The sequence below is a fragment of the Arthrobacter sp. TJ-217 genome (assembly GCF_058269255.1).
Genome location: NZ_JBZCNJ010000002.1, coordinates 281,540 through 505,737, shown reverse-complemented (window position 1 = coordinate 505,737; position 224,198 = coordinate 281,540). Strand labels below are relative to the sequence as shown.

The window sequence follows — 224,198 nt, the reverse complement described above, 5'->3', positions numbered from 1 at the left end:
AGACGGCGCCGCCGAAGTCGACCGGCTTGCCGGGGGTGCTCCCGAGGATGACCCGGGCTGCTGCGGCAACGGGAACATCGGAGGTCACCGCCACCGTGTAGCTGCCGGCGGGGAGCGAGTCGAGGGCGAAGCTGCTCACCGACCCGGCCGGAGCCGTGACAACGGCGCCTCCGCTGAGTTCCTTCCGGCCGTCGGGGCCGAAGACCTGGATATCGAGCACGGCGTCGCTTGTGCCGGGGACGAGCACCTGCACCTCGGGCGATGCGTCTTCCCAGCCCTTGCGTTCCCGAAGGCTCCGGGCCTTGCCTGCGTCCTGAAGGACGACACCGGGGACCACCTGGCTGGCCGAGGCGGCAGCGGTGGGCGTCAGCAGCTCGACCCCGCCCGGGGTGAGGCCGCGGAGCACGCTCTGCTGGATTACGCCGGCGACCCGCCCGCCGCTGCTGCGCACGCGGACCGCCAGGTCCTCCTGGTTTGCGGCGAGGCCGCCGAGCACGAGCTGGACCGATTCGCCCGGTGGAACAAGCTGGTCGGCGCCGCCCGGGGCGTCGACCGGGCCCGAGGCGCCCCTCAGCTCAAGGTCGACGGTGGCCGGGGTCTCGGTGGGGTTCGACAGGATCAGCACCGAGGATCTGCCTGCGGTGGTTGCCGCACCGAGGATCCAGAAGTCGTTCGAGGGCGTCTGGCAGCGGGCAGCGGCGAGGCCGCGAAGGTCACCGTCGCCTGCGGTGTAGCTGAGCATTGCCCCGGCCACGGGGGTCTGCGTCCCGTGCGGTTCGGCGCGGAAGACCGACGGTGCCTTCACCGCGGTGCCGCCGAGGGTTCCGGCCCGCCGGCTGGTCAGCCCGTCCTCGTCACTGCTGGCCGGTGGTGCGTCGGGCGACTCGCCTTCCGGACTCTTCGAGAGGACGGTGAGCGGGTCGCCGGGACCGAGCGGGTAGAGCGCGCTGCCCGGCAGTGTTCCGGAGAGGTCGCCGAGGACCATGGCGCTGACCCGGGTCTTGGCCGTCTTGGACACGGGGCTGAACTCGGGATCAGCGCTTCCGGCGTCGGCGAGGAGCCTCGGGGGGCCGGGGCACACCGCCGTGTAGTCGCCGGCGGGGACCTCCACGGCCGGCGCCCGGTGCTGCAGGGCCGAAGGGGCGGGCACAAGGTACGACGACGCCGAAGCAAGCGCTGCCGTCGCGGCGAGGAGCACTACGCCTGCGGCCACGCCGGCTGTGCCGCGCAGCCCGTGCTGGCGGGTGCGCCGGGCGGCCGCTGCGGCGCTGCTGCCCGGCCGTGTGCCCGCGCCGGCAGGGCCCGGCCGGGCCGGCAGGGTGTCCGGAGTGCCGTCGGCATTGGGGGTGCCGGGGGTGCCGGGTGTCTCGGGCCGGGCCGGCGGGGTGTCGTTGGTCATGGGGTTGTCTTTCCGCCGCTCAAGCTCACGAGCTTCTTTCCTGGGGACGCGACCTCCCCGCCCTCGTCGGCCGCGTGCTGGGGAGCGGCGTTCGGCCGTTCCGTCGCGGAGGGCACGGCCCGGCCCGGTCCGCGCGGGGGAACCCGCACAAACCGGGGGCGGGAGGGGATGGGTACGGCGAGCAGCACGGTCATGAGCAGCACAACTGCCTGCCCGGTCTCCGCCCAGGGCTGCCACGGGCTGACGAACCTTACGGTCAGAGTGCCGCCGCCGGGGGGAAGGGAGAAGACCTGGTTCCAGCCTGTGGAGGCGCCCTCGAGGGCCCGCCCGTCAAGGATTGCCCGCCAGCCCGGATCGGCCCGCTCGGCCAGGACGAGGGTCCGCCCTTCGGATCCGGCAGGGATCGGCGCGTCGACAGTGATGGGGTTGGAGGGGACGATCGCTTCGGGGCGGCCGTCGGCGTCGAGGATCCGCACCCGTGCCGTGCGGGCGCTGGCGTCTTCGGTGCCGTCGACGTCTGCCGCTGGGGCTACGCGCCAGAGCCAGCCGGACGGGGTGTTTCCGACAGCCGCCAGGCCGGGAACCGCGTCGATGCGGCCAGCGAGCAGCTCGGCCGCGGTGTCCGACTGCTGCAGGACAACGTAGCCCACACCGAGTCCGGTCAGTTCGGCCCGGGGATCGACCCCGGTTCCGGCGACGATTGTGGCAACGGTGGTGCGCAGGGCTGTGGTCGCTTCGTCGTCGGCGCGTATCCCGGCCGAGCCGGCGGCCCCGTAGACGCTGCGCGCGGCGTAATGCTGTGAGAGGGCGTCGAGGGTTGTGCCTCCCCCGCGCATGAGGAAAGCACTCACCGCTCCGGCGTCGCCCGTCCTCAGCACGAGCGTCCGGGTGCGGTCGGGGCCGTTGCCGCGGTCGGCCGCGGTGGCGGGCAGGATGCGGGAGGCCCCCGGGGCGACGAGCATCTCCGCACCGAAGCGTGTACCGGCCGATGCAGGATCGGCGGGGCCTGCCGGCGGCGGGGTACCGCCGGGCTGGACCGCGCCGGCCGGGGCTGCCACCGAAGCGCTGCCGGTGTGGTTGAACTGCTGGAGCGCCCACAGGCCGAGGCTTGCCACCGGGCCCAGGGCCAGCAGTACCGCGCCGGCGGCCAGCAGCGCCCGGACCGGGACGCGCCGGGCGGGCATGCCCTCGCGGGCGAGGATCCCGTCGGCGCCGATCAGGGCCGCCCACAGCACGGCCAGGATGAAGAGCGAGACGAGCGGCCCGGGGAACGGCGGGATCAGGGAGTCGGGGCCTGCGGCAACGGGAAGGAAGGCGGAGGCTGCACTTGCGGCGAGGGCCAGCAGCGCCATCGACCAGGCGGTGAGGGCGGCGGCGCGGCGCTCGGTGCGGAACAGGGAGGCTGCGGCGAGGGCCAGCACCGGCGCCCCGACCAGGACTGCGGCGCCGAGCGCCCACGGGCCCGTCCCAAGGAAGTCGGCTGCTGCGGGCGGCTGCAGGGCATCGAACGCGGCGGGGTAGCCGAGGACCTGCTGCCACAACGGCGCCGCAGTGAACGCAAGCGGCACCCCGGGGTCCCCAAGGACGCCGCGCGGCTCGTTGACCGCCGATGCGGCGAAGGGAATGAAGAGCGCTGCTGCGGGGAGAAGGGACCACCAGAGGGTCTTCGCCCTGCGCCGCAGGTAGAGGCTCGTCCCGAGCACCCCGAGGGCCACGGGAACCAGCAGCGACGGCGCCGAGGCGGTTGCCGCTGCCAGGAGCAGGCCTGCCGCCGCGGCGGCCGTCCAGCTCGGCATGCCGTTGCTGCCCGGCTTTGACGCGATCTCCCCCTGCTGGCGGTCCTGCACGGCTCCGCCGACCGCGCGCACCATTCCGAGGAGCACCAGCGGAAGCAGCACGTGGGCGAGGAGCGCTCCAAGCCTTCCGCTGCCCAGGGCCACCTGGGCAGCCGGCACGGCGGCCCAGAACAGGGCGCTCCAGAACCGCAGTCCGCGCGAGCGGGTCAGTGCCCCTGCGGCGAACCAGGCGCTGAGGCCGGCCAGCGGCAGTGCAAGCAGCATTACTGCGACAACCGCGGCGTTGGCGTTGCCGAAGCCCAGAAGCGAGAGGACCCAGAGAACGTAGGAGAACGGGTTTCCGTGACCGGCGGCACCGGTGCCGACCTGGCTCCACCAGGCCGAGGCGTTGTCCCAGATGGCTCCCGGAGACTCCGAGACGGGAAGGAGCGCGCCCCCGGTCAGGGCGGGCGCGCCGACCCAGCGGTGCAGGGCGGCGACGGAAACGGTGAGGAGCAGGGCGAAGGCCGCGAGCGCGCCAGCTCCCGCCCAGGGCCTTGCCGGGGCGCCCAGCGCCGCGAAGTCATCATTGCTGTCCCCGGCCGGCACGTCCTCTTCGGGCCGGGCAGTCCCTCCCCCCGCGACGGCACCGCGGGCGGTGAAGGCCTCGAGCACCGACCGGCGGTGGGCCCACACCTCCCGGCGGGGCGTGAGCAGGGGCCGGACGACGGTGCGGGGAAGCGTGCGGGTGCGGCCGGCGCTGCGGCGGGACCGGAAGAGGACGAGGGGCCGGAGCACACCGGCAAGGGACCCCACCAGCTGGCCCATCCCGTAGGCGGGGTCCTTGGCGAGCAGCCCGAAGAGCAGCCTGCCGACGCCTCCGAGCACGGCGCCAACGGCAAGGAAAGCGACCTTCCACGCCGCGGCGTGTTTCAGCCGAAGGAACACCTCGGCCCTGCGCGCGGCCCGGGGGCCCGCCGTCGCGGCACTGCGGTCTCCGGCGTGCCGCACGACCGCCGCGGGGACAACCACAACCCGGTGCCCGGCCAGGCGGTTGCGCCAGCAGTAGTCGACGTCGTCCCCGACTCCCGGAAGGGCGGGGTCGAAACCACCGAGCGCATCGAAGACGTCGCGCCGGATCAGCATTCCGGCGGAATTCACGGCGAAGGTGTCGCTGCGGGCGTCGTACTGGCCCTGGTCGTGCTCATCGACGTCGATCAGTGTGAGGCGTTCGGCCCAGCGGCTGATCGAAAGCCCGACGTCGACGAGCTCCCGCCGGTTGTACCAGGCCACCTGCTTTGCTCCGGCGACGGTCACCGACGGTGCCCGTTCAACAGCCAGCAGCAGTTCCTCGAGCGCGGTGGGCTCGGGCGCCGAGTCGTCGTGAAGCAGCCAGAGCCAGTCCTGGCTGGTGGTTCCCTGCGGGGCGTCCCGCTGGGCGGGTATCTGCGGCAGGGCGGCCCTCACCGCACCTCCGAAACCACCTCGGGAGGAGGCACCGACAACGGGGCTGCCGACCGGAAGGCGAAGCTGGAGGATCGACGGGGAATCGTCGGTGGACCCCGTGTCCACTCCGACGTGGAAATCTGCGGGCCGGCTCTGGCGGCTCAGCGCTTCAAGTGTTGTTGGAAGGAACTGTGCTCCGTTGTGGGCTACGACAACGGCGGTGACGCGGACATCGAGCAGAATCAGACTGCTCGCTTCCGAAGCCGGCGGCGTTCACGCTCGGACAGTCCGCCCCAGATGCCGAAGCGCTCATCGTGCTCCAGCGCGTATTCAAGGCATTCGGAGCGCACCATGCAGGCCCCGCAGACTTTCTTGGCGTCGCGGGTCGATCCACCCTTTTCGGGGAAGAACGCTTCGGGGTCGGTCTGTGCGCACAGGGCATCGGACTGCCAGCCGAGCTCGCCCTCGTCGTCGAAGTTGTTGCGGGAAGGCAACCCGATCCAGACGGCCTTCGATGAGTCCTCGGAGGGAACCTCAGGCAGTACCGGCGCGGCAGTGGACCAGTCGTCGCGCTGCGGCAGCACCAGCAGGCTGCTCGGTCCCTGCTCGACGTCCGGCAGGTCGGCGAGCGCCTCGTGCGCGGAGAGGAAGGCCGTGGCCTGCTCCTCGAGGGATGCCCGGGAGTCTTTGCGGTAGCGCTCTGCCGCACCAGGATCGGCGGGGTCAACGAACCAGTCATCCGGAACACCCCGCGAGCCGTAGCGCGACGAAGCCTGCGCTGCGATAGTTGGTTGTTCCTCGATGCGTTCCGATTGCCCCATGACCAGCCTTCCCGGTGTCCCCGTCCCAGCGTCACTCCGGGCGACGTTTGCGCCGGAGTGCTGGATTAAATCCGATACCTAATTACAAGGGTGTAATACGCCAGAGTCAAGCGGGGTGGGAATCTTACAGACGATGTCCAGCAAACTGATGAACGCCACGCTGGGAAATTCCTCAAGAATTGTCCGCGCGTCGCCCGGGAGCCGGGAAAAAGCGCTGCACGCCCTAAGAATTCTATGCTGGTTGACGTACCAGTGAGCAAAACCGCCCCACCAGGCACTTTTGTAACACATCAGACTCTACTCCGCCGCCGGACCATCAGGAAGACCGAACCCATGCCGCAGCCCGCAACTCCCGATGTCCTCCTCTCACGCCTGCGCTCGGCGGCCTCTTCGCCCCGCCTCGTCTGGTACGGCCCCAACGAACGCGTCGAGCTCTCCGGAAAGGTCTTCGACAACTGGGTCGCCAAGACCTCGAACTTCCTCGTCGATGAACTTGACGCGGGCCCTGGAACCCGGGTGCGGCTTGACCTGCCGGTCCATTGGAAGACCCTTGTCTGGGCGATGGCGTGCTGGCAGGTCGGCGCTGTCGTTCTGCCCGGCGATCCCACCGGAGAGGACGCCGGGCCCGGCGGCGGCTCCCGTGCCGACATCGTCGTGAGCTCCGCCGAGGGCGGCGCGGCCCGGGCGCCCGCGGTCCTTGTGGCCGTCGCGCTGGGAGCCCTCGAGATGCGCTGGCCCTCGGCGCTGCCCGCCGGGGCCGTTGACTACGCCGCCGAGGTCCGGGCGCACGGGGACGTGTTCGTCGACGCCGTTCCGCAGGCACCCGGCACGCCCCTGATCAGCGGGACGGGGGCGGGTGAACTGAGCGCAGCCGCGCTGGCTGAGGTTTACGGCGCGGGCCACGCACCGGGCAGCGTCGTGCTGCTCCCCTCCGACGCAACCCTGGTTCAGGCGCTTGCGGCGGCGCTTCGGGTGTGGGAGTCGGAGGGAACGCTGATTCTCACCCATCCCGAGGTGCCCGTCTCCGACAGCCTGCTTGCCGGCGAAAAGGTCACAGTCCATGCGGCCTTTCCTCCGGTTTCCGGCTGAATCGCCCCGGTCCCGCCGCGGGCCCTGCGGCCATTGGGCCGGTGCGGCCCCCGGCGCGCGCTGTCCCCTGCGGATCGCAGGAGCCGGGAAGCCTAGGAGTCGGTCGGTTCGGCGACGGGCACCCGGGCGCGGGCGCCGTCCCCGCTATCCTGCGCGGTTGCGGGGGCTCCGCTGGGAAGGTGGAGGAGTTCGTGGTCGTGGCTGAAGGCGGGATCCTCGTCGAGTTCGGCATTGAAGACCCAGAAGCGGTAGGCGACAAAGCGCAGCACAGTGGCGAGGACCGTTCCGGCGATCCCCGCGGCGAAAAGGAGCCCTCGGTCGGAGATGTCGAGCGGATACTTGGCGATCCACACGCAGCCGGCGGCGATCCCCATGCCGATCACGTTGATCAGGACGAACATTGACAGTTCACGAAGTGGATTCGCCTGCCTCCGGTGCCGGAACGTCCAGTACCTGTTGGCCACCCACGCGAACACCGTGGCGACGGACGCCGATACGAACCGCGCCTTGACCTCGCTGTCGGCCATCGGTCCGTGGATGAGGTACCAGAACAACCCGTTGTCTATGACAAATGCCACTCCGCCGACGGCTCCGAACTTCGCCACCTCGCGCCAGAAAAGAGAGGCGAGGCCCCGGACGCGCTCTGCGAGTAGTGACAATCTGACCTCCGGGTAAAGGGATTTGTGCGGCGATGATGCAGCGGTTTGTGCCGCAATGCCGGCGGAGCCGGTCGGGCGCCGAGGGGGCCTCGGGGTGCCGGGGCCGTCCATCCGGCGTACAAACTCCCATTTTACGTGCCGTTTCTGCGCGTTGGCTCAGAACTTCCTCTCAGCCAACGGGCCGATCCCAGCGATTCCATCGAGGGTGGGTACCCTGAGGGGGTGACTTTTCCAGTAATCGGCGTGGTTGGCGGCGGCCAGCTCGCCCGCATGATGGCAGTTCCCGCGGTCGAACTGGGCTTTGAACTCCGTGTCCTCGCCGAAGGCCCCGACGTTTCGGCTGTTGCCGCCGTGGCCCACTCGACGGTGGGCGACTACACCGACGCGGACGCGCTCGGAGCGTTCGCCGCCGGCGTCGATGTCCTGACATTCGACCACGAGCACGTGCCGGGCGAGCTGCTCGGGAAGCTCGCCGCGTCAGGGGTGAACGTGCAGCCTCCGCCCGCGGCCCTGGCCCACGCCCAGGACAAGCTGCTCATGCGGCGCGCCGTCGAGGACCTTGGCCTGCCCAACCCCCGGTGGGCTGCGGTGAGCGACCTCGACTCGCTCGCGCAGTTCGGCGATGCGGCAGGGTGGCCGGTCGTCCTCAAGACCCCGCGCGGCGGGTACGACGGCAAGGGCGTGCTCGTCCTCAGGTCGCCGGAGGATCTCCGCTCCGCCGCGGGCTGGTTCACGGGTTCGGCGCTGCTCGCCGAGGAATTCGTAAACTTCAGCCGGGAGCTCTCGGTGCTCGTTGCGCGGACGCCGTCGGGAGCCAGCAGTGCCTGGCCGGTTGTGCAGTCGATCCAGGTGGACAGCGTCTGCGACGAAGTGATCGCCCCCGCGCCGGAGCTTCCCGCTGACACCGCCCAGGCGGCAACCGCCGCGGCGCTGCGCATCGCGGATGAACTCGGCGTCACCGGCGTCATGGCGGTCGAACTTTTCGAAACCCCCGATTCTCCGGCCGGTTTCCTCATCAACGAGCTCGCGATGCGCCCGCACAACTCCGGGCACTGGACCATCGACGGGTCGGTGACGAGCCAGTTCGAACAGCACCTGCGCGCCGTGCTTGACCTGCCGCTTGGCGACACCGCGGCAACCGGTCCGGTTGTCGTCATGAAGAACTACCTCGGGGGCGCAAACCCCGACATCTTCAGCGCCTACCGTGCCGCGCTGTCGGCCGAGCCGTCCGCTAAGGTGCACTTTTATGGCAAATCGGTCCGCCCGGGCCGCAAGATCGGCCATGTCAACGCCGTCGGCGCCCCGGGTGAAAGCCTCGACGTCGTCCGGGCCCGTGCCGCCCGGACCGCCGCCGTCCTGCGCGACGGGGATGATCAGCGCACCGCGCCCGGCGGCGGGAACTCCTGGAAGGAAGATCAGTGACCAACCCCCTGGTAGGACTCGTGATGGGGTCGGACTCCGACTGGCCCGTGCTTAAGGCTGCCGCGGAGGCGCTCGAGGAGTTCGGCATCCCCTACGAGGCGGACGTGGTTTCGGCACACCGGATGCCCGTTGAAATGATCGAGTACGGCCAGCGGGCCGCGGGGCGGGGCCTGCGGGTCATCATCGCCGGTGCAGGCGGAGCAGCGCACCTGCCCGGGATGCTCGCCTCCGTCACCCCCCTGCCGGTGATCGGGGTCCCCGTGCCGCTGAAGTACCTCGACGGAATGGACTCGCTCTTGTCGATCGTGCAGATGCCCGCGGGCGTGCCCGTGGCCGCGGTGTCGATCGGCGGTGCCCGCAATGCCGGCCTGCTGGCGGTGCGCGTCCTTGCCGCAGGTGAGGGCGAAGCCGCAGGGAAACTGCGGCAGGACCTCGACGCCTTTGCCGCTTCACTCAAGGAAACCGCGGTCCGGAAGGGGGCGGCCCTCCGGGAGCGCGCCCCGCAGCAGGCTGCGGAGTCGAAATGATCACAGGCATCCGGCCCGCACAGGGCCCGGTTGGAGACGCGCCGGGACGCCTGACCAACCCCGTCCGCTTTCCCCAGTCCGCTCCCCCGGCGGTGCGCACCAAGCGTGCCTTCTTCCTGCTGGCCCTTACCCTTTTCCTGCCCGGTTCGGCACAGGTCGTCGCCGGGAACCGCAGCCTTGGGCGGAAGGCGCTGCGGGTGACCTTCGTCGTGTGGGCCGCCGCGATCGCCGGGGTGCTCGCCGCCCTCGCGAACCGCCAGTTCGCCGTGAGCGTTGTGACAAACACCTGGTCCTCCCTTGCCCTGATGTCCGTCCTGCTCGTCCTTGCCGTGTGCTGGGCCCTGCTGTTCATCAACACGCTCCGGATCATCCGTCCGCCCCTGCTCGAGCGAGGCGTGCGCCCCCTTGTGGCAGCCGCAATGGCCGGGCTCATGGTCATCACCAGCGGCTCGCTCGCCTACGGCGCGTACCTGCTGGGGGTGGGCCGCTCCACCGTCGGCTCGATCTTCCAGGCCGGGCCTGCCTTCGATCCGGTTGACGGCCGCTACAACTTCCTGCTCATGGGAGGCGATGCCGGGGAGGACCGCACCGGGCGCCGCCCCGACAGCATCTCGGTTATCAGCGTCGATGCGAAGACCGGCGCGACGGTGACGTTCAGCATCCCGCGCAACTTCCAGAACGCGCCGTTCCCCGAGGACTCGCCCCTGCACGAGGTGTATCCGGACGGGTACAACTGCGGCGACGAATGCATCATCAACAGCCTCTACACGACGGTGTCGCAGAACTACGCCGACCTCTACCCGGACAGCGCCGATCCGGGAGCCGAAGCCATGATGGACGCCGCGTCAGGGGTGCTCGGCCTTGAGGTGCAGGGGTATCTCCTCGTCGACATGACCGGGTTCGAGAAGCTCATCGACGCGATGGGCGGCATCCGGATCGACGCCGGCGGCTGGGTTCCGATCTCGGGTCCGGACATCCCGGGGACCGACCCGGTGCGCCATTACCCGCCCGAAGGCTGGATTCCGCCAGGCGTCCAGACCCTCGACGGCTACCACGCCCTCTGGTACGCCCGCTCGCGTGAGTTCGTCACGGACTACGACCGCATCGCCCGCCAGCAGTGCGTCCAGCAGGCGATGATCGCCCAGCTCGATCCGGCGACACTGCTGACGCGCTTCCAGTCGATCGCCGCCGCGGGAACGCAGATCGTTGAGACTGACATTCCCCAGGACCAGCTCGGCAGCTTCGTTGACCTCGCGCTGAAGGCAAAGGACCACGAAACCCGCCGCCTGACCATCGGCCCGCCCGACTTCGGCACGCCCGCCGACAACTTCGTCACCTACCCCGAGTTCCCCAAGATCCACTCCCGGGTCCAGGCGGAGCTGGCGTCCGCGAGCGGGAACGAGCCCTCGGCAGCCGGGGCCGGCGTGCTCCAGGCGGAAAGGACCGCGCTGACCGGCCCGGCAGTCCCGGCACAGGCACCAGAGTCGGGGATCACCGAGGCGTACCTCCAGGAGCTCGCCACGATCGGTGACGACGCGACGCTCAGCACGCTTCTCGCAAACAATGGAGAATGTTCCCCAGCCTGACCCAGAAGCCCGAGCCACGGAGGAGAGTCCCATGTACCTGTTGGACAACACGCTGCGCCCCTACGCGTGGGGCTCTCCCACCGCAATCGCCGAGCTCCTTGGCCGGAAGCCCTCGGGCGGCCCCGAGGCGGAACTGTGGATCGGAGCCCACCCCGACTCCCCCTCAGTGGCCACACTGCCCGACGGGGAAAAGGTTCCGCTCGACCGCCTGATCGGGGCCGACCCGGAACGCACCCTTGGCGCCGCAACAGCCTCACGCTTCGGTGGGCGGCTTCCGTACCTGATGAAGGTGCTCGCCGCCGAGTCGGCGCTGTCGCTGCAGGTGCATCCCGACCCGGCGCAGGCCGCGGCCGGGTTCGAAGCCGAGGAAAAGGCCGGCGTTCCGGCCGACGCCGGGAACCGGAACTACAAGGACGGCAACCACAAGCCCGAGATGATCTTCGCCCTCACCCGGTTCGACGCGCTGTGCGGCTTCCGCCCGGTGCGGGAAGCCGCGGCGGTCTTCACGTACCTCGCCGGGATCTGCGAGCCGCACTCCGAGGAGGCGGACCTGCTCACGACCGTTGCCTCGGAGCTGGAATCGGGCAGCCCCGAAGGCCTGCGGTCGGCGTTCGAAATGCTGCTCTCCGCCGGGTCCGACGTCGTCGCGGCGGTCGAAGCCGCCGTCGCCGCGCCGGGCGCCCCGGACCCGGCGCCGGCCGCCGACCTCGCCACCGTGGCCGAGCTTGGTTCCCAGTACCCCGGCGACCCGGGCGTGCTCGTGGCCCTGCTCCTCAACCGCGTCCGCCTCAACCCGGAAGAGGCCCTCTACCTGCCGGCGGGAAACATCCACGCCTACCTCAGCGGACTGGGCGTCGAGGTGATGGCCTCCTCGGACAACGTGCTGCGCGGAGGGCTGACCCCCAAGCACGTTGACGTGCCGGAGCTGCTGCGCACCGTTGTCTTCGAACCGCTTGCCCCACCGGCGCTTGCCGCCGAGACCACGATGCTCGGGCAGGAGCTTTACCGCCCGCCGTTCGACGAGTTCCAGCTGCAGCGCATCGAGCTCTCCCCGGTGAGCGGGGAACCGGACAGCGTCGCGCCGTCGCACGTCCCGCTCGCACAGAACGGGCCCACCGTGGTGCTCGCCGTGTCGGGGTCGATCCTGCTCGACTCCCCCAAGTCCGACCTGCTGCTCACCCGGGGCCAGAGCGCCTTCATTCCCGCCAACGAAGCCCCGGTCCTCATCCGGCCCGCCGGCGGGGATGCCTCCGGCGGCGCCGTCGCGTTCGCCGTGACCGTCGCCGGCCCTAGCGCCGAACGCGGGAGGCAACCTGCTTGACGGCCCTGCGGCCGCGCTGGAGGCCCTTCTTGGCGAGCGGCAGCGCCGACGCGAAGAGTGGATACGCAGGTGAGAGCGGCCGGTCCCAGGTGCCGGCGAGCTGGTTCTCGTGACCAGCCCAGCCCATCTTGAAACGGGAGACGCCGTCGTTGAGCAGCCCGTTGAAGTCGTAGCGGGAGATGCCGCGGTCCTTCATCTCCCTGATGGCGAACCACTTCAGCGCGTAGTTCGCGCGGAGCCGCTCGCCCTCGTCGGTCATGCCGCCGTACAGCTCGAACGCGGTGCCGGTGCTTGCCGAGAGCCAGAGGAACGCGACGACGTCGCTGCCGCTGAACGCCGCATACACCGGTGAGGCATCCCCGAGGTTGTCGAAGATGTCGAGGTAGTAGCCGTCCTGGTGGATGCCGAAACCGGCCCGCTCGGCGGTCTGGTGGTAGACGGCCAGGCACTGGGCGAGCTCGCCGCGGGTGACCCTGCGGTAGTCGAGGGCCTCCTTGGCCGACTTCCGGATGTACTGGCGGTGCTTCTTGCTCATCCCGGCGAGCAGTTCCTCCTCCGAGAGCGAGAGGTCGAGGATCAGGGTCCGGCCGATGAGGATCGTGTTGGTGCTGGACTTCCAGCCCGCAGCCGGCAGCTGCGCGGCCGGGCCGGACCCGGCGTCCCAGTCGGGTTCGATGGACAGGGCAACGGACCGGTGCGTGGAGCGCACGTACCCGGTGAGCGCGTCGAGGACCTCCAATTCCCTGCCCGGTGCCGCCTGCGGCCCGCGCGGGATATAGGCGAGGCTGCGCAGCGGGAAGGGGAGCTTTTTCAGGAGGATCTGGGCCGATCCGACGAGGTTCCCATCCTCGAAGACCTCAACGCGGTCGACCGACCACCCGTGGGCCGCCTTCGTCATGCCCCACCCCCACAGCTGCTGGGGATGCCCGTTGTGGGAGTTCACTGTCGAATCCCAGCGGGCACGGTCGAAGCACAAAGTAAGGGAGAGGTTCATACCCCAACCTTATCGGCCTCCCCCGGGCGCCCTGCCCACCCGGGCCGTCCCGGCGCCGGACGCGCGAGGGTCTGCTCAGCCTGCCGCGACGATCTGCTGCAGGCTCCAGCCGTTGCCGTCGGGGTCGGCGAAGTAGACGAACCTGCCCCAGGGCTGGTCGTCGACGCCGGTTGCCTCAACCCCGCGCCCGCGCAGGTGGGCGAGCGCTTCGTCGGCGTCCGGAACCACGATCTGAATGCCCTGCTGCGAGCCCGGCGCCATCGGCGTGATACCGGTCCCCATCACCACCGAGCAGGCCGAACCGGGCGGGGTGAGCTGGACGAAGCGCAGGTCCTCGTTCACCCGGTGGTCGTGGTCCAGGACGAACCCCACCTGGTCCACGTAGAAGTGGATTGCCCTGTCGACGTCTGATACCGGCACGGGAACCAGTTCGATTTTCCAGTCCATTGTCGTTTCCTTCCGGTTAGGGCAGCCGGACCAGGGTGCTCTTGTCCCTGGCGCTGGCTTCGATGGCGGCGAGGATGCGCTGGATCTGCAGTCCGTCCTCGAAGGACGGGCTCGGACTGGTTCCGGCGCCGACTGCGGTCAGGAACTCGCTGAGCTGGTGGGTGAACGAGTGTTCCCACCCCAGCAGGTGCCCCTGCGGCCACCACGCCTCAAGGTAGGGGTGGTCGGGGTCTGTGACGAGCACGCGGGTGAAGCCCTGGGCGGCGGCGTCGCGCCCGCCGTCGAAGAACGAGAGCTCGTTGAGGGACTCCGAGTCGAAGGCCAGTGAACCCTTGGTGCCGAACACCTCGATGCGCAGCGCGTTTTTCCTGCCGAAGGCCATCCTCGACACCTCCACGCTGGCAATGGCGCCGCCGGCCATCGACATCGTGGCCCAGACGGCGTCATCGACCGTCACCTCCTGCGGCCCCTCGGGCCCGTTCCGGGAACCGACGAAGGTGTGCATCCTGCCCGACACCTCGGTCACCGTGTCGCCTAGGAGGAACTGCACCTGGTCGATCGCGTGCGAGGCGATGTCACCGAGGGCCCCCGAGCCGGCCCTTTCCTTCATCAGGCGCCACACCATCGGGGATTCGGGGTCGGTGAGCCAGTCCTGGAGGTAGGCGGTACGCACCTGGCGGATCTCCCCGAGGCGGCCCTCGGCGATGAACCTGCGGGCCAGGGCCAGGGCAGGAACCCTGCGGAAGTTGAAGCCGACCATCGACTGGACGCCGCGGTCCCGCGCCGAGCGGGCTGCAGCGACCATCGCCTCGGCTTCGGCCACCGTGTTGGCCAGCGGTTTCTCCACGAGGACGTGCTTGCCTGCCTCGAGCGCTGCCACGCCGATTTCGGCGTGGAGCCAGCCCGGCGCGCAGATGTCGACGATGTCGATGTCGTCGCGGTCCAGGATCCGGCGCCAGTCCGTCTCTGACTCCTGCCAGCCGTAGCGCATCGCGGCGTCGGCCACCGAGTCGGCGTCGCGCCCCACAAGGACCCGCTGCTCGAACGCCGGGACGTCGAAGTAGCTGGCAACGTTCCGCCAGGCGTTGGAGTGGGCCTTGCCCATGAAGGCGTACCCGATCACGGCGACGCCCAGCGGCCGGGCCGGGCGTTCTCCGGGGTTTGCGCCAGGGTTCGCTGGAGTGGTCACTGTCGGCGTCCTCGCTCGCGGTCGGTGTCCTTCGGGCGGAGATGGAACCGGGGCCTACGTCAGGCGGGCGTAGCTTTCCCACTTGTGGGCCTGGTGCTCGCCGTCCACAACCCGGATGGTCCCGGACTTGGAGCGCATGACGATCGACTGGGTGAGGACCTTGTCCTTGTTATAGCGCACCCCGCGCAGGAGGTCGCCGTCGGTGATGCCGGTTGCCGCGAAATAGCAGTTGTCGCTGGTGACGAGGTCGTCGGTCGACAGGACGCGGTCGAGGTCGTGCCCCGCGTCGAGCGCCTTCTGCTTCTCGTCGTCGCTTGTGGGCCACAGCCGGCCCTGGATCACGCCGCCGAGGGTCTTGATGGCGCAGGCCGCGACGATCCCCTCCGGGGTTCCGCCGATGCCCATCAGCGCGTCGACGTCGGTGCCCTCGCGGGCCGCGGCGATTGCGCCGGCGACGTCGCCGTCCATGATGAACTTCGTGCGGGCTCCGGCGGCGCGGATCTCCTCGATCAGCGGCTTGTGGCGGTCGCGGTCGAGCACCATGACGTTGAGCTGGCTGACCTTCTTGCCCTTGGACTTGGCGATCAGGTGCAGGTTCTGCTTCACGGGCAGCCGCAGGTCGACCATGTCGGCGGCCTCGGGGCCGGTCACGAGCTTCTCCATGTAGAAAACCGCCGAGGGGTCGAACATGGTGCCGCGTTCGGCGACGGCGAGCACCGCGAGCGCGTTATTGATGCCCAGGGCGGTCAGGCGGGTCCCGTCGATCGGGTCGACGGCGACGTCGCACTCGGGGCCGCTGCCGTCGCCCACCCGCTCGCCGTTGAACAGCATCGGCGCCTCGTCCTTCTCGCCCTCACCGATTACAACGATGCCGTTGAAGTGGACGGTCGAGAGCAGGGAGCGCATCGCGTCGACGGCGGCGCCGTCGGCGAGGTTCTTGTCGCCGAAACCGACCCAGTGGCCTCCGGCGATCGCGGCGGCCTCGGTGACCCGGACGAGCTCCAGCGCAAGGTTCCGGTCCGGTTCCTTGTCCCCCACGGCCAGCGCCGGGGAGATTGTTGAATACTGGGCGTTCTTTGCGTTCTCTGTCACGTCAGTCCTCGTCGTTGAAGGTGGTGATGCGGGGCGGTCCTGCTGCAATCATAGTGGCGGCGGCCGCCCCGGGCACCGGCATTACACCCAGGCGTGCCGGAACACGCCGGTGCGTGCGGGGTGCGGCACAGTGCGTGGCCGGGCGCCGGGCGGGAAGCCCCGCGGCCGGTTATGCTCCAGCGGCAGGCATGGGGGAAAATGAAAAAGTGAGCGATGCGAAGCAAGGACCCCCCGACGGCGCTGCTGCGCCCGAGCCCGAGGCGCCGGAGATCAAGCCGGTCCTGACGCCGAACCAGGCCAAGCGGGTCAACTCGACGGTCGTGGGCATGCTGATGGCCGTGGGCGTGACCCTCGCCGTCGTCATCGCCGTGGTCCTGCTCAACCCCACGCACACCGCCGAGACGTACCAGCGCAATATCGACGTCGGAACGGTTGCCGAACAGGCCGCCGACGACGCCGGCTACCTCCCGGCAGCACCGTCCCTGCCCGGCGGCTGGACCTCCAACTTCGCCCGCTGGACCACCGGTGCCGGCGACGGCGTCGACTACTGGGAGGTCGGCTACCTCACCGCGGGAGGCGGGTTCATCCAGCTCACCCAGACGAACGAGGGCAACCCGTCGTGGCTCTCCCAGCGTGTCGGACCGGCCCAGGTCTCGGGCGAGCGGATCATCAGCGGGGTGAAATGGCAGCTGCTCGAGCGCTCCGAGGGCGACACGTTCCTCACCTCGGAGGTGGACGGCACAACGCTCGTCCTCAACGGCGAAGCCGACCTCGCGGAGTTCGACACGCTCGGTGCCGCCGTCCTGAAAAAAGTGTCGGGCGCGTCATCGACCGCCCCGGCACCGTGATCGGGAAGTAGAGTGGCCCGGTGACCAAGCAACTGACCCCCGCCGAGGCCTGGCTCCGTCTCCAGGAAGGCAACGCCCGGTTCGTCGCGGCCGATTCCTCCCATCCGAACCAGGACGCGTCGCGTCGGACGTCCCTGGTGCACAACCAGAACCCGTTCGCCGTCATCTTCGGGTGCTCCGATTCCCGCCTCGCCGCCGAGATCATCTTCGACTTGGGGCTCGGCGATGTCTTCGTTGTCCGCACCGCGGGCCAGGTGATCGACGACGCCGTCCTGGGCTCCCTGGAATACAGCGTGGGTGTGCTCGGCGTCCCGCTGATCGTGATCCTCGGCCACGACAACTGCGGCGCCGTCACCGCGACAATGGAAGCCATCGACACCGGCGACATGCCCACCGGGTTCCTCCGCGACCTGGTCGAGCGCATCACCCCCTCGGTGCTCACCGCCCGGCGCGCCGGGACCACCGATGTCAACGCCACGGCCGTCGAACACGTCAAGCAGACATCGAAGCGCCTCATCGACAGTTCCCGGGTCATTTCCGACGCCGTGGAGGCCGGCTCGACCGCCGTCGTCGGCGTATCCTACCGACTCGCGGAGGGTAAGGCCGTACTGGTTTCCGGATTTGGCGCCCTGTAACCCCTGAGGTGAGAATTGGCGCATGAGCCAATCGCCTGAAACCAGCCCCCGGGACGACGACTTCCGCATCGAGCACGACACGATGGGCGAGGTCCGGGTTCCCGCCCGCGCCCTGTACCGCGCACAGACCCAGCGCGCCGTCGAGAACTTCCCGATTTCCGGGACCACCCTTGAACGGGCGCACATCGAAGCGCTTGCCCGGATCAAGAAGGCCGCCGCGGCGGCCAACGCGGAACTGGGGGTGCTCGACGAGGAGCGCGCCCGTGCCATCCAGTCGGCGGCCCAGGAGGTGGCCGAGGGACGGTACGACGGCGACTTCCCCGTCGACATCTACCAGACCGGCTCCGGCACCTCCTCGAACATGAACGCCAACGAGGTCATCGCCACGCTCGCAACGCGCGCCCTCGAAGCCGCAGGCAGCACGACGACGGTCCACCCGAACGACCACGTCAACGCCTCGCAGTCCTCGAACGACGTGTTCCCCACTTCGGTGCACGTCGCCGCCACCTCGGCGCTGACGAACGACCTGATCCCCGCGCTCGACCACCTGGCCACCGCACTGGAGCGCAAGGCCAAGGAGTTCAGCACGGTGGTCAAGTCCGGGCGCACCCACCTCATGGACGCCACCCCCGTCACCCTCGGGCAGGAGTTCGGCGGCTATGCGGCCCAGGTCCGCTACGGCATCGAGCGCATTGAGGCCTCCCTCCCGCGCGTCGCCGAGGTTCCGCTGGGCGGCACCGCCGTCGGCACCGGCATCAACACGCCCGCCGGGTTCCCTGCGCGCGTCATCGAACTGCTTGCCGAAGACACGGGCCTGCCCCTGACCGAGGCGCGCGACCACTTCGAGGCCCAGGCCAACCGTGACGGCCTCGTCGAGGTCTCCGGGATGCTGCGCACGATCGCCGTCTCACTCACCAAGATCCACAACGACCTGCGCTGGCTCGGCTCGGGCCCGAACACCGGCCTCGGGGAAATTGCCCTGCCGGACCTGCAGCCGGGCTCCTCGATCATGCCGGGCAAGGTCAATCCCGTCATCCCGGAGGCCGTGCTCATGGTCTGCGCACAGGTGATCGGCAACGACGCTACCGTCGCCTGGGCCGGAACCAACGGCGCCTTCGAGCTCAATGTGGGAATCCCCGTGATTGCCCGCAACGTCCTGGAGTCGGTCCGCCTGCTCAGCAACTCCTGCAGGGTCTCGGCCGACCGCATGGTCGACGGCATCACCGCCAACGTCGAGCGGGCCCGGTTCCTTGCCGAGGCGTCGCCGTCGATCGTGACCCCGCTCAACAAGTACATCGGCTACGAGAACGCGGCGAAGATCGCCAAGAAGGCGGTTGCCGAGGGGCTCACTGTCCGCGAGGCCGTCGTCGCCCTGGGCTTCGTGGAGCGCGGTGAACTCACCGAGGAGCAGCTCGATCAGGCCCTCGACGTCCTGTCGATGACCCGCCCCCCGAGCGCCTGATCCCCGGGGTCCGACCGGGGTCCGCACCCCGGTCGGACCCGCGCACCGGTTAACGACGAACGCACCGGTTATCCCCGGTGCGTTCGTCGTTAACCGGTGCGTTCATCGCATTGAGGTGCGGGAGGCCGGTGGAACGGGCCGCGGTCACCGCTCGAAGGTCGGTACCCCGTCGGCGTCGCGTGCGGTGAGCACCAGCCGCCGGTGCCGGTCATTGAGCGGCGGCAGGTCGTCGAGGGGGAACCAGCGCACGTCGGTGGACTCGTCGTCGTTGACGCGGGCCGTCCCGCCCAGGTACCTGCAGCGGAAGTCGAGGTTGAGGAAGGTGCAGACGTCGCCGTTGGGGAAGGTGATGGGCCCGACGACGCCGATGTCCAGGAGGCACTCGACCTCGACGTCGACGCCGGTCTCCTCGAAGACCTCCCGGCGCATCGCCCGGGCCGGCTCCTCCCCCGGCTCGACCATTCCCGTGATGATGGTCCAGCGGCCGTCGTCGGCGCGCCGGCCCAGCAGCACCTCGCCGGCCTCGTTGTAGACCACGGCACCGACGCCGGGCAGCCACAGCGGGTCGTGGCCGATCTTTTCGCGGATCTCGAGGACAAATTCCGGGGTAGGCATCCCTTCAGATTAGTTCAAGCAGAGCCGCTCCCGCTCCGGCGACGAGGAAGGGGCCGAAGGGCATCCGTGAGGCGGCGGTGCCGCGTTCGGTGGCCATGACGAAGAGCGCCCAGATCCCGCCAAGGACGACGGCGGCAGCGGCGCCCTTGCCCAGGAACGCCCATCCGGCGAATCCGAGGTAGAGCCCGAGCAGCCCGGCGAGCTTCACGTCCCCGAACCCCATCGCGGGAGGATGCAGCACCCGCACGAGGAAGCAGGCTGCGCCCAGGCAGGCCGCCCCGGCCAGCATCGATCCCGCCCGGTGCCACTCCCCTGCAGTGCCGGCGGCTCCGGCCAGCAGGATCCCCGCTGCCGGATAGCTTGGAAGCACGATCCGGTCGGGAAGCCGCCGGGTCCGCGCATCGTAGACGCCCAGGGCGCCGCCGACGACGGCGAAGCCGGTCAGGCCAACGACCAGCAGCCAGAACGCCGCGGGGGCCTGGCTCCAGTACGCGGCCAGAATGCTTCCCACGGCATCACCGTACGCGTTCCAGACCCCGCTGGGATATGGGAGCGCTAGAATGTGGAAATGTCGGCCACCCCCAGCGCCTCTCCGGCGGACAGTTTCCGTTGCCTCTGCCGCTCCTCGCCCTGGCGGTGGGAGACCCTGCGCTTCGAAGTGTCCTGGACCCTGCCCAACAACGCATCCGAAGCGTCGGGCAAGGCGGTCGGCCCGCTGCGGGCCTGGCTTCGCCGGCCGGCGGCCCTGCGGGTCGAGGCGGCCGACGGCACCCTGCTCCACACCACGACCGGCAACGAGCGCTCCCGCGACGCCCTGTACGTCAGCGCCAAGCGCAAGTCATGGCTGCTCGCGCCGCGCCTGGTCACTCCCGTCTACGATGCGTCGGGGCTGGTCCGCCGGCGCCCCGAGGCCGCGTACGGCGAGCCGGTCTTCGGCGATCCCCGCTGGTCCTCGATGCTTGACCCGGTGGAGCTCGCCGGGGATGCCCCGGTGCCGCTTGCCGTTCCCGGGGCCAACCGGGTTGAACTCGAGGAGATCACCGAGGAGATGTTCGCCGGCCGGCCGGTGCTTGCCGCCGTCGCATCCCCGAACCCCTCCTACGCGCCGGCGGCGCCGGGCTTCCCGCTCATCGGCTCGGGGCGCACCCGGGTGCGCATCGACGTCGAAACGGGTGTCTGCGTCTCCACCCTCGCCCTCGACGGGGATTCCGCAGGGGCCGGACATGAGCTGCGGATCCTCGGCGTCGACGAGTACCTGACCGACGACTACTTCCGGGCCGCGCCCCCGGAACTCAGCGACATCCGGGAGCACGTCCCCTGGCACGTGTCCTAGGGCACCGGGTGTGACGTCCCGGGGCCCGTATGGGGAGCCGGCCTAGGGCACCGGTCCGTCGAGCAGGTCGGTGACAAGTGCAGCGATCGGCGAGCGCTCCGACCGGGTGAGCGTGATGTGACCGAACAGCGGGTGGCCCTTGAGCGTTTCGACGACGGCCGCGATGCCGTCGTGCCGGCCCACCCGGAGGTTGTCGCGCTGGGCGACGTCGTGGGTGAGGATCACCCGCGAGTTCTGCCCGATCCGGCTCATGACTGTCAGCAGCACGTTCTTCTCAAGGGACTGCGCCTCGTCGACGATGACGAACGAATCGTGGAGGCTCCGACCGCGGATGTGGGTCAGCGGAAGCACCTCGAGCATTCCGCGGTCGAGCACCTCCTCCATCACCTCGGAGGACACGAGGGCGCCGAGGGTATCGAAGACCGCCTGCGCCCACGGGTTCATCTTGTCGCTCTCCCCTCCCGGAAGGTAGCCGAGCTCCTGCCCGCCCACCGCGTAGAGGGGCCGGAAGACCACGACCTTCTTGTGTTCGCGCCGTTCGAGGACAGCCTCGAGCCCTGCGCACAGGGCGAGGGCTGACTTGCCGGTTCCGGCCCGCCCGCCCAGGGAGACGATCCCCACCTCCTTGTCGATCAGCAGGTCGATGGCCAGCCGCTGCTCCGCCGAGCGCCCGTGAACGCCGAAGATGTCGCGGTCGCCGCGGACCAGCCGCAGCTGCTTGTCGGCGCCGACCCTGCCCAGGGCGGAGCCCCGGGGCGAGTGGAGGATCGCTCCGGTATTGACGGGCAGGTCCGCGGCATCCACCGAGAACACCGGTTCGCCGGCGTAGAGGGCGCCCATTTCGTCGGTGGTGATGTCGACTTCGGCCACCCCGGTCCAGCCGGAATCCCTCACCAGCTCATTGCGGTACTCATCGGCCTGCAGCCCCATCGCCGACGCCTTGAGCCGCATTGGCAGGTCCTTGGAGACGACGGTGACGTTCCGCCCCTCAACGGCGAGGTTCTTCGCCACGGCAAGGATCCTCGCATCGTTGCCGGAGCCCCGGAACCCGACCGGGAGGATCTCGGGAGAGACATGGTTCAGCTCCACCCGCAGGGTTCCCCCCTCCTCTCCGAGCGGCACCGGCCGGTCGAGCCCTCCATGCCGCACGCGCAGGTCATCGAGCAGGCCCAGGGCCTGGCGGGCGAAGTAGCCCAGTTCCGGATCGTGGCGTTTGCCCTCGAGCTCGGAAATCACGACGACGGGCAGGATCACCTCGTGCTCGGCGAAGCGCAGCAGCGCCCTGGGGTCCGATAGCAGCACCGAGGTGTCGATGACGTAGCTGCGGACGCCCGTGACTGAGGCAGGGGAAGGGGTGGACGGGGTTGGCTCAGTAGTTGCCACATCGACTCCACTCCGGGGCGCCGACGCCCCGAATTCGTAGGTTGGGTGAGGCGGTCCGGCCAGGAGGCCGGAACGGCCTCCCCGCACAATGCAGCGGTTCTTCACTGCACATCGGCGTCATAAGTGGCCTCCCGTCAACCGGCATTCGCCGGTTGATGGAAGTAGAATACGCCCCGGCGCCGTTTGCTGAAGTACGGGCCCCGCGTGTCGGAAGTGAAGATCCGGTGAAGGTTCAGGAACCGAAGCGGCGCTGCCTGCGGCCGTAGTCGCGCAGGGCCCGCAGGAAGTCGACGCGCCGGAAGTCGGGCCAAAGGGCTTCGCAGAAGTAGAACTCGCTGTACGCGCTTTGCCACATGAGGAAACCGGAGAGCCGCTGCTCGCCTGAGGTGCGGATCACCAGGTCGGGGTCCTGCTGCCCGCGCGTGTAGAGGAACGAGGAAATGTGCTGGTCGGTGAGCTCCGCGGCGAGCTGCTCGAGCGTGGTGCCCGAGGCGGCGGCATCGAGCAGCAGCTCCTTGACGGCGTCGACGATCTCCCGGCGCCCGCCGTAGCCGACGGCGACATTCACGTGGACGCCCTCGATGCCTTCGGTCTGGGCTGCGAGGGTGGCGAGCTTCTCGGCGAGGTCGTCAGGAAGCAGTTCGAGCGCGCCGACGGGCTGCACCCGCACCCGGTTGCTTTCCCCGAGGCGGTCGAGCGTGTTGGCGATGATGTCGAGGAGCTGTTCGATTTCGTCCTGCGGGCGCCCCATGTTGTCGGTGGAGAGCATGTAGAGGGTGACGACGTCGACGCCGAGTTCCTCGCACCAGCCCAGGAACTCGTGGATCTTGTCTGCGCCGGCCTGGTGTCCGTGGCTCGTTGGAGCGCCGGCCAGTTTCGCCCAGCGCCGGTTTCCGTCGACCATGACCCCGATGTGGTGGGGGATCCGGTCGGGGGAAAGCCCCCGCTGCAGCTTCCGCTCGTAGATGCCGTAGGCGAACTCAGGAACCTTCAACAACACCTCCTGGCCGCCCTTTCCGTTCCGCCGCACGTCTGCGCCCGGGGTCGGAACGCTACCCCTACGGTACCGGCACTTCCCCGGCGGGTGCTGGAGGCGGCCCGCGAACGGCGCTACCGGCCGGTAGCCTTCACGCGCGTGGACTAGAATTCCGGCATGACTTCGCGCTCCTCCGCGGCCCCCTCCGACGTGCCCGAACCGGCCGGCGGGCCCCTCGGCTCTGCCGTCGAAGCGGTGGCTGACGCCCTCGATCTCAAACCCACCTGGCGTGGCTGGATCCATGCCGGAGCCGCCCCGCTTGCCGTCGCCGCCGGCATCGCGCTCATCCTCCTGGCTCCGACGCCGGGGTTGAAGGTTGCCTCGGCCGTCTATGCGGTCACGGGCACCCTGCTGTTCGGCGTGAGCGCCGTCTACCACCGGGGCACGTGGCGGCCGAAGACCCGCCTGCTGCTCAAGCGCCTCGACCACACGAACATCATGCTGGTCATCGCCGGGTCCTATACCCCGTTGTCGTGGGCGCTGCTGGAGCGCGAGAAGGCCGTGACCCTGCTGTGGGTCATCTGGTCGGGCGCTGTGGCGGGGGTCCTGTTCCGGGTGCTGTGGCTCCACGCCCCGCGGTGGCTTTACGTGCCGATCTACGTGGCCCTGGGCCTGGGCTCGCTGTTCTACCTGCCCGACTTTTTCGCGGCGAGCCCCACCGCGACCGTCCTGATCCTTGTCGGCGGCGTCCTGTACATCGCCGGGGCGGCGTTCTACGCGCTTCGCCGGCCCAATCTCGTCCCGGGGCGCTTCGGCTTCCACGAGTTGTTCCATGCGTTCACCGTCGCCGCGTTCGCTGCCCACTTCGCGGCGATCGCCATTGCGGTCCTGAACCCGGTGAACGGCTGAGCGTCCGCGCTCAGCGCCCCTGCAGCAGCCGGATCAGCTCGTCGGCCGAGTCGACGGGACGCTGGCAGACGCCTGACCTGCACAGGTAGGCCCGCGCGGCGCCGAATTCCCCGGGGGTCCGCCCCTCGAGCAGCGGCACCGCGTCACCCGGGGTTCCCACGGCGAGTGCCAGCCCCGCCCGGGCGTGACGGCGGGCCGCCGCGGCAAGCTCGGCCACGCTGCGCGTGTCGCGTCCGACGACGGCGAGTTCCTGCGGCCCCTCGGCGGCGGCCTGCGCGGCGGCCAGCCCCCACCCCACCGCGGAGGGTGCGCGCCCGGCAAGGGGTGCGACGTAGCGCAGGATCTGGCGGGCGAGTTCGCCGTGTTCGGCCGATCCGCTGTAGGCCGAGTAGGTCAGCAGGGCTGAGGCGAACAGTGCAGTCCCGCTGGGCGTAGGGCCGTCGAGCGGGTCGGAGCCCTCCGCCCTGCCCTGCGCCGCGTGGAGCGGTCCGCCCGGTTCGGCGGAGTCCAGGAGGCGACCGTCGCGCAGGAACCGCTGCGCCGCGGCGAGAAGCGCCTTTTCTCCGGCGGTGTACCAGGCGGGGTCGTACGTGGCGGCGTAGAGGGCGAAGAACCCTTCGGCGCATCCTGCGTAATCCTCGAGCAGTCCTTCGATCCCCGCGGCGCCGCCCGCGTGGGAGACCCGGCGCAGGGTCGAGCCGTCCCAGTGAACGCGCAGCAGGTACCCCGCCGCACGCACCGCCGCGTCGATGAAGCGCTGTTCCCCGAGCGCCGCTCCGGTATCGGCAAGGGCTGCAACGGCGAGCCCGTTCCACCCCGCAACCACCTTGGCGTCGCGGCCGGGCTGGGGGCGGGCGGCACGGGCCGTGCGCAGCAGCGGAGCGGACCTGTCCCACAGCTCCTGCTCCTGGGGTGTCCACCGGCGGCCCGCGTGGAGGGTGAAGGCGCCGCCTTCGACGCTGCCGGCCTCGGTGTCGAACAGCGCAGCGACGGCCTCCCCCTCGGGACCGAGAACCCCGGCCAGGGCGTCGAGCGTCCACACGTAGGTGCCGCCTTCGACCGCGTGCCCGTCGATCAGGGTGTCAGCGTCGAGCGAGGAGGCGAACCCGCCGCCGTCGATGAGCAGCTCGTCGAGCAGCCAGTCGGCGGTGCCGCGGGCGGTGTCAACAGCGAGTGCGCGGTGGCCTGCGCTTTCCGCGGTGAGCGACCATTCGGCGTAGAGGCGCAGCAGCTGGGCGTTGTCGTAGAGCATCTTCTCGAAGTGGGGCACCGCCCACGCGCGGTCGACGGCGTACCGGGCGAAGCCTCCTCCGAGCCGGTCGCGCATTCCCGAAAGCGCCATCGCCTCGAGGGTGCGCGCCGTCATCGCCGCGGCGTCGCCTGCGGTATCGGCGGCGCTGCGGGAGTGGGCGAGAAGGAAGCGCAACGCTGTGGACGGCGGGAACTTGGGCGCCCCGCCGAAGCCGGAGTACACCGGATCCTCCTGCGCGGCCAGGGCGCGGACCGCGTCCGCGAGGACCTCCGCCGGAACGGCACCTTCATCGAACAGGGACCCGCCAGGGGCGCCGAGGACGCCGACGAGGGAGCTCTTCTGCCGCTGCATGTCGCCGAGCCCTTCGGCGAGGGCCTCCGCGCTGCCCTCGACCTCGGCCCGGCGCTCGGTCCACGCCTGGGTCACCGCTTCAAGGATCTGCCGGAATGACGGGCGCCCGCCGGTTGTCTGGGGCGGGAAGTAGGTGCCGGCGAAGAAGGCGCGCCCGTCGGGGAGGGCGAAAACGCTCATGGGCCAGCCGCCCTGACCGGTGATCGCCTGGGTGGCGCCCATGTAGACGGCGTCGACGTCGGGGCGTTCCTCCCGGTCCACCTTGACGCTGACGAAACGGCTGTTGAGGTAGACGGCGACGTCGTCGTCTTCGAACGACTCGTGAGCCATCACATGGCACCAGTGGCAGGCGGCGTAACCCACCGAGATGAAGACGGGGACGTCCCGTTCCCGGGCCTCGGCGAACGCCTCGTCACCGAAGGGCCACCAGTCCACCGGGTTGTCGGCGTGCTGGCGCAGGTACGCCGAGGCCTCGGCATGCAGGCGCCCGCTCACGGTTTACCTGCCGTCTGGTCCGCGGTGCGGATCCGGGACCGGCTTGCGCACCGGGACGGTGCCGTCCCCTGAACCGGGAACACTCCCCTTGTCAGCGGGCCTTCCGGTCGCCGTGCTGCCTCCCGCAGCGGCCGGCGGCGCGTTCTCCGCCTCGGTCAGGGCGTTGTACCGCACCCGCCGGATGCGCTTTGACATGTCACGGATGAGGAAGATCACCGGCACCACAACGAGCAGGGTGAAGATGAAACCCAGGGTTCCCGGAGTCACCGATTCCGAGTCGAGCCCCGGGCGCAGGCCGCTTTCGTCGGCGGCGGACGCCACAAGGAGGGCGGCGGAATGAAGCTGGATAATCACTGTGCACCACTTTCGGATCCGGCGGGCATTCGAGCCGCCGTATCAATTCTACGTGGATTAGAAGTCCTACGCTCGCGGTATTCCGGCGAACAGATCGTCCTCGGGCAGCTGGGTTTCAACGCGCGAATCGATGAGCGAGTAGTCCTCCCACGGCCACGTTTTCCGCTGGAGGTCCGCGGAAACGGCGAAGAAGAATCCTTCGGGGTCGACCTGGGTCCGGTGGGCCAGCAGGGCCTCGTCCCGGGCCTCGAAGAAGTCGCCGCAGTCGATCTGGGTGGTTGTGGCGTGGGTGGGCGCCGGCGGCTGGTGGCCCTCGGCGTCGGTCTCCATCCACTGGGCGATCCGCTCGGCGTACGGAGACTGGATGCCCGCCTCTTCGAGCGCGAAGTGGAGGGCGCGGAAGCGCTCGGGGTTGAAGGCCCGGTCGTAGTACAGCTTGTCGACGCGCCAGGGCTCTCCCAGCCCGGGGTAACGGGAAGCGTCGGCCGCTGCCTCGTACGCCTCGACGGCCACCCGGTGGGCCATGATGTGGTCCGGATGCGGATACCCGCCGTTCTCGTCGTAGCTGAGGATGACGTGGGGACGGAAGTCCCGCACGAGACGCACCAGGGGCGCCGCCGCGCGTTCGAGCGGCTGGAGCGCGAAGCACCCGAAGGGAAGGTCGGGCAGCGGGTCGCCCTCGGGAAGGCCCGAGTCGGCAAAGCCGAGCCAGCGCTGCTTCACGTTAAGCGCTGCTGCGGCACGGGCCATCTCCAGGCGCCGAAGGCCCGGGAGGTCGCGCTTGGCGTGGGCGTTCCCCGACATCGCCGCGTTGAGGATCGATCCGCGTTCACCTCCGGTGCAGGTCGCCACCATCACCTCGACTCCGGCCGCCGCGTACCGGGCCATCGTGGCCGCGCCCTTGCTCGACTCGTCGTCGGGGTGGGCGTGGACCGCAAGAAGGCGGAGGCCGTGTGGGGAACCGGCCGGGAAATCCGTACGTGACAACTGATGCTCCTGGGGAAGTCTGAGGGGTAGAGCTGGGGGGCGGCTCGGGACGGGAGTTTCACCGGGCCGATCAACGGTAAAATATCGGGGGTGAGCTCCGTGCATGCGCCTACCTCAAGAGTATCCAATCGTTACGGTGCCCCAAAGCGGGCGGGCCTTCCCCGGCGGCGCCTGTGGATCGCCCTGGTGCTGGCGGCCGCCGTCGTCGCCGTCGGCTTCTTCGCCTTCAGCAGCGCACAGCAGCGCGTCACCTTCAAGGATGTCGGTTTCGCCATCGACGGAAACTCAGGGATGCGCGTGGATTTCGAGGTCACCAAACCGGCGGATGCGACAGCCCAGTGCGCCGTCCAGGCGCTGAGCCAGGGTTACGCCGTCGTCGGCTGGAAGACGGTCACCATCGGCCCGACCCCGGAGACCGAGGGTGCGAACGGCGGACGCACCACATCACAGCGGGTTGACCTGCGCACCGACTCGGCCGGCGTCACCGGCGGAGTGGACTCCTGCTGGCTCGTTGACTGAGCCTGAGGTACCGGCGGGCGGACCGGTTACGGGACCGCCGCGCCGACAGTCTGCCGGGAGTCGGCGGAGGCCCCGTGGATCCCGCTCTTGGGTTATCTCCGGCAACTGACTAGAATGGACTAACACCCTCGCCCCGCCCCGACGGCAACCCGTGGTCCCCACGGTCACCCAGACGGCGGGGTGTTTGCTTGCTGGTCAATATCGGCGCCGTAATCCCGCTTCTCCACCTGCCCAGATTGTTCGCAGCACACACCACCGGCCGGCCCGCACCAGCGGGTCCGGATGTACCTAAGGAGATACCCCCCGTGTCCACTAACAGCGCACCCGTTGCCTGGCTCACGCAGGAGTCCTACACCCGCCTGAAGGCTGAGCTGGATCACCTCTCCGGCCCCGGACGGACCGAAATCGTTGCCCGCATCGAGCAGGCACGGTCCGAGGGAGACCTGAAGGAGAACGGCGGGTACCACGCCGCGAAAGAGGAACAGGGCAAGGCCGAGGCACGGATCCGCCAGCTCACCCACCTGCTCAACAATGCCCAGGTCGGGGAATCCCCCGCCGACGACGGTGTCGTGGAGCCGGGAATGATGGTGGAGGCGCGGATCGCCGGGGATGTCGAATCCTTCCTGCTCGGCAGCCGCGAGGTGGCAGGCGACACCGACATCAACGTCTACAGCGAGAAGTCACCGCTGGGCGCCGCGATCCAGGGCAAGAAGGCCGGCGACTCGGTCTCCTACACCGCCCCGAACGGCAAGACGATCACCGTCGAGATCATCGCGGCCAAGCCCTACGCCGGCTAGGAGTACCTTCCGGTTCCACCGCGGAAAAGGCGGTCCGTCCCCGAGGGGGCGGGCCGCTTTCTCAGCAGGAACGCCGCAAGGACGCCGCCCGCGGCCCCGAACAGGTGGGCCTGCCAGGAGATGTTCGAGCCGACAACGGGCAGCACCCCCCACAGGATCGAGCCGTACACGAGGAACAGCAGCACGGCGAAGAGGACCTGGGGGATGTTCCGGTTGTAGAAGCCGCGCGCCATCAGGTACGTGAAGAGGCCGAAGACGACGCCGGAGGCGCCGATCGTCAAGCCTCCGCCCACGAGCCACACGCCGAGTCCGGAGACGATCCAGCTGGTTCCGACGGCGACGACGAAGCGCCGGACGCCGTCAAGGAAGGCAAGAAACCCCAGCACCATCAGCGCCAGGGTGTTGCTCAGCAGGTGCCCGAGGCCGCCGTGGAGCAGCGGGGCGAACAGGATCCCATCGAGTCCGCGGACGCGGCGGGGTTCGATGGCGAGGTAGGAGGTCAGCCACGACCCGCTCAGCGTGTTGAACAGGAACACCGCCCAGAGGACGGCCGTGATCCCGCACACGACGAGCAGCCCCTGTTTTGCGCGGCGGGCCAGCATGTCAGCCCGAAATCACGACGGGCTGGAAACCTTCGGCCCGGAGGTTGCTCAGCACCTGCTCGCAGTGCTCGTCGCCCTTGGTCTCCATGTTGATGGTGATCGCCACGTCGCCCATGCTGATCGAGCCGCCGACCCTGGTGTGGTCGACGCCGGTGACATTGGCGTCCGATTCGGCGATGATGCGCGAGATGGTGGCAAGGGAGCCGGGCCGGTCGTCGAGGAGCATGCGGACGACGAGGAACCGTCCCGCGGCGGCTAGGCCGCGCTGGATGACTTTGAGCATGAGCATCGGATCGATGTTGCCGCCCGACAGGATGACCGCCGTGTTGCCCGGCAGGGCCCCGTTTTCGGTGAGCTTTCCATCGAGCAGCGCTGCGACGCCCACCGCGCCGGCGGGTTCGACGACCATCTTGGTGCGCTCGAGCAGGAAGATCAGCGCGCGCGCCAAGGAGTCCTCGCTGACCGTCACCACGTCGTCCACCAGTTCGCGGATGATCGAGAACGGCAGCTGGCCCGGACGGCCGACGGCGATGCCGTCGGCGATTGTTGAGACCTTGGTGAGCGGAACGAGCGCGTCGGCAGCAAGGGACGGCGGGTAGGCTGCGGCGTTTTCGGCCTGCACGCCGATGATGCGGATGTTCCGGCCGAGTTCGCGGGCCCGCGCCTTGACCGCGACGGCGACGCCGGCGAGGAGCCCTCCGCCGCCGACGCCCATGAGGATGGTGTCGACGTCGGGAACCTGTTCGAGGATTTCGAGGCCGACGGTGCCCTGGCCGGCGACGACGTCGACGTTGTCGAAGGGGTGGACGAACACGGCTCCGGTCTCGTCGGCGTGGCGCTTGGCCTCGGCGAGGGCCTCATCGACGTTGTGGCCGTGAAGCACGACCTCGGCGCCGTGCCCGCGGGTTGCTGCGAGTTTGGGGAGAGCGACGCCGACTGGCATGTAGATGCGCGCCTTGATGCCGAGCCGGGCGGCCGCCACTGCCACGCCCTGGGCGTGGTTTCCGGCCGAGGCCGCGACGACCCCCCGGGCCCGCTCCTCCGCCGTCAGCTTCGCCATCCGGGTGTAGGCGCCGCGGACCTTGAAGGAGCCTGCACGCTGGAGGTTCTCGCACTTGAGGGACACGTTCGCGCCGATCAGCCGTCCCAGTGCACGCGACTCCTCGATGGGCGTGCGGGCGATGACTCCCTTGAGCAGGGCCTGGGCGGCCCTGACGTCGTCGAGGGTCACGGGCAGGCGGGCAAGCTCCTCCTCCGTGTGCCCCAGGGCGTCGGGAAGTGCTGTCTGCTCTGTCACGGGGTTTCCTCTTTCTGCAATGGTGGTGGCTGGATCGGTCCGGTGGCCGACGTGGCGCCATCCCCCCGGTACAGGGCGGGGTCGGTCTCCCACGCACGGCGCGCGATGTACCGCACCGAAGTGTTGGCCACGGCGAGCAGCGGCACGGAGAACAGGGCGCCGGGAATCCCCGCGACAATCGTGCCGGCGGTTACCGCGAGGACCACCGCGAGGGGGTGCAGGGCCACGGCGGGGCCCATGATCATCGGCTGGAGGAAATGCCCTTCGAGCTGCTGCACGACCAGCACGATGGCAAGCATGATCAGCGCGTTGACCCAGCCGTTGGCGACCAGCGCCAGCAGGACGGCGAGGAATCCGGTGGCGAGCGCACCGACCACCGGGATGAAGGATCCGATGAACACGAGCACGGCGAGGGGCACGGCAAGGGGAACGCCGATGATGGCGGCGCCTGCCCCGATGCACACGGCGTCGACGAAGGCCACGAGCAGCTGCACCCGGACGTAGTTCGCCATTGAGGACCAGCCGCGCCGCCCGGCGCCGTCGACCGCCGCGCGGGCCCGCACCGGCGCGAGTCCGATGATGAACCGCCAGATCCTTCCGCCGTCGAGCAGGAAGAAGACAAGGGCGAAGACGGTCAGCAGCAGGCCCGCGGCGAAGTGCCCGGCGCTGCTGCCGAAGGACAGCGCCCCGCTGAGGATTGAACCGCTGTTGTCCTGTACGGCGGTGCCGACGTCCTCGAGATAGCGCCGGATCTGGTCCGTGGTGAGGTGGAGCGGGCCCTGGGAAAGCCAGTCGAGCAGCTGCTGCAGGCCGGTCCGCGCCTGGTTCCAGAGGTCGGAGAACCCAAGGGCGAGCTGTCTTCCCACGAGGGAGAGGGAAAGCCCGATGACCAGCACCAGGCCCGCAACGGTCACCGCGACGGCGAGCCCGTTGGGGAAGCGGTGGCGCCGCAGGAAGGCGGTGATGGGAAGCAGCAGGGAGGCGAGCAGTCCGGCGATCATCAGCGGGATCACAACGAGGGAGATGTGGCTGAGCAGCCAGACCAGCGCCCCGGCGACCACCAGCACCAGGCCGACCCGCCAGGACCACGCAGCCGCGACGCGCAGGGCATACGGAACGTCCTCGCGGCCGTCGGCGGCGCGGGCGCCACCGGGTGCGGCGTCGGGCATCACGGGCAGCGCCTCGGGGCCTTCACCGGTACCGGGCACGGCGCGCTGGAGGATCCGCTCGGGGGATCCGCCGGGGAGTCGCTGCATGGATCAATAATTCCACATAAGCCGCACCCGACGGCTATCCGAGTCGGGGCCGGATCCCCCACGACCCGGTGAACGTGCTGCCCGGCTCGAGCCACCGCAGGCCCTCCCCCGAATTGAACGCGTTCGCCGGCGCCGTCATCGGCTCGACGGCGACCGCGCGGGCAACGCCCGGGTAGATCGTGCTGATGTAGACGTGCACGTAGGGAAAGACCGGATCGGCCCAGAGCGTCACCCTTCGGCCGTCCGGCGCCGAAAGGGTGTGCTCGTAGTGCCCGTCGACGTGCGCGAGCCCGGCGAAGGCCGAATCGAAGGCGACATCCCCCACCCGCCTTCCCGCGCGGAGGTCCTGGTCGCCGGCCACGGGATCCTTCCCCGTGGGTATGGAGCGTTCATCGGTGGAGAAGACCTCGTCGGCGAGGACCGTCAGGGTGAGCTCCTCGGTCGGAACGTCCGAAATTTTGAGGTACGGGTGGGCCCCAAGCCCGAATGGTGCGGCGTCGGCGGAGTGGTTCGTCAGGGACTGCTTCACCGTCAGCCCCTCCTCCGTCAGCGAGTACCTGGCCGTGTGCACGAGGTGGAAGGGATAGCCGTGCTGGGGGAAGATCTCCGCGGAAAGTTCGACTTCGTTCTCCGACTGGAACGCCAGCGCGTAGCCCGTGTTGCGCAGCAGTCCGTGGATCGCGTTGCCCTTGCCGAGTTCGGTGATGTCGAGCTTCTGTTCGGCCCCGTTGAGCTGCCACACACCGCCGTCCACCCGGTTGGCCCATGGCGCGAGGAGGATTCCGGCCCCTCCTGCGGGGATCGAGTCCTCACCCCAGGTCTCGGTGAGCTGGACGCCGCCGACGGCATAGGAGCGCAGTGCGGCCGCGAGCGTCGCGATCACCGCGGTGGAGTTTCCGGCGGTCAGGATGTAGTTGGTGCCGGAGGCCGGCGGGGGTGCGGAGTCCATGGCTTCGATGCTACAGCCGCTGCATCCGCCTGCGCCGGGGATTTCCCGGTGGCCTCTCGGGCCCGTTTCGGATATGTTTGATTCTGTTCAACTTTGTTCACTTGGGTTGGGCAAGGTCATGCGGCGGGAGCCGCTTTCTTCGGAGGTCCGATGCTCGCTGCCGAACGGCACGCCGCCATCCTCGCGGCCCTCGAGCGCCGCCCCGTGGTCCGCGTCTCCGAACTGGCGGAGAAACTCGGCGTCTCGGAAATGACGGTGCGCCGCGACGTCGACGCCCTGCAGGCCGCAGGATCGCTGCACCGCGTCCACGGTGGCGCTGCACGCCTTGCGGCCCTTGCCTCGATCGAACCCGGGTTCCCCGCGAACGCCGAACGGCTCGCGGAAGAGAAACAGGCAATCGCCCGGGCAGCGGCCCAGCTGGTGCTTCCCGGCATGACCATCTCGGTGACCGGCGGCACAACGACCTTCCAGCTCGTGGAGCACCTGGCGCACATCGAAGGACTGACAATCCTGACCAACTCGGTGCCCGCCGCCGAACGCCTCTACCGGATTCCGGCCGGCGTGCGGCGGTCCGTGCTGCTCACCGGCGGCGAGCGTTCCCCATCCGAGGCGCTTGTGGGGCCGCTGGCCACCGCCGCGATCCGCAGCCTCAACGTCGACCTGTGCTTCATGGGCGCCCACGGCGTTGATTCAACGGCCGGCATCACCACCCCGAACCTCGCCGAGGCCGAAACCAACCTGGCGTTCGCCGAACACTGCCGTCACCTCGTGGTGCTGGCCGATTCGAGCAAGCTCGGCGTCGTCAGCCTCGCCCGCATCGTGGGCCTTGACTCCGCTTTCTGCCTGATCACCGACACCGAACCCAGCCAGCCCGCCTATTCACGCCAGACGCTGGTAGCCACTCCCCTCACCATCCAGCACGCAAAGAAAGCGTTTTCATGACCTCAATAACTCCAACCCGGCTCTCGGACGGCCGGGAACTGATCTATTTCGATGCAACCGACAAGTCGGCACACCTGCACCGGGACCCGGCTGCGACGGCCGACCTCCGGGGACTGCCGCCGCGGGGCACCACCACCGGCGACGCCCGCTACGACGCGCTGACCGGCGAATGGATCGCCGTTGCCGCGCACCGCCAGACGCGCACCCACCTGCCGCCCGCCGACCAGTGCCCCCTGTGCCCGTCGAGCGAGCGCTACCTTTCCGAGATCCCCGCCTCGGATTACGAGGTTGTGGTGTTCGAGAACCGCTTCGCCTCATTTGGGCCCGAGCTCGGATCCCTGCCCACCAAGGCGGAGTGGGGGACGACGGCGACGGCGTACGGCCGGTGTGAGGTTGTTGCATTCGACTCCGCCCACGAGGGCTCGTTCGGTTCGCTTTCGCCGGAGCGCGCCCGCACGGTGATCGAGGCCTGGGCGCACCGCACCGAGGCGCTCTCGGCAATGGAGGGAATCAAGCAGGTCTTCCCCTTCGAGAACCGGGGCGCCGACATCGGCGTCACCCTGCTGCACCCGCACGGCCAGATCTACGCCTACCCCTTCATCCCGCCCCGTGCGGCGCAGATCGGCGCACAGGCCACCGCCTTCTACGAGGCCTCGGGCGGGCGGGAGACCCTGATGGGCGCCGCCCTGAAGTCCGAGCGCGACTCGGGCGAGCGGATGATCATCGAGGGCCGCCACTTCAGTGCCTTTGTACCGTTCGCGGCGCGCTGGCCGCTCGAAGTACACCTAGTACCGCACCGCCAGGTTCCGGACTTCACCGCCCTCTCCTCCGAGGAACGCGATGAGCTCACCACCGTCTACCTCGACCTGCTGGGCCGGGTGGACGCCCTCTACTCCACCCCCACCCCGTATATTGCTGCATGGCAGCAGGCTCCGCTCGACACGCTGATCCGCCCGGCGAGCTACCTCCACCTCCAGCTCACCTCCCCGCGGCGGGCCGAGGACAAGCTCAAGTTCCTCGCCGGATCGGAGGCCGCGATGGGCGCTTTCATCAACGACACAACCCCGGAGCAGGTTGCGGAGCGACTCCGCAACGCCGTGCCCGGATCCCCTGGAAAGGACAACTCATGACCCTCTCAGCGCAGGAACTGGCTGACGCCTTCACCGCCCGTTACGGTGTCGAACCGGCAGGGGTCTGGTCCGCACCGGGCCGGGTCAACCTGATCGGCGAGCACACCGACTACAACGACGGGTTCGTCCTGCCCTTCGCGATCGACCGCACGACGTCGGTTGCGGCACGCACGCGCCGGGACCGCAGCGCCCGGGTCTCCTCCACCTTCGCCACGGCCGATGAGGTCGTCGCCGCCGACCTCGATGCCGTCGGACCCGGTGACGTGAAGGGCTGGGCCGCATATCCCGTTGGCGTCCTGTGGGCCCTCGGCGAATCGGGCCATCCCTCGCCCGGCATGGACCTGCTCGTCGATTCGAACGTACCGGTGGGCGCCGGGCTTTCCTCCTCGGCGGCCCTCGAATGCGCTGTCGCCACGGCCGCCAACGACCTCTCCGAGGCGGGCCTCTCCCGCTCGGACCTCGCCTCGGTGGGCCGCCTCGCCGAAAACGAGATGGTCGGCGCGCCGACAGGGATCATGGACCAGACGGCGTCCCTGATGGGCGAGGTGGGGCACGCAGTGTTCCTTGACTGCCGGAGCCGGGAGACGCTGCTTGTGCCGCTCGACCTCGAGAAGGCCGGGCTGTCCCTGCTGGTCATCGACACCCGGGTGAGCCACGCGCATTCGACCGGTGGATACGCCGCCCGCCGCAGGTCGTGTGAACTGGGAGCCGAACTTATGGGCGTGCCCGCGCTCCGCGACCTGGGCGTGGGCGACCTCGCCGAAGCGGCAGGGGTCCTTGATGAGGAGACGTTCCGCCGGGTGCGCCATGTCGTCACCGAGAATGCCCGGGTGCAGGACGCCGTCGCCGTGCTCACCACGCAGGGCCCGGCCGCGCTCGGCCCGCTCCTCAACGAGAGCCATTCCTCGATGCGCGATGACTTCGAGATCTCCTGCCCGGAACTCGATCTCGCCGTCGACACCGCCGTGAAGGCCGGCGCCCCGGGTGCCCGCATGACCGGCGGTGGCTTCGGCGGCGCAGCGATCGCACTCGTGAAGGCCTCCGACGTCGACGCCGTGCGCGCCGCCGTCACCGACGCGTTCGCCGGAGCGGACTTCACCGCACCGGTGATCTTCAGCGTGCGCCCCGCCGCCGGCGCCGGCAGGGTCGTCTGAACCGGCCGGCCCGGGAAACCCGGTACACGTTAACCACTGGTTAAAGACAAAAAGGAAGGGCCTGCAGCCGCAGGCCCTTCGTTTTTGTCTTTACCAGATTCGGTATCTCGGCGGTTCCCCGGCCGGGTTGGCCTGCCGGGGAACCGTTCGAAACAGTTACTCGTCGCCGCGCAGGATCGCGATCAGGCGCAGGAACTCAACGTACAGCCAGATCAGCGTGACGGTCAGGCCGAAGGCCGCCGTCCACGAGTACTTCTCGGGGGCGCCGTTCTTGACGCCCTCGTCGATCGAGGTGAAGTCGATGATCAGCGAGAACGCGGCAAGGCCGATGGCGAACAGGCCGATGACCACGCCGAGGGGGATCCCCGTGCCCGGGATGTCAGCGCCGCGCAGGCCCCAGGGGTCGCTGGTGACGTTGAACAGGATCAGGCCGAGGTTGACCAGCGAGAACGCCGCGTAGCTGATGATGGCGATCATAAAGAACTTCATCGCCTTCGGCGTCGCGCGCACCTTGCCGCTCTTGAAGAGCGCAAGGGTGACAGCGAACACCGTCAGGGTGCCGATCAGCGCCTGCAGCGCGATGTTCGGGAACTGGGCCTCGAGGAACATGGTGAGTCCACCGAGGAACAGTCCCTCAAGCGCCGAGTAGGCAAGGATCAGCGCGGGAACGGGCTCGCGCTTGAACGCATTCACCAGGCCGAGCACGAAGCCACCGATCAGACCGACGATCATCAGCACCGGGGCCAGGCCCGGGAGCAGGAACACCGGGACCGCAGCCCCGAGCAGGACCACCCCGATGGAAAGGATGGTCTTGACGATGACGTCGTCGTAGGTCATGCGCCCGGTCTGCGCTGGGCCAGCCGGGGGCTGGTTGTAAAGGTGCTCCAACTGCTGGGCGTTCATTGCCGACTGTGTGGCGAACGTAGTGGAGCCATATGCTGCCGGGCTTGTGCCGCGGGCAGCGGAACGGAAGGTCTTTCCGTTGAATACCGGATTACCGCCGAGTGCCATGTTTGTTTAGTCCTCCATTGTGGGGGCTGTGCGTGGAGCCAACCCTACCAATATCAACGCTTTTTCGGCTGTTTTGTTCCCGGCGGCGGTGCTTCCGGCGTGCGGGTGCCGCCGGCCCGAAGGTAGGCTGGCCGGAAAATCCCGATGCGCCGGAGGAAACGTGCCAAGTCCCGATCAAATCCCGGACCTCCCCCTGCGGATGCTGCACGACCGGCTGCTCGTTGACCCGGAGAAAGACGGAAGCGAGCGCCGCTCGACAAGCGGGATCGTCATTCCGGCGACGGCGGTCCTGGGCAAGCGGCTCTCCTGGGCGGTTGTCGTTGCGGCAGGCCCCGCGGTGCGGCATGTCTCCCGCGGCGACCGGGTGCTGTTCGACCCCGAGGACCGCTCCGAGGTGGACGTCGGAGGCAAGGACTACCTGCTCCTGCGCGAACGCGACGTCCATGCCGTGGCGCAGCCCGAGGCCGAGGACCACCGCACCGGTCTTTACCTCTAGGCACCAGTTGTTACCGAATCGCTACCTTAGAGGGCCCGTTTGGTGATCGGCGGAAACATTGCACAGGTAGCATAAACTCCACGTTTAGTGACTGCCGTCACAGGCTAAACCTCCTGCCGGTACTCCGGCAGGCCAGCCCCCACCGTGGAGGTTCCTAACTTGATAACCCAATCGATGCCTGCCCGGATCGGGGGGACGCTGATGATTCTTCTCGGCTTCCTGGCCGCGGCACTCCTCAGCGCACCATCAGCGCAGGCGTCACCCCAGCCGCCCGTCCCGGCGACAAGTTCTTTCTCAGCCAGCCTTCAGGCGCAGGAATTCCAGGACCGCATCAGCGGCGTCCTGCGCGGCGTCGACGGACCCATCCCCGATGTCCGGGTCACAGTCACCGGCAACGGTTTCGAAGGTGAAACAACCTCCGGCGAAAACGGCTTCTGGTCGGTGGGCGTCCCCGAACAGGGCGCCTACGAGGTTGAAATCGACGAAGAAACCCTCCCCGAGGGAATCACCCTCGCCGAGGGCCAGGAAAACCCGCGCACCGTCACCTTTGCGGGAACCTCGACCGCCACGACCCTGTTCCTGTTCGGTGAAGGCATCGTCTCCCAGGGCGGCGCCTTCTGGGACACCCTTGCCGAACGGGCGCTCGCCGGCTTCAGCTTCGGGCTCCTCCTCGCGCTCAGCGCCGTCGGCCTGTCCCTGATCTTCGGCACCACCGGCCTGACCAACTTCGCGCACGGAGAGATGGTGACAGCCGGAGCGGTGCTGACCTTCGGCTTCGCCGCGCTCGGACTCCCCGCCCCGGTCGCGATCATCCTCGCGGTGATCTGCGGCGGCATCATCGGCTACGTCCAGGACGCGGGCCTCTGGAGGCCGCTGAGGCAGCGCGGCACCGGCCTTGTCCCTATGATGATCGTCAGCATCGGCCTCGCGCTGGCGCTGCGCTACATCATCCAGTTCAACTTCGGCGGAGCCACAACCCAGCTGCCGGGCTCGCAGAGCCCGATCCTGGAGTTCGGGTCGGTCGGTATCTCGGCGAACAGCATGCGCTCGCTCGCCATCAGCCTCGTAGTCATCCTGGCCGTGGCGTTCCTGCTGCTCAAGACCCGGGTCGGCAAGGCAACGCGCGCCGTCGCCGACAACCCTGCGCTGGCAGCGGCGTCGGGCATCGACGTCGACCGCGTCATCCGGCTCGTCTGGGTGGTCGGCGGGATGCTCGCCGCACTCGGCGGCATCCTCTGGGCCTACTACCGCCCCGGGGTGTCCTACAACATGGGCCAGCAGATCCTCCTGCTCATCTTCGCCGGGGTCGTCCTCGGCGGGCTCGGAACGGTCTTCGGCGCCCTTGTCGGTTCGATCATCGTCGGCCTTTTCGTTGAGATCTCAACGCTGTGGCTCGAAGCTGACCTCAAATACGTGGGTGCGCTTCTCATCATGATTCTCGTGCTCCTGTTCCGGCCGCAGGGCATCCTCGGCCGCCGCGAGCGCATAGGTTAGGGGCACGCAATGGACTTCGGAAACATCCTCATCAACGCGTTCGGCGAGCTGGTCAGCCCGACGACCGCGGCCTACGCCCTCGCCGCCCTGGGCCTCGCCGTCCACTTCGGATACTCGGGGCTGCTGAACTTCGGGCAGGCAGGCTTCATGGCCGTCGGCGCCTACGGCTTCGCCATCTCCACGCTCACCTTCAACGCTCCCCTGCCGGTTGCGGTGCTCGTGGCGCTGCTGTGCTCGGTGATCTTCGCCATCGTCCTGGGCATCCCGACGCTGCGCCTGCGCGCCGACTACCTCGCGATCGTGACGATCGCCGCGGCCGAGATCGTCCGGTACGTCGTCACGACCAACGGGCTCACGGAGGTCACCGGCTCCGCAAACGGGCTTGCGGCGTTCGAGGGCGGGTTCTACGGGCTCAACCCCTTCCCTCCCGGCACCTACAACATCGGCCCGCTCGAGATGAACGAGCGGAACTTCTGGATCCGGGTCGTCGGCTGGAGCATCGTCATCCTCGCCTGCCTCACCGTGTGGCTGCTCATGCGCAGCCCGTGGGGCAGGGTGCTCAAGGGCATCCGCGAAGACGAAAACGCTGTGCGCTCCCTCGGAAAGAATGTCTACGCTTACAAGATGCAGGCGCTCGTCATCGGCGGCATCCTTGGTTCGCTCGCAGGAATGGTCTTCACCCTCCCCCGCGGCGCCGTGCAGCCGGCGAACTACGCGACGGAACTGACGTTCTTCCTTTACACCTGCCTCCTGCTGGGCGGCATGGCAACGGTCCTCGGCCCCGTGATCGGGGCAATGGTCTTCTGGGTTGTGCTGTCGCTGACCCAGGGGCTCCTGTACGGGGCAATCGAGTCGGGTGCCATCACCTTCCTCTCCAACGTTCAGGCCGGACAGCTGCGCTACATCCTCGTGGGAATAGCGCTGATGCTGCTCATGGTCTTCAGGCCACAGGGCGTCCTCGGCAATAAGAAGGAGCTGGCGTTCGCATGAGCGACAACACAGAAGATACAGCGGGAACCGGCCGCCGGCGCGCCGGCGAAACCACCGCAGCCGGCAGCCACACCACCCCCGACGGCGGCCACGCCCCTGAGGCAACAGGGGCAACCGCCGTCACCACCGCCACCCAGGCGGCACCGGGCGGCGCCGGCGGGGAGGACTTCATGACGGACTCCCGGCCCATCGCCACCGGCGAGGCCGGCCCGGGATGCCGCAAGCGGGATCCGATCGTCGTGGCGAAGAACGTGACGCGCAGCTTCGGCGGCATCAACGCTGTCGACGTCGAGTACCTCGAAATCCCCCGCAACAAAATCACCGCCCTCATCGGCCCCAACGGCGCAGGGAAGACGACCCTGTTCAACCTGCTGACCGGGTTCGACACCCCCAACAGCGGCGACTGGGAGTTCGATGGGAAGCCCCTTGCGAAAGTGCCGCCCTACAAGGTGGCACGCATGGGCATGGTGCGCACCTTCCAACTCACCAAGGTCATGGGCAAGCTCACCGTCATCGAGAACATGCGCCTCGGGGCTTCCGATCAGCCGGGCGAGTCCCTGGCCCGCGCCCTGTTCAAGGGCATATGGGGCTCGCGGGAGAAGGAGATCACGGCGCAGGCCGAAACGCTGCTGGCCAAATTCAAGCTCGACACCAAGCGCGATGACTACGCGGCCTCCCTCTCCGGCGGCCAGCGCAAGCTCCTGGAGATGGCGCGGGCACTGATGGTACGTCCGCGGCTGGTCATGCTCGATGAGCCGATGGCGGGCGTGAACCCTGCGCTGACGCAGTCCCTGCTCGACCACATCAAGAACCTGAAGGCCGAAGGCATGACGGTCCTCTTCGTCGAGCACGACATGCACATGGTCCGCCACATTGCCGACTGGGTGGTGGTGATGGCGGAAGGGAAGGTCGTCGCCGAGGGACCGCCCGACATCGTCATGAAGGACCAGGCCGTCATCGACGCCTACCTTGGTGCCCACCACGACGTCGACCTCGGCGACTCCGCCGGCGTCGAACGCCTCGAGGAGGAGCTGGCACACGACGAGGAATCGACGGTCGGCACGCCCGAGGAAGGCGTGATCGGCCGCCACATCACCGAGCTGAGCACATCCGGCAGCTCCATCGACAACGAGGAGAAAAAGCGATGAGCGCGCACGACGACTCGTTCGAGGGCGATTCGGTGGTCAAGGTCACCGACCTCGTGGCCGGCTACCTTCCGGGCGTCAACATCCTCAACGGATGCAGCATCGAGGCCCGCCGGGGCGAGCTGATCGGAATCATCGGGCCCAACGGGGCCGGCAAGTCGACGCTGCTCAAGGCGATGTTCGGGCTCGTGAAGATCCACTCCGGCCAGGTGGTGGTGCGCGGCAAGGACCTCACGGGCCTTAAAGCCAACCGCCTGGTAAGCCGGGGCGTGGGGTTCGTGCCCCAGAACAACAACGTCTTCTCCACCCTGACCATCGAGGAAAACCTGCAGATGGGCATGTACCAGCGCCCCAAGGACTTCAAGAAGCGGTTCGAATTCGTCACGGAGCTCTTCCCGGAGCTTGGAAAGCGGCGGGCCCAGCGGGCCGGCTCGCTCTCCGGCGGCGAACGCCAGATGGTGGCGATGGGCCGGGCACTCATGATGGAACCCGCGGTCCTGCTCCTCGACGAGCCCTCCGCTGGGCTCTCTCCCGTGAAACAGGATGAGACGTTCCTGCGGGTCCACGAGATCAACCGTGCCGGCGTCTCGGTGATCATGGTGGAGCAGAACGCCCGCCGGTGCCTCCAGATCTGCGACAGGGCCTATGTGCTCGACCAGGGCAAGGACGCCTACACCGGCACCGGGCGTGAACTTATGAAGGATCCCAAGGTCATCCAGCTCTACCTCGGGACCCTCGCCGACACGGCGTAGGTTGCAGGCAGTCACTGTGGGCGGTGCCGGAAACGGCACCGCCCACAGTGCTGTCCGGGGTACGTCCGGCCACGTTGCGCCGGCAGATATCCGCCCGCTCCCGCCGACCGTGTGAAAGACTCGAACCGCGGCGCAGGTCCCGAACCGCGCCGGACCTCGGCTGCCGACGGTGCGCCGGGAGGGCGACCAGCGGGAGGACACGATGACCATTGATCCCAGCCGGGTCGCGAGTGCGGGATTCGAAGCGGTCTTCGCCGCCATGAAACTCCTCCGCCCTGTCCGCCCCATCCACCCCCGGGGCGTGCGCCTCCGCGGAACCCTGACGATTGCCGGACCAGCGGTCCCGAGCGGCATCGGCTGGGTGGACACCCCGGGCACAGGCAGCGTCACGGCGCGCTTCTCCCGCTCCGTGGGCCTGCCCGAGGGGCTGCCCGACATCCTTGGCCTGGCGCTGCGGACCGGGCCTCCGGACGCGCCGGCCGACGTCCTGCTGGCCTCGACCGGGGTTTCCGCTGCGGGCCGGTTCCTGCTCATGCCCCGGCTCCACGCCGCTGGGGCGCCCCTGACCACGCTGATGCCCTACAAGGGCGCCGCCGGCCCGGTCCTGCTTGGTGCGTGGACCACAGGGGCACCAGGCCCCCTGCCCGCCGCGCTCGCCGGATTCCGTCAGGAGCTCGACGGCGGCACGTGGTCCCTCGAGCTTCGCTATTCCCGCCTTCGGGGCCCCTGGGCGGCCTTCGGCCGGCTGGACCTCACGCTCGACCCGGATCAGGAGCAGGATGACCTCCGCTTCGACCCCGTGCTGAACCCGCTTCCCGGGGCCGGGACGTACTCCTGGGCCGCCCAGCTGCGGGCGAGGTCGTACGCCGTCGCCCGTGCCCAGCGGCCCCTCCGGAGACACTAGCCGGGCCCCGGCTGCGCGGCGGCGGTGACGGGCCCTGTGCACCACGAAGCGTTCCCCGCACCCGGTTGCGACATCCGCACGCGGTTAACCGGGTGCGGACGTTGTTTTCGGGCGCGTTTACCGCAGTCGGGTGCGCCGGGGGCGCCGCCGGCTTTCCGAAGCCCCCTGCACACGAAAGAACCCCGCCCCTCGCCTCCGGAGAGGACGAGGGGCGGGGTTCTTCGGTTGGATGCTTTACCGTCCGTGGTGCTGCGGGTGCTGCTCGGTTAGAGCTTGCCCACCTCGGAGCGGCTCGGCTGCGGGATGTTCTCCGCGTCGTACTGGTAGATGCCGATGGCGGCTTCAGTCGGGTCGCCGTTCTTGTCGAAGGAGACCGGTCCGGAGATGCCGTCGTAGTCGATGTCTTCGCCGTTGCGCAGGAGCGTCACGCAGCCTGCGAAGTCGAAGCACTTCTCGCCGTCCTTGGAAACGCCCTCAAGCTCGGCCGCGATTGCCTTACCGTCGGTGCTGCCTGCAGCCTCGGCCGCGAGGGACATGAGGTTGACGGCGTCGTAGCTCTCGCCTGCGTAGCTCCAGCTGGTCAGGTCGGGGTCGATCTCGAGCAGTGCCTTCTGGAAGGTCTCACCGGTGAACGGGCCGGGGATGGTGCCCTGGGCGCCCTCAAGGGTGCCAGGCTCCAGGTCCTTGCTGTAGTCGGTGGTGTTGCCGTCGACCATGAACATGCTGCTCGGCTCGATGCCCTTGCCGGTCAGCAGGGGAACGATGCTCTTGGCCTGGTCGAAGGTGATGATGACGATGGCGTCGGGCTTTGCCGCGACGACAGCGTCGACCTGGCTGCTGAACTGCGAGTCACCCTCGTTGAAGAGTTCGGCTGCGACAACCTGTCCGCCCGCGCCTTCGACGGTCTCGGTGATGTTCTTCTGCAGACCGGTGCCGTAGGCGTCGTTGAGGACGATCATGCCCACGGTCTGTGCGCCGCAGGACATGATGTAGTTGCCAAGGGTGCGGCCCTGGAGAACGTCTGACGGTGCGGTGCGCCAGTAGAGGCCCTCGTCCTTCCAATCAGTGAACTCCGGGGAGGTGTTCGCGGGAGAGAACTGCACGACACCCGCACCGGTGATCTGGTTGATGACGGTCTTCGAAACGCCCGAGGACGCAGCACCGATGATGCCGCTTACGTCCTGGGACAGCAGATCTGTAACGGACTGGGTGGCGATGTCGGTTGTGGTGTCGCCGGAGTCGCGGTGGACAACCGAGATGTCCTTGCCGAGGACGCCGCCGGCCTCGTTGACTTCCTTCACGCCGAGGTTGACGCCCGCAATTTCGGGCGGGCCGAGGAATGCAAGTGTGCCGGTCGTGGGAAGCAGGGTGCCGAGCTTGAGCGGGGTGTCGGTGACGGTCTTCGCTTCAGGGACAGCTGAGGGATCGCCCTTTTCGCCGGCCTCGGCAGCCTTGCCGCCTTCGCTGGGAGGACAGGACAGTGCGCCGGCAGCGTCAGCGGGTGCCGAGCTTTCGCCACCCCCGGTCTCCGGTGCATTGGATCCGCCGCAGCCTGAGGCAAAGAGCGCGATCCCCAGGCTCAGGGCCGCGATCTTCGCCGCCCGCGGGGCATTCTCCCCAATGCCAAGCCGCACGGGGTTGCGTGTAACAGTCATGAATTTGTCTCCTCGACCGAAAGGCGTTCTTAGCCTTTGATGCGATCGCCAGGTGTTCCTGGCATGTAGAAAAGCTAATGCAAATTCGTGTCGAACATAAGGGAATCCGGTTACATCCTTGTAACGCTCGTCACAGATTCCGCATTCGGGGCTTGACACTGCACTCCCCCGCGGCGGTTCACGGGAGCTCAAGGAGCCCGAATCGGCGGCCCTGGAGCACTCCTGGTTTCGGACCGGACGGCTTTCCACGGCGCGGGATGCGCCGGCGGATCCTTGGGGCCGTCCTGCCTCCGGCCCCGGGCGCGGCGGGCCGCGGGGTCCGGGCGCGGCGGCCGCGGAGGCTGCGGGATCGGGGCGCGGAGGGCTGCGGGGTCCGGGCGCGGAGGCTGCGGGGTCCGGGCGCGCAGAGCCGGCGGCCGTACCGGTACCGGCGGCCCCCTTGGCAGGATGGGAATCCGGGAAGTGTTGTGCCCCAGGTCAGACTCGAACTGACACTGAACAGATTTTAAGTCTGCTGCCTCTGCCATTGGGCTACTGGGGCGCACCGCGCCAGCGGTGACTGCGGCACTCCCAAGAATATCCCGATCAGTGGACGACCCGTTCCCTGGCCGGCCCCGGGGCCGGAGGAGCGTTCCCCTTCCGGAGGGCCTCCAGGGCCGGACGCGGCTCGGCCAAGCCTCAGGCAGCTTGGGACAGGGTGCCGCCCCACGGCCGCTGCAAGGCCTGCAGGGCGCCCGGGACGAGGGAGAGCTGCGCAGGGAAGCCGGCGGCGCAGGACGACAGGGCGCCGCTCGCCTGCTCGACAGCCTGCGCAGGACGGCTCAAGTGGAACGGCTCAAGTGGAACGGGTCAAGTGGGACGGCCTAAGCGGGACTGCTTAAATGGGACGGCGGCGGCCCCGCCTCTACAGGCAAAGCCGCCGCCGGGCGGATGAGGGCTGCGACTATGCCTTTGTCGCTGCCTTCTCGTCTGATGCGGCCGCCTTGCCGACAGGCGCCGGAGGGGCGCTCTGGAGCGCCGGGGCCTTCTTCGCCTGGGGCGTTGCAGCCTCCTGGAACTGGCGGCGCGGGCTCTGCAGGTCCGAAATCGGGGCGATGTCGCGGCCGAAGATGAAGCTCATCGTCCAGTTCGAAATGACGCGAGCCTTGCGCTCGTACATGGGCATCGCGAGGCCGTGGTAGCCGCGGTGGGCGAGCCAGGCCGGGAAGCCGCGCATGCCGAAGCCCATGATGTTCGCAACGCCCTTGAACGTGCCGAAGCCTGCGACGGCGCCGAGGTTCGTGTGCTTGTACTGGCGGACGTTGCCCACGCCGTAGTTCTGGGCGTAGATGTTCTTCGCAAGCAGCTTCGCCTGGCGCACCGCGTGCTGGGCGTTGGGGACGCAGAAGCCTCCGACTCCCCCGCCGCTGAGGTCGGGCACAGCGGCGACGTCGCCTGCGGTCCAGGCGTGCTCGATCGGTCCGTCGTCCCCGGTGATGCGCAGTTCGGCATTGGCCCGGAGGCGCCCGCGCTCGTCGATGGGGAAGTCCGTCGACCGCACCATGGGGTTGGCCTGGACACCGGCGGTCCAGATGAGGGTGTCGGCTTCGAACTCGTCGGCCGGAGTCTTGTCGGGCATGTTGATGAGCTTGAGGTTGCCGTCGGTGGCGCTTGCCAGCGAGGTGTTCAGCAGCACCTGGATGCCGCGGGAGCGCAGGTGCTCAACGACCCACACGGCCTGCTGCTCGGTGACCTCGGGCATGATGCGTCCCATTGCCTCGACCATGACGAAGCGCAGGTCCGAGCGCGTGAGGCGGCCGTTCTTCTTGACGGCGTCGCGGGCCATGTCCTCCATCTCGGTGATCGCCTCGATGCCGGCGAACCCGCCGCCGATGACGACGAAGGTGAGCGCGCGGTCGCGTGCGGGGCCGGCGGGCATCAGCGAACCGGTCTCGATGCGCTCGAGGATCTGGTTCCGCAGTGCGACGGCCTCTTCGATCGTCTTGAGGCCGATGCCTTCTTCCTTGAGGCCCTCGATCGGGAACGTGCGCGTGATGGCGCCCGCGGCCATGACGACGTCGGTGTAGCCGAGCTCGAACGGCTCTCCGCCGCCTGCCGGCTCAACGACGGCCTTGCGGCCCGCGTGGTCGATTGAGGTGACCTTGCCGCTGATCAGTTCGGTGTCCTGAAGGTGCGCCCTGTGCGAGACCACCGCGTGCCGGGGCTCGATGTTGCCGGCGGCAACCTCGGGCAGGAACGGCTGGTAGGTCATGTAGGGCAGCGGGTCGACCAGGGTGACGATGCCACCGTGGGACTTCACCTTTTTCTGCAGCTTGTGGGCTACATAGAGCCCAACGTAACCGCCCCCAACTACGAGGATGCGCGGACGATCGGAGAACTGTGGGTTCGATGCCATGCCACGATGCTACCGGACTTTGTGAAAATCTTCACTAAGTTGCCGGAAAGGCCGATGAACCGTCGTCACCGGCCGGATTGTCGCGGGCGGCCGGGAGCGAACCGGTGTCGATGCTCCGCGTTTCCGGGCTCTGGGCGGCGGTGCGGCGGACCCGGATCAGATGAAGCGACCCAGCCACTAGAAGCACGCCGAACAGCCCGGAGAACCCGAGCACCACACCCGCCGGAAGGAGGTCCGACGCGACCGCGCTCTCGTCGGCCACCGGCGCCTTGGGCTCCGGGATGTCCGGTGCCGGTGCCTGGGTGGCGGGAGCCGGCGCCGCGGTTTCCGGGGCGGGTTTCCCGCGCCGGTACACCGAGATCCATTCCTTCATGCTGCCCAGACCGTTCGCCTCGGGCACGGCGATATCGGCGTTGACGGCCGCCGCGACGTCGATGATGCCGTGCCCGTAGATCGTGTCGAATCCGGGGGCGCCGGCGTCGCGGGCCGTTCCGATGATCCGGTTGACCACCTGGCCGGCACTGAGTTCGGGGTGCTCCGAACGGATCAGCGCAGCGACGCCCGAGACCAGCGGCGCGGCACCGGAGGTGCCCGACCAGTCGGCATAGAAGGCTCCGGGCAGTCCGCCGACGAGGTTCTCGGATGGTGCGGCAACGGCGATGCTGATGCCTTCGGAGGAGGATTCCCGGCTCGCCGTTCCCCGCCGGTCAAGGCCTGCGACGGCAAGGACGCCGGGAATGGTGGCCGGGGCACCCACCTGGGTGAGCCCGCCGGCGCGGTTCCCGGCCGCCGCGATAATCACGACGTCGTGCTTCTCCGCATGGAGGAAAGCGTCGTCCCAGCTTTCGGGCCAGGTCGTTGAGGTGCTGCCGAGGGACATGTTGATGACCTTGGCGCCATTGTCGACCGCCCAGCGCACGGCGTTGGGGATCTGCTCGTCGGTGCTCACCCCGGCAGGATTCGGGCCGCTGTTCTGGCCCTCGATCCAGACCGAGACGGCCAGCAGGTCGGCCTTGGGTGCGACGCCAACGATGCCGTCGGGGCCGCGGCCGTGCCCGCCGAGGGCACCGGTGGACGGGGCCGCGGATTCCTTCGGGGTGGCCGTGGGCCGGGAGCCGTGGCCGCGGCCGGCAAGCAGTGTCGCAACGAGGGTCCCGTGTTCGGGCACTTCGCCCAGTCCCTGCTGCCCGTCCGGTCTTCCGGCTCCCGAGGGATCGGTTCCCCCGACGACGGCGCCCTTGAGGTCGGGGTGGGTGCCGTCGACGCCGCTGTCGATGACGGCGACCTTCACCCCTTCACCCTGGGTGGTCTTCCAGGCTTCGGTGATGCCGTAGTCCTTGAGCCAGTATTCCTTTTCCCGGATGGCGTCGGCAGCGGCCGGCGCGGCCCCGACGGGAAGGACGAGTGCGGCGCTGATCAGGACGGCGACGGCTGCGGGCAGAGCGCGGGCGTGTCCGGACGGCCGGCCCTGCACGGGGCGGCGCGGCGGCCGGCGCCGGGCTTCCGGGGCTCCCTCAGGTGCAAGGCGGGGTGGCCTTCCCCGCGCCGGGCGTACCGGCAGGGCCGCGGGTGTTCGGCCTCCGGAGCGTGAATCGGCACTCCTATGCATTGGCGCCTCCACGTGCGGCAATGCTCAGGGCAATGCCGTCAAGGATGTCGTGTTCGCTTGCGACGGCGGAGTCGACACGCCCGCCGGTGACCTCCGCGAGGTGTTCAACCACGCACTTCCAGATGAGGGCGCCGGCACCGATGACGTCAACGCGGCCCGGATGCATATAGGGAAGGGCCTTACGCGCCGCCCTGTCCATGTGCAGCAGGTCGTCGGCGGCGGCGCTGATTCTTGCAGTGCCAAGGCGTGCCCCGTGGATCCGCTCCGGGAGGTACGTGGGCAGGGCCAGGGCGTGCGCGGTGACAGTGGTGATGCTTCCGGCCACCCCGACCATCGAGGTCACCGACTCAAGCGGCACGTCGCGCCCCGCCTCGCGGATCAGGTTCCGGACCTCGCGCTCCATGGCGGCGATCTCCTCCGCCGTCGGTGGGTCGGTGGTGAGAAAGCGTTCGGTGAAGCGCACGCAGCCCATGTCCATGCTGCGCGCGGCAACCACGGTGCCGCCGCGTCCGGCAACGAACTCGGTGCTGCCGCCGCCGAGGTCGACCACGAGAACGGTTTCGGTGTCGGGCACGTCAAGAACGCTCACTGCGCCGTTGAACGACAGCGACGCCTCCTCCTGGCCCGAGACAACCTCCGGCTCGACGCCGAGCCGCTCGCGGATGCCGTCGACGAACGTGGAACGGTTCTCGGCGTCGCGCGAGGCCGACGTTGCAACAAAGCGGACCTCCGGCACGTCGTGGCGCCGGATCAGGTCGGCGTATTCGTCGGTCGCGGCGAAGGTGCGGGCCAGTGCTGCCTCGGAAAGCCTGCCCGTGGCGTCGACCCCCTCCCCCAGGCGGACAACGCGCATCTGGCGCTCGACGTCGGTCAACACCCCTGCGTCGTCAATATCGGCGATGAGAAGCCGGATGGAGTTCGTGCCACAGTCGACTGCTGCTGTTCTCACTGGTCCCCCTGGGGTTGGTTGCGGCGGGCGGCGCGCTTGCGTTCAAGTTCTTCGGGGCTCAGGCCTTGGGTCTTGGTGTGCCGGCTGAGGTCCGCACTCGGGGCGTCGCCGCCGGTGTCCCAGGCCCCCTCGCAATAGCAGGCGTCGACGGTCCACCAGGACCCGATCCCCTCGATCGCTTCATCCCCGAGGGGGTTCACGCCCGGACCGGCTGCGAGGGAGTGCCCGACGAGCACGTGAAGGCATTTGACGCGCGAGGGCATGCCCCCGGCGGAGACGCCGTCGATCTCGGGCACGGGGCCCACGCCGGCGCGTTCACCGACGGCGCGGCGTGCCTCAAGGTAGGCCTCGTGTGCTTCGCGGTAGCGTTCTGCCAGGTCGGCGTCCTCCCCGAGCCGCGTCGTCATCTCGCTCATGACGCCCTCTGCCTCGAGCCGGGACACCGCGGCGGTGATCACCGGATGGGTGAGGTAGTAGGTGGTGGGGAACGGGATGCCGTTGCCCAGCCGTGGGGCCGTGGTGGCAACGAGGGGGTTCCCGCAGACGCACCTCGCGCCGATTTCGACGACGTCGCGCACCGGCCGCCCCAGCTGCCGGCTGAGGACCTCCAGGTCCTTTTCCGTTGGGGTGTGCTGGTCCTGCTCAGCCACTGGGGGTCCTTCCTGCTGCCGACGGGAAACGTTCCTTCGGCAGGTTGTATGTAGTGCTCTGGCGGTGCGCCGGCGGTTAGTCGGTCGCAGCGCGGGAAACCGAGTCCCACAGCGAATCGACCCAGGGCAGGTCTTCGGGCTGGTCCTGCGATCCCTCGCCCGATGACTCTTCAATGCCGGCGCCGCCCTTGACGAGATAGCGCTTCTCCCCGGGCATTACGAGGAAGATCCGGTCGCGGGCCTGCTGCTTGATGTAGGCGGGGTCGTTCCACCGTGCGAGGTCCGCGCGGTGTTCTTCCTGGATCTGCTCCTGCCTCGCAATGTCCTCGCGGAGGGTCTGGAGTTCACCCTGCTGCTTGAGGTAGGTGCTGATCGACGGGGCGAGGAGCACCGTCACGGCGATCAGGACGACGGCGAGGGCAAGCAGGCGCCCGGAAAACGACTGCGCCGGAATGGGTTTGGCGTCCTCGGCGGGAATGATGACCCGATTCTTGGGCCGGACCACGCTCGAGCCCGCACGGCGGATCGCACCGGCCAGCTGCTCCCGTTCCGCGGCACGCGCCTGGGAGGGGCTTGCCTGCGCCCGGGGCGGCCGGGCGGGGCCGCGCCCCGGCTCGGCGCTGCGGGGTCCGGCGCCGCCCGGCGCCGGAACGACGGGGTCGTGCGCGCCGGGCGCCGGAGCGCCTGACTCGTGCGCGCCCGCCGCCCGTCCGGACGTTGCGCCGGTGCCCGCTGCCGTCCGCCCCGCCGAGGGCGAGGGGCGGACGGCGCGCGGCACGTTGGGTCGGCGGGCTGACATGTTACTCCTCGGGTGGTGCTTGTGCCGGAATCAATGATCCCGTCCTACGAGGGTAACCGCCCTCCGGTTCAACTAGGCAGTGAAACGCGGGAAGGCGCTGCGGCCGGCGTAGCGTGCCGCGTCGTCGAGCTCCTCTTCGATGCGCAGGAGCTGGTTGTATTTGGCAACCCGCTCGGAGCGCGCCGGCGCGCCGGTCTTGATCTGGCCCGCGTTCGTGGCAACGCAGATGTCGGCGATCGTCGTGTCTTCGGTTTCACCGGAGCGGTGCGAGGTGATTGTCGTGTATCCGGCCCGCTGCGCCATGGAGATCGCGTCGAGGGTCTCGGTGAGCGTTCCGATCTGGTTGACCTTCACCAGCAGCGAGTTCGCCGTGTCGTTCTTGATGCCGCGCTCGAGGCGGGTGGGGTTGGTGACGAAGAGGTCGTCGCCGACGATCTGCACCTTGTCGCCGATGGCGGCGGTGAGCGCCTTCCAGCCGTCCCAGTCCTCCTCGTCGAGGGGATCCTCGATGGAGACAAGCGGGTAGTCGCGGACGAGTTCCTCGAAGTAGGTGCTCATTTCGGCGGTGCTCAGGGACTTGCCCTCGAAAGTGTAGACGCCGTCCTTGTAGAACTCGGAGGCGGCGACGTCGAGGGCGAACGCGATGTCGGTGCCAACGGTGTAGCCGGCACGCTCAACCGCGGTGGTGATGAGGTCGAGTGCGTCGCGGTTCGACGGAAGGTTCGGCGCGAAGCCGCCTTCGTCGCCAAGGCCCGTGGCGAGGCCCTTTTCCTTGAGGACGGCCTTCAGCTCGTGGTAGACCTCAACACCCCAGCGCAGGCCTTCGGAGAAGGAGGAGGCACCGAGGGGAACGATCATGAATTCCTGGATGTCGACGTCGGAGTCAGCGTGTGAGCCGCCGTTCAGGATGTTCATGAGCGGGACGGGAAGCACGTGTGCGTTGGGGCCGCCGAGGTAGCGGTAGAGGGGCAGCGCGGAGGATTCTGCGGCGGCACGGGCGATGGCCAGCGAGACACCGAGGATGGCGTTGGCGCCGAGGCTCGACTTGTTCTCGGTTCCGTCGAGGTCGAGCATCGCCTGGTCGATGGCGCGCTGGTCGGCGGCGTCGAAGCCGAGGAGCGCGGGCTGGATCTGCTCGATTACTGCCTCGACGGCCTGCAGGACGCCCTTGCCGAGGTAGCGGTTCTTTTCGCCGTCGCGGCGTTCGTTTGCCTCGAAGGCTCCCGTTGAAGCGCCGGAGGGAACGGCGGCGCGGCCGAACGTGTCGTCGTCGAGCAGTACTTCGACCTCGACCGTGGGGTTGCCGCGGGAATCAAGGATTTCCCTTGCGTGGATGGCGTCGATAATTGCCATGGAAATGCTCCTGTTCGTTGGAGTGGAGAAATTCGCACCGGGTTGGACGGCAGTGTCAAAAGCAACGGCAGTGTCACCTCTAGCCTAGTTCACCGCCGGGTGAACTAGGCGTTCGGGGTCGAACTCGCCGTCAACACTCGGCCTTGACGGCGCGCGGCGGGCGCTCGGCGCATCCGGGGTCTTTTCTGTTTAGGTGAAGTGTGCTTCACTTGTTCCTACGTGGAGGGGAGTATCCCCTTATCCCGTTCATCGTCAGTACGAAGGCCCCGGCGCCTTCCGGTGAACAGGCCGGGCACTGCGGCCGGGAGAGACCTCCAGTTGGTTGTTACTGACTGGAAGCAGGTTTACATGTTCGTCCCCCTATGGGTGTGGGCCGCCGTTATCGGCTTTATCCTCCTGATGCTCCTCGTCGACCTCTTCGCCCACCGCCGCGCCCACGTCATCGGGGTGCGTGAGGCGGCGGCATGGTCAGCTGTCTGGGTGTTCTTCGGCGTCGCCTTCGGCGCCGTGATCTGGCGGTTCTGGGGAGCCGAGTTCGGGCAGCAGTACTTTGCGGGCTACCTGATCGAGAAATCCCTCGCCGTCGACAACGTCTTTGTCTGGGCGATCATCTTCACCTTCTTCGCAGTCCCCCGCGAGTTCCAGCACAGGGTGCTGTTCTTTGGAGTCCTCGGCGCCCTCGTGTTCCGCGCCATCTTCATCGCGGCCGGAGCGGCAATCATCGCCAGCGCGGGCTGGGTGCTCTACCTTTTCGCCGCGTTCCTGCTCTACACCGGGTACAAGATGCTCCGCCAACGCGATGAACACATCGCTCCGGAAAAGTCGCGGGCCCTCAAGCTGTTCCGCCGCCATGTCCCCATGACGGATGCCTTCCACGGCCAGCGGTTCCTGATCCGCCGCAACTCGGTGCTGCTTGCAACGCCGCTGCTGGCGGTCCTGGTGATGGTTGAAGTCACCGATATCATCTTCGCGGTGGACTCCATCCCGGCGATCTTCGCGGTCACCGACGAAGTGTTCCTCGTCTTCACCGCCAACGCCTTCGCCATCCTTGGACTGCGCGCCATGTACTTCCTCCTCGCCGACCTCATCCACCGCTTCGTCTACCTCAAGGCCGGACTGGCTCTCGTCCTGATCTGGGTCGGCATTAAGATGGCCCTCAAGATCGACGTCTACTACATCCCGACGCCCATCTCGCTTGCCGTCATCGCCGTGATCCTCAGCGTCTCCATTGCAGCGAGCCTCATTGCGACCAGGGGCCAGGAAAGGCACGGACTCCCGGCCCCGCCCGCTCCGCCGTTCCGCAACGCCGAGCCCGAGGAGATCGCGGCCCTCGAACCCCTGTGGGGCCGGCGCCGCAGGGAGGAGAAGAAGGCCCCCGAGCGGGCAGACCGCTGACTCCTGGGACCGCGCGGTTCCCTGCAGGGAACCGCGCGGCCCGGGCCGCCGCCGGCCGCACCGACATCCCTACCGCAGCGGCCCCGACCGCAGGTGTCTCCACCGCAGCCTTACCTACCGCAAACCGGAATCAGGAGGACCCCACCATGAGAACATCAGAAGCCGTGGCCAGCGACGCCGACGGCGACGGCGCAGCGGCCGCGTCCGGCCCGTCCCCCACACCTCCGCGGCGGCCGCCGTGGACGTTCCTCACGAACCACGGCCACGTGCTCCTGACCGTGGCCGCGGAGCCGAACATGCTGGTCCAGGACATCGCCGGCCGGGTAGGGATCACCCCGAGGGCGACCCTTCACATCCTGAAGGACCTGGAGGACGCCGGATACCTCCAACGCCTCAAGGAGGGCCGCCGCACGCACTACGTGGTCGAAGCACACCAGCACTTCCGCCATCCCACGACGGCCCACCAGGAGATTGGCGCCCTGCTGCGGATCTTCGACGCACGGCCCGTCGAACCGCCTGCGGAGACCGGCTGACTGGTGACGGGCGGATCAGGGACCCCTCGATCCGTACCGGAAGACCGGGGCGAAGAAGACAATCGGGAATAGAAAAGGAATCCACCACGCTACACACGTGGCCGGCCACTTAGCACCTTCCAGGTTCTCGGCTCAGTGACCGAGGAGATGCAGGCTCTTGACGCTGTCCCCTTGCCCGCATTGAGCGGGAGGGAATAAACCACAGTCCCAGCCTCTTACATGTGGTCGGCAACGCTAAGTAAAAGTAATCCACACACCTCAAGGAAATCTATGAACTCCAGCACGCCCGAAGCATCAGCGTCAACATCCACCGCGCCCTACCGCCCCGGACCGCCGAGCAAACACCAGCTGGCGCTGATGATCTGGGTGGCGGTCTTCCCCACACTGACCATCCTTAACCTTGTATTCGGGCCCTGGCTGGCAATGCTGAATCCTGTTCTGCGCACCTTCGTCCTTGCCACTGTCGCGGTTCCCATCGTGATTTATGGCCTCATGCCTCAAATTCAGCGCCTTCGCGCCCGGATCCTCGTGCGGAAACATTCCAGGGCCTGAGGGCTGGGATAACCGCTCAGGAAGGAGGGACCCCGACCGTGCCCTACACGGGCAGGGTCGGGCGTCTCACTTCGCCACTGCGTGGACCACACAGGATCAGAACCCGCTGACCTGTGTCCGGCTGATCTAAAGCGGGTTGATCGGTACAGGCTGATCTGTTCCAGCTGATCTGTTCCGGCTGATTTGGGATCGGTGCCGGTCAGCCGGCCGGGGTCACCGGGGATACCAGGGTGCAGGCGGTGTCGGGGGCGTACCGCAGCCAGCTGGGAAGGGCTGCGGTGAAGGCACCGTGCACCTCCGCGGTGCGCGTCGCCGTCCAGTCCACCGGTCCGTCAACCTCGGACTCGTGCTTGTTCCACTCGAACCAGTTGATCATCTTCAGCTGCGGGAAGTCCTCGGGGATCTCGGGGGCGAAGAGCTGCTCCCACCAGGCGCGTTTGAGGTCCAATTCATCGGCCCCGCTGCCGCCGGGGGCGAAGAGGGCCGCGGTTTCGGGGATGGCGACGGGTTTGGCGTGGTCGCGCCCGTAGACGGCGTAGAAGTCGGGCACCGCGCTGTGGTCGCCGTTGGCTCCGGAGTAGGTTCCGGTGAGCTGTTCGATGAACTTGCCGGGCTCGGGCAGTTCATTCTCCCCCCACGGGTACTCCGAGCCCCAGTGGTAGATCGACATGCCTACCCAGTCGACCGCGTCGTCGCCGGGATAGTAGGGGGCGTAGGGGTCGTCGGTCCTCGTCAAGGCGCCGTCGTCGTCGGTATCGAGGGCGGCGAAGGCGGCGGTTCCCGACTCGGCCTTGTACTGCCCTTCAACGAAGGGGTAGCCACCCCCGTAGTTCGGCGCCCACATCATTGCCGATCCCGGTGCCTTGGCGTGAATGACGCCGGCCATCTTCCGGAAGCTGGCTACGTATTCCGCGGGCTCCTGGGACCACGCGTACCACGACCCGTTCATTTCGTGGGCGAAGCGCACGATGACCGGAACTCCCGTCGCGTTCAACGCCGCGAGGTCCTCGGCCAGGGAGTCGATGGCATCGTCGGTCACGGCCTCAAGGCCCTGGACTGGCTCGAGGGTCAACAGCATCATGCGGCCGCTGTCACGGATCTGCTCCGCGGCGCGCTCGAGGTTGGCCCTCCCCCGCTCGTCGTAGGGGAAAGCCGTGAAGGAGACGCTGACCGCCGGGGCGTGGCCCAAAGCATCGGCGTAGTCGGCGAGGGGATTCTCCTCAAGATCGAGGTTTACCCCGAACAGCGCCCCTGTCTCCGGGACCAGGGCGGCGCGGTCGACAACCGCACAGTGGGCCGAAGCGGCCCTCTCCAGGCGGTCCCGTTCGGCAAGCTCGGAGCGGATATCAACCGCAGCAACCCCAAGGACCGCCAGGCATGCCGCAACGGGAAGGGCGAAGGCCTTGAGCGTGCTGCGGGTGGGCCGCAGCGTGAACCCTGCGGCGCGCGGAGGGCGGTTCCGTGCTCGGTGGGACATCGGTGGTGCGCCTTCCTAAGGGTTGGTGCGGCTCGCATAAGCCACGGCTGCGTCCGTCGCGCTTTCCGCGCACGGCGGAGGACGCCGACAGCGACAGCGCAGTGCGGGGCGTGGCTATCGTGTCATGTCGGCTCGCTGATGCGCGGGAGGCACACCTGCAACATCCGCACCAGGTGCGGTGATCGGGATTCGGGCACACCGCTGCGGCAGGGCGTTCCCGGCCGGAGCGGTTACAGCACCCGCCCGCCGACGGGCTTCCATGCCTGCCGACCTCCGGCTGCCCCCTGTCCGCTAGGAACCACCAGCGGCTCCGCCGGCCGCGGCCTGGAAGCGGGCGACGGCGGCGCGCAGCGCCCGTTCCGGGTCAAGGCCCTGCTCCACGCCGGCCCGGGCAAGTGCGAAAAGCTGCTCCCCAAGCTGTTCCTCGGTGGCGGGCGCGGGCAGCGGCGGGGCGGCCGGAACGTCGGTTCTCGGCGGTGGCGCGGCCGGGTGCAGGGAAGCCGCCCTCCCGAGGCTCTTGGCGGCCAGGGCCAGTGCCGGCAGGTGCCGGGGAATGCCGTCGAAGGGTTCCCGGGACGGGCTCTCCTGCTTCTTGACCACCTGCCAGGTGTCCACGATCTCCTCGACCGTGGCCGGGAATCTCTCCTGGAGCGATCCGTCGGGGCAGAACACGTGGGGATTGCGCCGCTCCATCTTCCGCGTGAGCCCCTCGATCACTTCGAGCATGCCGAAGCCGCCGTGCTCGCGCTGGAGCTGGGCATGGAGGACCACCTGCAGCAGGACATCGCCGAGCTCTCCGCGCAGCTCGTCCCGGGCGCCCACCGCTCCCCCGGCGCGGGCCGTCCCTGGTGCACTCCCCCGCTCGTCCGTGGATGCCGGGCCGGCGGCGGGCCCGGTGTGCGTCCCGGCAGCCTCGAGAGCCTCGATTGCGTCGACGAGCTCGTAGCACTCCTCGATCAGGTACTCGACGAGCGAAGCATGGGTCAGGGCGCCCATCCACGGGCAGTGCTCGCGCAGCTGGGCGATGACAAGCACAAGCCGCTCAATCGCCGCCCCCGCACCATCGCTCCCGGGTTCAGGTGTCCTGCCCATGCCTCGGGGTGCCTAGGAGGCAGCGCTGTCGAAGCCGACCATCACGTACTCGACGAGCGCTTCGCGGTCCTCAAGCGGGAGGAACGCGGCGTCGACGGCGTTGAGCGTCAGCTCAAGCAGGTCGCCGAGGTCGTAGCCGAAGGTGTCGACAAGGAGCTCCATCTCCCCGCTCAGGGTGACGCCGCTCATCAGCCGGTTGTCGGTGTTGACCGTGACCTTGAAGCCCAGCTGGTAGAGCAGGTCGATGGGGTGGTTTTCGATGCCCTCGCCGAACGCCGCGATGGCGCCGGTCTGCAGGTTCGACGACGGGCACAGCTCAAGGGCGATTCCGCGGTCCCTGACCCACGCCGCGATGCGGCCAAGGTTGGCCATGCCGACCTCGTCTCCGGCGTCGTCGAATTCGATCCCGATGTCCTCGGCGATGCGGACGCCGTGCCCGAGCCGCAGCGCGCGCCCGGTGACGAGTGCGTCAACGATGCTCTCGAGGCCCGCGGCTTCGCCGGCGTGGACGGTGACGGGGAACTGCTGTTCGGCGAGGTAGGTGAATGCGTCGGCGAACCGTGAGGGCGGGAATCCGTCCTCGGCTCCGGCGATGTCGAAGCCGACGGCGCCGTTGTCGCGGTGGCGCACGGCGAGTTCGGCGATCTCCCGGCCGCGGTCGGCGTGGCGCATGGCGGTGATGAGCTGGCCGACCTGGATGACCCTGCCCGCGGCGAGGGATGCCTCAACCCCGGCCTCGAGGCCTTCCTGGACCGCTTCGACCGCTTCGTCGAGGGAGAGCCCCTGCGCCGTGTGCTGCTCGGGCGCCCAGCGGACCTCGCCGTAGACAACGCCGTCGGCGGCAAGATCCTCGACGAACTCCCGGGCAACCCGCACCAGGGCAGGCCGTGTCTGCATGACGGCGACAGTGTGGTCGAACGTCTCGAGGTAGCGTACGAGCGAGCCGGAGTCGGCGGAGTCGCGAAACCACTGCCCGAGCTCATCGGGGTCGGTGGTGGGCAGCTCGTGGCCGATCTCGCCGGCGAGCTCAACGATCGTTGCCGGCCGGAGGCCGCCGTCGAGGTGGTCGTGGAGGGAGACCTTCGGGAGGCTGCGGATATCGAAGGAGGTGCCCGGGGCGGGGTTGCTTGAGGTGTCAGTCACGCTTTCAACCCTACAGCGGGGCCCGTTCGGGCCGCACCCTCAGGCGGCCTGCTCGATATCGGGAAGGTCCGGGCCTGCCGCCGCGGGGAGCGCCCGGGCCGCGCCCCTGCCGGAGACCGCGCTGAGCACCCGGTCGACGGCGACGCCGATCACCACGGCCACCGCGATTGCCACTGCCACGCCCAGCAGCTGGTTTCCGGTGAACCAGGCTCCGGCCAGCGCACCGATCCCCACGGAGTAGGCGCCCCACACGGCGCCGGCGAGCCCGGACAGGGCGACGAAGCGACGCCGGGGGTAACCGGTGGTCCCGGCGGCGAGGTTCACGGCCACCCTGCCGATCGGCAGGAAGCGGCCTACAAGGAGCAGCGAGGCGGCCCGCTTGTCGAGTTCGTACGCCGCCCAGGCGAAGGAGCGGCGCATGCGGGGCCGCCGCATCCACCGGAAACGGGTCAGCCCGATGCCCCGGCCAATGGCATAGGCGGTGTTGTCGCCGAGGACGGCGCCAAGCGAGGCGGCAAGCATCAGCAGCCATGGGTTGGGATGGCCCTGGGTGAGGATCAGGGAGGCAAGGCCGACCACCACCGACTCGCTGGGGAAGGGCGGGAAGAACCCGTCGACGGTGCAGCAGATGAACACCAGGAGGTACACCCAGGGTTGCGCCGCGGCGTCGATGACCCAGGAATTGATCCCTGTGAGCAGGGAGAGGATCAGGTCCACGGGGAGCCACCCGGCGCCCTGGGTCCGTGACATTGGGCGGGGTCAATTTGACTGAGCATTGACCGATTCTGCTCCCCGGCGGACCGGCACGCATCAGGGAGGGCCCCGATTAAGTCCCCCACAGCGGCCAAAAACCCCTGCGGGCCGGTCCGGCGGAACAGTGAGCCGACCGACCGGACCGGCGGGGCCTAGGAGACCCTGTCGAGGATGAGCTCCTGGGCCGGCCGCGATCCCTCGGGGGCGATGACGACGGCGTCGGCGAGGGCCTCGCGGGCCCGCTCGAACCGCTCGGGGGTGTCGGTCAGCAGTGTCATGAGCGGCTCCCCTGCCCGGACAAGCGCCCCGGGCTTGGCGTGCATCCGCACCCCGGCGCCCGCCTGCACGACATCCTCCTTGCGGGCCCGGCCCGCGCCGAGCCGCCACGCCGCCACGCCGACGGACAGGGCGTCGAGTTCGACGAGCACGCCGTCGGCCGGGGCGTAGATGGTCTCCGATTCCCGGGCCACCGGCAGCGCGGCCCGCGGATCGCCGCCCTGCGCCTCAATCATCCGGTTCCAGACGTCCATCGCCCGGCCGTCCTTCAGGGCCGCTGCGGGGTCGGCGTCGGAGACGCCTGCCGCCGCAAGCATCTCCTCGGCGAGGCGCACCGTGAGTTCGACAACGTCCTCCGGCCCTCCTCCGGCGAGGACCTCGACGGATTCCTCGACCTCAATGGCGTTGCCGGCTGTGAGTCCGAGCGGGGTGCTCATGTTGGTCAGCAGCGCCACAGTGCGCACGCCGGCGTCGGTGCCCAGATCGACCATCGTCCGTGCCAGCTCAAGGGCGTCCTCCCGGGTCTTCATGAAGGCGCCGGTGCCGACCTTGACGTCGAGCACCAGCGAGCCGGTGCCCTCGGCGATCTTCTTGCTCATGATCGATGAGGCGATGAGCGGAATTGCCTCGACCGTTCCGGTGACGTCGCGCAGCGCGTAGAGCTTCTTGTCGGCCGGGGCAAGGCCCGCTCCGGCGGCGCAGATCACTGCCCCGACGTCGGCCAGCTGGCTCATCATCTCCTCGTTGCTCAGGTATGCCCGCCAGCCCGGGATCGATTCGAGCTTGTCGAGGGTGCCCCCGGTGTGGCCGAGGCCGCGTCCGGACAGCTGCGGCACGGCGACCCCGAAGACCGCGACGAGGGGTGCGAGCGGAAGGGTGATCTTGTCACCGACGCCTCCCGTTGAGTGCTTGTCGCTCGTGGGCCGGCCCAGGGAGGAGAAGTCCATGCGCTCGCCCGAGGCGATCATTGCCGCGGTCCAGCGGGAGATTTCGGCACGGTCCATCCCGTTGAGCAGGATCGCCATGTTCAGCGCCGCCATCTGCTCGTCGGCGATTGCACCGCGCGTGTAGGCGTCGATTGTCCAGTCGATCTGTTCGGGGCTGAGCGTTCCGCGGTCCCGTTTGGTGCGGATGATATCGACGGCGTCGAAGGCTTCGGTCATGAGTTTTCTACCTTTGGGAGCTGGGGGGTGGCGGCGGGGGCCGCGTCAGGAAAGGTTGTCGGGTCCGAAGGCGTCGGGAAGCACCTGGTCCATGGTGCGGACGCCGCTGACGGTCAGCAGCAGCATCCCGGGAGCCCGGAATTCGTAGAGCAGCTGGCGGCAGCGCCCGCACGGCATGAGGGTGTTTCCGGCGCGGTCAACGCAGCTGAAGGCCACGAGCCGCCCGCCGCCGGTCATGGCGAGGTTGCTGATCAGGGAGCATTCGGCGCACAGGGTGAGGCCGTAGGACGCGTTCTCAACGTTGCACCCGGTAACGATACGGCCGTCCTCGGTCAGGGCTGCTGCCCCGACCGGGAAGTTGGAGTACGGCGCGTAGGCCTTCTCCATGGCCGTGGTTGCGGCGGCGGTCAACTCATCCCAGCGGACGTCTGCCGGTTCAATCATGGGTTCTCCCCGTTCGTTGGGCCGTCCGGGCGGCTGCCCGGACGGCGCTGGTGGTGCTGGGCGTTCGCGGCGCGGCGCTCAGCCCTTGATGTACGGGATGCCGCTGGCTCCTGGCGCCCGGGACCTGCCGACGAGCCCCGCGACGGCGAAGATCGTCACGACGTAGGGAAGCATCCTGAGGAACTGGTCGGGTACCGGGGTGCCGAGCAGGCTCAGCACGTTGGAGAGGTTCGTCGCGAAGCCGAACAGCAGGGCGGCGAAGAACGCACCGAGCGGATTCCACCGGCCGAAGATGAGCGCGGCGAGGGCGATGTAGCCCTGGCCTGCGGTCATGTCCCGGCCGAAGCCCGACACCGATACGAGGGTGAAGAAGGCGCCGCCGACACCGGCGACCACGCCCCCGAGCAGGACGTTGATGAAGCGCATCCGGTTGACGTTGACGCCAAGCGTGTCCGCGGCCTTGGGGTGTTCGCCGACGGCGCGGGTGCGCAGGCCCCACCGCGAGTGGTAGAGCGCGACGTAGATGACGGCAACGGCAACGTACATCAGGTAGCCAACAATTGTCTGCTCGAACAGGATGGGGCCGAGGATCGGGATGTCGGAGAGCAGCGGGATGCTCAGGACGGGAAGCTGCGGCGGCGTGTTCCAGGTTTCGGCGTCCCGGCTGAGCACCGAGGAGAAAAGGAACCCGGTGAGCCCGGAAACCAGCACGTTGAGGACGACCCCGACGATGACCTGGTTCACGATGTACCGGATGCTGAAGACGGCCAGGGCGAGCGAGACAAGCACACCCGCCGCCGCCGCGGCGAAGAGCCCGACGATTGCGCTTCCGGAAAGGGACGCCGCAACCGCGGCGGCGAAGGCGCCGAAGAGCAGCTGGCCCTCGATGGCGATGTTGACCACGCCGGAGCGTTCGCTGAGAACACCGGAGAGCGAGCCGAAGATCAGCGGCACGGCCAGGGTGACCGAGCCCGCCAGCAGCCCGTACAGGGCAACGTTCGGCGTGCGCGCGCTGCCCACCACCCAGGTCAGGAACCCGATGAGGAAGACCAGGGCGAAGACGACGAGCAGCCAGACCGGCAGGGGCTCCCCCCGCCTGGTCTTGAGGATGGCAAAGGCCGCGCCGGCGATCAGCAGCAGCGACGTGAGCCAGCCGATTGCCGGTGCGGAGAGGACAAGCTGGGGCAGGACAATGGCGTCGTTGGGATCCGAGAGGCGGAACGTGACGTCGTTGCCGGGGGCTCCGAGGGCGAAGAGCAGCAGCGCCGCGAGGGCCAAAATGCTCAGGAGGATCGGCGTCTTCCAGCTGCGGACCGTTCCGGGCCCGCTGTCGTGGCGCTCGGGTGCTGCTGTGGTGGCGGTACTCATGCTTGGCCTCCGGTGGCTGCGGCGGTGCGGTTCCTGCTGCCCTTGCCGGCCTGGATGGCGCCGGGCACCGGCAGGCGGAAGAGCGAGCGCACCAGCGGCGGTGCGGCAATGAACAGGACGATGAGGGACTGGACCACAAGCACAATGTCGATGCTCGTGCCGGTGGAGGCCTGCATTGTGACACCGCCGGCGCGGAAGGCGCCGAACAGCAGGCCGGCTGCGAACGTCCCCCACGGCGACGAGCGGCCAAGGAGCGCCACAGTGATGGCGTCGAAGCCGAAGCTCGCGGCCACCCCCGAGGTGAGCACCTTTTCGGTGCCCGAGACCTGGGCGACCCCGGCAAGTCCGGCGAGGGCACCGGCGATGGCCATGGCCACGATGTAGCTCTTGCCGACGCTCACGCCCGCCGTCTTGGCGGCGCTGGGGTTGGCGCCGACGGCGCGGAGTTCGAACCCGATCGTGGAGCGGTTCAGCAGCCACCACACGAAGACCGTGGCCAGCACGGCGAGCACGAAGCCCCAGTGGAGCCGGAACCCGGTTCCCAGCAGCGGCGGGTAGAGGGCCGTCGGGTCGAGCTGCGGGCTGATGGGGTTGGTGGATCCCGGGCGCTGGAACGCCGGCGTGCTCAGCAGGTACAGCACGAGGTTCACCGCGATGTAGTTGAGCATGATGGTGAGGATCACCTCGTGGGCACCCGTGCGTGCCTTGAGCACGCCCACAAGTCCGGCCCACAGCGCCCCGCCGAGCATCCCGGCGAAGATCACGAGCAGCAGGTGGATTCCGACGGGCAGGTGGAGGGTGAATCCGACCCACGCCGCGAAGGTCGCACCGATGAGGATCTGGCCCTGCGCGCCGATGTTGAACAGTCCGGCGCGGAACGCAAGCGCCACTCCGAGTCCAGCGCAGATCAGCGGCGTTGCGACGGTGAGGGTCTGGGTCAGGGGGTAGATCATGCGCGTGAAGGTCGTCCCGCCGGCGTTGAACACCGAGCCTTCGAACAACGCGATGTAGGCCGATGACGCCGCCGACCAGGCGGCGGCGATCGTGTCGAGCGGGCGCGAGAAGAAGTAGGAGGCCGAACTTGCGACTTCCTCGTTCGTGATGGCGATCAGCAGCCCGCCCAGGATCAGCGACAGGACAACGGCGAGGACGGCGACAAGCGCGTTGCCGGTCATGATGCGCTGAAGCACCGGCTGTTCGGTGCCCGGACTCGCCGCGGCAAGGTTCGACGCGGGCACGGGAACGGCGGGAGGGGGAACCTGACCGTCGCCGGTCTCTGCGGCCGCTTCAAGCCGGAGCTCCTCCTGCCTGCCGGCCTCGCGCGCCGCGCGGCGGGATTCGGGCCTGCCCCCGGTGGTGCCGGAGGTCTCCGGCGGGTTCTCCTGCGGACTCACTTGTCCCCTCCTTGGAATTCATTGGCCTGGCTGAGTGCCTCGTCGGCGGGCATCCCGGCCATCATCAGGCCGAGGACGTCGCGGGAGGCGTTGCCGGGCACGATGCCCATCAGCCGGCCCCGGTACAGCACGGCGATCCGGTCTGCGAGTTCGAGCACTTCGTCGAGTTCTGTTGAAACAATCATGACGGGGGTGCCGCCGTCCCGCTCCGCGACGATGCGCTTGTGAAGGAATTCGATCGAGCCGACATCGACGCCGCGGGTGGGCTGGGAGGCGATGAAGAGCTTGAGGGGCCGCGAAAATTCGCGGGCCATGACGACCTTCTGCTGGTTGCCGCCCGAGAGGGTGCCTGCGGCGGCCGAAGCGGACTGGGTGCGGACGTCGTACTCGGCGATCTTCTCGTCGGCGTTCTTCGCGATCAGCGCGGAGTCCATGTTCAGCCCCCGCGCGAAGGGTGCCTGGTCGTAACGGTTCAGGATCAGGTTCTCGGCGACGGAAAACGTACCGACGAGCCCTTCAACGCTGCGGTCCTCGGGCACGAACCCGACTCCGGCTTGAATGACCTCCTTGACGCTGCGGCCCACCAGTTCGGATCCGCCGAGGGTCACTGAGCCGGTGACGTGGTCCTGGAGTCCCATGATGGCCTCGGTGAGTTCGGTCTGGCCGTTCCCCTGGACACCGGCGACGGCGAGAATCTCCCCCTCGGCAATCTCGAAGCTCACATTGTCGACAACGCGCTGGCCGTTTGCCGCCCGAACGGTGAGGTCGCGGACCTTGAACGTGGTTTCGCCACGCCGCACCGGGGCCTTCTGGAGGGTCAGGTTCACCGACCGGCCGACCATGAGGGAGGCAAGTTCGGTGGTTGAGGCGTCGGGGTCGGCCGTCCCAACGACCTTGCCCCGCCGGATGACGGTGATGACGTCCGACACCGCCTTGACCTCGCGGAGCTTGTGGGAGATGAAGACGATCGACTTGCCATCGGCCTTCAGCTGTCCCATGATGCCGAGCAGCTCGTCGGTCTCCTTGGGAGTGAGCACGGCAGTCGGTTCGTCGAGGATGAGCACCTCGGCGTCGCGGACGAGGGCCTTGATGATCTCGACACGCTGCTGGACCCCGACCGGGAGATCTTCGACGACGGCGTCGGGATCGACATCGAACCCGTACTGGTCGGAGATCTGCTGGATCCTGGTGCGGGTCTGGGCGAGGTTGAGCATTCCGCCGGCCTTGACGGTCTCGTTGCCCAGTGCGACGTTCTCCGCGACGGTGAAGACCGGAACCAGCATGAAGTGCTGGTGGACCATCCCGATGCCCGCCGCCATTGCGTCGCCGGGTCCGGTGAAGGTGACTGGCTTGTCATCGACGAGGATCGTGCCCTCGGTTGGTGAGTAGAGGCCGTACAGGACGTTCATCAGCGTCGACTTGCCGGCGCCGTTCTCGCCGAGAAGGCTGTGAACCTGTCCCGGCTCGACCACGAGGTCGATGTGGTCGTTGGCGATCAGGGAACCAAACCGCTTGGTGATTCCTTTGAGTTCGAGTTTCACAACTCATCCAACCTGTTCTGTGCTCGGGAATTCGAGTGAGGAAGGCCGGCGTCGGATCCGCCGGGCCGGTTCACAAAAACGAACCGCTTTCCTCCCGGGTGAACCGTAGGAGGAAAGCGGTTCGCTTGATCTCTTGGGGTTACTTCGGGCTCGCTGCTGAGTCCACAGTAATCTCGCCCGCGATGATTTGTTCCTTAATCTCGTCGAGCTCGGTCTGCAGCTCGGCGGGAACGTTTGCTTCCTGGTCGTGGAACGGTGCAAGGGCAACGCCCCCGTTCTCCAGGGTGCCGACGTAGGGGGTGTTGTCGAAGTTGCCATCGACGTCGCTGGCGATGACCTCGTTGACGGCGTCGCCCATGAGCTTCATGACCGAGGTGAGGATGAACTCCTCGCCCTTGCCGGCGGTCTCGTAGCCGTCGGAGTCGACCCAGACGACCGTCGTCTTCTTGCCGGCCTTGTTCGCCTCGATTACCGCATCGAGGGTGCCGAGGCCAACGGGGCCCGCTACGGGCATGATGACGTCGGCGCCTTCGTTGATGAAGTTCTTGGTGTTGGTCTTGCCGGCGCCCTGGTCGTTGAAGTTGCCGATGAAGGTGCCGTTCTGGGCTTCCTTGTCCCAGCCAAGCAGTTCGACCTTCTTGCCCTTCTGCTCGTTGAAGTACTCAACGCCCTCGGCGAAGCCGTCCATGAAGATGGTCACGGTGGGGATGTTGATTCCACCGTAGGTGGCGACCTTTCCGGTCTCCGAGGTGGCAGCCGCGGCGTAGCCGGCAAGGAATGCCGCCTGAGCCGTGTCGTAGATGATCGGCTTGACGTTCTCGGCTTCGATCGAGTTGTCGTCGACGATCGCGAAGTGCGACTCGGGGTTGGCCTCGGCCGCTTCCTTCGTGGTGTCGGCCAGGAGGAAACCGACGGTGACGGTCATGTCGCAGCCGCCCTGGACCATGGTGTCGACGTTCGGACCGAAGTCGGTCTCGGCCTGGGATTCGGCCTGGTTGATCTTGATGCCGAGCTCGGATTCGGCCTTCTTCAGCCCTTCGTAGCTCGACTGGTTGAAGGAACGGTCGTCGAATCCGCCCGAGTCGGAAACGATGCAGCCCAGGTAGTCGACGGGCTCGCCGGATGCGTTTGCCCCCCCTTCTTCGGCGGGGGGCGCGCCGCAGCCACTGAGAATAAGAGCAGACACGCCGAGGACGGCAGCGGAAAGTCCCGCGCCGCGCCGAGTTGTGCGCAGTGAGTTCTTCAAAATTCCTCCAGAAAAGAAAATTAGCCCCGCGTGCGGAAGGCCAGTGAGTGTCCGTCACGAGTCAAAGAGGAACTCGAAGCTCTGTTTTCACTGATCGAAGCGCGGCGCTGGCGACACCTTCGGTGCAGCACTTTACGGGATCACTCTAGTGGGCGGGTGACGCGCGACACTACCATCGTCGTTCGGCACGCCGACATTGTTTGGGTTTTGTTACACAAGAACTATATAGCAGGGCCGGAATTGCCCGGCCCAGCACGGGGGCGCGGAGGTCAGTGGCGCAGGCCGAGGACTGCGCGCATCGCCGCGGCGGCCATCACGCGCACTCCGCACGCGATCGCCCTCTCGTCCGGGCTGTAGTCGCCGCGGTGCAGGTCGTACGTCTCGCCGCTCGCGGACCGGGTGCCAAGGCGCATCATGGCCCCGGGCACCTCCTGGGTCATCCACGCGAAGTCCTCCCCGCCCATCGACTGCGGCGTCAGCACGACGGCGTCGGGGCCGAGCTCTGCCCGCGCCGCCGCCTCGAGCAGGCCCGTTTCGGCTTCGGAGTTGATCACCGGGGGCACCCCGCGGATGTGCTCGATCTCCACGTCGACGCCGAAGGGCGCCGCGGCCTGCCGGACCGCCTCGTCGAGCAGGTCCCCCGCCGTTTCCCAGGCTTCACCGTCGAGGCACCGCAGGGTTCCGGAGAGGAAACCGTGGCCGGGGATGGCGTTGGGCGCCGAGCCCGCGTGGACCTGACCCCACACAACGGAAACGGCGCTGCGGACGTCGATGCGCCGTGACAGCACCGCCGGGACGTTCACGGCGATCGAAGCGAGGGCGAAGACGAGGTCCTCGGTGAGGTGCGGGCGGGAGGTGTGCCCGCCGCGCCCGGTGAGCTCGACCCGGAGGGTGTCGGAGGCCGAGGTGATCGCCCCGATGCGGGTGCCCACCTGCCCGACGTCGATCCTGGGATCGCAGTGGAGGGCAAGGATGCGCGGAACCTCGGCCAGGACGCCCTGGGCGATGACATCGAGGGCACCGCCGGGCATCATTTCCTCGGCGGGCTGGAAAATCACGCGCACCGAGCCCTTCAGCGGGGTCTGGGAGTCGATCGACTTGAGCACGAGCGCTACGCCGACCATGACCGTTGTGTGGATGTCGTGGCCGCAGGCGTGGGCTATGCCCGGGTTCACCGAACTGAACGGCAGCGAGGTTTCCTCGGCGATCGGCAGCGCGTCGATGTCCGCCCGCAGTCCAACCCGCAGCGGCCCCTCGCCGATATCGACGTAGACGCCGGTGTTTTCGAGCCGTTTGGGCTGCAGGCCCGCCTGCTCGAGGCGTTCGACGATGCGGTCGGTGGTGCGGTATTCCTCGTAGGAAAGCTCGGGGTGGGCGTGAATGTCGCGCCGGAACTCGGCAAGCTCGCCCAGCAGGGGGGCCACCCACACGCCGATGTGCGGGACGGCGGTTGCTTCGGGGCGTTTGGTTTCCACGCTCCAAGCCTAGCGACCCCTGCCCCCGGAACCGTAACCGGTCCGCTGGTTAAAGCGTCATGTGCCGCCGCCGGGGCCGGGAGGCTGCCGGAGGGGTCCCTAGAGGACGTCGGTGTCGCCGCTGGCGCGGAGGTGCTCCACTGCCTTCTTCACTTCCTGGGCGTGTTCCTTCGTTGTCACAAGCAGGGCGTCGGGGGTGTCGACGATGACGACGTCGTTGATGCCGATCAGCGCGATCACCCGCTTGGTGTCCGAAACGACGATGCCCGAGGCGTTCTCGGAGAAGACCCGCGCCCCCTCGCCCATGACCTTCAGGTCGTTGTTCTCGGTGGCGGGGTTGAGCCGGCCGATCGCGGCGAAGTCACCGACGTCGTCCCAGCTGAAGCGCCCGGGGATCATCGCGACATCGCCGGCCGCCGCGGCCGGCTCGGCGACTGCATAGTCGATGGCGATCTTGGGCAGGGACGGCCACACGCGGCGGGCGACCTCGACCCGGCTCGGGGTGTCCCAGGCCTCGGCGATCTCGGTCAGCCCGGCGTGGAGTTCGGGTTCGTTCGCTTCGAGGTGCTTCAGCATCAGCGCCACCGGGGCGACGAACATGCCGGCGTTCCAGGAGTACTTCCCGGTTTCGAGGTAGCCGAGGGCCACCTCCTGCGAGGGCTTTTCAACGAATTCGATGACGGCGTGGGCGCTTGGGGCTTCAGGGATGTGGAGCGCGTTGCCGGCACGGATGTACCCGAACCCGGTTGAGGCGTGGGTGGGCTCGATCCCGATCGTGACGATGTACCCCTCCGCTGCCGTATAGATGGCCTCCCGCACTGCGGCCTGGAAGGTTTCGACGGGGGTGATGACCTGGTCCGCGGCGAAGGACCCCATGATGATGTCGGGGTCGCGCTTGTAGAGGATGGCCGCGGCGAGCCCGATCGCGGCAGCCGAGTCCTTCGGCTCGCTCTCGAGCACGAGGTTCATGTCCTCGAGCTCGGGCAGCTGCGCCAGGACGGCGCGGCGGTGGACGACGCCGGTGACGACCATGGTGCGGCCCGCACACAGCGGGCCCAGCCGGTCGTATGTCGCACGGATCAGGGTGCTCCCCGAACCGGTGAGGTCATGGAGGAACTTCGGGGCTGCGGCGCGGGACAGAGGCCAGAGGCGCGTTCCCACCCCACCGGCCGGGATTACGCCGTGGAAACGGTCAAGGACGCTCTTCTGGGTCTGGGCAGCCGCCCTTTGATCGCTCATCTCTTCCACGTTAGTCCACACTCCCCAAGTGAAGACGCCCGCCGCAGCAAGACCGGACTTAAGACACCCGGTGCTGATCGGGTCTTGTCAATGTAAACAAGCTCACAGTATAGGGAAGCCTAAATTGAATCCATCCTTTCAGGAGCCTAGATTATTGTTGACTTACAGTGCTCTCGCACGGGCGTCATTCTTGCGCGGAACTCACGCTAACGCCCATGCGATGCAGGGAGGATTCAATGCCGAAGACACCAGCAGGCACCCTTTACCGCGGCCGGGAAGGCCAGTGGTCGTGGGTAGCGCATCGCATCACCGGGGTAGTGATTTTCTTCTATCTCCTCGTCCACGTTCTGGACACGTCGCTGGTCCGGGTATCCCCCGAGGCCTATGACGCCGTCATCGAGTCCTACAAGAACCCGCTCGTCGGCCTCGGCGAGCTCGGCCTTGTGGGGGCGATCGTGCTCCACGCGTTCAACGGCCTGCGCATCATCGCCGTCGACTTCTGGAAAAAGGGCCCCCAGTACCACCGCCAGATGCTCTGGGTCGTAATCGGGCTGTGGGCGGTCACAATGATCGCCTTCGCGATCCGTCATCTTTCCGTCGTCTTCGGAGGTCACTAAGCCATGGCTGTTCCCACAATCGACACTCCCCGCTCCGGCCGGGTAGCGCCCGGGTACACCCGGAACAAGACCTCGCGCGGCAACTTCGAGATGATCTCGTGGCTCTTCATGCGCTTCTCCGGGGTGGTCCTGGTCGTCCTGATCTTCGTTCACCTCTGGACCAGCCTTGTGGCCGGCGACGGCATCAAGCAGGTCTCCTTCGGTTTTGTCGCAGGCAAGTGGGCAAGCCCGCTCTGGCAGTTCTGGGACCTGACGATGCTGTGGCTGGCAATGCTGCACGGCACCAACGGGGTGCGGGTCATCATCAACGACTACGCCGATAAGAACTCCACCCGCATGTGGCTCAAGGGCGTGCTCTACTCGGCGGGCCTCGTCATCGTGATCCTCGGCACCCTGGTGATCTTCACCTTCGATCCCTGCCCCGTCATCGACGGCGTTCCGCACTCCGCACCGTACTGCCCCGCCCCCTAGGCCCGGCTTCCAGTGCACCCAAGGGCGCACTCTTCATTAGTTCAACAGAAAGAGCGACAAGCATGCAGGTCCACAAGTACGACGTCGTCATCGTCGGCGCCGGCGGCGCCGGAATGCGCGCGGCCATCGAATCCGGGCAGCGCGCACGTACGGCTGTACTGACGAAGCTCTACCCCACGCGGTCCCACACGGGCGCCGCGCAGGGCGGAATGTGCGCGGCCCTGGCCAATGTCGAGGAAGACAACTGGGAATGGCACACCTTCGACACCGTCAAGGGCGGCGACTACCTCGTCGACCAGGACGCAGCCGAGGTCATGGCCAAGGAAGCGATCGACGCCGTCCTCGACCTTGAGAAGATGGGCCTGCCGTTCAACCGCACCCCCGAGGGCCGCATCGACCAGCGCCGCTTCGGCGGCCACACCCGCGACCACGGCAAGGCCCCGGTCCGCCGGTCCTGCTACGCGGCCGACCGCACCGGGCACATGATCCTGCAGACGCTCTACCAAAACTGCGTCAAACACAACGTCGAGTTCTACAACGAGTACTACGTGCTCGACCTGCTTATGGTGGACCAGGAAGAGACGGTCGACGGCGTGACGCGCCTGCAGAAGCGCGTTGCCGGCGTCGTCTCCTACGACCTGGCCTCCGGGGAGCTCCACATCTTCCAGGCGAAGTCGGTCATCTTCGCAACCGGCGGCGTTGGCAAGGTCTACAAGACCACCTCCAACGCCCACACCCTGACCGGTGACGGGATGGGCATCGCCTTCCGCCGCGGCATTCCCCTCGAGGACATGGAGTTCTTCCAGTTCCACCCGACGGGCCTTGCCGGCCTCGGGATCCTCCTCTCCGAGGCCGCCCGAGGCGAGGGCGCGATCCTGCGCAACTCCGAGGGCGAACGCTTCATGGAGCGCTACGCCCCGACCATCAAGGATCTCGCCCCCCGTGACATCGTGGCCCGCTCGATGGCGAACGAGGTCCGTGAAGGCCGGGGTTCGGGGCCGAACAAGGACTACGTCCTGCTCGACCTGACCCACCTCGAGCCCGCGCACATCGACGCCAAGCTCCCGGACATCACCGAGTTCGCCCGGACCTACCTCGGCGTCGAGCCCTACACCGAGCCCGTTCCGGTGTTCCCGACAGCGCATTACGCGATGGGCGGGATCCCCACCAACATCAAGGCCGAGGTCCTCCAGGACAACGACACGGTGGTGCCCGGGCTTTACGCCGCCGGCGAGGTGGCCTGCGTCTCCGTTCACGGCTCGAACCGGCTCGGCACCAACTCGCTGCTCGACATCAACGTGTTCGGCAAGCGCGCCGGCATCTACGCGGCCGAGTACGCCCTCACCGCCGACTTCGTCGAAATTCCCGACAACCCCCTTGCCGACACGGAGGCGCTGCTCGACACCGCGCGCAGTTCCGAGGGCGGCGAGCGGGTTTCGCAGATCCGCAAGGAACTGCAGGACATCATGGACGCCAACGTCCAGGTGTTCCGCACCGAGGAGACCCTCCTCGAGGCGCTGCGGGTCATCGATGGCCTGGAGGAGCGCTACAAGCGCATCTCCGTGCAGGACAAGGGCAAGCGTTTCAACCTCGACCTCCTGGAAGCCGTGGAGCTTGGCTTCCTGCTCGACATGGCCAAGGTCATGGCGGCCGCCGCGCTGCACCGCAAGGAGTCCCGCGGAGGCCACTTCCGGGAGGACTACCCCAACCGCGACGACGCCAACTTCATGACCCACTCGATGGCCTACAAGGATCCCTCCGCCGTCGAGACCAGCGGCGTCCGGCTTGAGACCAAGCCGGTCATCTTCACCCGTTACCAGCCGATGGAGCGTAAGTACTGATGAGCACCCCAACCATTGAAAAAGAGCCGGCCTCCAAGGTCGAGCTGCCCGCCGGTGTGGGGGGCGGGGAGATTCCCTCCTTCGATATCACGCTCAAGGTGCGCCGCTACAACCCTGAGGTCTCCGACGAGGCGCACTGGGATGAATGGCAGCTGACCATGTACGGCACCGACCGCGTCCTCGATGCCCTGCACAAGGTCAAGTGGGAGCACGACGGGTCCGTTTCGTTCCGCCGCTCCTGCGCGCACGGCGTCTGCGGTTCCGACGCGATGCGCATCAACGGCCGCAACCGGCTTGCCTGCAAGACCCTGCTCAAGGACCTCGACACATCCAAGCCGATCCTCGTCGAGCCGATCAAGGGCCTTCCGGTGGAGAAGGACCTCATCGTGGACATGGAGCCGTTCTTCCAGTCCTACCGCGAGATCATGCCGTTCCTCATCACCAAGGGCCACGAGCCCACCCGGGAGCGCCTGCAGTCCGCCGAGGACAGGGAGCGCTACGACGACACCACCAAGTGCATCCTGTGCGCCGCGTGCACCTCGTCCTGCCCCGTGTTCTGGACCGACGGCCAGTACTTCGGTCCGGCCGCCATCGTCAACGCGCACCGCTTCATCTTCGACTCGCGCGACGACGCCGGCGACATGCGCCTTGAGATCCTCAACGACAAGGAAGGCGTGTGGCGCTGCCGCACCACCTTCAACTGCTCGGAAGCCTGCCCCCGCGGCATCCAGGTGACGAAGGCAATCGCAGAGGTCAAGCAGGCGATCCTCACCCGCAAGATCTAGGTTCCCTCAGGGAACCGGCCTTCGGCCTGAGGTACCCTCCCGCGGCCGAAACGCACGAAGGAAAGGCAGTCCGCCGGAAGCGGGCTGCCTTTCCTTTTCCCAGCGCCTTCCCCTGCCTTCCCCGCCGCCGGTACGGCCCCCGTGTCCGGCGGCGGTGCCGCTGGCACCCGGCGGCGCCCTGCGTGCGGCGTCAGGCCTCCCGCTGGCCCCTGCGGCTCTTTTGGCGCAGCGTGCCTGCCTTCTCCCGATGGGCCAGGGCCGCCTCGGAGTGCTCGTCGGCCGTTCCGATCGCTCCCCACGCCGCCGCCATCAGGTATACCTGGCTCAGCAGGTAGAACCAGACGAAGAGACCGAGGATCACGGCGAACGGCGCGAGCAGCGGTGAGCTGCCGACGCCGCCAAGCAGCGCCGCACTGAGGGTGCGCAGCACCGTGCTCCCAACACCGGCGAAAAGCGCCGCCTGCAGCAGGACCTTCCGCGGCATGTCGATCGCCGAGGTGGTGTGGAGCAGGATGGCCGCGACGGCGGTGTCGAGGATGAGCATGATGGTGAAGCCCGCGAGCTGCGTCAGCGGGCGTGCCGCCTCGGTGAGCCCCACAAGCTCCAGCGCGAAATCAACCATCGTATTGGCGATGAAGCCGACGCCCGTCGTTACGAGCAGTGCCACGGCGAGGACCAGCAGCACCGCGAGGTCCTTGAGGATGACCTTCATTGCGCTTTCGGTGACCGGGCCCAGGGCGAAGATGCTCCGCATGCCTGCACGGATTCCCGCCATCCACACGAGCGATGAGATGAGCATGACGACCGTGGAAATCACGAGCGCGACGCCGAAGCCCGAACCGGAGAACAACTCCTCCCGGGTTGCCAGCCCGCCCTCGCCGGTGTCGATGAGGCCCGGGGTGGTGGCACCGACCGTCCTAACGATCAGCTCCTGCAGCCGGGTGTCCCCGGCGATGACCAGCCCAAGGATGGAGAACCCCGCAATGAGCATCGCGGCGATGGCGAAGAACATCCGATAGGCGATGCCTGCTGCAAGCAGCGCCCCGCGGCGCAGTGCGTAAAGCTGGAGGGCGCGTATGGGGCGCAGCGCGCTGAGGCGGGCCATCATCACGCCGATCCGGGCTGCGGCAAGGGCAGGGCCCCGCGTGCCTTCACGGGTCAGCCGGCTCAGGTTCTGCCGCGCCTCAAGGGCCTTCAGGACGAGCTTGTCGCGGTCGGCCGGCGAGACCTGGTCAGGTGCCCGCGGTCTCCCAGCCTTCAGGGTCTTGGCCAAAGGTAAGCTCTTCCCTCAGTCTCCACAGGCCGGTCGGCTCGTGCTCGTACAGTCCCATAGTACGTACCGTAAAGGAAGCCTCGAAGGAGTGAAGCCGTTCCATCGCCTCATCCATGCTCGCTTCGCTGACGTCGTGGGCGACGGTGACGTGCGGATGGAAGGGGAACTCGAGGTCCCGCTCGAGGGGGCCCCGCTGGAGGCGTGAGTGAAGCTTCACGCAGGCCTCGAACCCCTCGCGGACACGGAGGAAAACCACGGGCGAAAGCGGGCGGAAGGAGCCGGTTCCGCTGAGGGTGACGGTGAAGGGATCCTGTTTCTTCGCCACCGCGCGGACATGCTCGAGCGTCCACTCCCAGTCCGTGGCGGGGGTTGTCGTGATCAGGGTGATGTGCGGTGGGACGAGGGCTGCCATGGGGTCGCCGAAGGAGGCCCGCCACTGCTCCAGTTCCGACGCGAGCGGCTCCGGGACCGGAAGCGTGACACCCACGCAGCTGGTCCGCTGGCCGGCGGGCCCGGGACGCTCAAGCCGCGCGGCGCTGCGCTGGTCCAGCAGTTCGCTCCCCTGCCGCGTCTGGGGCTCGCTCGTGCGCTGGCGCATGGGCTAGAAAACCCCCGCCCGGACCGGAGCAGGAAGGAAGCCGACCCTCGCGTAAACCGCGGCAAGGGTCTCCGCTGCGGTCTCCCTCGCCTTGGCGGCACCCTTCGCGAGCAACCGGTCGAGTTCGGCCGGATCGTCGAGCAGTTCGGCCGTCCGGGCCTGGATGGGGCCAAGTGCCTCGGCGACCACGTCGGCCAGGTCCACCTTGAGGTGGCCGTACATCCGGCCCTCGTAGTCGGCCTCGAGGGAGGCGATGGAGCGTCCGGTCAGCGCCGAGTAGATCGTCAGCAGGTTCGAGATCCCGGGTTTCTCCTCCCGGTCGAAGGCGATGGCCGTCCCCGCATCGGTGACCGCCGATCGGATGCGCTTCGCCGTGACCTTCGGGTCGTCGAGCAGGTTGATCAGCCCTGCAGCGGACGGCGCCGATTTCGACATCTTGGCCGTCGGGTTCTGCAGGTCGTAGATCTTCGCCGATTCCTTCTGGATGAACGGCTCGGGCACAACGAAGGTGTCTCCGAACCGGGCGTTGAACCGCTGCGCCAGGTCGCGGCTCAGCTCCACGTGCTGGCGCTGGTCCTCCCCCACCGGCACGCCCTGCGGCTTGTAGAGCAGGATGTCGGCGGCCTGGAGGATCGGGTAGGTGAACAGGCCCACGCTCGAAGCGTCGGCGCCCTGTTTGGAGGCCTTGTCCTTGAACTGGGTCATCCGGGACGCTTCACCGAAGCCGGTGATGCAGTTGAGCACCCAGGCGAGCTGGGCGTGCTCGGGTACGTGCGACTGCACGAACAGCGTTGCCTTGTCGACGTCGACGCCTCCGGCGATGTACTGGGCGGCGGTGATCCGGGTGCGCTCGGCGAGCTCCGCGGGATCCTGGGGAACGGTGATCGCGTGAAGGTCGGGGATGAAGAAGACGGCGTCGTACTCCTCCTGCATGCGGACCCAGTGGACGAGGGCGCCAAGGTAGTTGCCGAGATGGAGCGACCCGGCCGAAGGCTGCATCCCGGAGAGGATGCGCCGGCGGCCGGTGGGTGGGTTCGACGTCATGTGCTGATTCCTGTTTCTAAAGCCGGTAGTCCACTACCAGTGGAGCGTGGTCCGAAAAGCGCGTATCCCAGGACGGCGCCCGGTCAACGACCGCCCCTTCCGCCAGCGCGGCAAGGGCCTGTGAGGCCAGGTGGTAGTCGATGCGCCATCCGGCGTCGTTGTCGAATGCCTTCCCCCGCCAGGACCACCACGTGTACGGTCCGTCAACGTCGCCGGCCAATGCGCGCTGTACGTCGACGAATCCGACGTCCTCGCCGAAGAACCGGTCGAAATACTCCCGCTCCTCCGGAAGGAACCCTGCCTTCTTGAGGTTGCCCTTCCAGTTGCGGATGTCCCGGGGGGTGTGCCCCACGTTGAGGTCCCCCACCACCAGTGCGTGGTCGGATTCCTTGCGGAGCTGGGGCAGCCGGGCCTCCATTGTGTCGAGGAACCGGTATTTGTCATCCTGCTTGGGCGTGCCGGCCTCTCCGGAGTGGACGTAGGCACTGACAACGGTCAACGCGGTGCCGTTGACGAGGAAATCCGCCTCGACCCACCGACCGGAGGTTTCGAAGTAGCTGTCACCGATCGATTCCCGGGTGGCGACGGGCGCGATCCGCGAGGCGATTGCCACTCCGGCGCGGCCCTTGGCCTCCGCCTCGGCGTGTTGGATATGCCAGGAATCCCCGAGCAGTTCACGAACGACGGCGTCGGGTGCCCGGACCTCCTGGAGGCAGAGGATGTCGATGTCCCGCCCTTGGAGCCACTGGTCCAAGCCGCGCTTGTAAGCGGCGCGGATTCCGTTGACATTGACCGAGGCAATCCGCAGGGGTTTCGTCGAAAGATCGGAAGGCAGACTCACTCGATCCACCTTACCCCGAGGGCATTCCCGAAGCATGCCGGCCGGGCCGCTCCCGCCCGGCCGCCCGTGGCCGCCGGGTTCCTTGTCGACAGGGCCCTGATCGACCGGCGCCTAATCGACAATTGTGCCTTCGACGGGCCCCTCGCTGCCGTCCTTCATCATGGAGCGGGCGTTGTGTGAGGTGATCTCGATCGTTTCGAGTGCGCGGTCGACCATTCCCTCGTCCTTGCCGAGGTATTCGCGGACCACACCCACCTGGACCTGGACGATCTTGAAGCTGTGGTCGAGTTTCGCGTTGCGCACGTTTGTTGCTTCATCGGAGCCGCCTGCGCGCTGCCCACGGGCACCGGTGAAGGTTTCCTGCGCCTCGGCGAGCCGCGCGGATGCCTTCCGCGCGGCCGAGCGGAGGGTGAAGACCACGAAGCTGAAGACGAGCAGCCACCCCAAAGACACAAGAACGACAAGCCACCCCACGACGTCGTTCTCGTTTGCCGCGAACACAACGGCAACGAGGAAGACGACAAGCATGACCGCCATCCCCGTGCTTCCGATCCGCATGCTCATTCCCCGGCTGGCGGGCTTGCCTGTGCTTCCCAAAGACTGCATTCCCCTATTGTTCCAAAGAACCGGGCCCGCCTCCCGCCTTCCACCACCGGCGAACGCCGCAAATCTTTTCAATACTTTCAATCCTTCACCCATCCGTGACCCAACTCACGCCGAATAGCCTGCATGCGCCGCCCTTACGGCGCTCACCATTCGCACTATGGAGGAGTTCCCGATGAACAAGAAGATGCGCCTATTGGCAGTCCCGGCCCTCGCACTTGGAGCGGTGGCCATGGCGGGTTCGCCCGCCGCTGCAGCCGACGGTTCCTACTCGTCGACCCTCGGCCAGCTGAACGGCACAACGGGCACCGGCACCATCACCGTCGATGTCACCGGCAACACTGCCATGGTCAATCTCCAGGTCTCCGGACTTGCCGAGACGTTCATGGACGGACCCTACCCGCACGTCCAGCACATCCACGGCGGCGCCAAGGGCGTCTGCCCCACCCCCGAGGCCGACGCCAACGGTGACGGCATCATCAACACCAGCGAGGGCGCCCCGGGCTACGGCGGAATCCTCACGACCCTGAGCACCAGCGGCGCCACCACCCCTGCGGAAGGCCTCAACCTGGCCCTTGGCGGCCAGGGTGGAAGCTACTCGATCGAGCGCTCGATCGAACTGGATGCAGACACGAAGGCAGCACTTGAGGCCGGAACCGCAGTCGTCGTCGTGCACGGCCTCGACCCCGCAACCGCAACCGGCTCCGAGGAAGCGTTCAATTCGCCCAGCGACCTGAACCCTGATCTTCCCCTCGGCGCCACCTCACCGGCACTGTGCGGCACGCTCGTTGCCTCACAGATGGGAGCGATGCCTGACGGCGGAGCCGACACCGGTGTTGAGCAGGGTACCGGAAACAACCTGGGCATGATCGCCCTGGGTGGCGGCCTGGTCCTCGCCGCAGCCGCCGGCGGAACCTACGCCGTCCGCCGCCGCAACGACAACGCGTAAGACAGACACCGCGTTCGTCATGAGTAATCCAACCGGCCGCCGCTGGAGCCTCGCAGCTCCGGCGGTGGCCGCGCTCTTGGTGCTCACCGGGTGCGGCGGCTCCGGTTCGCCCGGATCCGCTGGCGTGTCGGACCCGCCGGCGGCATCTTCCCCAGCCCCGTCGGGTTCGGCAGCCGACGCCCCGGCGTCATCAGCGCCCCCGGCCCGTCCTTCCGCTTCACCCACCGCTCCGCCTCCGACAAAGCCGGCACCCAAACCCAAAGCCAAGGCGACAACAAAGCCCACCGAGGATTCCCCTGCGGTGCTTGCGGCTTCCCAGCCCGTCTCCCTTGATATCCCGAAGATCGGCACTGCCACGAACCTGCTTGCGTTGGGCCTGCGCGGCAACGGAACCCTCGAGGTGCCGCCCGACGGACCGGGCGCCCCTGCGAGCTGGTTCAACCAGTCACCCACCCCCGGCGAGCGCGGCCCGTCGGTGATGCTCGGCCACGTCAATGCCACGGACGGCGGCAAGGGCGTCTTTGCCGACCTCCGCGCGCTCAAACCCGGCGACCGCATCAAGGTTGCCCGCAAGGACGGCAGCACCGCCGAGTTCGAGGTCACCCGAGGCGAGAGCTACGCAAAGGACGCCTTCCCCACGCTGAAGGTCTACGGCAACACCAAGGGTTCGGAACTGCGCCTGATCACCTGCGACGGCTACGACCCCGCCACCGGCGAGTTCGACGACAACTATGTCGTCTATGCCCGGCTGGTTCCCTGATCCGCTCAATTCCTAAGCCGGGGTGTGGATTGCCTTGGCGCAGTCCTAGCTTGTGACGAGGCAGAACGGGTGCCCCGCCGGATCGAAGTACACCCGGAAGGTGTCCGTTCCCGAGCGCGCGTTGACCGCGCCCAAGGCCAGGACCTGTTCTTCGGCGTCGTCGAGGTCCTCGACGAGCACGTCGAGGTGCGCCTGCTGCGGGACGTCCTGCCCTGGCCAGTCGGGCGGCGTGTAGTTCTCAACACGCTGGAAGGCGAGGGCGGGCCGGTCGGGGGCATCCCCGATGGTGATCCAGTCGTCGTTTTCATCGACCCGGACCATGCCCAGCAGGCTCTGGTAGAAGGTGGCGAGCTGCTCCGCGTCGGGGCAGTCGAGGACGGTTGCTTGCCAGGATCCAATCATGGGTTCAAGTATGCGCGGGCACCCACTGCTGCGGTAGGCCCGGCGGCATTGCCCCCCATCCCGGTCTCATCCGGCCAGGGGGACGACGTCGATCCCGGTTCCGATCACCACGAGCACACGCTCGGCGCTGACGCCGTCGAGGGCGCGCGTGAGCGCCTCGGCGGACGGCACCGCCGTTGACGGGCCGGAATCCGCGCGCTGCCACACAGTGACGCTGGCGCCGGTGAGCGAGCCGATCAGCGGAACGAGCGGTCCGGGATCGGAACCGGTCACAAGGATCACCTGCCCGATGGTGCGGGCGCGGAGCGGTCCCGGCGCCACGGCCCGGTCGTGCCGCCACACGCTGAAGTGGTAGGCGGCCGTGCCTCCCGTTGCCAGCAGCAGGCCAAACGGTGCACGCACCCGTTCGAGCAGCGCTCCCCCGCCCACGTCGGCAAGCAGGAATTCGAAGATCACATACCCGAGGACAAGCAGCGTGATCAGCGCAATGACGGCGCTCAGCCCGAAGACGGCAACGAGGTAGAGCCGGCGCCGCGCCCGCTCGGCGTCAGCCGGTTCCCCGGTGGGACGCCAGGCCACCCACCAGACGGGGCCTCCCACGGCAAGGGAGCTGATTCCCCCGAGCAGGAGGGTACGGGGGTCCGCCCCGACAACGGGCGAGGCGAGCGCCGCGAGGAGCGCATTGACGATGACTCCGACGCCGGAGGCCGCCGCGGCAAGTGCCACGCCCGAGGTCACAAGCCTGCCCGCCAGGCGGGTTCCCTCCGAACGCAGCGCGGCTGCACGCAGGTGGTAGAGCCACACCGCAGAACCGACGGAGGCAGCGGCAAGGGCAGGCCCGAGGGGGTCGAGGAGCTCGGGCAGCGCGTCGGTACGGTCGAAGGCGAGCCGAAGGAGCACAAACAGCAGGACCCCCAGGCCGCCGAGGGTGAGGATCCCCGTCCCCAAGACGCCGACGAGGACGAGTGCCACGTTCGAGAATTTCGTGCGCAGGCCGCGGCCGTCGTCGTGCTTCCAGTGCCACAGCCAGAGGGCCGCGCCGCCGGCCGCCCACACGAGCAGTGAGAGGGCAACCCGCCACCACGGCGCTCCGAGGGTGTCCTCACCGGCAAGCCCGCCGATGGCTTCGTCGAAAAGGGTGCCCAGCGCCGAAACGGCGGCACCAACGCCCACGACGAGTCCGAGAACGTAGCCGATAACAACGGGAACGCCGTGGAACCGAAGGGGGCCCTTGGCGGGGTGGCGCGACATCCAGCGGTGCCAGAGGAGGACCCCCGTCCACACGAGGCCCTGCGCCAGGCCCCGGGCCCACTCCTGCGTTTCCCCTCCGACAAGGGCAGAGGCTGTGCCGACCACCGAGGTGAACGCGGCAAGAAGCGAAACGGCGTACACCCCGGCCACGTAGAGGCCCCAGGCAAGGGAGGACCGCTCGGTGCCGATGCGCCTCCATACCGCCCACCACAGCAGGGCCGCCAGCGGGCCGCCGACGAGCGTGAAGGCCAGCGAGCGGGCCAGGCCCGCCGCATCCCCGGAGACCAGCACATCACCGGCGTCGAAGAGCCGCCAGAGCAGCCCGCTGATCCCGTTGGCGGCGATCATCACCAGTGCAAAAAGGAGCGTGTAGACGATCAGCCGGCGCAGGGAAGGCTGGGCGGAACCGAGGTCCGGGGCGTGCGCGGTGCTGGTGCTCATTCCTCCGCCGATCCCCCGACGCACACGCGCAGCCGCCATGGGGCGGTGTCGATCAGCCAGGTATCCCCGACCTTGCTGAGCTCGAACGTCTCCTCGCTTTCATATTCGGAGGATCCGAAAGGACCACCGGGTTGGAAGCTGACGACCGACACCGTCACCTCCGCAGTGCTGCCCCTGTCCCGCGTTGAAACGAGGCTGACCCTGAGGTTGTCCTCGGCCGGGTGTTCCTCCTCCCGGCACGGTTCCGAGGTGTCGCTGAGCTGGGCGGCCGCGGCCTGTTCATCACCGTCGATCACCGCCGCCGCATAGCGTTGGACGACGCCCTCCGGGGTGGAGGCGTCGCGCAGCACCGGGGCCGGACGGAAGAAGACAACGGCGAGCGCGGTGACAACCAAGAGTCCAAGGACGGCGAGAAGAACGGGAAGGGCGCGGTTCGCCTTGGCCGGCGGGGGTTTCATGTGCAAAGTATGCATCACCGCGCAGTTTTCGGCCCGGCGCCTGGCCCTGCCGCTATTTCAGGAAGAGTTTGCGCAGCCGTCCGGTGGTCAGCACCACTCCCACGACGATCATCGCCGCGTAGTAGAGAACGTGGACGGCGGTGGCCGGCGTGAAGACGCCGGCGCTGACCTGCCGCAGCAGCTCCACCCCGTGCCAGAGCGGGAGGGCCTGGATGAACCATTGGATCGCCTGCGGGTAGACGCTCAACGGGTAGAAGGTCGCCGAGAACAGGAACATCGGAAGCATCACGAAGTTGACCCACTCCATCTGCTGGAAGGTCTTCATGAAGCTCGTGATCGCCATGCCGAAGGCAGCGAACCCGAAGGCGATCAGGACGGACGCGGGAATCATCAGCATTGCCCACGGCGTGGTGATCAGCCCCATCAGGCCCATCACCGCCGTGAATCCCGTGGCGTAGAGCGCCCCGCGCAGCAGGGCGAGGAAAATCTCGCCGATTGCGACGTCGAGGGGTCCAAGCGAAGTGGAGAGCATTCCCTGGTAGAGCTTGGCGAAGTTCATCTTGAAGAAGACGTTCCAGGTGCTGTCATAGACGGCGCCGTTCATCGCCGAGACCGCAAGCAGGGCCGGGGCGATGTACGCCGCGTAGCTGATCTCCTGGCCGCCGGGGCCGGTCACGGTTCCCACGAGCGCGCCAAGGCCCACTCCCATCGACAACAGGTAGAGCACCGGTTCGAAGAAGCCCGAGACCATGACCATCCAGTTGCTGCTCTTTGTGGCGCGCAGCCCGCGGGCGATGACGGCGCGGGCATTGCGGGAGTAGAGGGCGCCGAAGGCGCGCCCGGTCGCGGTGAGCTGGTAGTCCTCGATGGAGAGCTGGTTCGTCATGTGCCGAGCCTCCGGGCGAAGATCCGCCGTGCGAGGCGCCAGCCGAACACGGTGAGCGCTGCGAGGAAGATCAGGTGAACGGCGGCGAGGGCCGGCGGCAGGTCGTACCCGTAGGTGAGCGCGCGTCCAAGTTGGGTTCCGTGCCACAGGGGCGAGATCCACCCGATCCAGCGCAGCAGCAGCGGAAGGGTCTCAAGCGGGAAGAAGGTCCCGGAGAACAGGAACAGCGGGGTGACGATGAAGCGCATCACGAGGGCGAACTGGCCCTTGTCCTCCGTGAGGCTTGCCGCATAGGCCATGAGGGGAATCCCGAACGCGAGCCCGCTGAGCACGGCGACCGGGACGGCGAGCCAGCCCCACGGCGACGGCGAGGCCCCGAAGAGCGCGACGATGGCGAAGTAGATGACCGACATCACGAGCAGCCGCAGCGTCACGGCGATGATGTGGCCGTTGACGATCTGGTCGGTTCCGAGCGGCGAGGCGTGCGGGCCGTAGTAGACGCGGCGCCACTTGAAGCCGTCCATCACCGGGTAGGTGAATTCGTTCGTGGCTGCCATCAGGGCGGCCGAGGCAAGCAGTGCGGGCGCGAGGAAAGCGAGGTAGCTCACGCCGCCGAAGGTTTCCGTGCCCGTGCTGTCAACGAGGCTGGCCAGGCCGACGCCCATCGCGAAGAGGTACATCACCGGGGTGCCAACGCTTGAGGCGAGGATGGTCCACCGGTAGCGGTTCATCACCCGCAGGACGTGTTCGGCGTAGTACCAGGAGCCGAAGGCACGTGCACGGGCGGCCGAGACCGCCGGAGCGTGGGCCCGGAGGACGGGCGGATGCGGGGTGCCGGTCGGGGCAGCAGGGCGGGCGCCGGCGCGGGGCTCAGTCAATGAGGCTCCTTCCGGTCAGGCGCAGGAACACGTCCTCGAGGGAGGACCGGCGCACCAGCGAGGTGATGGGGTGCAGCCCCCGGGCGGTGACCTGCTCAAGGGCGGCTTCGCCGTCGGAGGCATAGATCAGCACCCGGTCCGGAAGGGACTCGAGGCGTTCGCCGATTCCCTGCAGCTCGGCCGCCACCGTCGTATTGCGTTCGGAACCGAACCGCAGTTCGAGCACCTCGCGGGTGGAGTGCTCCTTGATGAGGGAGGCCGGCGATCCCTCGGCCATGATCCGGCCTTTGTCGACCACAACCAGCCGGTCGCACAGCTGCTCCGCCTCGTCCATGTAGTGGGTTGTGAGGATCAGGGTGACCCCCGATTCCTTGAGCCGGAACAACCGGTCCCAGAGGACGTGGCGGGCCTGCGGGTCAAGGCCCGTTGTCGGTTCGTCGAGGAGGAGGATCTTGGGCTCGTTGATGAGCGAACGCGCAATGGTCAGCCGGCGCTTCATGCCGCCGGACAGCGAGTCGACCTTCGCCGAGGCCTTGTCGGTGAGCTGGGCGAACTCAAGCAGTTCGTCGGCCTTGGGCTTCAGGTAGCTCATGGGCAACCCGAAGTAGCGGCCGTAAACGATGAGGTTGTCGCGGACCCGCAGTTCCTCGTCGAGGTTGTCCTGCTGCGGCACGACACCAAGGTGGGCGCGCACCTCCGGACCGTGCTCCTCGGGGTCGAGGCCCATGATGCTCAGCTGCCCGGACGTCCGCTGGGAGACGCCGCCGATCATCCGCATGGTGGTCGACTTCCCCGCGCCGTTCGGGCCGAGCAGGCCGAAGGCCTCCCCCGCCGGGACGTCGAAGGAGATTCCGTCAACGGCCTTGGATGAGCCGTAGTGCTTGCTGAGGCCGCGCGCGGCAATAACGGGCTCGGCGGTGAGGTTGGGAGGCACCAGCCCAGCCTAGGCCAGAAAAGTCATTGGGACTAGCCAATCCGGGCAATTAGAGGTCGGCCGACGACCCGCGGCGGCGACCCGACGGCGGGCGCACCACAAAACGACAATCGCACCGGATTTTTCCGGTGCGATTGTCGTTTTGGAATGCGTTTGCGGTTACAGGCGGCGCTCGGCGGCGTCGACGACGTTGGCCAGCAGCATCGCCCGGGTCATGGGCCCGACGCCGCCGGGGTTGGGCGACAGCCAGCCGGCGACCTGATCCGCGGCCGGCTCGACGTCGCCGCGCAGGACCGCCTTGCCCGTCTCCGGGTCCTCGACCCGGGTGACCCCGACGTCGAGCACGATGGCTCCGGGCTTCAGCTGCGCGGCCTTGATGATTCCGGGGAAGCCCGCGGCGGCCACGACGACGTCGGCCCGCCCGAGGTGGTCCTCGAGCTCAACGGTGCCCGTGTGCGCAAGGGTCACCGTGGCATTGACCTGCTTGCGGGTGAGCAGGAGCCCCAGGGGCCGGCCGACGGTGACGCCGCGGCCGACCACCAGGACGTTGCGCCCCGCCAGTTCGATACCGTGGCGCCGCAGCAGCTCGATGATGCCGTTGGGCGTGCACGGCAGCGGCGAGGCCATGGGCGCTCCGACATTGAGCACCAGCCGGCCCAGGTTCGTCGGGTGCAGGCCGTCGGCGTCCTTGTCGGGGTCGATCCGCTCAAGGATGCGGTTCGTGTCGATGTGCTTTGGCAGGGGGAGCTGGACGATGTACCCGGTGGTTTCGTCGTCGGCGTTGAGCCCGTCGATGACCGCCTCAAGCTTCTCCTGCGTGATGGTCTCGGGCAGGTCCCTGCGGATCGAACGGATGCCGATTTGGGCACAGTCGCGGTGCTTCCCCGCCACATAGGATTTGCTGGCCGGGTCCTCCCCGACGAGGACGGTGCCGAGCCCGGGCTGCACGCCGCGAGCGGCCAGCGCGCGGACCCGCACGGCGAGCTCGTCCTTGATCGCGGCGGCAGTGGCCTTGCCGTCGAGGACGCGGGCGGTGGTGGTGCTCATGAACGTTCTCCGGTCGTTTCAGGGGTCTCGATCAGTTCAAGAAGGAACGCCTTGCCGCGGGCGCAGCACCCGGTGAAGCAGCATTCCGCAGTGGGGATGTCGTACTCGGTCGACGCCGCCGCCCGTGAGGCGGCGGCGCCGGCTGGGAGTTCTTCTACCATTCCTCGTGGCCGGGGTACAGCGGGAAACCCGCTGCAAGGGCCGTTACCCGGGCCCGCAGCGCCGCGACGTTGGGGGCGGGCTTCAGCGCCGCCGCAATGATTTCGGCGACCTCGGCGAACTCCTTTGCACCGAAGCCCCGGGTGGCAAGGGCCGGGGTGCCGATCCGCAGACCGGAGGTGACCATCGGCGGGCGGGGGTCGAAGGGTACGGCGTTGCGGTTGACCGTGATGCCCACCGAGTGGAGCAGGTCTTCGGCCTGCTTCCCGTCAAGGGCCGAGTTGCGCAGGTCGACGAGCACGAGGTGGACGTCAGTGCCGCCGGTGAGGACCGATACACCGTTCTCGGCGACGTCGGCCCCGGTGAGGCGCTCGGCGATCAGCCGCGCGCCCTCGAGGACGCGTTCCTGGCGTTCGCGGAATTCCTCCGAGCCGGCAACCTTGAACGCCGTGGCCTTCGCCGCGATGACGTGCATCAGCGGCCCGCCCTGCTGGCCGGGGAACACGGCGGAGTTGATCTTCTTCGCCCAGTCCTGCTTCGCCAGGATGACGCCCGAACGGGGGCCGGCGAGCGTCTTGTGGACGGTCGAGGTGACAACGTCGGAGTGCGGCACCGGGCTTGGGTGAAGTCCAGCCGCCACGAGGCCCGCGAAGTGGGCCATATCGGTCCAGAGCAGCGCTCCGGTCTCATCGGCGATCGAGCGGAATGCTTCGAAGTCGAGATGGCGCGGGTAGGCCGACCAGCCGGCAATGAGCACGTCGGGCTTCTCGGCGAGCGCCTGGGTGCGGACGCGGTCCATGTCGAGCCGGTGGGTGTCCTCTTCGACACCGTAGGCGGCGACCTCGTAGAGCTTGCCCGAGAAGTTCAGCTTCATGCCATGGGTGAGGTGCCCGCCGTGGGCCAGGGACAGGCCCATGATCTTGTCGCCGGGCTTGATCATCGCGGCAAGGGCGGCGGCGTTGGCCTGGGCCCCCGAGTGCGGCTGCACGTTGGCATACTCGGCGCCGAAGAGGGCCTTCACCCGTTCGATGGCGAGGTTCTCGGCGACGTCGACGTGCTCGCAGCCGCCGTAGTAGCGGCGCCCTGGGTAGCCCTCGGCGTACTTGTTGGTCAGGACGGAGCCCTGCGCTTCGAGGACCGCGCGCGGAGCGAAGTTCTCGGAGGCGATCATCTCGAGGGTGTCCCGCTGGCGGGCGAGTTCGTCGCGGAGTACCGCGGCGATCTCGGGGTCCACCTCGGAGAGGGGCGCGTTGGTAACGGAGTCGGTTGCAGGCAGAGGCGAAGCGGTCACAGGAGGTCCTTCGGTGTGGAGGTACATCTTCAGGTCAGGCTACCCGCCGCGAGGAGCCCAGCCCACCCGGGCAGGCTCCGGCACCAGCGGAGAAGAACGTGACCCGCGGCCCAGGCGTGCGATCCGTGGTCGGCGCGGCACCGTCATCCGGGAACGGGCTGTACCGGGTTGCTTCGACAGTGCATGCCGCTTCCTGGTGGTTGCCCACCCTACGCCAGTCGCGGCGCTTCCAATGCTAGCCGGAGCGGCCCGGCCGGTGCCACCTCCCCCGTCCGCCACCTCCCCCGTCCGCCACAGACCGGTCGGTGGCCGCGCACCCACCCTGTAACCGGAGCAACCCCGCCCCCGCTTCGGCGCCCGCGGCGGCGCCGGAGCGCTCCTTCGGAGGACCACTCGTGAGTGCCGCGGTGGAATACCGGGAGGCGCGGGCGGGTTGGCACCCATGGTGCCCGGCCCTCAGCCGGGCGATGGCGCCGGCGCAAGCGGCCGGTTGAACGGAGCAGTGAAAGTGGAGAAAGACGTGAGCGAGACGGGGATTGTCGTCATTGGGGCCGGCCAGGCCGGGCTGAGCAGTGGCTACCATCTGCGCAAGCGCGGGCTCGAGCCCGGCCGCGACTTCGTGATGCTCGATGCGAACGAGGGGCCCGGAGGCGCCTGGCGCCACCGCTGGCCGTCGCTGACCTTCGACGCCGCGCACGCCCTGAACCCGCTGCCGGGCTTTCCCCTTGAGGCTCCCGACCCGAAGGAGCCGTCGTCGGCTGTTGTGACCCGCTATTACGGCGCCTATGAGGCCGAGTACGGGCTCCCGGTGCTGCGCCCCCAGCACGCCGCCCGTGTCGAGCGGATGGACGGCGGAGCTGGCCTCGAGGTCTCGACCCGCGAGGGACTCTCTATGCGCGCGCAGGCCGTGATCAACGCGACGGGCACCTGGGACAGCCCCTATCTGCCCTACTATCCCGGGCGGGACATTTTCCGCGGCGAGCAACTCCACACCCAGGGGTTCCGTGCCGCCTCGAACTTCACGGGAAAGCGGGTCCTGGTCGTTGGTGGGGGAACCTCCGCGGCCCAGTTCCTCCTCCAGCTCAACGACGCAGGAGCCTCGACCATCTGGAGCACCCGCAGGCCCGTTGAGTGGACCGAGCGCGAGTTCGACCCGGAGTGGGGACGGGACATCGAGGCCGCCGTCGACGCCCGCACCCGGGCCGGGCTTCCCCCCAAGAGCGTCGTCGGCACTACGGGGATCTCAATCACCGCCCAGTACGCCGCCGGGATCGCGGCCGGGATCCTCGTCTCCCGCGGGCCGCTGCGGCGGCTCACCGAGCAGGGCGCGGAACTGGCGGACGGCACCTACGAACCCGTCGACGTCGTGCTCTGGGCCACCGGCTTCCGGGCCTCGATCGACCACCTGGCCCCGCTGCGCCTGCGCGAGCCCGGCGGGGGCATCCGCATGGACGGCGTGCGGGTGATGCGCGAGCCACGCCTGCTGATGGTCGGCTACGGGGCCTCGGCCTCGACCATCGGCGCCACCCGGGCCGGCCGCGCCGCCGCAATGGCCGCCCTCAAGCTGCTGAACTCCCGGGAACCGGTTCCGGCCCGGTAGCCTTGCAGCGTGACCGCACCAGCAACGACCGGCTCCTACTCCCTCACGCTCTCCTGCCCCGACCGGCCGGGCATCGTCCACGGGGTCTCCGGGGCCCTCGTCGCCGCCGGTGCGAACATCACCGAGTCGCAGCAGTACGGCAGCCCCGACACCGGAACCTTCTTCATGCGCGTGGCCCTGACCACCGACGCCGGAGAGGCCGAGCTGCGCCGCCAGCTCGAACCCGTTGCCGCAGCCTTCGGCATGGACTGGGACCTTCACGCCGACGGGGTCAAGGTAAGGACGCTCATCATGGTCTCAAAGTCGGCACACTGCCTCAACGACCTGCTGTTCGCCCACCGTTCGGGCACCCTGCCGATCGCCATCCCTGTGATCGTCTCGAACCACCCCGACCTTGCGGACCTCGCGGCGTTCTACGGTGTTGAGTTCCGCCACATCCCGGTGACGGCGGTGACCAAGCATCAGGCGGAGGACCAGCTGCGGGACCTGCTCGCCGAGCACAGCATCGAACTGGTGGTCCTTGCCCGGTATATGCAGATCCTCAGCGACGAGCTCTGCACGGAGCTGCGCGGCAGGGCGATCAACATCCACCACTCGTTCCTGCCCTCGTTCAAGGGTGCCCGGCCCTACCACCAGGCCCATGCCCGGGGCGTGAAGCTGATCGGCGCTACGGCGCACTACGTGACCGGTGCCCTCGACGAGGGGCCGATCATCGAGCAGGAGGTGACCCGGGTGGACCACGCCCGCACCATCGATTCGTTCGTCGCAATCGGCCGGGAACTCGAGGGCCGTGCCCTGGTGCAGGCCGTCCAGTGGCACGCCGAACACCGGGTGCTGCTCGACGGGCAGCGCACCATCGTCTTCAACTAGCCCTGCCGTTAACCAGCCCCGCCTCCAACCAGCCACCGCTTTCAACCAGCCACCGCCTTTAACCTGCCACTGGTTTCAGCGGATGGCCGGCGTTCCACACGACCGGTTTCATTGACCACCGCGGGCCTTTCCGCCACTATGCTGGCGCAATGGCCCACCTCATTGCCCTCAACGGCAGCACGCCCGTCATCGCCGAAACGGCGTTCACCGCCCCCACGGCCTCGATCATCGGTGACGCTGTGCTCGGCGAGCACTCAAGCGCCTTCTACGGTGTGAGCGTGCGCGCCGACACCGCCCCGATCCGGGTCGGCGAGGGAACCAACCTCCAGGACAACGTCGTCGTCCACGCCGACCCCGGCTTTCCCGCGACGATCGGCGCCCGGGTCAGTGTTGGGCACGGCGCCGTCGTCCACGGATGCACAATCGAGGACGACTGCCTGATCGGCATGAGCGCGACAGTGCTCAACGGGGCCGTCATCGGAACGGGCTCCCTCATCGCCGCGGGCGCCGTCGTCCTTGAAGGAACCGTTGTGCCGCCGCGCTCGCTCGTGGCGGGCGTGCCCGGAAAAGTCCGGCGGGAGCTCACCGACGACGAGGTCGCCTCGGTGCGCGCCAACGCGGAGCAGTACCGGGCGCTCGCGCAGACACACCGTGCTGCGTTAACTTCTTGACTACAACGGGGCGGTGTAGGACCCTTTAGGGTATGCGTGCAGAATCTGCCTCAACGGCGAGGATGAGGCCGGCCGGCACCCTGCCGAAGCCGGGATCGCAGTCCGCGCTGCGTGAGCAAAACCAGCAGCGGATCATCCGTGCCCTGGTCAACGGCGGGCCGCAGACCCAGGCCGAACTCGCGCGCCAGACCGGCCTTTCCACGGCAACGGTCTCAAACATCGTCAAGATCATGGCCGGCGGCGGGATCGTCAGCACCGTCCCCACCACCAGCTCCGGACGCCGGGCCCTGTCCGTCATCCTCAATGACAACGGGTCGGTGGCGGCAGGGATCGACATCGGGCGCCGCCACGTCCGGGTGGTCCTCGCGGGGCTCGACTACCGTGTGCTCCATGAGGAGGCGGCCGCCCTGCCGATGGGCCACAGCTCCGCCGAGGGGCTCGACGCCGCCGCGGATCTGCTCGACAAGGCCCTCCACGAAGCCGGCGTCGACCGCTCGGCCGTCCTCGGCGCCGGCATCGGCATTCCCGGCCCGATCGACCGCCGCACCGGAACCGTCGTCCAGGGCGCCATCCTCCCTGAATGGGTGGGCATCAACATCCGCGACAGCTTCGGTGAACGGCTCGGCATACCGGTTTTCATCGACAACGACGCCAATCTGGGCGCCCTCGCCCAGATCACCTGGGGCGTGCACAGCCGCGTCGAGAACCTGATGTTCATGAAGGTCGGCTCGGGCATTGGTGCCGGACTGATCCTCAACGGCGCCCTGTTCTACGGCAACGTCGGAATCACCGGTGAGCTCGGGCACACGACGATCAGCGACCACGGGCTCGTGTGCCGGTGCGGGAACCGCGGCTGCCTTGAGACGGTCGCCTCGACTTCAACGATGATCGAACTGCTCAACCGCGGGTCCACGCACCCCATCGACACGAAGGACATCGTCGACCTCGCCCTCGGCGGCGACACCGCGGCCCTGCGGGTCATCGACGACGCCGGCCTGGCCATCGGCCGCGCCGTCGCCCATGTGGCCAACCTGATCAACCCCGAGGTCATCGTCATGGGCGGTCCGCTCACCGGACTCGGCGACATCCTGCTCAGCCCAATCCGGCGCGGGCTCGCCCGCCACGCCGTGCCCACGGTCGGGGAGACGACGACCGTGCACATGTCGGCGCTCGGGGACCGCGCGGAAGCGCTCGGAGGTGCGGCGGTGGTGCTTTCGCAGCCCGCCATCCTCCCTCCGCGCCGGGTGCTTCATAACTCTTCCGCGTCTTTCTGAAGTTCCTTGCGTTCAAGACTTGACGCCAAGTAGTCCAGCAGGGTTCAATTCTTTTCGGGTCGTCATTGGGCCTGCACTAAGACAACGCCGTCACTGCGGGAGGCTGCAATGGATCACCACACTATCCTTGAGATGCGATCGATCACCAAGGAATTTCCTGGCGTTAAGGCCCTCTCCGATGTGTCGCTCAGCGTCACCGCCGGCGAAATCCACGCCATCTGCGGCGAAAACGGCGCCGGCAAATCGACCCTGATGAAGGTGCTCTCCGGCCTCTACCCCTACGGCGACTACTCCGGGTCGATTATTTTCCAGGGCGAGGAAGTCCAGTTCAAGGACATCCGCTCGAGCGAAGCCGCCGGAATCGTGATCATCCACCAGGAGTTGGCACTCATCCCCGAGTTGTCAATAGCCGAGAACATCTTTCTGGGCAACGAGCCCCGCCGGTTCGGCGTCATCAACTGGGACAAGGTCAACCGGGACACCCTCGAACTCATGGCGCGCGTCGGCCTCAGCGAAGATCCCACAACCAAGATCAAGGACATCGGCGTCGGCAAGCAGCAGCTCGTCGAAATCGCCAAGGCCCTGAGCAAGTCGGTCAAGCTGCTCATCCTCGACGAGCCCACCGCGGCACTTAACGAGTCGGACTCACAGCACCTGCTGGATCTGATGGCGGGCCTGAGGTCCAAGGGCATATCCTGCATCATGATCTCCCACAAGCTCAACGAGATCGAGCAGATCGCAGACTCAATCACGATCATCCGTGACGGAAAGTCGATCGAGACGCTCCACGTCAAGAACGACGGCGTCGACGAGGACCGGATCATCCGGGGCATGGTCGGCCGCTCCCTCGAATCACGGTTCCCCGAGCACACACCGAAGATCGGTGAGACGTTCTTCGAAGTGCGCAACTGGACCGTCGGGCATCCGACCGTTCCGGACCGCCTGGTGACGAAGAACGCCAACTTCCACGTACGGCGCGGCGAGATTGTCGGCTTCGCCGGACTGATGGGCGCCGGTCGCACCGAGCTCGCCCGCTCGGTCTTCGGCCGTTCCTACGGCAACTTCAAGTCGGGACAGATCTTCATCAACGGCAAGGAAGTGGCACTGAAGTCGGTGCCGCAGGCGATCGACGCCGGCCTTGCCTACGTCACCGAGGACCGCAAGTCGCTGGGGCTGAACCTCCTCGACGACATCAAGTCAACGACCGTCTCCGCGAACCTCAAAAAGATCACCCACAACTTCGTCGTCGACAAGGACGAGGAGTTCCGGGTGGCGGAGGAATACCGGCAGTCCCTGCGCACCAAGACGCCCTCCGTCAACGAGGGTGTCGCGAAGCTTTCCGGCGGCAACCAGCAGAAGGTTGTCCTCGCAAAGTGGATGTTCACCGATCCGGAGCTGCTGATCCTCGACGAGCCGACCCGCGGCATCGACGTGGGCGCGAAGTTCGAGATCTACGGCATCATCCAGCGCCTGGCGGATCAGGGCAAGGGAGTGATCGTCATCTCCTCTGAACTCCCCGAACTGCTCGGGCTCTCCGACCGCATCTACACCATCTTCGAGGGGGCCATCACCGGAGAGCTCGCCCGCGACGATGCAAACCAGGAATCCCTCATGAAACTGATGACCGCCAGCAAAAAAGCTGCCTGACCGAAGCCCCCTAGGACGCTAACTATGAATTCCCTCAAGCAAATATTTGGCGGAAACACCCGCCAGTTTGGGATGATCTTCGCGCTCATCGCGCTGGTTGTCTTCTTCCAGTGGCAGACCGGGGGCAAGACCCTCACTCCCGGCAACATGATGAACCTCTTCAACGGAAACTCGTACATCCTGATCCTCGCCATCGGGATGGTGCTGGTCATCATCGCCGGGCACATCGACCTCTCGGTGGGTTCGGTCGCGGCCTTCGCCGGCATCGTTGTGGCAATCGCCATGCGCGACTGGGGCCTGCCGTGGTTCGGCGGGATCCTCGTGGGGCTGGCGCTGGGAGCCCTGATCGGCGCCTGGCAGGGCTTCTGGGTGGCGTACGTCGGGATACCCGCGTTCATCGTGACCCTGGCCGGCATGCTGCTGTTCCGAGGCGCCAACCAGTTCGTGGGCAAGTCGAACACCGTCCCCGTCCCCGAAGGCTTCCAGTACATCGGCTCCGGCTACCTCCCTGAGATCGGGCCCGACACCGGGTACAACAACCTCACCGTGCTGCTCGGCCTCCTCCTCGTCGCCTTCGTCATCTACAGCGAGATCCGGAACCGCCGGCGGCTCGCCCGGGTCGGCGCGCATGTGCCCGAGCTTTGGGTTTCGGTGGCAAAGGCCGGCCTGATTTCAGCTGCAATCCTCTACGCCACCTACCTGTTCGCCACCGGCCGCCCGGGCACCTCCTTCCCGATCCCCGGCCTGATCCTCGGCGCGCTCGTCATCATCTTCGGCTTCATCTCGAACAAGACCGTTGCAGGCCGCCACGTCTACGCAGTCGGCGGCAACCGACACGCGGCCGAGCTCTCCGGCGTGCAGAGCAAGAAGGTCAACTTCATGGTCATGATGAACATGTCGATCCTCGCCGCCCTTGCCGGAATGATCTTCGTCGGCCGCTCCACCGCCTCTGGCCCCTTCGACGGCGTCGGCTGGGAACTCGACGCGATTGCGGCAGTCTTCATCGGCGGCGCTGCGGTGACCGGCGGTGTGGGCACCGTCGTCGGCTCGATCATCGGAGGCCTCGTCATGGCCGTCCTGAACAACGGCCTGCAGCTGCTGGGCATCGGCGCCGACATGACGCAGATCATCAAGGGCCTGGTGCTCCTCATCGCCGTCGCCTTCGACGTCTACAACAAGACCCAGGGCAAGCCGTCGATCACCGGCCTGCTCACCCGGAACTTCGGCAACCGCTCGAAGCCCGACCAGCCGAGCGAGGGCAGGAGCCCCGACTCCGATCAGCCCATCCAGACCAAGGAAGTCATTTCCAAGGCCTGATCCCGGCAACCCGCCGGCCCGCCGGCACCTTTGAACCTTTACCTTTCACCGTCCGAAATCATGCAAAAGAAAGAGAATGGAATGCGTAAGTTCGCAAAGTCCTTTGCAGCAGTCGCTGCAATCTCAGCGCTCGCGCTGACCTCCTGTGGCCGTGAAGAAGCGGGCACGGGAACCGAGAGCGCTCCCGCCGGAGAGGCCGCCGGCGGATTCGAGGAAGGCGCCGCCATCGGCGTCGCCCTTCCCCAGAAGACCTCCGAGAACTGGGTGCTTGCGGAGACCCTGTTCAACGACGGCCTCACCGAAGCCGGCTACAAGCCCGACGTCCAGTTTGCCAACGGTGGTGTCTCCGAGCAGCAGAACCAGATCAACTCGATGATCACCAACGGCGTCGAGGTCCTCATCGTCGGCGCAATCGACGGCGCCCAGCTCGGCAGCCAGCTGCAGCAGGCAGCCGACGCCGGCATCACCGTCATCGCCTACGACCGCCTGCTGACCAACACGCAGAACGTCGACTACTACGTGGCCTACGACAACTTCCAGGTCGGCGAGCTGCAGGGCCAGGCACTTCTCGACGGACTCGCCGAGAAGAAGGGTGAGGGCCCGTACAACGTCGAGCTGTTCGCCGGTTCGCCCGACGACGCCAACGCCCAGGTCTTCTTCGACGGTGCGATGAGCGTCCTCCAGCCGAAGATCGACGACGGCACCCTGAAGGTCGTCTCCGGACAGACCAAGTTCAACCAGGCTGTCACCCAGGGCTGGAAGGCTGAGAACGCCCAGCGCCGCATGGACACCCTCCTGAGCGGCAACTACGACTCCGAAGAGCTCCACGGCGTCCTGTCCCCCAACGACACCCTCGCCCGCGCCGTCCTCACCTCGGTGAAGGCCGCAGGCAAGGACCTCCCCGTTGTGACAGGCCAGGACTCCGAGGTTGAGTCGGTCAAGTCGATCATGGCAGACGAGCAGTACTCGACGATCAACAAGGACACCCGCGACCTGGTTGAGCACTCAATCACCATGGTTCAGGGACTTGCTGCCGGCGAGAAGCTCGAAGTCAACGACGAGAAGACCTACGACAACGGCGTGAAGGTCGTTCCGGCCTACCTGCTCGAGCCGCAGATCGTCACCAAGGAAAACGCCGCTGAGGCCTACGCCGACGACCCGAACCTGTCGAAGCTCGTAAAGTAACAGCGCACTGACTGGCCCGCCCGCGGGCTGGCACAAGGAATCCCGGCACCGCCTCGGCTGTGCCGGGATTCCTTTTTCCCCGGTGGTTTTTGCCCGGTGGTTTTTGCCCGGTGGTTTTTGCCCGGTGGTTTTTGCCCGGTGTCTTTTGCCCGGTGTCTTTTGCCCGGTGTTCTTTGCCCGGTGGCCGGACGGTGGTGGATTACCGATGAGCTGCACGGAAGGATGGTCCAATGAACTCCCACCAACGCATCCCACAACCTCCCTGCGCCGCGCCCGGGGCTCCCAGCCCGCTCGCCGCAACGGGCCGTCCCCTCCGCTGGGGTGTTGTCGCAACGGGCGCCATCGCCTCGAAGGTTACGCAGGACATCGCGCTGCTCGACGACGCCGTGCTGCAGGCTGTCAGCTCCCGCAGCACCGACAGCGCAGCGGCATTCGCCGAACGGTTCGGCTTCGCCGAGGGCTATGGTGACGCCGGCGGCACCTCCGGCTATCAACGGATGTTCGAGGACCCCGACGTCGACGTCGTCTACGTCACCACCCCGCACGCCCAGCACTTCGAGGTGGCCGCCGCCGCCCTGGCCGCCGGCAAGCACGTTCTCTGCGAGAAGCCGTTCACCGTCAACGCGGCCGAGGCCGAGGAGCTCATAGCCCTTGCCGCGGCCAACAACCGGTTCCTGATGGAGGCGGTGTGGACGCGGTTCCTTCCCAGCGTCAACCGCGCCTGGGACATCGTCTTTTCGGGTGAGCTCGGCGACATCCGGTGGGTCCAGGCCGACCTCGGCTTCCCCGCCGCGTTCGACCCCTCAAGCCGGATCTGGGATCCGGCGGCCGGCGGCGGCGCCCTGCTCGACCTCACCGTCTACCCGCTCACCTGGGCCTTGGGCGCCCTCGGCTTCCCCTCCTCGGTCTCCGCGACCGGTGCCCTCAATGCGGACGGCGTCGACGTCCAGAACGCCGTGACCCTCGGATACGACGGCGGGGCGCAGGCGCAGCTGACCTCCTCGCTTGTGGCGCTCGGCCCGGCGTCGGCGACGGTCAGCGGCAGCGGCGGATGGCTGCGCACCGGAGACGGGCCGCTTCACAACCCGCGTGAACTGACCGTCCAGCCCAAGGACGGGCAGCGTCGCACGGAGACCTTCGAGCATGTGGGGGCCGGTTACGTGTACGAGCTGCGCGAGACCACCCGCTGCATCCAGGCAGGCCTACTCGAGAGCCCCACCATGCCTCTTGATGACACGCTCCAGACTCTTCGCCTGCTTGACGGCGTGCGGGCGCAGCTCGGTCTGCGGTACGCCAACGATTCCGTGTAGCGCGTTCCATCGAACGGGAAAGGCCGCTCCCGCGGATGCGGGAGCGGCCTTTCCTTGTCGGCAGGCGGTCTTCAGTGCCGGCCTGCGGCCCGGTCCACCGGGCAGACGGTCACGCGGCGAGGATGGCCAGAACTTCCTGGAGCTTCTGCGAGGGACGCATCGCGGCGGTCACCTTGGCGACGTCGGGGTGGTAGTAGCCGGAAATGTCCACGTGCGACCCCTGCACGGCCAGGAGCTCGGCGACGATCGTCTCCTCATTGGACGCCAGCGCTTCGGCCACTACGGAGAAGGCCTGCGCCAGTTCGCTGTCCTCGGTCTGCTGCGCAAGTTCCTGCGCCCAGTACCGCGCCAGGTAGAAGTGGCTGCCGCGGTTATCGATCTCGCCCACGCGGCGGCTCGGCGACTTGTTCTCGAGCAGGAACGTGCCGGTGGCCTTGTCCAGGGTGTCGGCGAGGATCTGCGCGCGCGCATTTCCGGTCGTCGTCGCGAGGTGCTCGAAGCTCACGGCCAGCGCGAGGAACTCGCCGAGGCTGTCCCAGCGGAGATGGTTCTCCTTCAGGAACTGCTGGACGTGCTTCGGCGCTGAACCGCCGGCGCCGGTTTCGAAGAGTCCTCCGCCGTTCATGAGGGGAACCACCGAGAGCATCTTGGCGCTGGTTCCCAGTTCGAGGATGGGGAACAGGTCAGTGAGGTAATCGCGCAGGACGTTGCCGGATACCGAGATGGTGTCCTCTCCCTTGCGGATCCGCTCCAGGGTGAAGGCGGTGGCCTTCTCCGGCGTCATGATCTCGATCTGCAGGCTCTCGGTGTCGTGCTCCTGGAGGTACTCCCGGACCTTGGCGATGAGGTTGGCGTCGTGGGCGCGGGTTTCGTCGAGCCAGAACACGGCGGGCATGCCCGACGCGCGGGCGCGGGTTACGGCGAGCTTGACCCAGTCGCGGACGGGCGCATCCTTGGTCTGGCAGGCCCGCCAGATGTCGCCTGGCTGGACATCGTGCTCGAGAAGGACGGTTCCCGTGCTGTCGAGGACCTGCACGGTGCCGGCGTCCTGGATCTCGAAGGTCTTGTCGTGGCTGCCGTATTCCTCGGCGGCCTGCGCCATCAGTCCGACGTTCGGGACGGTGCCCATGGTGGTGGGGTCGAAGGCGCCGTTGGCCCGGCAGTCATCGAGGACCGCCGTGTAGATACCCGCGTAGCTGCTGTCGGGAATGACCGCGAGCGTGTCGGCTTCCGACCCGTCGGGCCCCCACATGTGTCCGGAGCTGCGGATCATCGCCGGCATCGACGCGTCAACGATCACGTCGCTGGGGACGTGGAGGTTGGTGATGCCCTTGTCGGATTGGACCATGGCAAGCTTCGGGCCGTCCGCCATCCCCTTCTCGATGGCCGCCTTTACGCCGTCGCGCACCTCCTCGGGCAGCGCGTCGAGGCCGCTGAGGATCGATGCGAGCCCGTTGCTCGGGCTGAGGCCTGCTGCGGCCAGCTGGTCGCCGTAGGTGGCGAAGAGTTCGGGCAGGAATGCCTTCACAACGTGCCCGAAGATGATCGGGTCCGAGACCTTCATCATGGTGGCCTTCAGGTGGACCGAGAACAGCAGGTCCTCCTGCTTCGCGAGCGCCACCTGTGCCTTCAGGAACTCGTCGAGAGCAGCCGCGCGCATCACTGTGCCGTCCACCACTTCACCGGCGAGCACCGGGACGGAGTCCTTCAGGACGGTGGTGCCGCCCTCGGCGTTGACGAACTGGATGCGGAGGGTGTCCTCGGCCTCGATGACGACGGACTTCTCATTCGACCGGAAATCGTCGGCGGTCATGGAGGCCACGCGGGTCTTGGACTCCGGCGTCCAGGCGCCCATGCTGTGTGGGTTCTGGCGGGCGAAGTTCTTCACGGAGGCAGGAGCACGCCGATCCGAGTTGCCCTCGCGCAGGACGGGGTTGACCGCGCTGCCCTTGACCTTGTCGTAGCGTGCGCGGGCTTCCTTTTCCTCATCGGTGGAGGGGGCGTCCGGGTAATCGGGAAGTGCGTAGCCCTGGCCCTGCAGCTCTGCGATCGCGGCCTTCAGCTGCGGGATCGAGGCGCTGATGTTGGGAAGCTTGATGATGTTCGCCTCAGGCGTCTTCGCGAGGGCCCCGAGTTCGGCCAGCGCGTCGGGCACCCGCTGATCTTCGGTGAGGCGGTCATCGAAGAGGGCCAGGATGCGGCCCGAGAGCGAGATGTCGCGGGTTTCGACGTCCACTCCGGCCGTCGAGGCGAACGCCTCGATGACTGGCAGGAACGAGTAGGTCGCCAGCATGGGCGCTTCATCGGTATGGGTGTAAATGATCTTGGCCATTGGGCGTCTCCCTGGGAGTTCTCGGATGCTGTGGATTCTGGGTATCCCTCGGTTCCAACCTACCCGAGGGGCTCGCCGGAGCTAGTGGAAAAAGTGCCTTGCCCCGGTGAAGTACAGCGGGACACCGGCCGCCGCGGCGGCGTCGATGACTTCGGAGTCGCGCACCGATCCGCCGGGTGAGACGACGGCGCGGACCCCGGCGTCGAGCAGGATCTGCAGGCCGTCGGCGAAGGGGAAGAACGCGTCCGAGGCGGCAACCGAACCGTGGGCCCGTTCGACGCCGTCACCGGCGAGCGTGTTGGCCCGCTCAACGGCGAGCCGGCAGGAGTCGAGGCGGTTGACCTGGCCCATACCGACCCCAACCGAGGCACCGTCGGAGGCAAGCAGGATGGCGTTCGACTTCGCCGCCCGGCACGCGCGCCAGGCGAAGGCGAGGTCGGCCAGCGTGCTCTCGTCTGCGGCCTCACCGGCGGCGAGGGTCCAGTTCGTGGGGTCGTCGCCGCCGGCCTGGAGGGTGTCGGCCGCCTGGACAAGGACTCCCCCGGAGACCTGGCGCATCTCGGACGGGTCGCGGCGGTAGCCCTCGGGCAGGACGAGGAGGCGGATGTTCTTCTTCTCCGAAAGGATCTCAACGGCCGCCGGTTCGAAGGACGGGGCGATGACCACCTCGGTGAAGATGTCCTTGACCGCCTCGGCCATGCGGGCGCTCACCTCGCGGTTTGCGGCGATCACACCGCCGAACGCGGAAACCGGGTCGCAGGCGTGCGCCTTGGCGTGGGCGTCGGCGATGGGGTCCTCCGCTGCGGCCGAGCCGACCGCGACACCGCAGGGGTTGGCGTGCTTGATAATTGCGACGGCCGGCTCCGCGAAGTCGAAGGCGGCGCGCAGGGCGGCATCGGCGTCAACGAAGTTGTTGTAGCTCATTGCCTTGCCGTGCAGCTGGGTGGCCTGCGCGATGCCCGGGGCTGCAGCCTTGTCCACGTAGAGGGCTGCCTGCTGGTGGGGGTTTTCGCCGTACCGCAGCACCTCCGAGCGCTCAAGGGCCTGTCCGGCGTAAGCGGGCCAGGCGTCGCCGTCATCGGTGCCGTCACCGAACTGGGCCGCGGTCCAGGCCGCGACGGCGGCGTCGTAGGCGGCGGTGTGGGCGAAAGCGGCGGCAGCGAGGCGGCGCCGTGCGTTGAGCTCGAACCCGCCGGCCGCCGCTGCGGCGACGACGTCGGCGTACCGGGCCGGGTCGACGACGACGGCGACCGAGGGGTGGTTTTTCGCCGCCGAGCGGACCATGGCGGGGCCGCCGATGTCGATCTGCTCGACGACGTCATCGGGGGCGGCCCCGGAGCGGACCGTTTGCACGAAGGGGTAGAGGTTCACGACAACGAGGTCGAAGGGCTCGACGTCGAGTTCTGCGAGCTGGGCGACGTGCTCTTCCCGGCGCCGGTCGGCGAGGATTCCCGCGTGGATCTTCGGGTGGAGCGTCTTGACCCGCCCGTCGAGGCACTCGGGGAACCCGGTGACTTCGGAAACCTCGGTCACGGGGACTCCGGCGGCGGCGATCCGGCCCGCCGTCGAGCCGGTCGATACAAGCGCCACCCCCGCTTCGTGAAGGCCGCGGGCCAGGTCCTCAAGACCGGTCTTGTCGTACACCGAAATCAGTGCACGGCGGATAGGAACACGGTCAAGATGGGTGGGGCTCACGCAGATCTCCGTACTGTGGCTGTGCGGGGGACGCTCCAATTCTATAGGCGCCCCGGGAAGGCCACCGCCCCGCCCGCATTCGCCCTCCCTCCCCCATCGAGGACGCAGAACGGACGGGTATTACGCCTTCGGACCGGGAATAACTGCACCCTCGATACCTTGGGGAGCGCCACTCCGCCCACATTCCCCCTCCCTCCCCCATCGAAGACGCAGAACGGACGGGCGAAACGCCTTCGAACCGGGAATTACTGCACCTTCGATGGACGGGCGGAGGGGGAAGCGGCATCGGCCGCGGCGAGCGCGTTCCGGATCTTCGCCATCGACGCCGGAACGTTGGCCGGGAGCAGGTGGACCTTGGTGAACCTCAGGACCGTCACCCGATTGCGCGGAGCCGATCGTCGCGTTCAATGTCCCGGCTGAAGCAGGTGGTGTTCGCCCTCATACTCTAGGGCGATTCTCTGCAGCCGGTACTGCAAATCGGGTCGGGACAGGGGCCGGCCCGAGGCATCGAGGATCCACTGGTTCACCTCCGGTTCCGGAAGCCCCGCATCGAGGATGAGCAGCCGGAGCCGTGACTCCGGCGCGGAATCGACGCCGGCGCGCAGCAGCTCAAGCGCCTTCCGTGCCCGGCGGATCCCACGGATTCCCGGGCGCCGCTCAATAACCTCGGCAATATCCGCAGCTGTGCACAGCGGGTCCCGCCAGCCGATCTCCCCGGGGCGCTGCGGTGCATCCTCCCGGCGGAGCAGGCAGTCCCCCGCCGCCACGAGGTCGGCCAGGGGAAGCATCTCCGCACAGTCGGTCCACGTCCAGGCCGGTGAAGTGACGAAGGCGCCGCGGATGTCCTCAACGTCGCGCGTGGTCAGCGGCGCCCGGTGCCCCTTCACACCCCTACGCCGGGGAGCCGTGAGCTCCATCGGGCGGCTGAGGTGGACCGGATCCGCCGGGTCCACCCACGACGGAAGGAACAGACCCCAGAGCGCGGCGGCGGTGAGGTGGCTGCAGACCGTCCTTGGGGCGAGGGAGGTGAGTGCTGACACCCTGTCGAGCGAGGGTGCCTCCCGGTTCCGGAAGGTCCTGACGCCCCTGTGCGGCACCACAAGGTCGGCGTGCCGAAGCCGCCGGTAGGGTATGCCGGCGTGCCGGGCGTCGTCGAGGGTGAAGCACAGCCGTCCGGCCGGCAGTCCTTTGGGGAGATCCATCGACCAATCGTCGGCTCGTCAGCGGCCCCCGGCCCCGGAAATCCCTGCTAAGTGGGCAACGGTCGCACCACCGCCATCGACAGTGCAGCAATGACGCCTGAGGGGCCCGGAACGACGTTATTTCCGCATTGTGGACGGGATTGCGGGAGGCGTCTCCCGTTTCGGCGCGCGAGGGGCTCAACTGTAGAGTTTCACCAGCACCGGGATCAGCGCCGTGCTCGTTCAGGAAGGCATCGTGAGCACCTCAACTTCATTACCCACCGGGGACCAGGTGGTCCAGGAGCTCCCGTGGCGGTGGCGCGTGCAGGGGAAGATCTTCCTCATCGGCGGCCTCGGCTTCATGTTCGATGCCTGGGACGTGACCCTCAACGGCTACCTCATTCCCCTCCTTTCGGACCACTGGGGACTCACCCCCGGCGAAGCCGCCTGGGTGAGCACCTCGAACCTCATCGGCATGGCCGTCGGGGCATTCGCGTGGGGCTCCATCGCGGACCTGATCGGCCGGAAGACCGCCTTCACGGCCACCCTGCTCATCTTCTCGATCTTCACGGTGCTCGGGGCGTTCTCCCCCGACCTGGTCTGGTTCTGCCTCTTCCGTTTCCTTGCCGGATTCGGCCTTGGCGGGTGCATCCCCGTGGACTACGCGCTCGTCGGTGAATTCACTCCACGAAGGCAGCGCGGGCGCGTCCTCACCGCAATGGATGCCTGGTGGCCCATCGGCGCATTCCTCTGCGGCGTCGTCACAACACTGCTGATCGCCGCGTTCGGCGACTGGCGGTACACGATGCTCGTCATGGTGCTTCCGGCGCTGCTTGTCTTCTGGGTGAGGCGTTCGGTTCCCGAGTCCCCCCTATACCTCGTGCAGCGCGGACGCCGCGCCGAGGCCGAGGCGGTCATCAACTCACTTGTGGAGCGCACGGGCGGGACCGCCCGCGCCTGGCGCCTTCCGGAGCCGGCGGAAACCCCGAAGCTCTCCCTCGGGAACATTTCCGGGCAGCTGACCGGGCTCTGGCGGTTCAACTGGCGCATCACCCTCACCGCGTGGAGCCTGTTCCTGAGCATCCTGCTGGTGTACTACGGCGCGCTGACCTGGATGCCGAGCATCCTCAAGGCCGCCGGGTACGAGGAGTCGGTGGCGTTCCTGACCACCGCGGGTATGACGGGCATCGGCCTGTTCGGCGTGATCGCCGCCGCGCTGCTCGTGGAGCGGATGGGCCGCAAGTGGATTTTGGCCATCACCGGGCCGCTGTCCGCAGCCGCCCTCGTGGTCTTCGCGCTCACCGTGGGGCTCCCGGCGGTGGCAACCTTCTGGCTGCTCGCCTTCGGATTCCTGATCCAGGTCGCCATCCCGGTGCTCTACACGTACGTGTCGGAGCTGTACCCGACGGAGCTGCGCGGCACCGGATTCGGCTGGGCCTCGACCGTCTCCCGGGTTGGCGCGGGGCTGGTGCCCCTGATCTTCGGTTCGCTGCTGTGGCCCCTGCTCGGACTGCCGTTGACCTTCGCCCTGACGGGGCTCCTGGTCCTCGCGGCGGTGCTCTGGATGGCGAAGAACGCCCCGGAGACCCGCGGGGCCAAACTCAGCTAGGTTCCCGCCGGCGCGCGGCCGTTACGAAAAAGAGCAGTTACGGCCGGGGCAGCTCGGCGTCGGGGGTTTCGCGCAGCGAAACCACCTTCCAGGCGCTCCCGGAGTACTTCACGACGGCGGTGTAGACCGTGCCGTCGGCGGTGAACGGGCGGTGCTCGAGCACTTCGCCGTCCTTGCCGAACGCCGTGTAGGCATCGGGGTTGACCGGGATGAATGCGGTCAATTCGGTCTCCGGGGCAACGTCCGTCCCGTCGGTAGTGAGCACGATGTCCTTCACCTTGGGCTGTCCGCCGAGGATCCACCCTCCGTCGGCGTAGATCTTTGCGACATCCGCGGCGAATGCCTCCTGCTCGGAAGCACCATCCACGTTCTCGAGCAGCGCCTTCGTGTCACCGGTCTGCAGCGCGTAGGCCACCAGGTCGAAATAGTGGAACAGGTAGGCCCGTGCGCCCTCGGCCGAGGCCTCGCCGGCGAGGTCGTTCGTTTCCGGCTGGGCGATGTTCACCGCGGGCGCCGTTGAGCTTGCCGGTGCCGGCGAGGTGTCCTCCGGGGCTTCGGGGGCTGCCCCGCAGGCGCTGAGTGGGAGAACGGCGATGGCAGCAACGGCTGTCATCCGGGTGAGGCTCACTGTGATTTCCCTACAAGAACGAGTAACTGAGACGGCGGCCGGCCCGTCGTGCGGGCCCGGGCGCCGGGCATCCATCCTGCCGCTGCCAGCCTAGCGGTGGCTTGGGGCAACAACTGTCCGGGCGGGCCCGAATGTGATGCACATCGCGCGAAGGCCGCTTCTAGAGCCACTTCCGGCGCTTGAACGCCCAGTACAGTCCGGCGCCCATGGCGACCATGAGCACCAGCGCGAACGGGTAGCCGAAGGCCCAGTGGAGCTCGGGGATCGAGTCGAAGTTCATTCCATAGATCGAGGCAACGAGGGTCGGGGCGAAGAGGATCGCGGCCCACGAGGAGATCCGTTTGACCTCCTCGTTCTGCGACAGTGAGGTCTCCGTGAGGTTCCGCATCTCCTCGTTCTGCCGCTGGCCCACGAGCGCGGCGTGTACGGTGAGCGCGTTCTGCAGCAGCGCCCGGAACGTGTTGACGCGTTCCACCGTCCGGATGACGTGGTCGAGCACGTCGCGCAGCCGCGAACCGAGCTCCGCCTCGCTGTCGAACAGGTCGGAGCTGCGCAGCAGGGACTCGACCATGCCCTGCAGCGGCTGGGTTGCCCGCTGGAATTCGATGACTTCGCGGTGAAGTTCGTAGATCCGCCGCGACACGTCGGGGGCGCCGCCGAACAGCTCGTTCTCGATTTCGTCGATGTCGTTTTCGAGCCCGTTGACCACCGGCTCGTACTCATCGACGACTTCGTCGAGGATGGCATAGAGCACGGCGAGGGGGCCGATCGAGAGGAGGTCGGGGCTCGCCTCCATTCGCTGGCGCACCGCACCGAGGTCCGGTGATTCGGCATGGCGGACGGTCACCACGAAGTCGGGGCCCACGAACACGTGCAGTTCCCCGAACTCGACCTTCTCCTCGTCGTCGAGGTAACGGGCCGGCCGGAGCACTGCGAAGAGGGTTTCCCCGTACCGCTCGAGCTTTGCGCGCTGGTGGCCGTTTGTCGCATCCTCGACAGCGAGGTCGTGGAGGCCGAACTCTGCAGCGACACGGCGGAGTTCCGAGGAATCCGGGCGGTACAGGCCGATCCAGCCCATGCCCGAGGTCTCCCGCATGACTTCGAAGGCCGTATCGAGGTTCTCTGGGTCAATCCGGCGCCGGCCGTCGACATAGACGGCGTTCGCTACGAGGGCCATCTAGGACAGCCCTGCGCTCAGCGACGCGAGGGTTTCGATGAGCAGGCGACGCTCCTCGACCTTGATCCGCTCGTGGAGTGTCTCCTCGGTGTCATCCGGCAGGACCGCAACCGGGGCCTGGGCGAGGATGGGGCCGGTGTCGACCCCGGCGTCGGCGATCATCACGGTGCACCCGGTGACCTTCACCCCGTACGCGAGCGCGTCGCGGACACCGTGTGCGCCGGGGAAACTGGGAAGGAGCGCCGGATGGGTGTTCAGGTACCGGTTGGGGAACCGGTCGAGGAACGACTGGTCGACGATGCGCATGAACCCCGACGACACGACGTAGTCGGGGGCGTAGGACTCCACCGCCGTGCCAAGGGCAGTGTTCCAATCGGCCCGGTCGGGGTAGTCCTTGAAATCCACAACGAACGTGCTGATGCCTGCCGCCGCGGCGCGCTCCACGCCGAGGGTTCCGGGACGGTCGGCGCCCACTGCGGCGATTTCGGTGTCGAGGCCGCCCGAAGCGACGGCGTCGATGACCGCCTGCAGGTTCGACCCGCTTCCCGAGACCAGGATGACTATGCGCATGGCACAACCTTAGGCGGCGCCGCCACGGACGGTTAAACCGGCAGCGGCTAGGGTTGGAGCATGAACGACGCCGAGCGGCCCGCACCACCCGCCCCCTCCGACCGCCGGCCGCCGCTTGGAGGCCCAGGCCCGGCCGCGCCGCCGCCGGGGCCCGCGAACGCGCAGGGCACCCCGGCGGACCGTGACGTGGCGAAGTTCAGGACCCTGCTGCGGTGGTTCCTCGGAGCACTCTTTGCGGCGTTCGTGACGAGCACGCTCCTGCTGCCGTGGAAGGTGCTGGGCCTTGCCTGCGCCGTCACCGCCCTGGTGCTGGGGATCATCGCCCTCACCGCGGCCGTCCGGCGCCGGCTGCCGCCGCTTGTCCGCCTGACCCTCGTGGTCGGGCTCGCCGCGGCGGCCTTCCTCACGATCGGAACAGCCGCGGCGGTGGCACTGTGGCCGTTGACCGAACGGTACGAGGACTGCCGTGCGACGGCGCTGACGCTCCAGGCGCAGCAGGAGTGCGAAGAGGAGCTGCGCAACCTCGACGGGCTCTTGCCCTCGAACTAGCGGCGCGGTTCACGCTCCAGCAGCGGAGCGGCGGCATAGCCGATAATGGCACCGACAGCCACCTCGGCCCCCAGCCACAGCGCCACGGCCAGCGGGTTGGGGCCGAGGTCAGTCAGCCGGCCGATCCCTAGGGAGGCCCGGGACAGGAGCGCGAGCGCCGCTGCCCCGATGCCGGCGGTCAGGCCGACGAAAATGCCAAGGCTGAGCGTCGAGACGATGGCCGTGAGCCAGCGCGCTTCGATCTTGATGCTGAGCCACTCATCGAAATGGTTCTCCCCTTCACGGAAAAACCACCAGCCGGCGAGCACCCCCGCGACGACGGGCAGGGCCAGCGCGGCGATACCGTACTCGAGCGTGCCCGCCGGTACCGCCCCGAACACCGGGACGGCCGGAAGCGGGCCGACGGTGCTCCCAAGCGGGGTGAGGGAGCTGCCCGCACCGAGGGCGAATCCCGCCCCGGAGGCCCAGGCGAAGGTCCACAGCGCAAGGTTCGGCAGCAGTCCCAGTTGAACGACGCTGAGGATCGCCGTCCCGGCGATTCCGGCGTCGAGCCGTTCGTAGACCGCGGCGATCTCAGTCCAGTGAAGGGCGATGCTCACGGCGAGCAGCACCGAGGCGAGGCCGGCCGCAGCGGTGAGGGCAAGGAACGCGGAACGGAGCACGGACCACACGTAGGACCCCGCCCACCGGGAGTGCTGGCTTGTCCGCGCGATCCAGGCTGCGCCGTCGACGCCGATGAGGCGGCTCCATGCGCCGGCCTCGCGGTACGCGCCGGTGACGATTCCCAGGCCTGCCGACACCGGCGGGATCAAGGCACCGGCGGTCAGGGGCACCGACACCTCGGCGTTGCTCGACAGGTGCGCAACGGCCAGGCCTACGACGGCGTAGATGCCGAGCGCCCCGACCAGGGCCTGCCACAGCTGGTCGGTGTAGGACGCGCGGGCCAGCCGGCGCCCGGCCCGCCACGCGAGCAGGAAGGGAAGGAGGGTCAGGGCCAGCGGGATGACGTGGAGGATTCCCGGCGGCTGCCCGGGCAGTGCCAGCACCAGCGGAACCCCGTGGGCCACGAGCCAGACTTGGCCGGCCAGCTGGGCCGCCGAGACGGCGTCCCGGGCGGCGAAACCTCCGGTCAGCCACACGGCGGCCACAGGAATCAGGACAAGCGCCACGGAGATGGCGGCCGCCTGTCCCAGTTCGAAGACACCCTGAAGCCACAAGGGCATGGGGAGGGCGCTGGGTTTCCCTGTTGGAAGTTTCATCCCTTCAATGGTGCCATCGGCTGCGGCCCCGGTTGTTCAGCGACTCGGCCCGCGGGCCCGCCGAAGCACCCGTCGGGCCTCAGCCGAGAAGGTCGACGAGCCCGCGGACGGTGGCGAGGCCGGCGCCGATGAAGGCGATGACGACCACGGCGAGCCGCGCGTGGTCGTCGCGCACGAAGCGCCCGAGCTTCTCGCCCATGAAGATGCCGCCAACGATGGCGGCGCCGATCGCCGCCCACATCCACCCCTCGAGCGCCGGAGCCTGGCCCGGGTCGAGCAGCAGCTTCGTGGCAAGGGTCATGAGCCCGATGATGACGAAGAACGGCTGGAGTGTCGCAGCGAAAGGCCGCTGCGGCCAGCGGGAGAGCACGGCGTAGGCGCTCACCGCAGGCCCGCCGACGCCGGCCATCGAGTTGGTCAGCCCGGAGGTGAATCCCGCGATGGCCTTGGGGGTGTTGCCGCGCAGCACGACGTTGGAGCGCTGCAGGACGAGGGAAGCGGTGAGGGCGGTCAGCACAATGGCCCCCACGGTGACGGACAGCGGGGCCGAGGGCACGGCGACGGCGATGAACGAGCCCGGGATGGAGCCGAAGATCGATGGGACAACGAGCCAGCGGAACATGCTCCAGTCGATGTCCCGCCAGACGCGTCCGATGATGAGGAAGGAGGAGACCACTCCGCAGATATTGACGAGGAGGATGCCTTCGTGGGGCCCCAGAACCAGGACGAGGAACGGCGCGATCAGCAGGGCGAAGCCAAGGCCGGCGATGCGCTGCGCGGTGGCTCCGACGAAGATCGAGGAGAGCACGATTGCGAAGATCCCGGCGGTCACTCGAATCATAGTACGCGCAGGCAACGGCCGGCGTCGCCCCGGGACGCACCGGAGCACGGCGGCGTAGCATGTTTTTCATGACACTGCTCACCACCGCCCTGGCCACCGCAGACTGGCGGAAATCGGTTTTTGACCTGTATCAGGACGTGCGCGAGCGCGCGGCAAAGGAGTCGCCCGAGGCAGCCCACGGCCTGTGGCGCGAGGGGCGCGACCGCCTGTTCCGCGACCATCCGGCCTCTCCCCTTGACGAGGCCGCGAAACGGCGTTTCACGGGACTCCCCGTCGCCCCCTACGAGCCCTCCTACCGTTTCGAGGCGGCGGTGAACGACGACGGCGCGGGCGAGATCCGGGACGTCGCCACGGGCACCGACGGCGTTGTGCCCTTCGAGCGGCTAGGCACGGTTGTGCTGCCGGGCGTCGGGAAGCTTGCGCTGTGGCGCCTCAAGTCCTACGCCGGCGGCATCTTCCTCCCCCTGCGCGACGCGACGGCGGGGCGCCCGGGCGGGACCTACGGCGCGGGCCGGTACCTGCTCGACACGGTGAAGGGGGCCCATCTCGGCGAGGGCCGCCAGCCGGGAAGCCTGGTCCTCGACCTCAACTTCAGCTACAACCCGTCCTGCGCCTACGACGAAGCGTGGGCGTGCCCCCTTCCCGGACCCGACAACCGGCTTGAGACCGAGGTGCCGGTCGGCGAGATGTACACCGAGTACTAGAGCCGGGGCACAGCCCGGCAGCACAGCCCGGCGGCACAGCCCGGCGGCACAGCCCGGCGGGCACGGGCGGGCTGACACCGGGCGGTGCGGGCGCGGCAGCCGCAGGCCCTATCATGGGAGCGACGATTCATCGACCCCCGCGGAGGCTCAGATTACAGACACAGCTGCTCAACACGACATTTATTTCGGTGCTCCGGAACCGGAGAACGAAGCCGAGATTCTCGAGTCGGCGTCCCGGGCCGCTGTTGAACGCTTCACCGACCGCTCCGACATCACCACCGTCAAGCGGCGCTTCACCCTCATCAACTCCGACCGGACGCCGCACCAGGCGATGGTCGAGGACCTGCTGTTCATCCGCGCGGCCCTCGACGAGGCCGGAATCGAGTTCCTCCTCGTGCGGGGCAACGATCAGCGCCCCGTAATCGCCATCGACGTCAAAGACCGCGAGCGCCTGCGCCTGGCCCTTGTCCACGCCTGCCGGAACGAGCCGTTCTACTCGCGCACCGTCGACACGAAACGCCGCACAACGCTCCTGGTGACCGACGGCGCGCTTTCGCACAGCCCCAAGGCGCGCATCTTCCGCCTGTTCCGGCCGCGGATCGAACCGATCGGCGGTCTGGCATACGGGCCTTCGGCCGGAGTCCAGATCGAACTGTGGAAACTCGGTGCCGAGGCGATCGAGCTTCCGGTTGAGAACTCCCTCACCCGCCGCACCCTTCCCGCATCGGAGGCGGTCCGCGGATCGGTGGAGCGCCACGGCCTGATGTGGCCGACCATCGACAACATGTTCGCCGACCATGCCTCCGACATCGGCTTCGACGTCGATCTCGTCTTCTCCTGGGTCGACGGCAGCAGCCCCGAGTACCAGGCGGCGCGCGCAGCACGGATGAAGGGCGCCGTTGTGGGAGAGGGCGACGACCACGAGGCACGCTTCCGCCAGATCGACGAGCTGAAGTACGCGCTGCGTTCGGTGTACATGTTCGCTCCGTGGGTCCGCCGGATCTTCATCGCCACCGATTCGGCGCGGCCTGCCTGGCTCGCCGACCACCCGTCGGTGACCCTTGTGCGCTCCGAGGAGCACTTCAGCGACCCGTCCGTGCTGCCGACGCACAACTCCCAGGCAGTCGAGTCCCAGCTCCAGCACATCCCCGACCTCGCCGAGCACTTCCTCTACTCAAACGACGACATGTTCTTCGGCCGGCCCGTCGCGCCCGACATGTTCTTCTCCCCCGGCGGGGTCACCAAGTTCATTGAGGCCGACACCCGGATCGGCCTCGGCGAGAACGACGCCGAACGCAGCGGGTTCGAGAACGCGGCCCGGGTGAACCGGAGGCTGCTTCACGAGAGGTTTGGCAGGATCACCACCCGGCACCTGGAGCACACGGCTGCCCCGCTGCGCAAGAGCGTGCTGTTTGAGATGGAGGAGGAGTTCGCCGCCGAGTTCAAGGCCACAGCGGCCTCGACCTTCCGCGCCAAGGACAACATCTCCGTGACCAACTCGCTCTACCACTACTACTCCCTGTTGACCGGGCGTGCCGTGGCGCAGGAGATGGCACGGGTGAAGTACGTCGACACGACGGCCCGCTCAGGCCTGAAGAGCCTGAACAAGATGCTCGACAAGCGCAACTTCGATTTCTTCTGCCTCAATGACGGAAGCTTCCCCGAGGTTCCTGCCGATGAGCGGGCCCGCCTGGTGACCGAGTTCCTCGAAAAGTACTTCCCGGTAAAGGCCCCCTGGGAGAAGTAGCCCGGCCCCCGGCGCCAGCATGGCGCGTGTCAGACTTGCCTCATGCAGACGTTCCTGCCGTACCCCGACTTCGCCTCGAGCGCAGCGGTGCTCGACCAGGCACGGCTTGGCAAGCAAAGGGTCGAGACACTGCAGGCGCTGCGCGCCCTGGTCATCCCCGACTACGGGTGGCGCCAGCATCCCGCAATCCGTATGTGGATGGGCTATGTGCCGGCCCTGACGCTCTACGGCCTGGCCATGGTCGAGGAATGGGTGGCGCGCGGCCATGCGGATACGACAGGACCGCTCATCCGGGAGTTCGCACCCGGCGCAGCACCGGGCGGCGTTGCCCTGCCGCCGTGGCTCGGCGACCCGGGCGTGCACCTGAGCCACCAGTCGAACCTCGTCCAGAAGGCCCCCGCCATCTACCGTTCACGGTTCCCCGGGGTACCTGAGGACCTCCCCTACCTGTGGCCCGACCCGGTCGAGGAGATCCTGCCCGTTGAACCGAGAGGTGAGCGGCTGTGGGTGTGGCGCACGGCAGCCGAACCGGCAGGCGGCACGGCCGTCCTGCGGATGCCCGCCGAAGCACCGGGCGGGCGGTCAGCGGGCAAGTGGGCCCGCCAGCTGGAAGCCTTCGAACACGAAATGGGCGACGACGCCGTACTGGCCGTCCTTGGCCCGGACCCTTCGGTGCTGCTCACCGGGAGGGCGGGCCCGGTGTACCTTCACGAGGACACGCTCCAGCGGGGGGCCGTCCTGACCGGGCGGGTGCGGCGGGACGCGTTCGGGCAGCCGGCGCTGCTTCAGGATCCGCGGACGTTGTTCAGCGTTCCCCCGCCGGACTAGGCGCCGGGGCCTAGGCGGAGGTGAACCGCCGGGCCGCGGCCGGCTCAGCGATCCGCACCCCGGCCGCGGCGAGGCGCCGGGAGGTCTCGGCCCGCGGCACTGTCTCCCCCACCGGTGCGTGCTGTCCGAGCGGGACCACCGAGTGCACGATCGTGTCCTCGTACACGTGGACCATGTTGTAGGCCTGGGCGCCGTCGCGGCCCCTCGTGCCGCCGGCGTCGTAAAGGAGGTCCTGCGTGTAGCAGGTGGCCGAGGCAACCGAGACCGGGACCCCCGCGAAGGTCGCCGTGGTCGAGTAGTGGAGGTGCCCGGCGAGGATGGCGCGCACGTCGGTGCCCCGGACCACCTCCGCGAGGTCGCGCTGGCCGCGCAGTTCAACGAGCACGGCGAGGTCCTGAACGCTGGGGACCGGCGGGTGGTGAAGGGCAAGGATCGTGCCGTGCGGAGCCGGCTTCAGCAGTTCGTCGGCGAGCCAGAGCAGCTGCGCGCGGCTGAATTCGCCGTGGTGGTGCCCGGGGACGGTCGAGTCGAGGGTGATGATGCGCAGGCCGTCGAGGTCGTGCACCGCATCGACGGGCTCGGTGCCGGGCGCCTCATTGAGCAGTCCCGCCCGGAAGTTGGACCGGTCGTCGTGGTTGCCCATCGCCCACACGACGCGGGCCCCGAGGCGCGCCGCGGCGGGATCGACGATCGAGCGCAGCCTGGCGTAGGCCCCGGGCTCCCCCTTGTCGGCCAGGTCCCCGGTGAACACGAGCGCGTGCGGGCGGGCCCCGGAGGCCTCAAGCTCCTCGAAGATCCGCCGCAGGCGCGCCTCGCTGTCCACGGCCCCGTAGAGCGGACCGCCGCCTCCCAGCAGGTGCGTGTCGCTCAGGTGAAGAATGAAATGCTGTGGCCGGGGATGTTCCGCCGTCCTGTACTTCATTGGAACCCATCGGTAGCTGACCGTCAGAGACAAACCAATTAGTTCCAATCAAAGCAGAGTGTTCACCTCGGCAAAGTGAACCCGGCGCGGCAAGTCGGAAAACTTAAGGCGAACCGGGCCCTCGGCTCAGCCGGCGGCCGGATCCGAGATGAAGCCCTTCTCAACCATGAAGCCGAAGGCGACGTCGGCCGGGTCCTGCCCTTCGACGTCGACAAGCAGGTTCATCCTCCGCATCGCCTCGTCGGTCAGCTCCGGGGCGATCAGCGCGAAGACCTCTTCGAGGCCCGGATGCTCCTTCAGGATTTCGGCGCCGAAGACCGGGGCGGCGTTGTAGGCGGGGAAGAACTTGCGGTCGTCCTCCAGGATCGTCAGGTCGAGGGCGTCGATCCTACCGTCGGTGGAGAACACCTCACCGAAGTTGCAGTCGCCGCCGTCGGTGGCTGAGTAGACGGCACCGGTGTCGTAGATGCCGACGTTCTTGTCGGGCACGCCTTCCGGTGTGCCGCGGGTCAGCCCGTAGTGCTCGAGCATCGGGTTCATCCCGTCGGAGCGCGAGTTGAACTCCGACTCGATGCAGAACGTGCGCTCCTCCACGGGAAGGTCGGCAATCTGCGAGAGCTTGGTGATCCCGCCGAGTTCCTCGACCGCTTCGGTGCGGACCGCCAGGGCGTAGGTGTTGTTCAGCGGTGCCGGCCTGCCCCAGACCAGCGAGTTCGCGAGGTCGGCGTCGTGAACCGCCTGCCACTGCTCCTCCTGGTCCGGGATGCCCGAGGGCTGGCCAAGGTAGGTCAGCCACGCGGTTCCCGTGTACTCAAGCGTCAGGTCGGCGTCTCCCGAGAGGAGCAGCTCGCGCACCGGCTGGCTGCCCGGCACATTGGTCAGGTCGGTGACCTCGAAACCGGCCGCCGAGGCGGCGAGCACCGAGATTTTGCCGAGAATCAGCTGCTCTGTGAAGTTCTTGGAGGTGACGGTCAGCGGCTGGCCCTCGGCGCCCTCGAGGACCGGGATCGACCCCGGCCCGGCCTCGGGAACATAGGAGGTCGCCGGCTGCAGTCCGCACCCGGAGACGAGGAGGGCCGCGGCCGCGGTGAGGGCGGCGGCGAAACGGCGCCGCCCGGGGACGGGCGGGGTTGCCGGTTTCAGCAACATGTCAAAGTCCTTTCGGCCGTGCCACATGTTCGACGAGCCGGCCCGCCCAGTCGACGAGAAGGGCGAGCAGCGCCACGATCACTGAACCCGCGACGAGGACCCGCGGGAGGTTGAGGTTGACGCCGGTGGTGATCAGGATGCCAAGTCCGCCTCCGTTGATGAACGTGGCAAGGGCCGCGGTCCCGACAAGCAGCACAAGCGCCGTCCTGATGCCCGCGAGCATGATCGGCACGGCTAGCGGGAGTTCAACGCGCATCAGCACCGCGAAGGCGCTCATGCCCATGCCGCGACCGGCTTCAACAAGCCGGGGGTCGACCTGGTTGATGCCGACCATCGTGTTGCGGAGCACGGGAAGGACCGCGTAAAGCACCAGGGCCGCAACGGCCGCCCGGAAACCGAACCCGAGCCAGAAGGCAAGGAGCACGATCAGCCCGATCGCCGGGGCGGCCTGGCCCACGTTCGCCAGCGCCAACACCGGCCCGTTGAACCGGCGCAGGCTCCGGCGGGTCAGGACGATTCCCAGCGGAATCGCGATGACCAGGACGATCAACGCGGCAAGCCCCGTCAGGGCGAGGTGTTCCCGGGTGTACCCCACCAGGGCTGTGGCACTGAGCGTTGTGCGTTCGGCGTCGTTCAGCTCGGCCGTAGCAAGCCAGGCGGCAAGCAGCACCGCGGCGAGCACGATCCCACCGAGTTGAAGGAGCAGGGGGCGCCAGGAGAGAGGGGCCGCGTCCGCCTTGAGCGCCGCCGCCTGCCCCGGCAGCCCCGCCGTTGCCTCGATCGCTTCACTCACCGGCATGCTCCGTACCCGTCAGGGCGCCGGTCGGAGTCCCTGGTGTTCCCGCTGCCGCGCGCACTGCCTCGATGGTTCCGGTGTTCACTCCCACCGGCCGGCCCTGCGCGTGGGCCGTGCGGGCGTGCTTGTGGGCCCGCCCGATGGCGTCCATGACGGTGTCGACGTCGATTACCCCAAGGAAGGTGTCGCGCGGCCCGGTCACGAGGGAGGCACCGACGCTCGAGACAAGCATCGTGTCGAGCGCGTCGTTGAGGGTGGCGCGGTCGCCGACCACGGGCAGCCGCGCGTCGCGGTCGTGGCCGATCCGCTCGAGGCGGCTCAACTGCCGGCGGGAGAGCCACTGCAGGGGCCGGTTCCGCGCGTCGACGATCACGGCGTGGTTGTGCTGGACCTCGTCGAGGCGGGAGAGGACGTCGGTGGCGAGGTCGCCGGGGCGGGCAGTGACTGCTTCGGCGAGTTCGACCTGGTTGACGCGCGTCAGGGTCAGCTGCTTGAGCCCGGCCCCTGAACCGATGAAGTTCTCAACGAACTCGTTGGCGGGCTCGGCGAGGATCCGCTCGGGGGTGTCGTACTGGACGAGGTGCGCGCCCTCGGTGAAGATCGCGATCCAGTCCCCGAGCTTCACCGCCTCGTCGAAGTCGTGGGTCACGCAGACGATCGTCTTCTGCAGTTCGCTCTGGATGTTCAGCAGCTCATCCTGCAGGCGCTGCCGGGTGATTGGGTCAACGGCGCCAAAGGGCTCGTCCATGAGCAGCACGGGCGGGTCGGCGGCGAGCGCGCGGGCCACGCCGACGCGCTGCTGCTGGCCGCCGGAGAGTTCGCGGGGGAACCGGTCGCGGTAGCGGGTCGGGTCGAGCGAGACGAGTTCAAGGAGCTCGTCGACGCGTTCGGCGATGCGTTCCTTGCTCCAGCCGAGCATCTTGGGAACGATGCCGATATTGGCGGCGACGCTCATATGCGGGAACAATCCGCCGGCCTGGATCACATACCCGATGCGCCGGCGCAGGGAGTCGCCGTCAATCTTCGTGACGTCGTCGCCGTTGAGGACGATCCTGCCTTCGCTGGGTTCGATGAGGCGGTTGATCATCTTCAGGGTCGTCGTCTTGCCGCAGCCCGAGGGGCCCACGAGCATGACGATCTTTCCGGCGGGGATCTCGAGCGTCAGGCCGTCAACGGCCGGCTTTTCCTGTCCCGGGTACCGCTTGGTCACCTGGTCTAGGAGGATGCCGGCACCGGTGACCGGCCGGGGCGGGGCTCCGGCGGCGTCGGATGGGAGTGTAATTTCAGACACGGATACCTCGCGGGGTTGTGAGCCGGCCCAGGCCGACAAGCAGCAGATCAAGGACAAAAGCAAGAACGATAACGGCGATCACGCCGGTAGCCACTGATTCGAAGGAATTGGCACCGCCGAGGCGGGACAGGCCCGAGAAGATCAGTCCGCCGAGGCCCGGGCCCAAGGCGTAGGCGGTGATCGCGGCGATCCCCATCACCATCTGGGCCGAGACGCGGATCCCTGTCAGGATCACCGGCCAGGCCAGCGGCAGTTCCACGCGGGTGAGGGTGCGGAACCTGCTCATGCCGATCCCGCGGGCCGCCTCAACGAGGGATTGGTCGATGCCGGTGAGGCCGACGACGGCGTTGCGCAGGATCGGAAGCGCCGCGAAGAAGGTGACGACGATCACCGCGGGAAGGACCCCGAAACCGAACGGCGCGATCAGGAGCCCGATCAACGCGAAGGCGGGAATGGTGAGCCCGATTGCCGAGACGCTGTTGGCAAGCGCGGTCAGCGGGCGGCTGCGGTAGACAAGTGCCGCGAGAACCACTGCGGCGACGGTGGCGAGCAGGAGGCACTGCACCACAAGGGAAAAGTGCTGAAGGCTCGAGTACAGGATCTGCTCGAACCGCCCTGAAACAAAATCGATCACGTCGAACCCTTCTTCACCTCGGTTGCGGCGCATTCGCAAAGAGCCAGCCGCTTCTTTCTGAAAGGGCGGCCTCTACCCTAGGCCGATTCAGGGGCGGTTTCCAAGTCCGGAGCACCTCCTGCCGCCGGTTCCAGGCCGGAAAAGCGGGCGTCCAAGCGGCTGTGGGGCGCATCGGCGTCTCGTTCCGACGCAGTCTGGATTCAGGCCCTGCCCGCCCTTAGGCTCGGTGTAGGCAATCGATTCATGCACTTAATTCACTTACTGAATTACTGGATCACCGACAAGAAGGATCAGCCATGGTTATCAAGATCAGCCACCTCCCTCCACGGATCGCCACGGGCGCGTTCATCCTGAACGCAGGCATCGGCAAACGCGGGCTCGAATCGGAAAGCGCCGCCTACCTGCAGCAGATGGCGTCGGTCGCCATTCCGCAGGTCTCCCGTATGGATCCGGTGCTGTTCGGCAAGATCCTCTCCACCGTCGAGATCTCCCTCGGAGCGCTCCTGCTGGTGCCCTTCGTGCCGAGCAGGATCGCGGGCCTGGCTCTGACCGGGTTCGCGTCCGGGATGCTCGCCATGTACCTCAGGACGGAGGGCATGACGGAGGCCGACGGCGTGCGCCCCACCCAGGCGGGCACCCCCGTGGCCAAGGACGTCTGGATGCTCGGCATCGGGCTCGGCCTCGCCCTCGACAACCCAAAGAAGTAGGCCGGGGGCCCACCGCGGTCCCCTTGATCGGTCCGGCCCAGACCGGTCCGGCCCAGATCGGTCCGGCCCAGATTCCGTGTGCGACGAGGGGCCGGACCTCGTCGACCCGGTTGCGCAGGAGGGCACCGGCTGAACGCGCGCCCTGAACGCGCACCGCGGCGCCGTCATCCGTGCACGCACGCGCCGTTCACTCCCTGCGTCACCCCCGGCGGCTGCCCGCATCCCGTGCCGCAGCACCCCTGCGCGCCGTCAGCGACGGCGGACCGGCACGGAACTAAGCCTCCTTAGGTTTTTCCAAGAGAAGTGCTTATGCTGACTCCACACGCTACCGCGCGCCGACCCGGAGGTTACATCACCCAGCCCTCGCGGGAGGGCGTGCGTGATGAACGAAGGGGAGACTATGAAAACTCGAAGGTCACTCACGATGGCGGCGGTCCTTGGGCTGACCCTGTCGGCCTGCGCCACCGGCACCGGCGGCAACCAGGGCACCGGCTCGAGCGAATTCGATCCGGACGCCGAGGTCTCGGGAGAACTCAACATCATGGGCTTCGGAGCCAGCGACGAGATTGCCGAGACCCGGCTGACGTCGGCGAAAGCGGCGCTCGAAGGAGTTGAGGTAAGCCTCGTCGAGGGCGACCTGGACATTCAGCAGTTCCTCTCATCGGTCGCCTCGGGCGAACCCCCCGCACTGATCTACGCCAACCGCGACCAGCTCGGAACCTTCGCGTCCCGCGGTGCGATCATGCCCCTGAACGACTGCATCGAAGCGCAGAAAATGCCGGTCGACGACTTCCGGCCCACCGCCATGGACCAGGTGACCTTCGAAGACAAGATCTACGGGGTGCCCGAGTTCAACCAGGTGCAGATCCTCATGGCGAACGCTTCCCTTCTCGACGAGGCGGGTCTGTCGGTCGAGGACGTCGACGGTTCCGACTGGGAGGGCATCAAGAAGGCCGCCGGACAGGTGACAAAGAACGACGGCAAGCTCAGCGTCATCGGCTACGACACCAAGCTTCCGGAATTCCTTCCCATCTGGGCCAAGGCCAACGGCGCCGACATCCTCTCCGCAGACGGCCGCACCGCCCAGCTCAACGACCCCGCCGTCGTGGAGGCGCTCGAATTCGCCACCGACGTGTACGAGCAGCAGGGCGGTTTCAGCGCGGTCAAGGCCTTCCGCGACTCTGCCGACTTCTTCGGCTCGGACAACCAGTTCGCCTCCGACACCCTCGGCGCCATGCCGATGGAGCAGTGGTACGTGAACATCCTCAACGACGTCTCCCCCGACGCGACGATGGCATTCACCACTGTGAAGGACACCCAGGGCAAGACCCTGAGCTACTCCAGCGGATCCGCCTGGGCGATCCCCACGGGCAGCGCCAATCCCGAAGCCGCCTGCCGCTTCATCCAGCACATGACCGCGGCCGACACCTGGATGAAGGCCGCCACGGCCCGCGCGGAGGCGCGGAAGGCCGAAGGCAAGCCCTTCACCGGACTTTTCACCGGGAACCAGGCGGCCGACGAGCAGATCGCCGAGAAGTACGTGAAGACCGGGCAGGACCCCAAGTGGGACGCCGCGATCACCGCGTCCTACGAGGCAAACGAGGCGGGGTTCTCCCTCCCGGCGAACCCCGCCGACGCCGAATTCGAGACGGCCTGGCAGGACGCCGTCAACCGGGTACTCAATGGCCAGCAGGAACCGAAGGCCGCGCTGGACCAGGCTCAGGAGGAGGCTCAGAACGCGCTCGACGAAGCGTGGAGCTCCTGGGACAAGGAGTAGGACGTGGCCTCCTCGGTGGACGCCGGGCGGGCAGTGCCCGCCCGGCGGAACAAGCCGGTGCTGCGGCCGGGCCAGCAGCGGAACCGCCGCCGCACCCGCCGCGCCGCCCTCCTGTTCATCAGCCCGTGGATCGCCGGGTTCCTGATCTTCACCCTCTGGCCGGTGCTGTACAGCGCATATCTGTCGCTCACCGACTACGACGTCATCAACAGCCCCACCTTCATCGGGCTTGAGAATTACGCGGAGCTTGTCGAGGACCCGAAGGTCGCGTTGTCTCTGCGGAACACGTTCATCTACACGGTGATCTCCGTGCCGGTCCACGTGATCGTTTCATTGCTGCTCGCGCTGCTGCTCAACCGGGCCGGAAGGGCCTCGGGCTTCTTCCGCACGGTGTTCTATCTGCCGAAGATGACGCCCCCGGTCGCGATCGGCATCCTGGTGCTGCTGCTGTTCAACGGGCAGAACGGGCTCGTCAACGGGTTCCTCGGCTGGTTCGGCATTGACGGCCCCGCGTGGACGACCGACCCCAGCTGGATCAAGCCCGGACTCATCCTCATGAGCCTGTGGACCCTGGGCTCGTCGGTCATCATCCTCCTCGCGGCGCTTCGCGACGTGCCGCAGGAACTCTACGACTCCGCCAAGGTCGACGGCGCCAACAGCTTCCAGGCAACACGGAGCATCACGCTGCCAATGATCAGCGGCAGCCTCTTCTTCCTTGTCATCATCAACACGATTGCCGGCTTCCAGACCTTCACCGAGGCCTACACGGCGTTCTTCGGTTCGGGAAACACGACCTACAGCAACGACGCGGCACTGTTCTACGCGATCTACATTTTCCAGCAGGCCTTCGAGTTCCTGCACATGGGCTACGCCTCCGCGATGGCGTGGATCATGTTCGTGATCGTGCTGATCGTGACACTGATCCAGGTTGTCGTCAGCCGGAGGTTCGTCTACTACGAGAGCGGAAACAACGATGGCTGATCTGCAGGTAGGCCCCTCGCACCTTCCCCCGGTCGTCCCGCCGCGCACCGCCGACACCGAAGGCCCGACGTCGGGCGAACCCCCCGCCGTCCGGCCCCCCGAGTCCGCACGCCCGGCCTACGCCCGGGCACGGCGGAATCCGCTGGCCAAGATCCTGACCTGGCTTGCGCTCGGGGCGGCAACGGTCATCTTCACCTACCCGTTGCTGTGGCTGCTGAGCGCCTCGTTCAAGCCGCGCTCGGACGTCTTCGACAACAAGCTCATTCCCGAGACGTTCACCTTCGAGAACTACCTGACCGTCTGGCAGGAAGCGCCCCTGGCCCTGTGGCTGGCGAACACCGTCATCGTCACGGTGCTCGCGGCGGTGACCGTGACGATCTCCAGCGCGCTGGTGGCGTGGGGGTTCGCCTTTTTCCGGTTCCGGGGACGCAACGCCCTGTTCGGGCTGGTACTCGCCACGATGATGCTTCCGGGCGCGGTGACGATGATCCCGACCTTCCTGATCTGGAACAGCCTCGGGCAGGTGGGAACGCTGACCCCGCTGTGGGCCGGCAACCTGTTCGGCAGCGCCTTCTACATCTTCCTGCTGCGCCAGTTCTTCCTCGGCCTGCCGCGGGAGCTCTTCGAAGCGGCAAGGGTGGACGGAGCAAACAACTGGCACATGTTTTCCCGGATCGCCCTGCCGCTGTGCAAGCCGGCGATCGTCGTAACACTGCTCTTCGAGTTCCAGGCGGCATGGACGGACCTGATGCGCCCGCTGATCTACCTGCGCGACAGCTCGACCTTCACCGTGCCGCGCGGACTCAAGGCGCTGCTCGACCAGTTCGGCTTCGGCGGAGACTGGCACTGGGAGCTCGTCGTCACGGCCAGCGTCATTACAACGGTGCCGATGATCATCCTGTTCTTCCTTGGCCAGCGGCACTTTGTTGAGGGAATCGCAACCACCGGAAACAAGGGCTGAACCCGGGCGCCTTCACCGCGTTCCGGACCGGAGGCGGTGGAGGCGCCCGGGAAGGCCGGCGCGTCAGCTGGAGGCGCTTCGGCGGAGCCGCTCCTCGGGCGAGACAAGGGCGGCGATCCGTGCCAGCTCGGCGGCGGGAATGTTCGTTCCGTCGGCGAGCTCGGCGATGTCGGCGCCGCTTGCCAATGCCTCAAGCACAACGTCCCGGTAGACAAGGGCGAGCCGGTCACACTCGAACTCGGCGTTCTCAAGATCGGCTGCGGCAGTCATGAGCCGCTTGATCGAAGGTGAGCTGGACTCGGACATTGCCGCCCTTTCAGTCGTGTCGTACTACGCGTTTGTCGCAGCGGGCCCCGGCGCCCGGGCTCCGGCCAAGGCGCCCGCGCGGTACCGCCGGGTTCGCTCGGCCACCGCGGTTCAGGAAGGCGCCGTTTCGTCGTCGCTGTAGACCGCCCGCGGTGGGGGCGGCTGCTCCTCGATGAACTCGTTGACCGCGAGGGAGAGCATATCGCGCTCGTAGGCGGGCAGCAGCATCGAGCAGTAGAGGTAGGCGTCGATCTCCTCCTCGCCCGCGTTTCCGCCGACGCTGAAGTACCGCAGCCACAACTCGTAGAGACTGAGGTTGGTCTGCTGGAATGCCGCGCAGGTGCGGCGCTGCTGGTCTTGTTCGCTGATCATCCGAGGCTGCCGCTGTACCGCCGACGGCACCACAGGTCCGCGGCAACAGGCCCTTGAGGCGGTTGTCGCCGCCCCGTGCCGCCACCCCGACATACGAATCGGGACGCACTTCAAACCTAACGATCAAGCCCTGATTTGGGAAGCTTCAGTTCCTTGCGCACCAACAGTAAGCCTGCTTGGCTTGTGCAGCAGGGAAAGCCCGCGCACCAGGGAGGAAACCATGTTCACACGCGACGTTGTGGAGGGCATCCACCGCATAGAGCACGCCCGCACCAACTGTTATCTGGTTGAGGGCGACGACGGGCTGACGCTCGTCGACTCCGGCCTCCCAGGCACCCGGAAGATATTCTTCGGAGCGCTTGATACGCTCGGCCGGACCATTTCCGATGTCCGCGCCGTGGTCCTGACCCACGGCCACTTCGACCACGTGGGATTCGCGGAATACCTGCGCCAGCGCTACGGCATCCCGATCTACGTGCACCCCGGCGACGCCTTCATCGCGGAACACCCGTACCGCTACAAGCGCGAGCGCACTCCCCTGCGGTACCCGCTGCGGTACCCCAAGGCCGTCCCGGTGCTCGCGCGCATGACGGCGGCCGGCGCGCTCTGGGTGCGCGGGGTGAAGAACCCCGAGGCGCTGACAACGGAGAGCGCTGCGGCGCTGCCGGGAAAGCCGGTCCTCATTCCTTCCCCGGGCCACACCGAGGGGCACTGCTCCCTGTTCTTTCCCGACCGTGATGCCCTGATCAGCGGGGACGCCCTCGTCACCCTCGACCCCTACACGGGCAACTCGGGGCCGCAGATCATCGCGGGAGCCGCGACGGCCAACTCGCCGGAAGCGCTCGCCTCCCTCGATGCGCTGGCGGACACGGGCGCGGGAACAGTGCTGCCCGGGCACGGGTTCGTCTGGACAAGGGGCGTTGCGAAGGCGGTCCACGAGGCCCGGCTCGTCGGGGGCCACTGAGCCGGGGCGGCAGGCCCGCCGGGGGACTCCGGAGCGAGCGGCTCCGCGCGCCGGGGCGTTAGGCTCTAGGGATGCACCTGTTGACCCGCTGGCACGTCTGGGCGCTGGCCACGACCACGCTCCGCCGCGCCGTCCTCGCCTTCTTCGGCGTCCAGGCCACGGTAATCGCCGCACTGGTGGGGATGGATGCGCTCCAAAAGCGTATCCGCAGCCGTCGTGAAGGGTTTCCGCGCCCGGGGACCTTCGAGTGCACCATCGCCGGGTCGTTGACGACCGTCTACACGTACGGCGAAGACCTCTACAACGCGATGATCGAGGAGATCGAGAAGGCTCAGCACCAAATCCTGCTCGAGACCTATATCTGGAAGGGCGACGAAACCGGCCAACGGTTCCGGGACGCACTGAACGACGCCGCCGCCCGCGGCGTGAAGGTCTACGTGATCTATGACGGGTTCGCCAACCTCGTGGTGCGCCCGTCCTTTTACACGTTCCACCCCGACGTCAATGTTTTCCGGTTCCCCGTCCTGCGGCCCTCCATCGTCTTCACGAACATCCGCGGGACCGGCTTCGACCACCGCAAGCTGCTGATCGTCGATGACACAATCGGTTTCATCGGGGGCTACAACATCGGTTCGCTCTACGCCACCAAGTGGCGCGACACCCATCTGGCGCTCACCGGCCCGTCGGTGTGGGAACTGCGCCAGGCGTTCATCAGCGTCTGGAACCTTCGGACCCGCCCCCGGCGCCCCGAACTGCCGCACACCAGCGCCGGGTTCTGGGAGCCGCGGATCCGTGCTGTGAACAACATCCCCGCCAACCTGGTGTTCCCCATCCGCGGGGTGTACCTCGATGCAATTGACCGGGCCCAGCACTCGATCTTGATCACCACCGCGTACTTCATCCCCGACCAACAGATCCTCGATGCGCTGCTGCGGGCGAGCAAGCGCGGTGTCGACGTGCGCGTCATCCTCCCCGAGGACTCGAACCATGTGCTCTCCGACTGGCTCTCCCGGGGGTTCTACACCTCCCTGCTGCGTGCGGGAGCGCAGGTGCTGCTCTACCAGAACGCAATGATCCATGCCAAGACCGCAACGGTCGACGGCGAGTGGTCAACAGTGGGGACGGCCAACATCGACCGGCTCAGCCTGACCGGCAACTACGAGATCAACCTCGAGATATTCGACACGCACCTCGCCCGCACCATGGAACACATCTTCGAGATCGACAGTTCGAACACCCGCCTGCTGACGCTCGAGGAGTGGGAGTCGCGCCACCTCGTGGCCCGGTTCAGCGAAACGATCCTCGCTCCCCTCCGGCCCTTCCTCTAAGCCCGGCTCCCCACAAAGGGAAACCGGCTCCGCGCATCGTCCCCCCGTCCTGTGGAGGCGGCCTCAGCGTCCTGCGGCGTACCCCTGGTTCCCGCGCGGGTTCGCCGCTGCGCTGAGCACCCCCGTCGCCGGGTCGGCGCCGACGCAGGACAGCCGGCCGAGCGCCCAATCCCCCGCCCGCGTCACAACATGGCCGCGGCGTTCGAGCTCCGCAATCACCCCGTCGCCGAGGCGGTCCTCGACGACGGCGCCGCCGGGCTCCCAGGTCCTCGGCCAGAAGGACCCCGGGAGCGATGTGGTGTGGAGGCTCGGGGCGTCGATCGCCTCCTGCGGCGAATAACCGCCGACGATCGTGCGCAGCAGGTAGAGCAGCTGCCACTGGTCCTGCTGGTCACCGCCGGGCGAGCCAAGCGCCGCGACGGCACGACCCTCCCGGAGCACGAGCGTGGGCGTCAGGGTGGTGCGCGGGCGCCTGCCCGCTCGCAGCGTCGACGGGGCGCCGTCCTCAAGCCAGGTCATCTGCAGGCGCGTGCCGAGGCAGAACCCCAGCTCGGGAATGGCCGGGGAGGACTGCAGCCAGCCGCCGCTGGGGGTCGCGGAGACCATGTTGCCCCACCGGTCGACGACGTCGATGTGGCAGGTGTCGCCGCGGGTCTCTCCGCTGCGCGAAACGGTTGGCTCCCCCGCCCCCGCGAAACCCTCGCCCCTTCCAGCGGCGGGTGGAGCGTAGGAGGTGCGCAGCGGCGGCGTGAACGGCACCTGCCCGGGCACGGTTCCGGGCCGATAGTCGTGCGAGGCCCGCTCACCGATCAGCGCCCTCCGCTGGGAGGCGTACTCCTCGGAGAGGAGGTACTCCAGCGGGACATCCGCGTCTCCGTAGTAGGCCTCCCGGTCGGCGTATGCGAGCTTCTGGGCTTCGAGGATCGTGTGGGCGCCGAGAGCTGTCGAGGGGTCAAGGTACTCGTCGGGAAACCCGTCGAGGATCGCGAGGGTCTGCAGCAGCGCCGGGCCCTGCCCCCAGGGCCCCGTCTTAGCGAGCGTGTATCCGCGGAAATCGAACGTCACTGCCGCTTCGTACCCGGCCTCGAACCCGGCGAAGTCCTCACGGCTCATCACCCCGGCATGGTCGGTTCCGGAGGAGTGCCGGTGCGGGGTTGAAAGGAACTCGACGGCCGCTTCCGCGACGAACCCCGTCCGCCACTGCCTGCGGGCCGCATCGATCCGGTCGCGCCGTCCGCCGTCGCCCGCGGCCGCAAGCCGCTCAAGCACCCCGGCGTACGCCTCGTTCTTCACGATTTCCCCCTCGGCCGGGGGCCTGCCATGGGGCAGCCACAGGGCGGCCGAGGTGGGCCAGTGCTCGGTGAACAGTTCGGCAACGGCCGCGATTGTTGCCCCGACCCTCCCCAGCACGGGGTGACCGTCCCGGGCGTAGCCGATCGCGAAGGCGAGCACCTGATCCAGGTCCCAGGTGCCGTGGTCCCGAAGCAGCACCAGCCACGCGTCGACGGCACCCGGCACGGCGGCCGCCAGCGCCCCGGCGCCGGGGACGAGTTCGAGGCCTTCGGCGAGGTAGTGCCCGCGGGTTGCCGCGGCTGGCGCAGGGCCCTGACCCATCAGCACCACGGGGGACGACGGCGCCTCTGCCGTCGCGAAGATGCCCGTCATGTCACCGCCGGGCCCGTTGAGGTGGGGTTCGACGACGTGGAGGACGAAGGCGCCGGCCACCGCTGCGTCGAAGGCATTGCCGCCGCGCTCAAGCACGGCCTGTGCCGACGCCGTCGCCAGCCAGTGCGTTGACGCGCTCATCCCGAAGGTTCCCTGCAGGGTGGGACGGGTGGTGAAGGCGGGCGGTGGGGTGTACGGCATTTCGCCAACTTCCTGCGTGGAGCCGGAAGCGCTCACCCCCGATTCGAGTTTCAAAAGAGCATTGCTCGTCCGACGATATGCTTTGGATACATTCCGTTCAAGGATTCAGCCGGAGGCCGTGTTGGTGAAGCGTTCAGCAGTGTCGACCGATCGTCTGAACCTCGTGCTGATGCTGGTGCTCACCTTCTCGACCGGTGTCATCGACGCCGTGGGCTATCTGGGGCTCGACCGCGTGTTCACGGGCAACATGACCGGCAATGTGGTTCTCCTTGGCATGGCGTTCGCCGGAGCGGCGGAACTGCCCATCCTCCGGCCTGCGCTCGCGCTCATCTTCTTCATGATTGGTGCGGCAATGGCGGGTCGGGTGCTGCGCCACGCGCCCGAAGGCTGGACCGGGCGCACCTCCGCCACCCTCGGTGCAGTGGCCCTTGGCACCGTCGGGCTCGCGGTGTTCGTCGGAATCACCGATGTGCAGGCCGTCGAACTCCTCGGCAGCATCACCACCTCGGTCCTGGGACTGCTGATGGGCATCCAGGCCGCGTCGGCGAAACGCTTGAAGGTCGCCGAGATCACCACCGTCGTCGTGACATCGACAATCACCGGGCTGGCCTCCGATTCCCGCCTGGCCGGAGGCAAGAGCCCGTACTGGGCCCGGCGGTCCGCCGCCATCGTGCTGATCCTCCTGGGTGCTGTTGCGGGCGCCGCGGCACTCACGATCGATCTATGGGTCGGCATTGCCCTGTCCGCGCTGCTCTCGAGCATCGTGACGATCGTCGGCCATGTGCGTTACGTCAAAGATTCCCGGGCGGCGGCGCGGGAGCAGCCGGTGCGGCACTACGGTTAAGGGATGCAGCAGTCAGTTTCCGATTACCCCTACCACCGCCTGACCCGTTCCTGGGCCGGCTACCGGTGGTGGAAACCCCTGCTCACGGGCCTGCTCGGGGTCGTGTTCTACCTCTTCTTCATGCTGTTCGTGCTCCTTGCCGGCATCATCGTCGCCTTCACCCGCCCGGAGGGCCCGGCCCCCTACGCGGACCGGCTTGAGGCCCTCGACCTCAACGACCCGCTGGTTTTCGCATTTACCCTCATCTCGCTCGTCCTCATGATTCCGGCCCTTGCCCTGGCCGCCCTCATTACCGGGCCCCGGCCGATCGGGCTCTTCTCGTCGGTGCGCGGAAGCCTTCGCTGGGGCTGGCTCGGACGCTGCTTTGCGGTTGCGGCGCTGATCTACGCGCTCAGTTTCGGGCTCTCGTTCCTCCTTGCGCCGCTGCCGGGACAGCCCGGGACCACACCGGAGTTCTCGCAGTCGCGCTTCGCCCTCATGGCCGCGCTGACCATCTTCCTGGTCCCGTTCCAGGCGGCAGCCGAAGAATACGTGTTCCGCGGCTACCTGATGCAGACGATCGGCAGCTGGCTGCGCCACCCGGCGTTCGCCATTCTGCTGCCGGTCCCACTGTTCGTGCTTGGGCACGGATACGACCCCCTGGGCCAGACCGACGTCGCCCTGTTCGCCATTTTCGCGGGATGGATTACCTGGCGCACGGGCGGTCTCGAGGCGGCGATCGCGGCCCACACCATCAACAACTCATTCATCTTCCTGCTCGGCGCCTTGGGGCTGGTGGACATCAACGCCAAGGAGGGCTCCCCTGCGGCCCTGATCGTCTCGGTGCTCACACTGGGGATCTTCGCTGCGGTGGTGGTGCGGATGTCCGCGCGCCTCGAACGCACCCGCCCGGCCCTCCCGCCGCCGTGGACTCCGGCTCCGACGTACCTCGAACCGGGCGGTCCCCGGTACTGACCCGGGCCTTCACGGGCGCGATCCGCGCGGTGTTTGGTGCGCCGGTGAACTCCGGCCCGTCAGCTGCGTCCCGCCAGCTGCGCCCCGTCCGCCGAGGATGCGCGGCTCGGGAAGGGCAGCTGACGTCGCGCCTTCCGAACCTCAGCCTTCCGACCCTCAGCCTTCCGACCCTTAGCCTTCGACGCGGAGGCCAAGGCTTTCGGCGAGGAAGGGCGCGAGGACCCCAAGCTGGTACTCGTCGATCGTGACGCCGCCGAGCCCTTCAATCCCTGTGACGGCGCGGAAGTCGGTGGTGCGGAGGTCGACGTCGCGCAGCCGGCTCCCGGAGAGCGTGAGCGTTCCGATCCGGCAGTTGCGCAGTGCCACCCGAACCCCCTTCACCTCGCTCAGGTCGAGGTCGCCGATGATGCAGTCGGTGATCTCGACGTCGGTGAGGGTTGAGCCGCGAAGGTTGAAGAAGTCGAGCTTGCCGCCGCTGATGCGCACCGATTCGAGGACGCTGTCGTAAAGCTCGGCGGATCCCCAGCGGGTGCCCTCGAGCACGACATCGCGCCAGCTGCTGCGGGAAGCCATGAAGACCGGGGCGAACAGCTCGGTGAACCGGCACTCCCGGAACCGGGCGCCGCGCAGCTGTGTGTCGTTCAGGGAGACCCCTTCGAGGGCGCATTCGCTGAAGGTGACGCCGGTCAGGTCCCTGCCGGCCAGATCCCTCCGCCGGTAGAGCTCAGCTTCGCGGGTGTCCCCGGCGTCGGGCAGGGCACCCTCGACCTCCGTCAGGCCCCGAAGCACCAGGGCGTCGATGCGTGGGGGCTTGGTTGCGCTCTTCGCCATACCGTCTTCGATCCTTGGGATTGGGTGTGCGTGGATTCCGTGTGCTTCATCCGGCTTGATGCAGCCGGATGAAGCAGTTTAGCCGCAAGCGCCGGCCGGCCCAGCGCCGATGCCGCCATCCGCATCCCGTCCCAGCGCCCGATGCCGCACCCTGCACCCGCCACGGGCCCCCAACGCCCCGACGCCGCATCCCGTCCCGGCTGCCGCACCGGATTGCGACAGGCGCGCCCGGTTTCCCGGATGCGCCCGCCGCATTCGGGCGCGCTCGTCGCCTTCCGCTGCGCTCGAGCTCTCCGGCAGGTTCCCGCCTGGTGCCGCATTGCCTATGGCGCCCGCACCATACCCTCGATAGGATCGGTGCCCTGCCACTCGGCGAAGGCTGCGGAGCGGAAACCACGCACGGAAGGTGTCGGACATGTCGGCAGCACCTCAAGCAGGGCAAGAAGACGCTTCACTTCTCAAAGTCCTCGGCAACTGGGACGCCCTGGCCCTCGGCTTCGGCGCAATGATCGGCTTCGGCTGGGTTGTCCTCACCGGGGACTGGATCACCTCCGCCGGCACGCTCGGGGCCGTCCTTGCCATGCTGACCGGCGGGGTAATCATGGGCGTTGTCGGCCTTACCTACGCCGAACTGACCGCCGCAATGCCCAAGGCCGGAGGCGAACACAACTTCCTCCTGCGCGGCATGGGCCCGCGCTGGTCCTTCATCGGGTCGTGGGCGATCACCGGCGGATACGTCACAATTGTCGCCTTCGAAGCCGTGGCGCTTCCACGCACCGCCGAGTACCTCTTCCCGAACCTGAGCCAGATTCCGCTTTGGGAGGTCGCGGGCTATCAGGTCCACCTCACCTGGGCCCTGGTCGGCGCGGTTGCCGCCGTCGTGATCACCGGGGTGAACATCCTCGGGGTGAAACTGGCCGGTGTCGCCCAGACCTTCGTTGTGCTGTTCCTGCTGATCATCGGAGCGATCCTCGTCCTCGGATCCTTCACCGGCGGATCGGTTGCCAACATGGAACCGCTGTTCACCGGGGGCTTCGCCGGGTTCTTCGGCGTCCTCGTCGTGGTGCCCTTCCTGTTCATCGGCTTCGACGTGATTCCCCAGTCGGCCGAAGAGGTGAAAATCCCCGCCCGCCAGATCGGCCGCCTCGTCGTGATCGCGGTGATCCTGGCGACAATCTGGTATGTCATGACCATCCTCACCACATCCTCGGCAATGCCGGCCGGAGACCTCGCCAACGCCGACATCGCTACAGCAGATGCGATGGGCGCGATGTTCGGCTCCGACTTCATGGCCAAGGTGCTCATCGCCGGCGGCATTGCCGGAATCCTGACCTCCTGGAATTCACTGCTCCTCGGCGCCTCCCGCCTCATGTACTCGATGGCCCGCTCCGGGATGCTTCCGGGCTGGTTCGGCGTCCTCCACCCCAAATACCGGACGCCCGCCAACGCACTGCTCTTCATCGGAGCGTTGTCGTTTCTCGCGCCGTTCTTCGGCGAGCAGATGCTCGGCTGGCTCGTCGACTCCGGCTCGCCAAGCATCGTCCTTGCCTACATCCTCGTCTCGCTCGTCTTCGTGATTCTCCGCCGCACGGACCCTGGAATGGAACGGCCGCTGCGCGTCGGAGGAAACGGCCCCGGCGGGCTGATCATCGGATGGGCCGCCGTCGTCCTGTGCATCGGGCTGTTGAGCCTCTACCTGCCTGGCATGCCCGCCTCGCTCACTCCGCCGCCGTGGATCCTCTTTGGCCTGTGGTGGGTGCTCGGACTGTTCTTCCTGTTCCGCATCCCCGCAGGCATCAAGCCCGGCGAGCATGCCGAAGAGCGGCTGCTTGAGCGCCTGGCCGAACGCGGCCGGTAACCGGCCAAAGCACCGACGCCGCACCCGAGGACGCCCACCGCACCGGAAAACGACCCGCGCACCCGGAACATCGGATGCGCGAGCCGCATCCGGGTGCGCCCGTCGCAAACGAGCGCGTTCAAGGCCAGGCTGCCCGGTGCCATAGGGTTGAAACCATGGAATCGCCGATCGAAAGCTATCTTCAACGGATCCACCAGGAGATCGCGGAGCTGAAGGACGGGAAGCCGTACAGCACCATCCCGGCCATGGCGAACGTCGACCCCAACAACTTCGGGATCTGCCTCACCACAGTCGACGGATACACGTACGAGGTCGGCGATACCCGCGACGAGTTCACCATCCAGTCGATCTCCAAGCCGTTCACCTACGGGCTTGCCCTTGCCGACCTCGGGCTAGACGCCGTCGACAGCAAGGTCGACGTCGAGCCGTCCGGGGATTCCTTCAACGAAATCTCCCTCGCCGAGGGCACCGGCCGCCCCGCGAACGCCATGATCAACGCCGGCGCCCTCACAGCGACTTCGCTCGTGCGCTCCGCCGGCGGGAACAACCGCTTCAAGCGCATCCTCAACACGTACTCGGCCTTCGCCGGACGCCAGCTCAGCGTCAATGAGGAGATCTTCGAGTCCGAGCTCGAACACGGACACCGCAACCGCGCCCTTGCCTACCTGCTGCGGTCCTTCAACATCATCGAGTCGGACCCCACGCCGGTGATTGCCGACTACTTCCGCCAGTGCTCGGTCCTGGTCAACTGCCTCGACCTTTCGATCATGGCCGCAACGCTCGCCAATGCAGGCCGCAACCCGCTCTCCGGCAAGCAGGTCCTGGACATCACGGAGATCGAGCGGGTCCTTTCCGTCATGACCACGTGCGGCATGTACGACGACGCCGGATCGTGGATCAGCACGGTCGGCATGCCGGCCAAGAGCGGCGTCGGCGGCGGAACGATCGCCGTGCTGCCCGGGCAGGTGGGCCTTGCCGTGTACTCCCCGCCGCTGGACGAGCACGGAAGCAGCGTACGCGGCATGGCCACAAGCCAGCGGCTCTCCCGCGACATGGAACTCCACTTCGTGCGCGCCGCACGCACCGGCCGCTCGGCCATCCGCTCCACGTACGACATCACCGGGGCCCCCTCCGGCATCCGCCGCAACGACGAGGCGATGGACATCCTGCGCGAACACGGACACCGCGTCCGGGTCATCGAACTCAACGGCGACCTGCTCTTCGCCGGCACCGAATCGATGGTCCGCGAACTGAGCAACCTTGACGACGACGTCGCGCTGGTGATCCTCGACCTCCGCCGCGTCGACGAGGTGGCCGGGGTGTCGCTGCGCCTGCTGGCCGAGGCGCGGGAGGCCCTCGTGGCCGCGGACCGGGAACTGGTCCTGATCGACGCCGAGGGCAATCTCGCTGAGACCTTCAAGGACGTCGACCGCAGCGTCCCGACCTTCGACACGCGCACCGCCGCCGTCGAGTGGTGCGAGAACGAACTCATCCGGCTCTACGGCGACGAGCATTGCCTGCCCGACGAGGTCGACATCCGCGACTGCCCGGCCCTGAGCCCGCTCAGCACCGAGAGCGTCGACGCCCTCGCCCGGCGGATGGAAGACCGCACCTACGCCGACCGCGACATCATCCGCCGCGTGGGCCAGCGCTTCGGCGGAGTGTTCTTCATCCTCTCCGGAAAGATCGAATCCTCGGTCCCCGGCCCGTCGGGCGGACGCGTCAAGCTGACGACGTTGAGTGCGGGAATGACCTTCGGCGAACTGGCCCTGGGCAGCGCCGACCGGCAGGAGACAACTGTGAAGGCACTGGGGAAGGTCCGGCTGAAAGTGCTCACTGCGGACGCCATCCGCGAGATCGAGGAGGAGGACCCCGTGCTCGCCGTCGAGCTGTGGAAGGCCCTCACCCGCGACGCCTACACCCGGGTTGATCTCTACCTGCGCGAGACCGCCGTGCGGATCCGGGCAGAAGGATAGGAGTCGGAAAATGACAGTGCTCATTGCAGGATGCGGTGACCTCGGCACCGAGGCCGGGCTGCGCTTCGCCGCCGCCGGGCACCGGGTGCTTGGCTGGAGGCGCTTCCCGGGCAAGCTGCCCGCAGCGATAGAGGGGGCGGCGGTCGACCTGACGGGAACCCTTCCCCCGATTCCGGAGGACACAAGCGTCGTCGTCATCGCGACGGCCGCCGGCGAGCGCACCGAGGCGGCTTACCGGGCGGTCTATGTCGACGCCACCGCCAATGTCCTCGACGCGCTGGAGCGCGACGGGGTGAACCCGGAACGCATCATCTTCGTCTCCTCAACCGCCGTGTACGGAGACTTCGGCGGCGGGTGGATCACCGAGGACTCACCGGTGGAGCCGGGCAGCCCGACGGGAAAGATCCTCCGGGAAGCAGAGACGCTCCTGCTCGAACGTCACCGCGCCGCCCTGGTGCTGCGGCTCTCCGGAATCTACGGGCCCGGCCGCACCCGGCTGATCGACCAGGTGCGAAGCGGAAGGGCGGTGCTTCCCGAGACCGTCCAGTGGACAAACCGCATCCACCGCGACGACGCGGCAGCGGCAATTGTCCACCTCGCCACGGCGGTGTCCGACCCGGCGCACATCTACCTGGGCACCGATGAACTTCCCGTTGACCTCGGAGAGGTGCTTGCCTTCCTCGCTGGAGAACTGCGGCTCCCCGTACCCTCGTCCGGGACAACGAGCACGACCCGCGGCGGCGACAAACGCTGCAGCAGCGCCCTGCTGCGCGCCACGGGGTTCGGCTTCACCTACCCCACGTACCGCGAAGGGTACCGGGCCGTGCTGGCCGGAGAGGGCGTCAGGCACCCGTAGGCCCGCCGTGGTAGCGGCCGGACACTTTGAGGAAGAGGTAGACGACGGGAGCATCCCGCGGGAGCATCCTTGAGTGAGGGCAGTGCCCTCGCCTCTTCTCCAGAACGGAACGCCATCATGGCTGAAGTACAGGTAGTAACCGGGGCGGGCCCCGTCGGCTCCACGGTGGCGCTGCACCTCGCCAAGAGCGGCAAGCGGGTCCGGATCCTGACGCGCTCCGGCAGCGGCCCTGAACACCCCCTCATCGAGCGCCTCATCGTCGACGTCTCCGATCCCGCAGCGCTCGAGCCGGCCCTCGGCGGAGCCTCGGCCGTCTTCCACTGCATCCACGGCTCGTCCTACTCGGCCGCTGTGTGGGAGAAGGAGCTTCCCCGCGCCGAAGCGGTGGTGCTTGAAGCCGCGGGCAGGGAGGACGCCGTCGTCGTCTTCCCCGAAAGCCTCTACTCGTACGACAGGCCGGAGGAGGTGATGACCGAATCCGGGCCGCGCAGTGCCTTGACCGGAAAGCGGGGAGTCCGGGCACGGCTCCTTCAGGCCCGCGAGGCGTCAGCGACCCCGACGGTCAGCGTTGTCGCTTCGGACTTCTTCGGGCCCCGTGCGCTCAACTCCCACATGGGCGAGCGGGTTGTCCCCTCCGTGCTCGCCGGGCGGCGCATCACTGTGATCGGCAGCCTCGATGTGCCCCACTCCTTCACCTACGTGCCCGATCTTGCGGCGGCGATGGTTGCCGCCTCATCACGGAAGGACGCATGGAACAGCGTCCTCCACGCACCCACCCTCCCCGCGCTCACGCAGCGCGGCATGATCGAGGCCTTCGCCGCGGCTGCCGGCGTGCCCGCGCCACGGCTCGGGGCGGTTCCCGGCTGGCTGGTCCGCCTCATCGGGCGCTTCCAGCCGTCGATGCGCGAACTTGCGGAGATGCTCTACCAGTTCGAGCGTCCCTTCGTGATGGACTCGCGGTTCACGGAAGACCTGCTGGGCCTTGCCCCGACACCACTTGACGACGCGACCCGTGACACAGTCACCTGGTGGAGGGCCCGCAGCGCCGCCTAGCCCGGAAGCAGGCCCCGGCGTGCGGCCTGCCGAGGCTCCGGCTGTGCCGCGCTCCCCCGCGCCATGCCCCCAGAGCGCGCGCACAGACCACGCGAAGATGCTGATCACCAGGAGGTTCCGCAGGGTGAGCAGCACGGCCACGGCAGCATTGAGTTCAAAGCGCAGGGTGTCGTAGAAGATCGGGTAGACGACGGTTGTGAGCCCGGCGGTGAAGAGCATCGCGACGGCCGGGTAGCGCCAGTTCCTCGGCTCGTCGAGGACCAGCCCCGCCCCGATCACCGCCGCGATCCACAGCATGAACTGGGGTGAACCCACCTTGTTGAACACCACGAGGGTCGCCACCAGCGCCAGGGCCCCGACGGCGAGCAGGGGCGCAGCCGGTGCGCCGCGCCGCTGGGCGACGACGACGAGGCCGGCGATCACCAGGACGGCGACGGCCAGAAGCGGGCTCATGAGCGCCGCGACGGTGTCGCTGAGCGCCCCGCGGATTTCCGCCGTGTTGATGGCGTCGTTGTCATAGACGTGCGCGCCCGAGCTGCCGAGGATCGCCTGCCACAGCCCCGGCGTCGTCAAGGGTGCCTCGAGCTGCATTCCCCGCTCGCCCTGGGCCTGAAGGAACCCCGTGATGTTGCGCAGGTCCCCCGCAGCGGCGACGAGCGCCGCGATTGCGGCCGAAAGCGCGGTGCCCGCGAGCAGGATCCGCCACCGCCGCGGGCTGACGATGAGGGCCGTGAGGACGACGGCGGCGGGCCAGACCTTGATCCAGGTGGCCGCGCTGAGGATCAGCGAGGCAACGAAGGGGCGGGAGGCAACGAGCAGCATGCCCACGATCACCAGGGGAGCGGTCAGGCCGTCGAGGCGGCCGACGGCGACCGGGCCCAACAGGGCAGTGGCGGTGAGCCACCAGTAGGCGGCCGTATACCCGCGGGGGCCGGAGTAGCGGAGCAGCGCCGCCGTGCCCGCGGCGTTGAGCGCGGCGAACATCCCGAACCACGCCAGCTGGTAGAGTGACGGGCCGAAGACGGTTGCCACAAGCATCGGAAGCAGCGCACCGACCGGGTAGACCCAGGCCGTGTCGATTCCCTCCCACGCTCCGCCATCGAACCCCTGATACGCCCAGTCCCGGTAGAAGTTGATGTCGCTGAGGACTCCCCCGGTGAGGATGAAGGGCAGCAGGCGGGCAAGGAAGCCGGCATGGATGAGGGCGAAGAAGAGCCATACCGAAGATCGGCGGTTTCGAGTGGCGGGACTCGGCAGGCGCAGTCGCACGGAACTCCTCGGGTGGCGGGTTGATACGGCGCCGCCCAGTCTTTCATCCACCGGGCGCCCGCGGGAAATTTTCCCGGTCATCTCCCCGCAATCCACCGCCCCGCACGCTTACCTGGCGCGCGGCGCCGCTCCAAGGTCTTCCCCGACCCTTGGGTTACGCTTCTTCCGAAAAGTGAAGCCAAGGGGAGGCAAAACAACGATGCTCGATACGGCCACCCTGCGGATCACTTTCAGCGTTGTCGCGCTCACCCTGCTTGTCCTGTTCTACCTCCTGGCGTACCGCCGTACCCGGTCGAAGTACAGCGCGTGGTGGTGTCTGGCGATCGCCCTGTTCCTCGCCGGGGCCTCCCTGTACCTCCTGGACGGCACGGCGCACCAGTGGTGGGCCAACCCCGCCGCTAACAGCATGCTCGTTGCCGGAGCCGCAAGTGTCTGGGCCGGCGCGCGCACCTTGAGGACAACCCGGCCGAGGGTCTGGCAGCTCGCAGCCGGGCCCGCCGGAACCGCCGTCGCCTCGGCCCTTGACCAGCCTGCGGTGAACGACTGGGCCGGAGGGCCGGTGTTCCTTGGCCTCATGGCGCTGCTCATGGGGCTCGCCTCGTCGGAAATGTGGCGCACTCCCCTGGCGCGGGAACCCATCCAGCGGCCCATGGCCGTCGGTTCGGGCCTCCTTGCCGTTTTCTATTCGGGACGATGTGTTGCATTCGTTGTAGACGGCGCAGACGGCAGAACCTTCCAGACGTACTTCGGCTCGTCCGTGACAACACTCATCACGCTGACGCTGCTTGTGGTTGTCTCCTTCAGCATGACGGCCCTGAGCAACGAACAGGCGACACGGGCCCTGCAGCTGCGCGCCACCCAGGACGGACTGACCGGGCTGCTGAACCGTGCATGTTTCCTCGACCTTGCCGAAATCGACCTTCAGCGGATGCGCCAGGCCGGGACCACCGGTTCCCTCATCCTCGCCGACCTCGACCACTTCAAGGCGGTCAACGACACCTACGGCCATGCCGCAGGAGACGAGGCGATCCGGTCCTTCGCCGAAGCCTGCACGCGGACCGTCCGCTCAACGGACCTCGTTGGCCGCTACGGCGGAGAGGAGTTCGTCCTGCTGCTTCCCGGCGCCGCCGCCGACCGCGCCGAGACCCTCACCGCGCAGATCAGCGCCCACCTCCACACCCTGCAGCTGCCGGGGCGCTTCCGGCTGCCCACCGCGAGTTACGGCATCGCGGAGATCGGACCGGGGACAACCGATCTTGAGTCGGTCATTGCTCGGGCCGACGCAGCGCTCTATGAGGCGAAATCCGCGGGCCGGGACCGCGCCGCACACGCCGCTGCCGAGGCCGGCGGGAGGACCGCACCGGGTACGGCCGCCCACCCACGGCCAACCGGCCGGCTGCTATAGTTCACGGCAGTCGGGCGCCCGCCCAGCGGAGGGCCCGATGCCGCGCATTACCCGTCCCGCCACTTCGGAGGTCCTGCAGTTGATCGCACTGGCCGCGCTCGGGCACGTCTGCCTTCGGCAGGGAAGCTGAACCATGGGAGCAACCGAGCTTTCGGTCCTGCTGTGGCGTGAGCGCCAGGCCCTTGAACTGCTTCTCGCCTCAGCCGAGGAACGGAACCGGTCCGGCGCCTCCGGCCGGCCGGCCGGTGATCCCGGCGCTCCGCACCAGGCAGGAGGCGGTGAAGCAGGTGAGGCGCTGGGGCTGATCCGCCTGGCCCGGGACATTGAGCTCGCGGCGGTTGCCGAGGAGTGGGGCCTGGGACCCGAGGCCGGCCTGCTTGAGGCGGCGGCGGCCGCCCCTCCCGGCTCGTGGGGCTGGATCCTCGAATCACACCATCAGGCGATCAGCGAGCTCAATGAGCGGCTCCGCCATGCACGGGAGTTCCCGGGCAGCACCGGCACCCAAGCGGCGCCGAGCCAGGACGGCCGGCTGGACGGCTAAACGGCGGCGGGATCGGGTCCGGCAGGTGAGGCGCCCCCGGGCGGCGGGTCTGCACGGCCGGAGGTGACCGGCTGATTCTCGAGGGACAGATCCCGCAGGTACCGCAGCACGACGATGCACACGGCAGTGGTTGGCACAGCCAGGAACGCCCCGACGATCCCGAAGAGGGTACCGCCGGCAGTCACTGAGGCGAGCACCACTGCCGGATGGATCTTCAACGTCCTGCCCACGAGCATCGGCTGCAGCAGCACGCTTTCAAGTTGCTGGACCACAATCACAAGCGCCAGGACGATCAATGCGGTGACCCAGCCGTGGGCCAGGAGCGCCACAACGGTGGCGAGCAGGCCCGTGGCGATGGCACCGACGATGGGGATGAACGCGCCAAAGAAAATCAGGACCGCCAGCGGCAGCGCCAGCGGGATGTCGAGCAGCCAGAGGCCGAGGCCGATGAACACTGCGTCGACAAGCGCAACCGCCGCCTGTGCCGCGATGAAGACCGAAAGGGTCTGCCAGGAATCGCGGGAGACGTGCGCCGCATGCGTGAAGGCCTGTGAGTTCGTCCACCTGCTTGTCCATGCCAGGAAGCGGTCGCCGTCCTTGAGGCAGAAGAAGGCAAAGACGATCGTCAGCAGGAGCACGACCGCCCCGGAGGTGAGGGTACCGAGCCCCGAGGTGATTCCGGTGATGATTTCCCCGGTGTGGGCCTGCGCCTGGTCCACGGCGGCGTCGAACACGTTGATAAGGTCGGCGTTCTCAAGGTTCAGGGGCGGACCGGCGAGGAAGTTGCTGAGGTCGGTAAGGGTTCCGCGCGAAAGGATGATGAGTTCCCGGGTTCCGGAGGCGGCCGAAGGAACCACCAGGAGCCCTATCCCGCCGACGAGGGCGAGGAACCCCAGCACGGAGACGAGGGCGGCGAGGGCGTTGGGCAGGATCCGCCGGGCGATCCGGTTCGGTGGCCACAGGATTGAGGCCAGCAGCAGGGCCAGCAGCCCGGGCAGGACAACCGACCACAGGGCCCGGATGACGAGCCAGAGGATGACCAGACCCGCAAGGACAACGATTCCGCGCGCGGTCCACGCGGCGGCCGCGCTGAGGCCGCTCGCGAAGGCGCGCCGGCGGAAGCGGCGTGGGCGCTCCTGGGCCGGCGGGCGAAGCTCCCCGCCCTGCCCCGGCGTTTCATCGGCGTTGAAGCTGTTGGAGGTCACCTCCCTCATCCTGCCCTATCGGGCGCGCTGGGTCAGCGGCGGGAGTACTGCGCGGCGGCCTCCAGGCGCCCGGCCTCCTCAACGCCGCTGTGGATCTGCTGCACCAGCCAGTCCACGAGGAGCCGGCCGGCACCGGCGTAGGCCGCTTTCGCGTCGTGCTGCTGGGCATGCCACCGGTTCACGTTGGCCCCGACCTGCATGCCCGAGAGGAACACGGTCAGCGGGCATTCGGGAAGTGCGCGCGGGTGGGGCGAACCGAGGCGCGCAAACTGCCAGTGGTAGGCGAGGGCACCAAGGAAGGTCCTGAAGGAGTCGATGCGCACGGGAAGCTTAAAGCTTTCCACCCAGCCCGCGGCGTCGCCCGGAAGCAGCGGCCGCGCGAAGTAGTAGCCCTGGCCCAGGGGTGCTCCCAGCACGGTGACGGCCTCGGCGATCCCCTCATCCTCAAGGCCCTCGACCACCACGTTCATGCCGAAGTCCCTGCCCATCTGGATCAGCGTCGCGACGAGGCCAAGGGTTTCGGTGGGTTTCCTGCGGATCTCGGCGAGCAGGTCCTGGTCGAGCTTGATCGCGTTGAACGGAAGCGAGGAAAGCCGTTTGAGGCTGCTGTAGCCGCCGCCGAGGTCGTCCATGGCAAGGCCCACCCCGAGGTCAACGAGCTGGTTCAGCGCGTCGCGCTGGATGTCCCATTCAAGGGTCTGCGATTCGAGCAGCTCAAGGCCCAGCCGGTGCGGGGCGATGTTGTGCCGCTCCAGCGCCGCCCGGATCAGCCCCGGCGAGCCCGGGTCGAGCAGGGTGGTCGGGGGCAGGTTGACCGACACGTTGTAGGAAAGGCCGACGGCGTCCCAGGCGGCGAGGCGGGCGAGGGACTGGTCGAGGACCGTCGCGAAGACGAAATCAAGGTCGGCGTCGCTCAGGTAGCGGAGGAACCCCGCCGGCCGCAGTACCCGCCCGCTCGGGAGCCGGAGTCGCGCAAGGGCTTCGAAGAGGTGGACCGACCCGTCGCGCAGGTCGATGACCGGCTGCAGGTTGATGCACAGCCCGCCTCCATAGAGGGCGGCCCGGTATTCCTCGAGCGCTCCGCCGTCCTCCTCGTCCTGGTCCTGAAGAGCCGCCGGTTCTTCAGGCGCAGCAGGGGCGGCGGCGGTTTTCGAAGGAGTTGCCGAGGCGGAGGCAGGTCCCGAACCGGCAGGAACTCCAACGGGCACCGCGCCGGACTCCGGCGCAAGTGCCCACCAGCGGTTCCGTTCCCGCTTGCGCTTTTTCACCCAGTACAACGATTCGTCCGCGCTCCTAAGCAGTGTTGCCGTGTCGAAACCGTCCTGCGGGAACAGGGCGAGGCCCATGCTCATGCCGACGGTGACGCTGCGGTCTCCGACGGCGAAGGGAACCTGGACGGCGTAGGAAAGCCGTTCGAGGATGCGCGTCAGGCTTTCCTCGGCGCTGGCACGGCTTATGCCACCGAGCACCACGATGAACTCGTCGCCGCCCATCCGGCCGAGGAAATCCTCGTCGCACAGCTGAGCCTGCATCCGGACCGCCCACTCCTTGAGGAGCTGGTCGCCCGCCTCATGCCCGAAGGTGTTGTTGACTGCACGAAAGTCGTCGAGGTCGATCATGCCGACGGCGGCGGTGACCTCCGCCCGGGAACCGCCGGCGACGAGTTCGGCGAGGTGCTCGTTCATCGCCACGCGGTTCGGCAGTCCCGTCACCGGGTCGTGGAGGGCCTGGAAGCGCAGTTGTTCGTGCAGCGCCATCCGCGTGTTGATGTCCCGCTGTGTGCTGACGTAGTGGGTCACCCCGCCAGCCTTGGATCTGAGCGGGGTGATGGCGAGCATGTTCCAGAACGCCGATCCGTCCTTGCGGTAGTTGAGGATCTCGCCCTGGAACACCTCGCCGGCCGCGAGGGCGAGGCGGATCGCGGCCCTCGTGTCGGGGTCGGTCCCCTGCCCTTGGAGCATGCGGCAGTTGCGTCCCAGGACGTCGCTGCGCGTGTACCCGGTGATGCGGGTGAAGGAGTCGGTGACGTGGAGGATTTTTTCCGACGCGTCGGTGATGAGGGAAAGTTCGGAGGTGGCCTCAAGGGCCCTCATGAAAAGGTCGTGCGGCAGATCGCCGTCGCCAAAGCGCGGTCCATGGCGCAAATGCATGCTGTGTAGTCCCCCTCTACAAAGCGCGGTCCAGTCACGCACTGCCCCGTTGAGACGGCACCGCGCGGCGCGACACTGCGCCTTTCCCCAAGATAGCTATTGGCATGCTAGCCCCATTTCCCTCAGCCGTATATGCACAACGGGTGATACAGATGGGAAAGAAGTTATTTCGATCGTCCAGGTTGGCTCGATGGACCGCTTCGCGGGACGGCCAACATGACACCGGGGGTCCCCGGCTGGGAAGATCGACGAATGAGCACGCCATGGGCCGGCCGCCCCGAAACCCTGCCGCCGGTACCGCCCGGGCGACCGGCATGAGGATTCGATGACCCAGGAACGCGCAAGGGCAACGCGGCAGGCGATCATCGCGGGGGCGGCGTCGGTCTTCGAGGTTCAGGGCTACGGTCTGACCTCGCTCGCCCGGGTCGCCGACGAGGCCGGGGTGACAAAGGGCGCGCTGTACTTCCATTTCGCCTCCAAGGAAGCGCTGGCCCAGGCCGTCATCGAGGAACAGCATGCCTTCGCCATGAAGCACTCCGAACCGATCCTCAGCCAGGGCCATCCGGCGCTCGTCGCGATGATCCTGATCACCCGCGGCTTTGGACAGGACCTCATCCACGAACCGATCGTGCGGGCAGGAGTCCGGCTCACCTTTGAGGCAACCGCATTCGGGGCCGACGTCGCGGCACCGTACCAGGACTGGGTGAACAGCATGGAGCGGCTCTCCGCCACTGCGCAGACCGAGGGCTACCTGCGCACCTCACTTGACCCAGCTGTCTTCGCGCGCCTGCTTGTTGCCGCATTCACCGGCGTCCAGATGGTCTCGAACATCCTCACCGCCCGGGAGGACGTGATGCCGCGCATCGAAGAGATGTGGGCGATCCTCCTGCCGGGGGTCCTCGCCGAGGCCTACCTGGAGGACAGCAATGTCCTCGCCGGACGCATCACCGAAGCGACCTAGACAAACCGGTCGGACGGTTTGTTATTCGTGCCCCTGACGCTTACGCTTATCGTCGGCTAGGTCCTTGCCGCTCCGTGGGGGAAGCGGCGAGCCCGGGAACCAACGTTCCTGCCGGTGGCCGTGCCCGGCGCCTGGCTAATCGGGCCCGGGCACGTCCGCCACCATCGGGTCCCGACCAGCCTCCTTGCGCCGTTAGTCCAGTTCCGCGTGCCGGGACCTCAGCGCCTCGACCACCAGATCGTGGTCATCCATCTGGGGCAGTCCCGAGACCGTCACCGTCGCGACCGGCCCCACCCCGCGCACGTACAGGGGGAAGGCGCCGCCGTGGGCGGCATACACGCCCTGGTCGAACATGGGGTTGTCGTCGATTCGCCCACCGTTGCGGCGGGCGCGCAGCCCAACGAGCAGGGACGGCTCGCCGTAGCGCACCGCCGTGCGGCGCTTCGCCCGCAGCCACAAGTCATTGTCGAGGGTCGCTCCAGCCAGGGCCACGTGGAACACCACGTGCTCACCCCTGCTGATATCGATGGCGATGGGCAGGTTCCGCTCGTTGCCAAGCTCGACCAGCAGGAGTCCGAGCGCGAGCGCGTCCTCGGGGGTGAACCGCGGAAACTGCAGCTCGGCTATTTCGGATTCGATCCGGCCGATGAGGCCGAGCAGCGCGGCCTCCGGCTGCTCCTGCCAGGCATCGGGCTCGAATAGGGGGTTGGCGTTCGGAGAATCTGCGCTGGGTGTCTGCATTTCACCAACCTACTCCCGTCCGGCTTCGGCGCAGAAGGCCTCAGCGCACCAGACGCACGACGTTGACCGCCATTCCCGGGAGCGGCTCCAAGGTGCCCGCGCCGTCGGCCGTGAAGCCGATGCGGCGGTAGTCAGCACCTCCCGGGCGCGGTGAAGTTCACCCCGCACAGGAGGCGCTGACGACGCGGGGAACCCTACCGGCGCTTGAGGACGCCGCGCAGGATTCCGCTGAGCCCGCCTCCGCTGCTCACACCGCCCCGGCCGGTTCCTCCGGTGCGGCCGACGCCACCGGTGCGTGGCCGGCGGGTGCCGGTCGTGCCCGAGGTGGTTCCGCTTCGGCCCGCGAACCGCCCGGCTGCATTGAGAATTCTGTTACCCAGGCCCATGACGTGCTCCCCTGTTCGCCTGCGCCCGCCGACGGTGCGTCGGCGGATCACGTTCCCATCCTAGGCTCCGCCCCCGGCCCCGGCCACGACTTTTCCCGCACCACCGGCACTCCCCCGCGGGTCGCCGGGCTGAGTAGCATGGTGCTCAGCAACCGGTCGGAACGGGGCCGGCCCGAGCGCCGCGCTCGCGCCCGTCCCACTGGATTGCGGCGCGCAGCCGCAGAAGGGCGGGCATCATGGCGGTCGCTGAGGACGACGGCGGGGAAATGATCATCGGCGACATCACCCGGCCGCGGGGACGCGCCCTGGCCGTGGGACTTTCCGGTTCGGACGGCGACGAGGTGCTCAAAATAGGCTGGGTTGAGCAGGACGCCGAACTTGAGCTGACCCTTGATGAGGCGACGGCCCTGCGCGACGAGATCGACAGGATCATCCGCGAGCGCAGTTAACCCCGGGCATCGGCGGGCGCATCGCGGGGCGGACCACCCCGCCCTGTGCGGTACCTAACCCTGGATGGCTGGTTCGGCGACGATCACCCGGTGGTTCCCTTCGCACTGGTACAGCGCGATAGCGCCTTCGGGGACGGGGCCGGCGGCTGGCCACTGGCTTTCGGGAAGTTCCTGCATCGAAGCCCCGCAGGACGGACACACTGGGTTCATTGCGTTTCTCCTCCGCGCTGGTCCTGCAATTAAACGCCATCCCGGGCGGGTGCGAGCGGCGGCGCCAAAACGATTCGGAGTTGCGGTGACCGGCCGCAGGGCCTAGCGGGGGCGCCAAGCTGCCACCCGTGATGGGGGTCGACACGGGCACCCCACCCTCAAGACGGCGCCGAGACGGCAACGGTTGGCGCGGTATGTTGGCTATTCGATCGTCCCCGCCGGGGCCGTGCTCGCTGCACGTTCGCTGCTTGTGCTTTTCGCCGCCGGGAAAGAACTCATTTCAGGAAATCACGCAAGGAGCAGTGAAGGGTTAATGCCGCAGCAACGCCACGAACGGACCGACTGGCCCACCGGCTTCCTCTGGGGTTCGGCCACGGCCGCGGCCCAGGTCGAAGGGGCAGGTCACGAGGGCGGCAAGGAGGATTCGGTCTGGGACGCCTTCGCCCGTGTTCCGGGAGCCGTCGCAAAGGGCGACAACCTCGAGACGGCCGTCGACCACTACCACCGCATGCCCGAAGATGTGCGCCTGATGAAGGAGCTGGGCCTGGGGTCCTACCGGTTCTCCACGAGCTGGGCCCGCGTACGGCCCGGTGACCGCGCCGCCAACCCTGAGGGGCTCGACTTCTACTCCCGGCTTGTCGATGAACTGCTGGAGGCCGGCATCCTGCCTTGGCTGACCCTCTACCACTGGGACCTGCCCCAGGCGCTCGAAGAGAAGGGCGGCTGGGCGAACCGCGACACCGCCTACCGCTTCATCGACTACGCGGCCGACGTCCACTCGGTCCTCGGCGACAGGGTGCAGCACTGGACGACGTTCAACGAGCCCTTCTGCTCCTCGCTGCTGGGCTACGGATCGGGAGTCCACGCACCCGGCCGCCAGGAGCCGCGGGCCGCGATCGCCGCCGTGCACCACCAGCACCTCGCACACGGCCTTGCCGTGAAGGAGCTGCGCTCCCTCGGCGCCCAGAACCTGGGCATCACCCTTAACCTGAGCAATTCGATTCCGCGCGACCCCGCCGATCCGGCAGACCTCGAAGCGGCCCGCCTCTTCGATTCGCTGCAGAACCGCATCTTCCTCGATCCGATCCTGCGCGGCGCTTACCCCGAAGACACGCTGCGCGACCTCGAGCCCTTCGGGCTTTCCGGGCTCATCCAGCCGGGCGACCTCGAGCTCATCGGCGCCCCCCTCGATTTCCTGGGCGTCAACCACTACCACGACGACCTGATCAGCGGCCATCCCGACGACGCCGGCAGCGGCGGCCACTCCGGCGGAGCCGAGCGCGCGGCGGCCTCACCGTGGATCGGCGCGGAGCACATCGCATTTCCCAGCCGTGGCCTTCCGCGCACCGCGATGAACTGGGAGGTCAACCCCGACGGGCTGCGCCACCTGCTGGTGCGCCTCGGGAAGGAATACGAGACCCTGCCTCCGCTGTATGTCACCGAGAACGGTGCGGCCTACGACGACGAGGTCAGCGCCGACGGCGCCGTCCACGACACCGAACGCACCCAGTTCATCCTCGACCATATCGACGCCGTCAGCCGTGCCATCTCCGAAGGGGCCGACGTGCGCGGCTACTTCGTCTGGTCGCTGCTCGATAACTTCGAGTGGTCCTGGGGCTACGGCAAGCGGTTCGGCATCATCCGGGTCGATTATGAGACGCTGGCCAGGACGGTCAAGGACAGCGGAATCGCCTACAGCCGTGTCACTGCCGAGGCCCGGGCAGGCTCGGGAAGCGCCTGAATCACCGGCGGGCGCTGCGTTACCGCACCGTTGGCGCCCGCTCCGGGATTCGGCTCAGGCTTCGGCTTCCTCCGGTTCCTCCGCTGCCTGCTGCAGGTCGCGGAGGTCCAGTTCCGAATTGATTTCCTCGAGCCGGAACTCCGTCTCCGGCTCAACCATGCCCAGCTCATCAACCTCGGCGTCGACCGCGCGGTGCACCTTGCTGTTCAGCAGCTCGACTGCCTCAGTGCCCAGAACGCTCAGGTCCTCGGGAAACGGGTCCTCGGCGGTCAGCTTGCTGTTTGTGTACATGTCTCTTGCTCTGTCTACGCGGCGGGACTTGTTGAGTACTTCACCGTCGGGCTGTCACCAGAGGAGTTTCGCCCGGGATTCCCCACTAGGAAAGCATATAGTTAGAACATCTAACAAGTTATTCCTGCCCGGCGTGCCCGCACGGGTCAGGCGGGCGGCCAGGCCTCGGGGCTCACCACAAACGGATCGATCCGCCGGACGTCCGGTTCGGGAAGGTCCGCCGCATCCGCTATGTCGGCGGGATTTTCGCCGTGGCGCAGCGCCGTTGCGACAGCCTCTTCAAGGCTGAGTGCTGCATGGTCCAATTCAAATGCCGCGGCTTCTTTGTCTGCGGCGGCAACTCGGATACGGCGGAGGTCTTCCTCGTTCATTATTGCTAACCCTTCTCAAAGGACCAGGCATGCACAGGAAGGCTTATCCCCCATTGTGCTCCGCAGCGATCAGCGGATCAGGCCAATCATAGAATTACTTCACCAAGCGCGATAGCCCTGTTCGGCGCGGCCCTGGGCGGATGCCGTGGGCCCACCTTTGCTTCGGCCGCCCGTATTTGTCAGTGTTGCCTTCAACGTTCTGATTTCCTACCGGGGGCGAACAATTCCATGGACCTTGTTTCTGCTGCCAAGAGCCTCTACGCACTGCCGCTTGAGGAGTTTACGGGTGCCCGCGATGAGCAGGCGAGGGCGGCCGCCAGCGCCGGGGACAAGGCCCTCGGCGCCGAGATCCGGAAGCTCAAGAAGGCATCGGCGGCGGCCTGGCTGGTGAACATGCTTGTCCACCACCGGTCGGGGGAGGTTGAGCAGATCCTCGAACTGGGCCAGGCGCTGCGGGAAGCACAGGAGGGCCTCGACCGTGCCACGTTGAACGCCCTGGGCCAGCAGCGGCAGCGCCTCGTTGCGGCAGTGGCCCGGCAGAGCCGTGACCTTGCGGCGGACCTGGGGCACGAGGTCGGCGTGGCGGCGCTCCCCGACGTCGAGAAGACCCTCCGCGCCGCAATGACCGATCCCGCGGCGGCGGCCGCCGTGCTGAGCGGTCGGCTGCTGCGCCCGCTTGAGGTGTCGGGGTGGGACCCGGTCGATCTCGCCGGTGCCGTCGGCGGGCCGTTCGATGCGGCCGCAGCCGTGCCGGCCGGCGCCGCGCGCGGACGGGCCTCGGTGCCGGAGGACGGCGCGGAGGAGAGCGAACGGGCAGCGCGGCTCCTCGATGAGGCACGCGCTGCCCTTGGGGAGTCCGAGGCTGAAGCCCGGGAAGCCGAGGCAACGGTGGCGCGGGCCGAGCACCGGGCACACCGGGTCTCGGTCCGGCGCGAAGGGCTGGAGGCCTCCGTCGAGGACCTTGAGGAGCGGCTGCGAGCCCTGCGCCGCGAATTCGAGGTCATCACGGAGGAGGCCGAGGACGCTGAGCGGAGCCGGAAGGAGGCCGCGAGGAAGGCCGAAGCGGCGCGCCGTTCCCTTGACCGGGCGCGGCGGCGGGTGGAGGAACTGACCTAATCCGTCACCTCCCGCCCGGGAGCGCAGGCTTCGTGAGACCATGGGCACCATCACGCCGCCTGCTGCAGAATTGAGCTTCCTCGATGGACGAGACCACAGGGAACCGCGACACAATGGTGCTGCGCTTCATGGCCGCCCCAACCGATGTCGCCGTCAGCGGCGGAACCATTCAGGCGGGCCGCGTCCTCGAATGGATCGACAAGGCCGGTTTCGCCTGTGCCGTCGGCTGGAGCGGCGGGTACTGCGTCACCGCCTATGTCGGCGACGTCCGGTTCACCAGGCCGATTCCCGCCGGCAGCCTCATTGAGGTCCACGCCAAGCTCGTCTACACCGGCCGCACCAGCATGCACATCCTCGTGAGTGTCCTTTCGGCGAACCCCCGCTCGGGGAAGTATGTCGAGGCAACGGAGTGCCTCCTTGTTTTCGTCGCCGTTGACGACTCCGGCTCACCCCGCCGGGTGCCCGAGTGGCTTCCGGCGACCGACGTCGAGAAGGCCTTCCAGTCCGCGGCGCACGCGCGGATTCCCATCCGCGCCCAGATCAAGGAGGAGGTTGCCCGCCACTCCTACACCGCGGCGGGATCCGCGCCGCAGATGACCTTCCGGTTCCTTTCGGCACCCACTGACGCCAACTGGAGCGGAAAGACGCACGGCGGCACCGTCATGGCCTGGATCGACGAAACGGCCTACGCCTGTGCGACCGGGTGGAGCAGGCAGCACACAGTCGCCGTCTACTCGGGCGGAATCCACTTCCACCGGCCCATCCCGGTGGGGCACATCCTCGAGATCGAGGCCCGGCTGCTGCTGACGGGTACCTCGAGCATGCACATTGGGCTCAGGGTGCGCTCGGCCGACCCGCGCGATCAGGTGATGGGCCTTTCCGCGCAGTGCCTTAGCGTTTTCGTTGCGCTCGACGGCGAGGGCCGCACCGTGCCGGTGCCCGCGTACGAACCGGTCACCGAGGAGGACAAGGCACTGCACAGGCACGCGCTGCGGCTCAAGGAGCTGCGCGAGGGGATGCCGGTTCTCGACCTGAGTGTGTGATGCGACGGCCATCCTGAACCCACGACGGGCCGGGTATGCTAACCCCTCATTTCTCAGGTTTCAAACGCCCCTCGAGCCGGACAGCCCATCCGGCCCCTCGATAACATTTTGATGTACCACAGAGAGGTCTCCTTACTGTTTGGAAGGTTGAATCGATGCGTACGTCAGCGTTTTTTGTTGCCCCCACCCTCGCGCTCACCGCACTGGCCCTCACGGCCGGACCGGTTGCCGCGCAGACCGGCGCAACGTCCTACTCCGCAACACTTGCCCCCTCGAACAACAGCGGGACATCGGGCCAGGCCATGATCCAGCTGCAGGGCAGCCAGGCCACGATCACAATGAACATCGCCGGTGCGGCGCCCGTCCTGATGGACATGCCGTTCGTCCACGCCCAGCACATCCACATCGGCGGACAGGGACGCTGTGCGGGTCCCGAGGCTGATGCAAACGGCGACGGCGTCGTCGACTCACCCGAAGGTGAGCCGATCGAAGGCGCAATCAGCACAACGCTTTCGCTCTCGGGTGACACAAGCCCGGCGTCGGCGCTGGCCCTTGACCGGCTCCCCGCCGGCGGTGCCTACACGTACCAGCGCACAATCACCCTTGACCCGGCAACGGTCCAGGCGATCCAGTCAGGTGCCGCCATCGTCGAGGTTCACGGCGTCGACCCGGCTCGGCTTCCCGCTGCTGCGCAGCAGCAGCAGAGCACCCTTGATCCGTCGCTGCCCCTTGCTGCAACCCTGCCCGCCGCCTGCGGGGAGATTGTCGCAGCGCAGATGGCAGGTGCCGTTCCCGAAGGTGGCGCCGACACCGGCGTCGAGGGAATCCAGGCGGCCGAAGACGAGCAGGCCGCGCTGCCGCTTGCAGCCGGCGCGCTGCTTCTCGCGGCTGGAACCCTCGCCGGCGGCGCAACCGCGTGGCGCCGGCGGAGCTCCGCCCGGCGCTGAGCGAATCCCGGCCTGACCGCATCCGCGGCCCCGGTGCCGATGCACCGGGGCCGCGCCTGCGGGACCCACCTTCCGCCGCCTGTCCGTCGACCGGTATCGCCAGGGCTATCGGAATAACGCCGGAAAGCGGTAGGTTGCCGCAGTATGACCAACAATGATCAGGTGACTTCACATCTCTCTCCCACCATCAACCTGAAGGATCTCGGCACCGTCAACCGCCTTGGCTTCGGTGCAATGCGCATCGTGGGCGAGAACGTCTGGGGCGAACCGGCCAACCGGGGCACCTCCATCGAGGTTGTCCGCCGCGCTGTTGAATTGGGCGTGGACTTCATCGACACCGCCGACTCCTACGGGCCCAACGTCAGCGAAGAGATCATCGCTGAGGCCCTCCATCCCTACCCGGATGGCCTGCGCATTGCCACGAAGGTCGGCTTCACCCGTCCCGCGCCCACCCGGTGGGTGGCCGTTGGGCGCGCGGAATACCTGCGCCAGCAGACCGAGCTCAGCCTCCGCAGGCTCAAGGTGGACACCCTGGATCTGCTCCAGCTCCACCGCATCGATCCGAGGGTTGATGCCGAAGAACAGTTCTCCACGCTCCGCGACCTCCAGCAGGAAGGCAAGGTCCGCGCCCTCGGGCTCTCCGAGGTCACGGTCGATCAGCTCAAGGAAGCCGAAAAGTACTTCACCGTCTCCACGGTGCAGAACCGCTACAACCTCACCGACCGCCACTCCGAGGACGTGCTGGCCTACGCCACAGAGAACGGCATCGGGTTCATCCCCTGGGCCCCCATCTCCGCCGGCGAGCTGGCCCGCCCGGGCGGCCCGCTTGACGAGGCTGCAAAGCGGCTCGGTGCCAGCACCTCCCAGGTGGCCCTGGCCTGGCTGCTGCGCCGCTCGCCCGTCATGGTGCCGATCCCGGGCACCGGCTCCATCGCCCACCTCGAAGAGAACGTGCGTGCCCTCGACATCGTCCTCGACGACGCCACCTATGACGAACTCGATGCCGCACGGTAGGCCCCGGCATCACCTGGGGGCATAAAATAACGCACCAGGTCGCTGACTATATGGACATCACATCCCAGAGAGGGCGGACCCGCACGGGCGCGCCCGAGAAGGAGCACAATCCCATGGCTCGAATCCTGATGGTTGTTTCATCCGCCGATGCCCTCACCATGAAGGACGGCACCTCGCATCCGACGGGTGTCTGGGCCGAGGAGCTCGTCGTCGCCCACCGCACCCTCCGCGAAGCCGGCCACTCGGTCCAGCTCGCCTCGCCCGGCGGAGTCAAGCCGACAATCGATGCCGCGAGCCTCGATCCGCAGCAGGTCGGAGGCCAGGCGAAGGCCGATGAGTTCCGCGGCTACCTCGAGGACATCGACAGCGAGCTTTCCTCGCCGCTGGTCCTCGCGCACGTCACGGCGTCCGACTTCGACGGCGTCGTGATGCCGGGTGGCCACGGCCCCATGGCGGACCTCGCCGCGAATAAAGACCTCGGCCGCGTCCTGGTCGAGACGAACAATGCGGGCAAGGTCATCGCGCCCTTCTGCCATGGCCCTGCCGGCCTGCTCAGCGCCGTGAACGAGGACGGCAGCTTCGCCTTCGCCGGGCGTCGGCTGACGGTCTTCACCAACGAGGAGGAACTGGCGGGCGGAACCGGCGAGAATACGCCGTGGCTCGTTGAGGACGTACTTCGCGAGAAGGGAGCCCTGGTTGAGGGCGCCGATTCGTGGACCAGCTTCATGGTGCGCGACGGAAACCTCATCACCGGTCAGAACCCGCAGTCAAGCGAGGAAGTCGCCAAGGAAGTCATCAAGGCACTCGCCGAGTAGCCTTCGGGCTGATGCAGGAAAACCCAACGACGGCGGGCGGTCACCGGGAGGTGCCCGCCCGCCGTCGTTATGTGCGCCCTCCTTGCTTGCTGGAGCCTTCCGCCGGCTCAGCCGAAGAGTGCCGGGCGCATGCAGGTCAGGTAGGTGTTGAGGGAGCGGGCGCGGTCCACCTCCGCCTTCCCAACCTCGGCGACGAGCAGTTCCTCCCCGTCCTTGGCGAGCCCAAGGAACGTTCCATACGGGCTGGCAATGCTGCTCAGGCCCGTGAACCCGGGGGCCGTGTGGTTGGCGTAGGCGATGTAGACGCCGTTCTCCAATGCGCGCGCCGGCACCAGCAGGGTCGATATCCGCTCGGCGTTGTAGGTGTGCTCGGGCGGCCGGCCTCCGACATCTCCCGTCGCGGGAACCGCAGTGGGAATGCACAGCAGGTCGGCTCCGCGGCGTGCGGCGCTTCGCGAATATTCGGGGAACTCGATGTCGTAGCAGATGCCGAGGGCAACGGTGAGGCCCATCAGGGGAACAAGTTCAGGGAGGTCGTTTCCCGGGGTGAAGACCGACTTTTCCTCGGGCCCAAACAGATGCGACTTCCGATACCGGGTCAGTTCCGCTCCCTGCGCATCGAACAGTGAGGCGCTGATGTGGGGGCCGCCCGCTGCTGCCTCGACTGTCGATCCGACGAGTCCGATGCGGTGCCGGCGGGCGATGTCCGCCAGTTCTGCCCGGATGCCCTGCCCGTCGAAACCGACAACGCGCTCGGGAGCGTAGCCGGTTGCGAAGAGTTCGGGGGTCACCAGGAGGTCCGCCCCCTGCTCCGCGGCGCGCGCCGCATACCCCTCGAGGCGGCGCAGGTTCTCGCCGACGGCGTTGACCGCCCCCGCTGCCTGCAGTACGGCCATTCCGGGCACGGCTCCTCCTCCCGAGGCGGCCGCCGGTGCAGGCGCCTCTTGCACAAACTTCAACGGAAAATCCATTGACAGCCCCCATGATAGGCACAACTATTGATCCAAAACCGAATGAGATTCGATTATTGGAGAACGGGAACAATGGATTCTGCTGACACCACAACGGCCGCCGAGCTGAAGCGGCGGCTCACCGAAATCTCGGCCCACGAGCAGGGCGACGCCTCCCGCAAGGCCCTCTCGGCCCGGGACCTCGGCCTGTTCACGGCAGTGACGCTGGGCATCACCCTGCTCGGCTTCCTGGTGCTGGCCCTGTGAGCACGGCACGCGGCGAGCGCAGTGCTCCCGAAGCCGCAAGCGAGAGCGGCGGTTCGCTCGGTTCGCTCCCCCTGCTCCGCAGGGAACGGATCTGGAACGGCGCCGACTTCACCGGGGTCAACATCAGCCTCGCCATCGCCACCTGGGCGTTCCTCGTCGGCGGATCGACGGCACTGCTCGTGGGCTTCCAGCAGGGCATTGCCGCTATGGTCATCGGCAACGCGATCGGCCTGGGTTTCATGATCCTTGCGAGCGTCGTCGCAAGCCAGCGCTACGGGGTGGAGCAGTACACGATCCTCCGTCCGGTCTTCGGGCTGGTGGGCGTCGGCATCCTTGTCTTCACCGTCATCCTGATCACCGAAATGGGCTGGTCATCACTCCTGGCGATCATGGTCGGCCGCGCCGTCACCCAGGTGTCGAACTCGACCTTCGGCACTGAGTTCGGGCCCGAAAGCCTCATGGTGACGTTCTTCGCCCTTGTGGCCATCGCCGTCTCCTGGTGGATCCTCTCCCGCGGGCCGGTCACGATCGGCCGGTTCAACAAATTCATTGCTCCGGGCCTGATCGTCGTGACGCTGTTCCTGATGGTCTTCCTCGTCATCAACACCTCCTGGGACACGCTGTTCACCGCCGCACCGCTCGCGCCGTTCGAGGACGAACGGCTCAACTTCGCCCTGGCCGTGGAGTTCAACGCCGGGGTTGGCGTTTCCTGGTACCCGGTGATGGGCTCGCTGGCCCGGCTGACCAAGACGCCGAGGGCGGCCCTGTGGCCCTCCTACGGCGGGCTGCTCGGAGCCACCCTGATCGCGCAGATCGTCGGCATGGCCGCGGCCCTGACGCTCGGGGATTCGGATCCGACGGTGTGGATGCTGCCCTTCGGCGGCCCGGTGCTCGGGGCGTTCATCCTGCTGTTCATCGCCTTCGCCAACATCACCAGCACCTCCTCAATCGTCTACTCGACGGTGCTCGCCATCCGGCAGGCCAGCGGCAACCTGCTCTCGCGGGTCAGGTGGGCCTGGCTCTGCGCCGCGTTCTTCGTCCTGCCGGCCATCCTCGCCTTCTTCCCTGGCTTCATGTACCTGCGGTTCATGACCTTCGTGACCCTCAGCGGCGCCTTCCTTGCCCCGATGTGCGGGGCGATCATTGCCGACTACTTCCTGCTGCGCCGCCAGCGCGTCGCCTTGGAGGATCTCTACCGTCACCGCGGTGACAGCGCATACCACTTCCATGGGGGTATCAACTGGGCCGGGCTCGGCGCCGTCGCGGCCGGGGCCGTCTTCTACCTTGTCATCTACAACCCGGTCACCCTGACCACCCTGCCGGTCTTCAGCTACATCACCGCATCCCTCCCCTCGGCGATCGTCGGAGCGCTGGTCTACTACGTGCTCGCCCGGGTCCTCTATGTCCGCCGCGGCATCGGCGGCTATGCTCCCGCCGCAGAGAAGGTTGAGGGGCGCGCATGAGCCGCCTCTCGCGGGCCGCACTGCACCGGGCCGGCTCACGGAGCCTCGACCTGACGACCGTTGCCGTGGCCGACCCCGGCCCGGGGACTGTCCTCGTCCGCATGGGCGCCTCGGGGGTCTGCGGATCGGACCGCCATGTGCTCGACGGCGACTGGACGCTGCCCTCCCCCACGGTGATGGGCCACGAAGGCGCCGGCACCGTCGAGGCGATCGGCGACGGCGTCACCGACGTCGAGGTCGGCGACCACGTCATCCTCTCCTGGTTCTACCCCTGCCGGCGCTGCACCGCCTGCGTCTCGGGGAGGTCCTACGTCTGCACGGGCAGCCGGTCGGAGGAGTGCCTGCTGCCCGACGGAAGCACCCCGCTCTCCATCGACGGCGGGGACGCATTCCCCTACCTCAGCGTCGGATCGATGAGCGAATACGCTGTGGTCCCCGAAGCCGGTGCCATCCGCATCCCCCGGGACGTGCCGTTCGACGTCGCGAGCCTCATCGGTTGCTCGGTCGCAACGGGTTTCGGGGCGGTGGTGAACGACGCGGGAGTGGAGGCCGGAACCTCCGCCGTGGTGGTTGGGACCGGCGGTGTGGGGCTCTCAATCATCATGGCGCTGGAGCTCGTCGGAGCGAACCCGATCATCGCCGTCGACCTGAGTGAGGAAAAGCTCGCCGCGGCGAAAGGCTTCGGGGCCACGCACACGCTCACGCCCTCCCCCGGTCTGGCGGAGGATATCCGCGGGTTGACGGGCGGCGGCGCCGCCTACGCGTTCGAGGCCATTGGGCGGGTGGAGACCATCGAGTCCCTCCCCTCCCTGCTCGCGGCGGGCGGGAAGGCCATCATCGTCGGTCTGCCTCCCGAAGATTCTCCGGTCTCGATCGATGCCCTCGCGTTGGCCGAGAGCGGCAAGTCGCTTATAGGCTCGAACTACGGGTCGACGGTCCCGGGGCGGGACTTCCCACGCCTTGCCGGGCTCTACCTCGCGGGTCGGCTGCCGGTTGACCGGCTCATCTCCCATCGGATTGGACTTGACGACGTCAACGACGCATTCGAGGCGATGCGCCGGGGCGAGCGTGCCCGCAGCGTGATCGTGTTCTAGTTGCTCAAAGGTTGGGCGGAAAGGTCGACCGGCACGGAGCACGGCAGCCGCAGGACGGTGAAGACAGGTATGCCGCGCGCGCGGCCAGGAAAAGCATGCCGCAGCGCGGGTCACGACAGGGGGAAAATGGGGCGACCTCGCCAGGCGATTCTGTCGCCGGAAAAGATCTACCGGGCAGCCCTCGAGCTGGTCGATGAGTTCGGGGACTTCACCCTGCCCGGACTGGCTCAACGGCTTTCGGTTAGCCCGTCGTCCATCTACCACCATGTACAGGGCCGTTCGGAAATCATCAATGGGATCCGCTCGGTGATCGGATCGGATGCGCTCGCGGCAGGCGATTTCTTCACGGCTGGCCCTGCCTGGCAGGAGCGGGCGGCGGCGTGGGCCCGCAGTTACCGCAGCGCACTGGGCCAGCACGCGAAAGCCATACCGCTGCTCGTCGGCGAAGTGGTTACGGACAAGGCCACCCTCGAGATCTACGAACACCTGGCTGACCTGTTCGTGGGGGCGGGTTTCTCCGCAAACGATGTGGTGGTGGCGGTGACGGTCCTCGACAGCTTCATGCTTGGCTCAGCGCTGGATTCGGCGTCCCCGGAGACCGCCTGGCTTGCCGATCCCGCCTCCCAGCCCGCCCTGCATGGAGCGTTTGCGCAGGCCTGCCTCGATGGACCGCGCTCCGACCTCGGGTTCGAAGCGGGGGTGGAGGCGATTCTTGCCTATCTTGCGACGCTGCCCCAGGGTCCCTCCGCGGCAACGGCTCCCCGACGGGCATCGAACCCCGAATAGACGACACATCCCGTCCCGTAGCGACATGGGATCCCAGAAAGACAACGGATCCTCAAACGACGGTGGATCCTCAAAAGACGGCGGCGGGCGGCACCCCAGGTGCTGCCCGCCGTCGGTTCCGGCAGCAGGACCGGTCAGTGGCCGGACTGCCGCAGCTGCTACTGCTTCTGCCAGGAGCCACAGCGCTTCGTGTTGAAGTCCTGGCCCTCGGCGAGGGTCACCATGGGGCGCCCTCCGCCGGGAATGTCGTTTTCGAGAATGTCCGAGCCGTTGGTGCCCCCTGCGAGGATCGCCCAGTAGCAGGACGACCCGACCTCGTCGGTGGTGCGGTAGGTTCCCGCGGCAATGTCGGTGCCCACCGACCAGGTGCCCTCGGTGATGGTGTTCGCCTTTGCCTTGGCTTCGGCACCGGCCACGGCGGCCTCGCGCTTGGCGACTGCGGATTTCGCCGCCGCTACTTCGGCATCGGCTGCTTCAACCGCAGCTTCGCGTTCTTCGAGTTCCGCCTCACGCTCCACCGTGCTGTCCTCCAGGGCCTCGTACCGTTCCTTTTGGTCCGCGACGACGACCTGCATTTCCCGGTTCCGCCCCTGCAGTTCGGCGTACTGTTCGCTCGCGGTCGGGTCGATGCTTGCCGCCCCGGCGGCCATGCCGCCCATGAAGATCGCCACTATTGACGCAACAATAATGGTCCACTTACCCACACGGCCGAGCCGCGGCCTCCGGGGAGGGGAAACCGCCTTGCGGCTCTGCGGCGGAAAGGCGGGCTTTTCCGCCCTGGGCGTGACTGCCGTTTCGGAATCGGGCCGACCCTGAATGCTATCTAGTTTGCTGCTCAAAATTCTCCCCATAAAAGCGCGAATGACTCAGCAATAATACGCCCAGGAGATGTCCACCAATTCATCAGCAGACTTAATATCCTTATTCTGGAGAATTCACTTTCAAACGGAATGGAAATGCGGGCGTATTCTGCGACGGAGACAAACGACGGCGGGAGGCACCCTGGGTGCCTCCCGCCGTCGTCGTTACGGTGCCGTTGATGCCCGGCGGAGCGTCAGCGCCATCCGGCGCCGGGAGCAACGTGCTTGACGATGCTCTCCAGGAGCTGCGCGTTGTATTCGACTCCCAGTTGGTTGGGAATCGTGACGAGCACCGTGTCGGCTGCCTGCACTGCGGCGTCGGCGGCAAGCTTCGCCGCAATGACATCGGGCTCACCGATGTAGCTCTTGCCGAATCGGGCCAGGGTGCCGTCCAGGTGACCGACCTGGTCCTTACCCTCGACCTGGGCGCGCACGCCGAAGTAGTAGCGGTCCTCGTCGGTGACCAGCGGCATGACGCTGCGGCTCACCGAGACGCGCGGGGTGCCCGGATGTCCGGCCTCCGCCCACGCCTTCCGGAACACATCGATCTGCTCGGCCTGGAGCTCGTCGAAGGGTACGCCGGTGTCTTCGGTCAGCAGCGTGGAGCTCATCAGGTTCATGCCCTGCTCCCCCGCCCACTTCGCGGTGGCGCGGGTTCCCGAACCCCACCAGATGCGCTCGCTCAGTCCCGGCGACTGCGGTTCGATCGCCAGCCGGCCGGCTGAGCCGGTCATGCGGGGATCGGCGGCGGCAATCTGCGCACCGGCGATGGCGGCGCGGAAGATGGCCGTCTTGTGGCGGGCGTCGTCGGCGTCGGACGAGCCCTCCGCCGGCACGTAGCCGAAGTTCTCGTAACCGCGCAGCGCCGGCTCGGGTGATCCCCTGCTGACGCCGAGCTGCAGCCGGCCGTTGCTGATCAGGTCGGTGACCGCCGCCTCCTCCGCCATGTAAAGGGGATTCTCGTAACGCATGTCGATAATGCCCGTGCCCAGCTCGATCCGGCTGGTCCGGGCCGCCATGGCCGCGAGCAGCGGGAAGGGCGAGGCGAACTGGGGCGCGAAGTGGTGGACGCGCACGAAGGCGCCGTCGATGCCGACATCCTCGGCAGCAACCGCGAGCTCCACTGTCTGCTGCAGGGCATCGCGGGCTGTAAGCACCATCGATCCCGGCACGTCCTGGTAATGACCAAAGGACAAAAAGCCAATCTTCTTCATGTCCGGGTAGCGCACCGGGCACCCTGCTTATTCCCGCGGAGACGGGCAGGCAAGGCCGGCGGGTATTCACGCGTAACAGTTTTTCCTCCTTTGCCGTACGGCACTTTGTGTCGCGGCCGGACACGCCGTTGTGGACGTGGTGCCGGCGGGAAAACCGGAGAATTTCGCCCGCGGAAGAACCCGCGCGGAGATCCCCGATCACCGGTAAGTTGTGGTTGCATGAGCAAGCACGCGAAAACAATGGGCATCATCGGCAGCGGTCACATCGGCTCCCAGCTGGCCCGGTTGGCCACCTCCGTCGGGTACGGCGTGGTGCTGAGCAACTCCCGCGGCCCGGAGACCCTCGCCCACCTTGTCGCCGAACTCGGCCCCAAGGCTTCGGCGGCGACAGCAGCCGACGCAGCGGCAGCGGGCGACGTCGTCGTCGTGGCTGTCCCGGTGGGCAGCTACCGCGACCTTCCCGCAGGCCCGCTGGCCGGCAAGACAGTGATCGATACGTGCAACTACTACCCTCAGCGGGATGGCCGGATTCCCGAGCTCGACGACGAAAGCACAACCACCAGCGAGTTGATCCAGGCGCAGCTGGCGGGCGCCCGCGTGGTGAAGGCGTTCAACAACATCTACTTCGCCGACCTGACAACCGACGGCAAACCGGCAGGAACCCCCGGCCGCCGTGCCCTGACGATCGCCGGCGACGACACGGACGCCAAGCGCACGGTGACCTCGATCATCGATGAGTTCGGCTTCGACGTCGTTGATGCGGGCCCGCTTGCCGAGGGCTGGCGGTTCCAGCGCGACACCGCCGCGTACGGGCTGTCGGCCGACGCCGACGGCATGCGCGAGGGGCTCGGCAAGGCGAAACGCTACGCCGAAATGGCGTAGCGTCCCGCCTGACCCGGAGGGCTCAGCCCTTGGTTGCCGTGAAGTAGGCGTTGAACGGGTCCGACTCGATTGCCTTTTCCTCGACCTCCGAGAATCCCGCTTCGCCGAGCATTTTCTGGGCGAGCTGGGTTCCCCAGACCGTGCCAAGGCCCGCGCCACCGAGGCCGAGCGAGACGCTCATGCAGTGGACGGTCGAAAGGGCGTAAAGAAATGAGGCCCAGGGCAGTTCCGTGTTGTCCTCGAGGTTGCTCGAGGCCTTGATGTCCACCATGAGCAGGCTGCCGCCGCTGCGCAGCGCGGTGAAGATGTTGCGCAGCACACCGGCCGGGTCGGCCTGGTCGTGGATCGCGTCGAAGACGGTGACCGCGTCGAAGGCCTCCACCTCGTTCAGTTCGGCGACGTCGCGGAGGACGAAGCTGGCGTTGGCCAGGCCAAGGCTTTCGGCTTCGGTCCGGGCCGCGGTGATTGCCTCCTCCGAGAAGTCATAACCGGTGAACGTGCTGGCGGGAAACGCGCGGGCCATGAGGTTGACCGCGTGCCCGCTTCCGCAGCCGATGTCCGCGACCCTGATGCCGTCCCGGAGTTTTGCGGGGAGGCCGGGAACGAGCGGGAGGATCGAGTCGATGAGGGCGGCGTCGTTGACCCCCGCACTGTCTTCGGCCATGACGGCGTGGAACCGCGGGTAGTCGGTGTAGGAGAGTCCGCCGCCGGTCCGGAAGCATTCGAGGATCCGCTGCTCCATCTCCCCCATCATGCTCACGTACTGCAGAATGCGGGCGAGGTTGTCCGGCCCGGCGGCCGTGGTGAGCAGGGCGGCGTGCGTTGCGGGTAGGGCGAAGGTCTTGCCGTCGGGGTTGTAGGTGAGGATTTCCGCCGACGCCATGCCGCCCAGCCATTCCCTGACATACCGCTCGGACAGCCCGGCCGCGCCGGCGATCTCGGCGCTCGTCGCTGCAGGAAGCGCGGCGAGGGTGTCGAACAGGCCCGTCTGGTGGCCGATGCTCATGAGGACGGCGATGCTGCCATCGTTGAGGATGCCCAGACACCGCTCCCCGAAGGCCTCGACCGCTGCCCGGTCGGCGTCAGCTGTTCCGACTTCTTCAGTGACTGACATGGTTTCTCCCTGGGTTAGAGCGGGAGCTCTTCCCGCTGCTTCGAGACTAGGAAACCGTGGGTGCGCGCCGCTTCGGTCAAACCCTGCATTTGCGACAGTCCGCTATGGTGCAAATGATGCACGACGCCGAGTCACGGCGGAATCGATCAGCGGCGGGCTCCGGGAACGGGGTCGACGCCGTTCTCCCGCGCCCAGGCCGCCGCGGCGGTGCGCGAGGAGACGCCGATCTTGGCAAAGATGTTGGCGAGGTGGCGCCCTACGGTTTTCTCGCTGATAAACAGCTGGCGCGCGGCCTCCCTGTTCGATGCACCGGAGGTGATGGCGGCGAGCACCTGCAGCTCCCGCACGGTCAGTCCCCCCGGCGCCCTTTGGACGGCCAGCGGCAGCAGCTCGGGTGAGGCACCGAGTTCCTGGAAGATCGTGCGCGCCGCCGCCGTGTTCCACGCAGCAGCCTGCGGCTGGCCCAGTGCTTCATAGGCGAGGGCCTCCCACACATGGATCACGGCCGTCTGGTAGCGCGACCGCACGTCCATAAAGAACCGGCCCGCCCCCTCCAGCGATTCGAGCGCCTCGGCGGGATAGGAGTGGGTGAGCAGCAGAATCCCCCTCGCCTTCTGCGCCCACGCCTGGAAGCCTGCACTTCCGTAATGTTCTGCCGTCCGCTCGAGCTCGCGGCACAGGTCCTCGGCCTCCTGCTCCAGTCCGAGCCGGAGTGCAGCCTCGACTGCGGGGCCAAGCAGTCGCGCCCGCGCTATGCGGTCCCTCCCCTGCAGCGCGGCGAGAAGCCCGGCGTAGGCCGCTTCGGCGTCACCGCCGGCCGATTCGAGCAGCGCAAGTCCGGGCTGGGGTTCGATACCGCAGTTCTTGGCCCGCGCGTAGGCGGCACGCGCGCCCTCCGCGTTTCCGCGCATGCGCCGGAGTTCTCCGAGCTGATAGTAGCCTTCACCGGCGGCCCACACGTTCTTGTCAATGAGGTCGGCGCTTGCTCGCTCGATCTGCGGCTCGACCTCCGCCCACCCTCCCTCAATACTCAGCAGTTCGAGCCGGTGCACCCGGCAGACCCCTGTGTACATGACCTCGCTGCCGAAGCGGGCGCACCACCGCTCGGTCGCGGCGGTCCAGGACCGCATGCGGCGGTAGTCGGCGAGTTCGTGGCACACGTGGATCACAGTGCAGTAGATGTCGCCCACCCATTCAAGGGCGATCCGGTTGGCGAGCACCGGCAGCATCGCCTCATCCAGCTGGGCGAAACCGCGTGCTGTTTCTCCACGCCGCACGTCGGCGAGCCCGGAGAGGACGAGTCCGAGCGACATCAGGGCGGGTTCACCGAAGCGCTCGCTCATCTCCTGGAGCCGGGTTGAGTACGACGACGGCGGGGGCGCCCCCGAGAATTCCAGCTCGAGGACGGCATCGAGGTAAAGGAGGTATCCGTGCGCTGCATCCTCGGGAACATCGCGGAGGAGCCGCCGCGCCCTGCTGATCCATCCGGAGCCGACGGCCAGGTCTCCCCGGGTGACCCAGAGCAGTCCGAGTTCAAGTGCCTTCATTGCGGCCCGCGGCAGGGAGCCGGCCTCGCAGTGGCGCTGGAAAACCCTTTCGGAGACTTCGAAGTTCTCCCTGACGTTGCCTGTCCACCACGCCGAGCTGCCCAGCAATTCGAGGTCGTCCACGTCGAGCGGGGTTGAGGCATCGACGGCACTCAGGGCCTCGAACGCGGCGCGCCATTCGCCCCGGGCGTGGGCCGCCCGGCCGGTGCTCAGGAGTCGGGCCGTTTCCTCGGTGTCCATCAGGTTTTTAACGGTAGTCCCGCAGGCACCCGATGCACCACGTTCCGGGCGGATCCTGCTTGCGGCACGGTTTCTTCGCAAGCGTGCTTTCAGGACCTGGATCCGGTGGTGCGGGGATCGTTCCCCGCCGCGGTCTTCGGGTTCCTTGAGACACTGTGGAGATGGATCCGGCGATCACGGGAAGGTTCATGCCCACGACGCTAGGGAGCCGGGCGCCCTTCCCGCGTCGGGCGAAAACTGTATTTGCGCCGATGCCGGTTCTGCACAGCATGATGCAGAACCGGCACCGGGCGGGGGCTAGGTCACCGGGCGGCAGTTGCTCAATGGTGCTAGGGCAGTTTCACGGCAAGCACATTGCAGCGGGCCGTGAGCAGGATCGTCTGGGCAGTGGAGCCCATGATCAACTTGCCGACCGGCGTGCGGTGCCGCACCCCGATCACCAGGAGCTCCGCGTCGAGGCTTTCCGCCGCCTCGAGCACCTCCTCGGCGGCTGTCGCCTGCGAGGTCCCGTGACGGACCTCGTAGTCGACGGCCGAGGCCGCGAGTTTCTCCTCGAGCTTCGACACGTCGGCGTCGTCGGCATAACCGGGGTCAACCAGGCGGTCGGCCCGGGTGGTGTTCACGACAACGAGTTTTGCCTCCCGCCGCCGTGCCTCACGGATTGCTTCGTCGACCGCGGCGTCGCCCAGGGCGTTGGGCACGTAGCCGACAACGATGGTGCTCATGGGGTGTGTTCCTTACTTTCGCTGGAGGTTGGGGTGCTTGCGGCCGGAGGGCCGGATGCCGAGGCGTCAGTGTTGGTGCCGCTTTCGGTGCTGTTTTCGGTGCCTGTCCCCGCCGCGGGGCCGCCGGTGACGGCGGCGTCAGTGCCTTCGGCCTCCGAGGTCTCCTCGACGATCTCCGATTCCAGCGCGCTCTGGCGCTTCCTCATCCAGAAGGACAGCACGAAGATGAGGATCAGGACCACGTAGATCGTTGCGGCGATCGGCGAGGAGATCAGCGCCACCGGGTCGCCCTGGGAAATGGCCAGGGAGCGCCGCAACTGGTTCTCGAAGATCGGACCGAGGATCAGCCCCACCACCATTGGGGCAACAGGGTAGCCGTAGCGCCGCATGAAGAACCCGAGGATTCCGAGGAGCAGCAGGATGATCACGTCGATCGGCGTGAAGTTCACCGAGAACGCACCAAGGGCGGCGAACACCAGGATGCCCGCGTAAAGGTAGGGCCGCGGGATCTGGAGGATCTTGACCCAGATGCCTACCAGGGGCAGGTTCAGCACAAGCAGCATCAGGTTGCCCACGTAGAGGCTGGCGATCAGCGCCCAGACGAGGGCACTGTCGTTCTCGAACAGCTGGGGCCCGACCGGGATCTGGTACCGCTGGAACGCGACGAGCAACATTGCGGCGGTCGCGGTGGTGGGGATGCCGAGTGTCAGCAGCGGCACAAGTACCCCGGCGGCCGCGGCGTTGTTCGCCGATTCCGGCCCGGCAACGCCCTCAATTGCTCCCTTGCCGAACTGCTTCTTCCGGGCGCCCTTGGCGAGCTTGCGCTCCGAGGCGTAGGAAAGGAAGGTGGCGACGTCGGCGCCTCCGGCCGGGATGGTGCCGATCGGGAAGCCGATGAAGGTGCCGCGGAGCCAGGGCCGCCACGACCGCTTCCAGTCCTCCTTGCGCATCCACTTGGTCCAGCCGCCGGTCACCGGAATGACCTTGATTGGACCGTGGCGCAGCCGGGAGGCGACGTAGAGCGCTTCACCGACGGCGAAGAGCGCGACGGCGACGAGGACGACGTCGATGCCGTCGGCGAGGAACGGGCTGCCGAACGTGTACCGCTGTTGCGCCGTCAGGGAATCGAAGCCCACCGTGGCGATGAACAGGCCAAGGGCGAGCGAGGCAAGGCCGCGCAGCACCGAGGCGCCGAGGAGCGCCCCGACGGTCAGGAACGCAACAACCATCAGCGCCACGTATTCGACGGGCCCGATCTGCACCGCGAAGGCGGCAACATACGGGGCGACGAAGCTCAGGAGCACCGTGGCGATGGTACCGGCGATGAACGAGCCGACGGCGGCGGTGGCAAGCGCCGCCGCTCCCCTGCCGGCCTTGGCCATCTTGTTGCCCTCGAGCGCCGTCACGATCGACGACGACTCGCCGGGGGTGTTGAGGAGGATCGAGGTTGTCGATCCTCCGTACATCCCGCCGTAATAGATGCCGGCGAAGACGATGATCGCCGCCGTCGGCTCAAGGCTGTAGGTGATCGGCATCAGCAGCGCCACGGTCATCGCGGGGCCGATGCCGGGAAGCACGCCGACTGCGGTACCGACGAGCACCCCGCCGAGTGCGAACAGCAGGTACATCGGCTGCGCCGCGACGGCGAAGCCTTCGAGCAGGTTCATGAAATTATCCACCGAAGACACCAAACCCTTCGAGGAAGCCGGCGGGCAGGGAGACCCCTAGCAGGCCGGCGAAGACGAACTGCAGAATGAGTGCCAGCACGATGGCGGTCACCAGGTTGCGCCACCAGGGGCGGGCGCCGAGGGACCATGCGCATCCGAAGAACAGGAGCGCGGCGGCCGCGGGCCAGCCCAGGGGGACGATCAGGAATGCGTGAAGCAGCACGAAGCCCGCGAGCTTCCCGACGGTCAGCCAGTCGGTGGCGATGTTCGGATCGACGTCCTCGCCTTCCTCCGGTACGCCGGTTCCGCCGCGCAGCAGCTGGATGACCAGGCCCACGCCGACCAGCACGAGCATTCCGGAGACGAGGTAGGGGAAGGCCTTCGGGCCGATGTCGCTGGCCGAGGGCGGGGTCTGGATGCCGGCGCCGGCAACGAAACCCACAACACCGATGCTGATGATGAGCAGCGCGAAGATCAGTTCTCCGACCGGCCTGCCGGGAGCGGCGGCGACGCCGCTCCCCACAGGGCTCTGGATTGAGGTGCTCATCGGATTACAGCAGCCCGATGTCGGTGAGGGTTGTCTTCACCGTGGCGATGTCTTCGGTGAGGAAGGTCTGGAACTCGTCCCCGGTGAGGAACGCGTCCGACCAGTTGTTCTCCTTGAGGGTTGTCTTCCACGCCTCGGTCTCATGCAGGTCGGTCATGAGCTGGGTCAGCTTCTCTGCCTGAGCTTCGTCGATGGAGCCGGGGGCCACGACGCCGCGCCAGTTGGTGAGGACCACGTCGACGCCCTGGTCGGAGAGGGTCTTGACGTCCGGTAGCTGCGGCGCGGCCTCGTCCCCTGAGACGGCGAGGGCGCGCAGCTTGCCCGCCTCGACCTGCTCGGCGTACTCGCCGACGCCGGAGATGCCCGCGTTCACCTTTTTCCCAAGGAGCGCCGCGAGGGATTCGCCGCCGCCTGAGTACGGGATGTAGTTCAGCTTGTCAGAGGCAATCCCCGCCTCCTTGAGGGCCATTCCCGCGAGGATGTGGTCGGCTCCGCCGGCCGAGCCTCCGGTGATCGAAACGCCCTTGCCCTTGGCCTCGATGTCGTCGAGGAGGTCCTGCATCGTCTGATACGGCGAGTCGGCGGGAACCACGACGACGAGCGGCTCGTCGGTCAGGCGGGCGATCGGCGTCGTGTCTTCGATCCGGGTCTCGGCGTTGTTCGTTTCGACGGCCCCGACCATCACGTAGCCCATGACCATGAGGGTGTTGGGGTCGGTTTCGGTGGCGAGCTGGGCCAGTCCGTTGGTTCCGCCGGCACCGCCGACATTCACAACGGAGGCGTTGCCCACGAGCTCATTGTCCTGAAGGTCCTTCTGGATGGCGCGGCCGGTCTGGTCCCAGCCTCCGCCCGGGTCAGCGGGAACCACGATGTTGAGCTTCTCAATGGCGCCGTCCTGCGCCCCCGCAGTCGTGCTTTCCGTCAATGAACTGCACGCGGAGAGTGCGAGGGCGGAGACGAGGGCGAGGGTAGTCAGAGTCGAGCGGCGCGCCTTTGTGCGGTCGATCTTCATGTTGGTTTCTCTTCCTTGAAATGTGATGCGGATCACCACGCTTGCTTCAGCGTAGGAACACCGTTCGCGCGGGGGAAGAATACGGTCGTAACGCTCGTATTGGTCTTTATGGTCACTGAATCTGTCCCGGTGGAGGGGTGCAAACCGTGCCACAATGGGCGAATGATCAGGTCAATGGCGCTTCGATCACAACTGTTCTTTCTTCAACTGATGATCGTGCTGACGATTGTGCTGGTTGCCGGGTCAACCGCCATCTCCATGCAGATGCAGCAGATCCGCGACCAGTACGAAGACCGCATGGTGGGCGTCGCGCAGTCGGTGGCCAAGCTGCCGTCGATCGTTGAGGCCTTCGACGATCCCGACCCCAGTGCCACGATCCAGCCGATCGCAGACCTCATCGCCCAATCCACCGGCGTCACCTATGTTGTGGTCACAGACGAACGCGGCATCCGCTACTCGCACCCCAACCCGGAAATGATCGGACAGCCTGTCTCAACCGACCCGTCGGTGCCGCTGTCCGGTCAGATCTACGTCGGAACACAGACCGGAACCCTTGGCGAGTCATGGCGGGTGAAGGTGCCCATCTACTCCCCCGCTGGGGCCATCATCGGCACCGCCTCGGTGGGCACCCTCGAGTCCGAGCTGACGGAGGACCTCTTCGAGGACCTCCCGCGGTTGCTGGTCTGGCTCGTCGTCGCGGCGCTCGTGGGATCGGCCGGTTCCATATACATCTCACGGCTGATCTGGCGGCGCATCTACCGACTCGAGCCCGAGGAGATCGCCTCCCTCCTCGAAACCCGCGACGCAATGCTGCACGGCATCAGCGAGGGAATGGTCGCCGTCGATGAGCACGGACGGATCGCGCTGGTCAACGACGAGGCGAAACGCCTCCTCGAACTCGATGACACGGCAACCGGCAGGCACGTCTCCGAGGTGCTTGAGCCTGCGCTGGCGCAGATGCTCACCTCCCCGGGAGACACCGACGAAACCGTCCTCGTGGGCGAGCGGGTCCTGCTGGCGAGGACTACCGACGCCGTCATCGATTCAAAGCGGGTTGGCTATGTGATGATCCTGCGCGACCGCACTGAACTCCACCAACTGCTCACCGACCTCGACGGCGCCCGCGACGTCACCTCGGCGCTGCGGGCCCAGGCCCACGAGTTCGCCAACCGCATGCACACGGTGTCGGGGCTGCTCGAGCTGGGCCGGACGGAACAGGCTGTCGACTTCATCTCCCGCTCAGGGCACGGCGGTGCCCTGATCTCCGGCGGCGTCGCCCCGGGCATCATTGATCCCGACGCCGCGAGCCTGCTGATGGCCAAGAGCACCCTCTGCGCCGAGAAAGGCATCAACCTGACCGTCACTGAAACCTCGACCCTCGAACCCGACGGTACGACCGACGCCGTCACCATCCTCGGGAACCTGATCGACAACGCGATGGAGGCCGTCGGTGCGGACGGCACGATCAGCGTCGACCTCGAATCGAATGCCGAGACAACGCGCATCACCGTGGCCGACGACGGACCCGGCGTCTCCGACGAGGTGATGGACCGGATCTTCTCCTCGGGCTTTTCAACAAAGGACGGCGGCAACACGGGCACCCGCGGTTTCGGCTTGGCCCTGGTGACACGCATCGCCGAGCGCCGCCGCGGACAGGTCGTGGTCGAGGAGTCGCTGCTGGGCGGGGCCGAGTTCACCGTTTTCCTCTCCCGGGCCGGCCGGCCCGCCGGCCGGCCCCTGCAGGCCTCATGAGCTCCATCCGCACCGTCGTCGTTGACGACGACCACGAGGTGGCAGGAGTCCACACCGGATTCCTGCTGGCGCACGGCAGCTTCGACGTCGTCGGCGTCGCCCACACAGGCGCCCACGCCCTTGAACTGCTGGGCCTGCTGAAGCCCCAGCTTGTGCTGCTCGACATCCACCTGCCCGACATGTCGGGAATCGACGTCCTGCGTGCTGCCCGGAACATCCCCGGCGAGCCGGTGGACATCATTGCCATCACCGCCGCCCGCGAACTGGAGACGGTGCGCGCGGCGGTGGCCGGCGGGGTGCTTCACTATCTGGTCAAGCCGTTCAATTCCCAGGTCCTCAACCAGCGGCTCGACGCCTATGTCGACTACCACCGGACCGTCACCGGGCACGCCTCGGTGGGAGCTGCGGCGCTGGACCAGCACCGCATCGACCAGCTGCTGCGGCCGACGGGGGCCGGAACTGCCGCCGCCACCGCACCGGCCCCGCACGGGCCAACACCGAAGGGCCTCTCCTCCCCCACGCTCGACGCCGTGGTCGGAGAGCTGCGGACCAGGCCCGACGGCGCTTCCGCCTCCGAGGTGGCCGAACGCCTCGGGATGGCCCGGGTCAGCGCCCGCCGCTACCTCGAGTTCCTCGTGACCAAGGGGCAGGTCCGCATTGTGCCCCGCTACGGCACCGCCGGAAGGCCGGAGAAGTTCTACCTGTGGACCGGGCGCTGAACGTCCGGGAGCTCCCTCCACGCGTGCAGCCGGAGGAGCACCGCTGATGCGCCGGTGGCCGTGGGTGCTGCTCCTTCACGCCCTCTTCCTGCAGCTGGCCGCCTACATTGTGCGGCCCGCGGCGGCCTACCGCGGTCTCGAACTCGGCGTTGAGCCGGCGCTGCTGGGGCTGATCGCCGCAAGTTTCGCCGTCGTGCCGCTGTTCATCGCGGTCCTCGTGGGGCGGGCCGCCGACGCCGGCCGCCAGCGCAGCGTGCTGCTCGGCGGGGCCGTGCTCATGGTCGCCGCCGGGGTGGGGCTGGTCTTCTGGTCCTCATCCCTCGCGCTGCTGCTGATGTGGAACGTGGTGCTGGGACTCGGGCATCTCATGGGGGTAATCGGACAGCAGAGCAGGATCGCCGAGGGAGAATCGGGGCGCCTCGATTCGGCGTTCGGGCTCTACACCTTCGCGGGCTCCGCCGGGCAGGCGGTGGGTCCGCTCCTGATCACCGTATTCGGCGGGGACCGGGTGGTTCCTGACACCCGGGCACTCTTCATTGCCTACACCGTCTCGGCCGTCATCGTGCTCGCGCTCACCTTCCCCCTGGTGCTGCGGACTCGCCGGGCGGCCGCGCCCGCCGTGCCTGCCGGCCGGGGCAGCTGGAAGAGCGCCTTCACTCGGACCACTCCGGAATCCCGGCACCAGCTGTTCGGGGCAATGGTGGTCAGCGCGATGGTCCTGGGCGCGATCGACCTGATCGCCGTGTACCTTCCGGCGCTCGGAGTTGAGCGCGGCATCCCCGCAGCCGCCGTGGGGATCCTCCTCAGCATCCGCGCCGGGGCCACTATGGCTTCGCGGCTCTACCTCGGGCCGCTCGTCGCCCGCTTCGGCCGGGCGGAACTCATCATTCTCTCAACCGGTGTATCCGCCTTGGCGGTCGGGGCACTTGCCGCGCCGCTGAACCTCTGGGTGCTCGGCGCGGTCCTCGTCGTCGCGGGAGTGGCGCTGGGCATCGGGCAGCCGCTGACCATGACCGTCATCTCCCTCGAAGCCCCTGCCGGGACCCGGGGCACGTGGCTGGCGCTGCGGCTGAGTGCGAACCGTCTGGGTCAGTCGGCCATCCCGGCCGGCGTCGGCCTCGTCGCGGCCGCAGCGGGAGTGGCGGGGGTTTTCGGCGTCACGGCGGCCGGTCTTGCGCTTGTGGCGGGCGGTTCCTGGTATTCGCTGCGGAACGGAAAGAGCTAGGTGGTTCTGAATTAGCCGATATTGGGTAGGTCTTGAAAATAGATGACCAGCCAGGAGCAGAACGGCGAGCCCTCTCTTCGGACGGTGAGCCGGCCAGGCTGATTGTTGCTAATTTGTTGCTCAGTAAATGAGATTCGTGCTGTGTCTTACCGGGGCTTCAGCGCATTAGTGCCAAGTTCATGTCACGAATATTTTCTTGACCGAATCTTGATATTTTCCGCGTACCCCTGAGCACGAAGTAGTCGTCGTGCCGCATTATGCTTTTCAGGGCCGCGGGTCTTCCGCGGGAAATCATGCACAGCACGTGGGGACAAATGACAAATAAATACAACTCACCGCCTAACTGGCCAACACCGCCGGAGGGTTGGAGCCCTCCGCCAGGCTGGCAGCCCGACCCGGCCTGGGGGCCCGCGCCGGAGGGGTGGAACTTCGGTGACGGATCAGAAGGTCCGGCAGCAACAGGGAAGAAGCGAAGCTGGTTCCCTCGCCACAAGATATTGACCGCGGTGGCCGCCATTATCCTCATCAGCCTTCTGTCTAACTGCACCGCTGGTGACGATGAAAAAGTGGAAACGGAAGCGGTGAGTACCGCCGTCCCAACCCCGGAAGCAGAAGTGACCAGCGAAGCTCCTTCTCCTCCTCCCACATCTGCTGCGCCGGCACCCAGCCCTTCGCCTAAACCAACTCCGGTCCCGCCGAAACCCTCGCCGGCGCCTCCGGCAGCTCCCGCCTATGGCGCATACCCTGCTGTGCAAAAATCCTTCATCGATACAGTAGATGCGGGCAAGACGAGCGTGGATACCGCCACGACCGAACTCCAGCGCTCAGCGGCCCAGACCGATCGAGACGCAAACCTCTGTGCTGTGACTGGTAATGGTTACATTGAGAACTGGGTCGGAAAAGTAACTGAGATCGGGGCCAACAATGATGGACTCGCACACGTTTCGATTGAAATCGCGGATGGCATAAAGCTGCAGACGTGGAACAACGCATTCTCGGATGCTTTGGACAACACTCTCATTCCTCCTGGAACGCCTGCTTTCGACGCGCTGCTTGCCATGGATGAAGGCACACTGGTCGTATTCTCCGGGCAGACTGTCCCCTCGGACACGGCCTGTTTGAAAGGGTCGAATATGACCGACACGTTCTACATGCTGGACCCTAACTTCATCATGCAGGTCACTGACATCCGAATTCAGTAGCACCTAGGTTGGTGGTCCTTTCGGAGAATCCCTTCCGGGAGGGCCACCGGACGAGCCCAAGCCATAGGAACGTATACCCGCCCATTTACGGACGGTGCATGACCTGTGCAACCCTTCCAAACTCCGCCTGTTGCCATCAGAGGAACCGGTGCAGGCCTGACTAGCCTCGGTTCTCGCCTGCGTCTCAAATGGTGAACCGCCGGCTCCCCGATTGGGATGGGTGAAGGGCGCAACGTAGTCGTCAATGCGCCCGGGTTGGCATCGCCGCGTCCGAACGGCTGACAGCGACCGGCGGGAGCGACGCGATTTTCAGCCCTCCCTCTGGGATGTCCGGCGCGAACTCCGTCTCCGCGGTGATTGCCGTCTGACCCCGGGCAACCAGGCGAAGCCGGAGCTCGGGATTTCGATTCGGCTGAGCCACGCCTTGGTGCTGCGCTCGGTGCGCTCCAGATCGAGTTGCGAGATGGCATGGTCGATGGCGGCCAGAACGGATCCCTGGAGCATCCACAGCTCTTTCTGCTCGCGTGGATCGACATCCAGGAGCATGAGCTCGGTGAGCACGGCGCGGGTCTCGCGGACGATTTCGAGCACGCGTTCCAGCGCCTCGTCGGCGCGGTCCCCCATGCCGCGGCCATACTCGGCCCCGACGAGGTCACCGAATGCGCGCAGTCCGTTCGCGAGATCATCCAGCACGACCGCGAAGGCCCGGCGTAGTTCCCTCGCGGTCGGGTCCGGCAGTTCGCCGCGCTCTGCCGGCGCCTCCTTTCCGATGACGACGAGCAAAGCCCGTTCGGCGGCGAGGGAGCGCTCCAGCCGGTCCAGGGCGGCGCGCAACCCCGGGTACACAACCGCCATTGTCAGCGCGCGCGGGTTGAACCGGCGGCTCTCCCTCACCGCCTCCACTGCTGCCGACGCGGAGCGGATCTCGTCGGCGATGTCATCGGTCCACTCAAACCATGCCTTAACCTCGTCGGGATGTGGCGGTCGATCACCAAGTGACCGTGCGACTTCCTCCATCAAGCCCGCCTGCGACCGGGTGACATGCCGCACCGCCTCGCTGGCACGGGAATTCGGGATCGCGACCGGCACCACGAGGCTGAACGTAATTCCCACCACCGTGCCGATCAGGGTGTTCGCCACCCGCACCCCCGCCGCAATGTCGGGCGCGGAGACGGCGAGGATTAGCATTCCACTGATGGGCGCCTCGAGCGTCTGGTCTCCCAGCCGCAGCACCATGGCGGCGGTCAGGGAAGCGGCGATGACGAGGCCCAGGCTCCACCAGGAGAGCCCGATCATCGCTGTGACGCCGATGGCGATAAGGACACCTGTGAGCACCGCCCCAACCCGGACCACTCCCATCAGCAGCGTGCCGACGGTCGAGGCCTGAACCACCAGCAGTGCCGTGAGCGGTGCTGTCAGGTCGAGGATGCCGGGAAAGAGGGTGTCGGCGACGACGTAGGCGACCACTGCTGCGACTGTGAGCCGGAGAATCTGCACGGCAGCCGGGCTGAGGCGCTTTGGCACCTCACCCCACGACGTCGGCATGGAAGGCCAGATCGACCACAGCGTCCGGCGCACGTTCCACTTGGAACGCGGCTTACGACTTCCACTCCGTGCAGTCATGTTGATCCCGGAACTGTTTCGGTCGGTGCGCCACTCGGAGAACCCAGACGATCAGTCGGTGAGCGCGTCTTGGGCTGAAGGTACCGCCCAAACCGGGTTGTGACTACCCCGCCGGTGGACGGCGCTTGTATTCGGAACTGGTAGCCGGATGTCTCTCACGTCGTCGCCGGAAACACAACGGGGTCAGCACCACGGCCCGCAGGCCTGTCAGCCCAGCGACGCATCGGGCCCGGGGCCCCGGATGGCGAACCGCCGGCCCACCGGATAGGAGACTCCGGCGTCGTCCTGGGAGACCAGATCACCCGGTTCAAGGGACAACGAGGACGACACCACAACCCTTCCCTCGGCGCTGACGAGCGACACGTCGGGCCCGAGCTGGCGAAGGCCGCGGATGAGGTTCTGTTCGAGGGTGCGCACGGCGACGTCGGTTCCAACGATGCCCGCAATCTCATCGCTGCCCTCCCGGCGTACGGGATGGGTGAAGGTCACAACGTAGTCGTCAGTGCACAGGAAGTCGATGTAGGGTCCCGTCGCGTGCGGCTGCCCGGTCTCCACGGGGATCCGGAACCACTCCGCCTTGAGGTAGCGCTCCATTGAGCTGGGACTGAAGTTGGCGAGGGCGTCAACCCGCTCAAGCTGGGGCCCCTGCCACCACGCGATGAAGCTGCGATCGGGGCCGACGAGCCCGGAATTCGCGATGAACCCGGCCCCTGCAAGCTCGGGTGTGTCCTTGGCCAGCAGGTTCCTCACCGCCGGCTGCACGAGGCTGTCGATCGAGGCTCCCGGCACGATCCCGCGAATCGCGGACAGGTCAGAGCCGAGGTCGAGCGCCCACTTCTCGAGGGTCTTCTCAACACCGGAGATGAGCGATTGCACCTGACGCACCGGGGACGGAACGTGGATCGGTTCTGCAGCCATGCCTGGCTCCTTGGGGACGGATTTCGGTTATCGGGAGTGCTCATTGAGCAGCCAGCGGATCAGGGCGTTGACCAGTTCCTTGGTCTTCGTTTCCGCAAGGGCGCCGTCTCGGGCTTCGATGGCGTCGGCAACGGCAGCACGCATCTCAACCGATGCGTCCTGGAAAGCCTTGTCGGTGTATGGCAGCAAGGTCAAGGTCCCGAGGTCAGCCTGCAGCCGGACGAGCTCGCGGCCAAGGCGTGCCGACCGGGCGATGGCCGAGAGCTCGAGCAGGAACTCCGAGTCGACGAGCCGCCAGGACAACAGGGAGTCCTGCACCGGCCGGAGGTAGGTGCGCAGGATGGCGAGTTCCGCGGCGTCGGCCCTGCGGGCCGCGATCCCGGCACAGGCAACGGTAATCACCGAATAGTGCAGCCCCAGGTCGTTGATCTGCAGCCGAGTCAACGCCCGCAGCTGCCCCAATGCGCTCGTTGTCGAGGGGAGGAAGTCTTCGGCAACGAAACTGCCGCCGTTCCGGCCGCGGGCCGTGGTGATCAGGCCGCGGGCGCGGAGGCTCGAAAGCGCTTCACGAGCGGTGACCGGCGAGACCCCGAGGGCAGCAGCCAGTTCCACCTCGCTGGGGAGGCGCTGCCCGCTGGCGAGCAGTCCGGTTTCAACGGCCTGCTCGATGCGCTCGACCACCTGCTCGGCGAGACCGGCCGAGCGCAGCGGGGAGAAAACGGCAGCGAGCCCCCGTGAGGCTGAGGTCGCTTGCTGGGTCACGACCTCACTGTAACGAGATATTTGCCCGAACGTCTATACATAAAACATATAAGGTCATAGGCTTTGGCGCAGATCGTTAGTGAGGCGCATCACAGTTGCCTCGGCGGCTGCGGAAGCAGCGGAAAGGCACTCTCCGATGACACAGACCGCCCTCGGCCCCACCGGCAAGAAGACCGCCTCCCCCGACGTCCCGGCGATCGAGTTGCGCGGGCTCACCAAGGTTTTCGGGGACACAACAGCCGTGAACGGCGTCGACCTCGCGATCCGCCAGGGCGAGTTCTTCTCAATGCTCGGCCCGTCGGGATCAGGGAAGACGACGGTGCTTCGGCTCATCGCCGGTTTCGAATCACCAACCAGCGGAACGGTTGAGCTCGTCGGCACCGATGTCACGGCCCGGGCCCCGTTCGAACGCGACGTGAACACCGTGTTCCAGGACTACGCCCTCTTCCCCCACATGAGCCTGATCGACAACGTCGCCTACGGGCTGCGGGTGCGCGGCGTGCCAAAGCGGGAACGCCGCGAACGGGCCGGGGCGGCACTGGAGCGGGTCCAGCTGGGAAGCTTCCTCGACAGGAAACCCTCGCAGCTCTCGGGCGGCCAGCGCCAGCGGGTCGCGCTCGCCCGGTCACTCGTCGTCGAACCCCGGGTCCTCCTGCTTGACGAGCCGCTGGGCGCCCTCGACCTCAAACTGCGCCAGCAGATGCAGGTTGAGCTCAAGGAGCTCCAACGCTCGCTCGGCATCATCTTCATCTTCGTCACGCACGACCAGGAGGAAGCCCTCACCATGAGCGACCGGATCGGCGTGTTCAACAACGGGCGCCTGGTGCAGGTCGGCACGGCGAAGGACATCTACGACAAACCCAACGGCGAGTTCGTCGCCAACTTCGTTGGCACCTCGAACATCTTCCCCGCCGCTGTCGCCCACAAGCTCTACGGGCGCGACGAGGCGTTCTCCGTCCGGCCCGAGCGGCTTCGCCTCACCCATCCCTCCGAGGCGGGAACCGAGGGATCGACAGTCATCGGCGGAACCGTCGCCGCGCTCGTGTATCTCGGCCACGCCACGCAGGTGCGGGTCGCGCTCACCGATGGAACAACCGTCATCGCCCTGGTCCATCCCTCCGCACTCGACCAGGAGGACGTGGCCCCGGGCCGCGACGTCGCCGTTCAGTGGCGCACCGCCGACGTCGTCTGGCTCCCCCCGACCCCCGGCTGACCCGGGCCGCAGGCATCCCGGCTCCGGCGCTCCAGCTTTCTCGGCGTCGACTTCTCACCCCACACGCTTCCCGCATTCCCGTCCGACTGAAAGGCAGAACCATGACACAGGTCAACAAACGGTATTGGCCGCTTTCCCTCGCCGCGGCCGCCGTGCTCGCCGTGACCTCCTGCGGCACAAGTTCAAACACGGAGGGCGCCGACGTTGCGGCACCCGAGATGACCATGAAGGAGGAGATCGGGGAGGGCGAAGGCAGCCTCTCGATCCTGGCCTGGCCCGGCTACGTCGAGGACGGCACAAACGACCCCACGGTCGACTGGGTTTCAGCGTTCGAGGAAGAGACCGGCTGCATGGTCGACTTCAAGCCCTTCGGCACCTCGGACGAAGCCGTCACCCTCATGCGCACCGGCCAGTACGACGTCGTCTCCGCCTCCGGCGACGCCTCGCTGCGCCTCATCGCGGGCGGCGACGTTGAACCGGTCAACACCGACCTGCTTGAGAACTACGGCGACGTCTATCCGTTCCTCAAGGACCAGCCGTGGAACACCGTCGACGACAAGAACTACGGGATGCCGCACGGATGGGGTGCCAACGTGCTGATGTACCGCAGCGACCTCGTGGACCCGGCGCCCACCTCGTGGAGCGCCGTCTTCGACGACGCCGAGAAGTACTCCGGGAAGGTCACCGCGTACGACTCCCCCATCTACATCGCCGACGCCGCGCTGTACTTGATGAAGCACAACCCGGACCTCGGCATCACGAACCCGTACGCCCTCGACAAGGACCAGCTGGCCGCCGCCGTCGACCTGCTCAAGAAGCAGCGCGAGCATGTCGGAGAGTACTGGTCGGACGTCGTGAAGGAAGTGCAGTCCTTCGCCAGCGGCGGTACGGTCGTCGGCACCACGTGGCAGGTTGGCGCGAACATCGCCGCGGCGGACGGCGCCAAGGTCGAAACCGTGCTCCCTGAGGAGGGCGCCACCGGCTGGTCGGACACCTGGATGATCGGCGCCGAGTCACCGAACAAGAACTGCGCCTACAAGTGGCTCGACTACATCGCCAGCCCCGAAGCGAACGCCCAGGTCGCCGAGTACTTCGGTGAATCCCCCGCCAACCCCGCCGCGTGCGAGCTGACGAAGGACAAGGGCCACTGCGAGACCTTCCACTCCGGCGACGAAGAGTACGCAAGCCAGATCTGGTACTGGACCACCCCGGTTGCCGAATGCATCGACGGGCGCACCGACGTCGAATGCACCGACTACTCCGAGTGGACCAAGGCATGGACCGAGATCAAGGGCTGACCCGCACGGCGGGCTAGGCACAATCAGCAGGGCGGACGGAAAAGGCAACGAACATGACACTTGAGACACAGGCCAGGCCCACACCTCCACCTCCCCGGCCGGGGAGCCGGCGGGTGTCGGCCGTGCTTCACCGCAGGCCCGCGCTGCGCCTGGCGGGCCTGCTCACCGCTCCGGCGGCGTGGCTCGTCCTCGTGTACATCGCCGCACTTGCCGCCCTGCTGATCACCGCGCTCTGGACGGTGGACACCTTCACCGGGAAGGTGTCCACCACCTGGACCTTCGAGAACATCCTCACCGTCACCACCGACCCCGTGTACCAGGCGATCGCGCTGCGGACGCTGCGCATCGCCGTCGTCGTCACCCTGATCGATATGGTGATCGCCCTGCCCATCGCGTTCTTCATCGCGAAGGTCGCTTCAAAGCGCTGGGAGAAACTGCTCATCGTCGCGGTGCTCATGCCGCTCTGGGCAAGCTACCTGGTGAAGGCCTACGCCTGGCGGAACGTGCTCGCCGAGGGCGGGCTCCTCGAATGGCTCGGCGCGCCGGTCGGCCTGAACAGCCCCGGCTACAGCGAAACCGCGATCGTCCTGACCCTCGCGTACATCTGGCTTCCGTACATGATCCTTCCCATCCACGCCGGTTTCGATCGGGTTCCCGACTCGCTGATCGAGGCGTCGGGCGACCTCGGCGCGAAGCCGCTTGCGACGCTGCGGCTCGTGGTGTTCCCCATCCTCGTCCCCTCGATCATCGCCGGCACCGTCTTCACGTTTTCGCTGTCGCTGGGCGACTACATCACGGCGCAGATCGTCGGGGGCACCACCCAGATGCTCGGCACCGTCGTCTACGCCAACGTGGGTGCCGCCAACAACCTTCCGCTGGCCGCCGCCGTGGCGCTCATCCCGATCGCGATCATCATGATCTACCTCTTCGTGGTCCGCCGCACCGGCGCACTCAACAACCTGTAGGAGCCGGACCGTGAAACTCTCCCGCAGCGCCAAGACCATCCTGGGGGTCATCACCGGGCTGATCCTCTTGTTCATCTACCTCCCGCTGCTGCTCGTGGTCGTGAACTCCTTCAACGCTGACCGCACCTTCGGCTGGCCGCCGCGCAGCTTCACCCTCGAATGGTGGTCGCGGGCCGTCGCCTCCGACGGCGTGCGCGATGCGCTGGCGACGTCGGTCTGGGTGGCATTGATCTCCACCGCCCTGTCCCTGGTCCTCGGCACGCTGCTGGCCCTTGCCCTGCAGCGGTACAGCTTTTTCGGCCGCGACGTCATCAACCTCCTGGTCATCCTGCCCATTGCCCTGCCGGGCATCGTCACAGGCATCGCGCTGAACAACATGTTCACTACCGTGCTCGGCGTCCCCCTGAGCCTGTGGACGGTCATCGTCGCCCACGCCACCTTCTGCATGGTCACTGTTTTCAACAACGCCATCGCCCGGCTGCGCCGCGTCAACGGCAGCCTTGAGGAGGCCTCGGCCGACCTCGGCGCGGGAATCTTCACCACCTTCCGGCTGGTGACCCTGCCGCAGCTGCGCTCGGCGCTGCTTGCCGGCGGACTGCTCGCCTTCGCCCTGAGCTTCGATGAGATCATCGTGACAACCTTCACCATCGGCGCAGGCCAGCAGACCCTCCCGGTGTGGATCCTGCAGAACCTCTTCCGGCCCAACCAGGCACCGGTGGTGAATGTCGTGGCGGTGATCCTCATCGTCGTCTCGATCGTGCCGATCTGGCTGGCACAGCGGCTCTCCAGCGATTCGGTAACCGGAACCGGCGCTCCGTCCCTGACAAAGGGCAAATTGAAGAAACGCAAGGATCCGTCCGCCCCCTAGGCCAGAGGTGATTCCATCCTCGATCTGAAACTGATCAACGCCGCGGTCTCCACGATGTGCGCCAACGTGCCGACCGCCGGTGCCGTCGGAATCCTTTCCGGAAGGATTGTCGGTTTCGATGCGGAGGTGGCGGACCTGCCCGCACGCCGCACGCTCGACTGCCGCGGCGCCGTCGTGCTGCCGGGGTTCGGCGACGCGCACAACCACATGGCCTGGTTCGGACAGTCCCTCGCGGAGCTCGACCTCAGCGGTTGCACCACCGTCGAGGAGGTCTACGACGCCGTCGCAACCTTCTCCGTCGGCCTTGCCGCCGACGCGTGGGTCATCGGGTCCGGGTACGACAACACGATCATCGGTTCGCACCCGCACCGGAAGCGGCTCGACGCCGCCGCGGAGGGCCGCCCGGTCTGGCTCAAGCACCGGTCGGGGCACGCCTGCACCGTGAACTCCGAGGTGCTCGCCCGGGCGGGTGTCCTTGACGGAACGGCGGAGACCCCAGTGGGCGGGGAGGTTGTCCGCGACGCCGACGGGCCCACGGGAGTTCTTCAGGAACAGGCTCAGAAAATCGTGACCCAGCTGGTGGTTCCGTACCCGGTGGATGTCCTGGCCGACGCCATTACGGCCGCCAGCTCCCGTTACGCCTCCGAAGGGCTGACCCACGTCACGGAGGCCGGGATCGGGGCCGGGTGGATCGGCCGCAGCCCCGTCGAACTCGCCGCGTACACCCTAGCCCGCGAGCGCGGAGGGCTGAAGACCCGGGTGCAGTTGATGATCAGCAGCGACGCCCTGCATCCGGTCGAATCGCACCCTGAGGACCGGATCAGCTTCGGGCTCGACCTCGGACTGCGCACAGGCTTTGGGGACGACGCGCTCCGGCTCGGTCCGATGAAGATCTTCATCGACGGTTCCCTGATCGGCCGGACAGCCGCCGTGACCGAGCCCTTCTGCGGCGGTGGACACAACACCGGAGGCCTCCAGCTGTCCCTCGAGGAGCTCACCAATCGCATCGTCGCCGCCCACTGTTCCGGCTGGACCGTCGCCGCCCACGCGATCGGCGACCGCGCCATCGACATCGCCCTCGACGCGTTCGAGGCGGCCCACACCGCATGCCCGCGGAACGGGGTCCGGCACCGCATCGAACATGCCGGAATCGTCCGCCCCGACCAGATTGCCCAGTTCCGGGCCCTTGACGTCACCCCGGTCCCCCAGCTGCGCTTCCTCCACGAGATGGGGTCGACGATGCTCGAGACGGTCGGCGAGGAACGGGAGGCCCTGGTCTACCGGCATCGCTCATTCCTCGAGGCCGGGGTGCGGGTGCCCGGCAGCTCCGACCGCCCGGTCGCCGCAGGCGCGCCCCTGCTCGGCATGCAGTCGATGGTCCAGCGGCGCACCGCCGACGGCCGGGTGATGAGCCCCGGCGAGCGCGTCGACGCCGAGACAGCCCTCCGTGCCTACACTGTCGACGCCGCATGGATCGCCGGCGACGAGGACGTCAGGGGAACCCTCGAGCCCGGGAAGCTGGCCGACCTGGTCCTGCTCTCGGACCACCCGGCCGCCGTCCCCGCCGACGCGATTGGGCGGATCGAGGTCCTTGCGACCTTCGTCGAGGGCCTGTGCGTCCACGGTGACGACTACCTTTCCTCCCTCGAGGTGTAGCGCTGTGCCGGATCCTCAAACCGCCCTCCCCGGTGACCCCGACCCTTCCTGGTGGAAGACCTCCGTCATCTACCAGGTGTACCCGCGCTCCTTCGCCGACGGGAACGGCGACGGCGTCGGCGACCTCCCGGGCCTTATCGAGAGGCTTCCGTACATCGCCTCCCTCGGGGTTCACGGGTTCTGGATGACCCCGTTCCAGCCCTCCCCGCAGGTCGACCAGGGTTACGACGTGAGCGACTACTGCGGCGTCGACCCGCTCTTCGGCACCATGGCCGACTTCGATGAACTGCTCGAACGCGCGCATGCCATGGGGCTGCGCGTCCTGCTCGACGTCGTCCCCAACCATTGCTCAATCGAGCATCCCCGCTTCCAGGACGCCCTCGCGGCCGCCCCGGGATCGGCGGAACGGAACATGTTCCACTTCGTCGACGGACCCGACGACGGCACTCCCCCAAACAACTGGCAGAGCGTCTTTGGCGGCCCGGCCTGGACCCGGGCGTCTCCCGGCTCCACAACCGACACCCAGTGGTACCTTCACCTGTTCTCGCCGGCCCAGCCGGACTGGAACTGGCGCAACCCCGCGGTGGGCGCCTTCTTCGAGGACGTGCTGCGCTTTTGGTTCGACAAGGGCGTTGACGGGTTGCGCATCGACGTCGCCCACGCGCTGTTCAAGGCCGAAGGCCTCCCGGATTCCCCCTCAACCGCCGCCGTCGTCGACGGGCTGCGGTCCAACCGCCTGGTGTCGGACCAGGAGGAGGTCCACGCGGTCTACCGGCGGTGGCGTGCCATCGCCGACTCCTACTCCCCGGGGCGCCTCCTCGTCGGGGAGGTCAACCTTGAACCCGCCCGAGCCGCCCGCTACACCCGGCGCGACGAAATGCATCAGGCGTTCGCCTTCGCTTTCGTGCACCTGGGGTGGGAGCCGGATGCCTGGGCCGCCGTCGGGAGGGAACTTGAGGCCGCACGTCGGATTCACGGCGCGGCGCCGACCTGGGCCCTCGAAAACCACGACATCGTCCGGTCCGTCACGCGGTTCGGCGGCGGACCGCGGGGAGCCGCGCGGGCCCGCGCCGCCCTGCTGGCCATGCTCGGACTTCCCGGCGGCGCCTACATCTACCAGGGCCAGGAGCTCGGCCTGCCGGAGGTCGATGTGCCGCTGGCCTCGCGCGTCGACCCGATGTGGGCACGGGGCGGGGTGTCCCGTGACGGGGCACGAGTTCCCCTGCCGTGGACGTCCCACCCCGCGCTTGCCCACGGTTTCTCGCTGACGGCACCGGCTGCCGCGCCGTGGCTTCCGGTGCCGGCGTCGTGGGGTTCCTGCGCCGTCGAGGTGGAGCGGGACAACCCGGAGTCAACGCAGCAGGTTGTCGTTGCCGCGCTCGGCCTGCGCCGTCGGTTGCTGGCCGAGGGAGTGCTGGGTGCGGACGACGGCGGGGCCTGGCGGGTCGAAGACGGCGGCCTGCTCATCTGCGAGCGCGGTCCACGATTCTTCGTGGCCGCGGCGATGGGTGAGGAGCCGGTGCGGCTTCCGAAAGGGACGGTGCTGTTGACCTCGGTGCCGCAGGAGGCCGAAGGATGGCTTGAGCCGGATAACGCGGCGTGGCTGCTCCGGCACTGATGCGGCAAGACCTTCCCGCCGGTGCCGGGTGCCGTCCACTAGGATCGAAGCGTTGTCCAGGAACCGGGAGGCGCAGTGAGTATCCACATCGGCACCTCCGGCTGGAGCTATGACCACTGGAACGACGTGCTCTACCCTGCGGGCACCCCTGCCGCCCGGCGGCTTGAGTACTACTACAGGCGGTTCGGCACGGTGGAGCTCAATGCCAGCTTCTACCGCTGGCCGCGGGAGTCGACCTTCGCCGGTTGGCGTGAGCGCCTCCCCGGCGGGTTCCTCCTCTCAGTGAAGGCTCCCCGGGGGCTCACCCACGCCAAGAAGCTCTACGCCCCGGAGGTCTGGGTGGAGCGGATCATCCGGTGCTGGCATGAGCTGAGCGACAAGCGGGCCATCCTCCTGGTCCAGCTTCCGCCTGCGATGCAGCGCGACGACGCCCGCCTCGACTACTTCCTTGGCCTGCTGCCCGATTGGATCCGGGTCGCCGTCGAATTCCGGCATCCGAGCTGGGAGACCGAGGACGTCTACGCGCTGCTTGAACGCCGCGGTGCCGCCTACTGCATCATGAGCGGCGCCAACCTGCCCTGTGTCCTGCGCGCCACAGCCTCGTTTGTATACATCCGGATGCACGGACCCGACACGAACCACCTCTACGGCGGGTCCTATTCGGATGACGACCTGCACTGGTGGGCGGACAGGATCCGCGAATGGCAGGGCACCGGGAGAGACGTGTACGTCTACTTCAACAACGACGGCGGCGGCAACGCCGTGCGTAACGCGGACACGCTGAGGGCAATCCTCGGCGAAGGCTGACGGCTCGCCCGCGGGTTCTCCGGCTCGGGCGCGAGAATCCGTGGCAATCCGAGCGGCTCGGCTTAGGGTAAATCTCATGACTGAATCTGCCGAAAGCGGACCCGACACGAACCACCAGCGCCCGTCCGGAGTTTCCGACGACACCGTCGAGGCCCTGGGCAAGCTCTCCGAGGCCCTCGAAGTGATCGAACAGGCCCGGGGATACCTCTACGGCTTCCACCGCCTGACGGGCAAGGCCGATCTGGCGCTCGGTGAGGCCATAGAGCTGCTGCGCGGCGCCGGCCACACCGACCTGGCGGAAACGCTCAACAGGGACCTCGTGGGACGCAACGTGATCGAAGGACGCTGGACCTTCCAGATTGTCGAAGACTACGACGACAACTACTACGCCGCGTTCAAGGTTTTTGAGAAGCAGGCGCGCGACTCGCTCGCCGGCGGCAGGCGCCACCTCTTTGAAGCCGAGATGAAGGAAGACCGCCGCACTCCGGGCCGGGAGCACCACGAAGCCCTTCCGCCCGAAGCGTGAGCGCGGCGGACCAGTGACAGCAGCAAGACTGACCCTCACCGCGCACGCCATAAGCGTGCCGCTGGTGAGGCCCTTCGTCACTGCGGTGCGCCGGACCACGGTGCTTGAGTCGGTGCTCGTTGAGGTGCGCGATGACGACGGCGCCTGCGGCTGGGGTGAGGCGCCGATCAGTGCCGTGACCGGTGCGACAACCGCCGGCGTGATCGCCGCCGTCAACGGTCCGCTGCAATCGCTGCTGAACTCCCACGACGACGGATCCGCCGGTTTCAGCGGCCTGCTCGCCAGCGTCGCCGCGTCCCCCGAACGGAGCGCCGCCCGCATGGCGGTCGACTGCGCGGTCCACGACCTCGCGGCCCGGCGCGCCGGCCTTCCCCTGTACCAGTACCTGGGCGGGGAACGGAACCGGGTCCGGACCGACATGACGCTTTCCGTCGCCGAGCCGGACGTTCTCGCCCACGCCGCCGGGGAGCACCGCGCAGCCGGCTTCGACTGCATTAAGGTCAAACTCGACGCTCACGGCGATCCGGTGGCCAGACTGCGCGCTGTACGCGCCGCCGTCGGGCCGGACGCCCGCGTGCGCATCGATGCCAACCAGGCCTTCACCGCCGAGCAGGCAATCCGGTTCATCTCGGCGATGGAGGACGCAGGCCTCGACGCGGAACTGGTTGAGCAGCCGGTGCCGGCCGGCGACTGGGATGGCCTGGCACGCATCAGCCGAAGCGTGCGGACGCCGATCATGGCCGACGAGTCGGTGTGGACGGAGAAGGACCTGCAGCGGCTGATCGACGCCGGGGCCACCGCGATGGTCAATATCAAGCTCGCCAAGACGGGCGGACTCTCCCCCGCCCTGGAGCTTGCCACGAAGGCGCGGGCGGCGGGCATCGGCGTCCTTATCGGCTGCATGATGGAAAGCGGCGTCGGGATCAGCGCAGCGGCGGCGCTCGCCTCGGCTGTGGCGGCGCGTTCCGGAAGCAACATTCCACAGGATCTCGACGGCGGTCTCTGGCTCAAGACCTCCCCGGTGGAGGGCGGCTCCCGGTACAAGGGCAGCGTCATCACACTTCCGGACGCGCCGGGCACCGGGATCACCGCGCTGCGGACGGTGCCGGCCGGCCGCTAAGGTCAGCGACTGCCGATCAGCGCCGTGGGCCAGTCACCTGCCGGCTCCGCGGAGGGCCGGTTCGCTTCACTGCGGTTCTGGGGAATCGACGCGGCGTCCGCGCTCCGTATGCGGCTGGTCGTCTCCGAGGAATCCGTTCACCCTTTCGCTGGCGCCGAGCAGATACCGGGAGATGACCTCCTGCTCGTCCGAGGTGAATTCCTCGGCGAGGGCATCGAGCTGCTCGACCACGGGGATGAGCTGCGCAAGGATGACCGCGATGGTTGCTGGTGCCGGCTGGAGGTTCACACGCCTTCGGTCACTGGTATCCCGAACCCTCTCGATGTGGCCCACGCGTTCCAGACGATCAACGAGTTCGGTGGTCGACCCCGGCGCGAGGCCCAGCCGGGCGCTGAGCTGAGCCGGCCCCATTCCCCCGGCGGCCTCGAGGATGTGTTCCATCGCGCTGAATTCCAAGGCGCGCAGCCCCATCCGGCGTGCCGTCTCCGCCTCAAAGTCGTTGAAGCGCCGGTGCAGTTCCCGCAGGGCGTAGGACAGTTCGTGGGCCGGCAGGCGCCTCTCGTCGACCATCCCGCCATCATCCCGTTCCGGGTCTTCGTTCATCCACCCAGCCTACTTGACGTTTAGTACGGAAAACGAAATACCTTATATTCGAAGGAATTTCGCACCACGCGAGGGACCTGAAATGAAACCCTTCATCCGATTGCTGCAGCAGGCGGGCACTTCACTTCACCCGCTTGCCATCCTCCTCCTGGTGGTTGGCCTCAACGTCTTTTGGACCCTGACACTCAGAGCCTTTAACAGCTCCTTCGAGAGGGTCGCCGGGGCCCCGCTCCTTGACCTCCAGAACGTTCAAGGCGTGCTGAGACCACAGGAGGCCCTGCAGTTGCTGCAGAGCTATTCGACGGAGGCGCAAAGCCTCTACTGGGTCTTTTTTGCAATCGACAGCGTTGTTCCGCTCCTATCGTTTGGGTCGTACGCGCTGTTGTGGGCCTTCCTCCTCGCGCGCAGCCCCTGGCAGCTGGGCCAGCGGCTCTCCCGGAGCTGGCTGCTCCTGCTTCCCTTCGGCGTCGGCGTCTTCGATGTCGGAGAGAACCTGTTTTTCGTCTCCGCCCTTGCCGCATCCAATGACGCCGAAGGGCTTGGGCTTGTCACGGCGGGCCTGGTGCTGGTCTACGCGAAAGCCGGGTGCCTCTTCGCGACATTTATCGGTACCCTCGCCCTGACGCTTCAGTACGCCGCGGGACGCGTCTTGAGGAATCGGAGGATGGCCAATGCGTAAGCCAACGACGTCGACCGGCGGATCTGCGCCGGTGTGGGGCTTCCGGCGTTATGGAGGGCCCGACGTCCTGGAAGAGATCTCGGTGCCTGTGCCGTCCCCGGGCCCGGGCCAACTGCTCATCGAGGCGGCCGCGACGAGCGTCAATCCTGCCGACGCTTACTTCCGATCAGGACGCTTCCGGCTGGTGATCCGGTTGAAGCTGCCCTTCGTGCCCGGCCTCGATGTGGCCGGCGTGGTCGCGGCAACGGGATCCGGCTCGGGCCGCTTCACCGTCGGTGACCCGGTGTTCGCATCGCTTCCCGGCAAGGCCGCCGGCGGGTACGCCCGCTACGTCGCCGTTAACGAATCCACTGTGGCCGACGCGCCGTCGTCCCTTCCACTGGCAGAGGCAGCCGCCCTCCCGCTCGTCACCCTCACAGCCCTCCAGGGACTTCGGGACGTAGGGAATCTCAAAAGGGGCGACAGCGTGTTGGTCTATGGAGCCTCCGGCGGTGTGGGGACCGCGGCGGTGCAGATCGCCGCCCTGCTCGCCAGCGCAGTCACGGCCGTGACGGGTGCGGAACATCTGGATCAGGTTGCCGGCCTCGGTGCACAGCGGGTCATCGACCGGAGCGCCTTGACGGAGACCCTCGCTGGCGAACGCTTCGATGTGGTGTTCGACGCTTCCGGCAGGCTTTCTGTTCGGGAGCTGCGTTCACTGGTGAAGCGTAAAGGGACAGCGGTGACTGTGAACCCGGGAACGGGCAACCCGCTGGTGGCGACCCTTTCCTCGGTCATCCCGGGTGGGACCATCCGGAGTTTCATCGCCAAACCCTTTGGGGATGACCTCAGACTCATCAGAGAGTGGGTCGATGGCCGCCACCTGCGCCCGGTGATCCAGGACATCCTGCCCATCCAGAACGTCGCAAAGGCCCACCGCCTCAGTGAGAGCGGGATTGCCCGGGGAAAACTCGTGCTCACGATCGGCTCCGAATGAAGCTAGTCGGCCGAGGTGTGGTCCTGCCGGGTTTCCTTCGTTGAGGCGCTTGAGGCTAGCGATTCTGCATGGCGCATGACAAGGGATGCGCCGACGAGGGCGGCAGAGAATGGTAGGAACGCCACCGATACAACTGTGTAGAGAATCCAGAATGTAGCAGCCGCCGGTGCCCCCTCTATCGAGGGTGCCCCGAAATTGGCAAAGACCTGCGGGCTGATCACTATCAACAGCACTCCAACCACACCGACGATAATCCCCCAGCGCATTGTCATTTGTGCCATCTTCGTAGCGGCCATGTGATCCCCCTTGTATGAATGCACTGATAAAGCCTCAGTTGAACACCACCGGCGGCGCGGAACAACACCATTGGCGCAATCGTTGCGGATTCCATATATGGCCTTAGCGCACTGCCGGTTCGCTTTCATGACTGTCCACTGCACCGTCTGGTCCGATCCGCCGGGTTCGGGACAGCTCCCATGCCAGACGCGACAGGGCCGCGATCGCCGTCGTCGCCTCTTCCTCGCCGTACGCGCGGGTGCACACGGCGAGGATGAACCCCTCCTGCGGGTCAATCCCCTCGCGTGGTTGGATGAAGGCGACGTCGTGGCGGATGCCCGTGACCCACCCAGATTTTGAGCCCCACCGTGCGGCGGGCGGCAGCGCCGGCCCGATGAGGCTGTATTCCTGAGCCTGCAGCAGCTCCACCATGAACCGCGTGCTCGAACGGCCCGCCGCCCTGCCCGTCACGATGGCGCTCATGATCGCCGTAAGATCCCGCGCTGTCGTCTGCTGGGTGAGGCCCGCCTCGAGTCCCGCCAGGTCGCCAAAGAGCCGTTCCATCTTCGAAGCGGTGGCACCGCACACCTCGAGGGCCTCCCGAACCGCGGCCAGGCCGACGAGCTCGACAGCCATATTGGTTGCCTCGTTTGAGGAGACGACGATCATCCGCCGCAGCACCTGGCGCAACGACACAGGCCTGCCCGCCGGCGGCATCCCGCCGTCCATTTCGTCAGGATCGACCTCGAAGTCGAAAGTGCCCGCGCCGGGCACCGCCGAGGTGAAGGTCAGCTGCGAGGTGAGCATCTGGTTGAGCTGCAGCCGGCCGGCGTCGACGGCTCGCAGCGCCGCGATGAGCACGGCGAGCTTGATCGTGCTCGCCGCATACACCGGGGTGTCGGCCCCGCTCTGGGCGATCACATCGCCCCCCAGGCTCGTGATGCAGTACGAAATGTGCGGGACCCCGTCGCTGTAGTCCGAAACGATGCTCACTGTGCTGCCTTCTGCTCGGCGTCCGCCCACGCGCACACCGCGTCGGCAATGCGGGACCGGAACGGCCCCATGGTGTTGGGAATCCGGCTGGGGTGCACCCGGTTGGCCAGGAGCACAAGGGTCACCGACCGGGTCCGGTCGATGAGCAGCGAGGGACCGGTGAACCCGTTGTGTCCGCGCGCCGCGGCACCGGAGGTGCCCATCCACTCAAGCTGTCCGATGCGCAGGCCGAGCCCGTGGCCGAATCCGGCGTCCGCCGCCCGCTCGGCTCCGAGCAGGTCCTGCAGCTGATCGTTCCAGAGCTGGTCCGCCAGCGGAGCCGGAAGCAGTTTTTCCGGGGCGTCGCGGAGGACCGTTCCGAGTCCCAGCACAGCCTCGGCGGTGCCGAACAGTCCGGCATTCGCCGCACCGCCTCCAAGCATCCAGGCGCTCTCGTCGTGGACGATGCCCCGCACCATCCCGCGGCCGAGTTCCGGCTGGTATTCGGTCGCGGCACACTCATCTGGCCGCGGCGCGTACGTGAGCGACGCCGTCCGCGGGTCCAGTTCACGCAGCGGCCCCAGCACCTTTTCCTCGACGAGGTCCGCCCACCGCCGTCCGGTGACGGTCTCGGCAAGGGCCATCGCCGTGTTGTAGCCGACGCAGGAGTAGGCAAACGCCGTCCCCGGCTTCGTCGTCAGCGGCACGGCGAGCAGGTCATCGAGGAGACGCGCGCGGTCGGTGCCGGCCGGCAGCGTGCGCCAGCCCTCCCACGTGCCGGGCAGCCCGGAGGTGTGGGTGAGCAGGTGGCGCAGCGTGACCGCCGCGCGGTCCCCGCTCCGGAAGGCGGGAAGGTGGTTTCCGACCGGCCCATCGAGGTCCAGCAGCCCGTCACCCACGAGGGACAGCACAGCGACGGTGCTGACGATTTTCGAGACCGACGCGAGGTCATAGACGGTATCCCCGCGGGCAGGCTCGCAGTCCCCAGGGGGAAGCGCGGCGCCGTCGTTGCCGAAGGTGACGGCGTTGCCTTCGGCGATCGGGCCGACGGTGAGGCCGGCGACGTCGACGGCGGCAACCGCCGACGGTGAGGCACCCTTGCCGATTTCATCGGCGAGGATCAACCGAAGGTCCTCGGCCAGTGCATCATCGGAACGCGGTGCGCCGGAATCGAGACCGTCCTCCGTCCGTCCAACCCCTGCGCCTGGCTGAAGGCGTGGAGATGCAGGGAGGCCGGTCCCGGGCAATTCAGGAAAGGACAAGGCGCGGGTTCCCGTCGGCGATCAGGGTGGCCGGGACGCCCAGCGGGATGCTTGCGGCTGCCGGGCCATGCCCGAATCCTAATTCCCAGACCAGCGGAATGCCGAGGGGCACCAGAAGTTCCTCAACGAGCGCTTTCACCTCGTGCAGTTCCCCGCACTCGTGCCACGATCCCAGGGCGATGCCCGCCATCCCATCGAACCAGCCTGCGCGCAGCAGTGAGCTCAGGAGTCCGTCGAGCTTGTAGACGTCCTCGGTGACGTCTTCGAGCAGGCCGATCCTGCCGGTGTTGGAGGCAGCGTGCCGGCCCCGGGCCCCGAGGGTCATGGCGATCAGGCTCAGGGTTCCGCCAGTCAGCACTCCGGAGGCCTTCCCCTGAACGAGCGACTCCGCCGCGGGGCCGGTGATGCTCCGCCCGGAGTACGGGGTGAAAAGCGCTTCGCGGACGCCGTCGCGTGCTGCCGGGTCGTCGAGCAGGGCCTTGGTGGCGATCATGGGCGTGAACCAGGTGGCCAGTCCCAGGTGCTCAGCCCAGTATTCGTGAAGTGCCGTGACGTCGGAGGAGCCGATCAACGGCTTGGGGCGGGTTGCGCGCAGCGCATCGGCGTCGAGCAGGTCGAGGATCCGCACCGCACCGTATCCGCCGCGGATGCAGAAGACCGCGGCAATCGTGTCGTCGCAGACGAGCTGCTGCAGGTCCGCGGCCCGGGCGGCGTCGGAACCGGCGAGGTAGGACGCCCGGGCGTCGGTGTCCCGGGCGTGCTTCCCGAGCACCGGCACGAGGCCCCACTCTTCGAGCAGCCGCACGGCGCGGTCAACGTTCTCCGCGTCCGCGGGACCCGACGGCGAGGCGAGGCCCACGCGGTCCCCCGCCTTCAGCCGTCCGAGTTCCGGCCGCGCCGCGCCAGCGTCCGGCCGTGCGGCAGCAGGTTCCGCCACCACCGCCGCGGGGCCGGGTGTTCGGCCCAGTGTCATCGGGCGACCTCCGGCTGCACGGCGTCAGCGAGGTTCCCTGAGCTCGTCGGTACCACGCTCAGCAGTTTCCGCGTGTACTCGTGCTGCGGGTTCAGCAGCACGTCCTCAACCAGTCCCTCCTCGACAATGCGCCCTTCGTACATGACCACCACGCGGTCGGCGATGTTCCACGCCAGCCCGAGGTCGTGGGTGATCACGAGCGCGCCGAGGCCGAGTTCGCACTTCAGCCGCAGGAACAGGGCAAGAACGCCGGCGCGCACCGAGGCGTCGAGGCTCGCCACGGGTTCGTCGGCAACGAGGAACTCGGGGTCGAGGGCCAGCGCACCGGCGATGACAACGCGTTGGCGCTGCCCGCCCGAGAGTTCCTGGGGGATGGCGGTGAAGTACTTCTCCGGGGGGTTCAGTTCGGCCTTGGCCAGCGCCGCCGCCACGAGCTCGCGTTCGTCTCCCGGAAGGTGGTGAAGGCGCGGGCCCTCGGCCACCGCCTCGTACACAGAGTGCTTCGGGTTCAGCGCCGCTGTGGGGTCCTGCAGGACGAACTGCACGGCGCGGCGGTAGGCCTTGAGCGCCTTGCTCCGGTGTTCGAGCGCCTTCCCCCGGTACAGGACCTCTCCGCTTGTGGGTTTCTGCAGCCCGAGGAGCGTCCGGGCCAGTGTGGTCTTGCCCGAGCCCGACTGCCCAACCAGTGCCACGATCTCACCGGCATTGCAGGTGAGGTTGACGGCGTCCACGGCGTTCGTCCCACCCCCGCCGCGCCCACCGAACCGAACCGACAGGTTCCGGGCTTCGAGCACCGGCGACGGCACGGCAGGATCCGTCGCTAGCGCAGTGGAGACTCCGGACGGTGACGGCGCGGCGGTTCGCCCGGCGTCGTCCAACCGACCCGCACCCGGCGCGTTGGGGGCCGTGTAGGTGGGAAGCCGCAGCCGGGACGAAGGGTCGCCGATGGTGGGGAACGCCGACGCCAGCGCCGCCGTGTGGGCGTGCTGCGGGTTCCGCATCACCTCCGCGGATGGGCCCTCCTCGACGATCCGGCCGTCCTGCATCACCACGATCCGATCGCAGGTCGCGGCGAGCACGGAAAGGTCGTGGCTGATCATGATCAGCGAGAGTCCGCGGTCACGCACCAGGGAGGTGAGCAGATCGAGCACCTGCGCCTGCACGACGACGTCCAGCGCCGTCGTCGGCTCGTCGGCGATGAGCAGTTCGGGTTCGCACGCGAGGGCCATCGCCATCATGATGCGCTGTTTCTGCCCTCCCGAGAGCTCGTGCGGGTAGGAAAGACCCTTCGAGGTGGAAAGGCCCACCTGCTGAAGCAGTTCGTTGACGCGGGCGATCCGCACCGCTTCGTCCTTGTATTTGCTGCTGTCGCCGGTGGCGTGGATGCGCAGGGCTTCGGCGATCTGGTCGCGGACCTTCCGCACCGGGTTGAGCGAGTGCATTGCGCCCTGGAAGACGATCGCCGCTTCGGTCCAGCGGACCGAGCGCAGCCTGCCCCAGCTGAGCGTTGAGATGTCGTCCTCGCCGAGCAGGATCCTGCCCTCGATTGTGGCGTTGGCGGGCAGGAGCCGGAGCACCGATACGGCGAGGGTGGACTTCCCACACCCTGACTCCCCCGCGATGCCGACGGTGGCTCCGGGCTCGACGGTGAGGTTCACGCCGTCGACGGCGGTGACGGTTCCCCGTCCGCCCTCGGTCTGCGTGGTGTAGGTGATGCGCAGGTCCTTGAGTTCGAGCCGGGCCATTAGCGTCCTCGCAGGGTGGGGTTGATGACGGATTCGAGGGCGCGTCCCACGAGCGTGAAGCACAGGACCACGATCACGATGGCGACGCCGGGGGGAAGCACGTACCACCAGTAGCCGCCGGTCGCGGCGCCGGTGTCGAGGGCGGATTTGAGCATCGCGCCCCAGGAGATGCTGCTCGGATCGCCGAGCCCGAGGAAGGACAGCGTTGATTCGGCGATGATTGCCGAGCCGACGGTCAGGGTGGTGTTCGCCAGGACCAGCGGCATGACGGCGGGAAGCACGTGCCGCCCGATGACGTGCCCGTCCGAGGCGCCCAGCGCCCAGGCCCGCTCAATGTAGGGCCGGGCTTCGACGGTGAGGGTCTGGGAGCGCACCAGACGGGCGGTTCCGGCCCAGGAGGTGACGCCGATTGCGACGACGATGGTGAGGATGCCGGGGCCGATGACGCTTGAGAGCACGATGGCGAGCACCAGCCCGGGAACCACGAGGAAGAAGTCGATCAGGCGCATGAGTACGGCTTGGGTGGGGCCGGTGAAGTGCCCTGCCGCCATGCCCATGACCGTCCCGATCACCATCGAGACCAGGGTTGCGGCGAAGCCGACCACAAGGGAGATGCGGGCGCCCCAGATCAGCAGCGCGAGCACCGAGCGTCCGGCGGGATCGGTGCCGAGCGGGTTGGCCAGGCTTGGCGGTTCGTTGCGCCCGGCGGTGACCTGGGTGACGTCAAGGACGCTGGCCGGGGCGAACAGCGGAACCGTGAGGGCAAGGGCGACGACGGCGAGCAGGATGATCAGCCCGGCCAGCCCCGAGCGTTGGCGGGCGAACTCCTTCCACCCGTCGGCGAGGGACTGCCGGCGGCGTGCCGCGGCGACGTTCACCCGCGGTGCGGCCGGCCGGGGCGGGGTTCCGGTTGCGGTGCTCATGCGGCGCGCAGCCGCGGGTCGAGGACACGGTAGAGCAGGTCTGCGAGGAAATTCATCACAATCACAATCGAGGAGAAGACAACGAAGGTCCCCTGGAGGAGCGGGAAGTCGGGGGCGGAGAGGCCCTGGAAGGTGAGCAGCCCCAGCCCGGGCCAGGAGAAGACCGTCTCAACGGTCACCGCTCCGCCAACGAGCCCGCCCAGGGTGAGGAAGATCAGGGTGACCGTGGGCAGCAGTGCATTCGGCACCGCGTGCCTGCGCCGCACTTCGTCTTCGCGCAGGCCCTTGGCGCGGGCCGTCATGAGGTAGTCGGAGGTCATCTCATCGAGGAGGGAGGCGCGCATGACCATCAGGTACTGGGCGTAGACAACGGCGACCATGGTGATCACCGGCAGGGTCATGTGCCGGATCACGTCCCACACGAGCGGCAGCCCGGTTGCGGTTGTGCCGGCCGTGACGATCCCGCCGGTGGGGAACCAGTGGAGCCCGCCGCCGAAGATCAGCAGCAGGATCAGGCCCAGCCAGAAGGTGGGGACGGACCAGAAGATCAGGGCCAGCCCGGTCTGGGTCTTGTCGAAGAGGCTCCCCCGCCGCCAGGCGGCGCGCTGGCCCAGCCAGAGCCCGAGCACCACGGAGATCAGCGCCGCGGTGCCGGTCAGCAGGAGTGTCGGACCGAGGCGGGTCCCAATCAGGTTCAGGACCGGCTCGTTGTAGGTGTAGGAGTAGCCGAGCCGGCCCTGGAGCAGGTCGGTGATGTAGCGCAGGAACTGGGTGAGCAGCGGGTCGTTGAAGCCGAGCTGTTCGCGCAGCAGGTCCATTTGTTCCGCGCTGACCCGGCGCCCCTCCGCCATTGAGCGGACGGGGTCGCCGGGCAGGATGCGGAACGCGAAGAACCCGAGCAGGACCACCATGACCAGGGAGATCGCCGCCCCGCCCGCCTTCAGGGCGGCGTAGCGGAGCCACGACGACGCCCGGGGCGGTTCATCCGGTGCCGGTCCCCCGGGGGTGAGGTCCTGGGCGCTGAGCGTCGACATTACTGCCGGTCGTCTGCGGTGGCGCGGCGGCGCTTGGCGAAGAAGAACGCGCCGAGCCCGCCCAGGGCAAGGACGCCGACCACGGGCACGATGACCGCCGCGGGGTTGACGCCGGAGGTTGCCCCTGCGGATTCAATCGAGGCGACCGGTGTTGCGCTGTAGATGCCCCACGGCCCGTTCTGCGCCAGGATCACGCCGCCCTCCTTGGGCTGGGTGGTGAAGGCTTCGAACTTGTCGGACCGGTAGGCCTCAAGCGAGTCGGCGTAGAAGAGGACGTTGTTGACCGCGGCGTTGTAGATCAGCTTCTGGGCCTCGACGACGAGCTCGCTGCGGCGTTCCTGGTCAAGCTCGGTGTGCTGTTCCTTGTACACGGCGTCGAACTCCGGGGAGCACCAGTTGGACTCGCTCGTTGCGCCGGTGCCGTCAGCGTTGGGGCGCGAGGAGCACTGGTTGATGGAGAGCTGGAAGTCCGGGTCCGGGCCGATGCCCCAGCCGGTGAAGTACATGTCGTAGTTGCCGAGGATCGAATCGTCGTTCAGCTGGCCGGGGGCCTTGATCTCGGTCGTTGCCTCGATGCCGATATCGCGCAGCCACGGGACAACGTATTCGGCCATCTGCGCGTGGGTCGGCTTGCTGTTGCTTCCCGCGAGGCGCAGCTTCAGCGGCTTTCCCTCCTTGTCGAGCCGGATTCCGTCGCTGCCCATTTTGTAGCCGGCGTCGTCGAGGATCTTGTTCGCCGCCTTGGGGTCGAAGCTGTACGGAAGCTTTTCGTCGGTGTTCCAGTGGTACAGCGGGTAAAGGGCCGGGATCTCACCGGTGGCGCGCTCCCCCAGACCTTCGAGGACCTTCTCGAGCAGTGCTTCATTGTCGATGGCGCGGACGATCGCCTTGCGCAGTTCGATGTCGTGGAGCGCCGGGTTGCCGTCGCCCATGAGCTTGCCCTCGGCGTCCTTGGTGCCCGAGTTGATGTTGAGCGCCTGGTAGCGGCGGCCGGCACCGGCGTTGACCGTGATGTTGTCCTTGCCCTCGAGCGCCTTGTACTGGGCGGGGGTCAGGTCGTTGACCACGTCAAGTTCCCCGTTGAGCAGGGCCTGCACCGCGGCGTCGCTGGTGCGGTAGGGAACGAAGGTGACGGCGTCGACCTTGGCCTTGCCCTTCCAGTAGTTGGGGTTCGCCTTCATCCGGACGCCGGAGCTGGGGCTGTAGTCAACAACGGTGAACGGTCCGCTGCCCACCGCGTCCTTCGCGTTTTCGAAGGTTGCGGGGTCCTCGACCTCGGACCAGATGTGTTCGGGAACGATCGCCAGGTCCGCGCCGGGGTTGGGAGCCTGGGCTTCCTCGAGGGTGATGACGAGCGTCTGGTCATCGACCGCCTCGACGGACTCGACGTTGTCGAGCAGGGAGCCGTTTGCCTGCTTCAGGGCGTCGTTCTCCGCGATGGCGTTGAAGGTCCAGGCGGCGTCGCGCGCCGTCAGCGGTTCGCCGTCGGACCATTTGCGGTCCTTCGGGAAGGTGTAGGTCCATTCGGTGCCGTCTTCCGAGGTTTCCCAGGACTCGGCGAGGCCGGGGACGATCTCGTTGTTGTCGGCACCGTAATTCACGATCCCCTCGTACTGCAGCACCATGATGTTCGTGCTTGCGGCGAGCACGCCGAGGAACGGGTTGAGTGAGTCGATGTCACCGGTCAGGGCGAGCTTCAGGGTTGTCGCATCCGCCGGTTCGGCGGTGGCCGACGCCGCTGGTGCGCTCAGCGCGCCGGGCACCAGGACCAGCGCCGCGGCCATGAGGCTGGCGCCCGCGCGTCGGCGGAACCGGCCGCTCCTGCGTCCGTCGGGAAACTGTCCGCCGGCGGGGGCGGGAGTGGAACTCGATTCCATGGGTTTCTCTTTCGCTAGTGCCTGCCAGCTGATGCTCATTACCGGGCAGATCTCCGTTGACCTGTGCAGTCACCGCACCGGGACGCCGGTGTAAACAAGTTACACATGTGACTGTTGTGATGCAAAACACTTACAGGGGTGTGTTGTGACCCGCGATACAGTCGTGGTTTAGGCTTTTCCGACCCCATACCGATCTCCCGGAGGAACTGATGGCAGGAATCGATACGGCGGAACTGTGCGCCGCCCTCATCCGCTTCGATACGAGCAATTACGGTGAGGGCAAGAGCGAGGGCGAGCGCGGTGCCGCCGAGTTCATCTCCTCCCTGTTGGTCAATGCCGGGTATGAGCCGCAGCTCCTTGGGCCGACGCCGGAGCGCGCCTCGGTCGTCGTACGCGTCCCCGGAGCGGACCGAACCCTTCCCGGGATCCTCGTTCACGCGCACCTCGACGTCGTGCCGGCCGAACCGGAGCAGTGGAACCTCGACCCGTTTGCCGGGGAGATCCGTGACGGCTACATCTGGGGCCGGGGCGCAAGCGACATGAAGGACATGGTCGCGATGACCCTGGCCACCCTCCTCCAGTGGGCAGCGGACGGCACCGGCCCGCAGCGCGACGTCGTGGTCGCCTTTGTTGCCGACGAGGAGGACAAGGGCGACTACGGCGGGCTCTGGCTGGTGGCCGAACACCCGGAACTGTTCGCCGGGGTGGAGGCGGCAATCGGCGAGTCGGGCGGAGTGCCGACCTTCCTGACCTCGGAGTCCGGCGAGGAGGTGCGGCTCTACCCGGTGGCGGCCGCTGAGCGCGGCACGATGCACATGCGGATCACCACCACCGGGACCTCGGGACACGGCTCGCGCCCGAACGCCGACAACGCGGTCACCCACCTGCTCCGGGCACTGCACCGGGTCACCGAGTACGCGTGGCCGATCGTTCTCACTCCCACGGTGCGGGCCTACCTCGAGCAGACGTGTGCAGCCCTGGGCTTTCCGGCCGACCTCACCACCGACGAGGGCGTTGAAGCCGCGGTGGTGCGGATGGGTGACGCGGGCGCCGTGGCGCGGACGACCATCCGGTGCTCGGCCACGCCGACGGTGCTCACCGCCGGGTACAAGGTCAATGTGATTCCGGGAACCGCTTCAGCCGAGCTCGACGTCCGCTGCCTGCCGGGCACCGAGGAAGAGACCCTCGCAGTGCTCGATGGCCTGCTGGGCGAGCGGATCACGCGGGTTTTCCTCTCCCACCAGGGCCCGGTGCAGGCGCCTGTCGATTCCCCCTGGTTCGATGCGATGCGGGCGGCGCTGCAGCGGCACGACCCCGCCGCCGTCGTTGTTCCGCGGTGCATGGGCGGCGGGACCGACGCGAAGGCATTCACTCCGCTGGGCATCGCCTGCTACGGCTTTTCGCCGCAGGGCGCAGACCCTGAGGGCAGGACGCCGGACGGTGTGCACGGTATCAACGAGCGGGTTCCGGTCCACGGCGTGGTCACCGGTCAGCGGATCCTGCAGGACTTCCTCGGCAGCGTCTGACGCGTTGCTTCCATTCTGGCCACTCCTGCCCTCCGACCAGCCCCCGTCAGTGGGCATATCCGGATATGCCCACCGATCGGTCACAACCAGTGGGCCGAAGTGGCCGGGCATGCCCCCTTCGAGACGGCCAGGAAGCCGCTCAGCCCGTCCCCTTCCACACCCGCTGCCACCAGGAGCGCTTGTCCTGCAACGGGGGCTCCTCCGGCGGGGCCTCGGCTGCCTTGGCCGTGCGGCGTTCGCGCCAGCGCTGCACCTCGCTGTCGACGTCACGGGTCTTCGTGATCACCGGCGGTCCCCCGAGGAGCTGCCTGCGGGCGTCGATCACGCGGGTGTTGAAATCCTCGACGAGGTCGCGGACCTGCTTCTCGGTGTAGAGACGGTCGAGGCGGCCGTCGAGTTTGGCGTCCTCGGTCCGCAGCAGGATCGCCTTCGGCCCGAGCCCGGTGAGGTTCTCGCGCTGAATCAGGCCCTTGACCCACCAGTCGGGGTCATGGGCCTCCCCCAGCCCCGGAATCGGCTTACCCGCGTACTCCAGGTTGTCCCAGTCGCCGCGGGCCATGGCCTCGCGCACGAGGTAGTCGGCGCGGGCGGCGCCGTCCTTGCGGCGCGCCCGGCGGGCGAGTGCCTCATCGTCCGAGACCGGGCGCCCCCGCTCGTCCTCCGCCTCGGCCTTCCGCCGCTGGGCGAGGTACGCCTCGGGGTCCCCGGATTCCCGGGCCGCTCGGTACTCGGCCACGCGCTGCATCCTGCGCTCATATTCGCGGGCTGCTCTGCTGTCCATCGGCGGTCACCGTCTTCCGTGCACCGGAGGCTCGACAATTTGCCCTATCAAGTATTCCGAGTGCCGCGGGCACGGGCAACCTGGGCCCCCCGCGCCGCTTGCCGGCACCTAGGCGCAGGCTGTGATTTCGAAGAGCGTCCGGGTCCCGTCGGAGTGGACGGGCCGGAATCCGGTGCCGGTCGGCACATCGTAGAACCCGGGCCAGTCCTCGAGGCTTGTGCTGCCATGTGATCCGCCCGGCTGGTCCTGGTAGAAGTGCGTTGCTCCGACCTCCCGGATAGCCGCGCAGACGGTCTCATCCTCGTGCAGCCGGTTGAACGCCGTGCGCAGGAGCGCCTTCGCGGCGCTCGTCCCTGCCGCCGAACCCAGCTGTGGGTACACCACCTGCCGGCCGGTGAGCGAATAGAAAAAGGTTTCGCCGTTGAACGGGTCGCCGATCACGACGGCGTCCTCCGGCAGCAGCACGCCCGCCCGGGTGATGAACTCCTGCTCCCCGCGCGATAGGTTGCCGTTGCCGGGCTGCTCCGCGGCCGTGTAGTTCTGGGCGGCAACCGCCACGCGGTCGGCCGAGCGGAAGTTCGACGAGCCGAAATACACAGCGGCAACGACGACCACGGCGACGACGGCGGTCACCGTGGTTTCCCTGCGGTCCGGCGCGGCACCCTTCGGCGGCGCATTTTTCCGCTGCAACCAGGCCCGGGATACCGCCGCCGCAACCGCCCGCGCGATGAGGGCCACCGCCAGCGCCGCGAGGATGCTGCCGGTCATCGCGATGAAGGGAGCAATCCGTTGCGTGTCCTTGTACCAGACCCCAGTCAGCCATCGCAGCGGGCTCTCCGGACCGGCGGCAAGCACGTAGAGCGCCACGAAGATCAGCCAGGCAACGGCCAGCGGCCACCCCCTGCGGAATACAACCGCCGCGAGCGCCCCGAGGATCACCGACACGCCGACGGCAAGGTTGAAGTTCTCCGGCGTCGGCGGCACGAGCGCCGGGAACCGGGGCAGATCGAAGAAAGCGAGGGCAAGCGAGTCGGGTATCTCGGCCCGGACCGTCCGCGGGTATGCCAGCACCCGGGCAAGAACCCGGGAGGAACCCAGCAGGAGGCCTCCAGCAACCACGACGACGACCCCTGCCCCCGTTGCGGCAAGCGTCCGCCGCCGGTTGCCTCGGAGCGCCCGCAGGTACAGCGGGCCTCCGGCGGCTAGGGCAAAAGGAAGCGCTGCGGCGGCAAGTGCGAAGACAACACTTGGGTGGGCCGCGGCGCATCCCGCCACCACTGCGCCCGCGATCAGGACGAGCAGAAGCACGTCCCTCCGGCTCCGCGGCTCAGCACCGGCCGTCCGTCGAAAGAGCAGCAGGATCACCGCGAGGGCGGCCGGAGCAAGCGCCGTGGCCAGCCCGTTGGGCCACTGGCCGCTGCGCAGCAGCTGGGAGAACGGGTAGCTGACGAAGGACGCGGCAAGGACCGGGGTGAGCGCCCACGCCGCTGGGACGCGCGGCAGCACCACAGAGGCGAGGAACGCCAGACCGGCCGGCCAGAGAATCCCGCCGATCACCAGGGCCGAGGCGTTCGCTGCCTCGACGAGGTTCCCGGGATACAGGGCAACGAGGCTGTGCCAGCCTGCCGGGTAGAAGGACGGCCGTCCGCCGCCGAAGATGGGTGTGAGGCTGAAGGGGGTTGCCTCGCCGGTGTCCCGAATCCATTGCAGGGCGTTGGAGTGGAAGATCGGGTCCCAGCCCTGTGAGGCTGTTCCAATGCTGCCCATTCCCCGCAGGAGGGCGAGGGTGGTCAGGCCGGAACCGACAACGATCCCGGCCCCGACTGCGAAACCGGTGGCCGCCGTCGTGCGCTGAAGCAGCGGCTGGTCGAGCCGTACCCACCGCCCCGCCAGCCACACTGCGGCCACGCAGACGGCAACGAAGATTCCCGCCGTGGCTGCGGTCCACGGTATGCCAGCCGCGGCAAGGACCAGGGTGCCGAGGGTGAGCAGAAGCACTGTGACCGCGGGCCCGAGTGCAAGCGCCGAGGGCCAGCCGATCCGCAGCGGAAGCAGGGCCAGCGTGCCTGGAAGGTAGAACGCGAGGAGGAGGAAAAGGACCAGCTGGCCCAGGTGGAGGAGATCAGGCAGGGAGGCAGGCACGCGGAGGGACGGGCTTTAGCGTGCCACCTTGTTCCGGAAGGTGGCACCCAGCACTCCCCCGAGGAAGCGGGTCCCTCCGGGAGTCGATGCCGGGTTGCCTGCCGCAGCGGGATAGATCCGCTGGGCTTCGGCGGCCTTCTCGGCCACGAGCTCGGGCAGGTTGTAGCCAAGGTATCCGCGCTCGTCGGGCATCGCGGGAGCCTCCGCGTCGAGCGTGAGGTTCCACCCGCTGCCCAGCGCCGTCAGTGACTGGTGCTTGATGTCGTAGTAGCCCTCCTTCATGCCGACGCCGATGCCGCGGGCGCCCGCCGCGGCGGCCAGGAGGTGGAAGTGGAAGCGGCTTGTGACCCAGGTCTGGTTGGCCGAAAGCGGAAGTCCGTGGACCCAGATGTGGGAGAACGGAAGGAAGTGCTCCTCGGGGATCAGGTCGGCGAGGTGGTCGTACGCAGCACGGTCGGTTCCGGGAATCGCCTCAAGGTAGTAGACCTTGCGGCCTTCTCCGAGCGCCTGCTTGACTTCACGCCGGGCGATCTCGACGGCGGCGTCGAACCGCTCGGGGTCGACTGTGTCGTTCTGGATGCAGACGTAGAGGCCGTCGGCGTCGCCGGTCCGTTCGATTTCGGCCGTGACGCCGAGGAAGGCGTCGTCGAGGCCGCGCGGGATCCCGTAGGCGGCCGCGCCGGCATCGTCGCGGGCCGTGGCGGAGGTGAAGCCATCGAACATTCCAGCATCAAGGGTGCCCGCGCTGAAGACGGGCAGCAGGCCCTGTCCGGTGGCGTAGAGCCGCGCGCCGGTCACATCACGGACCGCACGCATCGCGTGGATGAGCCCGGCGTGGTGCGGCCAGACGTCATTGAGGAAGCCACCGCCGATGAGGTGGAGGGACTCCGCCTCGCGCAGCTTGAGCAGGCCCACGTCGTAGTTCGGCGAGCCCAAACCGGTGACACGGGCCGTAATGATCTCAGCCGCCTCTTCGGCCGGCCGGTTTTCGTTCTCGTGGGCGAGCCGCCACAGGGTGTTGGTGATGCGGAGCTTGGGGTGCAGGCCGGCGAAGAGCACCTGCGCCGTGCCGGGCTGGGGGCAGTCGAGCCAGACTTCGTCGTCGGGCCGGGCTGTGGCCAGGTATTTGAGCCAGGACGCGGCAATAAACTCGTCACCGAAATTAGGGTGACCAGACGGACCGATGAGGTAGATGAGACCCGATTGCATGGGAAGAAGCATAACGTAAGCCTTCGCCGCAGCCGCCCGGCACACCCCGGTGTTCCCAGTTCCGGCCCTGCCTGTCAACCCAACTCTTGGGGTGCGGCTGCCGCCTACCGGTCAGTAGGATCGAAGGACTGCTCTGCCGCAGCCACCCGGAGCGCGGACACCGAGCAATACCCCAAAAGGAGAACACCATGATTGGATTCATCGTTGCCGGGCTCATCATTGGAGCCCTCGCCCGCCTCGTGAAGCCGGGCAAGCAGAACCTCGGCCTTCTCGCCACCCTGCTGCTGGGCCTCGTCGGCTCGATCATCGGCGGCAGCATCGCAAGTTTCCTCGGCACGGGAAGCATTTTCGAACTTAACGTCTTCGGCTTCATCGTCTCGGTCATCGCCGCCGTCCTGCTCATCGGCGTTGCAGAGAGCATGTCCGGCCGCCGCAGGGTCACGCGCTAAGGACACCTCCGCGGCGTGGGCGGCGGCGGTGCGGCCGTTACCGCGTGCGCCGAAAGCTTCCCAGCAGTTTCAGGATGCCGGCGGTGACGAACTCAAGCGGCGCACTGTCCGCACCGGCTGCGGGCGTCTCAATTGCCGGCTGCACGGCGGGGGCCTCAACGGCCGCCGGCCGCGCTGCTGGTGCCTGTAATGCAGCCGGTAGAACCGGCCCGGCGCTTGTCGCAGGAGCCAGCCACGCGAGAAGCTGCTTCTCGCTGACGGCCTGAATCGACTGGCCCGCCTCGATGTACTGAAGCGCCTTGCGTTCCTTGCCGCTGTCGGTGCTGATGACAACCCGGGCGGTTCGAGGGTCCTGCCGCCCAATCACGAGCATCGTTGTCTTCTTCGTGATGTTCTTGGCGTTGGCCGCCCCGCGCTCGGCGATTCGAGCCATGGCATCGGGGCGGTCGACGGTCAGGAGCTCTCCGGTGAAGACCACAACCTGGCCGAACAGCGGATGCGTGGGATCGGCGTCGGGGTTCGGCTGGGGAAGCTCCGCCAGCGCGGGCTCGCTGCGGTAGCGGTGCGAGCCCGTGGACTTCGGCGCCTTGGCCGGCCACAGCAGGTCGAGGGTGTGGAGGCCGTCCCTACGGGCGATGGCCAGCACGGCGTTGGCGCACGTCTCGGCGTCGCTGCCGGCGTCGTGGTGGTTGAAGCTGCTCAGCCCCAGCGCTTCCGCCACCTGCGGCAGCCGGTTCACCTCGAGGTCCAGCCGGCGCCGCGCCAGGTCCAGCGAGCAGTGGAACTGGACGTCGGGCACCTCGAGGCCCGTCTCCGCACAGGCGCCCCGGAACACCGAGCGGTCGAACGAGGCGTTGTGCGCAATGAGCACGTCAGAGCCCAGGAAGCTCAGGATCCGCTCCAGCGACGTTTCCCATGAGTCGGCGCCGGTAACGTCCTTCGGGCGGATTCCATGAACCGAAATGTTCCTTGGATCGAAGTTCCCGGTCCCGGCCGGGGGCCGAACAAGCCAGCTGAGTGACTCGGTGACCACCCCGGCCCGGACCTTGGTGAGCCCGACCGCGCAGACCGACCCGCGCTTGCTGTTGGCCGTCTCGAAATCGATCGCGGTGAAGTTAAGGCTTTGCACTCGTCCCCTTGAGCTTGTACGTGCGGAACCTCGCACGAAGCCCAGAAGAGCCTATACCGCCTTACCCTTCCCGAGGGAACGATCCGCTGCCTCCCCCGACCGCCAGAGGAACTCGGGCACTGTTCCGTTGATCTCCCAGTCGCCGACGATCCGCGCCTTGTAGATCACGGGGTTGTGGGAGGAGATGGTTCGCGCGTTGCGCCAGTGGCGGTCCAGCTGGAGGCCCTTCCGCGTGGAGGAGGCTCCGAGTGCGTTGAAGATCGTCGTCGCGGCGCGCTGCACCTGCTCGGTGACGACGATCTGCGCCTGCGAGGAAGCGAATTCCACGGCGACGGCGGCGGCGTTCGCCTCCTCGGGCGGCAGGTTCCCATGCGCTTCGCAGGCCTCCTGCACCAGCTCAGCCACCCGCAGCGCAGCAGCCTCGGACGCGAACGCGAGCGCCGAGACTTCCCCCACAACTTGCTGCACCTGGATGTCTTCGCTGGGTCGTGTGCCGTTGCCGTGGCTGAACGTGCGGGTCCGGCCGCGCACCTCGGAAGCGACGTCGTTGACGGCCGCCCGGGCGATACCGGCGAGCGTCGCAACGTGGATGAGCTGGTAGACGCCGGTGTTGTACGGCGGGTGCTCGGTTTCGGTGATCACGTCGGCTGCCGGAACGACGACGTCGCGGAATACCGAGGTGCCGCTCGCCGTCAGCCGCTGCCCGAACCCGTCCCAGTCGTCGATCACTTCGACGCCGGGCGCATCGCGCCGCACCAGGGCGATCACGTCGACCCCGTCGGGCGTGCGCGCACCGGTCTGGATCCAGTCGGCGTAAAGGCTCCCCGTTGTGTAGTACTTGGTTCCATTGACCCGGTAGTTCTCGCCGTCGCGCGTGATCGTGGTACTCACGCCGCCGACGGCGACCGGACCGGTCTCGGTCCACGCGTTGCCGAGCACCGCCCCGCCGGCGACGCGCCGCAGCCACCCGGCGTCGTCCGCGTACAGCCGGTCCTCGACGAACGCGACGTGGCAGCGCAGGGCCTGGGCGAGGTTCGACTCCGCCGCGGCGAGCTCGATCAGCAGCCGGAAGAACTGAGGTGCTGAAACTCCTCCGCCGCCGTATTTGACCGGGACCCGCAGCGACGTGAACCCGGTGTCAGCGAGCTGGCGCACCTGGCGGTGCAGGAGGATGCGGTCGGTTTCCCGCTCGGCCGCCCCGGCGGCGATCTCCTCGAAGAGGAGACGGAAGCGGGCGGCCAGGGCGGCGTAGGTGGCAGGTGCGCCCTGGGCAGGCGTGGCGTGAAGTGTTTCGGTGGTCATCGGCTGACTCCTTGGAAGATCGTCGTTGTCAAAGTTGTCGTTGCAGGGGTGGTCACGCGCCGGCCCCCTGCCTCGAAAGGGCGCTGCGGTACGCCGAACCGGGATGGGTGGGCGGCAGCAGCGGCCCGTTGCCGGGGAACAGCCGCTCGCGCAGTGTCGATTCGGTGTACGACCTGCGGTAGCGGCCGCGCTTCTGCAGTTCCGGCACCAGCAGCTCAACGATGTCGGTGAAGGTTCCGGGCGAGAGGAACTGCACGATGTTGAAGCCGTCCACATCGGTGAGGTCAACGATCTCCTCGATCCGGTCGGCCACCTGTTCGGGCGTTCCTGCAATGAAGAAGTCGCTCCTGCGCGGGTCGGAGAAGGTGTCGATGATCTCGTACGCCTTCTTCCGGTTGGGCCCTGTGGTGAACTCGGCTTCGAAGGACTGTGAGTGGTCGCGGCCCACGTACTCGAGGTAGGCCTCCGTCTCGGCGGATTTGAGGTCGATGCCCGATCCCCCACCGAAGTGAACGAGGTGCCCGACGACGTCGCGCAGCCGCACCACCTCCTCGACCTTCCGGGCCACCTCCGCCTCGGTCTCGCCGAGCACGATGTTCAGCGAGGTCAGGACCTTCACGGCGTCGCGTCCGCGGCCGGCGGCTTCTGCGCGGGTCCGCAGGTCGGCGACGTCGTCGGCCACCCGTGCAACTGTCTGTGAACTGACGAAGACGGCTTCTGCGTGCCGTGCGGCGAAGTCCTTCCCGCGGCCCGAAGAGCCCGCCTGGTAGATCACTGGCGTCCGCTGCAGGGACGGCTCGGACAGGTGCGGGCCGTCGACCGTGAAGTACTTTCCGGAGTGCCCGATCTCGCGCACTCCGGCCGGCTCGGTGTAGACGCCGCGGGCGCGGTCGCGCACGAGGGCGTCGGCGTCCCAGGAGCCTTCCCAGAGCTTGTAGGAGACCTCGAGGTATTCCTCGGCGATGTCGTACCGGTCGTCGTGCCGGAGGTGGGCGGGGAGCCCGAAGTTCCGTGCGGCGTCGGGCAGGTATCCGGTGACGACGTTCCAGGCGACGCGTCCCTTGGTGAGGTGGTCGAGGGTGCTGAAGCGCCGGGCATTGCCGAAGGGCGGCTCGTACGTCGTCGAGAACGTCACGGCGAACCCCAAATGGGTCGTCACCGCGGCCATGGCGGGCACGAGGAGGAACGGGTCGTTGTTGGGCACCTGCAGTCCGCGTTCGACGGCGGGAGCGCGGCTCCCGCCGTACACGTCGTAGGTGCCCACCACGTCCGCGAGGAAGACTGCATCGAACAGCCCACGCTCCAGGAGCTTCGCGGTGTCGGTCCAGTACTCGATGTCGGTGTACTCGTGGCGCCGGTTCTCCGGGTGCCGCCAGAGGCCGTGGTTGATGTGGCTGACGGTGTTCATTTCGAACCCGTTGAAGTGGATTTCGCGGCTCATGCTGCACCTCCCGCCCGTGACGCGGCGGGGGCGGCGCGGTCGGGCATGTCGGGGACGGCGGCCAGCAGGGCCCGCGCGTACTCCGTTGTGGGCCCGGCGAACAGCGACGCCGCAGTCCCGGACTCAACCACGCGGCCGTCCTTGAGGACGAGGACGTCGTCGCTCACGTGGTGGATGACGCCGAGGTCGTGGCTGATGAAGAGGTAGCTGAGCGCGAGCTGTTCCTGCAGGTCCGCGAGGAGGTCGAGCACCTGAGCCTGGATGGAGACGTCGAGGGCCGACACCGGTTCATCGAGCAGCAGCACGCGGGGCTGCAGGGCGAGGGCCCGGGCGATCGCGACGCGCTGGCGCTGCCCGCCGGAGAGCGTGAGCGGGCTGCGGTGGATGAGATCCAGCGGCAGCCCCACCTGGCCGAGGAGTTCGGCCGCACGCTCGGTGCGCTCCCCCGGCGTCCCGACGGAGCCCGCGTCGAGGGCGTCGGTGATCACGCGCTCCACGCTGAACCGGGGGTCGAACGAACTCAGCGGGTCCTGGTTCACCAGCTGGATGTCGGGCCGGTGCGGGCGCCGCAGGGCTTCGGTGACGATCCCGCTTCCGCCGGGGTGGCCCACCCACGGCAGGCCGCCGAGGGTGACGATTCCGGCGTCGGGCTCGGTCAGCCCCAGTGCGATGCGTGCAGTTGTCGACTTGCCCGACCCGGATTCACCGACGATGCCAAGGGTCTTACCCGCCGGAAGGGTAAAGGAGACGTCGTCGACGACGGTGCGCCGGTCCCCGCCCGGTGAGGCGTAGGTCTTGACGAGGTTACGGGCCTCGAGGGCCGGAGCCTTCGGGGAGACTGCCGAGTGCCGGGGCGGACGCGCGGTGACCGTCACGCGCGGCACCGAGGACAACCGGGTCCCCTTGGCGGCCGCCGACGGGACGGCGTCGATGAGCTGGCGCGTGTATTCGTGTCGTGGGTTGCCGAGGACCTCCGACGCACGGCCCGACTCGACGATCCGCCCGTGCTGCATGACGGCGATCTCGTCGGCGAGGTGGCTGACGACGGCGAGGTCGTGCGAGATGAAGATCAGGCCCCTGCCCTGCTCCTTGAGCCCTGCCAGCAGCTCGAGGATCTGCGCCTGGACCGTTGCATCAAGCGCCGTCGTTGGCTCATCGGCGATCACGAGCCGGGGGTTCAACACTGTCGCCTGGGCGATGAGGGCCCGCTGGCGCAGGCCGCCCGAGAGCTCGCCCGAGCGCTGCCGCGCGCGGACCTCGGGGTCCGGAATGCCGGCGCCGCGCAGGGCGGCATGAACCCGCTCCTGGCGTTCGGCCTTGCCGCGGACGCCGTGGGCGCGCAGCGCCTCGTCGATCTCCTGGCCCACCGTGCGGAGGGGGTCGAGGGAGACGAGGGCGTCCTGCAGGACATAGCCGATGTCCTTGCCGCGCAGCCCGCGCCACTGCCGTTCGGAGAGGCGGGCGGCGTCGCGGCCGAGGACCTCGAGGCGGCCGGCCGAAACCCGCGCATTGGAGGCGTTGAGGCCGACGAGCGTGCGTGCCGTGACGGTCTTGCCGGAGCCCGACTCGCCGACGAGGGCGAGCGCCTGTCCCGGCGCGAGGGCAAGGGAGACGTCCTTCACGACGTCGACCGTCCCGCGCGGGGTGGAGAAGGAGACATTGAGGTTGTCGATGGCAAGGAGCGGCTGCTGGGTTGGGGTTGGGGAATTCGACATGCTCAGACCTCTGCTTCGAGTCGGCGCTGCAGGTGGTGGCCCGCAACGGTTGTGGTGAGTGCGGCTAGGGTGATGAAGATGCCCGGGAAGGCTGCGATCCACCAGGCAACCTGGAGGTAGTTGCGGCCGTCAGCGAGCATCGCACCCCATTCGGCGGCCGGCGGCTGGGCACCGAGGCCGAGGAAGCTGAGCGATGACGCCCAGACGATGGCCTGACCGATGCCGAGGGTCACGAGCACGAACAGCGGACGCGCCACGTTTGGGACGATGGTGTGCCACAGGATGTGCGAGCGCGACCGGCCGAGGGAAAGGGCTGTCTCAACGTAGGGGGCGGCCACCACCTGGAGGGTCTGGGTGCGCAGCATCCGCGCATAGCCGGGGGCGGTACCGATGCCCACGGCGAGGGCCGCCGTGACGACCCCGGTTCCCGAAACGGCGATCACGATCAGGGCCAGGAGCAGGCCCGGGAAGGCGAAAAGCACTTCGACGAAGCGGCAGATCGCCGAATCGAGCCATTTGCCGGAGACGCCCGCGGTGATGCCGAGCGCGCCGCCGAGGATCAGCCCGATGGCCGTGGCGGCGAGGCCGAGCAGCAGGGACTGACCAGTGCCGGCGATGACCCGGGAGAAGACGTCGCGGCCGTTCTGGTCGGTCCCGAAGACATGGGAGCCGCTCGGGGACTGGAAGGCGTTGGCGGGGTCGATCGCGAAGGGATCCTGCCGCAGAAAGAGGGACGGCGCGACGGCGGCAAGCACGAGGAAGGCCAGCAGTGCTGCGGCGATCCAGACGCCGATGGGCGTGCCGCGCACGAGGCGTGCCGTTCGCGAGCGGCCGGGAGCGGCAGGGGCGGTAGCACCGGAGCCGGTGCCCGCCGTCGTTGTGGGGTCGAGGGTGAGGCTCATGCTAGGAATCCCTTCGGGTTCGTGCGAGGGTCGACCACGCGGTAGAGGAGGTCCACCACGAGGTTCACGAGGATGTAGACGGCGGCGATGATGAACACCACGGCGAGGGTGACGGGCAGGTCCCGGTTCACGATGGCGTCAACGAGCGACCGGCCGAGCCCGGGGCGGGCAAAAATGATCTCGGCGACCACGGCGGAACTCACGAGCGAGCCGACCGCCCAGGCTGAGAGGGTGAGGCCGGGAAGGATCGCGTGCCGCAGCGCGTGGGTGATCCGGACGGCGGCGTCGCTGAGGCCGCGGGCCCGCGCGCTCAGGATGAACGGCTGGGCGAGGGCGTCTTCGAACGAGGACCGGGTGACCTGGGCGATGAACCCGGCGAGGGGAACCGCCAGTGAAAGCGCTGGCAGCACCAGTGAGCGGAACCCGTCGTTGCCGGCGACGGGGAACCAGCCGAGGATGACGGCGAAGACAACGGCGAGCATGATGCCCACCCAGAACTGGGGCAGCGAGGCGAAGAACACCTCGACGGCGCGGCCCACGCCGTCGAGCGTGCGCCCCCGGCCCACTGTCAGCAGGGTGAAGGCGAGGGCGATGGCCCACGCGAAGGCCAGGGCGAGGCCCGCGAGCTGAAGCGTGGGAAGGATCTGCGGGCCGATGATTTCGAGAACCGGAACCTTGAAGATGTACGAGACTCCAAAGTTGCCGGTGAGGAGCCCGCCAAGGTAGCTGAAGTACTGGACGACGACGGGCTGGTCGAGCCCGTACTCCGCCTTCACGGCGGCGACCGTTTCCGGTGACGGCGACGAGCCCGCGCCGCCGAGGATCGCCGTGATCGGGTCCCCGGGGGTGAGGCGGAGGACGAAGAAGGTGAGAGTGACGGCGGCCCAGAGGACGAAGAGGCTGCCGGCGGCCCGTTTGAGGACGACGCTGCCGGCCGTACCGGCCGTCGCCGTCGTTCGTGGTGCTGCGCTGAGGGAATCGAGGGAGGAGGTGCTCATTCTGAATCGACCGCCGTGACGTCGTAGAGGTAGGGAAGGGAGAGGCTCGGTTCGAGGGTGAGCGAGGTGAAGCGGTCGCTGCGGAGCGCCACCTGGCTTGCCTGGTTGTAGAGCGGGAGCTGGAGGGCGTTGGCGCTGATGATCCGCTGCGCCTCGTAGTAGAGGTCCTTGCGCACGTCCGGGTCGTCCGTGGCGAGGGCGTCATTGAGGATCGCGTCGAGTTCCGGATTGCGGAAGCCCGACCCGTTCGGCACGAAGCCCGCCGACTCGGTGTACTCGGAGGAGAACACGATGCGCAGGACATCGGCCGTGTTGGTGTTCCAGTAGTCGGCCCGGAGGTCGTAGTCGAAGTTGTTGCCGAGTTCGCTGACGCTCGCGCCGTCGCCATTCTCGATCAGCACCTCGAATCCGGCCTTCTTCGCGGTTGCCTGGATCTGGGTGACGAGGGCCTGGTGCGCGGTGGGCCAGGCGCCGGGCGTGTAGGGGAAGTGGACACTCAGGCGCTGGCCGTCCTTCACGCGGTAGCCCTCGTCGTCGCGCTCGGTCCAGCCTGCCTCGTCGAGCAGGCGGGCCGCTTCGTCGGGGTCCGGATCGTAGACGTTCTCGAAGTCCGGAGAGTAGAAGCCCGTTGTGGAGCTCAGCGGTCCCCCGGCGCGGGTCACCGTGCCGAAGTAGACGCTGCGGATGCCGGCATCGACGTAGGTGCTCAGAAGGAAAGCCCTGCGCACGTTGAGGTCGTCGAAAGGCGCCCGGGTGGTGTTGAGCATGAGGTTCGTCGGATTGCCGGGGCGGTCCTGGAGGATCAGTTCGACGTTTGAGTCGGCCTTCGCCTCGTCGAAGTGGACCGAGGGCATCAGGTCGAGGGCGTCAACCTGGCCTGCGCGCAGGAGACCGTAGCGGGTCGAGTCCTCGGGGACAATGCGCCATTCAATCTTTTCGATGTGCGCCGGCCCCTGGTGCTGCGCGTAGGGCGGCGCCGAGTTGTAGTTCTCGTTGCGGACGAGACTGACCTTGGACTGCGGGACGTAATCGGCGATCCGGTACGGGCCCGTGCCCACCGGTGCGTTGCAGTTCTCGGCCTGCGGGCGTTTGAGCGCCTGAGGTGACTCGATGCCGAGGAACGGCTGGGCGAGCACTTCGAGGAAGGCCGCATAGGGGCGGTTGAGGGTGACGACCGCCGTGGTGTCGTCGACGACCTCGGTGCCGACGTAGGGCTTGAGGTAGCCGCCGGCCGTTCCCGACTGCGTATCGGGATCGACCATGTGGTCGAGGTTGGCCTTGACCGCCTCTGCAGTGAGCTTCGTGCCGTCGGTGAAGTAGACGTCGTCCCGCACGGTGAAGGTGTAGGTGAGGCCGTCGTCCGAGACCGACCAGTCCGTGGCGAGCCACGGGTGGATGGTTCCCTCGGCGTCTTGGGACACCAGGGAGTCGAGGTAGTTCGCCGCGATCGAGGCCTGAGGCATATCGCCGTTGACGTGGGGATCGAGGCAGGAGATGTCCTTGCCCGTGGCGAAGACGAAGGTGTCATCCTCGCTTGCCGCCGCCGATCCTCCGCAGCCGCTCGTGGTGAGGATGAGGCCCGTGGCTGCTGCGAACAGGGCGAGGGCGCGGAGGGTCTTCGGGGAACTGGGGGTGTTGAGAATGCTGCGCTTGCTGAAAGTGCGGTGGCTTGCTGTTGTCACGCTGGGCTCCTGAATCATCGCCCGATGGAGGGCAAACAGGACAGCCAGTGACCGCCCGCGGACGTGCTGAAGCACGGCGGGGCAGACCAACGAAAGCGTGTAGCTTCTCCATCGGTCCTGGCAGTAGCACCGTTCTTCGCAGCTACACGAAGAGGGTTGCTGTGGCGTCGTCGATCCAGGTCTCTCGGCCACTCGGGATGGTTATGGCTACAGCTAACAGCATTGGAGCGCTCCTCCGCCACAGGCCCCGTCACAATCGGTCACGGGGTGGTCCTTTACCCGCGTTCCGGCGTTTGAAAGCATTATGGCGTGGAGGAAAACGAGATCATCGACTTCGTCTCAGACCTGCCCGGCGTCGTGACGCTCACCGCCGGAAAAGAGAACGGAGCACCCGAGGCAGCTTGGGGCGATACCTTCTTTTTCTACGACCCCGACGGCGATACTCCAGACAACAGGCGCTTCCCCTTCGCGACGATTGTCGTGAGCGATTATGAAGGCTTCGATACCGCCTCGAACCTGAATCGACCGGGCGTTTTCCGGCTCAATATTTCGGTGGGAAATAAGGAATATGAGTTATTGACCGGACATCCCGCGACAGATCATGCCCTGCACCTGGCCGACTTCGACTTCACAGCACCGGACCGCATCCTGCCGCATCCCGTCTACGGTTCGCAGGCATGGGTAAGCATCCTCAACCCTGGTGCCGCCACAGCCGAGCAGGCACGGTCTCTGCTGGTGCACGCGCACGGGAACGCTGTTCGACGCTACGACCGGCGGCACTGACAACGCCTCTGTCTCTTTCCGCTGAGGGAGGTATCGAGGCTCTCGCCTGAAATCATCTGTCACCTGCACGGGCGGTGACTGTGGGCCGGCAGAAGCAGGGATACGGTGCGGGCAGGAAAGGATCGCCCGAAACACCCTGCGTCCTCCCAGCAAGCAGGAGTACCGTTAATGGAGCAAGGGGGCAAAGCACCGTTGGAAGGCAAGCTCATGGCAAAGAAGTGGCTCCGTTGGCTCCCCGCTGGCATCGTTCCGGCGGTGATCGTAACAACGGCCGCCGTCGGGCCAACCCTCGCTGAGGCGAGCCCCCAGTTGCCGGAGAAGTCCGCCCAGGAGCTGCTCGAGCTCGTGTCCGACAGCTACGACAGCGCGTTCTCCGGAACGATCGAGCAGTCCTCCGAGCTCGGCCTGCCCGAGTTGCAGACAATGGGGCCCAGTGCCGGCAGCTCCGATGGCGCCTCGGCCGCCCTCGAACTGCTCACCGGTGAGCACACCGCCCAGGTCCACATCGACGGGCCCGACAAGGCACGCATCCAAGTGCAGGACCGTCTCGCCCAGCGCGACGCCATCCTCAATGACGACGAGGTCTGGCTCTACGACTCCCGCGCCCAGGAAGCGACTCACGCTGTGCTTCCGGACCGCGGCGAGGTGCTGAAGCAGCTCCCCGCCGATGCGCCGCGTACCCCCGCCGACCTCGCCGAGAAGTTCCTCTCCACAATTGATCCTTCAACCGAAGTCACCGTGGGAGACAACGCCCGCGTGGCCGGCCGCACCGCGTACGAACTGGTCCTCACGCCCGCCACGGCAGACACCCTCGTCGGTGCCGTATCGCTGGCCGTCGACTCCGAGACCGGCGTCCCCCTCAGCTTCACCGTCTCCGCGCAGGGCCAGGCCGAGCCGGCGTTCTCGGTCGCCTTCACCAGCATCGACTTCAGCGCCCCCGAGCAGAGCCTGTTCGAGTTCACTCCCCCGCCCGGCGCAACGGTGACCGAGGTACCGGTCAAGGAGCACCAGGACCATAAGGCCCAAAAGTCCGACGCCGCCAAGGACGAGCCCACTGTCATCGGCGAGGGGTGGAGCAGCATCGTCGCCCTGCCGGCCGGTTCCGCTTCGGATGCGTTCAGCGCGAGCCCCGGGTCCGAAGAGTCGGCCGAGGCACAGGCGCTGCTGGAGCAGGCCTTCACCCCGGTGGATGGCGGACGCGTGCTGCAGACCTCGCTCGTCTCAGTGTTCATCACCGACGACGGCCGGGTCTTCGCAGGCGCAGTCGGTGCCGACCAACTGATCGCTGCCTCACAGCAGTGACGCCACCGGCGCCGCAGGGGCAGGGCACCGGCCGACGTCGTCCGTTCCCGTCCGCCGCGCGCCCGTGAGCGCGCAGGGGGGCGGGCTCGCAATTGAGACCCGGGGGCTCACGAAGACGTTCGGCCACCAGCGCGCGGTCGACGACGTCGGCCTGAGGGTTCCGCAGGGTTCCGTCTTCGGCTTCCTCGGCCCGAACGGTTCGGGCAAGACGACAACAATCCGCATGCTGCTCGGCCTCGCCTCCGCCTCGAGCGGTGAGATCGAACTGCTCGGCGGGGTGATGCCCAACGCGGCCCGCGACGTCCTCCCCCGCGTCGGCGCCCTCGTCGAGGGCCCTGCCATCTACCCGTTCCTCTCCGGGCGGGCGAACCTGCAGCGGTTCGACGACGCCGACCGGCGCACCTCCCCCTCCACCCGCAACCGGCGCGTCGATGCCGCCCTGGAAAGGGTGGGCCTCAGCCATGCCGCCCGCAAGCCGGCCCACGCCTATTCGCTCGGCATGAAGCAGCGCCTCGGCATCGCCAACGCGCTCCTCACCCCGCGCGACCTGCTCGTCCTCGATGAACCGAGCAACGGCCTCGATCCGCAAGGCACCCGAGAGGTCCGCAGCCTCATCCGGTCCCTGGCCGACGGCGGCACAACCGTCTTCGTCTCAAGCCACCTCCTGGCCGAGGTGGAGCAGATGTGCACCGAGATCGCGGTCATGAGCGCCGGCCGCCTCGTGGCTCAGGGCACGCTCGACGAGCTGCGGGCGGAGGGCACTGCCCGGGTGCGGGTCCTCACCCCCGATCCGGGTGCTGCGCGCACGGTGCTCGCCAGGCTGGGGCTCGCCCCGGAACTCGACGGGCGCGACGACGTCGTGACGGCCGAGCTCACCGCCGACGACCTCAAGCCGGAGGCCGTCAACGCCGCCCTGGTGCTCGCCGATGTCCGCGTGCGCGGCTTCACTGTGAGCGGCGCCTCGCTTGAGGAACGCTTCGTGGCGCTGACCGGAGAGGGGTTCGACGTTGCCGGCTGACTCCGCACCCTCGCCGCATCCGCTTCCGCCCGCCGGGCCCGACCGGGTCCGTCCCTTCGCCGGGCGGGCACTGCTCCGCTCCGAGATCACCGTCCTGTTCCGCCGCCGCCGAACGTGGGCGATGCTCGCCGCGCTGGCCGCGATTCCGATCCTCATTGCGGTTGTCGTGCGCCTTTCAGACGGGCCGAGCCCCGGGCGCGGGCCGGCCTTCCTCGCCAGCATCACCCAGAACGGGCTGTTCGTCTCGCTCACCGCACTGACCGTCTCGATCCCGCTGTTCCTGCCCCTGACCGTTGGTGTCGTCGCGGGTGACACGATCGCCGGTGAAGCCAACCTCGGCACATTGCGCTACCTGCTTGTAGCCCCGGCCGGGAGGGTCCGGCTCCTGCTCGTGAAGTACGCGGGAGCTGCACTGTTCTGCCTGGTGGCGACGCTCGTCGTCGTGGGGGTCGGTGCACTGATTGGTGCCCTGCTGTTTCCGATAGGGCCGGTGACGCTGCTCTCCGGGGCCACGATCGGCTTCGGCGGGTACGCGGTGCGCCTGTTACTGCTCGCGCTGTACGTGACGCTATCGCTGCTCGGGTTGAGCGCCATCGGGCTGTTTATCTCAACGCTCACCACGGTTCCGGTCGGCGCCATGGCAGCTACGGCGGCGCTGGCCGCCGTCTCGCAGATCCTCGGCGCGTTGCCGCAGCTTGAGTGGCTGCACCCTTGGCTGTTCACCCATTACTGGCTGGGCTTTGCCGACCTGCTGCGGGAGCCAATCGTGTGGAACTCGTTTGGTGACAATGCGCTGCTACAAGGCGGCTACATAGCCGTGTTTGGCGCACTGGCCTATGGGCGCTTCAGCACCAAGGACATCTTGAGCTGAAGCGCCTTTGGGCCAGCTTCGGGTTTAGGGCTCCTCGTGGTCCAAAGCAGCCTCGCGAGTCCGCTCGTGGTACCACAGTGCGTGATCCAGTTCAGTGACTCCGACTTTCAGTTCTCGCGCAGCGGCCTTGACCACATTTCGAGCTTCTGGGGAACCAACGTTCCGTCCAGTCGCTCGCGACACCAGCCGCACGATCCACGTATCCGCCTTCACCCCAGGCTTCCCAAGAAGCATGCCCAAGTAGTCCCAGGTAACCGATCCAAGACCATGGACCGAGGTGTACGCTGCCTTCTGGTCGTGGTTTAGTGGGTCCAACTCCGCCGCAGTTCTCACGCCTGCCTGCACCAACTTGTTCGCCGCCTCCACGATGGCCGAGGCCTTTGTCCGTCCGCTCGTCAACTGGCCATTAAGGACAGCTTGAAGATCCCGCGGCGCGTGGTCGCCGAGCCTCGCAAGGCTGTTGGGAGAATGTTCATCGACAAACTCCTTGTAACGCTTCACTGCAGCGGGAATGCCTGCCTCTTCAGAACCATAGCTCGCACGGATGCTCAACACGGCGTCGATCAGGGCCGATTCGATCTGATCGGGCCACCCACCGGACCATGGCTTCCATTTCTGGCGCGGCAGTTCCTCGTCAATTAGCTTCAATAGTGACGCCACATCGTTTCGAATCATCATTCCCCCATGTCCCGCTCGCGCGGTGAAATATAACCAGGTGCTCCGGTTGAGCTCATGAAGAGACAGCCCGGACTGTTGCAATAGCCAATCAACCACGGATTACCGACATTAGGGGAAGAATTCGGGCGGAGATCGAGCAAGTCGGAGTTTTCGCTTATGTCGGAACGACCGCATATGCTGACTCAAACTGCCTATCACGTTGGGGGAAACAATGAGTCAGATTATTCACGACCGGCCGGAACAGCTTCAGATGATTCATGAAGGCTTGTTGCCAGGCGAGCAGATCATCGCGGTATACGACTGCATTGGCGTGGGCACCGGCTTCATCGGAATTACGAACCTCCGGGTGATCCTGCAGGACAAGAGTTTTGTCGGGAACCGCGTTGCAGTGACCTCAGTGCCGTATCGATCGATTCAGTCTGTGGCCATGCTTTCCAACAAGTCCATGCTCGGAAAGTTTTACTTTAGCTCTGCAATCGCGATTACTGCGGGTTCTAGGGTTATCGAGGCGGAATTCCGTGGAGACGGTAAGGCGAAACACACCCACGACGTCATCCTGTCATTGATTTTGAGCACGCCGTCGGCAGGTCGCTGACCGCCACCTGCGGTTGTAGGATGACGACGCAGATCATTCGCTTTTCAGCTGGGGGACAATTTCATGAGCACACCGTCCGGGCATAACTCTGCCTTGCGTCAGTCGCCGGAGGGACCAAAACGGCGCAAGATCAATCGGTCCACCGCGATTGTCGTGGCGATTGTGCTCCTCTCAATCATCGTCTCTGAAATGGGCAACTTCGGTGGCGGCGCCCTCGGCTGCATCGCGCTGGTCTTCCTAGCGACAGGTATTTACACGCTGACCTCCGGGAGACCGTCCTGGCTGCGCCTGCAAAATCGGAAGGCCGCCGGCATAACCATTTCGGTCAGTGTGCTGGCCTTCGCCGCTGGTCTGCTCCTCAATCCTCCGGCCGACGCGTCGGACAAAACTGCAGCGGCCGAGAAGACCGCCATCAGCGCACCGACGGAAACGCCATCACCGTCGCCCACACCCACTCCGCGCCCGAGCACCGCCAAGGCATCGACGCCCAAACCAAGCCCAACCCCCGACGTCGCCCCTCTCGACACTGAGGAAGTCCCCGCCGTCGCTGTGCAGGACACCGACGCACCGCAGCGCCAGCCCGCCGCGGGAACCAAGGCGCTGGTGCTCTTGGAAACCCTGCCCATCAAGGGCCGTGCGCCGAAGACCGGCTACGACCGGGAGCTATTTGGGACCGCGTGGGCGGCTGTCGACCGTAACGGCTGTGATACCCGGAACGACATGCTCCAGCTTCAGCTCCACGACATCGTTTTCGCCAACAGTGTCCCCTGCAAGGTCGCGTCGGGCGTACTCGACGACCCGTACACGGGCACCACAATCCAGTTCATCCGGGGCCAGGCCACAAGCTCGCAGGTGCAGATCGATCACGTCGTCGCGCTTTCAGACGCGTGGCAGAAGGGCGCCCAGCAGCTCACAGCCGAACAGCGCATTGCGTTTGCCAATGACCCCTTGAACCTCCAGGCGACGGACGGACCCACCAACCAGCAGAAGGGCGACGGCGACGCCGCCACCTGGCTGCCGCCAAACAAGGCATTCCGGTGCGCCTACGTCGCCACGCAAATCTTAGTGAAAGCGACCTACGGCTTGTGGGTCACCCAGGCCGAACACGACGCCATGGCGTCCGTCCTTGGGTCCTGCAGCGACATCGACGCTCCAACCAATCAACCGCCCGTCGTCGAGCAGCCCGCTCCCACCCCCGTTACGCCCGCGCCGGAACCCGCACCCGTTGTCGGGGTGCCGGTTGCACCCGCTCCCGCGCCGGCACCTGCCTCCTACGCGAACTGCGCCGCGGTCCGTGCTGCGGGGATGGCGCCCATCCACATCAGCCAGCCCGGTTATGGAACCCATCTCGACCGTGACGGCGACGGCTGGGGCTGCGAAAGCTGACACTGCGTACGCGCGTCCGGTCCCGGTCTTCCAGGCGCCTTGACGCTGCCGGCGGGTATCACCACCACCGGTGCCGGCAAACCTCGCTCTGGCACTCCCATGTAGGCGTCCCGAATTCACGTTCCCCGGATTTCGGATTGATCCGCTCACGCATCTCGAGGCAGCAGCCCGCGAACACCGTGTTGGGCATTGCCGCTTGTGCATCGGGCATGATCATCCCCCAGGCGATCGGCCAGGCCTCAGCGCGGCAGATCGGGCAAAGCCGCCTCCTCCGCTTTGGAACCGGTGCGCTCACGGTGTCGGTTTCCTCATTCATCCCGACACTCTAGAGCCGCCTACCCACTCTCTGACGTGGGTCCATCTCCTGAAAGTTTTTGTAACTGGTAATAGGTCCCCAGCTTCGGCCGCTCGCGAACCAAAATTCGGGTAGTCACATCGTGGACACTGAATCAGCCCGGTCGTAGCATGAACCGGTGCCGCCCGTCCGGATGCTCGACGGGCCGCCGTGCGCCAGTGGGTACCACTGTTCGGTTGCTGGGACCGCTTCACCGTGTCTCGCCGTCATACGTAGCTGAGGAAAAGCACATGAAGGCTAACACCGCGCGACTTTTCACAACGACACTTCTAACCGCGGCCCTCACCGGAACCGGCGCCGTTGCCGGGAACGCAGGGCCGCATCACCACCATACCGGGTGGACAGTTACACCGGGAGAGCAGACCGAGCTCGCGGCCGGCCTGGTGAGTCCGCTGCGCGTCGCCGCAGGCCGGGGCGACACCACCTATGTCACGCAGAACTTCGCCGGGCAGCTCACGCAGGTGGACGAGGACGGAACCACCACCACGCTTATCGACCGCCCGGGCATCGAAATAGGCGGTGTCTCAACGCGGGGCCGGACCATCTACTTCACGGAGAGCGTCGGCGGCCCGGGCGAGACTCGGCCGCTGGTTGCCAATGTCAGCGTTCTGCGGGACGGCGAGACGGAGGTCCTTGCCGATCTGGCCGCCTACGAGACGGAGAACAACCCCGATTCCGACGCCGAATACGGGCTCCTCAACACCCCGCAGGAGTGCCTGGACCAGCTTCCCGAGGACCTCGCGCCATTCGCGGGCCCGCATGGCGGCGAAGTGTATTCGCATCCGTTTGCAACAGCGCCGGACTGGTCCGGACATACTATTTACGTCGCCGACGCCGGCGCCAACGCGATCCTTGCCGTGAACACCTCAAACGGGGAGGTCAGCACTGTCGCTGTCCTTGAACCGGTGCCGACGGAGGTCACGGACGAGAAGGCGAAGGAGTATGGCCTGCCGGAGTGCACAGTCGGGGAAACCTTCTACTCCGAGCCCGTACCGACTGATATCGAACTGGGCCACGACGGCTACCTGTACGTCACCTCGCTGCCGGGTGTCCCCGAGGGCGTGACGGCGGGATCGGTGCAGCGTGTGGATCCATGGTCGGGCGAGACGGAGGTTGTGGTCAGCGGACTGCAGACCCCGACCGGCCTGGCGCTCGACCGGCGCGGAAACATCTTCATCGCCGAACTGTTCGCGAACCGAATCTCGGTTGTCGCCGCGGGATCGGACGAAGCCGTGCTGTTCCTGGAGACGGCGCTACCGGCGGACGTCGAAGTGGACAGGAAGACCCTGTACGCAACAACGAACGCCCTTCCGGCGCCCGACGCTCCCCCGAACGGCATGCTCGTGGAGATCGAACTCGAGTACGAGCACAATCACTGATTGAAGGAAAGAAGCCGCACCTCCCGCCCCAAAAGCGGAGATGCGGCTTCTTTCATGTGGTTTGGCCTTACGAGCGCGAAGCCGGGTTCCCATCGGAACGGCCGAGCTGGACCCCAACGACTTCGGCCGCTTATTTTCAATCTTTCGCCGCAATCTGCATCCACGCGCGCACTTGAGTCGGTAGTACCGGGTGTAAGGATCAGTTGAAGCTCCTTCGGGAGCCCCAAAAAGGAGAGACCATGCGAAAAAGCTATTACGCAGTAGGTGCGCTTGCGGTACTGGGCGCCAGCACTGTAGCCGGACCGGCAGTCGCGACCGAAACGGCGGACACCGCGCAGTTGTCCGTACTGCACGCTGTTCCTGACCTCACGGTCGACGTGTACGTCAACGGCGAACTGACACTCGACGATTTCACTCCCGGGACCCTTGCAGGTCCCCTCGAACTTCCCGCCGGTGATTACGAGCTGGCAGTCACTGCAGCCGATGCGGCCGACGCGAGCGAGCCGGTGATCGGACCCGTGCCTGTCACTCTGGGGGCCGGCGGCAACTACACGGCCACCGCGAACCTCGACGCCGAGGGCGCTCCAACCGCCAACTTCTACACCAATGATGTGTCGGCGGTCGAGGGAGGCAAGTCGCGGCTGACGGTCCGACACACGGCGGCCGCACCCGCGGTCGATGTGCTGGCCGGTGGCACTCCCGTCGTCGAAAACCTGAGCAACCCTGACGAGGCGACGCTCACCACTGACGCCGGGACCATTTCGGCAGTGGTCGCCGCCACAGGGACCACCGACCCCGTCATCGGCCCGGCCGACCTGACCCTTGGCGAAGGCACAGCGACGATCGTCTACGCCTGGGGCAGCCTCGAGGACGGCAACCTCGCCCTCGCCACTCAGGTGATCGAAGGACTGCACTCCGATCCCGCTGCCGTACCGGGGGCACAAGCCGGCCCCGCTCCACAGGGAGACAACGGCATGCTCTTGGGTGCCGGAGCAGCCGGGCTGGTACTCCTTTCCGGAGCCGCCGTGGCTGCACGGATGCGTACCCGCACCGGCAACTGACCGCAGCGGGCGGGGCGGGAAGCCCCTCCATCTTCCCGCCCCGCTTTGCTGTTCACCCTCCAACAAAGGCGATAATCCTTGAACCGCTTCCCGCCAAGCTTCACCGCCCTGCTTCTGGCTACGTCATGTGGCCTGCTCAGCACAGGATGCGCGGAGCAGGCAGCAACCCCGGTGCCGGCAACCACTCCCGCCGCTGTCGAGCAGTATGTCGACCCGCAGCCTGATCGGCTTCCTGATGCGGGTCCAAGCACCGCGACCGCCGACCCGCCCGATGCTGAAGTCAAGGCGAAGGCCGGGGCTAAGGATGCCGCTGTGGCCGGAGCCGCGGCCGGGGTGCCTATTCGGCCAGCCACGGCTGCCCAAAAGCAGACAGCACCGCGACCGGTTTCCCTGGACATCGAGGGCACTGATATCAATGTCGCCGTCATCGAGGTGGGAATCGCAGACGACGACGAGATGGAGATCCCGGAGAGCTTCTATGAGGCCGGGTGGTATCGCTTTGGTCCCGCCCCCGGGGCTTCGGAGGGCAACGCCGTCCTGGCGGCGCACATCGATATCGGTACGGAGCAGATGCCGTTCGCCCAGCTGAAGGACGTTCCCCTCGGAACAGTCATCACCGTTGGGCGTGAAAATGCCGAGCCCGTCCGGTATCGGGTTACTAACGTCGACAATGAGCCGAAGGCGTCGCTCAACACCGACGAGATCTTCCGCCGTGAGGGTGCACATCAATTGGTCGTCGTTACATGTGGCGGCGAATGGCTCGCAGAAGAGGCGGATTATGAGGATAATGTTGTGCTGACGGCGTCCCCGCTCTGAACTATTTCCGGAGCTATCGCGTGGACGGCGGACCAAGGGTCATTCCGGGGGCAGTGGTTCAGCGCCCTTTCCCAAAGGAGCGCAATGTGTCCTCTCGAGACCCCGACGAAGCCAGGTCCTTGTGGGCCGAGTTCTCGGCCGGTGGCGAAGAGGCACTAGCCCAGGCGTACAAGCAGTTCGCACCGCTTATTTTCAGTGTGTCGCTTCGCTCGCTTGGTGACCGACATGCTGCTTCCGACGCCACCCAGGAGGTCTTCATCAGGGCCTGGCGTTTTCGGGTGAGTTACGATCCCGACGCAGGTAGCCTGCCGGCCTCGTTGCTCGGCATCTGCCGGAACGTGATCGCCGACGCGCAGGCGGCACGGCACCGACTTCACCGGATTGACGAGATGGCTCACGCTGTCGAAGCCCGCGATCCGACTGAGCATGGCGGGGACTATGTCGATAGTATGGCGAATCGGATCGTCCTCGATTCGGAACTGGATCTGTTGGGCGAACCGCAACGCTCAATCCTGAAACTGGCGTTCTACGAGGACCTCACCCACCAACAGATTTCCTCGAAACTGGAGCTACCCCTGGGGACCGTCAAGAGCCACATCCGCCGGAGCCTCACCCATCTACGCAGCCGATTGGAGGCCTCGGATGCAGCACCTTGATCCAGAATCCATCAGCTTGGCTGCCCTCGACGAGCCGCTCGACGCCGCGTCGAAGGAGCACCTCATTGGGTGCGAGGAGTGCGCCGCGGAGCTTCGCGATCTCAGAAGCGTTGTCGACGCGGCACGAGGAGGAACCACGCACGACGTGCTCGAATCTCCAGGCCCAGAGGTATGGGCAGCGATTCACAGCGAGCTTGGCCTGAAACCGCCCCTGCGCACAGATCCCCTGGCTGCCGGAGCGCATGCGACTATCGAACGGCCCCGCGCATCGGCAGAATCACGGGCCGCTGTTACAGCTTTCGATACCCACCGCAGGAAACCGAAGACATTCCCCACTCGATATCTGGTGGCAGCGGCTGCCGTCGGGCTTGTGGCAGGTGGAGGAGTCGTGTGGGCGGCTCAATCCATCACGTCGACGACGCCGCAGGAGACTGTGGCGCGGGCCGAGCTGGAGCCTCTCGACAATTTCTCGGGAGAGGGAAGCGCCACCGTCGTCTCAGCAGCCGACGGTGCGCGTACCCTGCAGGTGACCCTGACCGCGGAAGGGGCAAACGGCTATCAGGAGGTATGGCTGATCGCACCCGACCTCAGCCAGATGTACAGCCTCGGAGTCCTTCACGAGGGAAAAGGATCCCTGACCATCCCGGACAGTGTGAGTCTGTCGGGGTTTCCCATCGTCGATATCTCTGATGAGCCACTCGATGGCGATCCTGCCCACTCTGGAGTAAGTCTGCTGCGCGGAAACCTGACGGTGACGTCCGGCTAGTTCTAGCATTTCCCTGGCCGCTGGTTGCCAATGTCAGTGTTCTGCAAGACGCCGCAAATTGAGGTCCTTGCCGATCTGCCCGCCTAGGTCGCCAACGCCGAATACCGGCTCCTCGCCACCCCGCAGGAGAGCCTGAACCAGCTTCCCGAGGACCTCGCGACGCTCGCCGGCCCGCATAGCGGCGGGGTATATTCGAATCCGTTTGCGAAGGAGCCGGACTGGTATGGACATACTATTTACGTCGCGATGCCGGCGCCAACGCGATTTATGCCGCCAACACCTGAAACGGGGAGGTCAGCACCGGATGCGGATGTAAACCCCTCGCCAAGTGCCTCGACCACCTTTCTCCCGAAATCGCCAAGCCCAACGTTCGCCTCAATACACATCTCTACCTCCCTCAGCAGCGCCTCAGCCGCTACAACGGTGCCAACGGAACAAGAAATGAAGCCCAGCTTCCTCAGACGCCGTGCACGCGCGATGCGCGACCCGACCCCTCGGACGCAATCTCAAACGGGCACCTTTTGCATTATTCGGCGCGCCCCTCCTCGCACACCACCAAGGTTCTCTTTTCGATTCAGCCAACGATTCTGCAAGCGCCCTCGCCGGAATCGTGCAGAACTACATCCACATCGACGAAAGAGCGCGAACATCGAATTGCAGCATCTATTGCGGTAAGACGAGGAGGGGTTGCAGCTTCGTTTCCGTCATGCGCTTTCCAAATCATCTAACGCCCTCCCTAGCGCACCACCGGTCCACCGCTGGGTGAGCCTAGACAGCTCCGGTAGTATTCCCCCATGGCCACACCAGAATCTGACGACGCCCTAAGCTATGACGTCAGTGAGAAAGACCTTGCTGAAGAGATTGAACCCGACGCAACGGTCACATGGGGAACCGACTGGACCGTTGAAACAATCATCGGACAACTTCGGAGAGGAAGGTTCGACCTCGAACCCGCGTTCCAAAGACGTGATGTTTGGAATGACCTCAAGAGATCAAGGTTTATCGAAAGCTTACTGCTCGGAATTCCAGTACCCCAAATAATCTTGGCTGAAAGGCGCGATTCCCGAGGGAAATTTATTGTACTGGACGGCAAGCAACGGCTGCGCAGCCTGCAACGATTCGCCGGCCTGGACGGCCCTCCCATGAAACTCAAGGGATTGGAAATCCTTCGCAACCTCAACGGCTTCACCTACGACGACTTGAGAACCAGCGACGAATATGAATCGCACGCCGCTGCTGTGGAGAATCAAGTCGTCCGAGCAGTGGTACTTCGTGACTGGTCCAGCGAAGCTCTCCTTTATCTCACCTTTCTACGGCTCAACGGGAACGTAGTAGGACTGTCGCCGCAGGAGTTGCGGCGGGCGTTGCATCCGGGGCCGTTCATGGACTACGTAATGGAACATTCCGCCGCAAGCAAGAGCATACAAAGATTTTTAGGTAAGAACGGCCCTGATTTTCGCATGCGGGACACCGAAATACTGATCCGCCATATCAGCCTCACGTTGTACCGCGACCAATACCGTGGAAATCTTCGAAAGTTCCTAGACGATTCTTGTAAATTGTTGAACGATAGTTGGGACGAGTCGAGGGGTGCGGTAATCGCCTCGGCAAACGGATTTGATCTCGCCATAAATGCATCGATCGATGTTTTTGGGAAGGACGCATTCAAGAGATACACCGGCAAAGGTTATGAATCACGCAAAAACCGGGCCGTTCTAGACATCATGGCCTTTTACCTCCAGTATGAAGATGTGCGGGTTGACTGCTTAACAAATAGAGAGGAGACAAAGACGTTATTTGAAAACCTGTGCGTGGAGGACGCAGATTTTTCTAGCTCTCTAACCACGACCACAAAATCGATCGATGCCGTGCGGCGCCGCTTCACTTTCTGGGGCAGTGCCTTGCTCAAGGTCTCTCCGGCCGCGGCACAGTACACTGCTTTCTGATGCGCCGAAGAGTGCTTCTGAGGGCGCAACTTGCTGGTGACATTCGGGCGCTCCAGCGCCTCTATCTGACTCAACGAAGGCCTGTCCCGCAAGAGCGAGACCTATTACATGGCGACACTTACTGGGTAGCAGCTCATGCTTGCTTCGAAAATTATTTTGAGGAGCTTTGCAGGCGGGTAGTCGCCGCCGGCTTACGCAAGTACGAGTTCTCAGGCAGACTTTCCTCGCCGTTAGAGAGTTTGATGCTCGTTCACCATGGAGTTAGAGTATATTCGGCGGACTACCGGTTCTTGACTGAGGTGGAAGCATTAGCCGCCGCATGCAAATGGTATATCGAGAAGCTCGGCAAGAACCATGGAATCAAGAGGGGAAATCTCATTTCCCTATTCCTTCCATTGGGATTCACGGAGAACGACTTCGATCCGACCTGGCTGGAGTCC

Annotated in this window: 211 protein-coding genes, 1 tRNA gene, 1 pseudogene and 1 riboswitch (2 of these 214 running past the window's edge); of the genes and pseudogenes, 100 read left to right on the top strand and 113 right to left on the bottom strand. The window is 67.5% G+C overall.

Features of this window, described 5'->3' with window-relative positions; genetic code table 11:
• The 3 genes from AC4D2R_RS05460 to AC4D2R_RS05450 all read right to left on the bottom strand — a co-directional run.
• Window positions 1–1,399: the 5' portion of a DUF5719 family protein gene (locus AC4D2R_RS05460; protein WP_490938249.1), read on the bottom strand. Its footprint begins 350 nt before the window's first position; 1,399 of the gene's 1,749 nt are visible here — the first part of the coding sequence; the start codon lies at window positions 1,397–1,399; the stop codon falls past the left edge of the window.
• A complete protein-coding gene (locus AC4D2R_RS05455) occupies window positions 1,396–4,785 on the bottom strand; it encodes a glycosyltransferase (RefSeq protein WP_490938381.1) in 3,390 nt (1,129 codons plus the stop codon). Before AC4D2R_RS05455 ends, AC4D2R_RS05460 begins: the two co-directional genes overlap by 4 nt.
• Window positions 4,786–4,862: 77 nt before the next feature.
• The gene (locus AC4D2R_RS05450; RefSeq protein WP_490938247.1) at window positions 4,863–5,441 is read right to left on the bottom strand and encodes a WhiB family transcriptional regulator; all 579 of its coding nucleotides are present in this window, start codon (window positions 5,439–5,441) and stop codon (window positions 4,863–4,865) included.
• A 333-nt stretch (window positions 5,442–5,774) separates the two neighbouring features.
• On the opposite strand from AC4D2R_RS05450, the gene AC4D2R_RS05445 reads away from it, so the two are divergent.
• Window positions 5,775–6,530, top strand: coding sequence for a TIGR03089 family protein (locus AC4D2R_RS05445; protein WP_490938245.1), 756 nt, complete (start codon window positions 5,775–5,777; stop codon window positions 6,528–6,530).
• A 92-nt stretch (window positions 6,531–6,622) separates the two neighbouring features.
• Here AC4D2R_RS05445 and AC4D2R_RS05440 read toward each other — a convergent pair whose 3' ends face one another.
• Complete coding sequence (locus AC4D2R_RS05440) at window positions 6,623–7,189, bottom strand: GtrA family protein (RefSeq protein WP_490938243.1); 567 nt, start codon at window positions 7,187–7,189, stop codon at window positions 6,623–6,625.
• Window positions 7,190–7,411: 222 nt separating this feature from the next.
• Here AC4D2R_RS05440 and AC4D2R_RS05435 point away from each other — a divergent pair, with 222 nt between their 5' ends.
• Genes AC4D2R_RS05435 through manA form a run of 4 tightly spaced genes read left to right on the top strand, consistent with a single transcriptional unit; the run spans window position 7,412 to window position 12,045 of the window.
• Window positions 7,412–8,611 carry a 5-(carboxyamino)imidazole ribonucleotide synthase gene (locus tag AC4D2R_RS05435; RefSeq protein WP_490938241.1) on the top strand — a complete coding sequence of 400 codons (1,200 nt, stop codon included), beginning with the start codon at window positions 7,412–7,414 and terminating at the stop codon, window positions 8,609–8,611.
• Window positions 8,612–8,634: 23 nt separating this feature from the next.
• The gene (gene purE / locus AC4D2R_RS05430) at window positions 8,635–9,138 is read left to right on the top strand and encodes a 5-(carboxyamino)imidazole ribonucleotide mutase (protein WP_490902399.1); all 504 of its coding nucleotides are present in this window, start codon (window positions 8,635–8,637) and stop codon (window positions 9,136–9,138) included.
• Entirely contained in the window at window positions 9,135–10,724 is a 1,590-nt protein-coding gene (locus tag AC4D2R_RS05425) for an LCP family protein (RefSeq protein ID WP_490938239.1), read from the top strand. The genes purE and AC4D2R_RS05425 overlap by 4 nt, the downstream gene beginning before the upstream one ends.
• A 31-nt stretch (window positions 10,725–10,755) precedes the next feature.
• On the top strand, window positions 10,756–12,045 hold the full coding sequence (gene manA / locus AC4D2R_RS05420; RefSeq protein WP_490938237.1) for a mannose-6-phosphate isomerase, class I: 1,290 nt from the start codon (window positions 10,756–10,758) through the stop codon (window positions 12,043–12,045).
• On the opposite strand, the gene AC4D2R_RS05415 is transcribed toward manA, so the two are convergent.
• The 4 genes from AC4D2R_RS05415 to glpX all read right to left on the bottom strand — a co-directional run bounded on the left by AC4D2R_RS05415 (window position 12,014) and on the right by glpX (window position 15,767).
• Window positions 12,014–13,039, bottom strand: coding sequence for a lipid II:glycine glycyltransferase FemX (locus tag AC4D2R_RS05415; protein ID WP_490938235.1), 1,026 nt, complete (start codon window positions 13,037–13,039; stop codon window positions 12,014–12,016). The two genes, manA and AC4D2R_RS05415, sit on opposite strands and share 32 nt — an antisense overlap.
• Window positions 13,040–13,114: 75 nt before the next feature.
• Complete coding sequence (locus tag AC4D2R_RS05410) at window positions 13,115–13,486, bottom strand: VOC family protein (RefSeq protein ID WP_490938233.1); 372 nt, start codon at window positions 13,484–13,486, stop codon at window positions 13,115–13,117.
• Between the two features lie 16 nt (window positions 13,487–13,502).
• Window positions 13,503–14,675 carry a Gfo/Idh/MocA family protein gene (locus AC4D2R_RS05405; protein WP_490938231.1) on the bottom strand — a complete coding sequence of 391 codons (1,173 nt, stop codon included), beginning with the start codon at window positions 14,673–14,675 and terminating at the stop codon, window positions 13,503–13,505.
• 54 nt (window positions 14,676–14,729) lie between these two features.
• A complete protein-coding gene (gene glpX / locus AC4D2R_RS05400; protein WP_490938229.1) occupies window positions 14,730–15,767 on the bottom strand; it encodes a class II fructose-bisphosphatase in 1,038 nt (345 codons plus the stop codon).
• Between the two features lie 206 nt (window positions 15,768–15,973).
• Here glpX and AC4D2R_RS05395 point away from each other — a divergent pair, with 206 nt between their 5' ends.
• From AC4D2R_RS05395 to AC4D2R_RS05385, 3 genes are read left to right on the top strand one after another with little or no spacing between them, the layout of a single operon-like run.
• Window positions 15,974–16,615 (top strand): DUF4245 domain-containing protein, encoded by a 642-nt coding sequence (locus AC4D2R_RS05395; protein WP_490938227.1) that lies wholly within the window; start codon window positions 15,974–15,976, stop codon window positions 16,613–16,615.
• Window positions 16,616–16,635: 20 nt separating this feature from the next.
• Window positions 16,636–17,250, top strand: coding sequence for a carbonic anhydrase (locus AC4D2R_RS05390; RefSeq protein WP_490938225.1), 615 nt, complete (start codon window positions 16,636–16,638; stop codon window positions 17,248–17,250).
• Window positions 17,251–17,272: 22 nt separating this feature from the next.
• Window positions 17,273–18,712 carry a class II fumarate hydratase gene (locus tag AC4D2R_RS05385; protein ID WP_490902269.1) on the top strand — a complete coding sequence of 480 codons (1,440 nt, stop codon included), beginning with the start codon at window positions 17,273–17,275 and terminating at the stop codon, window positions 18,710–18,712.
• 144 nt (window positions 18,713–18,856) lie between these two features.
• Here AC4D2R_RS05385 and AC4D2R_RS05380 read toward each other — a convergent pair whose 3' ends face one another.
• Together AC4D2R_RS05380 and AC4D2R_RS05375 are read right to left on the bottom strand one after the other, a co-directional pair.
• The gene (locus AC4D2R_RS05380; RefSeq protein ID WP_490902268.1) at window positions 18,857–19,327 is read right to left on the bottom strand and encodes an NUDIX hydrolase; all 471 of its coding nucleotides are present in this window, start codon (window positions 19,325–19,327) and stop codon (window positions 18,857–18,859) included.
• A gap of 4 nt (window positions 19,328–19,331) precedes the next feature.
• Window positions 19,332–19,838, bottom strand: a complete 507-nt coding sequence (locus tag AC4D2R_RS05375; RefSeq protein WP_490938223.1) for a prepilin peptidase — start codon at window positions 19,836–19,838, stop codon at window positions 19,332–19,334.
• Between the two features lie 57 nt (window positions 19,839–19,895).
• Here AC4D2R_RS05375 and AC4D2R_RS05370 point away from each other — a divergent pair, with 57 nt between their 5' ends.
• Window positions 19,896–20,660 carry a hypothetical protein gene (locus AC4D2R_RS05370; RefSeq protein WP_490938221.1) on the top strand — a complete coding sequence of 255 codons (765 nt, stop codon included), beginning with the start codon at window positions 19,896–19,898 and terminating at the stop codon, window positions 20,658–20,660.
• A 42-nt stretch (window positions 20,661–20,702) separates the two neighbouring features.
• Here the strand turns inward: AC4D2R_RS05370 and phoH2 are convergent, their stop codons facing one another.
• On the bottom strand, window positions 20,703–22,043 hold the full coding sequence (gene phoH2, locus AC4D2R_RS05365) for an RNA 5'-3' helicase PhoH2 (protein WP_490938219.1): 1,341 nt from the start codon (window positions 22,041–22,043) through the stop codon (window positions 20,703–20,705).
• A 232-nt stretch (window positions 22,044–22,275) separates the two neighbouring features.
• Entirely contained in the window at window positions 22,276–23,037 is a 762-nt protein-coding gene (locus tag AC4D2R_RS05360; protein ID WP_490902261.1) for an isoprenyl transferase, read from the bottom strand.
• 159 nt (window positions 23,038–23,196) lie between these two features.
• On the opposite strand from AC4D2R_RS05360, the gene trhA reads away from it, so the two are divergent.
• The gene (trhA, locus tag AC4D2R_RS05355) at window positions 23,197–23,928 is read left to right on the top strand and encodes a PAQR family membrane homeostasis protein TrhA (protein ID WP_490938217.1); all 732 of its coding nucleotides are present in this window, start codon (window positions 23,197–23,199) and stop codon (window positions 23,926–23,928) included.
• Between the two features lie 10 nt (window positions 23,929–23,938).
• Here the strand turns inward: trhA and AC4D2R_RS05350 are convergent, their stop codons facing one another.
• From AC4D2R_RS05350 to mca, 3 genes are all read right to left on the bottom strand, one after another.
• Window positions 23,939–26,026, bottom strand: coding sequence for a thioredoxin domain-containing protein (locus AC4D2R_RS05350; RefSeq protein WP_490938215.1), 2,088 nt, complete (start codon window positions 26,024–26,026; stop codon window positions 23,939–23,941).
• Window positions 26,027–26,029: 3 nt separating this feature from the next.
• Window positions 26,030–26,380 carry a hypothetical protein gene (locus tag AC4D2R_RS05345; RefSeq protein WP_490938213.1) on the bottom strand — a complete coding sequence of 117 codons (351 nt, stop codon included), beginning with the start codon at window positions 26,378–26,380 and terminating at the stop codon, window positions 26,030–26,032.
• Window positions 26,381–26,446: 66 nt separating this feature from the next.
• Window positions 26,447–27,367 carry a mycothiol conjugate amidase Mca gene (gene mca / locus AC4D2R_RS05340; RefSeq protein ID WP_490938211.1) on the bottom strand — a complete coding sequence of 307 codons (921 nt, stop codon included), beginning with the start codon at window positions 27,365–27,367 and terminating at the stop codon, window positions 26,447–26,449.
• Between the two features lie 90 nt (window positions 27,368–27,457).
• Here mca and AC4D2R_RS05335 point away from each other — a divergent pair, with 90 nt between their 5' ends.
• Entirely contained in the window at window positions 27,458–27,886 is a 429-nt protein-coding gene (locus AC4D2R_RS05335; protein ID WP_490902254.1) for a DUF4307 domain-containing protein, read from the top strand.
• Window positions 27,887–28,191: 305 nt separating this feature from the next.
• Window positions 28,192–28,683 (top strand): transcription elongation factor GreA, encoded by a 492-nt coding sequence (greA, locus tag AC4D2R_RS05330; protein ID WP_490902252.1) that lies wholly within the window; start codon window positions 28,192–28,194, stop codon window positions 28,681–28,683.
• Here the strand turns inward: greA and AC4D2R_RS05325 are convergent.
• From AC4D2R_RS05325 to AC4D2R_RS05310, 4 genes are all read right to left on the bottom strand, one after another.
• The gene (locus AC4D2R_RS05325) at window positions 28,680–29,285 is read right to left on the bottom strand and encodes a rhomboid family intramembrane serine protease (protein WP_490938209.1); all 606 of its coding nucleotides are present in this window, start codon (window positions 29,283–29,285) and stop codon (window positions 28,680–28,682) included. The genes greA and AC4D2R_RS05325 overlap by 4 nt on opposite strands.
• A 1-nt stretch (window position 29,286) precedes the next feature.
• Window positions 29,287–30,582, bottom strand: a complete 1,296-nt coding sequence (gene ilvA / locus AC4D2R_RS05320) for a threonine ammonia-lyase (RefSeq protein ID WP_490938207.1) — start codon at window positions 30,580–30,582, stop codon at window positions 29,287–29,289.
• On the bottom strand, window positions 30,579–31,751 hold the full coding sequence (locus AC4D2R_RS05315) for an AI-2E family transporter (RefSeq protein ID WP_490938379.1): 1,173 nt from the start codon (window positions 31,749–31,751) through the stop codon (window positions 30,579–30,581). Before AC4D2R_RS05315 ends, ilvA begins: the two co-directional genes overlap by 4 nt.
• A 121-nt stretch (window positions 31,752–31,872) precedes the next feature.
• Entirely contained in the window at window positions 31,873–32,787 is a 915-nt protein-coding gene (locus AC4D2R_RS05310) for an aldose 1-epimerase family protein (protein ID WP_490938205.1), read from the bottom strand.
• A gap of 150 nt (window positions 32,788–32,937) precedes the next feature.
• Here AC4D2R_RS05310 and AC4D2R_RS05305 point away from each other — a divergent pair, with 150 nt between their 5' ends.
• The 3 genes from AC4D2R_RS05305 to galK are packed head-to-tail and all read left to right on the top strand — an operon-like array spanning window position 32,938 to window position 36,013.
• Window positions 32,938–33,729, top strand: a complete 792-nt coding sequence (locus AC4D2R_RS05305; RefSeq protein WP_490938203.1) for a DeoR/GlpR family DNA-binding transcription regulator — start codon at window positions 32,938–32,940, stop codon at window positions 33,727–33,729.
• Window positions 33,726–34,859, top strand: coding sequence for a galactose-1-phosphate uridylyltransferase (gene galT, locus AC4D2R_RS05300; RefSeq protein ID WP_490938201.1), 1,134 nt, complete (start codon window positions 33,726–33,728; stop codon window positions 34,857–34,859). Before AC4D2R_RS05305 ends, galT begins: the two co-directional genes overlap by 4 nt.
• A complete protein-coding gene (galK, locus tag AC4D2R_RS05295; RefSeq protein ID WP_490938199.1) occupies window positions 34,856–36,013 on the top strand; it encodes a galactokinase in 1,158 nt (385 codons plus the stop codon). Before galT ends, galK begins: the two co-directional genes overlap by 4 nt.
• Before the next feature lie 156 nt (window positions 36,014–36,169).
• On the opposite strand, the gene AC4D2R_RS05290 is transcribed toward galK, so the two are convergent.
• Window positions 36,170–37,024: a Bax inhibitor-1/YccA family protein gene (locus AC4D2R_RS05290; RefSeq protein WP_490938197.1), complete on the bottom strand. Its 855-nt coding sequence runs from the start codon at window positions 37,022–37,024 to the stop codon at window positions 36,170–36,172.
• Between the two features lie 199 nt (window positions 37,025–37,223).
• Here AC4D2R_RS05290 and AC4D2R_RS05285 point away from each other — a divergent pair, with 199 nt between their 5' ends.
• The 6 genes from AC4D2R_RS05285 to AC4D2R_RS05260 all read left to right on the top strand — a co-directional run bounded on the left by AC4D2R_RS05285 (window position 37,224) and on the right by AC4D2R_RS05260 (window position 42,805).
• Window positions 37,224–37,520 (top strand): GroES family chaperonin, encoded by a 297-nt coding sequence (locus tag AC4D2R_RS05285; RefSeq protein ID WP_490938377.1) that lies wholly within the window; start codon window positions 37,224–37,226, stop codon window positions 37,518–37,520.
• A gap of 174 nt (window positions 37,521–37,694) precedes the next feature.
• Window positions 37,695–39,014, top strand: coding sequence for a branched-chain amino acid ABC transporter permease (locus tag AC4D2R_RS05280; protein ID WP_490938375.1), 1,320 nt, complete (start codon window positions 37,695–37,697; stop codon window positions 39,012–39,014).
• A 9-nt stretch (window positions 39,015–39,023) separates the two neighbouring features.
• The gene (locus AC4D2R_RS05275) at window positions 39,024–40,004 is read left to right on the top strand and encodes a branched-chain amino acid ABC transporter permease (RefSeq protein ID WP_490902242.1); all 981 of its coding nucleotides are present in this window, start codon (window positions 39,024–39,026) and stop codon (window positions 40,002–40,004) included.
• A gap of 170 nt (window positions 40,005–40,174) precedes the next feature.
• Complete coding sequence (locus tag AC4D2R_RS05270; protein ID WP_490938373.1) at window positions 40,175–41,152, top strand: ABC transporter ATP-binding protein; 978 nt, start codon at window positions 40,175–40,177, stop codon at window positions 41,150–41,152.
• Complete coding sequence (locus AC4D2R_RS05265; RefSeq protein WP_490938195.1) at window positions 41,149–41,901, top strand: ABC transporter ATP-binding protein; 753 nt, start codon at window positions 41,149–41,151, stop codon at window positions 41,899–41,901. The genes AC4D2R_RS05270 and AC4D2R_RS05265 overlap by 4 nt, the downstream gene beginning before the upstream one ends.
• A 202-nt stretch (window positions 41,902–42,103) precedes the next feature.
• Window positions 42,104–42,805: a hypothetical protein gene (locus AC4D2R_RS05260; protein ID WP_490938193.1), complete on the top strand. Its 702-nt coding sequence runs from the start codon at window positions 42,104–42,106 to the stop codon at window positions 42,803–42,805.
• 266 nt (window positions 42,806–43,071) lie between these two features.
• On the opposite strand, the gene AC4D2R_RS05255 is transcribed toward AC4D2R_RS05260, so the two are convergent.
• The 8 genes from AC4D2R_RS05255 to eno form a co-directional block, all read right to left on the bottom strand.
• Entirely contained in the window at window positions 43,072–44,460 is a 1,389-nt protein-coding gene (locus tag AC4D2R_RS05255; protein ID WP_490938191.1) for an ABC transporter substrate-binding protein, read from the bottom strand.
• A 468-nt stretch (window positions 44,461–44,928) separates the two neighbouring features.
• Window positions 44,929–45,001, bottom strand: a tRNA-Leu gene (locus tag AC4D2R_RS05250).
• Between the two features lie 402 nt (window positions 45,002–45,403).
• Complete coding sequence (locus AC4D2R_RS05245) at window positions 45,404–46,855, bottom strand: NAD(P)/FAD-dependent oxidoreductase (RefSeq protein WP_490938189.1); 1,452 nt, start codon at window positions 46,853–46,855, stop codon at window positions 45,404–45,406.
• A 34-nt stretch (window positions 46,856–46,889) separates the two neighbouring features.
• Window positions 46,890–48,464, bottom strand: a complete 1,575-nt coding sequence (locus AC4D2R_RS05240) for a S8 family peptidase (RefSeq protein ID WP_490938187.1) — start codon at window positions 48,462–48,464, stop codon at window positions 46,890–46,892.
• Window positions 48,457–49,413, bottom strand: coding sequence for a Ppx/GppA phosphatase family protein (locus tag AC4D2R_RS05235; protein ID WP_490938185.1), 957 nt, complete (start codon window positions 49,411–49,413; stop codon window positions 48,457–48,459). The genes AC4D2R_RS05240 and AC4D2R_RS05235 overlap by 8 nt, the downstream gene beginning before the upstream one ends.
• Entirely contained in the window at window positions 49,410–50,063 is a 654-nt protein-coding gene (locus AC4D2R_RS05230; protein WP_490938183.1) for a DUF501 domain-containing protein, read from the bottom strand. The genes AC4D2R_RS05235 and AC4D2R_RS05230 overlap by 4 nt, the downstream gene beginning before the upstream one ends.
• Window positions 50,064–50,139: 76 nt before the next feature.
• Complete coding sequence (locus AC4D2R_RS05225; protein WP_490938181.1) at window positions 50,140–50,862, bottom strand: FtsB family cell division protein; 723 nt, start codon at window positions 50,860–50,862, stop codon at window positions 50,140–50,142.
• A 72-nt stretch (window positions 50,863–50,934) separates the two neighbouring features.
• Entirely contained in the window at window positions 50,935–52,215 is a 1,281-nt protein-coding gene (gene eno, locus AC4D2R_RS05220) for a phosphopyruvate hydratase (RefSeq protein WP_490902227.1), read from the bottom strand.
• Window positions 52,216–52,563: 348 nt separating this feature from the next.
• On the opposite strand from eno, the gene AC4D2R_RS05215 reads away from it, so the two are divergent.
• The 3 genes from AC4D2R_RS05215 to AC4D2R_RS05205 all read left to right on the top strand — a co-directional run bounded on the left by AC4D2R_RS05215 (window position 52,564) and on the right by AC4D2R_RS05205 (window position 54,695).
• Window positions 52,564–53,610: a TerC family protein gene (locus AC4D2R_RS05215; RefSeq protein WP_490938179.1), complete on the top strand. Its 1,047-nt coding sequence runs from the start codon at window positions 52,564–52,566 to the stop codon at window positions 53,608–53,610.
• A gap of 146 nt (window positions 53,611–53,756) precedes the next feature.
• Window positions 53,757–54,143 carry a helix-turn-helix transcriptional regulator gene (locus AC4D2R_RS05210; protein WP_490938177.1) on the top strand — a complete coding sequence of 129 codons (387 nt, stop codon included), beginning with the start codon at window positions 53,757–53,759 and terminating at the stop codon, window positions 54,141–54,143.
• Between the two features lie 270 nt (window positions 54,144–54,413).
• Window positions 54,414–54,695: a putative antibiotic biosynthesis monooxygenase gene (locus tag AC4D2R_RS05205; RefSeq protein ID WP_490938175.1), complete on the top strand. Its 282-nt coding sequence runs from the start codon at window positions 54,414–54,416 to the stop codon at window positions 54,693–54,695.
• Window positions 54,696–54,894: 199 nt separating this feature from the next.
• On the opposite strand, the gene AC4D2R_RS05200 is transcribed toward AC4D2R_RS05205, so the two are convergent.
• The 12 genes from AC4D2R_RS05200 to AC4D2R_RS05145 form a co-directional block, all read right to left on the bottom strand.
• Window positions 54,895–56,172, bottom strand: a complete 1,278-nt coding sequence (locus AC4D2R_RS05200) for a glycoside hydrolase family 26 protein (RefSeq protein WP_490938173.1) — start codon at window positions 56,170–56,172, stop codon at window positions 54,895–54,897.
• 291 nt (window positions 56,173–56,463) lie between these two features.
• Complete coding sequence (locus AC4D2R_RS05195; RefSeq protein ID WP_490938171.1) at window positions 56,464–57,264, bottom strand: MazG nucleotide pyrophosphohydrolase domain-containing protein; 801 nt, start codon at window positions 57,262–57,264, stop codon at window positions 56,464–56,466.
• Window positions 57,265–57,276: 12 nt separating this feature from the next.
• Window positions 57,277–58,407: an adenosine deaminase gene (locus AC4D2R_RS05190; RefSeq protein ID WP_490938169.1), complete on the bottom strand. Its 1,131-nt coding sequence runs from the start codon at window positions 58,405–58,407 to the stop codon at window positions 57,277–57,279.
• Window positions 58,408–58,446: 39 nt separating this feature from the next.
• Window positions 58,447–59,157 carry a DedA family protein gene (locus AC4D2R_RS05185; protein ID WP_490938166.1) on the bottom strand — a complete coding sequence of 237 codons (711 nt, stop codon included), beginning with the start codon at window positions 59,155–59,157 and terminating at the stop codon, window positions 58,447–58,449.
• A gap of 155 nt (window positions 59,158–59,312) precedes the next feature.
• Entirely contained in the window at window positions 59,313–60,599 is a 1,287-nt protein-coding gene (locus AC4D2R_RS05180) for a thymidine phosphorylase (protein WP_490938164.1), read from the bottom strand.
• A 45-nt stretch (window positions 60,600–60,644) separates the two neighbouring features.
• Window positions 60,645–61,043 carry a cytidine deaminase gene (locus tag AC4D2R_RS05175; protein WP_490938162.1) on the bottom strand — a complete coding sequence of 133 codons (399 nt, stop codon included), beginning with the start codon at window positions 61,041–61,043 and terminating at the stop codon, window positions 60,645–60,647.
• 78 nt (window positions 61,044–61,121) lie between these two features.
• Window positions 61,122–62,411, bottom strand: a complete 1,290-nt coding sequence (locus AC4D2R_RS05170) for an ABC transporter permease (RefSeq protein ID WP_490938160.1) — start codon at window positions 62,409–62,411, stop codon at window positions 61,122–61,124.
• Window positions 62,408–63,805 carry an ABC transporter permease gene (locus AC4D2R_RS05165; protein ID WP_490938158.1) on the bottom strand — a complete coding sequence of 466 codons (1,398 nt, stop codon included), beginning with the start codon at window positions 63,803–63,805 and terminating at the stop codon, window positions 62,408–62,410. The genes AC4D2R_RS05170 and AC4D2R_RS05165 overlap by 4 nt, the downstream gene beginning before the upstream one ends.
• The gene (locus AC4D2R_RS05160) at window positions 63,802–65,346 is read right to left on the bottom strand and encodes an ABC transporter ATP-binding protein (RefSeq protein ID WP_490938156.1); all 1,545 of its coding nucleotides are present in this window, start codon (window positions 65,344–65,346) and stop codon (window positions 63,802–63,804) included. The genes AC4D2R_RS05165 and AC4D2R_RS05160 overlap by 4 nt, the downstream gene beginning before the upstream one ends.
• Window positions 65,347–65,485: 139 nt before the next feature.
• Entirely contained in the window at window positions 65,486–66,592 is a 1,107-nt protein-coding gene (locus AC4D2R_RS05155) for a BMP family lipoprotein (protein WP_490938154.1), read from the bottom strand.
• A gap of 269 nt (window positions 66,593–66,861) precedes the next feature.
• Window positions 66,862–68,067, bottom strand: coding sequence for an amidohydrolase (locus AC4D2R_RS05150; protein ID WP_490902205.1), 1,206 nt, complete (start codon window positions 68,065–68,067; stop codon window positions 66,862–66,864).
• Window positions 68,068–68,166: 99 nt separating this feature from the next.
• Window positions 68,167–69,306 carry a mannose-1-phosphate guanylyltransferase gene (locus AC4D2R_RS05145; protein ID WP_490938152.1) on the bottom strand — a complete coding sequence of 380 codons (1,140 nt, stop codon included), beginning with the start codon at window positions 69,304–69,306 and terminating at the stop codon, window positions 68,167–68,169.
• Between the two features lie 236 nt (window positions 69,307–69,542).
• On the opposite strand from AC4D2R_RS05145, the gene sdhC reads away from it, so the two are divergent.
• From sdhC to AC4D2R_RS05125, 4 genes are all read left to right on the top strand, one after another.
• A complete protein-coding gene (gene sdhC, locus AC4D2R_RS05140) occupies window positions 69,543–69,923 on the top strand; it encodes a succinate dehydrogenase, cytochrome b556 subunit (protein WP_490902201.1) in 381 nt (126 codons plus the stop codon).
• A gap of 3 nt (window positions 69,924–69,926) precedes the next feature.
• Window positions 69,927–70,394, top strand: a complete 468-nt coding sequence (locus AC4D2R_RS05135; protein WP_490902200.1) for a succinate dehydrogenase hydrophobic membrane anchor subunit — start codon at window positions 69,927–69,929, stop codon at window positions 70,392–70,394.
• A gap of 62 nt (window positions 70,395–70,456) precedes the next feature.
• Window positions 70,457–72,235, top strand: coding sequence for a succinate dehydrogenase flavoprotein subunit (sdhA, locus tag AC4D2R_RS05130; RefSeq protein ID WP_490938150.1), 1,779 nt, complete (start codon window positions 70,457–70,459; stop codon window positions 72,233–72,235).
• Window positions 72,235–73,020, top strand: a complete 786-nt coding sequence (locus AC4D2R_RS05125; RefSeq protein ID WP_490902196.1) for a succinate dehydrogenase iron-sulfur subunit — start codon at window positions 72,235–72,237, stop codon at window positions 73,018–73,020. Before sdhA ends, AC4D2R_RS05125 begins: the two co-directional genes overlap by 1 nt.
• A gap of 190 nt (window positions 73,021–73,210) precedes the next feature.
• Here AC4D2R_RS05125 and AC4D2R_RS05120 read toward each other — a convergent pair whose 3' ends face one another.
• The 5 genes from AC4D2R_RS05120 to AC4D2R_RS05100 all read right to left on the bottom strand — a co-directional run bounded on the left by AC4D2R_RS05120 (window position 73,211) and on the right by AC4D2R_RS05100 (window position 77,382).
• Window positions 73,211–74,293, bottom strand: coding sequence for a YihY/virulence factor BrkB family protein (locus AC4D2R_RS05120; protein WP_490938148.1), 1,083 nt, complete (start codon window positions 74,291–74,293; stop codon window positions 73,211–73,213).
• Entirely contained in the window at window positions 74,253–74,891 is a 639-nt protein-coding gene (locus tag AC4D2R_RS05115; protein ID WP_490938146.1) for a 2'-5' RNA ligase family protein, read from the bottom strand. The genes AC4D2R_RS05120 and AC4D2R_RS05115 overlap by 41 nt, the downstream gene beginning before the upstream one ends.
• 3 nt (window positions 74,892–74,894) lie before the next feature.
• Entirely contained in the window at window positions 74,895–75,935 is a 1,041-nt protein-coding gene (gene trpS / locus AC4D2R_RS05110; RefSeq protein WP_490938145.1) for a tryptophan--tRNA ligase, read from the bottom strand.
• A gap of 16 nt (window positions 75,936–75,951) precedes the next feature.
• Entirely contained in the window at window positions 75,952–76,785 is an 834-nt protein-coding gene (locus tag AC4D2R_RS05105) for an exodeoxyribonuclease III (RefSeq protein ID WP_490938143.1), read from the bottom strand.
• A 102-nt stretch (window positions 76,786–76,887) separates the two neighbouring features.
• Window positions 76,888–77,382, bottom strand: coding sequence for a hypothetical protein (locus tag AC4D2R_RS05100; RefSeq protein WP_490938141.1), 495 nt, complete (start codon window positions 77,380–77,382; stop codon window positions 76,888–76,890).
• 172 nt (window positions 77,383–77,554) lie between these two features.
• Between AC4D2R_RS05100 and AC4D2R_RS05095 the strand changes: the two genes are divergently transcribed.
• Window positions 77,555–78,328, top strand: a complete 774-nt coding sequence (locus AC4D2R_RS05095; RefSeq protein WP_490938139.1) for a hypothetical protein — start codon at window positions 77,555–77,557, stop codon at window positions 78,326–78,328.
• A gap of 19 nt (window positions 78,329–78,347) precedes the next feature.
• Entirely contained in the window at window positions 78,348–79,088 is a 741-nt protein-coding gene (locus AC4D2R_RS05090; RefSeq protein WP_490938137.1) for a class F sortase, read from the top strand.
• A gap of 45 nt (window positions 79,089–79,133) precedes the next feature.
• On the opposite strand, the gene AC4D2R_RS05085 is transcribed toward AC4D2R_RS05090, so the two are convergent.
• The 9 genes from AC4D2R_RS05085 to glyA all read right to left on the bottom strand — a co-directional run bounded on the left by AC4D2R_RS05085 (window position 79,134) and on the right by glyA (window position 86,862).
• Window positions 79,134–79,490, bottom strand: coding sequence for a VOC family protein (locus AC4D2R_RS05085; protein ID WP_490938135.1), 357 nt, complete (start codon window positions 79,488–79,490; stop codon window positions 79,134–79,136).
• Between the two features lie 66 nt (window positions 79,491–79,556).
• The gene (locus AC4D2R_RS05080; RefSeq protein WP_490938132.1) at window positions 79,557–81,182 is read right to left on the bottom strand and encodes a DUF5671 domain-containing protein; all 1,626 of its coding nucleotides are present in this window, start codon (window positions 81,180–81,182) and stop codon (window positions 79,557–79,559) included.
• Window positions 81,179–81,640, bottom strand: coding sequence for a hypothetical protein (locus tag AC4D2R_RS05075; protein WP_490938130.1), 462 nt, complete (start codon window positions 81,638–81,640; stop codon window positions 81,179–81,181). The genes AC4D2R_RS05080 and AC4D2R_RS05075 overlap by 4 nt, the downstream gene beginning before the upstream one ends.
• A 52-nt stretch (window positions 81,641–81,692) precedes the next feature.
• Window positions 81,693–82,526: an ABC transporter permease gene (locus AC4D2R_RS05070; protein WP_490938128.1), complete on the bottom strand. Its 834-nt coding sequence runs from the start codon at window positions 82,524–82,526 to the stop codon at window positions 81,693–81,695.
• Window positions 82,523–83,404, bottom strand: coding sequence for an ABC transporter permease (locus AC4D2R_RS05065; RefSeq protein WP_490938126.1), 882 nt, complete (start codon window positions 83,402–83,404; stop codon window positions 82,523–82,525). The genes AC4D2R_RS05070 and AC4D2R_RS05065 overlap by 4 nt, the downstream gene beginning before the upstream one ends.
• Complete coding sequence (locus tag AC4D2R_RS05060) at window positions 83,397–84,338, bottom strand: ABC transporter ATP-binding protein (protein ID WP_490938124.1); 942 nt, start codon at window positions 84,336–84,338, stop codon at window positions 83,397–83,399. Before AC4D2R_RS05060 ends, AC4D2R_RS05065 begins: the two co-directional genes overlap by 8 nt.
• 159 nt (window positions 84,339–84,497) lie before the next feature.
• Window positions 84,498–85,385 (bottom strand): bifunctional methylenetetrahydrofolate dehydrogenase/methenyltetrahydrofolate cyclohydrolase, encoded by an 888-nt coding sequence (locus tag AC4D2R_RS05055; protein WP_490938122.1) that lies wholly within the window; start codon window positions 85,383–85,385, stop codon window positions 84,498–84,500.
• Complete coding sequence (locus tag AC4D2R_RS05050; protein ID WP_490902170.1) at window positions 85,382–85,546, bottom strand: hypothetical protein; 165 nt, start codon at window positions 85,544–85,546, stop codon at window positions 85,382–85,384. Before AC4D2R_RS05050 ends, AC4D2R_RS05055 begins: the two co-directional genes overlap by 4 nt.
• Window positions 85,540–86,862 (bottom strand): serine hydroxymethyltransferase, encoded by a 1,323-nt coding sequence (gene glyA, locus AC4D2R_RS05045; protein WP_490938120.1) that lies wholly within the window; start codon window positions 86,860–86,862, stop codon window positions 85,540–85,542. Before glyA ends, AC4D2R_RS05050 begins: the two co-directional genes overlap by 7 nt.
• 493 nt (window positions 86,863–87,355) lie before the next feature.
• Between glyA and AC4D2R_RS05040 the strand changes: the two genes are divergently transcribed.
• The 8 genes from AC4D2R_RS05040 to AC4D2R_RS05005 all read left to right on the top strand — a co-directional run bounded on the left by AC4D2R_RS05040 (window position 87,356) and on the right by AC4D2R_RS05005 (window position 96,709).
• On the top strand, window positions 87,356–88,435 hold the full coding sequence (locus AC4D2R_RS05040) for an NAD(P)-binding domain-containing protein (protein ID WP_490938118.1): 1,080 nt from the start codon (window positions 87,356–87,358) through the stop codon (window positions 88,433–88,435).
• Between the two features lie 9 nt (window positions 88,436–88,444).
• Window positions 88,445–89,305, top strand: coding sequence for a formyltetrahydrofolate deformylase (purU, locus tag AC4D2R_RS05035; RefSeq protein WP_490938116.1), 861 nt, complete (start codon window positions 88,445–88,447; stop codon window positions 89,303–89,305).
• Between the two features lie 149 nt (window positions 89,306–89,454).
• Window positions 89,455–89,976, top strand: coding sequence for a gamma carbonic anhydrase family protein (locus tag AC4D2R_RS05030; protein WP_490938114.1), 522 nt, complete (start codon window positions 89,455–89,457; stop codon window positions 89,974–89,976).
• Between the two features lie 32 nt (window positions 89,977–90,008).
• On the top strand, window positions 90,009–91,250 hold the full coding sequence (locus tag AC4D2R_RS05025) for an ROK family transcriptional regulator (protein WP_490938112.1): 1,242 nt from the start codon (window positions 90,009–90,011) through the stop codon (window positions 91,248–91,250).
• Between the two features lie 108 nt (window positions 91,251–91,358).
• Complete coding sequence (mmsA, locus tag AC4D2R_RS05020; protein ID WP_490938110.1) at window positions 91,359–92,897, top strand: multiple monosaccharide ABC transporter ATP-binding protein; 1,539 nt, start codon at window positions 91,359–91,361, stop codon at window positions 92,895–92,897.
• Window positions 92,898–92,921: 24 nt separating this feature from the next.
• On the top strand, window positions 92,922–94,214 hold the full coding sequence (mmsB, locus tag AC4D2R_RS05015; RefSeq protein WP_490938108.1) for a multiple monosaccharide ABC transporter permease: 1,293 nt from the start codon (window positions 92,922–92,924) through the stop codon (window positions 94,212–94,214).
• Window positions 94,215–94,295: 81 nt separating this feature from the next.
• Window positions 94,296–95,399 (top strand): substrate-binding domain-containing protein, encoded by a 1,104-nt coding sequence (locus AC4D2R_RS05010; protein ID WP_490938106.1) that lies wholly within the window; start codon window positions 94,296–94,298, stop codon window positions 95,397–95,399.
• Window positions 95,400–95,629: 230 nt separating this feature from the next.
• Window positions 95,630–96,709, top strand: a complete 1,080-nt coding sequence (locus AC4D2R_RS05005; RefSeq protein WP_490938103.1) for a Gfo/Idh/MocA family protein — start codon at window positions 95,630–95,632, stop codon at window positions 96,707–96,709.
• Window positions 96,710–96,818: 109 nt separating this feature from the next.
• Here the strand turns inward: AC4D2R_RS05005 and AC4D2R_RS05000 are convergent, their stop codons facing one another.
• The 4 genes from AC4D2R_RS05000 to AC4D2R_RS04985 all read right to left on the bottom strand — a co-directional run bounded on the left by AC4D2R_RS05000 (window position 96,819) and on the right by AC4D2R_RS04985 (window position 101,938).
• Window positions 96,819–99,041 (bottom strand): NADP-dependent isocitrate dehydrogenase, encoded by a 2,223-nt coding sequence (locus AC4D2R_RS05000; protein WP_490938101.1) that lies wholly within the window; start codon window positions 99,039–99,041, stop codon window positions 96,819–96,821.
• Window positions 99,042–99,122: 81 nt separating this feature from the next.
• Complete coding sequence (gene purH / locus AC4D2R_RS04995; protein WP_490938099.1) at window positions 99,123–100,736, bottom strand: bifunctional phosphoribosylaminoimidazolecarboxamide formyltransferase/IMP cyclohydrolase; 1,614 nt, start codon at window positions 100,734–100,736, stop codon at window positions 99,123–99,125.
• Between the two features lie 245 nt (window positions 100,737–100,981).
• Window positions 100,982–101,113 carry a hypothetical protein gene (locus AC4D2R_RS04990; RefSeq protein ID WP_490938097.1) on the bottom strand — a complete coding sequence of 44 codons (132 nt, stop codon included), beginning with the start codon at window positions 101,111–101,113 and terminating at the stop codon, window positions 100,982–100,984.
• Window positions 101,114–101,140: 27 nt separating this feature from the next.
• Window positions 101,141–101,938 (bottom strand): hypothetical protein, encoded by a 798-nt coding sequence (locus AC4D2R_RS04985; RefSeq protein WP_490938095.1) that lies wholly within the window; start codon window positions 101,936–101,938, stop codon window positions 101,141–101,143.
• Window positions 101,939–102,173: 235 nt separating this feature from the next.
• On the opposite strand from AC4D2R_RS04985, the gene AC4D2R_RS04980 reads away from it, so the two are divergent.
• Window positions 102,174–103,526, top strand: coding sequence for an MFS transporter (locus AC4D2R_RS04980; RefSeq protein ID WP_490938093.1), 1,353 nt, complete (start codon window positions 102,174–102,176; stop codon window positions 103,524–103,526).
• A gap of 37 nt (window positions 103,527–103,563) precedes the next feature.
• Here AC4D2R_RS04980 and AC4D2R_RS04975 read toward each other — a convergent pair whose 3' ends face one another.
• The 3 genes from AC4D2R_RS04975 to purN form a co-directional block, all read right to left on the bottom strand.
• Window positions 103,564–104,154 carry a DUF6318 family protein gene (locus tag AC4D2R_RS04975; RefSeq protein WP_490938091.1) on the bottom strand — a complete coding sequence of 197 codons (591 nt, stop codon included), beginning with the start codon at window positions 104,152–104,154 and terminating at the stop codon, window positions 103,564–103,566.
• A gap of 160 nt (window positions 104,155–104,314) precedes the next feature.
• Window positions 104,315–105,331 (bottom strand): magnesium and cobalt transport protein CorA, encoded by a 1,017-nt coding sequence (locus tag AC4D2R_RS04970; RefSeq protein WP_490938089.1) that lies wholly within the window; start codon window positions 105,329–105,331, stop codon window positions 104,315–104,317.
• Window positions 105,332–105,901: a phosphoribosylglycinamide formyltransferase gene (purN, locus tag AC4D2R_RS04965; protein WP_490938087.1), complete on the bottom strand. Its 570-nt coding sequence runs from the start codon at window positions 105,899–105,901 to the stop codon at window positions 105,332–105,334. It lies immediately after the preceding gene.
• A gap of 60 nt (window positions 105,902–105,961) precedes the next feature.
• Here purN and AC4D2R_RS04960 point away from each other — a divergent pair, with 60 nt between their 5' ends.
• Entirely contained in the window at window positions 105,962–106,450 is a 489-nt protein-coding gene (locus AC4D2R_RS04960; protein ID WP_490938085.1) for a hypothetical protein, read from the top strand.
• Here AC4D2R_RS04960 and AC4D2R_RS04955 read toward each other — a convergent pair.
• Window positions 106,447–107,709, bottom strand: a complete 1,263-nt coding sequence (locus AC4D2R_RS04955; protein ID WP_490938083.1) for a cell division protein PerM — start codon at window positions 107,707–107,709, stop codon at window positions 106,447–106,449. The genes AC4D2R_RS04960 and AC4D2R_RS04955 overlap by 4 nt on opposite strands.
• Before the next feature lie 79 nt (window positions 107,710–107,788).
• Window positions 107,789–108,550, bottom strand: coding sequence for a TSUP family transporter (locus AC4D2R_RS04950; protein WP_490938081.1), 762 nt, complete (start codon window positions 108,548–108,550; stop codon window positions 107,789–107,791).
• 68 nt (window positions 108,551–108,618) lie between these two features.
• On the opposite strand from AC4D2R_RS04950, the gene AC4D2R_RS04945 reads away from it, so the two are divergent.
• The 3 genes from AC4D2R_RS04945 to AC4D2R_RS04935 all read left to right on the top strand — a co-directional run bounded on the left by AC4D2R_RS04945 (window position 108,619) and on the right by AC4D2R_RS04935 (window position 111,829).
• Complete coding sequence (locus AC4D2R_RS04945; protein ID WP_490938079.1) at window positions 108,619–109,254, top strand: DUF1684 domain-containing protein; 636 nt, start codon at window positions 108,619–108,621, stop codon at window positions 109,252–109,254.
• Window positions 109,255–109,471: 217 nt separating this feature from the next.
• On the top strand, window positions 109,472–111,001 hold the full coding sequence (locus AC4D2R_RS04940; protein ID WP_490938371.1) for a stealth family protein: 1,530 nt from the start codon (window positions 109,472–109,474) through the stop codon (window positions 110,999–111,001).
• A 42-nt stretch (window positions 111,002–111,043) separates the two neighbouring features.
• Window positions 111,044–111,829: an MSMEG_6728 family protein gene (locus AC4D2R_RS04935; RefSeq protein WP_490938077.1), complete on the top strand. Its 786-nt coding sequence runs from the start codon at window positions 111,044–111,046 to the stop codon at window positions 111,827–111,829.
• A gap of 10 nt (window positions 111,830–111,839) precedes the next feature.
• Here AC4D2R_RS04935 and AC4D2R_RS04930 read toward each other — a convergent pair whose 3' ends face one another.
• The 5 genes from AC4D2R_RS04930 to AC4D2R_RS04910 form a co-directional block, all read right to left on the bottom strand.
• Window positions 111,840–112,751: a phosphodiesterase gene (locus AC4D2R_RS04930; RefSeq protein WP_490938075.1), complete on the bottom strand. Its 912-nt coding sequence runs from the start codon at window positions 112,749–112,751 to the stop codon at window positions 111,840–111,842.
• Window positions 112,752–112,877: 126 nt separating this feature from the next.
• A complete protein-coding gene (locus AC4D2R_RS04925; RefSeq protein WP_490938073.1) occupies window positions 112,878–113,900 on the bottom strand; it encodes a glycine betaine ABC transporter substrate-binding protein in 1,023 nt (340 codons plus the stop codon).
• A gap of 1 nt (window position 113,901) precedes the next feature.
• A complete protein-coding gene (locus tag AC4D2R_RS04920) occupies window positions 113,902–114,663 on the bottom strand; it encodes an ABC transporter permease (protein ID WP_490938369.1) in 762 nt (253 codons plus the stop codon).
• A 22-nt stretch (window positions 114,664–114,685) separates the two neighbouring features.
• Complete coding sequence (locus AC4D2R_RS04915) at window positions 114,686–115,978, bottom strand: ABC transporter ATP-binding protein (protein ID WP_490938367.1); 1,293 nt, start codon at window positions 115,976–115,978, stop codon at window positions 114,686–114,688.
• A gap of 1 nt (window position 115,979) precedes the next feature.
• Window positions 115,980–116,621: an ABC transporter permease gene (locus tag AC4D2R_RS04910; protein WP_490938071.1), complete on the bottom strand. Its 642-nt coding sequence runs from the start codon at window positions 116,619–116,621 to the stop codon at window positions 115,980–115,982.
• Window positions 116,622–116,917: 296 nt separating this feature from the next.
• Between AC4D2R_RS04910 and AC4D2R_RS04905 the strand changes: the two genes are divergently transcribed.
• The 4 genes from AC4D2R_RS04905 (at window position 116,918) to AC4D2R_RS04890 (ending at window position 121,047) form a co-directional block, all read left to right on the top strand.
• Window positions 116,918–117,328: a hypothetical protein gene (locus AC4D2R_RS04905; protein ID WP_490902125.1), complete on the top strand. Its 411-nt coding sequence runs from the start codon at window positions 116,918–116,920 to the stop codon at window positions 117,326–117,328.
• 400 nt (window positions 117,329–117,728) lie between these two features.
• On the top strand, window positions 117,729–119,105 hold the full coding sequence (locus tag AC4D2R_RS04900) for a type 2 periplasmic-binding domain-containing protein (protein ID WP_490938069.1): 1,377 nt from the start codon (window positions 117,729–117,731) through the stop codon (window positions 119,103–119,105).
• Window positions 119,106–119,108: 3 nt separating this feature from the next.
• Window positions 119,109–120,086 (top strand): carbohydrate ABC transporter permease, encoded by a 978-nt coding sequence (locus tag AC4D2R_RS04895; RefSeq protein ID WP_490938067.1) that lies wholly within the window; start codon window positions 119,109–119,111, stop codon window positions 120,084–120,086.
• Complete coding sequence (locus tag AC4D2R_RS04890) at window positions 120,079–121,047, top strand: carbohydrate ABC transporter permease (protein WP_490938065.1); 969 nt, start codon at window positions 120,079–120,081, stop codon at window positions 121,045–121,047. Before AC4D2R_RS04895 ends, AC4D2R_RS04890 begins: the two co-directional genes overlap by 8 nt.
• 63 nt (window positions 121,048–121,110) lie before the next feature.
• Here AC4D2R_RS04890 and AC4D2R_RS04885 read toward each other — a convergent pair whose 3' ends face one another.
• Window positions 121,111–121,353 (bottom strand): hypothetical protein, encoded by a 243-nt coding sequence (locus tag AC4D2R_RS04885; RefSeq protein WP_490938063.1) that lies wholly within the window; start codon window positions 121,351–121,353, stop codon window positions 121,111–121,113.
• A 111-nt stretch (window positions 121,354–121,464) separates the two neighbouring features.
• Window positions 121,465–121,725 carry a hypothetical protein gene (locus AC4D2R_RS04880; RefSeq protein ID WP_490902117.1) on the bottom strand — a complete coding sequence of 87 codons (261 nt, stop codon included), beginning with the start codon at window positions 121,723–121,725 and terminating at the stop codon, window positions 121,465–121,467.
• A gap of 220 nt (window positions 121,726–121,945) precedes the next feature.
• On the opposite strand from AC4D2R_RS04880, the gene AC4D2R_RS04875 reads away from it, so the two are divergent.
• Together AC4D2R_RS04875 and AC4D2R_RS04870 are read left to right on the top strand one after the other, a co-directional pair.
• The gene (locus AC4D2R_RS04875; RefSeq protein ID WP_490938061.1) at window positions 121,946–122,689 is read left to right on the top strand and encodes an MBL fold metallo-hydrolase; all 744 of its coding nucleotides are present in this window, start codon (window positions 121,946–121,948) and stop codon (window positions 122,687–122,689) included.
• Window positions 122,690–122,760: 71 nt separating this feature from the next.
• A complete protein-coding gene (locus tag AC4D2R_RS04870) occupies window positions 122,761–124,017 on the top strand; it encodes a phospholipase D-like domain-containing protein (RefSeq protein WP_490938058.1) in 1,257 nt (418 codons plus the stop codon).
• A 63-nt stretch (window positions 124,018–124,080) separates the two neighbouring features.
• Here the strand turns inward: AC4D2R_RS04870 and AC4D2R_RS04865 are convergent, their stop codons facing one another.
• Entirely contained in the window at window positions 124,081–125,883 is a 1,803-nt protein-coding gene (locus AC4D2R_RS04865) for a gamma-glutamyltransferase family protein (RefSeq protein ID WP_490938056.1), read from the bottom strand.
• 139 nt (window positions 125,884–126,022) lie between these two features.
• Here AC4D2R_RS04865 and AC4D2R_RS04860 point away from each other — a divergent pair, with 139 nt between their 5' ends.
• Window positions 126,023–126,727 (top strand): YoaK family protein, encoded by a 705-nt coding sequence (locus AC4D2R_RS04860; protein WP_490938054.1) that lies wholly within the window; start codon window positions 126,023–126,025, stop codon window positions 126,725–126,727.
• 3 nt (window positions 126,728–126,730) lie between these two features.
• A complete protein-coding gene (locus AC4D2R_RS04855) occupies window positions 126,731–127,681 on the top strand; it encodes a CPBP family intramembrane glutamic endopeptidase (RefSeq protein WP_490938052.1) in 951 nt (316 codons plus the stop codon).
• A gap of 171 nt (window positions 127,682–127,852) precedes the next feature.
• On the opposite strand, the gene AC4D2R_RS04850 is transcribed toward AC4D2R_RS04855, so the two are convergent.
• Window positions 127,853–128,512, bottom strand: coding sequence for a pentapeptide repeat-containing protein (locus tag AC4D2R_RS04850; RefSeq protein ID WP_490938050.1), 660 nt, complete (start codon window positions 128,510–128,512; stop codon window positions 127,853–127,855).
• Between the two features lie 415 nt (window positions 128,513–128,927).
• Between AC4D2R_RS04850 and AC4D2R_RS04845 the strand changes: the two genes are divergently transcribed.
• From AC4D2R_RS04845 to AC4D2R_RS04830, 4 genes are all read left to right on the top strand, one after another.
• Entirely contained in the window at window positions 128,928–130,370 is a 1,443-nt protein-coding gene (locus tag AC4D2R_RS04845) for an APC family permease (protein WP_490938048.1), read from the top strand.
• Window positions 130,371–130,525: 155 nt separating this feature from the next.
• Window positions 130,526–132,346, top strand: a complete 1,821-nt coding sequence (gene glsA / locus AC4D2R_RS04840; protein WP_490938046.1) for a glutaminase A — start codon at window positions 130,526–130,528, stop codon at window positions 132,344–132,346.
• A 10-nt stretch (window positions 132,347–132,356) separates the two neighbouring features.
• Window positions 132,357–133,202: an NAD-dependent epimerase/dehydratase family protein gene (locus AC4D2R_RS04835; protein ID WP_490938044.1), complete on the top strand. Its 846-nt coding sequence runs from the start codon at window positions 132,357–132,359 to the stop codon at window positions 133,200–133,202.
• Between the two features lie 117 nt (window positions 133,203–133,319).
• Window positions 133,320–134,255 (top strand): NAD-dependent epimerase/dehydratase family protein, encoded by a 936-nt coding sequence (locus AC4D2R_RS04830; protein ID WP_490938042.1) that lies wholly within the window; start codon window positions 133,320–133,322, stop codon window positions 134,253–134,255.
• A 654-nt stretch (window positions 134,256–134,909) separates the two neighbouring features.
• Here the strand turns inward: AC4D2R_RS04830 and AC4D2R_RS04825 are convergent.
• Window positions 134,910–135,605, bottom strand: a pseudogene (locus AC4D2R_RS04825) (glycosyltransferase 87 family protein); the annotation flags it as partial.
• 118 nt (window positions 135,606–135,723) lie between these two features.
• On the opposite strand from AC4D2R_RS04825, the gene AC4D2R_RS04820 reads away from it, so the two are divergent.
• Both AC4D2R_RS04820 and AC4D2R_RS04815 read left to right on the top strand, forming a co-directional pair.
• The gene (locus tag AC4D2R_RS04820) at window positions 135,724–136,929 is read left to right on the top strand and encodes a GGDEF domain-containing protein (protein ID WP_490938040.1); all 1,206 of its coding nucleotides are present in this window, start codon (window positions 135,724–135,726) and stop codon (window positions 136,927–136,929) included.
• A gap of 133 nt (window positions 136,930–137,062) precedes the next feature.
• Window positions 137,063–137,470 (top strand): hypothetical protein, encoded by a 408-nt coding sequence (locus AC4D2R_RS04815; RefSeq protein WP_490938038.1) that lies wholly within the window; start codon window positions 137,063–137,065, stop codon window positions 137,468–137,470.
• Here the strand turns inward: AC4D2R_RS04815 and AC4D2R_RS04810 are convergent.
• Both AC4D2R_RS04810 and AC4D2R_RS04805 read right to left on the bottom strand, forming a co-directional pair.
• Window positions 137,467–138,675, bottom strand: coding sequence for an AI-2E family transporter (locus tag AC4D2R_RS04810; RefSeq protein WP_490938036.1), 1,209 nt, complete (start codon window positions 138,673–138,675; stop codon window positions 137,467–137,469). The two genes, AC4D2R_RS04815 and AC4D2R_RS04810, sit on opposite strands and share 4 nt — an antisense overlap.
• A gap of 32 nt (window positions 138,676–138,707) precedes the next feature.
• Window positions 138,708–140,768 (bottom strand): putative bifunctional diguanylate cyclase/phosphodiesterase, encoded by a 2,061-nt coding sequence (locus AC4D2R_RS04805; RefSeq protein ID WP_490938034.1) that lies wholly within the window; start codon window positions 140,766–140,768, stop codon window positions 138,708–138,710.
• Window positions 140,769–141,150: 382 nt separating this feature from the next.
• On the opposite strand from AC4D2R_RS04805, the gene AC4D2R_RS04800 reads away from it, so the two are divergent.
• The gene (locus AC4D2R_RS04800) at window positions 141,151–141,786 is read left to right on the top strand and encodes a ScbR family autoregulator-binding transcription factor (protein WP_490938032.1); all 636 of its coding nucleotides are present in this window, start codon (window positions 141,151–141,153) and stop codon (window positions 141,784–141,786) included.
• A gap of 192 nt (window positions 141,787–141,978) precedes the next feature.
• Here the strand turns inward: AC4D2R_RS04800 and AC4D2R_RS04795 are convergent, their stop codons facing one another.
• Both AC4D2R_RS04795 and AC4D2R_RS04790 read right to left on the bottom strand, forming a co-directional pair.
• Window positions 141,979–142,527 (bottom strand): heme-degrading domain-containing protein, encoded by a 549-nt coding sequence (locus tag AC4D2R_RS04795; protein WP_490938030.1) that lies wholly within the window; start codon window positions 142,525–142,527, stop codon window positions 141,979–141,981.
• Between the two features lie 194 nt (window positions 142,528–142,721).
• The gene (locus AC4D2R_RS04790) at window positions 142,722–142,964 is read right to left on the bottom strand and encodes a hypothetical protein (RefSeq protein ID WP_490902081.1); all 243 of its coding nucleotides are present in this window, start codon (window positions 142,962–142,964) and stop codon (window positions 142,722–142,724) included.
• A gap of 185 nt (window positions 142,965–143,149) precedes the next feature.
• On the opposite strand from AC4D2R_RS04790, the gene AC4D2R_RS04785 reads away from it, so the two are divergent.
• Window positions 143,150–143,362 carry a hypothetical protein gene (locus AC4D2R_RS04785; RefSeq protein WP_490902079.1) on the top strand — a complete coding sequence of 71 codons (213 nt, stop codon included), beginning with the start codon at window positions 143,150–143,152 and terminating at the stop codon, window positions 143,360–143,362.
• A gap of 54 nt (window positions 143,363–143,416) precedes the next feature.
• Here AC4D2R_RS04785 and AC4D2R_RS04780 read toward each other — a convergent pair whose 3' ends face one another.
• Window positions 143,417–143,572 (bottom strand): hypothetical protein, encoded by a 156-nt coding sequence (locus tag AC4D2R_RS04780; protein ID WP_490902078.1) that lies wholly within the window; start codon window positions 143,570–143,572, stop codon window positions 143,417–143,419.
• A 313-nt stretch (window positions 143,573–143,885) separates the two neighbouring features.
• On the opposite strand from AC4D2R_RS04780, the gene AC4D2R_RS04775 reads away from it, so the two are divergent.
• Entirely contained in the window at window positions 143,886–145,313 is a 1,428-nt protein-coding gene (locus tag AC4D2R_RS04775) for a GH1 family beta-glucosidase (RefSeq protein ID WP_490938028.1), read from the top strand.
• A gap of 54 nt (window positions 145,314–145,367) precedes the next feature.
• Here AC4D2R_RS04775 and AC4D2R_RS04770 read toward each other — a convergent pair whose 3' ends face one another.
• Both AC4D2R_RS04770 and AC4D2R_RS04765 read right to left on the bottom strand, forming a co-directional pair.
• Window positions 145,368–145,604, bottom strand: coding sequence for a hypothetical protein (locus tag AC4D2R_RS04770; RefSeq protein WP_490938026.1), 237 nt, complete (start codon window positions 145,602–145,604; stop codon window positions 145,368–145,370).
• A gap of 146 nt (window positions 145,605–145,750) precedes the next feature.
• Window positions 145,751–145,975, bottom strand: coding sequence for a hypothetical protein (locus AC4D2R_RS04765; protein ID WP_490938024.1), 225 nt, complete (start codon window positions 145,973–145,975; stop codon window positions 145,751–145,753).
• Window positions 145,976–146,203: 228 nt separating this feature from the next.
• Between AC4D2R_RS04765 and AC4D2R_RS04760 the strand changes: the two genes are divergently transcribed.
• The 5 genes from AC4D2R_RS04760 (at window position 146,204) to AC4D2R_RS04740 (ending at window position 150,910) form a co-directional block, all read left to right on the top strand.
• Window positions 146,204–147,091, top strand: a complete 888-nt coding sequence (locus AC4D2R_RS04760) for a transposase (protein ID WP_490938022.1) — start codon at window positions 146,204–146,206, stop codon at window positions 147,089–147,091.
• An 83-nt stretch (window positions 147,092–147,174) separates the two neighbouring features.
• Complete coding sequence (locus AC4D2R_RS04755) at window positions 147,175–148,134, top strand: acyl-CoA thioesterase (RefSeq protein WP_490938020.1); 960 nt, start codon at window positions 147,175–147,177, stop codon at window positions 148,132–148,134.
• A 155-nt stretch (window positions 148,135–148,289) separates the two neighbouring features.
• A complete protein-coding gene (locus AC4D2R_RS04750) occupies window positions 148,290–149,081 on the top strand; it encodes a hypothetical protein (protein ID WP_490938018.1) in 792 nt (263 codons plus the stop codon).
• 144 nt (window positions 149,082–149,225) lie between these two features.
• Complete coding sequence (locus tag AC4D2R_RS04745; protein ID WP_490938016.1) at window positions 149,226–150,095, top strand: aldo/keto reductase; 870 nt, start codon at window positions 149,226–149,228, stop codon at window positions 150,093–150,095.
• 113 nt (window positions 150,096–150,208) lie between these two features.
• Window positions 150,209–150,910, top strand: a complete 702-nt coding sequence (locus AC4D2R_RS04740; RefSeq protein WP_490938014.1) for a type 1 glutamine amidotransferase domain-containing protein — start codon at window positions 150,209–150,211, stop codon at window positions 150,908–150,910.
• Between the two features lie 107 nt (window positions 150,911–151,017).
• Here the strand turns inward: AC4D2R_RS04740 and AC4D2R_RS04735 are convergent, their stop codons facing one another.
• The gene (locus AC4D2R_RS04735; protein ID WP_490938012.1) at window positions 151,018–151,806 is read right to left on the bottom strand and encodes a nitrilase-related carbon-nitrogen hydrolase; all 789 of its coding nucleotides are present in this window, start codon (window positions 151,804–151,806) and stop codon (window positions 151,018–151,020) included.
• 147 nt (window positions 151,807–151,953) lie between these two features.
• Here AC4D2R_RS04735 and AC4D2R_RS04730 point away from each other — a divergent pair, with 147 nt between their 5' ends.
• The 4 genes from AC4D2R_RS04730 to AC4D2R_RS04715 all read left to right on the top strand — a co-directional run bounded on the left by AC4D2R_RS04730 (window position 151,954) and on the right by AC4D2R_RS04715 (window position 155,470).
• A complete protein-coding gene (locus AC4D2R_RS04730; RefSeq protein WP_490938010.1) occupies window positions 151,954–152,127 on the top strand; it encodes a hypothetical protein in 174 nt (57 codons plus the stop codon).
• The gene (locus AC4D2R_RS04725) at window positions 152,124–153,590 is read left to right on the top strand and encodes a purine-cytosine permease family protein (protein ID WP_490938007.1); all 1,467 of its coding nucleotides are present in this window, start codon (window positions 152,124–152,126) and stop codon (window positions 153,588–153,590) included. The genes AC4D2R_RS04730 and AC4D2R_RS04725 overlap by 4 nt, the downstream gene beginning before the upstream one ends.
• Complete coding sequence (locus tag AC4D2R_RS04720) at window positions 153,587–154,684, top strand: alcohol dehydrogenase catalytic domain-containing protein (protein ID WP_490938004.1); 1,098 nt, start codon at window positions 153,587–153,589, stop codon at window positions 154,682–154,684. The genes AC4D2R_RS04725 and AC4D2R_RS04720 overlap by 4 nt, the downstream gene beginning before the upstream one ends.
• Window positions 154,685–154,810: 126 nt before the next feature.
• On the top strand, window positions 154,811–155,470 hold the full coding sequence (locus tag AC4D2R_RS04715) for a TetR/AcrR family transcriptional regulator (RefSeq protein WP_490938002.1): 660 nt from the start codon (window positions 154,811–154,813) through the stop codon (window positions 155,468–155,470).
• Between the two features lie 158 nt (window positions 155,471–155,628).
• Here AC4D2R_RS04715 and AC4D2R_RS04710 read toward each other — a convergent pair whose 3' ends face one another.
• Both AC4D2R_RS04710 and AC4D2R_RS04705 read right to left on the bottom strand, forming a co-directional pair.
• Window positions 155,629–156,174: an Rv1352/Rv1906c domain-containing protein gene (locus tag AC4D2R_RS04710; RefSeq protein WP_490938000.1), complete on the bottom strand. Its 546-nt coding sequence runs from the start codon at window positions 156,172–156,174 to the stop codon at window positions 155,629–155,631.
• 350 nt (window positions 156,175–156,524) lie between these two features.
• Entirely contained in the window at window positions 156,525–157,544 is a 1,020-nt protein-coding gene (locus tag AC4D2R_RS04705; RefSeq protein WP_490937998.1) for an LLM class flavin-dependent oxidoreductase, read from the bottom strand.
• A gap of 219 nt (window positions 157,545–157,763) precedes the next feature.
• Here AC4D2R_RS04705 and AC4D2R_RS04700 point away from each other — a divergent pair, with 219 nt between their 5' ends.
• Window positions 157,764–158,426, top strand: a complete 663-nt coding sequence (locus AC4D2R_RS04700) for an NADPH-dependent F420 reductase (RefSeq protein WP_490937996.1) — start codon at window positions 157,764–157,766, stop codon at window positions 158,424–158,426.
• A 22-nt stretch (window positions 158,427–158,448) separates the two neighbouring features.
• Here the strand turns inward: AC4D2R_RS04700 and AC4D2R_RS04695 are convergent, their stop codons facing one another.
• The 6 genes from AC4D2R_RS04695 to AC4D2R_RS04670 form a co-directional block, all read right to left on the bottom strand.
• Window positions 158,449–159,540, bottom strand: a complete 1,092-nt coding sequence (locus tag AC4D2R_RS04695) for a class I SAM-dependent methyltransferase (RefSeq protein WP_490937994.1) — start codon at window positions 159,538–159,540, stop codon at window positions 158,449–158,451.
• 146 nt (window positions 159,541–159,686) lie between these two features.
• On the bottom strand, window positions 159,687–161,327 hold the full coding sequence (locus AC4D2R_RS04690; RefSeq protein ID WP_490937992.1) for a LuxR C-terminal-related transcriptional regulator: 1,641 nt from the start codon (window positions 161,325–161,327) through the stop codon (window positions 159,687–159,689).
• A gap of 329 nt (window positions 161,328–161,656) precedes the next feature.
• Window positions 161,657–162,052 (bottom strand): universal stress protein, encoded by a 396-nt coding sequence (locus tag AC4D2R_RS04685; RefSeq protein ID WP_490902048.1) that lies wholly within the window; start codon window positions 162,050–162,052, stop codon window positions 161,657–161,659.
• Window positions 162,049–163,731 (bottom strand): tripartite tricarboxylate transporter permease, encoded by a 1,683-nt coding sequence (locus AC4D2R_RS04680; protein WP_490937990.1) that lies wholly within the window; start codon window positions 163,729–163,731, stop codon window positions 162,049–162,051. The genes AC4D2R_RS04685 and AC4D2R_RS04680 overlap by 4 nt, the downstream gene beginning before the upstream one ends.
• Window positions 163,724–164,266, bottom strand: a complete 543-nt coding sequence (locus AC4D2R_RS04675; RefSeq protein ID WP_490937988.1) for a tripartite tricarboxylate transporter TctB family protein — start codon at window positions 164,264–164,266, stop codon at window positions 163,724–163,726. The genes AC4D2R_RS04680 and AC4D2R_RS04675 overlap by 8 nt, the downstream gene beginning before the upstream one ends.
• Before the next feature lie 4 nt (window positions 164,267–164,270).
• A complete protein-coding gene (locus AC4D2R_RS04670) occupies window positions 164,271–165,278 on the bottom strand; it encodes a Bug family tripartite tricarboxylate transporter substrate binding protein (RefSeq protein WP_490902042.1) in 1,008 nt (335 codons plus the stop codon).
• A gap of 162 nt (window positions 165,279–165,440) precedes the next feature.
• Between AC4D2R_RS04670 and AC4D2R_RS04665 the strand changes: the two genes are divergently transcribed.
• The 4 genes from AC4D2R_RS04665 (at window position 165,441) to AC4D2R_RS04650 (ending at window position 170,176) form a co-directional block, all read left to right on the top strand.
• Window positions 165,441–167,030: an ATP-binding protein gene (locus AC4D2R_RS04665; RefSeq protein WP_490937986.1), complete on the top strand. Its 1,590-nt coding sequence runs from the start codon at window positions 165,441–165,443 to the stop codon at window positions 167,028–167,030.
• Complete coding sequence (locus AC4D2R_RS04660; RefSeq protein ID WP_490937984.1) at window positions 167,027–167,749, top strand: response regulator; 723 nt, start codon at window positions 167,027–167,029, stop codon at window positions 167,747–167,749. Before AC4D2R_RS04665 ends, AC4D2R_RS04660 begins: the two co-directional genes overlap by 4 nt.
• 46 nt (window positions 167,750–167,795) lie before the next feature.
• Window positions 167,796–168,974: an MFS transporter gene (locus tag AC4D2R_RS04655; RefSeq protein WP_490937982.1), complete on the top strand. Its 1,179-nt coding sequence runs from the start codon at window positions 167,796–167,798 to the stop codon at window positions 168,972–168,974.
• 506 nt (window positions 168,975–169,480) lie between these two features.
• Entirely contained in the window at window positions 169,481–170,176 is a 696-nt protein-coding gene (locus AC4D2R_RS04650; protein ID WP_490937980.1) for a hypothetical protein, read from the top strand.
• Window positions 170,177–170,485: 309 nt separating this feature from the next.
• On the opposite strand, the gene AC4D2R_RS04645 is transcribed toward AC4D2R_RS04650, so the two are convergent.
• From AC4D2R_RS04645 to AC4D2R_RS04635, 3 genes are all read right to left on the bottom strand, one after another.
• Window positions 170,486–171,799 (bottom strand): FUSC family protein, encoded by a 1,314-nt coding sequence (locus AC4D2R_RS04645; protein ID WP_490937978.1) that lies wholly within the window; start codon window positions 171,797–171,799, stop codon window positions 170,486–170,488.
• Between the two features lie 207 nt (window positions 171,800–172,006).
• A complete protein-coding gene (locus AC4D2R_RS04640) occupies window positions 172,007–172,717 on the bottom strand; it encodes a cache domain-containing protein (RefSeq protein ID WP_490937976.1) in 711 nt (236 codons plus the stop codon).
• Between the two features lie 27 nt (window positions 172,718–172,744).
• A complete protein-coding gene (locus AC4D2R_RS04635) occupies window positions 172,745–173,479 on the bottom strand; it encodes a FadR/GntR family transcriptional regulator (RefSeq protein ID WP_490937974.1) in 735 nt (244 codons plus the stop codon).
• A 136-nt stretch (window positions 173,480–173,615) separates the two neighbouring features.
• Here AC4D2R_RS04635 and AC4D2R_RS04630 point away from each other — a divergent pair, with 136 nt between their 5' ends.
• From AC4D2R_RS04630 to AC4D2R_RS04590, 9 genes are all read left to right on the top strand, one after another.
• On the top strand, window positions 173,616–174,692 hold the full coding sequence (locus AC4D2R_RS04630) for an ABC transporter ATP-binding protein (protein ID WP_490937971.1): 1,077 nt from the start codon (window positions 173,616–173,618) through the stop codon (window positions 174,690–174,692).
• Window positions 174,693–174,793: 101 nt separating this feature from the next.
• Complete coding sequence (locus AC4D2R_RS04625) at window positions 174,794–175,990, top strand: ABC transporter substrate-binding protein (RefSeq protein WP_490937969.1); 1,197 nt, start codon at window positions 174,794–174,796, stop codon at window positions 175,988–175,990.
• 53 nt (window positions 175,991–176,043) lie between these two features.
• The gene (locus tag AC4D2R_RS04620) at window positions 176,044–176,955 is read left to right on the top strand and encodes an ABC transporter permease (protein ID WP_490902024.1); all 912 of its coding nucleotides are present in this window, start codon (window positions 176,044–176,046) and stop codon (window positions 176,953–176,955) included.
• Window positions 176,956–176,965: 10 nt separating this feature from the next.
• Window positions 176,966–177,823 carry an ABC transporter permease gene (locus tag AC4D2R_RS04615; protein ID WP_490937967.1) on the top strand — a complete coding sequence of 286 codons (858 nt, stop codon included), beginning with the start codon at window positions 176,966–176,968 and terminating at the stop codon, window positions 177,821–177,823.
• 54 nt (window positions 177,824–177,877) lie between these two features.
• Window positions 177,878–179,479 carry an amidohydrolase gene (locus AC4D2R_RS04610; RefSeq protein ID WP_490937965.1) on the top strand — a complete coding sequence of 534 codons (1,602 nt, stop codon included), beginning with the start codon at window positions 177,878–177,880 and terminating at the stop codon, window positions 179,477–179,479.
• Window positions 179,480–179,483: 4 nt separating this feature from the next.
• Window positions 179,484–181,097 (top strand): alpha-amylase family glycosyl hydrolase, encoded by a 1,614-nt coding sequence (locus tag AC4D2R_RS04605; protein ID WP_490937963.1) that lies wholly within the window; start codon window positions 179,484–179,486, stop codon window positions 181,095–181,097.
• Between the two features lie 75 nt (window positions 181,098–181,172).
• A complete protein-coding gene (locus tag AC4D2R_RS04600; RefSeq protein ID WP_490902016.1) occupies window positions 181,173–181,904 on the top strand; it encodes a DUF72 domain-containing protein in 732 nt (243 codons plus the stop codon).
• Window positions 181,905–181,980: 76 nt separating this feature from the next.
• Window positions 181,981–182,430 carry a hypothetical protein gene (locus tag AC4D2R_RS04595; protein ID WP_490937961.1) on the top strand — a complete coding sequence of 150 codons (450 nt, stop codon included), beginning with the start codon at window positions 181,981–181,983 and terminating at the stop codon, window positions 182,428–182,430.
• A 13-nt stretch (window positions 182,431–182,443) separates the two neighbouring features.
• Window positions 182,444–183,550 (top strand): dipeptide epimerase, encoded by a 1,107-nt coding sequence (locus tag AC4D2R_RS04590; RefSeq protein ID WP_490937959.1) that lies wholly within the window; start codon window positions 182,444–182,446, stop codon window positions 183,548–183,550.
• Window positions 183,551–183,616: 66 nt separating this feature from the next.
• On the opposite strand, the gene AC4D2R_RS04585 is transcribed toward AC4D2R_RS04590, so the two are convergent.
• The gene (locus tag AC4D2R_RS04585; protein ID WP_490937957.1) at window positions 183,617–184,153 is read right to left on the bottom strand and encodes a MarR family winged helix-turn-helix transcriptional regulator; all 537 of its coding nucleotides are present in this window, start codon (window positions 184,151–184,153) and stop codon (window positions 183,617–183,619) included.
• An 82-nt stretch (window positions 184,154–184,235) separates the two neighbouring features.
• Between AC4D2R_RS04585 and AC4D2R_RS04580 the strand changes: the two genes are divergently transcribed.
• Window positions 184,236–184,832 carry a hypothetical protein gene (locus AC4D2R_RS04580; protein WP_490937955.1) on the top strand — a complete coding sequence of 199 codons (597 nt, stop codon included), beginning with the start codon at window positions 184,236–184,238 and terminating at the stop codon, window positions 184,830–184,832.
• Window positions 184,825–185,808 (top strand): NAD(P)-dependent alcohol dehydrogenase, encoded by a 984-nt coding sequence (locus tag AC4D2R_RS04575; RefSeq protein ID WP_490937953.1) that lies wholly within the window; start codon window positions 184,825–184,827, stop codon window positions 185,806–185,808. Before AC4D2R_RS04580 ends, AC4D2R_RS04575 begins: the two co-directional genes overlap by 8 nt.
• Window positions 185,809–185,810: 2 nt before the next feature.
• Here AC4D2R_RS04575 and AC4D2R_RS04570 read toward each other — a convergent pair whose 3' ends face one another.
• The 8 genes from AC4D2R_RS04570 to AC4D2R_RS04535 all read right to left on the bottom strand — a co-directional run bounded on the left by AC4D2R_RS04570 (window position 185,811) and on the right by AC4D2R_RS04535 (window position 194,870).
• Complete coding sequence (locus AC4D2R_RS04570) at window positions 185,811–186,104, bottom strand: hypothetical protein (RefSeq protein WP_490937951.1); 294 nt, start codon at window positions 186,102–186,104, stop codon at window positions 185,811–185,813.
• A 103-nt stretch (window positions 186,105–186,207) separates the two neighbouring features.
• Entirely contained in the window at window positions 186,208–187,077 is an 870-nt protein-coding gene (locus AC4D2R_RS04565; RefSeq protein WP_490937949.1) for a serine hydrolase, read from the bottom strand.
• Window positions 187,074–188,180: a serine hydrolase domain-containing protein gene (locus AC4D2R_RS04560; RefSeq protein WP_490937947.1), complete on the bottom strand. Its 1,107-nt coding sequence runs from the start codon at window positions 188,178–188,180 to the stop codon at window positions 187,074–187,076. Before AC4D2R_RS04560 ends, AC4D2R_RS04565 begins: the two co-directional genes overlap by 4 nt.
• Before the next feature lie 124 nt (window positions 188,181–188,304).
• Window positions 188,305–189,291: a S66 peptidase family protein gene (locus AC4D2R_RS04555; RefSeq protein ID WP_490937945.1), complete on the bottom strand. Its 987-nt coding sequence runs from the start codon at window positions 189,289–189,291 to the stop codon at window positions 188,305–188,307.
• A complete protein-coding gene (locus tag AC4D2R_RS04550) occupies window positions 189,288–191,036 on the bottom strand; it encodes an ABC transporter ATP-binding protein (RefSeq protein WP_490937943.1) in 1,749 nt (582 codons plus the stop codon). Before AC4D2R_RS04550 ends, AC4D2R_RS04555 begins: the two co-directional genes overlap by 4 nt.
• Window positions 191,036–191,959 (bottom strand): ABC transporter permease, encoded by a 924-nt coding sequence (locus AC4D2R_RS04545; RefSeq protein WP_490937941.1) that lies wholly within the window; start codon window positions 191,957–191,959, stop codon window positions 191,036–191,038. Before AC4D2R_RS04545 ends, AC4D2R_RS04550 begins: the two co-directional genes overlap by 1 nt.
• Entirely contained in the window at window positions 191,956–192,993 is a 1,038-nt protein-coding gene (locus tag AC4D2R_RS04540; RefSeq protein ID WP_490937939.1) for an ABC transporter permease, read from the bottom strand. The genes AC4D2R_RS04545 and AC4D2R_RS04540 overlap by 4 nt, the downstream gene beginning before the upstream one ends.
• Entirely contained in the window at window positions 192,993–194,870 is a 1,878-nt protein-coding gene (locus AC4D2R_RS04535; RefSeq protein ID WP_490937937.1) for an ABC transporter substrate-binding protein, read from the bottom strand. The genes AC4D2R_RS04540 and AC4D2R_RS04535 overlap by 1 nt, the downstream gene beginning before the upstream one ends.
• 209 nt (window positions 194,871–195,079) lie before the next feature.
• Between AC4D2R_RS04535 and AC4D2R_RS04530 the strand changes: the two genes are divergently transcribed.
• Entirely contained in the window at window positions 195,080–196,396 is a 1,317-nt protein-coding gene (locus AC4D2R_RS04530) for a M20/M25/M40 family metallo-hydrolase (RefSeq protein WP_490937935.1), read from the top strand.
• Between the two features lie 139 nt (window positions 196,397–196,535).
• Here the strand turns inward: AC4D2R_RS04530 and AC4D2R_RS04525 are convergent, their stop codons facing one another.
• The 3 genes from AC4D2R_RS04525 to AC4D2R_RS04515 form a co-directional block, all read right to left on the bottom strand.
• Entirely contained in the window at window positions 196,536–197,177 is a 642-nt protein-coding gene (locus AC4D2R_RS04525; protein WP_490937933.1) for a DnaJ family domain-containing protein, read from the bottom strand.
• Window positions 197,178–197,285: 108 nt separating this feature from the next.
• Window positions 197,286–199,319 carry a DUF6541 family protein gene (locus AC4D2R_RS04520; RefSeq protein WP_490937931.1) on the bottom strand — a complete coding sequence of 678 codons (2,034 nt, stop codon included), beginning with the start codon at window positions 199,317–199,319 and terminating at the stop codon, window positions 197,286–197,288.
• 15 nt (window positions 199,320–199,334) lie between these two features.
• A complete protein-coding gene (locus AC4D2R_RS04515; protein WP_490937929.1) occupies window positions 199,335–200,528 on the bottom strand; it encodes a polysaccharide pyruvyl transferase family protein in 1,194 nt (397 codons plus the stop codon).
• A 188-nt stretch (window positions 200,529–200,716) separates the two neighbouring features.
• Here AC4D2R_RS04515 and AC4D2R_RS04510 point away from each other — a divergent pair, with 188 nt between their 5' ends.
• Window positions 200,717–200,977, top strand: coding sequence for a GlsB/YeaQ/YmgE family stress response membrane protein (locus tag AC4D2R_RS04510; RefSeq protein WP_490937927.1), 261 nt, complete (start codon window positions 200,717–200,719; stop codon window positions 200,975–200,977).
• A gap of 37 nt (window positions 200,978–201,014) precedes the next feature.
• On the opposite strand, the gene AC4D2R_RS04505 is transcribed toward AC4D2R_RS04510, so the two are convergent.
• The 7 genes from AC4D2R_RS04505 to AC4D2R_RS04475 are packed head-to-tail and all read right to left on the bottom strand — an operon-like array spanning window position 201,015 to window position 210,146.
• Complete coding sequence (locus tag AC4D2R_RS04505) at window positions 201,015–202,106, bottom strand: exonuclease domain-containing protein (protein ID WP_490937926.1); 1,092 nt, start codon at window positions 202,104–202,106, stop codon at window positions 201,015–201,017.
• Window positions 202,107–202,157: 51 nt separating this feature from the next.
• Window positions 202,158–203,408 carry an acyl-CoA dehydrogenase family protein gene (locus AC4D2R_RS04500; RefSeq protein ID WP_490937925.1) on the bottom strand — a complete coding sequence of 417 codons (1,251 nt, stop codon included), beginning with the start codon at window positions 203,406–203,408 and terminating at the stop codon, window positions 202,158–202,160.
• 52 nt (window positions 203,409–203,460) lie between these two features.
• A complete protein-coding gene (locus AC4D2R_RS04495) occupies window positions 203,461–204,849 on the bottom strand; it encodes an LLM class flavin-dependent oxidoreductase (protein ID WP_490937923.1) in 1,389 nt (462 codons plus the stop codon).
• Window positions 204,846–206,564: a dipeptide ABC transporter ATP-binding protein gene (locus AC4D2R_RS04490; protein ID WP_490937921.1), complete on the bottom strand. Its 1,719-nt coding sequence runs from the start codon at window positions 206,562–206,564 to the stop codon at window positions 204,846–204,848. The genes AC4D2R_RS04495 and AC4D2R_RS04490 overlap by 4 nt, the downstream gene beginning before the upstream one ends.
• A 2-nt stretch (window positions 206,565–206,566) precedes the next feature.
• Window positions 206,567–207,466, bottom strand: a complete 900-nt coding sequence (locus AC4D2R_RS04485) for an ABC transporter permease (RefSeq protein WP_490937919.1) — start codon at window positions 207,464–207,466, stop codon at window positions 206,567–206,569.
• Window positions 207,463–208,464: an ABC transporter permease gene (locus AC4D2R_RS04480; RefSeq protein WP_490937915.1), complete on the bottom strand. Its 1,002-nt coding sequence runs from the start codon at window positions 208,462–208,464 to the stop codon at window positions 207,463–207,465. The genes AC4D2R_RS04485 and AC4D2R_RS04480 overlap by 4 nt, the downstream gene beginning before the upstream one ends.
• A complete protein-coding gene (locus AC4D2R_RS04475; RefSeq protein WP_490937913.1) occupies window positions 208,461–210,146 on the bottom strand; it encodes an ABC transporter substrate-binding protein in 1,686 nt (561 codons plus the stop codon). Before AC4D2R_RS04475 ends, AC4D2R_RS04480 begins: the two co-directional genes overlap by 4 nt.
• A 105-nt stretch (window positions 210,147–210,251) precedes the next feature.
• Window positions 210,252–210,350, bottom strand: a riboswitch (SAM riboswitch).
• Window positions 210,351–210,455: 105 nt separating this feature from the next.
• Between AC4D2R_RS04475 and AC4D2R_RS04470 the strand changes: the two genes are divergently transcribed.
• The 4 genes from AC4D2R_RS04470 (at window position 210,456) to AC4D2R_RS04455 (ending at window position 214,120) form a co-directional block, all read left to right on the top strand.
• A complete protein-coding gene (locus AC4D2R_RS04470) occupies window positions 210,456–210,929 on the top strand; it encodes a DUF6194 family protein (protein WP_490937910.1) in 474 nt (157 codons plus the stop codon).
• A gap of 207 nt (window positions 210,930–211,136) precedes the next feature.
• On the top strand, window positions 211,137–212,231 hold the full coding sequence (locus tag AC4D2R_RS04465; RefSeq protein WP_490937907.1) for a LolA family protein: 1,095 nt from the start codon (window positions 211,137–211,139) through the stop codon (window positions 212,229–212,231).
• A 64-nt stretch (window positions 212,232–212,295) separates the two neighbouring features.
• On the top strand, window positions 212,296–213,249 hold the full coding sequence (locus AC4D2R_RS04460) for an ABC transporter ATP-binding protein (RefSeq protein WP_490937905.1): 954 nt from the start codon (window positions 212,296–212,298) through the stop codon (window positions 213,247–213,249).
• Entirely contained in the window at window positions 213,239–214,120 is an 882-nt protein-coding gene (locus AC4D2R_RS04455; protein ID WP_490937903.1) for an ABC transporter permease, read from the top strand. The genes AC4D2R_RS04460 and AC4D2R_RS04455 overlap by 11 nt, the downstream gene beginning before the upstream one ends.
• A 24-nt stretch (window positions 214,121–214,144) precedes the next feature.
• On the opposite strand, the gene AC4D2R_RS04450 is transcribed toward AC4D2R_RS04455, so the two are convergent.
• A complete protein-coding gene (locus tag AC4D2R_RS04450; RefSeq protein ID WP_490937901.1) occupies window positions 214,145–214,798 on the bottom strand; it encodes a DUF8548 family protein in 654 nt (217 codons plus the stop codon).
• Window positions 214,799–215,009: 211 nt separating this feature from the next.
• On the opposite strand from AC4D2R_RS04450, the gene AC4D2R_RS04445 reads away from it, so the two are divergent.
• Both AC4D2R_RS04445 and AC4D2R_RS04440 read left to right on the top strand, forming a co-directional pair.
• Complete coding sequence (locus tag AC4D2R_RS04445) at window positions 215,010–215,393, top strand: PH domain-containing protein (protein WP_490937898.1); 384 nt, start codon at window positions 215,010–215,012, stop codon at window positions 215,391–215,393.
• A gap of 153 nt (window positions 215,394–215,546) precedes the next feature.
• Window positions 215,547–216,779, top strand: a complete 1,233-nt coding sequence (locus AC4D2R_RS04440; protein WP_490937896.1) for a GmrSD restriction endonuclease domain-containing protein — start codon at window positions 215,547–215,549, stop codon at window positions 216,777–216,779.
• Between the two features lie 58 nt (window positions 216,780–216,837).
• Here the strand turns inward: AC4D2R_RS04440 and AC4D2R_RS04435 are convergent, their stop codons facing one another.
• The gene (locus AC4D2R_RS04435; RefSeq protein WP_490937894.1) at window positions 216,838–217,095 is read right to left on the bottom strand and encodes a hypothetical protein; all 258 of its coding nucleotides are present in this window, start codon (window positions 217,093–217,095) and stop codon (window positions 216,838–216,840) included.
• 269 nt (window positions 217,096–217,364) lie between these two features.
• Here AC4D2R_RS04435 and AC4D2R_RS04430 point away from each other — a divergent pair, with 269 nt between their 5' ends.
• From AC4D2R_RS04430 to AC4D2R_RS04400, 7 genes are all read left to right on the top strand, one after another.
• Window positions 217,365–218,513 carry a ScyD/ScyE family protein gene (locus tag AC4D2R_RS04430; RefSeq protein ID WP_490937891.1) on the top strand — a complete coding sequence of 383 codons (1,149 nt, stop codon included), beginning with the start codon at window positions 217,365–217,367 and terminating at the stop codon, window positions 218,511–218,513.
• Between the two features lie 239 nt (window positions 218,514–218,752).
• Window positions 218,753–219,574: a DUF4397 domain-containing protein gene (locus tag AC4D2R_RS04425; protein ID WP_490937889.1), complete on the top strand. Its 822-nt coding sequence runs from the start codon at window positions 218,753–218,755 to the stop codon at window positions 219,572–219,574.
• Between the two features lie 78 nt (window positions 219,575–219,652).
• On the top strand, window positions 219,653–220,390 hold the full coding sequence (locus AC4D2R_RS04420; RefSeq protein ID WP_490937887.1) for a class F sortase: 738 nt from the start codon (window positions 219,653–219,655) through the stop codon (window positions 220,388–220,390).
• 86 nt (window positions 220,391–220,476) lie between these two features.
• Window positions 220,477–221,046: an RNA polymerase sigma factor gene (locus AC4D2R_RS04415; RefSeq protein WP_490937883.1), complete on the top strand. Its 570-nt coding sequence runs from the start codon at window positions 220,477–220,479 to the stop codon at window positions 221,044–221,046.
• A complete protein-coding gene (locus tag AC4D2R_RS04410) occupies window positions 221,033–221,812 on the top strand; it encodes an anti-sigma factor (RefSeq protein ID WP_490937881.1) in 780 nt (259 codons plus the stop codon). The genes AC4D2R_RS04415 and AC4D2R_RS04410 overlap by 14 nt, the downstream gene beginning before the upstream one ends.
• 794 nt (window positions 221,813–222,606) lie before the next feature.
• A complete protein-coding gene (locus tag AC4D2R_RS04405; protein ID WP_490937879.1) occupies window positions 222,607–223,758 on the top strand; it encodes a DUF262 domain-containing protein in 1,152 nt (383 codons plus the stop codon).
• 290 nt (window positions 223,759–224,048) lie between these two features.
• Window positions 224,049–224,198: the beginning of a hypothetical protein gene (locus AC4D2R_RS04400; protein ID WP_490937877.1), read on the top strand. 234 nt of this gene lie beyond the right edge of the window; only the first 150 of its 384 coding nucleotides appear in the window; its start codon is at window positions 224,049–224,051; its stop codon lies beyond the right edge, outside the window.

What these genes read in the sequence shown, in the direction of transcription:
- AC4D2R_RS05450 (WP_490938247.1), bottom strand. Translation starts at nt 5,441, where the DNA reads ATGGGGCAATCGGAACGCATCGAGGAACAACCAACTATCGCAGCGCAG.
- AC4D2R_RS05445 (WP_490938245.1), top strand. Translation starts at nt 5,775, where the DNA reads ATGCCGCAGCCCGCAACTCCCGATGTCCTCCTCTCACGCCTGCGCTCG.
- purE (WP_490902399.1), top strand. Translation starts at nt 8,635, where the DNA reads ATGGGGTCGGACTCCGACTGGCCCGTGCTTAAGGCTGCCGCGGAGGCG.
- AC4D2R_RS05425 (WP_490938239.1), top strand. Translation starts at nt 9,135, where the DNA reads ATGATCACAGGCATCCGGCCCGCACAGGGCCCGGTTGGAGACGCGCCG.
- manA (WP_490938237.1), top strand. Translation starts at nt 10,756, where the DNA reads ATGTACCTGTTGGACAACACGCTGCGCCCCTACGCGTGGGGCTCTCCC.
- AC4D2R_RS05415 (WP_490938235.1), bottom strand. Translation starts at nt 13,039, where the DNA reads ATGAACCTCTCCCTTACTTTGTGCTTCGACCGTGCCCGCTGGGATTCG.
- AC4D2R_RS05410 (WP_490938233.1), bottom strand. Translation starts at nt 13,486, where the DNA reads ATGGACTGGAAAATCGAACTGGTTCCCGTGCCGGTATCAGACGTCGAC.
- AC4D2R_RS05385 (WP_490902269.1), top strand. Translation starts at nt 17,273, where the DNA reads ATGAGCCAATCGCCTGAAACCAGCCCCCGGGACGACGACTTCCGCATC.
- AC4D2R_RS05380 (WP_490902268.1), bottom strand. Translation starts at nt 19,327, where the DNA reads ATGCCTACCCCGGAATTTGTCCTCGAGATCCGCGAAAAGATCGGCCAC.
- AC4D2R_RS05370 (WP_490938221.1), top strand. Translation starts at nt 19,896, where the DNA reads ATGTCGGCCACCCCCAGCGCCTCTCCGGCGGACAGTTTCCGTTGCCTC.
- trhA (WP_490938217.1), top strand. Translation starts at nt 23,197, where the DNA reads ATGACTTCGCGCTCCTCCGCGGCCCCCTCCGACGTGCCCGAACCGGCC.
- AC4D2R_RS05325 (WP_490938209.1), bottom strand. Translation starts at nt 29,285, where the DNA reads ATGCTGGCCCGCCGCGCAAAACAGGGGCTGCTCGTCGTGTGCGGGATC.
- AC4D2R_RS05315 (WP_490938379.1), bottom strand. Translation starts at nt 31,751, where the DNA reads ATGCCCGACGCCGCACCCGGTGGCGCCCGCGCCGCCGACGGCCGCGAG.
- AC4D2R_RS05310 (WP_490938205.1), bottom strand. Translation starts at nt 32,787, where the DNA reads ATGGACTCCGCACCCCCGCCGGCCTCCGGCACCAACTACATCCTGACC.
- AC4D2R_RS05305 (WP_490938203.1), top strand. Translation starts at nt 32,938, where the DNA reads ATGCTCGCTGCCGAACGGCACGCCGCCATCCTCGCGGCCCTCGAGCGC.
- galT (WP_490938201.1), top strand. Translation starts at nt 33,726, where the DNA reads ATGACCTCAATAACTCCAACCCGGCTCTCGGACGGCCGGGAACTGATC.
- galK (WP_490938199.1), top strand. Translation starts at nt 34,856, where the DNA reads ATGACCCTCTCAGCGCAGGAACTGGCTGACGCCTTCACCGCCCGTTAC.
- AC4D2R_RS05290 (WP_490938197.1), bottom strand. Translation starts at nt 37,024, where the DNA reads ATGGCACTCGGCGGTAATCCGGTATTCAACGGAAAGACCTTCCGTTCC.
- AC4D2R_RS05285 (WP_490938377.1), top strand. Translation starts at nt 37,224, where the DNA reads ATGCTGCACGACCGGCTGCTCGTTGACCCGGAGAAAGACGGAAGCGAG.
- AC4D2R_RS05280 (WP_490938375.1), top strand. Translation starts at nt 37,695, where the DNA reads ATGCCTGCCCGGATCGGGGGGACGCTGATGATTCTTCTCGGCTTCCTG.
- AC4D2R_RS05275 (WP_490902242.1), top strand. Translation starts at nt 39,024, where the DNA reads ATGGACTTCGGAAACATCCTCATCAACGCGTTCGGCGAGCTGGTCAGC.
- AC4D2R_RS05270 (WP_490938373.1), top strand. Translation starts at nt 40,175, where the DNA reads ATGACGGACTCCCGGCCCATCGCCACCGGCGAGGCCGGCCCGGGATGC.
- AC4D2R_RS05265 (WP_490938195.1), top strand. Translation starts at nt 41,149, where the DNA reads ATGAGCGCGCACGACGACTCGTTCGAGGGCGATTCGGTGGTCAAGGTC.
- AC4D2R_RS05260 (WP_490938193.1), top strand. Translation starts at nt 42,104, where the DNA reads ATGACCATTGATCCCAGCCGGGTCGCGAGTGCGGGATTCGAAGCGGTC.
- AC4D2R_RS05255 (WP_490938191.1), bottom strand. Translation starts at nt 44,460, where the DNA reads ATGACTGTTACACGCAACCCCGTGCGGCTTGGCATTGGGGAGAATGCC.
- AC4D2R_RS05245 (WP_490938189.1), bottom strand. Translation starts at nt 46,855, where the DNA reads ATGGCATCGAACCCACAGTTCTCCGATCGTCCGCGCATCCTCGTAGTT.
- AC4D2R_RS05240 (WP_490938187.1), bottom strand. Translation starts at nt 48,464, where the DNA reads ATGCATAGGAGTGCCGATTCACGCTCCGGAGGCCGAACACCCGCGGCC.
- AC4D2R_RS05225 (WP_490938181.1), bottom strand. Translation starts at nt 50,862, where the DNA reads ATGTCAGCCCGCCGACCCAACGTGCCGCGCGCCGTCCGCCCCTCGCCC.
- eno (WP_490902227.1), bottom strand. Translation starts at nt 52,215, where the DNA reads ATGGCAATTATCGACGCCATCCACGCAAGGGAAATCCTTGATTCCCGC.
- AC4D2R_RS05215 (WP_490938179.1), top strand. Translation starts at nt 52,564, where the DNA reads ATGTTCGTCCCCCTATGGGTGTGGGCCGCCGTTATCGGCTTTATCCTC.
- AC4D2R_RS05210 (WP_490938177.1), top strand. Translation starts at nt 53,757, where the DNA reads ATGAGAACATCAGAAGCCGTGGCCAGCGACGCCGACGGCGACGGCGCA.
- AC4D2R_RS05205 (WP_490938175.1), top strand. Translation starts at nt 54,414, where the DNA reads ATGAACTCCAGCACGCCCGAAGCATCAGCGTCAACATCCACCGCGCCC.
- AC4D2R_RS05200 (WP_490938173.1), bottom strand. Translation starts at nt 56,172, where the DNA reads ATGTCCCACCGAGCACGGAACCGCCCTCCGCGCGCCGCAGGGTTCACG.
- AC4D2R_RS05195 (WP_490938171.1), bottom strand. Translation starts at nt 57,264, where the DNA reads ATGGGCAGGACACCTGAACCCGGGAGCGATGGTGCGGGGGCGGCGATT.
- AC4D2R_RS05185 (WP_490938166.1), bottom strand. Translation starts at nt 59,157, where the DNA reads ATGTCACGGACCCAGGGCGCCGGGTGGCTCCCCGTGGACCTGATCCTC.
- AC4D2R_RS05180 (WP_490938164.1), bottom strand. Translation starts at nt 60,599, where the DNA reads ATGACCGAAGCCTTCGACGCCGTCGATATCATCCGCACCAAACGGGAC.
- AC4D2R_RS05175 (WP_490938162.1), bottom strand. Translation starts at nt 61,043, where the DNA reads ATGATTGAACCGGCAGACGTCCGCTGGGATGAGTTGACCGCCGCCGCA.
- AC4D2R_RS05170 (WP_490938160.1), bottom strand. Translation starts at nt 62,411, where the DNA reads ATGAGTACCGCCACCACAGCAGCACCCGAGCGCCACGACAGCGGGCCC.
- AC4D2R_RS05145 (WP_490938152.1), bottom strand. Translation starts at nt 69,306, where the DNA reads ATGAGCGATCAAAGGGCGGCTGCCCAGACCCAGAAGAGCGTCCTTGAC.
- sdhC (WP_490902201.1), top strand. Translation starts at nt 69,543, where the DNA reads ATGCCGAAGACACCAGCAGGCACCCTTTACCGCGGCCGGGAAGGCCAG.
- AC4D2R_RS05135 (WP_490902200.1), top strand. Translation starts at nt 69,927, where the DNA reads ATGGCTGTTCCCACAATCGACACTCCCCGCTCCGGCCGGGTAGCGCCC.
- sdhA (WP_490938150.1), top strand. Translation starts at nt 70,457, where the DNA reads ATGCAGGTCCACAAGTACGACGTCGTCATCGTCGGCGCCGGCGGCGCC.
- AC4D2R_RS05125 (WP_490902196.1), top strand. Translation starts at nt 72,235, where the DNA reads ATGAGCACCCCAACCATTGAAAAAGAGCCGGCCTCCAAGGTCGAGCTG.
- AC4D2R_RS05115 (WP_490938146.1), bottom strand. Translation starts at nt 74,891, where the DNA reads ATGCGCCAGCGCACGAGCGAGCCCCAGACGCGGCAGGGGAGCGAACTG.
- trpS (WP_490938145.1), bottom strand. Translation starts at nt 75,935, where the DNA reads ATGACGTCGAACCCACCCACCGGCCGCCGGCGCATCCTCTCCGGGATG.
- AC4D2R_RS05100 (WP_490938141.1), bottom strand. Translation starts at nt 77,382, where the DNA reads ATGCAGTCTTTGGGAAGCACAGGCAAGCCCGCCAGCCGGGGAATGAGC.
- AC4D2R_RS05095 (WP_490938139.1), top strand. Translation starts at nt 77,555, where the DNA reads ATGAACAAGAAGATGCGCCTATTGGCAGTCCCGGCCCTCGCACTTGGA.
- AC4D2R_RS05090 (WP_490938137.1), top strand. Translation starts at nt 78,348, where the DNA reads ATGAGTAATCCAACCGGCCGCCGCTGGAGCCTCGCAGCTCCGGCGGTG.
- AC4D2R_RS05085 (WP_490938135.1), bottom strand. Translation starts at nt 79,490, where the DNA reads ATGATTGGATCCTGGCAAGCAACCGTCCTCGACTGCCCCGACGCGGAG.
- AC4D2R_RS05080 (WP_490938132.1), bottom strand. Translation starts at nt 81,182, where the DNA reads ATGAGCACCAGCACCGCGCACGCCCCGGACCTCGGTTCCGCCCAGCCT.
- AC4D2R_RS05075 (WP_490938130.1), bottom strand. Translation starts at nt 81,640, where the DNA reads ATGAAACCCCCGCCGGCCAAGGCGAACCGCGCCCTTCCCGTTCTTCTC.
- AC4D2R_RS05070 (WP_490938128.1), bottom strand. Translation starts at nt 82,526, where the DNA reads ATGACGAACCAGCTCTCCATCGAGGACTACCAGCTCACCGCGACCGGG.
- AC4D2R_RS05055 (WP_490938122.1), bottom strand. Translation starts at nt 85,385, where the DNA reads ATGAGCACCACCACCGCCCGCGTCCTCGACGGCAAGGCCACTGCCGCC.
- AC4D2R_RS05050 (WP_490902170.1), bottom strand. Translation starts at nt 85,546, where the DNA reads ATGGTAGAAGAACTCCCAGCCGGCGCCGCCGCCTCACGGGCGGCGGCG.
- glyA (WP_490938120.1), bottom strand. Translation starts at nt 86,862, where the DNA reads ATGTACCTCCACACCGAAGGACCTCCTGTGACCGCTTCGCCTCTGCCT.
- AC4D2R_RS05030 (WP_490938114.1), top strand. Translation starts at nt 89,455, where the DNA reads ATGGCCCACCTCATTGCCCTCAACGGCAGCACGCCCGTCATCGCCGAA.
- AC4D2R_RS05025 (WP_490938112.1), top strand. Translation starts at nt 90,009, where the DNA reads ATGCGTGCAGAATCTGCCTCAACGGCGAGGATGAGGCCGGCCGGCACC.
- mmsA (WP_490938110.1), top strand. Translation starts at nt 91,359, where the DNA reads ATGGATCACCACACTATCCTTGAGATGCGATCGATCACCAAGGAATTT.
- mmsB (WP_490938108.1), top strand. Translation starts at nt 92,922, where the DNA reads ATGAATTCCCTCAAGCAAATATTTGGCGGAAACACCCGCCAGTTTGGG.
- AC4D2R_RS05010 (WP_490938106.1), top strand. Translation starts at nt 94,296, where the DNA reads ATGCGTAAGTTCGCAAAGTCCTTTGCAGCAGTCGCTGCAATCTCAGCG.
- AC4D2R_RS05005 (WP_490938103.1), top strand. Translation starts at nt 95,630, where the DNA reads ATGAACTCCCACCAACGCATCCCACAACCTCCCTGCGCCGCGCCCGGG.
- AC4D2R_RS05000 (WP_490938101.1), bottom strand. Translation starts at nt 99,041, where the DNA reads ATGGCCAAGATCATTTACACCCATACCGATGAAGCGCCCATGCTGGCG.
- AC4D2R_RS04985 (WP_490938095.1), bottom strand. Translation starts at nt 101,938, where the DNA reads ATGGATCTCCCCAAAGGACTGCCGGCCGGACGGCTGTGCTTCACCCTC.
- AC4D2R_RS04970 (WP_490938089.1), bottom strand. Translation starts at nt 105,331, where the DNA reads ATGGCCCTCGTAGCGAACGCCGTCTATGTCGACGGCCGGCGCCGGATT.
- purN (WP_490938087.1), bottom strand. Translation starts at nt 105,901, where the DNA reads ATGCGCATAGTCATCCTGGTCTCGGGAAGCGGGTCGAACCTGCAGGCG.
- AC4D2R_RS04960 (WP_490938085.1), top strand. Translation starts at nt 105,962, where the DNA reads ATGAACGACGCCGAGCGGCCCGCACCACCCGCCCCCTCCGACCGCCGG.
- AC4D2R_RS04955 (WP_490938083.1), bottom strand. Translation starts at nt 107,709, where the DNA reads ATGAAACTTCCAACAGGGAAACCCAGCGCCCTCCCCATGCCCTTGTGG.
- AC4D2R_RS04950 (WP_490938081.1), bottom strand. Translation starts at nt 108,550, where the DNA reads ATGATTCGAGTGACCGCCGGGATCTTCGCAATCGTGCTCTCCTCGATC.
- AC4D2R_RS04945 (WP_490938079.1), top strand. Translation starts at nt 108,619, where the DNA reads ATGACACTGCTCACCACCGCCCTGGCCACCGCAGACTGGCGGAAATCG.
- AC4D2R_RS04935 (WP_490938077.1), top strand. Translation starts at nt 111,044, where the DNA reads ATGCAGACGTTCCTGCCGTACCCCGACTTCGCCTCGAGCGCAGCGGTG.
- AC4D2R_RS04930 (WP_490938075.1), bottom strand. Translation starts at nt 112,751, where the DNA reads ATGAAGTACAGGACGGCGGAACATCCCCGGCCACAGCATTTCATTCTT.
- AC4D2R_RS04925 (WP_490938073.1), bottom strand. Translation starts at nt 113,900, where the DNA reads ATGTTGCTGAAACCGGCAACCCCGCCCGTCCCCGGGCGGCGCCGTTTC.
- AC4D2R_RS04905 (WP_490902125.1), top strand. Translation starts at nt 116,918, where the DNA reads ATGGTTATCAAGATCAGCCACCTCCCTCCACGGATCGCCACGGGCGCG.
- AC4D2R_RS04900 (WP_490938069.1), top strand. Translation starts at nt 117,729, where the DNA reads ATGAAAACTCGAAGGTCACTCACGATGGCGGCGGTCCTTGGGCTGACC.
- AC4D2R_RS04890 (WP_490938065.1), top strand. Translation starts at nt 120,079, where the DNA reads ATGGCTGATCTGCAGGTAGGCCCCTCGCACCTTCCCCCGGTCGTCCCG.
- AC4D2R_RS04885 (WP_490938063.1), bottom strand. Translation starts at nt 121,353, where the DNA reads ATGTCCGAGTCCAGCTCACCTTCGATCAAGCGGCTCATGACTGCCGCA.
- AC4D2R_RS04880 (WP_490902117.1), bottom strand. Translation starts at nt 121,725, where the DNA reads ATGATCAGCGAACAAGACCAGCAGCGCCGCACCTGCGCGGCATTCCAG.
- AC4D2R_RS04875 (WP_490938061.1), top strand. Translation starts at nt 121,946, where the DNA reads ATGTTCACACGCGACGTTGTGGAGGGCATCCACCGCATAGAGCACGCC.
- AC4D2R_RS04870 (WP_490938058.1), top strand. Translation starts at nt 122,761, where the DNA reads ATGCACCTGTTGACCCGCTGGCACGTCTGGGCGCTGGCCACGACCACG.
- AC4D2R_RS04865 (WP_490938056.1), bottom strand. Translation starts at nt 125,883, where the DNA reads ATGCCGTACACCCCACCGCCCGCCTTCACCACCCGTCCCACCCTGCAG.
- AC4D2R_RS04855 (WP_490938052.1), top strand. Translation starts at nt 126,731, where the DNA reads ATGCAGCAGTCAGTTTCCGATTACCCCTACCACCGCCTGACCCGTTCC.
- AC4D2R_RS04850 (WP_490938050.1), bottom strand. Translation starts at nt 128,512, where the DNA reads ATGGCGAAGAGCGCAACCAAGCCCCCACGCATCGACGCCCTGGTGCTT.
- AC4D2R_RS04845 (WP_490938048.1), top strand. Translation starts at nt 128,928, where the DNA reads ATGTCGGCAGCACCTCAAGCAGGGCAAGAAGACGCTTCACTTCTCAAA.
- glsA (WP_490938046.1), top strand. Translation starts at nt 130,526, where the DNA reads ATGGAATCGCCGATCGAAAGCTATCTTCAACGGATCCACCAGGAGATC.
- AC4D2R_RS04835 (WP_490938044.1), top strand. Translation starts at nt 132,357, where the DNA reads ATGACAGTGCTCATTGCAGGATGCGGTGACCTCGGCACCGAGGCCGGG.
- AC4D2R_RS04830 (WP_490938042.1), top strand. Translation starts at nt 133,320, where the DNA reads ATGGCTGAAGTACAGGTAGTAACCGGGGCGGGCCCCGTCGGCTCCACG.
- AC4D2R_RS04820 (WP_490938040.1), top strand. Translation starts at nt 135,724, where the DNA reads ATGCTCGATACGGCCACCCTGCGGATCACTTTCAGCGTTGTCGCGCTC.
- AC4D2R_RS04815 (WP_490938038.1), top strand. Translation starts at nt 137,063, where the DNA reads ATGGGAGCAACCGAGCTTTCGGTCCTGCTGTGGCGTGAGCGCCAGGCC.
- AC4D2R_RS04805 (WP_490938034.1), bottom strand. Translation starts at nt 140,768, where the DNA reads ATGAGGGCCCTTGAGGCCACCTCCGAACTTTCCCTCATCACCGACGCG.
- AC4D2R_RS04800 (WP_490938032.1), top strand. Translation starts at nt 141,151, where the DNA reads ATGACCCAGGAACGCGCAAGGGCAACGCGGCAGGCGATCATCGCGGGG.
- AC4D2R_RS04795 (WP_490938030.1), bottom strand. Translation starts at nt 142,527, where the DNA reads ATGCAGACACCCAGCGCAGATTCTCCGAACGCCAACCCCCTATTCGAG.
- AC4D2R_RS04785 (WP_490902079.1), top strand. Translation starts at nt 143,150, where the DNA reads ATGGCGGTCGCTGAGGACGACGGCGGGGAAATGATCATCGGCGACATC.
- AC4D2R_RS04780 (WP_490902078.1), bottom strand. Translation starts at nt 143,572, where the DNA reads ATGAACCCAGTGTGTCCGTCCTGCGGGGCTTCGATGCAGGAACTTCCC.
- AC4D2R_RS04775 (WP_490938028.1), top strand. Translation starts at nt 143,886, where the DNA reads ATGCCGCAGCAACGCCACGAACGGACCGACTGGCCCACCGGCTTCCTC.
- AC4D2R_RS04770 (WP_490938026.1), bottom strand. Translation starts at nt 145,604, where the DNA reads ATGTACACAAACAGCAAGCTGACCGCCGAGGACCCGTTTCCCGAGGAC.
- AC4D2R_RS04765 (WP_490938024.1), bottom strand. Translation starts at nt 145,975, where the DNA reads ATGAACGAGGAAGACCTCCGCCGTATCCGAGTTGCCGCCGCAGACAAA.
- AC4D2R_RS04760 (WP_490938022.1), top strand. Translation starts at nt 146,204, where the DNA reads ATGGACCTTGTTTCTGCTGCCAAGAGCCTCTACGCACTGCCGCTTGAG.
- AC4D2R_RS04755 (WP_490938020.1), top strand. Translation starts at nt 147,175, where the DNA reads ATGGACGAGACCACAGGGAACCGCGACACAATGGTGCTGCGCTTCATG.
- AC4D2R_RS04750 (WP_490938018.1), top strand. Translation starts at nt 148,290, where the DNA reads ATGCGTACGTCAGCGTTTTTTGTTGCCCCCACCCTCGCGCTCACCGCA.
- AC4D2R_RS04745 (WP_490938016.1), top strand. Translation starts at nt 149,226, where the DNA reads ATGACCAACAATGATCAGGTGACTTCACATCTCTCTCCCACCATCAAC.
- AC4D2R_RS04740 (WP_490938014.1), top strand. Translation starts at nt 150,209, where the DNA reads ATGGCTCGAATCCTGATGGTTGTTTCATCCGCCGATGCCCTCACCATG.
- AC4D2R_RS04735 (WP_490938012.1), bottom strand. Translation starts at nt 151,806, where the DNA reads ATGGCCGTACTGCAGGCAGCGGGGGCGGTCAACGCCGTCGGCGAGAAC.
- AC4D2R_RS04730 (WP_490938010.1), top strand. Translation starts at nt 151,954, where the DNA reads ATGGATTCTGCTGACACCACAACGGCCGCCGAGCTGAAGCGGCGGCTC.
- AC4D2R_RS04720 (WP_490938004.1), top strand. Translation starts at nt 153,587, where the DNA reads ATGAGCCGCCTCTCGCGGGCCGCACTGCACCGGGCCGGCTCACGGAGC.
- AC4D2R_RS04715 (WP_490938002.1), top strand. Translation starts at nt 154,811, where the DNA reads ATGGGGCGACCTCGCCAGGCGATTCTGTCGCCGGAAAAGATCTACCGG.
- AC4D2R_RS04705 (WP_490937998.1), bottom strand. Translation starts at nt 157,544, where the DNA reads ATGAAGAAGATTGGCTTTTTGTCCTTTGGTCATTACCAGGACGTGCCG.
- AC4D2R_RS04700 (WP_490937996.1), top strand. Translation starts at nt 157,764, where the DNA reads ATGAGCAAGCACGCGAAAACAATGGGCATCATCGGCAGCGGTCACATC.
- AC4D2R_RS04695 (WP_490937994.1), bottom strand. Translation starts at nt 159,540, where the DNA reads ATGTCAGTCACTGAAGAAGTCGGAACAGCTGACGCCGACCGGGCAGCG.
- AC4D2R_RS04690 (WP_490937992.1), bottom strand. Translation starts at nt 161,327, where the DNA reads ATGGACACCGAGGAAACGGCCCGACTCCTGAGCACCGGCCGGGCGGCC.
- AC4D2R_RS04685 (WP_490902048.1), bottom strand. Translation starts at nt 162,052, where the DNA reads ATGAGCACCATCGTTGTCGGCTACGTGCCCAACGCCCTGGGCGACGCC.
- AC4D2R_RS04675 (WP_490937988.1), bottom strand. Translation starts at nt 164,266, where the DNA reads ATGAGCACCTCAATCCAGAGCCCTGTGGGGAGCGGCGTCGCCGCCGCT.
- AC4D2R_RS04670 (WP_490902042.1), bottom strand. Translation starts at nt 165,278, where the DNA reads ATGAAGATCGACCGCACAAAGGCGCGCCGCTCGACTCTGACTACCCTC.
- AC4D2R_RS04665 (WP_490937986.1), top strand. Translation starts at nt 165,441, where the DNA reads ATGATCAGGTCAATGGCGCTTCGATCACAACTGTTCTTTCTTCAACTG.
- AC4D2R_RS04660 (WP_490937984.1), top strand. Translation starts at nt 167,027, where the DNA reads ATGAGCTCCATCCGCACCGTCGTCGTTGACGACGACCACGAGGTGGCA.
- AC4D2R_RS04655 (WP_490937982.1), top strand. Translation starts at nt 167,796, where the DNA reads ATGCGCCGGTGGCCGTGGGTGCTGCTCCTTCACGCCCTCTTCCTGCAG.
- AC4D2R_RS04645 (WP_490937978.1), bottom strand. Translation starts at nt 171,799, where the DNA reads ATGACTGCACGGAGTGGAAGTCGTAAGCCGCGTTCCAAGTGGAACGTG.
- AC4D2R_RS04640 (WP_490937976.1), bottom strand. Translation starts at nt 172,717, where the DNA reads ATGGCTGCAGAACCGATCCACGTTCCGTCCCCGGTGCGTCAGGTGCAA.
- AC4D2R_RS04630 (WP_490937971.1), top strand. Translation starts at nt 173,616, where the DNA reads ATGACACAGACCGCCCTCGGCCCCACCGGCAAGAAGACCGCCTCCCCC.
- AC4D2R_RS04625 (WP_490937969.1), top strand. Translation starts at nt 174,794, where the DNA reads ATGACACAGGTCAACAAACGGTATTGGCCGCTTTCCCTCGCCGCGGCC.
- AC4D2R_RS04620 (WP_490902024.1), top strand. Translation starts at nt 176,044, where the DNA reads ATGACACTTGAGACACAGGCCAGGCCCACACCTCCACCTCCCCGGCCG.
- AC4D2R_RS04610 (WP_490937965.1), top strand. Translation starts at nt 177,878, where the DNA reads ATGTGCGCCAACGTGCCGACCGCCGGTGCCGTCGGAATCCTTTCCGGA.
- AC4D2R_RS04595 (WP_490937961.1), top strand. Translation starts at nt 181,981, where the DNA reads ATGACTGAATCTGCCGAAAGCGGACCCGACACGAACCACCAGCGCCCG.
- AC4D2R_RS04585 (WP_490937957.1), bottom strand. Translation starts at nt 184,153, where the DNA reads ATGAACGAAGACCCGGAACGGGATGATGGCGGGATGGTCGACGAGAGG.
- AC4D2R_RS04580 (WP_490937955.1), top strand. Translation starts at nt 184,236, where the DNA reads ATGAAACCCTTCATCCGATTGCTGCAGCAGGCGGGCACTTCACTTCAC.
- AC4D2R_RS04575 (WP_490937953.1), top strand. Translation starts at nt 184,825, where the DNA reads ATGCGTAAGCCAACGACGTCGACCGGCGGATCTGCGCCGGTGTGGGGC.
- AC4D2R_RS04570 (WP_490937951.1), bottom strand. Translation starts at nt 186,104, where the DNA reads ATGGCCGCTACGAAGATGGCACAAATGACAATGCGCTGGGGGATTATC.
- AC4D2R_RS04555 (WP_490937945.1), bottom strand. Translation starts at nt 189,291, where the DNA reads ATGACACTGGGCCGAACACCCGGCCCCGCGGCGGTGGTGGCGGAACCT.
- AC4D2R_RS04550 (WP_490937943.1), bottom strand. Translation starts at nt 191,036, where the DNA reads ATGGCCCGGCTCGAACTCAAGGACCTGCGCATCACCTACACCACGCAG.
- AC4D2R_RS04545 (WP_490937941.1), bottom strand. Translation starts at nt 191,959, where the DNA reads ATGAGCACCGCAACCGGAACCCCGCCCCGGCCGGCCGCACCGCGGGTG.
- AC4D2R_RS04540 (WP_490937939.1), bottom strand. Translation starts at nt 192,993, where the DNA reads ATGTCGACGCTCAGCGCCCAGGACCTCACCCCCGGGGGACCGGCACCG.
- AC4D2R_RS04535 (WP_490937937.1), bottom strand. Translation starts at nt 194,870, where the DNA reads ATGGAATCGAGTTCCACTCCCGCCCCCGCCGGCGGACAGTTTCCCGAC.
- AC4D2R_RS04530 (WP_490937935.1), top strand. Translation starts at nt 195,080, where the DNA reads ATGGCAGGAATCGATACGGCGGAACTGTGCGCCGCCCTCATCCGCTTC.
- AC4D2R_RS04525 (WP_490937933.1), bottom strand. Translation starts at nt 197,177, where the DNA reads ATGGACAGCAGAGCAGCCCGCGAATATGAGCGCAGGATGCAGCGCGTG.
- AC4D2R_RS04515 (WP_490937929.1), bottom strand. Translation starts at nt 200,528, where the DNA reads ATGCAATCGGGTCTCATCTACCTCATCGGTCCGTCTGGTCACCCTAAT.
- AC4D2R_RS04510 (WP_490937927.1), top strand. Translation starts at nt 200,717, where the DNA reads ATGATTGGATTCATCGTTGCCGGGCTCATCATTGGAGCCCTCGCCCGC.
- AC4D2R_RS04500 (WP_490937925.1), bottom strand. Translation starts at nt 203,408, where the DNA reads ATGACCACCGAAACACTTCACGCCACGCCTGCCCAGGGCGCACCTGCC.
- AC4D2R_RS04495 (WP_490937923.1), bottom strand. Translation starts at nt 204,849, where the DNA reads ATGAGCCGCGAAATCCACTTCAACGGGTTCGAAATGAACACCGTCAGC.
- AC4D2R_RS04490 (WP_490937921.1), bottom strand. Translation starts at nt 206,564, where the DNA reads ATGTCGAATTCCCCAACCCCAACCCAGCAGCCGCTCCTTGCCATCGAC.
- AC4D2R_RS04485 (WP_490937919.1), bottom strand. Translation starts at nt 207,466, where the DNA reads ATGAGCCTCACCCTCGACCCCACAACGACGGCGGGCACCGGCTCCGGT.
- AC4D2R_RS04480 (WP_490937915.1), bottom strand. Translation starts at nt 208,464, where the DNA reads ATGAGCACCTCCTCCCTCGATTCCCTCAGCGCAGCACCACGAACGACG.
- AC4D2R_RS04465 (WP_490937907.1), top strand. Translation starts at nt 211,137, where the DNA reads ATGGCAAAGAAGTGGCTCCGTTGGCTCCCCGCTGGCATCGTTCCGGCG.
- AC4D2R_RS04450 (WP_490937901.1), bottom strand. Translation starts at nt 214,798, where the DNA reads ATGATGATTCGAAACGATGTGGCGTCACTATTGAAGCTAATTGACGAG.
- AC4D2R_RS04445 (WP_490937898.1), top strand. Translation starts at nt 215,010, where the DNA reads ATGAGTCAGATTATTCACGACCGGCCGGAACAGCTTCAGATGATTCAT.
- AC4D2R_RS04435 (WP_490937894.1), bottom strand. Translation starts at nt 217,095, where the DNA reads ATGAATGAGGAAACCGACACCGTGAGCGCACCGGTTCCAAAGCGGAGG.
- AC4D2R_RS04430 (WP_490937891.1), top strand. Translation starts at nt 217,365, where the DNA reads ATGAAGGCTAACACCGCGCGACTTTTCACAACGACACTTCTAACCGCG.
- AC4D2R_RS04425 (WP_490937889.1), top strand. Translation starts at nt 218,753, where the DNA reads ATGCGAAAAAGCTATTACGCAGTAGGTGCGCTTGCGGTACTGGGCGCC.
- AC4D2R_RS04410 (WP_490937881.1), top strand. Translation starts at nt 221,033, where the DNA reads ATGCAGCACCTTGATCCAGAATCCATCAGCTTGGCTGCCCTCGACGAG.
- AC4D2R_RS04405 (WP_490937879.1), top strand. Translation starts at nt 222,607, where the DNA reads ATGGCCACACCAGAATCTGACGACGCCCTAAGCTATGACGTCAGTGAG.